This window comes from Arthrobacter sp. U41, assembly GCF_001750145.1.
Taxonomy (GTDB): Bacteria; Actinomycetota; Actinomycetes; order Actinomycetales; family Micrococcaceae; genus Arthrobacter.
The window spans coordinates 57,672-282,436 of record NZ_CP015732.1; the positions used below are offsets into that span (position 1 = coordinate 57,672).

A 224,765-nucleotide genomic window follows, 5' to 3' on the forward strand; every position below is an offset into this window, starting at 1 on the left:
GCGAGGTCATCCAGTTCCAGCGCGCCATCCACCCGCTCCCCGCCATGACGCAGCTGCTGCGGCGCGGCTTCGAAAAGTACCAGGTGAAACCCGAGCTCCAGCACAACCTCCGCGACGTCGAAGACCATGTGGAGCGGCTGATCTCCCGCGCTGATTCCTTTCGGGACCTCCTGCAGAACGCCCTCACCCTCGACGGCACGCTCACGGCCAACCGACAGAACGAGGCCAGCGCCGAGCAGAATGAGCAGGTCAAGAAAATTTCGTCCTGGGCGGCCATTTTCTTCGCACCCTCGGTTGTTGCCGGCGTCTACGGGATGAATTTTGAGCGGATGCCCGAACTGCAATGGAGCTTCGGCTATCCGATGGCCATCGGGCTGATGGCCGCCACCGCGGCGCTGATGTACGGGGTCTTCAAAAAGAAGGGGTGGCTCTAACCGCGAGCGCCTGCCGCCGAGCCCGCGTGTAGTCTGGCGTCATGAGCGCGCGGCGGGACCGGTTCCGGGACATCGTGGAGACCCTGACGAGGCACGGACTGGGCTTCGCACTGGGACACCTTGGGCTCGACCGGCTCAGGCCCGCAGACGGGACCGCGGGCAGGCACCGGTTTCCGCCCCGGGGCGCGAGCCTGCCGGTGCGTGTCCGGCTCGCCCTGGAAGACCTCGGCGCCGTCTACATCAAGTTCGGCCAGATCGTGTCCACGCGCACCGACGTGCTTCCGCCGGAGTATGCCACCGAGCTCGCGAAGCTCCAGGACGCTTCCCCTCACATTACCGCAGCCGAGGTCCGCGCCGTCATCGCCGAGGAGCTCGGTACTGCGGCGGACCGGCTTCTCGATTCACTGGACGACGTTCCCCTCGCCACCGGTTCCATTGGCCAGGTCCACTGCGGACGGATCGCGGTGGGCCCCGGGCACGCCGAACCGGGCGTCGCCGGTGACACTACGGGCGGCAGCCGGCACATCGACGTCGTGGTCAAAGTCCGACGGCCCGGCGTTGTGGCCCAGGTCAATGAGGATCTGGAGATCATGGCCGAGCTGGCCAAACGGGCGGAGCGGGCCTCCACGAGGGCCGCCGGCGTCCATCTGGCAGCCCTGGTCGATGAGTTCTCCCAGACCATGCGCGCCGAACTGGACTACCTTCAGGAAGCCCGGAACGCGGAGCAATTCGCCGCAAACTTCGCGGGCGATCCCCGCGTCCACATTCCCCGGGTCTTGTGGGACACCACCACATCCCGGGTCCTCACGCTGGAGCGGATCCGTGGCGTCAAGGTCACCGACAGCGCCGCGCTGCGGGAAGCCGGGATCGACACCGGAGAGCTGGCCCGGCAGGCCTGCAGCGTCCTGCTCCAGATGGTGTTCGAGGACGGCTTCTTCCACGCAGACCCGCATCCGGGAAACTTTTTTGTGGAAGCAGACGGCCGCCTCGGCATCATCGATTTTGGCATGGTCGGCCAGATCAGCGATTCCACCCGCGATCAGCTGCTCCGGATGCTCCTGGCGATCGTGGAACAGGACGCCGCCCGGCTGACCACCGCCCTGGTCCGGCTGTGCGGAGCGCAGATGAACGGCGGCTTTGGCGGACTGCAGGCCGCTTTGGGGCGGCTGGTGGACCGCTACGCAGGACGGCCGCTCGCGGAGATCCCGATCGTGGCGGTGCTGGCGGAACTGGCGGCCCTGCTGCGCGAACACCGGCTACGGCTGCCCCGGGAAACGGCACTGATGCTGAAGATGCTGGTGATGGCGGACGGCCTGGGCAAACAGCTGGATCCCGGCTTCGAGCTGACCACCCAGCTCGGTCCCTTCACGCAGTCAATCATCCTCGCCTCGTTGTCCCCGGAGGCGCTGGCGGCCCGGCTGAAGAAGCTCGGCCGCGAAGCCCTGCGCCTCGGCACGGACGCACCGGAAATTCTCCGCCGGGTGGTGGACGTTTTGGAACGAGGGGGCATCGACATCCATTTCCGGGCCGAGGAGCTGGACAAGCTCATGGACAAGGCCGACAGGACCGGGAACCGGATCGTGGCCGGACTCATCACCGCGGCTTTGATCAATGCCGTCGGGGAACTGGTTTCGGTCCAGCCCGAGCGCTGGCGCAACTGGCCGAAGACGCTCTTCACCGCGGGAATCGGCGGTGTCGGCGCCCTCGGCGCGTACCTGGCCCTGACCTCCCGGCACCGGAAGTAGCTTGCTCCGACGCCGTCGGGAGGGTCAGCAGTCGGGAGGGTCAGCAGTCGGGACTGTCAGGAGTCGGCACTGTCAGGCGTCGGGACTGTCAGCGGCGCTGCCGTGCCTGCGCGACCAGCCGGCTGAACGCCAGGACGAACACCGTTTCGATCAGCACCATAAGCCCGAGCAGCAGCCACTGGCTTTCGCCGATGAAAACCACCGCCCCGATCACCACCAGAATGGTTCCCAGGGTCAGGGCGTACACGGCGAAGCCGATGGCCACCTTCGCGCTGCGGACGCCCGTGCGGAAGCCGAAGCCCACCGGTTCACCCCCGGGGTAGCCGCCCACGCGGTCCGGTCCCGCAGGCCTGAGCCTGTCGAACTCCTCCCACGGGTCGCGGTCCTGATCAGTCATGCTTCCATTATCCCGCGCCGGCGGCATTCTCAGGGGACCGGTTCGTTCCTGCAGTCACAGTCCGGTTGGCACCGCGACAGCCAGGTCGGGCCCGCACTCCGGCCGCTTCCTGCCGGGGCCGTCAAGGCGGACGGCCGTTAGGCGACGCGGACGTCGATTTCGCCCGGGGCCGCGCCGTCGGCGCCGAACACCAGGTGGCGGTTGGCGATCTTTTCGCTGAAGAACCGGTCGTGGCTGACCACCACGACGGCTCCGGGGAAGTGCACCAGCGCGCGTTCCATGACCTGGGTGCTGGACATGTCCAAGTGGTTGGTCGGCTCGTCCAGCAGCAGCACCGAGGCGCCGGAGAGGAGGCACTGCGCCATGGCGACGCGGGCCTTCTGCCCGCCGGAGAGGTTCCCGATTTTTTGCTTGAGGTCCGCCTCGGAGAACTGGAACATGGCGAGGAACCGGTTGACGGACTTCTTCGTGGCGCTGAACGCCAGGCTGTCAGGCAGCGCGTTGACCGCGTGGGAGACCGTGTCGGCGTCGTCGAGGTCCTCGAGCATCTGGTTGTAGGAGACGAAGCCGGGCCCCTTGGCCCAGGCGACCTCGCCGGAATCGGCCCGCTCTTCGCCGGTCAGCACCTTCAGGAGAGTGGACTTGCCGCTGCCGTTGGAGCCGAGGACCACAATCCGGTTGCCCCGGCGGATCTCGAAGGACAGATCGTCGAACAGCAGCTTCTCGCCGTACGACTTGCCCAGACCCTCCACCCGGCAGAGAACATCCTTGACGTGCAGGCCGCCATAGATCTCGGTGACAATCTGGTCGACGGGACGGGGTGTGCGGGACTTCTTGATCTTGGCCAGCTGGTTGCCCAGGCCGCGGCTGGCCTCCTTGGCCGCCTCGCGGCGGTCGGCGATCCCTTCGGCCTCAAAGGCCAGGAGTTCGGATTCGTGCACAAACTGCTGCTCAAGGGTCTTGAGGCGGAACTGTTTTTGCACCACGTATTCGCCGAAGTTTCCCGGGTATTCGTGCAGGTGGAAGTTCTCCACCTCGATGATCCGGGTGACGACGGCGTCCAGGAATTTCCGGTCGTGCGAGACGATGATGGCGGCGCCCTTGAAGTCCCGGAACCAGCTTTCGAGCCATTCGACGCCCGCCACGTCCAGGAAGTTGGTGGGCTCATCGAGCAGCAGCACGTCGGGGCCCTCGAGCAGGATCTTGGCCAGGGCCGCACGGTTTCGCCAGCCCCCGGACAGCTCGTCGATCGCGCAGTTGCGGTGGGCCTCGTCGAAGCCCAAGGTGGTCAGGACGGTGTCGATGTGCCGCGGGTAGTCCCAGCCGTCGAGCCGTTCCATGTCCTCGAACAGCTCCGCCTGGCGGCTGATCAGCCGGTCGAGTTCGGCTTCCGCGGGATCAGCCGCGATGGAGATGTCGATGGCGGCCAGTTCAGCCTCAACCTCTTTGACCGCGGAAAACAGCGCATCGAGCACTTCACGAATAGTGGCTTCGCCATTGAGTTCGGAAAACTGGGAGAAGTAGCCCACTTTGGTGCCCAGTTCCAGGGTGACCGTACCGGTGTCCGGCGCCACCTGGTCCAGGACCAGTTTGAGGATGGTCGTCTTACCGGAGCCGTTCTTGCCGATCAGGCCCACGCGGTCGCCGGCCTCGAGGCGGAAGAAGGCCTCGCGGAGAATCTGGGTGTTGTCGAAGCGCACACTGACGTCTTGCAGCCGGATCAGGCTCATGGGTGTTTCTCTTTCGATGTGGGGTTCAGAACGGCACTGGCGCGGATGGCGGAGCGTGGCACTTAACGGGTTGCGAGCCGCCACAGCGAGGTGACCTCGGCCGTGCGGGCCTCGAACAGCGGATCGTTGCGGTCGGATGCCTTGGGGTGGGTTGGCTTGGTGTCGTACCGTTCCAGCACCTTCAGCCCGGCCGCCGCGATGGCGTCCAGCAGTTCGTCACGGGACCTCAGACCCAGGTGCTCGGCCAGATCCGAGAGGATGAGCCAACCCTCACCTCCCGGCTCCAGGTGGTCGGAGAGCTCGTTCAGGAAACGGAACAGCATCCGACTGCCGGGGTCGTAGACGGCATTGTCCAACGAGGAATGCGGCGTGGCCGGAATCCACGGCGGGTTGCACACGATCAGCGGTGCACGGCCGGGCGGGAACATGTCGGTCAGGACAGCTTCCGCGCGGTCCTGCACGCCCAGAATCCGGAAATTCTCGCTCGCGCAGGCAACCGCGCGGGGTTCATTGTCCGTCGCCACCACACGGTGGATGCCGCGGCGGGCGAGCACGGCAGCGAGCACCCCGGTGCCTGTTCCGACGTCGAACGCCAGCAGGTCAGATGGCAGCGGAGCCGCGGCCAGCAGGTCGACATACTCGCTGCGGGTCGGGAAGAACGTGCCGTAGTGCGGGTGGATGCGGCCCTGAAGGGCATCGACGTAGACGCCGTTCTTCCGCCACTCGTGTGCACCGATGGCCCCCACGAGCTCATGGAGGGAGACCACCGAAGGCTCGCTTATTTCCCCGTACGCCCCCGCGGCCGCCTCCTGGATGTCCGGGGAACGCCGCAGCGGCACCACCGGGCCCGGATCAAGCGGAATCAGCAGCAGCCCGAGAATGCGCGCTCGATGCGAGCGGGACTGGCGGTGCCGGTAGAACCCGTCCGCCGTGGTGTCCGCGGCCTTTTTCTTCCCGGCGCCCACCCGCCGGTCCATGGCGTTGAGGATCTGCCGTGCGTTGTGGAAGTCGCCCTGCCAGAGCATTGCTATGCCCTGGGACGCCATCCGGTTCGCTTCATCGGCTGTCAGGGAGTCGGTGACCACTTCGACGCGCGCGGGTGCCGGTCTTCCGTTGGCCGATCGCCAGCGCGCGGTCCTGCTCTGGCCGGCCTCGGCCCACGTCACGACGGCGGGTGCGTCGACGGCGGGTGCCTGGAGGGGCCTGCCGGACTGTATCGGGGTTTCCTGGCGGCGGCCGGGCACGGAGGTGGTAATAAGAGTTCCAATCCCAGAGTCTTGAACAGTCGTCCGGTCATGAACCACGCTAGACGTACCTACTCAGGATACAGGCGGGAGCCGGCAGCCCTCCCCTGTCACTGCGGGATGCGGCTCCGCACGATCTCGCTGACTGCCTTGCCGTCGAAGCGTCCGGCGACCTTGGCGGTCACAGGTTTCATCACTGCGCCCAGCTGCCGGATGGTCAGTTCGGTGCCACCGGCCGTGAGGTTCGCGATCACCTCGTCGACGATGGCCTCCACTTCGGCTGCGGTCAGTGCCTTCGGCAGGTACGCCTCGATAATCTCGGCTTCAGCGATTTCCGCCGCTGCCCGCTCGGACTCCCCCGCCTCGGTGTAGATTCGGGCGGTGTCGCGTCGTTTGGCGGCTTCTTTTTGCAGCAGGGACGTCACCTGGGCGTCGTCCAGCACGATCGGGGTCTTGCCGGACTTCTCGCGGGTTTCAATTTCGCCCAGGACGTTGCGCACTGTGGTGAGCGCGACCTTGTTGCGGTCCTTCATGTGGCCGACGACGTCGGCGTGCAGGCGTTCTTTCAGGGTGGTCATGATTCTCCTCGTCTCACTTGACAGGATATCGGGCTGAGCGGCAAGGGTTGCGATGGCGGCGGCAAGGGTTGCGATCCTAAGCGCTGGGCGTTCACTGCCTGTTTCAGGGCTGGACGCCTCCGCCCTGTACCGTCTCGACAGGCCGGCGGCCGGCATTAAGGCCGCATCAATGATGAAGAGAGGTCGCGATGACGACTAGTAACCACCAGCCCAAACTCAGCAGGCGGGCGGCGTTGGCTGCTGCCGGAGCGCTTGGGGCGTTGGGAATCACAGCGTCTACCGGAGCTGCGGGCATGGCAGCACCGGGCGCGAAGGCTCCCAAGCCGACGCTTGTCTTTCGCCCGGACGGCGCATTCAGAATTGTTCAGTTCAACGACACCCAGGACGACGAGCAGACGGACCGCCGCACAATCGAACTCATGGACCGGACCCTTGATACGGAAAAGCCGGACTTTGTGGTCATCAACGGGGATGTCATCAATGGAGGATGCGACTCCGAGCTGGAGGTCAAACAAGCGCTCAACCACGTGGTCCAGCCCATGGAACGCCGGCAGATCCCTTGGGCCGTGACCTTTGGCAATCACGACGAAGACTCGGTGCAGCGATCAGGAATGACCGAAGCAAAAATGCTGGAATTCCTGCAGACCTACGAGTTCAACGTGAACGCCGACTCCACGCCGGGACTCACCGGTACCTCCAACTCGCAACTGCTCGTTCAATCCTCCAGGTCAAAAACTCCGGCCTTTGGTCTTTGGCTCATCGACACCGGCCGCTATGCCCCCGACAGCATCGATGGGCAGGACTTTGAGGGCTACCCGGACTGGGACTGGGTACGCATGGACCAGGTTACGTGGTATCGGAATCAGTCAATCGCAGCAGAGCAAAAGTACGGAAAGAAGATCCCGTCCCTCATGTGGGGCCATATCGCACTTCATGAGCACCGCAATATGTGGTTCGCCAGCCTCGACTCGCGAACAGATGCGGATCACGCGCGTGCGCTCAAGAGGCACAACATAGTGGGCGAACGGAACGAGGACGAGTGCCCTGGACCCATCAACTCGGGCTTGTTTAATGCCTTCCTGGAACGGGGGGATGTGGCCGGCTATTTCGTGGGGCACGACCACGTCAACACCTATGTCGGCAACTACTACGGTGTTCAGCTCGGCTACGCACCCGGAACCGGATTTGGTGCCTACGGACTGCCCGGCCCTGAACGTAACCGACTGCGCGGTGCGCGTGTCTTCGAGCTGGACGAGAACCACCCCGGAATCTACAAGGACACGCGGCTCGTCTTCGCAAAGGACCTCGGCATTGACCTTGCCGCAAATGACCAGCCCATAGTTCCGCTCCCGCTGAATCCGCCGCAGCGCTAACAAGGGCTCGGGGACGGGCCGGCTGCGAGCGAAGCGTCTGATGGAGCCCGAATGATGCGCTTCCTATCTCCTGGGACTATACGCGCAGGGGCCCGGCCAGTTTGATCGGCCGGGCCCCGCCACTCCTCGCTGGCGACCTCACCAGACCGAGCTGATGCACTCGACCAGCTCACTCAGATGCCGCTGCGCCCCGCCCATAGCCCGTGCAGCAGCGGAACCACCGACACGATCATCAGCACACTGCCGAGCGCCGTGTCGTCCGCTCGGACCACAGAACCTGCGATGAGCAGGGCGCCGAATATCAGTGCCGATGCCGATCGCTGCAACGTGCGGTCGAGCCGTCCCACCTGCCGCTCGAGGCGCGGATTGGCAACTGCCAGTGAACCGTCCTCGATTCGGGTCAGAAGCCCCTCGAGACGTTTCGGTAGACCCAGGGCCATGCCGGCGGCATCGAAGGCCTGCTGGGCCACGTCCTGCACGATGTTGCCACGCTCGTCGCGAAGCAGCTGGGCCGCGTAGGGTTCGACCGAGTCCCACAGATTGAACCGGGCGTCCAGCGTGCTGCACACACCCGACGTCAGTGACATCGCCCGGATGATGAGCAGGAAATTCTCCGGCAACTGGAACGGCAACGAGCGAACCACGTCACCGAACTCCACCGCAAAATCAAGGAACTCCCGCGGGTCCACCTCGCGAAGCTCGGCGAAGCCCATCCCGCCAAACCGGCCGAAGAGGTGCGTCAACGCCCGCTCAAGCTCGACCGTGTCGGCCGAGGGCACCAGGACACCCACGTCGCTGATCGCGGTCATCAACCCATTGCCGTCACGCGATGCTGCCGCGATGAGCAGCTTCCGCAGGCCGCTGCGCGTACTCGCCGGAACCTCGCCCATCATGCCGAAGTCGATGAACGTCAGTTTCCAAGGGCGCTCTGTGGCCGAATCGGTACCCGGAGTGACAAAGATATTGCCCGGGTGCGGATCGGCGTGAAAAAAGCCGTTCGTGAACATCTGGTCGAACATGACCGACGCGAAAATCGGGGCGACCTGGGCCGGATCGATGCCCGCCGCGAGAAGCGCCTCCGCGTCCGTGATCTTGATCGCCGTGACATCTTCGAGGGTAAGCACGCGGCGCGTGCTCCGCTCCCATACGACGTCGGGCACACTCACCCGGTCGTTGTCGGCGAAGTCATCAGCGAACCGCACCGAGTTCGCTGCCTCATGCAGGTAGTCGATCTCCTCAAGGCTGGTCTGCGCAAACTCCTCGACCAGGGCGGGCATGTCGGCACGGTCGGACACCAGGCGCACGTGACTGAGCCAGCCGCCCACTTTGCGCAGTGCCGCCAGGTCGACGTCGACAATGGCATCGATGCCCGGCCGCTGTACCTTCAGCACCACATGGTCGAGACCGGTGTCGACGGCGTCGCCCGGAAGCAGCCTCGCCCGGTGCGCCTGCCCGAGCGACGCTGCTGCGATCGGCGTCTCCTCGACCGAGGCGAACAGCTGGTCCAGCCGCGCACCCAGCTCCGCCTCGGCAAGGCGACGGATCGCGGAGAACGAGACCGGGGGCACCTCGTCCTGCAGTCCCTCGAGTTCCTTGGTGATCTCGGGCGGAAGCACGTCGAGCCTGGAGGACAGGAACTGACCGACCTTGATCATTAGACCGCCAAGGTTTACCGCCAGCACATGAAAGCGCTGCGCGAAGCGCAGCATCCTCTTCGCCCTGGTGCGCTCGGCAATTCGGGCCAACCCGACGCGAGGGAGGAAGAGCTCGAACCACCAGGTCACCGCGAGATGCCAGGCGGCGAAGCGCAGGATGCGACGGTAACGGGCCCGGGTATCCCCGGCGCCGGGTACCGGATCTGCCCGGTCCCGACGAACCGACGACACCCCCGTCAGTCCTGGGCGAGGATCGAGTACAGCCGACGACGTGCGTCGTCGAGTACCGCCACGGCCTCCTGCACCTGCTCCCGCGATCCGGTGCGACCCACCTGGGACGCGGCCTGCGCGAGCTCGACGCCCGCCTTGGTCAGCGCCGCGAACCCGCTGCCCTGCGCCGGAGCCGTTGACTCCCAGGGCGCTGACGCATCGGCACCCGCTACATCCTCCCGGCCCGCTTCAGTCAGCGAGTAGATCTTGCGGCCGTTGGATTCCTCGGCACTGATGAATCCCTCGTCGGCCAGCAGCTGCAGCGTTGGGTAAACAGATCCGGCGCTGGGCTTCCAGCTGCCACCGCTGCGCTCCTCGATTTCACGGATGATCTGGTAGCCGTGCATCGGCCGCTCCGCGAGCAGTGCCAGCACCGCCGACCGCACCTCGCCTCGACCCGCACGGGTGCCGGAGCGCTTCTCAAACCTCGAACGCAACTCCTCGACGGCCTGCCACATGCCGTCGACGTTGTGGCCGCGGAATCCGCCTGCCGGGTATGAATTGCGCATCATGCTCTCCTCAGTGAACCGCGAACGATATAGAACGATAGTCAACGATACATCCCGATACTTGCTGGAACCAAGAGTGAGCGGAGCCGACCGACGGGACGCAAAACATAAGAATCCCACCGCTGCCACCGCCCGCGGAACCGATACAACCTGCGGGCTGACCGGGTCCGAACCGATGGTCATGGGGAGACAAATTCCCGACTAAATGAGCCTCGCCAGGCTCTCAAGGGTTCAAAAACCCCTGCAAATTTGTGGAGCTAAGGAGATTCGAACTCCTGACCTCTTCGATGCGAACGAAGCGCTCTACCAACTGAGCTATAGCCCCGAAGCAACGCCGGTCCCGAAGGAACGGCGTTGCCGGTGTCCCTAGGCTACAAACTATCCGCGCCCTTTGCCAGCCAGCCGCTGAAAGTCTCACCGGCGTGGCGTTCCTCCGGGACCAAATTCAGGCCCGTGCGCAGGTATTTGCCCATCGCGCCGGGCAACGGGATCCTGACAAGTCGCCCGCGGGAGCCGGTGGCTGCCTTCCACTGCCGGGCGAACTCCCCCATCGCCTGGATCTCCGGGCCGCCGATGGTCCTGACGCTGTGCCGGAGGCCTGCCGACGGCGTCAGCGCCGCCTCAAGCAGGGCCGCCGCGACGTCCGCGGGCGCAATCGGCTGGAACCGGGCACCCTTGACTACCGGGATGATCCACAGTTTCGCGCCGGCGGCGAAGGTCGCCGCGAGGAGCGAATGAAACTGCGTCGCCCGGAGCGCCACGGTCTCAAGTCCGGACCGCTCGTAGACGTGTTCCTTGGCCGCCTTCGAGGCGTAGTAGCCGAAGCTGCTCCGGTCACAATTGACGATGGAGAGTATAACGGCCCTGGCCACGCCGGCGTCCTGGGCCGCGGCGAGCAGCCGGGCGCCGCCGTCGGCGAAGTCCTTCAGGGCCTTCCCGGAGCGCCCCTCCAGACAGTCGATCACGACGTCGGCCCCGGCCAGCGCCGCTGCCAGGCCTTCGCCGGTGGTGACATCGGCGGAGAAGTTCTCCGCGCCGGCGGTCCAATTCGGGGCTCCGGCGGCAGGCGGGCGCCGGCAGATAACTGCGACTCCGTGCCGGGCCGCGACAGACTGCCGCACGACCTCACGGCCCGTCTGGCCGGTTCCCCCGGCAACGCAAATTCGTGTCATGCCCTGAGGCTACCGGCCGGCGCCCGGTCCGGGGCGGTTTGGACCTTCAGATAGTCGATCAGCGGGACACAAGAAAGCCCCGGGCTGCCGTTACTGGCGGCCCGGAGCTGGGACAGACGAGGCTTAGGCCCGGCGTCTCTGCAGGACATCGTCCAGGTTGCTCAGGGCACTCTGGGCCTTGCCCAGTGGTTTCGATTCGGACTCCGCGCCGGCGCTGCCGGCCGGCGCCTGCGGGAGGCCCTGCTTGAGCGACGGCTTTCCGACGGACTTGGGGGCCTCCGGCAGGTCAAGCGGCTCAGGGGCGGCCCGCTCGGCCTTCGGCGCTTCCACATAGGTGGGCTTGGGGACTTCCACCGGCTCCCAGCTGGATCCTTCAGCGCCGCGGGCGTCCCCGGCGCCCTGGACGGAGGTGTCGCCCGAGGCCACGGCCTCCGCCAGGGCCGCCTGGCGGAGTTCCTGGGCAGTCAGCGGCTTGGGGGCCGGCTTGCGTTCCGCCGCGTCGGCCTGGGCGTCAAAGAGCTGGCTCTCGGGCCACTCTCGGGGCTCCGCTGCCGCCTCCCGCCTCGGGGCGGGCCCTGCCGGGCGCGACGGGCGTGACGGTGCGCTCATGGCTTCCCGGAACGCGGCATTCATTTTGCGGCGGCGGTCCCGGATCGCGAGCCGGCGGAGCACAAAGACGGCAGCCAGGGCGCCGAGCAACGCGACAGCGGGCAGCCAGGCTGAGCCAAGTCCGAAGATCCGCAGGGCCGCCGACACGACACCGGTGAGCAGCGAGAGCGAACCGGCCAGCGCGAGCGCCAACCGGCCATAGCGGATCTTGAAGGCCGGGCCGGTGGCCGCAGGGTGGACGCCGCCGTCGAGCACACTGGTGCCACGGTCGGACTCGGTGCGGTGGGTACTGGTCATGGGGTTCTCCTGCTGGGCCGTCATCTTCATGACGCTCCCGGCTTGCGGGGCTGCTGTTTCTAGATCGGTGACGTCCGTCACGAGCTCGCCCGCAGGCTTCAGCTGGTGGCGTCCGTTCTGGAGCATGTAGGGGGCAACCCACACAATCCAGAGCGCAACAGCAATGACAAGGATCACAGAGCTGCTAAGAGGGAAGTCCACATCAAAACCGTATGAGCAATGCGCGGTGCGGGGCCGCATTGTCCCCGGTGTGTCGCGGGGGAACTGCCAATTGACTGGATTTACGACAAAAGGGCTGGTCAGGACGGGTCGGACCGCTTACGCCGGCCCGGTCTGTTGCCAGCGTGCCAGCAGTCCTCCCGGCACTTCCTCCGCGGTCAGCGCGAAGCTCCGGTGATCGGACCATTCGCCGTTGATATGCAGGAATCGCGGCCGGTATCCCTCGTCGCGGAAGCCGAGCTTTTCGACCACCCGCAGGCTGGGACCGTTTTCCGGACGGATGTTAATCTCCATCCGGTGCAGCCCGAGGGTCTGGAAGCAATAGTCCGTCACCAACGCCACGGCAGTCGGGGCTATGCCCTGGCCCGCGCGGTCCTTGTCCACCCAGTAACCCAGCGTGGCCATCATCGCCGAGCCCCACACAATGGAGGACACAGTCAGCTGTCCCACAATCACCGGTTCCCGGAAGCCTGGCGTCCAGGCAGTGATCACAAACGGCAGGGCTGTCGCCAGGGCGGCCTGGGACTTGAGGGACCGCACCATCTGGCGGTAGTCGGGAAGTCCGCCCCCGGGAACGGGGTTCGACGCTTCCCAGGGGGCCAGCCACTCACTGTTACGGGAGCGGAGCTCGGTCCACTCCTTGCGGTCCCGGTACCGGATCGGGCGCAACACGAGGTCGCCGCTTTCCAGCGTGACCGGCCAGCTGAAGCCGCCCCCCACCGGAACTACTTGGTCAGGCTTGGAGCGAGACTCGAAGCGAAGCCCGGCAGCCACTCCCGCAGTCCGGGACCCAGGTCGTCACTGTCGCAGGCAAGCTGGACACAGGCCTTAAGGTAGCTGAGCTTGTCGCCGGTATCGTAGCGGCGGCCGCGGAAGACCACGCCGTACACGCCATAGCCTTCGCCGTCACCGGCTGCCAGCTCCTGCAGCGCGTCGGTGAGCTGAATCTCGCCGCCCCGCCCGGGTTCGGTGCGTTCGAGGACTTCGAAGACCGCCGGGTGCAGGACATAACGGCCGATAATGGCCAGGTTGGACGGGGCATCCTCGACGTCAGGCTTCTCGACCAGGTGCTTGATCCGGACGTAGTCTTCGCCGCCGATCGGTTCGATGTCGGCGCAGCCGTAGGCACTGATCTCGGAGGGCTCTACCTCAATCAGTGCAATCACTGATCCGCCGGTTTTCGCCTGAACCTCGATCATGGTGCTCAGCAGGTCGTCACGGGCGTCGATCAGGTCATCGCCCAGCAGGACCGCAAACGGCTCATAACCCACGTGCTGCTTTGCACGGAGGACGGCGTGGCCCAGGCCCATCGGATCGCCCTGGCGCACGTAGTGGATGTCACCAAGATTGCTGGCAGCCTGGATGGACTCGAGCTTGGCAATGTCGCCCTTGGCCGCAAGCGTGGCTTCCAGGGTGGGGACGCGGTCGAAATGGTCCTCCAGCGCGCGCTTGCTGCGCCCGGTGATCATCAAGATGTCGTTCAGCCCGACTTTGACGGCTTCCTCCACGACATACTGGATGGCGGGCTTGTCAACGACGGGCAGCATTTCCTTGGGCATGGCCTTCGTGGCCGGGAGGAACCTGGTTCCGAGGCCGGCTGCGGGAATGACGGCCTTGCGGACGGGGGCGTTAGGTGTAGTCACTCGACTAATCTAACGGAGGGACCAAACATTGCGTAATCATTCGCGGGGCCAGGAACCGCTGCTTCCCGGGCCCCAGCACTAGGAGGGACGGGGCCTCATGGCGTCGAAGCAAGAGATCCGGGCCGGACACCGGGCCAGGCGTGCCGCATTGACGCAGGCGGATCTGGAAAGCGCCGGAGCCGGCATTGCCATGCACGGGCTCGCCTGGGCTTCGGGCCTGACCGGCGGCAACGCAGGCACTTTCGCCGCCTACCTTGGTGTGGGTTCCGAGCCGCCCACCCTTCCCCTGCTGGCAGCATTGCACGGCGCGGGGCACCGCATCCTGCTGCCGGCCTGCGAAACAGGGCTGGGGCTGAGCTGGGTGTACTGGACGCCGGCCTCAGAATACGCCCGGAGCCGCTACGCACCGATCCAGGAGCCCGCCGGGGAACGCCACGACACAAACGTCATGCGGAACGCCGACGGCATCTTCCTGCCTGCCACCGCCGTCGACGCGTCCGGCAACCGGATCGGCCAAGGCGGCGGCTACTACGACAAGTTCCTGGCCGCCCTGTCCGCCGTCATCCCCTCCGGGACCCGGGCGTCCGACGGCGGGCCGCTGCCTTCGCTGCCGACCGCCGCCGTCGTGTACGACGGCGAGGTGCTTCCCGCCGGCAGCATCCCGGCAGAGTCCTTCGACCGGAAGGTGGCCGCCGCCCTGACCCCGGGCGGTTTGCTCCGGTTGCAGCCCTAGGGCTCATGGGGACTCCCTGCCGGGGTGATAGAATTAGCACTCAGGCCCTGCGACTGCTAAGGGACGGATTCTGCCGGTAGCTATTTCGGCACCGATCCCGACCGGACAGCACGGGACCTGCTCGTTTGTCCCAGAGGAGGATTTCCAGTGCCCACGTATGCATACGCCTGCAAGGACTGCAGCCACGCCTTCGAGATCGTGCAGTCGTTCACCGACAGCTCCCTCACGTCCTGCCCGGAGTGCCAGGGAACCCTTCGCAAGAAGTTCAACAGCGTTGGCGTCGTCTTCAAGGGATCCGGCTTCTACCGGAACGACTCCCGCGACTCCAAGGGCAGCACAGTGGCTCCGGCTCCGGCTCCCGCCCCGGCAGCAACGCCCGCGCCCGCCGCCGCTTCCGCTTCCGCAAGCTAGGTACTGCGGGGGCTACGGCCGCCCCTACCTTGCTCACTGAGGGTCCGCGGCCGCGGCGCAGTACTTTGCCTGCCCCGGCAGATTTGTCCACATAGCCGCAACCGCGCCTGCCCGATGTCCGCGCGGATGCGTAGCGTCGGGGTATGGCCGCCCCAGCAATTCCCGCCCCGCCCTTCGGGATCATCCCCGCGGCGTTCCTTCCTGTCTTGTTCCGTGGTTCAGCGCGCCGATCATCGTTTCTCCGGGTCGGCCGTTCCGCTGGGCGCCGCTCACCACGGTCGAACTCGGGAAGCCCTCCGCACGGGCCGGGACCCGCTGTCCGGACGTTCCGACGGCGGCTGCTCCGCTGGCTGGCCAGGCAGCGGCGCCTGGCGGTGGCTTTGCTGCTCTGCCTCGCGGCCGGCCTCACGGTTCAACAGCTGACACCGGCCCCTGCCGACACCGTCCCAGCCTTCGCCGCGGCACGGGACCTTCCGGCCGGGAAAATGCTCGGCCCGGACGATCTGACGGTTCTGAGCGTTCCCCGCAGCCTCGTCCCCGCCGGCAGCTATGGCAGCACTGATTCTTTGCAGGGCACGCAGCTTGCCGTGGCCCTTCGCAAGGGCCAGTTGCTCTCTGACTCCCAGCTCCTTGGGCCCGGGCTGCTGGCGGGAAGCCCGCCGGGGTCTGCCGCCGTGCCACTGCGGATGGCAGATCCGGCCTCAATCCAGTTGCTCTCCCCCGGTCAGCTCGTCAACGTTGTGATGACCAACGGTAACGGCTTTGACCAGCCGGCGACCTCGCACGTGCTCGCCGCCGCGGTGCCGGTGCTGTGGACCTCCGGGCAGGCCAGCGAGGCCGGCCAATGGCTGGCGGCCGGGGAAACCGAGGGACTCATGGTTGTGGCTGCCGATGCCGAGCAGGCACGCCGTCTGGCAGGCGCTTCCAACCAGGGAAAGCTGTACTTCGTCCTGGTGGGGGCCGCTCATGGCTAAGAGCCGCCCCCGGCCGAAGGTTCGCCCGAGCCCGTTCCGGCGCGGCGCCAAGGCAGGGACGTCCTTAGCCCCAGTGCGGGGGTTTCTGTTCCTCAAGCCAGGAGTCATGGTCGTAGCCGCCGGGCTCGTCGCCCCAGCGCCGCGGGTCGTCCTCCGCGGCCTTGTTCGGCAGCACGCCGGCCGCGACTGCCGCCGGGGCGGCCGTCTGCGGTGCGCCGTTCCTGCCGCCCTCCTGCGCTTCGCCGTTGCTCTGCGCTTCGCCGTTGTTCTGTGCTTCGCCGTTGTCCCGGCTATCGCTGTCTGTGTACATGCCGCCGGCCTCCTTGCTGCCCTGATCCGTCCTGTTCTGTTGCGCGCTGTCCGGCCGTCCGGACGGGGCCCGCCCCTCCGAGGCCTGCGCTTCGCTGACCAGGTTCTCGACGTCGTCGTCGAAGAAACCCGGCGACGCCGGCTTCCGGTGCGTCACCGCAGGCTTTTCCAGGCCCAGGTATCCGCCGATCCGGTCGGCACAGGCCGAAGGATCGGTGAAGACCTCTATGGTCCATAGTGGCATGTAGCGCCAGCCGAGCCGCTCCAGGAGCTGCGGGCGGAGCCTGCTGCGTTCACGGACGGTCAGGCGGCGGTACTGCTCGGTGCCGTCGGACTCAATCGCCACGGGACGGGGAATCTCGGCGTCGTCCTGCCCGATCGTGCTCAGCGGGTCGGCCGCGGCCACCATGTTCAAAACGCCGTCGTACTGGTGCCAGACCCGGGCGCCGCGGGCCCGCAGCCGATCGCCGAGATCCGCCACGAGCGGGTCCGCTCCCAGTGCCTGCTCGCTGGCGGCCGCCCGCGATGCCGGGCTGCCAAGATCTGTGTTGCCTGCGATTTCACGATCCAGCAGCTCATAGAAGTCAACCGCGCCGTGGCTCAGCCGGGTCACGTCTAGGTCCTCGGGACGGAAGCAACTGAGCACGTGCAGGGACCGGCGTGCCCTCGTCATGGCGAGGGCAAACTTGGCCCGTCCGCCGTCCGCGGACAGCGGGCCCAGGTTGTGGAGCGCGCGCCCGTGCGGGGTGCGGCCGTAGCCGGGAGAGAAAATAATGTGGTCGCGGACCAAGCCCTGCGCGCGTTCCAGGTCCACGACCCGGAAGGATTCGTCCCCGGCAGTGAAGAAACTGGCCAGCAGCGGATAGTTGGGCAGCTGCAGCCGGATCGACTCGCCGATGCGGGCTGCATGCCGCAGGCTGCCGGTAACAACGGCGAGCGACGTCCGCGGCCGCAACCGGGCGTGTTCGAAGACAAGCTCCACGGCGCGGTTCACCTCGGCGACCACCGATTCGACACCGTCCTGGTCCGCGCTGGGCAGTCCCGTGCCATCCGGCAGGTACTCCACCGAGAGGGCGCGGTCCAGCCCGGTGGCCGACTGGCCCTCCGGCAAGCGCCGCAGTCCGCCGTCGTAGAAGCCCTTGCTCAGCTGCCGGACCAGGTCCTCATCCACGGCGCGGTAAACGGTTCTCAGGTTCCAGACGGGCAGCACGGCGGCCAGCGCCTTGTAGGCGCTCTCCACCCCCTGGTGGGAGCTCTCGCCGGCGGCAAGCCGCTCCACACCGACGGTGAAGGTCCGCGGGCTGGCGATACGGTCGTCGCCAAAGGCAATAACCTGCTTGGCGCGGGCGATGGCCGGCAGGACAGCCTGCAGCGACGTCGCCTCGGCGTCGAGGATGACAACGGCGTCGAACCGCTGCTCCACCGGCAAGACCGCAGTCATGAGGTAGGGGCTGACCGACCACACCGGCACCAGCATCGGCAGCAGTTCCGCGGCCTGGCCGGTCAGGGCGGACAAGGTGACCCGTCCGTCCTTGAGCAGGCTGCGCAGCAGTTCGGCCTGGCGCGGGTACTCCGCGAGAGCCGCCCGCCAGCGTTCGGCCAGCTTCCAGCGCAGCCGGGCGGCACCACTGGCGATGTGGGCGTTGTCCGCGAGACGGTACTCGGCCTCGAGCTGACGCAGGGCGTCGCCGTCGGACATGGCCAGATAGTCGTCGCCGCTGATCATGGCTTCCAGGGCGGACTGCCACCATGCGAGCTCCAGCTCCGCGGCCACCGATTCGGCGGGTACCTCGCGCTCGGCAAGATCGGCGAGGAGTTCACCGAGGCCATGTTCGCGCATGTTCTCCACCAGGAGCGTCCGCTCCGGCAGGGTCTCTAGCGTCCCGGTGTCGGCAACCAGCCGCGCCAGCCGCTCCATAAGTTCTTCATACGGCGTTCCGTGCAGCTCGCCGCCTGCCGCGGTATGCCGGACGGCCTGGCCCAGCTCGGCCAGCTCCCCTTCCAGCTCCCGGTACAGGGCGATGATCTCCCCTAGGCCCGACGGCACGGCCGGATGGCGCTGTGTCGTGGCGTAGTCGGACCACGCGGCCCGCTGTTCCTGGACCAGGACGAGGGAGCTGTGCAGGTCGGCGATGTGGACGCCCGGACGGACGTATTCCTTCGCCACCCGGCGCAGGCGGGACCGCTGCATGGACGGCATCTCGATGTTCCGTTCACGCCGCCACGACGAGGCGGCGGTAGCGGAGATCAGATCATGGACCGGACGGTCAAAGATGTCAGCCGTGAATTTGTCGAGGCTTTCGCGCACCGCGACCAGCAGCTCAACCTGATCCCCCCACTCGGCAAAGGTGCGGCCGAGGCGGATCTCGGCGTGTTCGGCGACGCCGTTCATCAGCTCGCGCAGTTGCGGCAGCTTCCCCGCCACGGAGCGGGCAACCTGCTGGGCTTCCTGGGTTTCCTTGCGGGTCAGGAGCCGCGCCCCGTGCCAGGGGCTCGTCGTCGAGGCCCGGCTGAAGCTTCCCAGTTCCGCCGCCCGGCGGAGCCTGCCGGCCAGTTCCTCGCGGTCCCGGATACTGTCCAGCACGCTGCGCTTGAGCCGGACGGTTGTGGCCGGGGCAGGCTGGATGGAAGTCAGCTCGGCCAGCGACTGCATGGCCTCGTAAGGCGAGCAGCCCCAGCGTTGGCGGACGTTGTGCAGTGAGGCGACGTGGTCCCGCAGGGCGTGGCGGTGCTCGATCAAAGTGGTGTGCAGATTGCTGAGCTGGGGCTCGAGGGATTTCTCGTTGCGCACGATCGCCCGGACCAGCTGGCCCTTCAGCTGCAGCGGAGTGGAGTTGCCGGCGAGCTGGAACAGGGTGGAGTCCAGCCCGAGCGTGTCCAGCTGCGCGGAGATCTCGCCCAGGCTGGCGCGCCGGTCCCCCACGACCAGGACGGTCTTGCCCTGGTCGACGAGGGCGCCGATGGTGTTGATGGCGGTCTGGCTCTGGCCGGTGCCCGGCGGGCTGCTGACCACGAGCGAGTCCCCGGCGCGGACGGCGTCGACGACGTACTGCTGGTCGGTGTCGGCGTCGAGCAGCAGCAGTTCATCGGCCGGATCCCGCTCATCGGTGCTCGGGAAGCGCCCGGCCTTGAGCTCGGGAACCACCACCGCCCCGCCACCGGCGGCACGCCCCAGCGCCGCGACCAGGGGATGGCTCTCGTTGATCCACGGATCCTCGAGGCTGCCGGAGAGGTCCGCGAAGGTGGAGACCAGAAGGTTGTGTTCGACCTCGGCGCCGTGGATCGGCTGGATCAGGGTGCCCAGACGGTCGAGGACCGGCTGCGGATCAAATCGGGCGGTGCTGTATGCCATGCGGGTGACGGCGTTGACGTCGAAGACGATCCCGTGGATGGTCTTCAGGTGCCGGATCAGGGCAGGGTTGATCTTGGCCTGTTCGGTCAACTGGAGTTCGTAGTCGTCCTCGCCCGGGCGGACCGTAAGGGAGATGGCGGTCAGCATGACGGGGGCTGAGACGCGCTGCGGCTTGCCTCCGACGGCGGACGTCCAGACGACCGTGCCCGCGGAGAAGTATCCCGCGTCGATACCGCGGTCATTGGTGAGTTCGAAGATTTTGGAGCGCAGATTGCGGGATGCCCGCGCGGCGACAACATACTGCTGGTGGTCACGGATCAGGGTGGAGAGCCGGGTGCGCCGGCCCGCCATCAACTGCGCCAGGCCGGAAGGATGGGCATGGGTCAGGTCGATCGAGCCCTCAGGCGTCTTGGTGAAGCGGAGCATGGTGTCCGCTCCGGTGACGGGTTTGAGTCCCGACAGCCATTTCCTGAGCTCCTCGGAGCCCTCGGGGAGGCCTTGACCAACTGACACTGCTGCCTTCTTTTCTGTACTCGCGTTTACTCTGCTCGAGTTTTCCGTGCCCGCGCGGGACGTCCTGGACCATACCGGCATGCTTTCGAGAGTAGCCCGAATCCGGCGCCTGTGAGACTCCGCAACACTGGCGGGACTCAAATTCGACGCGAATTTCCAGGATCGCAGTTCCCTGCCAAAGCGGCCGCACAAATCCGCGTTGGGAAACATCCCGTCAGACGCAAAGTGGCCGGCTTCCTGAGGAGGCCGGCCACTTCCCTAGCCTGTTACCAGGCTATTCCCATTCGATGGTTCCCGGCGGCTTGCTGGTCACGTCGAGCACCACGCGGTTCACGCCGTCCACCTCGTTGGTGATGCGGTTGGAGATCCTGGCCAGCAGATCGTAGGGCAGCCTCGACCAGTCCGCGGTCATGGCATCCTCGGAGGAGACCGGGCGCAAAACGATCGGGTGGCCGTAGGTGCGGCCATCGCCCTGGACCCCGACGCTGCGGACATCGGCCAGCAGGACGACCGGCATCTGCCAGACCTCTTTGTCCAGTCCGGCAGCGGTCAGTTCCGCCCGCGCAATGGCGTCCGCCTTGCGCAGCAGGTCCAGCCGCTCCTTGGTGACTTCGCCGACGATCCGGATGCCAAGGCCCGGTCCGGGGAACGGCTGGCGTCCCACAATTTCCTGCGGCAGGCCAAGCTGGGCGCCGACGGCACGGACCTCGTCCTTGAACAGGGCGCGAAGCGGTTCGACGAGTTCGAACTGCAGGTCTTCGGGCAGGCCTCCCACGTTGTGGTGGCTCTTGATGTTCGCGGCACCTTCGCCGCCGCCGGATTCGACGACGTCCGGGTACAGGGTGCCCTGCACGAGGAACTTGATCTTTTCGCCGTGGGCGGCCGCCTCGGCGATGATCGCCAACTCCGCTTCCTCGAAGGCGCGGATGAATTCGCGGCCGATGATCTTGCGTTTGGTCTCCGGGTCGCTGACGCCGGCCAGGGCCGACTGGAAGCGCTCCTGCTCGTTGGCGACGTAGAGCTTGACGCCGGTGGCGGCCACGAAGTCGCGTTCGACCTGTTCGGCTTCGCCTTCGCGCAGCAGTCCGTGGTCGACGAAGACACAGGTCAGCTGGTCGCCGACGGCGCGCTGGACGAGGGCGGCGGCGACGGCGGAGTCAACGCCGCCGGACAGGCCGCAAATGACCCGGGCATCGCCGATCTGTTCGCGGATCCGGTCGACCTGCTCCTCGAGGATGTTGCCCGCGGTCCAGTTCGGTTCCAGTCCGGCGCCCTTGAACAGGAAGTTCTCCAGCACCTGCTGGCCGTAGGCCGAGTGCTTGACCTCGGGGTGCCACTGCACGCCGTAGAGGCGTTTCTCCTCATTGGCGAAGGCGGCCACCTCGGCTCCGGCCGTCGTCGCGAGGACCTCAAAGCCTTCCGGGGCCTCGTGCACCGAGTCGCCGTGGCTCATCCAGGTGCTCTGGTGCTGGGGCATGCCGTTCAGGATGGAGCGGCCTTCGCCGAGGGTGGTGGTCTCGGTGGCACCGTACTCGCGGAGCCCGGTCTGGGCCACCTTGCCGCCCAAGGCGTTGGCCATGGCCTGGAAGCCGTAGCAGATACCGAAGACCGGCACCCCTGCTTCGAACAGCTCCGCGCCGACACTGGGGGCACCTTCGGCGTAGACGCTCGCGGGGCCGCCGGAGAGAATGATCGCGGCGGGATTCTTGGCCAGCAGTTGCTCGGTGCTGTAGGTATGCGGAACCACTTCCGAATACACATTCGCTTCCCGGACGCGGCGGGCGATCAGCTGCGCGTACTGGGCACCGTAGTCAACAACCAGCACGGGCTTGTGGGAGGTCTGGGATGCAGTGGGAGTAGTCACCGTACCAGCCTACTTTGCGGCGCGGTCCGCCCGCACATTGAGAACCCGGCCCGGGGCCGGAAAGGGCCGCCGGGTAAGCGAACTCACATGGGTTGCCCGACGGCGGCCGGGCGGGCCGGGCGGCACGCGGTGGCGCTCAGTAGCGCCGGGGGGCCTGCGGGTTGGCGGCCAGTTCGGCCTCCACCTCGGCGTGGAACTTCTTCTCCACGAAAAAGGACAGGAACGGCACCACGCCGCCGAGCGCCAGGATGATCATCTTCGCGAACGGCCAGCGCATCAGCGACCAGAGGCGGAAGTTGGACATGAGGTACACCACGTACATCCAGCCGTGCACGATCAGGACCGCGACGGAAAGGTTCACGCCGCCGATGACCCCCGGCGGCTCGGCGTCGGCGAAGCCGAGGCCGAACGGTTCACCGGTGACGGCGTTGGTCCCGCCGGCGAAGAGGTACTGGCCGAAGGCGTACCGGGCGACCAGTTCGGCGCAGAGCAGGAGCAGCATGGCGCCGGTCATGTACGCAAGCACCTTGTAGAACTTCAACGCCGAACGGATCTGGGCCTCGGTTCCGCCAAAGCGCCGCTTCTTACCGCCTGCGCTTCCGGTTGCGTTGGACTGCTGCGGCTGGACGGCAGGCTGGGGCTCGATCATGATTGCACTTTCGGTTCGGAGGGGTGCGGTTCTTTGGGGCCAGGTTCCGGGACGTGCTGCGCCGCGGCTTCCTGCTCCTCGTCGAGGGCGTCCTCGAGCCCGCGGCGGTAGTCGTCCTTGACCAGGCGCCACCAGATGAACAGGGCGAAGCCGGCGAACACGACCCATTCCGCGGCGTAGAAGAGGTTCAGCCAGTTGACCTTCGCGGCGGGTGGCTGGGGCCCGACGTCCAGCGGCTTAATCGCGCCGCCGGACGCGGCGGCACTGACATCGCTGCCGCCGGCAAGCTCGGAGCTCGCGGCAACAAAGCCGGGGTAGCTGCTGATTTCCCAGACATTGATGAGTTCCGCCACGGAGACGGCGCTGGCCCGTCCGGGACCGGCGTCGGTGTCGGTCAGCGGGGCTTCGGACGGCAGCAGCCGCCCGGTCAGTTCAATGATGCCCGACGGCGGGGCGGCGGCGTCCGCGGGGTCCGCGACCCAGCCGCGGGCGACGGGGATCCACGTCTGCGGTGAGGCGCCCGCTCCGGTGAGGACCGGGGCGTCGTTGACGGCCAGGGCCGAGATAATCCAGTAGCCGGTGGCGCCGTCGTTCAGGCGGCCCGGGACCAGGACCTGCTTCTGCGGATCGTAGCTGCCGGTGGCGGTCACGATCTGGTCGGCCACCGTCCCCGGGAAGAAGTTCCCGGGTTGGAGCACCGTGGTGAGCGGTTTGGGCTCCTCGGTCGTGGTGGCGACCGTCACCTCGGGCTGGCTCGAGCGGCCGAACTGCCACTGGCTGAGCAGGACAAACACCCCGGAAACGACGATCGCGAACACCAGTCCGGCGATCCAGCGGGGTTTGAGGGCAGTTTTCAGCACTCCTTAACCGTACTTCGTCGGCGCGTAGAACAACGAAACGGAGTGTGGGCCGAAGGCCTGCCCTAGTGGTCGAAGAAGACCAGGCTGGAGTTGATGAGTTCCGCGATCACTTCGGCGTCGTAGGCACGGCGGAGCGATTCGCGGAACGATTCCTTCGACAATGACCGGGCGAGGGTGGCCAGGACTTCGAGGTGCTCGGAGAAGGAGCTGGCCGGGGTCGCGATCAGGAGGACCACCGTGGCGGGCCCGTCGGCGGCGCCGAAGTCCAGCGCCCTGCCGTACTTCGTGATACCGACGGCGATCGAGGTCCGGGAGACGAATTCACTGCGCGCGTGGGGCAGGCCGATGCCGCCCGGCAGGCCGGTGGCCAGCTGGTGTTCCCGGGCGTTGACGTGCCTGAGGAAACCCTCAAGATCCGAAATGCGTCCGGCGGCATGCATCCGTTCCGCCAACTGGGTGGCGGCGTCGAACTTGTCGGTGGCGTCCATCTCGAGGATCACCATGTCGGGGGTGGTGAGCTCGGCGTCATACCGGTCCAGTGGTTCCGCCAAGAGTTTTCCCTTCGAAGTGGCGTCGGTCCGCCGGCAGGCTCGGGTCGAGGCTGCCGGCGGACGCTGCCGGTCAACGCAGCGGAACGATGTCCTCGACGCCCAGTCGTGCTGCGTCAGCGGATTCGTCGTCCGGCTGCTCCTGGCTAAGCCGTTCGGCGTCGACCCTGGCCAGGTAGTGCTTGATTTCGCCCTCGCGCTGCGCATCGCTCCAGCCGAGGACCTCTCCCATCAGTTTAGCGACTACCGGTGCGGCGGACACACCGCGGTCCCAGGCCTCGATGGAGATCCGGGTCCGTCGGGTCAGCACGTCCTGCACATGGCGGGCGCCCTCGTGGGTGGCGGCATACACGGCTTCGGCGGCAAGGTAGTCGTCCGCGCCGGGCAGCGGTTCGCCAAGTTCCGGGTTCTCCGTGATCAGAGCCAGCACCTCAGGGGCCATCGAACCGTAACGGTTCAGCAGGTGCTCGACCCGCGCCACGTGGACCCCGGTCTCCTCGGCCATCCGGTTCCGTTTGTTCCACGCGGCCTTGAATCCGCTGGCGCCCAGCAGCGGGATGGATTCCGTGCAGCTGGGCGGAACGCGTTCGTCCATGCTGCGGGTCGCCTCATCGACGGCGTCCTTGGCCATCACCCGGTATGTGGTCCATTTGCCGCCGGCCACCACAACGAGCCCGGGGACCGGGTGGGCCACGACGTGTTCGCGGGAAAGTTTGGCGGTGGAGTCGTTCTCCCCCGCCAGCAGCGGGCGGAGCCCGGCGTAGACCCCTTCGACGTCTTCCCGGGTGAGCGGGCGCTTCAGGACCTTGTTCACATGCTCGAGGATGTAGTCGATGTCCTTGCTCGACGCTGCCGGGTGGGCCTTGTCGAGGTGCCAGTCGGTGTCGGTGGTGCCGATGATCCAGTGCCGGCCCCAGGGGATGACGAAAAGGACGGATTTCTCGGTCCGCAGGATCAGCCCCACGGTCGACTGGAAGCGGTCCCGCGGCACGACGAGGTGGATGCCCTTGGAGGCGCGGACCTTCAGCTGGCCCCGGTCGGTGACCATCGCCTGGGTTTCGTCGGTCCAGACCCCGGTGGCGTTGATGACCTGTTTGGCCCTGATGTTGAAGCTGGAACCATCCTCGTGGTTAACGACTTTGGCGCCCACCACACGTTCGCCCTCGCGCAGGAAGTCGACCACGGACATCTGGTTCACCGCGTGGGCCCCGTAGTAGGCCGCTGTGCGCACCAGGTTGGCGCAGTACTTGGCATCGTCGACCTGGCCGTCGTAGTAGCGGATGGATCCGACGAAGGCGTCGTCCTTGAGGCTCGGCGCGGCCCGCAGCGTCCCGCGGCGGCTCAGGTGCTTGTGGAACGGCACGCCCCGGCGCTGCCCGGTGGAAATGGACATGGCGTCGTAGAGGGCGATGCCGGCGCCCACGTAGGGCCGTTCGAAGAAGGGTTTGGTGAGCGGATACAGGAAGGGAACCGGCCGGGCCAGGTGCGGGGCGAGCGCTGAGAGGATCAGCCCGCGCTCATGCAGCGCCTCCTTGACCAGGGCAAAGTCGAGCATTTCCAGGTAGCGGAGGCCGCCGTGGATGAGCTTCGAGGAGCGGGAGGAGGTGCCAGCGGCCCAGTCGTTCGCCTCGACGATGCCGACGCTCAGGCCGCGCGTGATGGCATCCAGGGCGGCGCCGGTGCCCACGATTCCTCCGCCGACAATCAGGATGTCAAGTTCCTTGCCGGGGCCGGTGGTGCCCCGGAGTGCCGCCAGTGACGCTTCGCGCTCCGCAGGCCCCAGGGCACCTCCGGCCCTGGGAGAACCGCCGGGATAACTGTTCATGTCACGCCTCCATCCGCATCAAAGCTCGTAGTGCACCACACTACTTCCAACTTCCCCGGATGGGCAGGGGGCGTTCAGTTGCCGGAATAGGGCGAAACGACGACGTCGACGCGCTGGAATTCCTTCAGGTCCGAATAGCCTGTGGTGGCCATGGAACGGCGCAGCGCACCGATCAGGTTTGACGTTCCGTTGGTGTGGTGGCCCGGCCCGAAGAGGACCTCCTCGAGGGAACCGACGGTGCCGACGTTGACCCTGTCACCGCGGGGAAGTTCCAGGTGGTGCGCTTCCTGGCCCCAGTGCCAGCCCTTGCCCGGGGCTTCTTCGGCGCGGGCGAGGGCGCTGCCCAGCATGACGGCGTCGGCGCCCATGGCGATGGCCTTGACGATGTCGCCGGAGGATCCCATGCCGCCGTCGGCAATCACGTGGACGTAGCGTCCGCCGGACTCATCCATGTAGTCGCGGCGGGCAGCGGCGACGTCGGAGATGGCGGAGGCCATGGGCGAGTGGATGCCGAGCGCGCGGCGGGTGGTGCTGGTGGCGCCGCCGCCGAAGCCGACCAGCACGCCGGCGGCACCGGTGCGCATGAGGTGCAGGGCCGGGGTATAGCCGGCGGCCCCGCCGACGATCACAGGGACGTCGAGTTCGTAGATGAACTGCTTGAGGTTCAGCGGCTCGTGGTCCTTGGAGACATGCTCGGCCGAAACCGTGGTGCCCCGGATCACGAAGATGTCGACGCCGGCGGCCACGACGGTCTTGTAGTGCTCCTGGGTCCGCTGCGGGGTGAGGGAGCCGGCGACCGTGACACCCGCCGCGCGGATCTCCGCGAGCCTGGTGGTGATCAGCTCCGGCTGGATCGGTGCCTGGTAGAGCTCCTGCATGCGCCGCGTGACGGCCGGGCTGTTGGTCTCGTCCTGCAGCGCGCCGATCTGGTCCAGCACGGACTGCGGGTCCTCATACCTGGTCCAGAGGCCCTCAAGGTCGAGCACGCCGAGGCCGCCGAGACGGCCCAGGGTGATCACGGTTTCCGGCGACATGGCCGAATCCATGGGAGCCGCGATGACAGGCATGTCGAACTTGTAGGCGTCGATCTGCCAGGCGACCGACACATCCTTAGGGTCACGCGTACGTCGGTTGGGGACGATCGCAATGTCATCCAGGGAGTAGGCACGACGCCCACGCTTGCCACGGCCAATCTCAATCTCGTAAGTCACTGCTCTAGGTTATCCCAGCCGCGGCATCGGCCACGGACCCGGCGGGACCGTGGCCGGCGCCGGACTCGACGCGGAGGATCTGCTGGCCGGCCTTGGCCGGCGGCGCCAGGACGGCCTGGGCTGGCTCACCTCAGCGCCCACCTTCCCTAGACTGGACACAGACCCGTCGCCGGAAAGGCTGCTATGACCACTCAAGACACGCTCTGCAGTCCGACATGAGCGTTCCAGCTTCTTCCCCCGCAGGCCAGCCCGCGCATCCTCTCGATTACTGGGCTTCCCCTGAGCTGGCACGGGTCAGCCCGCCCACGGCGCCCTCCCGTTTGCGGCAGCTGGCTGATGCCCAGGGCACCCTGGCTGCGGCATGGGGCAGCGCCATCGGATCCGGGCCCCTCCTGCTCCTGACCGGAGGATTCGTCTCGGCCATGTCCGGCAACCCCGCCTGGGTGTTGATCCTCGGCGTGCCGGGCGTTGCTTTGACGGTGCTGGGCCTGGTCTCCTGGCAGCGGGTACGTGGCACACTGCCGAACACCAACAGGCTCCTCATCGTCCGTGGCCCGGGGTCGGCGCGCGGCGGCGCCATGATGGTGGCCGTGCTGGCCATCATTCCCGGCAGTCTTCTGGCCACCGCTTTCCCCGGGATCGCTTCGCGGGGAGCTGCGACGCTGGTTGCGGTGAGCGGCGCATATGTACTCTTTGTGGCTCTCCTGGCAGCCTTTATCCTCATCCCGTCGGTGGTCCTGGGACGGGCCCGGCGGTCCTTCCGGCGAAGGATCCAGACGGACCCCGGGCTCCGCACAGCGGTGGAAGGCGATCTGGCCATTTGGCGCGACCCGTACGGCAATGCGGGTTACGGCCCCCTGTAGAGGGCCGCAGGCAGGAGTCCTCCGGGGTGACGGACATCCACCGGATCCTGCTCGCCCCGACCGCCGAGACCGGGGAATTCATCGCGGCGGTCTACAACTTTGACGAGACCCGGGTGCTGGACGTCGCGGCGTCGTGCGGTGCCCGCGGGCGCGCCGGTGGGAAGCAGTCCCCATCGCAGGGCTGACGGGGATGAACTAGTTTTGGGGTTGGAGTCCGGCGGAATAGTGCCCGGAGAATCTATTGGGGGGAATCAATGGCGCCAGGCTTTTACGGGGCGGACGTAGCGCAGCTCCGCGCACTGTCGAAATCGCTGGGGCAATCCGAAAATCGGCTCAAAACCGTTGAATCGAGCGTTAATTCCCTGGTGCAGTCCGCCGTGTGGAAGGGAACGGACGCTGATAAGTTCCGCGCCGAATGGACCAGTTCGCTGCGGCCGATGCTCAACAATGCCTCTGCCACCCTGCGACACTCGTCGCAGCTCCTGCTGGGCCAGGCCAGCGAGCAGGACCAGGCCAGCGGCTCGGGCAGCGCCGTACCGGCCTCCAGCGGAGCCGGGCAAGCGCCGGCCACGGAAGCCGCGGTCCGGAGCTGGGGGGACGCGTTCACCGACCCCAACTACACACACGCGCCGTCCGGAATTGAATGGCTGCTGGAACTGGGCGGCGGGGATGGCAGCGGATCCTCAACGCTCGCAAATGGCCTGAAGTTCGTGGCGGATAAGTTCAACTGGAACATTGACCTTGCGCAGGTAGAGGCCGGCACCAGCAAGTTCTTTGACTTCATGAAGGGCGCCAACCGGCTGCTTGGAGTGCTGGGCGGTGCAATAGGTGCCTTTGACGTCGCATCCGGCATCGCCGGCAAGGACCCATTCCGGATCGCCGACGGCGTCATCGGCGGCGGACTTTCCATCGCCGCAGTTCTCGCCACCGGCACCATAGTCGGAGCACCCGCAGGCGTTGTTCTTGGTGCTGCGGCCCTGGGCTGGGGTGTTCTGGGAATGATGTCCGGGAACGCGCCTGTCACCAAAAGGATCTGGGACTTTGGCGCCGGCGTCGTCGGCGGCGTGAAGGATCTCGCGAGTGGCGCGAAAGACGCCCTCGGGTGGGCCGGCGGTAAGCTCGGTTTCGGCTAGCGCCGGCCACCACCACGATGCCAGCCACCGACTATCCTGAGGAACTGATGCCCGATTCCATGACGCCGGCCGCGCCGGGCCTGCCCGAGGCCGCCTACCGGGTCACGAGCCACGAACTACTCGCCCTGCTGTCTTTCGACCGCAGCGCCGGAACGGCGCTGACCCGGCGCGTCCTTGGGTTGGCGGACCTGCCCGAGGACCACGACCTCGTCCGCGCGGGCATTGGCACCTTGAACATACGGGACGCAGTGGAGATCCGCGGGGAGCAGGTAACCCTGCTGGCCCAGGCACAAGTGCTTGCCCGCATCCTCGCCACATCTTCGCAATGGTTCGACATCACAAGGATTGGCCCTGATTCAGTGTCGCCGTCCTATGTCGTCGACTCCCCCGTGGGCCGCGCTGCAATCCTGCTGCGCCCGCTCAGCGAGTACGTCTGCATCCCCTTGCGCGATGACGTTGACCTGTTCGACTTCGTCGAGTCCACCGTGGACGAGGCTGCGGCGTCGATGGCCGGCGCGGCTGAAGGCATCGTCACGTCGCGCCGGTACCGGGGTACTGCCGACCCCGTCGTGGCGAACCTCAAGGCCCAAAAAAGTGGCTCGTTCCAGCTTGCGGCCGCACCCCTGGATGATCAGGGTCAACTCAGTGTGCGGGACCTCGCAACATCGGAACGTCCCGGTCGCGTGGTGCGGGAAACCCTGGCGGTTACGCGATGACGGGACCGGCCGCGGCTCCGTCGATTGATTCCCCGGAACTCGCCCTCGGCTATGCGCACCGCCGCGCCCGGGTCTTCTTGTCCTGGTGGATGGGCATCGTCTTCGCGTTGCCGGGGGCTGCGCAGGCGCTCGCTGAGTCCGCGACTGGCCAAAGTCCGGAGAACGGCCTTGTTCTCTTGGGCCTCGGGTTGTTCATTTCCGGGGTCGGCTGGCTGGTGACCGTTGCCCCGCGCTTCACCCGCAAGCCGCCGAGGCCGGCATCGGATTTTGCCCGTACCGAACAGTCCATCCGGATCGCCCCCGGCGTCGCCATCGGCTCAACGGCCGTGACACTGGCCATTGTGGTGGCATTCATGACCCTCATGCCCAGGGGAATGTCGCCGGAGGTCCTGCCCGTCCTGGCGATGCTGGCGGCCTGGCCGCTCGCGATCGGGGCAGGCCTGCTTTATTCGCGCCGCCTGCACGCGCAGCGGGAGCACCTGTTCAGGCGGTGGCTTGCGCGCACTGCCGCCGGTCCCGAGACGCCGGGCCCGGCATGACGGGCCCGGACACCGGCGTGGCTCCGGACGCTACGGCGTTGGGTTTCGCCCAGCGCAAATCCTGGGTGTTCTCCGCCTGGTGGTACCCCGCGGTGCTGGCCGTCTCCGGGGCGGTTTATGCCGGACTCGCCCAGGCCCTGGGGCAGAACCCGGAAACGGGAGTTGTCCTGGCAATCCTCGGAGGGGCTGGCTCGACCCTGGGCTGGGCCCTCACGGTCGGGCCCCGGTTCACCCGCAAAGCGCCCAGGCCCGCTGCGGATATCGCGGGCGTGGACCAGGGAATCCGGATCACTCCCGGAATGATCCGGACCATCCTGATCGCCAGCGCCCTGGGTGTTGGCGCCCTGGTCTTGTTCACTCCCGACGGCGGCTCGCCGGAGACTCTGCCGCTGCTGGGCATGCTGGCCGTCTGGCCGCTGGGCCTGGCCGCGGGCCTGGCCCACACCCGGCGGTTCATGCTGGACAGCGCCGGGCTCTACGCGCGATGGCTGGACCGCGGCTAAAGACGGCCGCACGGCCCCGCCGCGGTCAGGCGCCTTCGGCCTCGTCCACGACGAGCTGGGACTCGAACATCCGGAAGTAGCGGCCGCGCAGGGCCACCAGCTCCTTGTGGGTGCCCTGCTCCACGATCCGCCCGTCCTCGAGCATGTAGACGATATCCGCCTTCTCGATGGTGGCCAGGCGGTGGCTGATCGCGATGATCGTGCTGCTGCGGTCGGCGAAAAGCCGGGTGAAGATGCGGTGCTCCGCGAGGGCATCAATGGCTGAGGTCGGCTCGTCCATGACCATGAACGGGGCGTTGCGGTAGAAGTTCCGCGCCATCGCGAGCCGCTGCCACTGCCCGCCGGACAGCCCGCTCCCCTTCCGTCCGCGCGGATCCTCCATCCAGTTGCTTACGTGGTTGTCCAGGCCGTTGGGCAGTTTGTTGATGAACTCCAGGGCTTCGGCGTCGGCCGCAGCGCGGCGGATCCGCCCGTCGTCGCGCTGCGAGTCGACGTCGCCGAAGTAAATGTTCTCCGCCGCGGTGGCGAACTCGTACTTCAGGAACTCCTGGCTGAGCACCGCCAGATGCCGGTGCCAGGACTTCACGTCGACGGCGGCGAGGTCGACGCCGTCGAGCAGCACCTGACCGGAACCCGGGCGGTAGAGCCCGGCGAGGATCCGGATGAGGGTGGATTTGCCGGCGCCGTTCTCGCCCACGATAGCGATGTGCTGGCCTTCGTGGATGGTCATCGAAATGCCCCTGATGACCTCCAGTTCGCTGCCCGTGTACGTGAAGCGGATGTCACGCAGCTCCACGGTCGTGGGCGCCTGCAGCAGCGGCGGGGCGTGGCTGGAGTGCACCGGCATCGCCATGAACAGCTCGTAGTCCTTGAGGTTCGCGAGGTCCTCGTCGATGGAGCTGAGCGAGGAGACGAGGCTGTTGGCCGTGGACAGCGCCCGGCTGACGATCTGCTGGACGTACAGGAACTGGCCCACCGGCTGCGCGCGGGCGATGATCTGCCCCACCACCCAGATCAGCGACACGACCTCCGCGCCGTACTGCAGGGCGTCGGCGGCGAGCTGTTTGGGGATGTAGCGCTTCTGGAAATCCAGCCGCCGGCGCTCGTCGGCGTCGCGCAGCCGGGAACGGAGGTCCATCAGGTAGCCCACGATCCCGTAGAGGCGCATCTCCGCGATGTGCTGGGGCCGCAGGAGGTTGGTTTCGATCATCCGCCGCTGCCGGCGTGAATCGATCTGGGTGTTCCAGTGCGCGATCTGCTCGCGGGAAAGCTTGAACTGCAGGTAGACGCTGGGCACGATCGCCACGAGCACGATCACGGCGATCCACCAGCTGACCAGCAGCAGCGCGCCGACGGCCAGGATGACGGACACCAGCTGGGTGAAGATGGCGGCGATCCGGTCCAGGACCCGGGCATAGGAATCGGAGAAACGCTTGGCCCTGTCGTACAGGTCCACCGTTTCCTTGTCGTCGTAGCGCCAGAATTCCAGGGCCAGGAACCGTTCGTACATCTGGTCACCCACGATCGCGCCGACCTTGAAGCTCATCAGCTGCTGGATGTACCGGTCCACGCTGCTGAAGCCGCCCCAGAACAGCCCGAGCGCCGCCGTGATGATGACATACACAATGGCCTGCTGGCCGGCCGCGGCGTCCCCCGCGTAGGCGGCGGCGAGTGCCGTGGTGGTCAGGGCGGCGAAGTACGTGGTCACCAGCGGCAGCGTCGCGGAGATCAGCGAGCCCGCCACCTTCATGACGACCGCAGCGGGCGAGGCCCGGAAGCTGACGCGGAGCACCTGGGCCACGGCGCGGGCGTAGGGCCGCCACGCCAGTTTGCGCTTCGGCGCACGTGCGGGCAGGAGTTCGGACATGCCTCCAGCCTAGTTGCGGAACTGCGCGGGCTACCGCGAACCGTAGTTCGGCGCCTCCACCGTCATCTGGATGTCATGCGGGTGGGACTCCTTGAGGCCGGCCGGCGTGATCCGGACGAACTTCCCGCGGGCCTTGAGCTCGGCCACGGTCGGGGCTCCGGTGTAGAACATGGTCTGGCGGAGTCCGCCGACCAGCTGGTACGCGACCGACGCCAGCGGGCCGCGGTAGGCCACCCGGCCCTCGATGCCTTCCGGGATGAGCTTGTCGTCGCCGGAGACGTCGGCCTGGAAGTAGCGGTCCTTGGAGTAGGAGGTGTTCTTGCCACGGGTCTGCATGGCCCCGAGGGAGCCCATGCCGCGGTAGAGCTTGAACTGCTTGCCGTTGACGAAGATCAGGTCGCCCGGGGACTCGTCGCAGCCGGCGAGCAGGGAGCCGAGCATGACGGTGTCAGCTCCGGCAACCAGGGCCTTGCCGATGTCGCCCGAGTACTGCAGGCCGCCGTCGGCGATCAGCGGCACTCCGGCCGGGATGGCGGCCTTGGCGGATTCGTAGATCGCGGTGATCTGCGGGACGCCGACGCCGGCGACCACACGGGTGGTGCAGATCGACCCGGGACCCACCCCGACTTTGATGCCGTCGGCGCCGGCGTCGATGAGCGCCTGGGCGCCTTCGCGGGTGGCGGCCTGGCCGCCGATGATGTCCACGTGTGCCGCGGCCGGATCGGACTTCAGCCGGCTGATCATGTCCAGGACACCCTGGGAGTGGCCGTTGGCGGTGTCCACGAAGAGGGCGTCCACGCCGGCGTCGATCAGGGCCATGGCGCGCTCCCAGCCGTCACCGAAGAACCCGATGGCCGCACCGACGCGCAGCCGTCCGGCGTCGTCCTTGGTGGCCAGCGGGTACTGCTCGGCCTTGGTGAAGTCCTTGGTGGTGATGAGGCCCTTGAGCCGGCCCTGCTCGTCAACGAGCGGGAGCTTTTCGATCTTGTTGGTCGCGAGCTTGTGCGAGGCTTCCTCGCGGCTGATGCCGACGTGGCCCGTGACCAGGGGCATCTTGGTCATGACGTCGCTGACCAGGCGGATCGGGAAGTCGGCTTCCGGCACGAAGCGGGTGTCGCGGTTGGTGACGATACCCAGCAGCCGCATGCCCTCGTCCACGACCGGGAGGCCGGAGACCCGGTAATGCGAGCAGATTTCGTCCAGTTCGGCCAGGGTGGCCTCCGGGCCGATGGTCAGCGGGTTGGTGATCATGCCTGATTCGCTGCGCTTGACCCGGTCCACCTGGTCGGCCTGGTCGGCGATGGAGAGGTTGCGGTGCACGACGCCGAGGCCACCCTGGCGGGCCATGGCGATCGCCATCCGCGACTCGGTGACGGTGTCCATCGCGGCGGAGAGCAGCGGAGTCTGGACCGTGATGCGCTTGGAAATGCGGGAGGAGGTGTCCGCCTCGGAGGGGATGACATTCGTGTGGCCGGGCAGCAGCAGGACGTCGTCATACGTCAGTCCGATGAAGCCGAAGGGGTTGTGTTCGGGCTGGGTCATGAGTGCGCCTCTTACCTTGGTTACGGGTTTCACGGGTAGGGGTTGCAACAGATGACCAGCCCGTCATTACGGGCATGGCCTGTGCAGAAGTGTTGAATAAATAGTAGAACCTTGGCGGCGATCCCCATATTCCGGGCCGTTAATGTGAGCAACGGCACCGGCCGGGTGACGCCGCCGCGTCACGTCCAGCCGGTGGCTGCCAGCAGGCGCTGTTCGAACATGGGGATCATGCTTTGGACGTAGGTTTTGGTCAGATGGTTGTCGTCCTTGTAGACGTACACATTCCCGACGACGGCCGGGCAGGTTCCGCCGGCGCAGATGAAATCACTCAGGTCCATCAGGTACAGCCCCGGCATCTTCCCCCGGTACGCGTCCAGGGGTGAGGAGGCGGCCAGGGATTCTTGCAACGGCACCTGGCACTTCGGGGCCTCGGGTCCGTTCTTCTGGACGCACTCGGGCATGTTCATGCTGAAGCGCGGGTTGTCGCGGATGCCCACCACTTCGATTCCGGCTTCGGTGAAGGGCTGGATGCCCTCCAAGTAGTGCGGCACCTCGGTTTCGAAGGGCGCGTCAACGTGGGTCAGCGAGGCGACGGTGAAGACCGCATCGGGCTTGTGGTCCATGACGTACTGGGCGCTCGCCTTGTTGAAGGCGTTGCACCCGGAGTCCCGGTCCGGGGACTCGCCGCCGAAGCGGCAGTTGCCCTTCAGGAGGGCAACGACCTCCCAGCCGTGGCTGCGGGCGATCGGGCCGAGCGCCGCCATGTACTGCTGGGCGTGGGAGTCGCCGAGCACGACGATGCGTTTGGTGACCGTGTCCGGTCGGCTGTTCTGCAGGCATCCCGCGAGCAGCGGGTCGGACGGGACGTTCGCGTCCGTGCAGAGCCCGTCGATGTCGGCCCACTCGTTCTTCATCGCCAGCGGAGCCGGGATGATCTTCGCGTCCGGCGTCGGCTTGCCCGCGTTCTCGGGCGCCAGGGCGGCCGCGCCGGGGGTCAGTTCCCTCGGCTGTGCCGCGGCCACGGCCTCGGCTGCCATCAGCCTGCTCTGCCACACGGACACAGGGCCCGCCAGCAGCACACCGCACGCGGCGATGACGACGGCGGTGCGCCAGGCGCGACGCTGCGGCCAGTGCCACTCGCGCAGCGGATTCTCCACGAAACGGGTGGTCAGCACGGCCAGCACGATCGAGGCGGCCACGATCACCAGGCCCTGGAGCAGGTTCGGCGCGGTGATGCCCGTCGCGGCGAGGCCCAGCACCAGCAGCGGCCAGTGCCACAGGTACAGGGCGTAGGAGTTGTCCCCGAGGGCCACCAGCGGCTTCCAACTCAGGAAGCGGTCCACGCCGAAGGGGCTGCCGCTCTGCCCGGCGACGATGATCGCCGCCGCGGCCAGCGTCGGCCAGAGGGCGATGAAGCCGGGGAGGGAGCGGTCAACGGTGAGCAGGAGGCCGCAGGAGAGCATCGCGGCGAGCCCGGCCCAGCCCAGGGCAACCCGCAGCATTTTGCCGGGCCGGAGGTGGGGCAGCGCCAGCGCCAGCAGCGAGCCGAGCGCGAATTCCCAGAGCCGGGTGCGGGTGTCGAAGTAGGCGTAGGTCTGGTTGGTGGCCGTCTGCTCGATGGAAAAAATCAGCGACACAACGAAGATCACGCCGAAGGCCGCGGCCAGCAGGGCGGCGTAGCTCACCCGGCCGCCCCAGGGGGTCCGGCGGCGCAGGAAGCGCAGCAGCACGGCGGCGCCGGCAAACACGAGCGGCCAGAGCACGAACACCTGGCCCTGGATGGAGAGCGACCAGAAGTGCTGCAGCGGGCTGGCGCCGGAATGGTCCTGCGCGTAGTAATCGACGGCGGAGTCCGCCAGGAGCCAGTTCTGCCGGTACAGCAGGGAGGCCCAGGCCTGGTCCAGCACGTCCGGCCAGCGGCTCTGGGGCAGGACTACCCGGGTGCCGGCCAGTACGCCGAGGATCACCACCACGACGGCGGGAAGCAGCCGCTTGAGCAGGTGGAGCCAGTGGTTCAGGAGGCGCAGGGGTTTGCCGTTCTCGACCTTGCGGGCGAAGCTGAGGGTCAGCAGGAACGCCGATATCAGCAGGAAGATATCGACGCCGCCGGAGACCCGCCCGAGCCAGACGTGGTAGGTGACCACCATGAGGACCGCGAGGGCGCGGAGACCCTGGACCTCGGGGCGGTAGCCCGAGTTGGTGCGCCTTTGCGACCCCGCATCCGTTGCCTGCGGCCCGGCTATGGTTCGCTCGTTCGACACTCAGGACCCTCCAGGCCGGTTTCCAAAGCATCAATGTTACCGAGTCGTAATTTCTCTGGCGAATCACGATGCCGCAGTGTGCCGTCGCCGGCCGCGTAGAGCACGCCCCATGAAGGACACCAGCTACCGGTGGATGACCAAGCGCCAGGCCGCCGCAGCCCTGCAGGAGTACCTCGCCGAACGCCCCGCGGCGCTGCAACTCCTGCGGGCCGAGCTCACCGCCCATGGCCTCGACCCGGACCCGATGCTCGACGGCACCACGGCTTCCCTGATCCCGCTGTGGCGCTGGATCGCCGCCCGGCTCCTGACTCAGCCGCCGGATGCGGCATGGCAGGTGGGCTACCACCGGATCAAGGCCTACCACCTCCAGAACCACCCGGTACTCACCAGCCCGCACACCGACATGGAGATCTTCCTGCCGGTCTTCGTCACGGTGATAGCCAACCGGCTGCGCAGCGGCATGGACCCCCTGCGCGAGGACCAGTTCTCCAGCTACGCGGGCACCGTCATCACCGGGCTCCGTGGCGAGGAAAACGACGCCGTTGCCGCTCCTGCGGCGTCGGAACCGCTGGTGGAAGTCGACGTCTACGACGAGGTCTTCGACGTCGGCCTGCGCGAGGACCTCGCCCACGAGCACTCGCGCATGATGGACCGGATGATCACCGAACTCCGGGCACAGCCCGGCGTTGCTTCGGCTTTCCGGGAGGACCGTGAGGTGCTGCTGGTCGGCGCCCCGGAATGGACCGTCGGGGAACTGGAGCAGTGGCTGCTGGCATGGAGCCGACGCCACGTCCGCGACCTGGGCTGACAGCCCCGGACGTTACGCTGTAACGACCCAGAGGAGGCCGCTCGTGATCGCACAGCTGCGCATTTGTGTCCCGGAAGAGTTGTCTGCCGCCGTGCTGGACTGCTGCACGGGCGAGCTTGGGGTCGCGGAGGTTTCCCGTCAGCCTGGTGGCTCCATCCTTCCTCCGGGGGACATCATCCAAGTCCTGCTGGCGCGGGAGTCAGTGGAGCGGCTGGTGGAGAAGCTCCAGGCCCTGAATGTCCAGGCACAGGGTTCGGTCTCGGTCACCATGCCGGAGCTGGTGCTCTCCGACCGGGCGGACAAGGCCGCCGCCGATGCCCCCGGCGAAGGCGCGGACGCCGTGATCTGGGACGAGGTGTCGCGGCAGACCGGCGAGGACTCGCGGCTCACGTGGAGCTATCTCGCGTTCCTGATTCTCGCAACCCAGCTGGCGGCCATCGGGATCGTCACGGATTCGACCATCGCCATTGTCGGGGCCATGGCGGTGGGACCGGAATTCGGCCCGCTGGCTGCCCTGGCTGTGTCACTGGTGCGGCGGCAATGGCAGCTGGGACGCCGCGCGGCCCTGGCGCTTGGCATCGGCTTCCCCGTCGCCATGCTGGCGGCAGCCCTCACGGCGTGGCTGTCCGTGCCGCTGGGACTCTTTCCCTCCGACGTGCTGGACCGCGGATCCGCGGTCGAATTCATCTATCACCCGGGGCCGTATTCGCTAATCGTTGCCGTGCTGGCCGGGACCGCCGGGATGCTGTCCGTGATCAGCCGGCGGTCCGCTGCGCTGATCGGGGTCTTCATCTCCGTGACGACGGTACCGGCGGCGGGGTTTGTGGCTGTGGCGCTGGTCCTGGGCGAGTACCAGAAGGCGGCCGACTCGGCCCTTCAGCTGGGACTGAACCTCATCGGAATCGTGGCGTCCGCGGCTGCCGTGCTGGTCTTCTACCGGCTCGTCACCAAGCGTCTTCCGCGCGGCGCCGCCCTGCGGCTGCGGCGGAAGGCCATGCGCTCCCAAGGCTGACCTGGGCTGACCAGGCCACACGCAACGAAAGACCGGACCAGCTGGTGCTGGTCCGGTCTTTCGTTTAGCCGGTCCTGGTGAAGCTGCGGCGCCGGCGAAGGCGCCGCGGGTGAACCTTAGTGCTGGTGTCCTGCGTGCTGGTCTTCCTCGGCGGGCTTCTCGACCACGAGGGTTTCCGTGGTGAGCACCAGCGCCGCGATTGACGCCGCGTTGCGGAGGGCCGCACGCGTCACCTTCACGGGGTCGATGACGCCGGCGGCGATCAGGTCTTCGTATTCACCGGTCTTGGCGTTGAAGCCCTGGTTGTTGGCGGATTCGGCCACCTTGGCGACGACGACGTAGCCGTCAAAGCCGGCGTTCTGGGCGATCCAGCGCAGCGGCTGGGTCAGTGCCCGGCGGACGATGCCGACAGCAGCAGCCGCGTCACCTTCGAGGGCCTGGACGGCAGGGTCCTCATCGAGCGCCTTGAGGGCGTGGATGAGGGCGGCGCCGCCGCCGGCAACGATGCCTTCTTCAAGGGCAGCGCGGGTCGAGGACACGGCGTCCTCGATGCGGTGCTTCTTTTCCTTCAGCTCGACCTCGGTGGCAGCGCCAACCTTGATCACGCCGATGCCGCCGGCCAGCTTGGCCAGGCGTTCCTGCAGCTTTTCCTTGTCCCAGTCGGAATCGGTGCGGGTCAGCTCGGCGCGCAGCTGGGAAACCCGGGCTGCGACGTCCTCTGCCGAACCGGCACCGTCAACGATGGTGGTGTTGTCCTTGGTGACGGTGATGCGCCGGGCGGTGCCCAGCACCTCAAGGCCGACCGTGTCCAGGCTGAGGCCCAGTTCCGGGGAGACAACCTGTGCGCCTGTGAGGGTGGCGATGTCCTGCAGCATGGCCTTGCGGCGGTCACCGAAGCCCGGCGCCTTGACGGCAACGACGTTCAGGGTGCCGCGGATGCGGTTGACGATCAGCGTGGAGAGTGCCTCCCCGTCGACGTCCTCGGCGATGATGAAGAGCGGCTTGGAGCTCTGCAGCGCCTTTTCCAGCAGCGGCAGGAAGTCCTGGACGGACGAAATCTTGCCCTGGTTGATCAGGATCAGCGCGTCTTCGAGGACTGCTTCCTGGCGTTCCGCGTCGGTGACGAAGTACGGGGACAGGTAGCCCTTGTCGAACTGCATGCCCTCGGTGAGGACCAGTTCGGTCTGCGTGGTGGAGGATTCCTCGATGGTGATCACACCATCCTTGCCGACCTTGCCGAATGCCTCGGCCAGGAGCTCGCCGATCTCGTCGCTCTGCGCGGAGATCGCAGCGACGTTGGCGACCTGGTCGCCTTCGACCGGGCGGGCGTTTTCGAGCAGGCGGGCGGCGATGGCCTCAACCGAGACCTCGATGCCGCGCTTGATCTGGCCCGGGGCGGCGCCGGCCGCAACATTGCGGAGGCCTTCCTTGACCAGAGCCTGCGCCAGCACGGTGGCCGTGGTGGTGCCGTCACCGGCAACATCGTTGGTCTTGGTGGCGACCTCCTTGGCAAGCTGCGCGCCAAGGTTCTCGAACGGGTCGTCCAGCTCTACTTCACGGGCGATGGTGACACCATCGTTGGTGATCGTGGGGGCGCCCCACTTCTTGTCCAGCACGACGTTGCGGCCGCGGGGGCCAAGCGTCACCTTGACCGTGTTGGCGAGCTTATCGATGCCGGCTTCAAGCGACCGGCGGGCAGCGTCATTAAACGCAAGCTGCTTTGCCATGGTTTTGTCCTTTCAAAGACAGAACCCCGCGCAACTGACCCGTCAAAGAAGGATCGGCGGCGCGGGGTCCAAGAGAGTTACTTTACGACGATCGCCAGGACGTCGCGGGCGGAGAGCACGAGGTACTCGGTGCCGCCGGTCTTGACTTCAGTTCCGCCGTACTTGGAGTAGATCACGACGTCGCCGATGGTGACGTCGATCGGAACGCGGTTGCCGTTGTCGTCAAAGCGGCCGGGGCCTACTGCAACAACTTCGCCTTCCTGCGGCTTTTCCTGCGCGGAGTCCGGGATAACCAGGCCGGAAGCCGTGGTCTGCTCGGCTTCGAGCGGGCGGACAACAATACGATCCTCAAGAGGCTTAATAGAGACCGACAATGACCTCTCCTTTTCGTCAGCAAATTCGTGGACATTAAAGCTGTGGGGCCAAGGCGTACAGACCGTCGTCGCGGTGCCGGCAGCAGCCTGGCTGATAAAGCTTCAGGTGTTAGCACCCTCCTAGGGAGAGTGCTAATGACGACTCTATGTAAGGAGTTAGCACTCGGTCAAGGCGAGTGCCAGAATTACGTTCCCGGTGAACGCTCCGCGGCCCGGCTAGCGTCCGCCGAGGTCCTCGAAGTCGACGTCTTCACCGTTGTCCGCGCCATCGGGGTCCGGCTCGTTCCGGTGCCGGTACAGCACCAGCGCTCCCGCCGCGGCCAGGGCAGTTCCAAGGGCCAGGAATACGATGCCGCCGATTCGGACCGCGGCGTAGCTCTCGCGGATGGCTTTCGCCTCGTCGGTGGCGTCCGTGACGGCCTTGCCGCCGACGGAATAGACGGTGGCGTTGAAGGAGTCCAGGAGGAAGATGATCACCAGGAGGGCCACGCAGACGACGGCGATGACGCCGCCGGCGATCAGTGCCGGCCGGGCGTAGCGGGCCAGTCCCTGGCGGGCGGGACGGCCGCCCCCGGCGTCCCGGTCTGCGGCGCCGTCTTCCGGGTAGCTTTCGTCCGTGAAGCTCTTTGCCGTGCCGCTGTCATCCATGCCGACCACCTTATCGGGCGGACGGCTCCCGGCACGCGCTGAACTAGGCTTGATTCCATGGCTGACACACCGCAGGACCAGATTGCCCCGCTGCTCAACCCCAAGGGCTGGGAGCTGCTGGCGTCACTTGGCCCGTACCGGGAGGACGACGCGTTCCGTCTCAACGCCTCCCTCCGGAAGGCCGGCCACTCCCCCGAGCTCGTCTCCGCCGTGCTCACCCAGTCGCGGCTGAGGACCAAGGCCGAAGCCAAGTTCGGCGAGTTCGCCCGTCAGATGATTTTCACCCAGGCAGGTCTGGAGCAGGCCACCCGGCTCACCGTGGCGGCAAGGCACGCGCAGCGCTTCGCGGAAGCCGGCGTGCAGCATGTGGCTGATCTTGGCTGCGGCCTCGGCGCCGACGCCATGGCACTGGCCTCGCTGGACATCCAGGTCACGGCCGTGGAAATGGACGAGACGACGGCTGCCTGCGCCACGATGAACCTGATCCCGTTCCGGAACGCCACAGTGGTCCACTCCGATGCGACGACGTTTGCCCTCGACGGGATCGACGGCGTCTGGCTGGACCCGGCGCGACGGACCACCTCCACCTCGGGAACGAAGCGGCTTTGGGATCCGGAGGACTTCTCCCCGCCGCTGTCCTTCGTCGAGGCCCTCGCCGGCGACGGCCTGGCGGTAGGGGTAAAGATGGGCCCGGGCATGCCCCACGATTCGGTTCCCAAGGACTGCGAAGCCCAGTGGGTTTCGGTGGGCGGGGACGTCACCGAAGTGGCGCTGTGGTTCAATGCGGTCCGGCGTCCCGGGGTCCGGCGGGCGGCCCTTCTGCTCGGCCCCGCGGGCGCGGCGGAGCTCAGCAGCGCCGAGGACTTCGACGGCGGCCCGGTCGCCCCGGTCGGGCCGGTCGAGGGTTACCTTTACGAACCCGACGGTGCCGTCATCCGCGCCGGGCTGGTGGCCGACGTCGCGCTCCAGCTGGGCGGGCACCTGGTGGACGAGCACATCGCCTACATCTGCGCCCCGGAACTGCGGGACACCCCCTTTGCCCGGGCCTACAGGGTCCTGGACGTGATGCCCTACAACGTCAAGGCGCTCAAGGCCTGGGTCAAGGACCAGGGCATCGGCGTGCTGGATATCAAGAAGCGCGGCACCTCGGTCACTCCGGAGGAGCTGCGCAAACAGCTCCTCCCGGGAGGGAAGACCGGAGGGAAGACCGGCGGCAGCAAGAACGGCAAGAAGACGGCCACCCTGGTCCTCACCAGGATCGGCGAGGAGCGGGTGGCCATCTCGGTGGAACCGGTCTGAGTTCGGGCGGCCGGATTCCCGGATTTCCGGCAGGCTACTGGGCCCGCATGAAGTCCTCGGCTGCCCGGACCTGCTCGTCGGTGGGCCGGATCCCGGTGTACAGCACAAACTGCTCCAGTGCCTGGATGGTCGCCACCTCCGCACCCGTGATCACAGTCTTGCCGGCCGCCCGGGCGGCCTTGATCAGCGGGGTCTCGGCCGGCAGCGCGACGACGTCGAACACCACCTTCGCGGCATCCACCGCCTCCTGCGGGAAGGACAGCGAGCCGGCGTCCGGCCCGCCTGCCATCCCGACGGGCGTGACATTGATGATCATGTCGGCCGTCAGGGAACCGACGTCGGCGCGCCAGGCGAACCCGTAGAGCCCGACGAGCGCCCGCCCGGCCTCCTCGTTGCGCGCGATCACGGTGACGTCCCGGAACCCGGCGTCGCGCAGGGCCGCGGCGGTGGCCTTTGCCATGCCGCCGGCGCCTTTCAGCAGCACCGAGTACGAGGCGGGCACGGCATTGCGCTGCAGCAGCTGCTCGATCGCGGTGTAGTCGGTGTTGTGGGCGGTGAGCGTGCCGCCGTCGTTGACGATGGTGTTGACCGAGTCGATGGCTTTCGCGGACGGGTCCATTACATCCACGAGCGCAATGACCTCCTCCTTGTACGGCATCGACACGGCGCAGCCGCGGATTCCGAGGCCCCGCACGCCGGCGATCGCCTGCGCCAGATCGGTGGGGGCGAAGGCCTTGTAGATCCAGTTCAGGCCGAGCTGGTCGTACAGGTGGTTGTGGAAACGCGTCCCGTTGTTGCTCGGCCGGGCCGAGAGCGAGATGCAGAGGGTCATGTCTTTATTCAGGATGGGCACCACTCCATTAAACGCCAGGCCGGCCCCGGCCGCCGCGCGGCCGGACGCGGCGCTGTCGTCCGGAGACTTTTGTGAACACTTTCACGTTTCCGCCGCCGTCCGGCCACAGGCCCGGTGCCGCCCCTGCACTAGACTTGAGCCACCGTTGCCTCGCCAACTGTCCGGCGAATCCGCCTGTGACGCTGCCGGCCGGGCATGGAAACGGACAGCACAACGATGAAGGGACCACATGAAGATTGATTTCGCTTCATCCAGGCAATCAACTCTTGGTGTGGAATGGGAACTTGCCCTGGTGGACGCGGAAACCGGGGAGCTGGCCTCCGTGGCCCAGGAGGTCCTCCGCGGCGTCGCCGCGAGGCATCCCGAACTGAACGAGGACGACGAGCACCCGCACATCAAGCAGGAACTGCTGTTGAACACGGTGGAGCTTGTCACCGGCATCTGCAACACCGTGGCCGAGGCCAAGGCGGACCTGAGCAGCTCCCTCGCCGCCGTCCGTGACGTCACCGATCCGATGGGCGTCGAGATCTTCTGCGCCGGCAGCCATCCCTTCAGTCCCCCGCAGCTCCAGCCGGTGACGGACAAGGAGCGTTACGCCAAGCTCATTGACCGCACGCAGTGGTGGGGCCGCCAGATGGTGATCTACGGGGTGCACGTGCATGTGGGCCTGGACAGCCGGGACAAGGTGCTGCCGGTGCTGGACGGCCTGGTGAACTACTTCCCGCAGTTCCAGGCACTCTCCGCGTCCAGCCCGTTCTGGGGCGGCGAGGACACCGGCTACGCCTCCCAGCGCGCGCTGATGTTCCAGCAGCTGCCCACCGCCGGCCTGCCCTTCCAGTTCGCCAGCTGGGAGGACTTCGAGTCCTATGCCCAGGACATGTTCACCACCGGCGTGATCGACTCGCTCTCCGAAATCCGCTGGGACATCCGGCCCGTCCCCCATTTCGGCACCATCGAGATGCGCATCTGCGACGGCCTGGCAACACTCGAGGAAGTCGGCGCCATCGCCGCCCTGACGCAGTGCCTCGTCGATGAGTTCTCCACGACGCTGGACAACGGCGGCACCATCCCCACCATGCCGCCCTGGCATGTGCAGGAAAACAAATGGCGTGCGGCCCGCTACGGCCTGGACGCCATCATCATCCTCGACGCCGCAGGCAACGAACAGCTCGTCACCGATCACATCCGCGAGACGGTCGCGCGGCTGGAACCGGTCGCCGTCAAACTGGGCTGCGCCGCCGAACTGGCCGATGTCCTGAAGATCATCGAGCGCGGCGCCGGGTACCAGCGGCAGCGGCGTGTGGCGGCGGAGCACGGCGGCGACCTGCGCGCCGTCGTCCTGGATCTGGTCCAGCAGATGCGCAAGGGCCCCGAAGCCTAGGCACGGCGCCTGCCCCGCGGGACGGTCTCAGGCCGAGACGGTGGTGACCGGCATCGAGGAATCCGGCGCAAACGCGATGCCGCTCGGCGCGATCCCCGCCATCACCAGCTGGGCGCCCAGAGCCGCCACCATGGCGCCGTTGTCCGTGCACAGGTCCAGCGGCGGGACGGTCAGCCGGATGCCGGCGGCGCTGCAGCGCTGTTCCGTGAGCTGGCGCAGCCGCGAATTCGCCGCCACACCGCCGCCGAGCAGCAGTTCGGTGATGCCGTTCTCCCGGCAGGCAAGCACCGCCTTGGACGTAATGACGTCCACCACGGCCTCCTGGAAGGCCGCGGCAATGTCCGCCACCGGCACCGTCTCGCCCCGGGCCTCGAACTGCTCCACGCAGCGTGCGACGGCGGTCTTGAGTCCGCTGAAAGACCAGTCATAGCGGTGCGGCCCGGGTTCCTCCGCGGTCCCCATGTATTTGGGCTGGCTGAGGCCGCGCGGGAAGCGGATCGCCTTGGCGTTGCCGGTGCGTGCCAGCCTGTCGATGGCCGGGCCGCCCGGATAGCCCAGGCCCAGGAGCCGCGCCACCTTGTCGTAGGCCTCGCCGGCGGCGTCGTCGATCGTGGACCCGAGCAGCTCGACGTCCCCGGTGATGTTCCGGATCCGCAGGATTTCGGTGTGCCCGCCGGAGACCAGCAGGGCGCCCAGGTTTTCCGGCAGGGCGTTCCCCGGCAGCGCGCTCCCCCGCGGAACGTCCGCCCGCGCGGGGCCGGCGGAGGCCAGCGGCCCGCCGTCGTCCGTCTGGAGCAGCCCGACGCCGACGTGCGCGACGAGGTGGTTGATGGCGTAGAGCGGTTTGCCCGTGGCGACGGCGAGCGCCTTGGCCGCGCAGACGCCCACCATCAGCGCTCCCGCGAGCCCCGGACCGGACGTGACGGCGATCGCGTCGATGTCCGCGAGCGTCACCCCGGCCCCTGCGAGCGCCTCGCGGAGGGTGGGCACGAAGGCGTCCAGGTGGGCGCGGGAGGCGATCTCGGGAATCACGCCGCCGAACCGGACATGTTCCTCCATGGAGGAGGACACGGTGTTGGTCAGCAGCTGCGTGCCGCGGACGATCCCGACGCCGGTCTCGTCGCAGGAGGATTCGATGCCGAGGACCAGCGGCCCCTCCGGCTGGGTGCTGTTCATGGGCGGTCTGCTTCCCTGGGCGTGGTGTCGGGTTCGCGGGCGCCGAGCCGCAGCCGCATGATCAGCGCGTCGACGCCGTCGCGGTAGTAGCGGGGCCGGACGTGGATCTGTTCGAAGCCGTACCGGCGGTAGAGCTGCTGGGCTCGGGGGTTGTCGGCCCGGACCTCCAGGAGCACGTCATCGGCGCGGCGCCGCCGGCTTTCCCGGATGAGCTCGGTGAGCAGCGCCGAACCGATCCCCCGGCCTTCCTGCTCCGGGACGACGGCGATGGTCTGGACGTCCGAGATCGGCTCGATGCACATCAGCCCGGCGTAGCCCACGATCTTCCCGGCCAGCTCGGCCACGAGGTAGCGCCGCGTTTCGGCCTGCGCCAGCTCATCAAAGAACATCTGCAGCGGCCAGGCGTCCACCGGGAACAGCCTGCGCTCCAGTTCATGCACGGCGGGGATGTCCGCCGCGGTCATCTCCCGCAGGATCACACCGCCCGGCGCCCGGGCGTTCAAAGCGCCCTCTTCCGCGGGCCGGGGACCTGGGCGTCGGACTCGCGCAGGTAGAGCGGTGTGGAATCGAGCAGCTGCTCCCCTGCTGCGAGCCGTGCGAGGGCGAACTGGCCCAGCGAGAGGGCCTCGGGCTGGCGGGAGCTGAATTCGGGGACAGCCTTGACGACGTCGGCGTAGAGGCCGGCGCCGGCGCCGTAGACCGGCAGCTCGGGCAGGTCCGCGGCGAAGCCGACATGCGGGCCGTCCAGGAGCTGCGGCAGCTGGCTGCCGGTGAGCACATAGCGGGCCCAGTAGACCTCTTTGCGCCGCGCATCCGTGGCGACGATGAACTCCGGCGCCGCTTCGGTGGATTCCGCCACTTCCAGCGCGATGGCGTCCAGGCTCATCAGCCCGTACAGGGGTTTGCCCCACACGAACGAAAGGGTGCGGGCCGTGACGATGCCCGAGCGCAGGCCGGTGAACGGGCCCGGCCCCACCCCGGTGACAACCGCGTCGACGTCGGCGCCGCTCAGGCCCGCCTCGGCGAGGAGCGCCGCGATTCCCGGCGCCAGCACTTCGGCGTGGCTCCGGGTGTCCTCGGTGGAGAAGCTGCCCACGAGGGACTCCGGGGCGTCGTCGGAGACGAGCGCGGCGCTGGCCACGGCCGAGGTGTCAATGGCAAGGATCAGCATCAGTGCCCTTCCGGGGTGTGGGGCGCGGATTCGGAAGCGGTCCCGGCAGGCGCGGTGTCAGCGGGCGCCTCCAGTGCGGGCGGGTGCACCCAGCGGGGGCCGAAGCCACGGATCACGATCGTGCGGGGTTCGTCGTCGTCGTCGGTGTCGAAGTCCAGCACCCCGGGGGTTTGCGCGGGGGCCGGAGGCTGCGTGGATTCCGGAACCCCGGGCGTGCCGCCCAGGCTGCGGACCAGGTCCACCTCAAGCCGGCTCTCGCTCAGGTGTTCCACCCGGCCGCGGCCCCATTCCACCACGGTCACGGAGCTGTCCATGGTGTTTTCCAGGTCGATATCGTCGATTTCCGAGGCCGAACCCAGCCGGTAGGCGTCAACGTGCACCAGGTCCGGGCCGCCCGGCCGGGGACCGTCGGGCAGGTTCGGGTGGATGCGGACCAGCACGAACGTCGGTGAGATGATGCCGGCCCGGACCCCCAGGCCCTCCCCGAGGCCCTGGGTGAAGGTGGTCTTTCCCGCTCCCAGCTCACCGGTCAGGACCAGCAGGTCCCCGGCCTGCAGCTGGGCGCCGAGGCTGGCCGCGAGGGCGTGGGTTTCGTCCGCGGTCCGGACTTCCAGGGTCCGTTCCCAGGCCGCCGCGCTCACGGCCGGGACTCTTCGCTGACGGGCTCTTCGTTGATGTAGCGGCGCGGCACCCGGGGGCTGATCCGCGTGACGATCTCATAGTTGTTCGTGCCGGCCGCCCGGGCCCAGTCCTCTGCGGTGGGGCCGCCGCCGTCGCCGTTGCCGAACAGCACCGCCTCGGCACCGAGGACGGTGGGTCCGCCGGCGGAAACGTTGAGCGGGCCGAGGTCGATCACCATCTGGTCCATCGCGATGCGTCCCACGACCGGGTAGTTCACGCCGCCGACGCGGACCGGTCCTCCGGTGGCGATCCGCGGCACGCCGTCGGCGTAGCCCAGCGGGATCAGTCCCAGGGTGCTGGTGCTGCCGGTGCGGTAATTAAGTCCGTAGGACACTCCCTGGCCGGCCGGGACATCCTTGCAGTGCGAAACGACGGTGCGGAGGGTCATTGCGGGGCGCAGGCCCAGTTCTTCCGAGCTCTGACCTTCGAACGGCGAGAGTCCGTAGAGCCCCAGGCCGACGCGGACCAGATCAAAATGGGTGTCAGGCCGGGACAGGGTGGCCGGGGTGTTGGCCAGGTGCCGCACTTCCGGGTCCACGCCGGCGTCCTGGGCGATGGCGAGGGCTTCACGGAAGGCTGTCAGCTGGTCGTCGGTTTCCGGGCGCTCGGGTTCGTCGGCGACGGCCAGGTGGGAGAAGATGCCCACCACCCGCAGCAGGCCCTGGTCCTGGTATTCCATGGCTTCGCCGACGAGGCTGTCCCATGCATCCAGGGTCGCCCCGTTGCGTCCCAGCCCGGTGTCCACTTTGAGGTGCACGCGGGCAGGCCGTTCCTGCTCGCGGGCGGCCGCAACGATGCGTTCCAGTTCCCAGCCCGAGCAGCCGATGTCGATCCCAGCGGCCACGGCGGCGGCGAAGTTGCTCTCCGGGGTGTGCAGCCAGGCCAGCAGGGGCGCCTCGATGCCGGCGGCGCGCAGGGCCAGGGCTTCGGAAATGTGGGCCGTTCCCAGCCAGGTGGCTCCTGCGCTGAGGGCCGCGCGGGCGACGGGAACGGCGCCGTGGCCGTAGGCATCGGCCTTGACGACTGCCATCACCCGGGCCGGCGACGCCACGGCCGCCACGCGGCGGACATTGTGCCGGATGGCTTGGAGGTCGATTACTGCCGAGCGTTCCTCCACGTGGGCTGGCGAAGCCTGAGGGACGGGCCGGGAATCACCGGTTGCTGCTGGGTAAGTCACTTAACGATTCTAGGGGTGGCAGCGCATGCGGCTGAATTCGGGCCCCGCGGCAGCCTCCCTCACCCCCACGGGACATGCCCAGTGCTCGCGCCCGCCACTGGGCACAAGGCCTTATGCCCATTCCTTACCCCGAGCGCGGGACATGTCCAGCGGCCACCCGGTCCCGAGGCCGGAGCGCGCCCGAGGGACATGCCCAGTGCTCGCGCCCGCCGCTGGGCACAAGGCCTTATGCCCATTCCTTACACCCAGCGCGGGGCATGTCCGGCGGGAGCAAGCCCGGGCGGCGGCGCCGCTTACGCGTCCGACAGGTGCGCGATGGTCGCCGTCGCCCGCCGCTGGGCCTCCGGCGGCACATCCCGGACGATGTCCTCGAGGAAGCTGTAGCGCCGGAGCCACTGGCTGCTCTGCCGTTCCTTCCGGGCGTTGGCCCGGTGCCACCAGTCGGCGATGTCCCCCCAGCCGGGTGCGGCCAGCGAGCCGCCGACCTCCTGCACGGCCAGGGCGGCGCAGAGATTGGCGAACCGCAGTCGGTCGCCGAGCGGCCAGCCGGCGAGGCAGCCGACGATAAAGGCGGCACCGAAGCAGTCCCCCGCCCCGGTCGGATCGAAGGCGGACACCGGCAGCGAGGGCACCCACTCCTCTTCGCCCGTTTCGGAATCCACGGCCATCGCCCCCTGCGCCCCAAGGGTCACAACGGCGACCGGGACCTTGTCCGCCAGGGCGTACAGGGCCGCCCACGGATTGTCGTGGCCGGTGAAGTTCATCGCCTCGTGCTGGTTCGGCATGAAGGCGTGGAAGTACTGCAGGTTCTCCAGCCGGGTGGAGGACCAGGCGCCGGTGGGATCCCAGCCGACGTCGCCGAACAGCCGCACCCCGGCCTTGTACGCGTCGAGCGCCCACGGCTCCAGCTCCTCGCCGAGCTCCGCGACCGCTGCGAGCGCCGGAGGAGGGGTGCCGACCAGTTCGCTGGAGGTTACCGGGGCCGGGTGGCCGTGCGTCACCATGGACCGGTCGTGCTCCACGCTGAGGGACACCGTGACCGGCGAGTGCCAGCCGGGCACACGCCGGGACAGGGACAGGTCCACGTGCTCCTGGCCGGCCAGGATCTTCCAGTTGTAGTCGCCGTAGCCGTCGTCGCCGAACGCGGCCGCCAGCCCGGTCCGCAGCCCCAGCCGGGCCGCGGCGATGGCCTGGTTGGCCACGCCGCCGGGGCAGCTGCCCATCCCGTCGCTCCAGATCTCGGTTCCGGCGACGGGCGCGTGCGGCAGCCCGGTGAAGATGATGTCCTGGAAAACGGTCCCGGTCAGCAGCAAGTCGAAGCCCCCCGCCGTCGGGGTCCGGACGGAGGAAAGCGGATCAAAGCGCCGCGTCGGTTTCGCGTCCATGTATGGCACATTACGCCGTCCCGGTACCGCTGGAAAGGCGTGCGCCGGGCCCGGGAGAGCCACTGTGAATAGACTGGGGACATGCGGCTGATGATTGCCGGAGGCGGCGGGTTCCGGGTACCGCTGGTCTACCGGGCGCTCTGCGCGGGACCGTTCGCGGGCCTGGTCCGGGAACTGGTGCTGTACGACGTCGATCCGGCCCGCCTCGCCGCCATCAACGCGGTCCTGGCCTCCTTCGCGGGGCAGGCTGCCGGCGCCGCCCTTCCCCCGGTCCGGGCCACCACGTCGCTGGCCGAGGCGCTGGACGGCACGGACCTGGTCTTCGCCGCGATCCGCCCCGGCGGGACGGCCGGCCGCACCGCCGATGAGCGGGTGGCCCTGGCCCTGGGGCTCCTGGGCCAGGAGACCACGGGGGCGGGCGGGATCTCCTACGCGCTGCGGTCCATCCCCCGCATGCTCGATCTCGCGGCCCAGATGCGGCGCCACTGCCCGGACGCGTGGCTGCTGAATTTCACGAACCCGGCCGGTATGGTCACCGAGGCCCTGGTTCCGGTGCTCGGCCGCAGGGTGGTGGGCATCTGCGATTCGGCGAGCGGGCTGGTCCACCGGGCGGCGCGGGCCGCCGGCGTCGACCTTCCCGAGGGCAGGCTCGACGGCGTGGGGTACTACGGCCTGAACCATCTTGGCTGGCTGTACCGCCTGGAGGCCGGCGGCCGGGACGTGCTGCCCGGGCTGCTGGCCGACGCCGACGCCCTGGCCGGCTTCGAGGAAGGCCGGCTGTTTCCGCAGCCCTTCCTGGCGGACCTGGGCGCCCTGCCGAACGAGTACCTCTATTACTACTACGAGACCGAACGTGCCCTGGCCGGCATCCGGTCCTCCGCCACGACCCGCGGCGAGTCCATCGACCGGCAGCAGACCGAGCTCTATCCGCGGCTCGCGGCGGCCGGCCCGGAGGCCTTCCGGCTGTGGGATGACGCCCGCCGCTCCCGAGAGGAGGGCTATCTCGCCGAGGCCCGTCCCGCCGGCGAGCGCCGGGATGAGACCGACCTCGCCGGGGGCGGCTACGAACGCGTCGCGCTCGCGGTCATGCGCGCGCTCTCCGGCGGCGGTCCGGCGGAGCTGATCCTGAACACCCCCAACACCGCCAGCGACGCCGGCACCGGTGAGGGCACAGGTGCCGGCACTGGCGCCGGTGACGCCGCGGCGATTCCCGGACTGCCGGCGGACGCCGTCGTCGAGGTCCCCTGCCGGGTGACACCCGAGGGGGTGGTCCCGCTGCGGCAGGAACGGCCCGCGCCGGCGCAACTGGACCTGCTCCGGCGGGTGAAGGACGTCGAGCGGCTGGTCGTGAAGGCGACCAGCCGGGACCCCGGGACAACCGGGCCGGGCCGCCGTGAGGCGGCCCTGGCGGCCTTCGCCGCGCACCCGCTGGTCGGTTCCGGGGACCTCGCGGGACAACTGCTGGCCGGCTACGAGGCCGCGTTCCCGGAACTGGGGAGGCTCTGGTCCGCTGGGACCTGAGCCCGGCGTCAGAGCCTGCGGTACATCACGTGCAGGCCAACGTAGCCCAGGCGCGGGTGCAGGAACGCCTCCGGGATGGTCGCCAGCACCTCGAAGCCCAGGGACTTCCAGGCGGCGACAGCCCGGACGTTGCTTTCGACGACGGCGTTGAACTGCATGGCCCGGAACCCGGCCGCGCGTGCCGTGTCCAGCGAATAGGCGCAGAGCGCACGGGCGACCCCCTTGCCCCCGTGCGCCGGGTGGACCATGTACCCGGCATTGGCGACGTGGCTTCCGCCGCCGCCCTGGTTGGCGTGCAGCTCCCCGGTGCCCAAAACAACCCCCTCGAACTCGCCCCGTCCCGCCGCGACGAAGGTCTGGCCCGGGGGCTGCCGGAGCCACCGTTCACGCGCCTGGTGCTCGGTGGTGTCCCGGTCCCAGGTGAAGGTCTCCCCGGCCCGGATGACGGGCTCGAGGATCTCCCAGATCCCCGGCCAGTCCCCGCCGGTGGCCGGGCGGATATCCCAGCCGGGGCCGGTGGAATCTGTCTCTGCGCTTGTGCTCACAGCCGTCACGTTAGCAGCACCCCCGGTTCTGTGACCGGCGCCGCCCGCCGCCCTGTGAAGCCGCGGGAACTTCAGGAGTAGTGTTTTATCGAAACGCAGTTCCGGCCGCGTTTATCGGGACCTGTCCATCAGGGCCCCGTCCAGAGAGGGAGGGGAAGAATGTCGCTGATCCGCCGCGTGGCGTTCCTCTCCCTGCACACCTCCCCGATGGAGCAGCCCGGCTCCGGCGACGCGGGGGGCATGAACGTGTACATCCGCGCCCTCGCCGCTGCCCTCGCCGAGACCGGCGTGGAGGTGGAGATCTTCACCCGGTCCACGTCGGCCGGGCAGGCCGCCGTCGAGCATCCTTCCTCCGGAGTCTGCGTGCACAACGTCCTCGCCGGCCCGGCCCGGAAGCTGCCCAAGGAAGAACTGCCCGAACTGCTGCACAGCATGGTCGCCGAAATCGACCGCATCCGGCAGCTCCAGCCGCACGGCCGCTACGACGTGATCCATTCGCACTACTGGGTTTCCGGGGTGGCCGGGCTCGAGCTCGCCAGCCTGTGGGGCCTGCCCCTCGTCCACACGATGCACACCATGGCCAAGGTGAAGAACCTGCTGCTAGTCGCCGGGGAGGAGCGCGAGCCGCGCCGGCGCGAGGACGGCGAACAGCGGATTGTCGACGGCGCCACCCGGCTGATCGCCAACACGGGCACCGAAGCGGCGGAACTGGTCTCGCACTACCACGCGGACAACGACCACATTGATGTGGCCCCGCCCGGGGTGGATCTGGAGATCTTCACACCGGCGTTCCGCGGCCGGGCCAGGGCAGACCACGGGGTGCCGCCGGGCCGTTTCCATCTGCTGTTCGCCGGGCGGATCCAGCGCCTCAAGGGCCCGCAGATCCTGGTGAAGGCCGCCGCACTGCTGCGGGCACGGCGCCCGGACATCGACCTTCAGCTGACCATCGTCGGCGCGGTCAGCGGGGCCAAGGACTTCGACCTGAAGTCGCTGATCAGCGCCGCCGGAATGGACGACGTCGTCACCCACCATCCGCCGGTCAGCGCACCGAAGCTGGCCGGCTGGTACCGGTCCGCCGACGTCGTGGTGATGCCGTCATACAGCGAGTCCTTCGGTCTCGTGGCGCTCGAGGCGCAGGCCTGCGGAACGCCTGTGGTCGCCACCAAGGTCGGCGGGCTCTCCCGAGCCATCTTCGACGGACGGACCGGCTTGCTCATCGAGGGCCACAAGCCCGCCGACTGGGCCGACGCCCTGGAAGCCCTGCACGACGACCCAGCGACCCGCGAGGACATGGGCCGCGCTGCCTCCCTGCACGCGCAGGAATTCGGCTGGCAACGCACCGCCGCGATCACGCTGGAGAGCTACCACACCGCCTTGAGCCAGTACTTTGGAAACCTGACCATTCCGCTGGGCCACACACCCCCGGCCGGACCCCTGGGCCGCTAACAGCGGCCTGAACCCACTGGCCGGAACACCCACCGACGCCACGAGCCAAAGGACGACGATGTCTGAAACCACGATTCCCGGATCCCCCGCCACAGCAGCGGCGGGTTCCGCGGGCGCCGCCGGTGCCTCGGGGGCAGCCGCGTTGAGTGATCTGGAGATCGCGCAGCGGGCCACGATGCGGCCGATCGGGGAGATTGCCGCAGCGGCCGGGATCAACGCCGAGGCCCTCGAGTTCTACGGCCGGTACAAGGCCAAGATCGACCCGGCCAAGCTCGCCGCGGCACAGGCCGGCGGTGTGTCCCGGGCCCCCGGCAAGGTGGTGCTGGTTTCCGCGATGTCCCCCACTCCCGCCGGCGAAGGCAAGTCCACCACCACGGTGGGCCTGGCGGATTCCCTGGCCCGGGCCGGCCACAAGGTGATGATCGCGCTGCGCGAACCTTCGCTCGGCCCGATCCTGGGCATGAAGGGCGGCGCCACCGGCGGCGGCTACTCCCAGGTGCTGCCGATGGACGAGATCAACCTGCACTTCACCGGCGATTTCCACGCCGTCACCTCGGCGAACAACGCCCTGATGGCCCTCGTGGACAACCACATCTACCAGGGCAACGAGCTGAACATCGACCCCCGCCGGATGACCTTCAAGCGCGTGCTGGACATGAACGACCGGTCGCTGCGCGAGGTCGTGATCGGCCTGGGCGGCCCGACGCAGGGCATCCCGCGGCAGGACGGCTTCGACATCACCGTCGCCTCGGAGATCATGGCGGTGTTCTGCCTCGCCACCGACCTCGCCGACCTGCGGGAACGGCTCGGACGGATCACGTTCGGCTACACCTACGACCGGCAGCCGGTCACGGTGGCGGAGCTGGGCGTCCAGGGTGCCCTGACCATGCTGCTCAAGGACGCCCTCAAACCGAACCTGGTCCAGACCATCGCCGGGACCCCGGCCCTGGTCCACGGCGGACCGTTCGCCAACATCGCCCATGGCTGCAATTCCCTGATCGCCACCCAGACCGCGCGCAGCCTGGCGGACATCGTCGTTACCGAAGCCGGCTTCGGCGCCGATCTGGGTGCGGAAAAATACATGGACATCAAGTCCCGCGTCGCCGACGTGGCCCCGTCCGCCGTCGTGCTGGTGGCGACGGTCCGGGCCCTGAAGATGCACGGCGGCGTCGCCAAGGACCAGCTCAAGGAGCCCAACCTGGACGCGCTCGCTGCCGGCGTCGTCAATCTTCAGCGCCATGTGCGCAACGTGGAGAAGTTCGGCATCACACCGGTCGTGGCGATCAACAAGTTCGCCACCGACACCCGGGAGGAGCTCGACTGGCTGCTCGAATGGTGCGACGCGGAGGGCGTCCCGGCTGCCGTGGCCGATGTCTGGGGCCGCGGCGGGGGCGGGGACGGCGGCGACGAACTCGCCGCCAAGGTCGCCGCGGCCCTCGACGCGCCGCACACCTTCCGTCACCTGTACCCGCTGGAGATGTCGGTGGAGGACAAAATCCGGACGATCGTGCAGGAGGTCTACGGCGCCGACGGGGTGGACTTCTCCGTCCCGGCGCTCAAGCGGCTCGCGGAGATCGAGAAGCACGGCTGGTCCGGCTTCCCGGTCTGCATGGCGAAGACCCAGTATTCCTTCAGCGACGATGCGAGCAAGCTCGGCGCCCCGAAGGGTTACACCGTGCACGTCCGAGACCTCATCCCCAAGACCGGCGCCGGGTTCATCGTGGCCCTCACCGGCGCGGTCATGACCATGCCGGGACTGCCCAAGGTCCCGGCCGCGATGCGCATGGATGTCGACGCCGAAGGCAACCCCGTCGGCCTCTTCTAGACCCTCCCTCAGATCCGGCGCCGTCCCACCCAACGCTCCCGCAGATCCGGCGTCGTCCGACCCAACGCTCCCGCACATCCGGCGCCGTCCCACCCAACGCTCCCGCAGATCCGGCGCCGTCCCACTACGCCCGGCCACCTGAATTCTGAGCAGGACGACGCGGGTGTTCGGGTCGTCTGTGGATAACTCCTGCAGGGTTCTTCAAATGGGTTCACAATGCCAGCATGAGAACGCCAAGGGAGCTCCCGGGTCAACTCGGCGCGGCACCATTCACCGTCGCCGCTGCCAAGTCCTTGGGAGTGCCGAGAGCCAGGCTCAGACAGTCCGACGTCAGTCATGTCAGCCGGGGTCTCTACCGGCCCGCGGAGTGGAGTTTCGAGTTGGAGGCGGCGGCTCGCGCACTGTCCGCCGCGTCACCAGGGGCCTGGATCTCGCACGTCACGGCCGCCAGGCTTCGATGTCAGCTCTTGCCACCGTGGCTCTCGGATTCTGAGGAGCTGCACCTGAGCAAGCCACGGGTGCTGCCAGAGGTCCGGCGCAAGGGCATCGTCGGCCACACGGTCCTGGCTTGGGAGGACGAAGTCGAAACGGCGGACGGCATCCGGATCAGCACGCGACCCCGGACGTGGCTCGACCTCGCACGGCGGTTGAACCTGTCCGAACTGGTCTGCATGGGCGACGAGCTCGTTAGGGTTCCCCGGTTCGGCTTGGAGGGCAGGAGCGAGCCCTTCGCGACCGTCGATGGGCTACGTTCGATGGTGGGTCGCCACCCGAACCTGCAGGGAATCGTCCGCGCCCGGGCGGCCCTGGACCTGATGCGAGTGGGATCCGACTCAGGTCCGGAAACGTTGCTGCGCCTTGCTATGTGCGACGCCGGTCTCCCGGAGCCGGAGCTGCAGCTCGAACTGCACCCGGAAAGCCCGGTTTCCCCCACGGCTGACCTGGGCTATCGCCGCCGGCGGCTGGCTGTCCAGTACGACGGCGGGCACCACCTGCTCCCCGACCAGATCTTCAGCGACCGACGCCGTGACAAGGCCTTCGAGGCAGCAGGATGGACGGTGCTCGTCCTGACAAAAAACGACCTTGCAGACGGCTTCGCGAGCGCAACCGCCAAGATCAAACGAATCCTCCGCAGTGCGTACCTCAGCCCGTCCGCCGCTGCTGGCTTTGCCAGCCCAGCGTGAGGGACCGATCCGCCGACAACGGCCGAACGTGAGGGGGATCGGGCTGGCGCCAACCGTACGTGAGGGATCGTTTACCGACGCACCCCGGACACACGACGCTCCCGGACCAAAGGTGCGGGAGCGTCGTGTTGGAAAGCACCACAGCTGCGGGAGCGTCCGGTTGGAACACACCACAGCTGCGGGAGCGTCCGGTTGGTGGGGCGGGGTTAGCGCTCCAGGTCGCCGCGGATGAAGGCCTCGACCTTGTCACGGGCGAGGTCGTCGTTGAACTGCTCCGGCGGGGACTTCATGAAGTAGCTCGACGCGGAGAGCAGCGGGCCGCCGATGCCGCGGTCCAGGCCGATCTTGGCGGCGCGGATGGCGTCGATGATCACGCCGGCGGAGTTGGGCGAGTCCCAGACTTCCAGCTTGTATTCCAGCGACACCGGGGCGTCGCCGAAGTTCCGGCCCTCAAGCCGGACGAAGGCCCACTTGCGGTCGTCGAGCCACTGGACGTAGTCCGACGGGCCGATGTGCACATCGCGGGGCGCGATGTCGGCCTCCACGTTGGAGGTGACGGCCTGGGTCTTGGAGATCTTCTTGGACTCGAGGCGGTCGCGTTCCAGCATGTTCTTGAAGTCCATGTTGCCGCCGACGTTCAGCTGGTAGGTGCGGTCCAGGGTGACGCCGCGGTCCTCGAACAGTTTGGCCATGACGCGGTGCGTGATGGTGGCACCGATCTGGCTCTTGATGTCATCGCCCACGATCGGGACACCGGCGGCGGTGAACTTGTCCGCCCAGGCCTTGGTGCCGGCGATGAAGACCGGCAGGGCGTTGACGAAGCCCACCCCGGCGTCGATGGCGCACTGGGCGTAGAACTCCGCCGCTTCCTGCGATCCGACCGGCAGGTAGCAGACCATCACGTCGGCCTTGGCGTCCTTGAGCGCCTGGACGACGTCGACCGGCTCCTCCGTGGACTGCTCGATGGTCTCGAGGTAGTACTTGCCGAGCCCGTCAAGGGTCGGACCGCGCTGGACGGTGACACCGGTGGGCGGGACGTCGGCGATCTTGATGGTGTTGTTTTCGCTGGCCAGGATGGCGTCGGACAGATCCAGGCCCACCTTCTTGGCGTCGACGTCGAACGCGGCAACGAACTCGACGTCGTTGACGTGGTACTTGCCGAACTCGACATGCATGAGCCCCGGAATCGTGGCCTTGGGGTCGGCATCCCGGTAGTACTCAACGCCCTGGACCAGCGAAGTGGCACAGTTACCTACGCCGACGATTGCGACACGAATCGGATGTGAAGACACGGAACTCCTTTGAGAACAAACTTCATGCCCGGCGCGGGCGCGCGCTGAAGCGCTGCGGCAGCAGACGGGCACGGCGCCGTACGGCGCCCTTAGCATTCTAGTCAACGACGCCGGCGGGCTGCTTGTTCCCGCCGGCCGGCGCCGTTTTGTTACTTGCGGGCCCGGACTGCTACTTCTGGGCCCACAGATTGATGTCGGACTCGACGGCGAACTCGTCGATCGCCATCAGCTCCCCGGCGGTGAAGTCGAGGTTGTTGATCGCGGACAGGGTGTCCTCGAGCTGCCGGACGCTGGACGCGCCGACGAGCGCGGAGGTCACGGAGGAGCCCTTGCCCTGCTCGCGCAGGATCCAGGCGATGGCCATCTGCGCGAGGCTCTGCCCGCGGCCTTCGGCGATCCGGTGCAGGCCCCGCACCCGGTCCAGTTTGTCCTCCGTGATGCTGTTTTCGTCCAGCGACTTCTCCTGCGCGGCGCGTGAACCGGCCGGGATCCCGTTCAGGTACCGGTCGGTCAGCATGCCCTGCGCCAGCGGCGAGAACGCGATCGAACCCGCCCCAACCTGGTCCAGGGCCTCGTACAGGTTGGGGCTGCCGTTTTCGGTCCAGCGGTTCAGCATGGAGTAGCTCGGCTGGTGGATCAGCAGCGGGGTGCCGAGCTCCTTCAGGATCCGTGCGGCCTCGAGGGTCTGTTCCGGGGTGTAGGAGGAGATGCCGGCGTACAGGGCCTTCCCGGAGCGGACGGCCTGGTCCAGGGCGCCCATCGTCTCTTCCATCGGCGTTTCCGGGTCGGGCCGGTGGCTGTAGAAGATGTCCACGTAGTCCAGGCCCATGCGGTTCAGCGACTGGTCCAGGCTGGCGAGCAGGTATTTGCGCGAGCCCCATTCGCCGAACGGGCCCGGCCACATGTTGTAGCCGGCCTTCGTCGAGATGATGAGCTCGTCCCGGTACGGGGCGAAGTCGTCTTTGAGGTGCCGGCCGAAGTTCGTTTCGGCGGAGCCGGCAAGCGGGCCGTAGTTGTTGGCCAGGTCGAAGTGGTTGACGCCAAGGTCGAAGGCCCGGCGCAGGATGGCGCGCTGGGTTTCGAAGGGCTTGTCGTCGCCGAAGTTGTGCCACAGGCCCAGCGAAATGGCCGGGAGCTTCAGCCCGCTGCGGCCCACGCGGCGGTACGGCATGGAGTCATAACGGGTTTCTGCTGCAACGTATGTCATACGAACTGTCCTGTCCTATTTCGAGATGATGGCGGCGCTGTGGCCGGGCAGGTCGAGCTGGCTGCCGTCGAGACGCACGCCGCCGTCGGTGGCCAGCGCGATCGAGGCACCGGCCACGGCGAGCCTGCGCGGTTCTGCGGAGAAGTTCATCGCCACCTCCACGCTGCCCCGGCGCAGGCGGAGCCAGCGGTCGGCCTCGCTGAAGGCCACCGCGGTGTCCTCGAACCCGAGGCCCGCGAGCTCCGGCGTCGAGCGCCGCAGCGCGATCAGCTGCCGGTACAGCGCCAGCAGGCGGGCGTGGTCACCCTCGACGGCCTCGGCCCAGTTGAGCCTGGAGCGGGTGAAGGTCTCCGGGTCCTGCGGGTCGGGCACGACGGCGGGGTCCCAGCCCATCCGCTCGAACTCCCTGATCCGGCCCTCGGCCGTGGCCTTCCCGAGTTCCGGTTCCGGGTGCGAGGTGAAGAACTGCCACGGCGTGCTGGCGCCGTATTCCTCGCCCATAAACAGCATCGCCGTGTACGGCGAGGTCAGGGTCGCGACGGCGGCGAGCGCCAGCTGCCCGTAGCCCAGGGTCTGGGAGAGCCGGTCGCCCGTGGCCCGGTTGCCGATCTGGTCGTGGTTCTGGCTGCAGACCACGAGGGCTGCCGGGTGGACCAGGGCCGTGTTGATGGGCCGGCCGTGGTGCCGTCCGCGGAAGCTGGAGTAGCTGCCGTCGTGGAAGAAGCCGTCGACCAGGACCTTCGCCAGCGCGCCGACGGAGCCGAAGTCCTCGTAGTAGCCGGTCGACTCGCCACTGACGTTGACATGGACGGCGTGATGGAAATCGTCGCTCCACTGCCCGGCCAGGCCGTAGCCGTTGACCTCCCGCGGGTAGAGCAGCCGCGGATCGTTGAGGTCGGATTCGGCGATCATCGTGGCGGGGCGTCCGGTCTCGGCGGAGACATCGTCCGCCAGCGCACCGAACTCCTCCAGCAGGTGGATGGCCCGCTCGTCCTTGAAGGCGTGCACGGCATCGAGCCGCAGCCCGTCCACGTGGTAGTCCCGCAGCCACATGGCGGCGTTCTCCAGGATGTAGCTGCGCACGATGTCGGAGCCGGGGCCGTCGAGGTTCACCGAGTCGCCCCAGGTGTTGCCCTCCCCCGATTTCAGGTACGGCCCGAAGCGGCCAAGGTAGTTCCCGCTGGGTCCGAGGTGGTTGTAGACCACGTCCTGGATCACGCCCAGCCCGGCGGCGTGGGCGGCGTCGACGAACCGCTGGTACGCGGCGGGTCCGCCGTAGCCCTCGTGCACCGCATACCAGAGGACCCCGTCGTAGCCCCAGTTGTGGGTTCCGTTGAAGCCGTTCACCGGCAGCAGCTCCACAAAGTCAATGCCGAGCTCCACCAGGTAATCGAGCTTCCCGATGGCCGCATCCAGCGTGCCCTCGGGGGTGAAGGTCCCCAGGTGCAGCTCGTAGATCACCGCTCCCTGCAGTCCGCGGCCCTGCCACTGCCCGTCCGCCCACTCATGGCTGCCGGCGTCGAAGGTCCGCGACAGGGAATGCACGCCCTCGGGCTGACGCCGGGACCGGGGGTCCGGCAGCGGTGTGGTGTCCCCGTCGAGCAGGTAGCCATAGTCCACGTCCCCGGCGGCGGGCGCGTCCGGCGCGGTCCACCAGCCGCCGCTGTGGTCGAGGCCATCCGGCCCCGAGCCGACAACACCGGCCGGTCCGGGACCGGTGATCCGGCTCATCGGGTACTCCCGGCCGTCCGCGAGCAGCGTGATGGTGTGCGCGTCGGGCGCCCAGAGGTTAAAGCGTTCGGTTCCGTGTGCAGGCAAGGTCATGGCATTCTTCCGTTCCCCAGGATGGGTTCGTCAGTCGGGGCGGTCAGGAGGTGGGCACCAGCAGCGCCACGGGGTAGTCGCGCAGGATCTCGGCCAGCGGCACCGGGCCGGCGCGGAAGGTGTTCCCCGTCAGCTCGTCCGCCATGTCCACGGCAAGGTCGACGGCGGTGTCCCGCCAGCCGCCCTGCTGCTCCAGTCCCCGGGGCAGCCGGGTGGCGAGGGTGAGCGCCCCGGCGTCCGCGGCAGTCCCGCGGTCAAAGCACACCAGGTGCCCGGCCGCCGGCCCGGTTGCCGCAACCGGACGGTAGCCGGTGAACAGCTCCGGGCGGTCCCGGCGCAGCCGCAGCGCCCGCGAGGTGACCAGCAGCTTCGCGGTTTCGTCCGTGTACGACGCCGGGCGTTCGCCGGCGTCGAGTGCTGCCAGGGCCGCGCGCCGCGCGCCGTAGTCGAACGGGCGGCGGTTGTCCGGATCCGTCAGCGAGCGGTCCCAGAACTCGGTGCCCTGGTAGACATCCGGGACCCCGGGCATGGTCAGCTGCACCAGCTTGGCGCCCAGGGAATTGACGGCGCCGCAGGGCGCCAGAAGCTCCACCAGGGAATCCAGCTCCGCCCGGACCCTGGGATGGTCGAAGACCGCGTCGACGGCCGCGGAGAGCTGCTTCTCGAAGGCCTCGTCCGGGTCCAGCCAGTCCGTTGAGTTGCCGGCCTCGCGGGCCGCCTTCATCGCGTAGTACTGGAGGCGTTCCCGGTCCGCGGGCCAGACACCGGCAATGGACTGCCAGAGCAGGTTCGCCAGCGGCCCGTCGGGCAGCGGCGCCAGTTCCTGCAGCCGGGCCAGGACGGCCTTCCATTCACCGGACAGCTCCGCGAGGACCGAGATCCTGGCACGGGTGTCTTCGCTGCGTTTGGTGTCGTGCGTGCTCAGCGTGGTCATGGAGAGCGGGAGCTCGGCCTGCCGGCGGACCATCCGGTGGTGGAATTCCTCCGGCGCCACGGAGAATTCAGTGGGATCGGCCCCGACCTCCGTCAACGTGCCCAAGCGGGTGTAACGGAAGAACGCGGTGTCTTCCACCCCCTTGGCCATAACCATGCCGGAGGTCTGCTGGAAGCGGCGCCCCAGCTCGGCACTTTCCTCCGGACCGGCGTCCAGCAGCAGCGGCAGCAGCAGCGCGACGGCGTCGGCCAGCTCGGGACGGCGGCGGACGGCTAGTGCGCACGCCTCCGTCAGGACGTCGGCACCCTCGGGCAGGTAGCTGCGGTACACCGGGAAGGCGGCGATGATCTCGGAGAGGGCGTCGGCAGCCGCGTCGACCGGGAGGCCGGCGCCGGGCGGCACCAGCCGCGCCAGCCGGAGCATCTCCGAGTGCAGGATCCCGTCCGTGATCCGGCGCTTGGTGCCCCGGATCATCTCCTCGTAGTCGGCGGGCCGGCCGCCGCGCAGTTCGGCGTCGAGGGCGTCCAGGGCTTCCTGCCCTGCGGGGTCGACAAAGAGCCGGTCCACGTCCGCGAGGGCGTCGTAGCCGGTGGTTCCGTCGCAGTCGAAACTGTCGGGAAGCACCTCCCCCGGCTCGAGGATCTTCTCGATCAGCAGGTAGCTGCCGCCCGTGACCTCGCGGAGCCGGTGCAGGTAACCTTCCGGGTCCGCCAGTCCGTCCGGGTGGTCGATCCGGAGACCGTCGACCAGCCCTTCGCGGAACCAGCGGATGACCTCGGCGTGGGCCTCATCGAAGACCTCCGGGAGTTCGACCCGGATGCCGGCGAGGCTGTTGACGGCGAAGAACCTGCGGTAGTTCAGCTCGTTGTCGGCCCGGCGCCAGCCGATCAGCTCGTAGTGCTGCCGGTCGTGGACCGCCCGGGGGTCATCGCCCTCGGTGTGGCTGCCCTCGGCGAGCGGGAAGCGGTGGTCGTAGTACCGCAGCTCCCCGTCCTTGATTTCCAGCGCGTCGACGTCGGAGTCCGAGCCCAGCACGGGGATCCGGATCCGGCCGCCGCCGAAGTCCCAGTCGACGTCGAACGCCGGGGCGTAGCGGGACTGCTGGCCCTCCTTGAGCAGGGACCACCACCACGGGTTCTGGGCGGGGGTTGCGACGCCGACATGGTTCGGCACGATGTCGACGAGCACCCCCATCCCGGCTTCCCGCGCCGCCTGTGACGCGGCGACCAGGCCCTTGGGGCCGCCACGGTCGGGGTCGATCGCGGAGGGGTCGGTGACGTCATAGCCGTGGTCCGAGCCCTTCTCCGCGGTCAGGATCGGCGAAAGGTAGATCCAGTCCACGCCGAGTGACTTCAGGTACGGCACCGTGTCGGCGGCGTCCTGGAGGGTGAAACCGGGCCGGACCTGGAGCCGGTAGGTGGAGACGGGGGTCCTCATTCGGCGGCAGCCTTCGCCGCGCTGGTCGCGGCGGCGTCGGCCTGTGCCTCCGCCATCTCCTCGAGGGCGTCCTCGTGCTCGGCCATCGAGGCCAGTGACGCGGCCGCGGAGTAATCCACCTCAACCTCGGGGCCCGAGTGGGCGCGGAGCACCACCATGGACTTGGCGGCGAGCTTCAGCACCGACCGTGCCTTGAGCGGCTCCGTGGTGTCGGCCTGGTCCGAGGTGTCCACCAGGACGTCCCAGAACGGCGAGTACTCCTCCGCCGGCAGGGTGAAGTCCACGTCCTCGTCGTGGGCGTTGAAACCGAGCAGGAAGCTGTCGTCGGTGATCCGGCGGCCGCGGGAGTCCTGTTCCTGGATGCCGTGGCCGTTGTAGAAGACGCCGATGGTGCGGCCGAAGCCGCTGTCCCAGTCCTCCGGGAGCATTTCGGTGCCGTCCGGTGTCAGCCAGACGATGTCCGGCAGTTTTTCGCCCTCGCCGCGGCGCACCGGGCGGCCGTCGAAGAAGCGGCTGCGCCGGAACGTCGGGTGGTCGTGGCGGATCTTGTTGACCACGGCGGTGAACTCCACCAGCGGCTGGTCCATGGCTTCCCAGTGGATCCAGCTCAGCTCGGAGTCCTGGCAGTAGGTGTTGTTGTTGCCTTGCTGGGTGCGGCCGAGTTCGTCACCGTGCAGCAGCATCGGGACGCCCTGCGAGAGCAGCAGGGTGGCGATGAAGTTGCGCTGCTGCCGGGCGCGGAGAGTCAGCACGCGTTCGTTGTCGGTGTCCCCTTCCTCGCCGCAGTTCCAGGACCGGTTGTGGGATTCGCCGTCGTTGTTGCCCTCGCCGTTGGCATCGTTGTGCTTCTCGTTGTAGGACACCAGGTCGCGCATGGTGAAGCCGTCGTGGGCGGTCACGAAGTTGATCGAGGCCACCGGGCGCCGCGCCGAGCTTTCGTACAGGTCCGCCGAGCCGGTCAGGCGGGACGCGAATTCGCCCAGCGTGGAGGGCTCCCCGCGCCAGAAGTCGCGGACCGTGTCGCGGTATTTTCCGTTCCATTCGGTCCACTGCGGCGGGAAGTTGCCCACCTGGTAGCCGCCGGGGCCGATGTCCCAGGGCTCGGCGATCAGCTTGACTTGGGAGACCACCGGGTCCTGCTGGATGAGTTCGAAGAAGGTGGAGAGCTTGTCGACGTCGTAGAACTCGCGGGCCAGGGTGGAGGCGAGGTCGAAGCGGAAGCCGTCGACGTGCATTTCCAGGACCCAGTAGCGCAGCGAGTCCATCAGCAGCTGGAGCGAGTGCGGGTGCCGGACGTTGAGCGAGTTGCCGGTGCCGGTGTAGTCCATGTAGTGCTTCAGGTCGTCGTCGACGAGGCGGTAGTAGGCCTGGTTGTCGATGCCCTTGAAGGAGAGCGTGGGGCCGAGGTGGTTGCCTTCCGCGGTGTGGTTGTAGACCACGTCCAGGATCACCTCGATGCCGGCCTTGTGCAGCTCGCGGACCATAGCCTTGAATTCCTGGACCTGGTGCCCGACGTCGCCGGAGGAGCTGTAGGTGTTCTGCGGGGCGAAGAAGCCGATGGTGTTGTAGCCCCAGTAGTTGTTGAGGCCCTTCTCTTCGAGGGTGCCGTCGTTGACGAACTGGTGGACCGGCATGAGCTCGATCGCGGTGACACCGAGCTTCTTGAGGTGGTCAATAACCGCCGGGTGCGACACTCCGGCGTAGGTGCCGCGCTGCTCTTCGGGAATTTCCGGGTGCAGCTCGGTCAGGCCCTTGACGTGGGCCTCATAGATCACCGATTCGTGGTACGGGATGCGCAGCAGGCGGTCACCGTCCCATTCGAAGAACGGGTTGATCACCACGCCGTGCATGGTGTGCGGGGCCGAGTCGGCGTCGTTGCGGGAGTCGGGGTCGCCGAACTCGTAGGTGAAGAGCGCCGGGTCCCAGTCGATCTGGCCCTGGATGGCCTTGGCGTACGGGTCAAGGAGCAGCTTGTTCGCGTTGAAGCGGTCGCCGTGCTCCGGCGCGTACGGGCCGTGGACCCGGTAGCCGTACTTCTGCCCCGGCTGGACGAGCGGCAGGTAGCAGTGCCACACGTAGCCGTCCACCTCGGTCAGCTCGATCCGTGTCTCGCTCAGGTCATCGGCAAGGATGCACAGCTCCACCCGTTCGGCACGTTCGCTGAACAGGGCAAAGTTGGTGCCAGTGCCGTCAAAGGTGGCTCCCAGCGGGTATGCCGTTCCGGGCCAGACTTCCATGTGTTCTCCTCGTGCATATGCGGACAATCTCTAGACAGACTACTTGTAAGTAGGGTTATCATCCCTGTCGGGACGGTTCGTGCGGTCGGCGTTACATTCTCCGCAGCGCCTCCGGGACGGCCTCTGCTATGCCGCTCGCCGTGACCGGCGCACCTGCGGAGGCGAGGCTCCCGGCCCTTCCGTGGACGCTGGCGGCAATCGCCGCGATGCCGGCCCAACGGTCCGCGTCGGGGATGCCGCGGGAGGTGAAGGCCCCGGTGTTTTCCGCCAGTTGAGCCAGCAGGGATCCGAGCACACCGGCCAGGACATCCCCGCTGCCGGCCGTGGCCAGCCAGGGTGACGCCTCGGCCTGGCTGAAGACGGCACCTGACGGTGCGGCCACGAGTGTTGTGGCGCCCTTGAGCAGCACGGTGGCGCCGGTCAGTTCGCTGGCACGCCGGGCCGCGGCGAGGGTGACCTGCTCCACGTCGGAGCGGCCGGGTTCCTCCCCGTACCGCGCCAGCAAGGCGGCGAGTTCCCCGGCGTGCGGTGTCAGCACGAACCGTGGGGTCAGGGCCCGGGGCAGGGCGGGCAGCGCCCCGGCGTCGGCCACGACGGGAAGCCCGCTGGCGGCGGCGTCGCGGACCCGCTCCAGCTGCTCGTGGGCTGCTTCATCCAGGCCCGGGCCCAGGAGCCAGGCCTGGACGTGGGTGTCCGCGGCGCTGCCGGAGCCGCAGACGACTTCGGGGCAGGACCTCCGGACCAGGTCCGCGACGTCGGGCGGGCCGAGGTAGCGCACCATCCCGACGCCGGACGCCAGGGCGCCGCGGCAGGCGAGCACGGCGGCGCCAGGGTATTGCGCCGACCCGGCCACGACGCCCAGGACGCCGCGGGTGTACTTGTGCGAGCGGCGCTCCGGCTGGGGCAGCAGGGCGGACAGGTCCTCCGCTTCGAAGCGGCGCAGGGCCGGCTCCGGCAGGGCAGCGTCGATGCCAATCGGAATCACCAGTACCCGGCCGGTGAAGTCAGCCCCGGGATCGGCCAGCAGTCCGGCCTTGGCCGCCCCGAAAGTCACGGTCAGCTCCGCCCGGAGCACCGGGGTGTGGGCTTCTCCGGTGTCGGCGTCCACACCGCTGGGAATGTCGCAGGCCACCACCAGCCCGGGCCGGGAGCGTCCGAGCGCCTCGACCAGCTCCGCGGCCGGTCCCCGGAGCCCGCCCTGCGCACCGGTCCCCAGGACCGCGTCAATGACGACGTCGGAGCCGGCAGCGGCCGCCGCCGCAACGGGCACATTGTCCGGAGTCAGCCGGAGCACCCGGCCGCCGGCCTTTTCAAAGGCCGCGAGTCCTTCCGGGTGGGCGCCGCCCGCGGTGAGGACCGCCGTCGTCCGCATGCCGCGGCGCGCCAGCATCGCCGCCGCGAACAGTCCGTCACCGCCGTTGTTGCCCTTGCCGGCGAGCACCGTGGCGCTGGCGCCGTAGAGGCGCCTCCCGCCGGCCCGCAGTTCGCGGACCACCGCGTTGGCCAGCCCGTAGGCGGCCCGCTGCATCAGAACAGCGCCCGCACCATCGTCCAGGAAGCGCTTTTCAGCCTCTCGTATCTGGGTTCCGGTGTAGGCGCTGATCATGGTTTCAGTCCATTCGCGGTGCATTCGCTGTGGGAGTCAGGCTCTGGACAGGCTCGTAATGCTCAGCCTTCGGCGATGACCGTCGCCGTGGCGATGCCGCCGTCGTGGCTCATCGAGAGGTGCCAGCGTTTGACGCCCTTCGATTCCGCGACGGCCAGCACCGTGCCTTTGACCTGGACGGTGGGCCCGTTCTGGTCCAGCCCGATCCAGCAGTCCTGCCAGTTCATGCCCGCCGGGGCGCCGAGGACTTTGGCCACGGCCTCCTTCGCGGCAAACCGGGCAGCCAGGGAGCGCGTGTTCAGTTCGCGCTCTGCGGGGACGAACAGCCGGTCGCGCAGCCCGGGGGTGCGCTCGAGCTGCCGGCCGAACCGTTCAATGTCTACGACGTCTACGCCAATGCCAACAATCATGGCGTTATTCTACGGTCACGCTCTTGGCCAGGTTGCGAGGCTGGTCGACGTCGTAACCCTTGGCCGAGGCCAGGGCAAGGGCAAAGATCTGCAGCGGGACCGTGCTGAGCAGCGGGGCCAGCAGCGGGGGGGTCTCCGGGATGTAGAAGACGTGCTCGGCGTAGGCCTTGACGGCCTCGTCGCCCTCTTCCGCGATCACGATCGTCTTGGCGCCGCGCGCCCGGACTTCCTGGATGTTGGAGACGACCTTGGCGTGCAGCGAGTCCCTGCCCCGCGGCGAGGGGACCACCACGAAGACGGGCTGGCCCTCCTCGATCAGCGCAATCGGGCCGTGCTTGAGCTCGCCGGCGGCGAAGCCCTCGGCATGGATGTAGGCGAGTTCCTTGAGCTTGAGCGCGCCCTCCATCGCCACCGGGAAACCGACGTGGCGGCCCAGGAACAGCACGGACTTGGCGTCCGCCATGGCCGTGCCGAGTTCCTTGATCTGCGCCTCGTTGTCGAGGATCCGCTGGATCTTGGCGGGGATCTTGTTCAGGTCCGCGAGGATGTCCTTGATCTCGCCCTGGAACTTGTTGCCGCGCAGCTGGGCCAGGTAGAGGCCCAGGAGGTAGGCGGCGGTGATCTGCGCCAGGAAGGCCTTGGTGGAGGCGACGGCGATTTCCGGGCCGGCGTGGGTGTAGAGCACGGCGTCGGATTCGCGCGGGATCGTGGAGCCGTTGGTGTTGCAGATCGAGACCGTCTTGGCGCCCTGTTCCTTGGCGTAGCGGACGGCCATCAGGGTGTCCATGGTCTCCCCGGACTGGGAGATCGAGACGATCAGGGTGTTCTCGTCGACGATCGGGTCGCGGTATCGGAATTCGTGCGAGAGCTCCACCTCGGTGGCGATCCGGCACCAGTGCTCGATCGCGTACTTGGCAACCTGTCCGGCGTAGGCGGACGTGCCGCAGGCCAGGACGATGATCTTGTCGACGTTCTTGAGCAGTTCCGGATCAATCCGGAGTTCGTCAAGGGTCAGTTTGCCGTTGATGTCCGAGCGGCCCAGCAGGGTCTGCAGCACGGCGTCCGGCTGGTCGTGGATTTCCTTTTCCATAAAGGACGGGAAACCGCCCTTTTCGGCGGAGGCCGGGTCCCAGTTGACGTGGTATTCCTTGCCTTCGGCCGGGGCGCCGTAGAAGTCCGTGATTTCCACGGTGTCAGCGGTGATGGTCACGATCTGGTCCTGGCCGAGTTCGACGGCGCGCCGGGTGTAGTCGATGAAACCGGAGACGTCGGAGCCGAGGAAGTTCTCGCCCTCACCGAGGCCGACGACGAGCGGGGAGTTGCGGCGGGCCGCCACCACGATGTCGGGCTGGTCCGCGTGGATGGCGAGCAGGGTGAAGGCGCCTTCGAGGCGCTGGCAGGCAAGCTGCATGGCTTTGGTGAGGTCGCCCCGGGACGAGCCGCCGTGGACCTGGTTCCGGTAGATGTCACCCAGGAGCGCGGCGGCCACTTCGGTGTCAGTCTCAGAGTGGAAGACCACGCCCTTGCGCACGAGTTCGAGCTTGAGTTCGGCAAAGTTTTCGATGATGCCGTTGTGGATAACGGCCAGTTTGCCCTCATCGGCGAGATGCGGGTGTGCATTCTGGTCCGTCGGGCCGCCATGGGTGGCCCAGCGGGTGTGACCGATGCCGGTCAGCGATTCCGGCAGCGGGTTGGCCTCGAGTTCGGCAATCAGGTTGCTCAGTTTGCCTGACTTCTTGCGGGACGAAATGGTTCCGTCAGCCACCACGGCGATGCCTGCCGAGTCGTAGCCCCGGTATTCCAAGCGCCGCAGTCCCTCAAGGACAACGTCCAGGGCATTGTGTCCAGTATTTACTCGGCCAGCAGAGTGGCCCACATATCCAACGATTCCACACATGGACTCAAGCCTAGCGGGTTTCCCGGACAGCGGACGTAGGATGAACGGCCGCAAGACGCTGTTCGCTGCCCGCGCGGCACGTCCCGGGGACCCGTCATTTCGCTCTCGGCCCGGCGGGGGGCAGAATCTCTAGGGTGACTTTGCAACGCAATGAAGCGAACGGCGACGGCGCCTCCCCGTTCGTGGAGCTGGACCGGCAGACCTGGTCCCGGCTCGCTGCCCAGATGGAACAGCCCCTCAACCGGGAGGACGTGCTGCGCCTCCGCGGCCTCGGCGATCCCCTTGATCTGAAGGAAGTCCGCGACGTCTACCTCCCGCTGTCCCGGCTGCTGCACCTGTATGTCGAGGCGGCAGGCCAGCTCCACGCGGCCACCACCACGTTCCTCGGCGAGCAGACCCAGCGCACGCCGTTCGTGATCGGCGTCGCCGGTTCGGTGGCCGTGGGCAAGTCGACCATCGCCCGCGTGCTCCGCGAGATGCTCCGCCGCTGGCCCGGCACCCCCAATGTTGAACTGATCACCACCGACGGCTTCCTGTACCCGCTGGCGGAACTCAAGCGACGGCAGCTCCTGGAGCGCAAGGGATTCCCCGAGTCCTACGACCGGCGTGCCCTGCTCCGCTTCGTGAGCGAGGTCAAGGGCGGCGCCGAGGAAGTCCGGGCGCCCTGGTATTCCCACGTGACCTACGACATCGTCCCCGGCAAGGAAGTGGTGGTGCGCCGCCCCGACGTGCTGATCGTTGAGGGGCTGAACGTCCTGGCGCCGGCCCGGCCCCGGCATGACGGCCGGCAGGGCCTGGCCGTGAGTGACTTCTTCGATTTTTCCATCTATGTTGATGCCAAAACGTCCTATATAGAGGAGTGGTACGTGGACCGCTTCCGCAAACTGCGGACCACCGCGTTCGCGCAGCCGGAGTCGTACTTCCACCGCTACGCCACGCTCTCGGACGCCGAGGCGGAAGAGACCGCACGCGAGATCTGGAAGCGCATCAACGAACCGAACCTTGAGGAAAACGTGCTCCCCACCCGCGGCCGCGCGCAGCTGGTCCTCACCAAGGACTCGGACCATTCCATCCGCCGTATGCTGCTGCGCAAGGTCTAGCACAGGTGTGCTACGACGCGTCCGCTGTGTCTCCCGGGGTGCCGGACTCCGCCGCCGGAACCTCCAGCAGGCGGGCATTCAGCCGCCTGCTGCTGGCTGGATCCGGGCTCGCAGCCCTGAGCGCCTGCGTCCCCGAAGCCGCCCGGCCGACGTCGTCGGCCTCGGCTTCCCCGTCCGTGTCGGCGGCTCTCAGCGCGATGCCGTCCGCCACCGCAGGGGGCACGCCGTCCATTGAGCCCGCGCCGGACAGTCCCGCCGCGCCGGCGCCGGAGACGGTTCCCCCGGCACCCTCCGCTGCCGCGCCCGCGCACTCGCTCTCCGACCCGGCGAGCCCCTGGGTGGTCGTGAACAAGCACCGGCCGCTCTCCCCCGCCGACTACGTGCCGGCCGACCTGGTGCAGCCACGCGTGCGCCTTGCCACCTCCGGCGAGGCGGCGCTGCTCAACAGCACGACGGCGGCCGCCGCGGAGCGGATGTTCGCCGCGGCCGCAGCCGCCGGCGTCGTCATGACCCTCGCGAGCGGTTACCGGTCCTTCAACACCCAGGCCGCCACGTACAACCGCTACGTCCAGTCGGAGGGCCAGGCCGCGGCGGACACCGCCTCAGCGCGGCCCGGCTACTCGGAACACCAGACGGGCTGGTCCTTCGACATCGGCGACGGCAGCGGACGGGACAGTTTCACTCCGGCGTTCGCCAATCAGCCGGCAGCGGTCTGGGCGAAAGCCAATGCCCACCTCTTCGGTTTCGTGGTGCGTTATCCGTGGATGTTCCATGAGATCACCGGCTACTATTACGAGCCCTGGCACCTGCGCTACGTGGGCGTGGAGGCCGCGGGCGAGATGGACTCCCGGGGCATCGCGACCCTCGAGCAGTACTTCGGGCTCGAGGCGGCACCGGCCTACCTGTAGCGGCACGGCTTGGGAGGCCCTGGGAGCCCCCGTGAGTGCCCGGGACATCGGCGTTCACCCCGACACAGAACACGGCGCTTATTACCTCCGCGACACGGCGTGTTCACGCGGCTGGGATAGCTTGGGGACATGTTGACAGGATTCAAGAGCTTTATTCTCAAAGGCAACGTCGTGGACCTTGCCGTCGCGGTCGTTATCGGTGCCGCGTTTGGCGCCGTGGTAACGGCACTGGTCCAGAGCGTGCTGATGCCGTTTGTCGCAGGTGTGGTTGGTTCGCCCAACTTCGACAGCTTCGCCCTCGTCACCCTGAACGGCAATGACATCAGGTTCGGGGTGTTGCTGACGGCGATCGTCAACTTCCTCCTCGTCGCGGGCGCCATCTACTTCGTCGTCGTCGTTCCCATGAACCACATGATCGAACGGCGCAACCGCCGCCTCGGCATCGACCCGGGCGTCAAGGAAGAAGCAGCCGAGGATCCGCAGATCGCGCTGCTGACCGAAATCCGAGACTCCTTGCAGCAGCGCCAGCACTAGTCCACGGCAACCCGGATGGTCATTGAATACCGGACAGTCCTTAAATACCGAACGGCCCGCCTCGAGAGGCGGGCCGTTCCTTTGCTTAAGCAGTACTGCGTAGATCCTTAGCGGACACCGCCTCCGCCCGTTCCGGCCACTCCGAACCCCATACCGGCCGGGCCACCGACATCGGCGATTGCCGCTGCGCGTGCGGCTTCAAGCTCTGCTTCGCCAAGCAGCGGGCAGCGGTGTGGGCGAAAGGCAACGCGCACCAGTTCGGCTTGGTCGTGTGCTGTCCCTGGCTGTTGCACCCGATCACCGGCCACAACAACGAGCCCTGGCACTTGCGCTTCATCGGGGTGCGGGCCGCGACGGACATGAAAGACCGCGGCATCGAGACGCTTGAAAAACACTTCGGCCTGGAAGCCCCCCGGCCTACTTGTAAGAGGCCTAGGAGGAATCTTCCGCTCCTTTTAAGGCCATCCCGGTGAGCCTGGGGACCGCGGCCAACAGGGTCAGCGGGATTGTGCCTACAAGTACCGGAGATGCCAGGACCATAGCGGGAGCTATGAGCAACGGCCACTGCTTTCGGGCACCAATCACCACCAGCGCTACAGCCAGCAGGCAACGCAGGAAGAAGCTTGTGCGGGAGTCCGGTGTGCCATCCCTATGTTCGAGAAGAAACTGCAGCCAAGCCTGCCAACCCATAGGATCCAGGGCGTAGGAAATAAAGACAATTGTCGCCAGACCGGCGGCGCCACGCTGGAGTTGGCGCCACTCGCCGCGCGCCGCGAACCATAGAAGACCGACGCCGGCCGTGACCTTCGTCAGGATGGGAAAGGACCAAATGGCTGGCTTTTGCATGCCGACAACAGCCGCGGCGGCAAGCAAAATGTAGATGTTGCCCACCACGAGCTCTGGCAGGCAGAGCATGAAAGTCGGGACCGACCACCGGAGCTTCAGAGGCTTGAGGAGCCAGCAAAGGACCACTGCTTCGAGGCAGATCCACATCGCTAGAAAGAGCTGCCAAGGGAGCAGGGCCAAGGGCCTCAGCACCGTAATGAAGGCGGGTGAGTAGAGGTATGCGTCTCTTTGGCCCGGAGCCCTCTCGTAGACAAGCTCGCCCTGGGCTGCGAGCCAATAAGCATGCGCGTCTTGCCCCAATGCCTCACTCATGACGGCTGCTTTGAGGGACATGAACGCGAAAAGCAAACCCAGGGGCCATATGAGGACAACCGCCAGCCTCATGAACAGCGGATACTTTGAAGCGAAATCAGACCAGCTTCTAGGTGACGCGTCGATGGCAAGTGCTAGCGTGCCGGAAAGTCTACCCATGACCTGATAGTGCCATATTGCGACGCCGCTGCCGCTGAAGCGCCCCCCGCCGGCCTCGTGGCGGCTTAGTCCGCGACAAGCTCCAGGGCCAGCTCGGTCCGGACCACCTGCGCAAGGCGCTCCGCGACGGCCTGGGCGGTTTCCTGCGATGCCGCCTCGACCATGACGCGGACCACCGGTTCGGTTCCGGAGGGGCGCAGGAGGACGCGGCCGGTGTCGCCAAGCTCGGCCTCGGCGAGGGCCACGGCCGCGGCGAGGGCTGCGTCACCGTTGACCCGGGTGCGGTCCACGCCCTTGACGTTGATCAGGACCTGCGGGAGCTTGGTCATCACCGTGGCCAGTTCCTTCAGCGGACGGCCCGTGAGAGCGACCTGGGCGGCGATCTGCAGTCCGGTGAGGACGCCGTCGCCGGTGGTGGCGTGGTCGGCGAAGATCACGTGTCCGGACTGCTCGCCGCCGAGGTTGAAGCCGCCTTCGCGCATCCCTTCCAGGACGTAGCGGTCGCCCACGCCTGTTTCGCGCAGGCTGATGCCGGCCTCTCGGAGTGCGATCTTGAGTCCGAGGTTGCTCATCACGGTTGCCACGAGGACGTTGTCCTTGAGCTTGCCCGAGGCTTTCAGTGCCACGGCGAGGATGGCCATGATCTCGTCGCCGTCGACGACGTTTCCTTCGTGGTCCACTGCGAGGCAGCGGTCAGCGTCGCCGTCGTGGGCAATGCCCAGGTCGGCGCCGTGGGCCAGGACTGCCTGCGTCAGCGGCCCCAGGTGGGTGGAGCCAACCCCTTCGTTGATGTTGAGTCCGTCCGGCTCGGCACCGATGAGGATCACGTCTGCACCCGCGTCCTTGAAGACCTGCGGGGAGCAGCCGCTGGCCGCGCCATGGGCGCAGTCCAGCACGACCTTGAGACCGTCCAGGCGGTGCGGGAGGGTGCCGAGCAGATGCACGATGTAGCGGTCCTCAGCGTCGGAGAAGCGCTGGATCCGGCCGACCTCGCCGCCGACCGGGCGGCGCGGCTCCTTGCCGAGCTGTTCCTCGATGGCGTTTTCCACATCGTCCGGGAGCTTCTGGCCGCCGCGGGCAAAGAACTTGATGCCGTTGTCCGGGGCGGGGTTGTGCGAGGCGGAGATCATCACGCCGAAGTCCGCGTCCAGGTCTGCCACCAGGTAGGCCGCGGCCGGGGTGGGCAGCACGCCGGCGTCATAAACGTCGATTCCGGAGCTGGAGAGCCCCGCTTCCACCGCAGCCGCAATGAACTCGCCGCTGGCGCGGGGGTCCCTGGCAACCACGGCGCGCGGCCGTGTTCCGTTCGTATTGCGGTCATGGCCAAGCACGACGGCGGCGGCCTGGGCCAGCTGCAACGCCAGTTCGGCCGTCAGCAGGCCGTTCGCCAAACCCCGGACACCATCTGTTCCAAATAATCTAGACATCGGGTCAAGTTTAGACGATCAAGGGACCGGGTCCGGCCCCGGGACCGCGTGACGGACCCGCGGCGCCGCCGGGTTGCCGGCCAGATGCCGGCGTTTGCGCTGGTTAAACGGCGAAAGCCCGCCCCGCCACAATGGGCGGAACGGGCTTTCGTGCAAGCGCCAGATGCGCTTGGAAGCGGGTTTAGCGCTTCGAGTACTGCTGAGCCTTACGGGCCTTCTTGAGACCGGCCTTCTTGCGCTCGATGACGCGGGCGTCACGGCGCAGGTAGCCGGCCTTCTTCAGGGTGGCGCGGTTGTTCTCGGTGTCAATCTCGTTCAGTGAACGGGCGATGCCGAGGCGCAGGGCGCCGGCCTGGCCGGAGATGCCGCCACCGTGGATGCGGGCAAAAACGTCGTAGGCGCCATCAAGATCGAGGATCTTGAAGGGCTCGTTGACGTCCTGCTGGTGCAGCTTGTTCGGGAAGTAGTTGGCCAGCTCGCGGCCGTTGATGATCCACTTGCCGGTGCCGGGCACGATGCGAACGCGCGCGACGGCTTCCTTGCGACGGCCAACTGCCGCGCCGGCAACCGTGAGGGCCGGGCGTTCCTTCTTGGGCGCTTCTGCTTCTGCAGGACCGCTTTCCGAGGTGTAGCTGGTCAGGTTTTCCTCAGCCACAACGGCCTCGGTGGTCAGTTCTTCGTTCTGAGCCACGATTCTCCTTGATAAAAAGTTGGTTGGTGGCCAGGACTACTGGGCGACCTGGGTGATTTCGTAAGTCTTGGGCTGCTGGGCGGCGTGGGGGTGCTCGGCACCCTTGTAGACCTTCAGCTTGCCCAGCTGCTGTGCAGCGAGGGAGTTCTTCGGGAGCATGCCCTTGATGGCCTTCTCCACGGCGCGGACCGGGTTGGACTCCAGCAGCTCCGCGTAGGTGACGGAGGTCAGGCCGCCCGGGTAACCGGAGTGGCGGTATGCGCGCTTCTGCTCCAGCTTGGCGCCGGTGAGGGCAACCTTTTCAGCGTTGATGATGATGACGAAGTCGCCCATGTCCATGTGGGACGCAAAGGTTGCCTTGTGCTTGCCGCGCAGCAGGATTGCGGTCTGGCTCGCGAGACGACCAAGGACAACGTCTGTGGCGTCAATGACGTGCCACTGGCGGTTGATATCGCCGGGCTTCGGGGTGTACGTACGCACGGTGTTTGCCTCGTTCTTGTTCTGGCGTTCTTGTTTTAGGCGTCACACGAAGGTGCACCTACTATCTATGCGCTACCGGAACAGAGGTGAGGGCTCTATGTAACCAGTAATCCTGAAGTCTCGAATGTGCACGCTGGGTAGTTATCCTGCAACCGGATTCCAAGCGGGCACGCATCATCGAGAAGGACACGCACAACGACTACCAATAATAGCGGACGACGTGTCACTGGGTCAAAATGGGGTGTCCGGATGCATTCTGCCCGCCGCCGGCCTGCCGCATCCCTGGAGGAAACGTGTTCGATACCGCCGCCGTTGGCTCCGCATCGCCGCTGTTCATTGCCGGGGTCGGCTTCGCCGGCCTGTGCCTGGGACTGATTGCCGACACTCTGGTCCGGCGCACCCTCCCCCAGCTGGCCGGCAAGGCCACCACCAGGCTGAAGATCACGACGGCGGCGGTCACCTTTTTCCTCTCGGCCCTGCTGGCATGGCGCTTCGGGAGTTCCGCCGAACTTCCCGCGTACGTATTACTTGGCATTTTCGCCGTGCCGCTGGCGCGGATCGATATTGTTCACCATTTGCTGCCGAACCGGCTTGTTGGGCCCCTGCTGGGGGCTGGCCTGGCGCTGCTTACGTTCGCTTCGCTGGCACAGGGGGCAGCCGGCGACCTGATTCGCGGACTCGCCGGGTCCGTGATCTTGTTCATTTCTTACTTAATTCTTGCCCTGACAAGCCGAAATGGCCTCGGAATGGGCGACGTGAAGCTCGCGGCACCACTTGGACTGTACTTAGGCTACCTAGGTTGGTCGCAGCTCTTCTACGGAGGAGCCCTGGCTTTCGTCGCCGGCGGCCTCGCCTCGGTGATCCTGCTGCTTAAAAACCGCGAAAACAAGCCAAAAGAGGTGGCCTACGGCCCCTCAATGCTCGCAGCCGGACTGGCCATCATCCTGCTTCTTCCGTAACACCAGCCACTGCCGCATCTCTGTCCTCGTTAGTAAGCGGACGCATCAATACAAGTAGTGCGTCCCAAGAGTTGACACAAAACTGAGTACAGCCTCCGCGAATGGCACGTAGCGCACGCGTTTCCATCCCAAAAACTCGGGTATTCCGATTCATTGCCGTGCCGTTAATTGCCGTGCCACTGTTGTCCCAACGGAACTCCGGGGGGTTTAGCAACAGGGGATTTGCTGGAATTCCGTTTCACATTCACAACTCTGGAAAAGGAACTTCAAAATGACTGGTCTCATGGTTTCAATGCTCGCATTTGTCGCCGGCGTCAAGGACAAGATGGCTTCCGACGAAAAGGGCGCAACGATGGTGGAATACGGCATCATGGTCGCCCTCATCGCTGTCATAGTCATCGCTGCTGTCGGCCCGCTTGGTACCACAATCCGCGATATGTTCGCCGGAGTCACCGCCCAGCTGTAGTCGGACTCGGACTAACGTTTGGCGGCGGAGTGCTATTTCCGCCGCCAAACCTATTAATTGGGATCAACTGAGCGAACCGGGGAGCATCGGTGTCGAATACCAAACATAACGAGCGCGGCGCGGTAGCCGTAGAAATGGCAATGATCCTGCCGCTATTGCTATTGCTAGTCATTGGAACAGTCGAGTTTGGCCGCGTTCTCAATGTCCAAGTGTCTTTGACACAAGCCGCCCGTGAAGGTGCGCGCCATGCTGCCATTAACTATGACGACGCGTCCCTTGATGTAACTGGGGCTGCTCTTGCGGCGGCACCTTCATTAGCTGGCCTGGGTGTCGGGGTCGCCAACGATGCATCTGCTTGTGCAACGGGAGCGAATGTCACCGTTACCACAAACGTGACGCTTCCCTCATTGTCCGGGTTTCTTGACGCCGGCTTTTTTGGTGGACCGGGAATATTTCCGATGGCCTTAACTGGAGTGGGAGTAATGAGATGCGGCGGTTAATAGAGGAATTGCCAGTTGACCCCCGGTTAGCTCGGGAGAATTCTGAGCCGGAGCGGGGTGCGGCAACCATCCTCGTGGCAATATTACTGGTTGCACTCTTGGGCTTTGCCGCACTGGCTGTCGACGTTGGAGCCATGTATGCCGAAAAGGCTCAACTGCAGAATGGTGCAGATTCCGGCGCTCTGGCAATCGCAGGCGACTGCGCAGGCGGTACTTGCGGCGACACCGACGCAACTGCGGATCTTCTTGCCAACTCGAACAGCAATGACGCCGCCAGCGGTGTTACCTCTGTAACCTTTCCAGCCGCGACCACTGTTCGCGTGGAAACCTTCGCCCGCGCAGCCGGCTCCGACGCTGACAGTTTCTCACTCTTTTTCGCGAGGCTGATGGGATTCGAAACCACAGAGATTCACGCCGTTGCTGAAGCCTCCTGGGGTCCTCCGGATTCCGGTTCGACACTCCCCTGGACGGTGAGTGAGTGCGTATTCCGAGACTTCCTCACAGCCAGCCAGCGGGCCGAGTTGGATTCAACGGGTAACTTTACCGGCGATCCAATAGCGACCCATTTGTTGCTCCGGTATGACGAAAAAACCCCGGATTACGAAGGGTGCGAAGCGCAGAACGGATACGCGCCTGGCGGCTTCGGGTGGCTGGAAGCAAACGCAGATTGTTCCGCTGACGTCACTGCCGATGGCACGGTCAACGGCCAACCCGGCAATTCATTTCCCAAAACGGGAGGGGCGGAAAAGGTCTGTCAGGACGTTCTCAAGGGACTACTGAACGAGCCGGTCCTCATCCCACTCTTCAGTTCAGCTATCAGCGGCGGCGGCGACAAAACGCAGTACACACTTATCGGATTCGCAGCATTTCAGGTCACAGGGTACAAGTTCGGGGGCGGTCCGGAGCTAACGCATGACGACACCAGCGCTCCATCCTGCACCGGAATGTGCCGTGGTCTTCAAGGGTTCTTTACCCGCTTCGTCACTCTCGAGGAGGGCCGGATCGCCACCGGTGGGGCGCCAAACTTTGGGGCATCCAAGGTCGAGCTCACCGGATAGCGGCCCCACCGCTCCATCATCTTGTTCTATTGACTAAGGAGAAACACAGTGAAGTCACGCCTACTGGGAGGCATCGCGGCTTTGGTATTGGCCGTTGTTGGAGCCATCTTACTATTTGTTTACGTGCAAGGCGCGGCCACCCGCGCGCAGGCAGGGCTGGAGCCCGTCAATGTCTTGGTTGTTCAAGAGTCAGTCCCTGCGGGCACCAAAACGTCAGACTTGGGCACGAGGGTCCGCTCTGAAGCGATCCCCAAGACTGCCGTCCCCGAGGGGGCATTGGAGACGCTCAGTCAAAGGGAAGGCACAGTCACGGCCGTCGATCTGCAGCCAGGCGAACAACTCCTGGCCTCACGGCTTGTTGATCCCCGCGAACTCGTTCCAGGCACTGTGCCGGTGCCCGACGGGCTGGAAGAGGTCACGCTTCTCCTGGCGCCCGAACGTCTCCTCGGCGGCAGGATCGAAGCCGGAGACATCGTTACTGTCTACTCCTCATTCAAAACCGAAGAGGGCATGCCGGCGGATGCTACCGTGCCGCCTGAGGTGAAAGGCTGGAAGCAGTCCACCGGCCTGCTGTTCCAGGACGTCCTGGTCACAGCCGTTCAGAAGGCAGCCGCAGACACTAAGAATTCGACCGGATCTGAATCTGGGGTCGAAATGCCCAACGGATCTGCGTTCGTCACGGTAGCGAGGACCGACGCTGACGCCGCAAAGCTCGTCTTCGGCGCAGAATTTGGCACCCTGTGGCTTTCCAAGCAAACCCCAACCTCCACTAACAACGATCCTCCGGTCACCACCTTTGGAGGGCTGTACTGATGAGCCGCTTCGTCGCAATCACGGCGGTAAGGGATTTCGAAGGCCGAGTCCGTCAGGCCATCTCGGGGGCTCTCCATGGCGAACTGCAAACGCTGTCGCCCGATGTCCTCAAGGGCGGTCCTGATGACGTCTTCAAACAGCTGAACGGCGCTCCGCCCGAGGTACTCATCCTGGGACCCGGCGTCGCGCCCGATGACGCACTAAAGCTGGCGACGGTTTTCGACCTCCAATTTCCAGAGGTTAGCCTCCTGTTGGTCGCCGAACCCAGCCCGGAACTGGTGCTGCGGGCCATGCATTCGGGCATACGGGACGTGGTGACGTCTGAAATTGGCGTGAACGACCTCCGCGTCCTGTTGGAGCGGTCATGCCTGGCATCCGCAAGCCGACGCCGCGGGATGTCGGCAGCCCCTGAATCCGGTCAGGAGCGGGGGCGAGTCATCGCGGTTATGTCTCCCAAAGGTGGGGTTGGGAAGACCACCGTCGCTACGAACCTGGCCATCGGGTTGGGCAAGGTTGCCCCAATGAGCGTAGTTATTGTGGACTTGGATTTGCAGTTTGGTGACGTCGCCTCAGGGTTGTTGCTGGAGCCGGAGCATTCTATTTCCGATGCCGTGCACGGCGCCGCCGCCCAGGACTCCATGGTCCTCAAGGCTTATCTGACTGTCCACCCCGCCGGAATCTACGCACTGTGCGCACCGCGCACGCCCGCAGAGTCGGATTACATCACGGCAGCGCACGTCGGTCGCCTCATCAATCAGCTGGCAAGCGAGTTCAAGTACGTCGTCGTAGATACGGCACCAGGGCTGGGCGAGCACGTCTTGGCGACCTTGGAGCAGGCAACTGACGGAGTATGGGTTTGCGGAATGGACGTTCCCAGTATCCGTGGCCTCCACAAGTGTTTTGCGGTCCTCCGAGAGTTGCAGCTGTTGCCACAAGGACGCCATACAGTCCTGAATTTCGCGGATCGGAAAAGTGGCATCTCGGTCCAGGATGTCGAAGCCACGATCGGCGTCCCCATTGACGCCGTCATCCCCCGTTCACGAACTCTGCCTTTCTCCACAAACCGGGGAGTGCCCGTGCTGCAAAACAACTCCAGGGAGCCTGCCTCCAAAGGACTCAAGAAGCTCGTTGAGCGCTTCGATCCCCAATGGGTGGCTGCGGGTCACCACAAGCTTCACCGAAGGGTAGTGGTGTCATGAAACTGTCAGCCCGGCTTTCCCGCACACAGGCTGAGGTCGATCCTCAGACGCCTTCTCTCGCCGACAGCGAACGGGAGGGCCAGGCCTTGGAAGCCAAGGTAGCCACCATTGGCCAAACTATGCGCCCGGTACCGGCTTCATCAAGTTCTCTCGGGGGGGCGCCCGTGCAGCCGGTTGTGGACGCATTGGCTGGCTTGAAGCAGCGCGCGGCCTTGGCATTATTCGAACGTATGGGCACACGATTTGGTGATACTTCATCCTCAGAGGAGGAGCTGCGGGCCAGTGCCATTGAAGAGTTGTCCGTGGTCATCGACCAGGAACAAGTACCGCTCTCGCCCGAAGAACGTCGGCGCCTCATCAGAGAGATTGCCGACGAAGTGATGGGCTATGGGCCGCTTCAGCGGTTGCTTGAGGATCCGTCTGTCACGGAGATTATGGTCAATCGTTTCGACCAGATCTATGTGGAACGCCACGGCCATCTCTCATTGACCGGAGCGCAGTTCAGTTCTGATGACCACTTGCGGAAAGTCATCGAGCGGATCGTGTCCCGCGTAGGCCGCCGGATCGATGAATCCTCGCCATTGGTGGATGCACGGCTGGAAGATGGGTCCCGAGTCAACGCCATCATTCCTCCACTGGCCGTCAACGGCCCTTCTCTGACCATTCGCAAGTTTAGTCAAGTGCCGTTGACCGTGCAGAACCTCATTGAGTGGGGCTCGATTACACCTGAGATGGCCGAACTGCTGAGCGCGTGCGTCCGGGCACGGCTGAATATTATCGTCTCCGGTGGTACTGGCACAGGAAAAACAACCCTGCTCAACGTCCTGTCCTCGTTCATCCCGGAAGAGGACCGGATAGTCACCATCGAAGACGCAGTGGAGCTGCAACTGCAACAGGAACACGTTGTGCGATTGGAAAGCCGGCCACCCAATATTGAGGGCAAAGGGGCCGTGGGCATTCGCGAGCTCGTGCGTAACTCGCTGCGTATGCGCCCCGACCGCATTATCGTCGGCGAAGTTCGTGGTGGCGAGTCACTGGACATGCTCCAGGCAATGAACACCGGTCACGATGGCTCATTGTCCACCGTGCACGCCAATTCGCCGCGTGACGCAATCGCCCGCCTGGAAACCCTGGTACTCATGGCCGGAATGGATCTGCCGCTCCGTGCCATCCGCGAACAGGTGTCGTCCGCTGTGGACTTGTTGGTTCAGGTGACACGCCTCCGTGACGGAACCAGGCGTGTGACGCACGTAACCGAGGTGCAGGGCATGGAAGGAGACATAGTCACGCTCCAAGATGCCTTTGTCTTCGATTACGCCGCCGGGATGGACGAGCAGGGGCGCTTTCTGGGCAAGCCCATTGCTACGGGTATTCGGCCCCGATTCTTGGATCGTTTCGCTGAGCTCGGTATTTCGGTATCACCGGCGGTCTTCGGGCCGACGATGGCGCCTCTGGGGAGGCGATAGGACATGGATTCCCCGATTCTCTTTATTGTGGCCACAGTCCTCTGCCTCGGTGCAGTGATAATACTGTTTGTCGTAGTGCTCAAACCACGCTACTCCGGTATACCAATCGAGCGCAGACGGCCAGACTCGCAGCCGGACCAGTCCTCGCTGGGTAAGGTCTCTCAAACAGCTGTGGCTGCCATGGGCGGAGTGCTGGGAGACTCGGGCGGTCCGTACAACCGGACGGTTCTCTACAACGCGGGTGTGAAGACAGATCCGGCGACCTTCACTCTCATGGTCGCAGTCTCGTCACTTGTCGGGGGAATTCTTGGTGCGCTCCTTACGAACGGCCCTATCGGTATCTTATTGGCAGTTGCAGGTCCGTTCTTAGCCAAAATCGGCCTATCCTTAATGACAGACAAACGCCGCGGAAAGTTCGAGGCACAGCTCACCGACACCATACAAATGCTCATCGGTGGCCTGCGTGTGGGGCACAGCATCATGCGTTCAATCGAAGCAGCGGCAACAGAGGCCGACTCCCCTACTTCTGAGGAACTGAGCCGAATCGTCAACGAAGTCCGTATCGGCAAGGATGCCAATCTGGCTCTTGATGAAGCGGCCCAGCGCATGGACAGCGAAGATTTCCAGTGGATCGGTCAAGCTATCCAGATCAATCGCGAGGTCGGCGGAGATCTGGCTGAAGTCCTGGAGCAAGTGGCTGGCACCATACGGGAACGTAGCGAAATCAAGGGACAGGTGCGGGCGCTAAGCGGCGAGGGCAAGATGTCCGCCTACATACTGATGGCCATGCCGGTTGTGGTCGCTATCTTTATCAGCATGATCAACCCAGGGTACACAGACGTCTTCTTCACCGAGCCCATCGGAATCGCAATGCTCGTCGCAAGTCTCATCATGTTTGCCGTCGGCGGATTCTGGATGAGCCGCATCGTTAAGATCAAGTTCTAGGGAAGGCCATCATGACTCCAATTGGTTGGCTCATCATCGCCATAGTTGTCCTGCCGTGTTCTTATCTTGCTTGGGCGCTCCTGACGGCCGACCGGAAGGCTCTTCTAGCCGTCCAAGCGAATCTTGGACAAGGCCTGGGCCAGAACGGCAGCGTCAACGTTGTCCGCCCGCCGGCCCTCCTGGATATCTCGAAGAGATTGACCCCTGCGGGCTACGTGGCCAGGCTGGATCGTTGGCTATCCCTCGCAGGCCGCCCTCAATCCATTCCGCTGGAGAAGTTGACGGTGGCTAAGCCCACGCTCGCGTTGGTGGGCGCGGTCATTGGGTTCTACTTGTTCAGCAGCGATCCATCGCCCAAAAACCTTGGTATCGGCGTTTTCCTGACCATTTTCTCTTACTTCCTGCCCGATCTTTTGATCTACAACAAAGGGATCAAACGCCAGGAGGAAATCGAGCTGGAACTGCCAAATACTCTGGATCAGATGCTGATTTCCGTGGAGGCCGGGCTGGGTTTTGAAACAGCCATGTCCAGGGCGGGCCAAAACGGCACGGGCCCACTCGCGCAGGAGCTGACGCGCACCCTCCAGGACATCCAGGTGGGTCGGCCCCGGCAAGAGGCGTATCAGGCTTTGGCAGACCGCTCCTCGGTCCTGGAGCTACGCAGCTTCGTCCGTGCCGTTGTTCAAGCCGACAAGTATGGCATCGGAATCGCGAAAGTCCTCCGAACTCAAGCTAAGCAAGCGCGCGTTAAGCGCCGGCAACGGGCCGAGGAAAAGGCAATGAAGCTGCCTGTGAAAGTGCTGTTTCCGCTGCTCCTGTTCATCTTTCCGGTGCTGTTCATTGTCCTCCTCGGACCTGCCGCCATCAACATCATCGCTGCCTTCAGCTAAGCCCAGCGCCCCAATGACCGGACCCCCTCGGCCCAGAGACGAGGGGGTCCTCCACAAGCCGGACCCCCTCGGTCCCCAGAACCGAGGGGGTCCTCCAAAGCCGGACCCCCTCGGACCCCAGAACCGAGGGGGTCCTCCTTGTGCCCGGCAGCTATAGCCGCGTGCCCGCAAGTCACGCGCAGGATTCCCGCAGGGGCAATGCAGGGAACGTGCAGTTCGGTAAGTCTTGGCGCAGGATCCCACCAAGTCGACTCTTCGGCGTGTCGGCGCTTGCTAAGTTCCTCTCAGTGCTGGTGCAGGGCCAGCCGCCAAACTCGCTCAGGAGCCTCCATGCTTTCCCTTATCGCAACTCTTCAGACTCTCGGCTTCGCTGCCAAGAACCGCCTTCGCGACGAGAAAGGTGCAACTGCTGTGGAATACGGCATTATGGTTGCCCTCATTGCCGTTGCCATCATCGTCGCAGTCACGGCCCTTGGTGGCCAGCTGACAACTCTGTTCACCAATGTCAAAACTCAGCTGGCACTTTAGCAGTAGTGGTTCATTCCAACACAGGAAAATTGTTGCGGTGAAGGTGTCATTCCTTCACCGCATCTCCGTTCGTGGCCCCGACCACGCCGCCTATCGGCCACCGTCCATCCGATGAAAGGTCCCCGCGCATGCGTGAGCGTTCGGAGCGCGGTGCCGTTGCCGTTGAGTTCGCGCTCCTGGCGCCGGTCCTGATCATGCTGCTGCTCGGCATCGTGGAATTCGGCCGCGCTTACAACACGCAAATCTCTCTTTCAAGTGCCGCCCGCGAAGGCGTTCGGGTCATGGCAATCGGCAACAACCCCACCGCTGCCCGCACCGCCGCCAAAAATGCGGCCGCAGGGCTGCAACCCGCGCTGAGCGAAGCCAACATCACCATCAGCCCGGCGAACTGCACCGCGGGCGCGCAAGTGACCTTCAAGATCACCTACACCCTCTCGACCATAACCCGCATCGCGGGGCCGTTCCCGCTGGAGGGCCAAGGGGTGATGTTATGCGGCGGCTAGCTGGCCTTATCCCGCCCAGGGACCGCGAGCGCGGAGCCATCAGCGTCATGGTCGCCGTTCTTATGGTAGCGCTGCTGGGGTTCGCCGCCCTCGCCGTCGATGTCGGGATGCTCCACGCCGAACGGACCCAGCTCCGCAACGGCGCGGATGCTGCGGCCCTGGCCACCGCCCAGAAATGCGCCCGCAATGTCAACGATGCCGACTGCGCTGCCACTTCCGCGCTGGCACGAGACCTCGCAAACAACAACGCCGGCGATGGAATGAGCAATGTAAAGTCCCTTCTCCTGGACAAGACGGCACGCACTGTCACGGTCACAGCCGGTGCCCAGGAGGCGGGACGGGAGCCTAACCACGTTTCGCTGTTCTTTGCCCGCGCGCTGGGCTTCAGCGCCGCGGAAGTGAATGCGTCGTCAACAGCGCAATGGGGCAGCCCTGCTGCCGGGACGACGGCGTTCCCCCTCGCCTTTTCGATCTGCCAGGTCCAGGGACATGTCGATGGCGGCCTGCAGTTGCTGCAGAACCACGGAAGCGGCGCCAACCCCGGCTGCAACTATGGACCCTCCGGGGCCACTGTCGCGGGCGGCTTCGGTTGGCTCCCCAATGATCCCGGCATCTGCGGCGGACTGATCGACCTCGCGGTAAGCGAAGGCGGCAGCGATCCTGGCAACAGTTCGCCCGGCGCCTGCGACGCCACGCTGCAGAGCTGGGCGAACGACATCTCCGCGGGCCGGGAGGTCGTGGTCCTGCTGCCGGTCTTCAACACTGTGACAGGCACGGGTGCCGGCTCTGTCTACGGACTGACCTCGTTTGCGGCATACAAGGTCGCGGGCTGGAAGTTTAGCGGTGTAAACAGCCTTCCCACCGCGTTCCACAACACGTCCCCCGATGTCCCCGCGGCCGTGGCGTGTGATGGCAACTGCAGGGGCATTATTGGGGGCTTCATCAAGTATGTGTCCCTGGCCCACGGCTTCAGTCTCGGGCCTGTCGACCCCAACGGCGCCACCATTGTCCGGCTCACACAATGATTCCCCAGCACCACAGATTCGTTAACCAGCACAGGAGCAGTCTTTGAAGTCACGCTTATTGGCCGGGATCGCCGCCGTGGTCCTGGCCCTCGTCGGAGCCATCCTCGTGATGTCTTACGCCAGCGGTGCGGACGAGCGTGCGGTCAAGGCCCTGGAGCCTGTGGAGGTCCTTGTGGTGGCGAAGCCCGTACCGGCCGGCACCGCAGTGGAAAGCCTCCTGCCTTTCCTGACTGCCCAGAAACTCCCAGGCACTGCCGTGGCCACATCGGCGCTGCATAGCCTCGACGGCCATGCCGGCAAGGTCACCGCCGTCGAACTGCTTCCGGGTGAGCAACTCGTCGCGGAACGACTCACCGCACCGGAAGCCTTGCAGTCCAGCGGATCCGTGCAGGTGCCGGAGGGGCTTCAGGAGATCTCCTTCCAGCTGGACCCCCAGCGCGTTGTCGGCGGACGGCTCACGGCCGGGGACCACATCGGCATCTTCATCTCGTTGAAAAATGGCGGCATCGAGGCCAAGCCGGACAAAGAGACGACGCAGCTGACCCTCCACAAGGTCCTGGTGACGTCGGTGCAGCGGGCTCCCAGCGCCGCCCCTTCTCCCGAACCCACCGACAGCGGCTCGGCGGCCCCGGTCGAGGATACGTCCCTGCCCACCGGATCGCTGCTGTTGACGGTCGCCGTGAACGACGTGGACGCCACCAGAATCGTCTACGGCTCCGAATTCGGCACACTCTGGCTCAGCAAGGAGCCGCTCAATGCAACGGACAGCGGCCGCCCTGGAATCATGACGAAACCGGAGGTCTACAAATGAGCCGTTTTGTCCTGATCACGCCCAATGCAGACTTCCAGTCCCGGGTAGGCCTGGCTCTGGCCGGAAGCCTGCCGGGGGGCCTGCAGACCTTCGCCTTCGTCAATCCTGCCGATCCCGAAGAGTTGTTCGCGAAGCTTGACCAGCAGCGTCCCGAGGTCCTGATTCTTGGACCGGATGTGCCCGTCGACGACGCCCTGCGCTTGGCCACGATCTTTGACGTTCAGCTATCCGAGCTCAGCGTCATCCTGGTGGGCGAACCGGACCCCGATTTCCTGCTGTTGGCCATGCGCGCCGGCATCCGGGACATTCTCAGCCCTCACGCCGATGCTGCCCAGATCCGGGTCATGCTGGAACGGGCCTGCCAGTCCTTTGCCAGCAAGAACAGGTCTGCGGCCGTTCAACCCCCGGACGCCCCGAAGGGTCTGGTGATCGGCGTCTTTTCGCCTAAAGGCGGAGTCGGCAAAACCACCATTGCCACCAACATCGCCATCGGGCTGGGACAGGTGGCCCCCATGAGCGTTGTGATCGTGGATCTGGACCTGCAGTTCGGCGACGTCGCCTCCGGGTTGTACCTCCACCCGGAGCACACCGTGACCGACGCAGTCTCCCCCGCCGCGAGCAACGATTCCCTGGTCCTGAAGGCGTTCCTGACCGTGCACCCCGGCAATATCTATGCGCTCTGCGCGCCCAGAAGCCCCGAAGAAGCGGACAACATCACACCTGAACAGGTGACGCGCCTGCTCGGGCAGCTCGCGCAACAGTTCCAGTACGTCATCGTGGACACGGCCCCGGGGTTACCGGAGGTGGGCTTGGCTGCCATGGAGCAGTGCACCGACATTGTCTGGGTCACTGCCATGGATGTTCCCAGCATCCGCGGGCTGAGGTCCGGCCTCGAAATCCTTCGGCGCCTGGACCTCCAGCCGGAGACGCGCCATGTTGTGCTGAATCTGGCCGATTCCGCATCCGGACTCGCCGTTCAGGATGTCGAAGCCACCATCGGTGCGCCCGTTGACGTGAGCATTCCGCGATCCAAGGCTGTGGCGTTGTCCACGAACCGGGGCATACCGGTGCTCCAGGAGGGTCGCAAGGATCCGGCCGTCAAAGGACTGCGGCAGCTGGTTGAACGCTTCGATCCTGCGTGGCGGGCCAGGGCAAAAAAGAAACTGCACCGCAGGGTTGTGGTCCAGTGAAGCTCTCTGACCGTCTCGCCGCCGCTGAGGGCGGGTCCGCTGCCGCGCCCAGGCCCGCTCCCGAGCCCGCTCCAGCCGCCCGCGCCGCGCCTCCCCAAAGGCTCAAGGCTCCCGCTGTCGAAAGGCCGCGCACGCCAATCGCAGCCCCCACTTTCGAAGAGCAAACTGATGGGCCCCGGTCTTTTGGCCAGCAGCCTGTGGATGTCTTCGCTGCCCTCAAACAACGCGCCGCCACCGCCCTGTTCGAGCGGATGGGCGCGCGCTTTAGTGATTCCGCCGTCAAGGAAGACGATCTGCGCTCCTCGGCACGGGAGGAACTCACCCGCATCATCGACGCCGAACAGGTCCCGCTGTCCGGAGAGGAACGGCTCCGGCTGGTCCAGGACGTGGCGGACGATGTGCTGGGGTACGGACCGTTGCAGCGCCTGCTCGATGATTCCGCAGTTACTGAAATCATGGTCAACGGCATGGACCAGATCTACGTTGAGCGTCACGGCAAGCTCACGCTCACCGAATCCCGGTTCAGTTCCGAAGAGCACCTACGCAAGGTGATCGAGCGCATTGTCTCGAAGGTGGGACGCCGCATCGATGAGTCATCCCCGCTGGTGGATGCACGCCTCGAGGACGGCTCCCGCGTAAACGCCGTCATACCGCCGCTTGCGGTGGGCGGCTCCTCCCTGACAATCCGAAAATTCAGCAAAGTACCCCTCACGGTCCAAAATCTCATCGAGTTCGGCACCCTGACCCCTGAGATGGCGGAGCTCCTCAACGCCTGTGTGAAGGCAAAGCTCAATATCATCGTCTCGGGCGGCACCGGCACCGGCAAGACCACCCTGTTGAACGTTCTTTCATCGTTCCTGCCCCACGACGAGCGCATCGTGACGATCGAGGACGCCGTCGAACTCCAAATCCAGCAGCGCCACGTCGTACGGCTGGAAAGCCGCCCGCCGAATACCGAAGGCAAAGGCGAGGTCACCATCCGTGAGCTCCTGCGGAACTCCCTTCGTATGCGCCCGGACCGGATAGTGGTTGGTGAGGTTCGTGGCGGGGAGTCGCTGGACATGCTCCAGGCCATGAACACCGGCCATGACGGCTCACTGTCCACGGTGCACTCAAACTCGCCCCGGGACGCCGTCGCCCGCCTGGAGACCCTGGTCCTGATGGCCGGAATGGACCTGCCGCTCCGCGCCATCCGCGAGCAGATCGCCTCCGCCGTCAACCTGATCATTCAGATCTCCCGACTGCGCGACGGCACCCGCCGCATCACCCACGTAACGGAGGTGCAGGGCATGGAAGGGGACATCGTCACCCTGCAGGACGCCTTCGTCTTCGACTACTCCGCCGGCGTGGACGCCCACGGCCGGTTCCTGGGCAAACCGGTCCCGACCGGCATCCGCCCCCGGTTCATCGACCGCTTCGAGGATTTTGGCATCCACGTCTCACCCAGCGTGTTCGCCGCTCCGTTGGCGCCAGCCGGAAGGCAGTTGAACCAGCCGTGACGATGCTGCCCATTGGCGTTGGCCTGTTCTCGGCTGCCCTGTTCCTCCTCGGTCTCGTAGTGCTCGCTCCGCGGAGGGCACGGGTGCCGATGGACCGGCGCCAGCCCGTCCAGAACCAACCGGACTCGCAGCTGACCCGGTTCGCCGGCTCGGCGGTCAACCTCGTCGACGGATACTTCGCACAGCGAAAAGTGCAGCTCTTCAGCAGGGAGGCACTCGAAAACGCAGGTCTGCGGATGGGCCAGTCCGACTTCTTTGTGCTGGTCCTGGCCGGCGCCTTCGTCGGCGCGTTGGCAGGCTTCGTCGTGGCGGGCCCGTTGCTGGCAATCATGTTCGTCCTATTGGCACCGTTCGCGGGGCACCTCGTGATCGTCTACCTCACTGGCAAACGCCGTGTCGTGTTTGACCAGCAACTCGGTGACACACTCCAGCTACTCTCCGGCGGCCTGAGGGCAGGCCACAGCATCCTGCGAGCGATTGACGCGGCCGCGGCCGAATCGCAAAGTCCCACTGCGGAAGAGATGCGCCGGGTCATCACCGAAACGAGCCTCGGCCGGGACCTGCAGTCCTCCCTCACCGACACAGCCGACCGGATGCGCAGCGATGATTTTGTCTGGATCGCCCAGGCCATCCAGATCAACCGGGAAGTGGGCGGCAACCTCGCCGAAGTCCTGGACCAGGTGGGTGAAACGATCCGCGAACGCAGTGAAATCAAGGGACAGATCAAGTCCCTGGCGGCCGAGGGAAAGTTCTCCGCCTATATCCTGATGGCTATGCCGTTCGGCATCGTCGCGATGCTGATGGTGGCCAATCCGGGCTATATGGACGCCATGGTCACCCACATGCTCGGTTGGGTCATGATTGGGGCGTCCTTCGTCATGATGACCATCGGCGGTCTGTGGATGCGCAAAATCATCGACCTGAAGTTCTGAGGCACCCATGGACCCCTCGGTACTGCTCGCTTTGCTCCTGGTCTCCCTGCCGCTCGGGTATCTCGCCTGGTCAGCGCTCTCCGTCGACAGGAAGTCCCACCAGGCCATCCGGGGTCTGCTCGCAGCAGGCACGGAGACCGCTGAGTTCGAAGAGGCTCAAAGGAGCTCGCTGCTGGAACGGGTCGGTTACCGCCTGACCCCGGCCGGATACGTCCGCAAACTCGACAAGATGCTGTCCCTGGCTGGCCGCCCCACATCCCTTCCCCTCGGACGCGTGCTGGCGGCCAAGCCCCTGCTGGGGCTGGCCGGCGCACTGCTGGGTTGGTACATCAGCGCGACGGGTGCCACGCCCCTTATCAAGGCGGTGGGCCTTTTTGTGGTCCTGCTGGGGTACTTCATCCCCGATCTGATGCTCTACAGCAAGGGGCAGGAGCGGCAGACGGCCATGCAACTGGAATTGGCCAACACCCTCGACCAGATGCTCATCTCCGTGGAGGCCGGCCTGGGCTTCGAAGGAGCCATGGCCCGCGCCGGGGAGAACGGCAAGGGCCCGCTCGCCGAGGAACTCGTCCGGACGCTGCAGGACATGCAGGTCGGCAGGAGCCGCCGCGAGTCTTACCTGGCTCTCGCGGAGCGGACCAGCATCCCTGAACTGCGCAGCTTTGTCCAGGCTGTTGTCCAGGCGGATACCTACGGCATCGCCATCAGCCGGGTACTCCGGATCCAGGCCAAGGTCATGCGGGTCAAGCGGCGGCAGCGGGCCGAGGAAAAGGCCATGAAGCTCCCGGTCATGATCCTGTTCCCGCTGCTCTTTTTCATCTTCCCGGTGCTCTTCATCGCCATCCTTGGCCCTGCCGTCATCAACGCGATCGACACGTTCAGCGGCCAGTAGCTGCACGGTGACTGCCGGTCCGGCGGAGCCTCGGGGCAGAACTCAGGAATGCGCCCGGAAAGCCGCAGATTTACCACAGGAAACGCCGGGGTGGGGAGCATCCGCCGGACCAGGCAGTACCGTGGACGCATGTCCTTCCAAGGCGCTCCAGACGACGGCGACGCAAACAGTGGCTCCTCCGCCGGAACCTCCACCTGCGGTGCGGGTCTGGCCCCAGCGGCGGCCCAAGACACCCCGCCCCCGCTCGTGGACCCCGCCGCCCTCCAGGATCTCGGATCACAGCTGGACAGCCCTGCCGTGGCCGAGGGATTCGCAAGGGATTACACCAACATGTGGGACCGGCGGTACCAATCGCTCGAGACATCGCTTCAGAGCGGGGACGAGGCCGCGGCACTGGACGCGGTCCTGAGCCTAAAGACATCCTCCGCGATGGTTGGCGGGGTCCGCCTGGCCGAGCTCGCCCGGGAACTCGAGGAGGCCATCCGCGTCCGCGACGCCAACCGCGCGCGGTTCCTCCTGCAGGAAGTTGCCGAGAGTGGAAACGAAACAGTGGACGAACTCCAGCTCAATTTCGGGGACAGCTAGTCCAAGGCCGGCGCGAGCCGGTATCCCACCCCGCGGACCGTCTGGAGCCATCGCGGCTGCAGCGGGTCCTCCCGCAGCTTGCGCCGCAGATTGCCGATGTGGACTTCGACAGCGCGCTCGTCTGACTCGCTGATATACGCGTTGGCACCGTAATGATCACCGCGCACCACCCGGACCAGATCGACCTTCGACCGGACCGCACCGGCCCCCTTGAGCAGGGCGTGCAGAAGATCGAATTCGCTGCGGGTCAGGCTGGCTGGGACGCCATCCAGGGTGACTGACCGGGTGTGCGGGTTCAGCACCAGGCCGTTGTGCCGAAACGCCGAGTCCTGGGGCAGCACCAGAGCCGCCGATGCCGCAGCTTTCGACTTTGGGGACTCGCCATCGGCGGCGTCCTGCCTGGGCCTGCGCATCATCGCCGCCACACGGGCGCGGAGTTCACGCGGGCGGAAAGGTTTCGTCATGAAATCGTCCGCCCCGGTATGCAATGCGGTGAGGGTGTCCAGCTCATCCGTCCTGGCGGTCAGCATGACCACATAGGCGTCGCTGAACTGCCGGATCCGGCGCAGGACTTCAAAGCCGTCGATATCGTGGAGGCCAACGTCCAGGGTGACGATGTCGGCCTTCTGGCTCCGCACCACCTCGACCCCCTCACGCCCGCTTGAGGCGCCGTGGACGTCAAACCCCGCCTGGCTCAGCACGGCTTCGACGAGATGGCGTATGTCCTCGTCATCCTCTACGACGACTGCGACTCCAAGGTCAGTCATGGCCCCCCTCACATCTGATGCTGCGGCATCCACCCCCATAGCGGCCGCGTCGGTACTCCGCGCGTTCAATTAGTGCGCGAGTATTGTCAGAATACCCACGTCAGCGCGCTATTAACTGTTTTGGCACAGTCATGGCCATAAATATTCATCCTGTGTCAAGCTGGCATGACCAAAGTTGTTAAATGGAAGCAGCGAGGAAGGGGCACGGCTTCATTGAGTAGACAGCAACAGGTCCGGGACCCGGAGGCTTACCTGGCGGGATTTCCGCGGCGGGTGCACCGGGTCCTATCCCGGCTGACCGGGTGCCGGGAAGCCGAGCTCCATGCGCTCCTTGAGGACAGCCGCGACCGCGAACGCCGGCTCAGCGACGAGATAACCGGGGCGCTCGATGCCCTGACGGCCAAGGAAAACCTCGTCTCGACCGTCTCACACGAGTTCCGCACGCCGCTGACGTCGATCATTGGCAACCTGGACCTGGTCCTCGGCGAATCGGCGGAACTCTCCCCCGCTGCCGTGCGCCGGATCGAAGTCGCGCAACGAAACGCTGAACGGTTGCTGGCGCTGGTCTCGGACCTGATGGTGTCCGCCGACTCAACACTGCACGTCCACCCATGCCGGACGGACCTGGCCACCCTTGTCGAAGCCAGCCTCGGCTCGGCCCAGGCCCACGCCCAGGCATCACGGGTCTCGCTCTCCATGGACGTTCCGGCCCCGCTCTGGGCCGACGTGGATCCCCTGCGGATCAGCCAGGCCGTCGACAACCTGCTCTCCAATGCCATCAAGTATTCACCCGACGGCGGCACCGTCCACGTCTCCGCCAGCAAGACGGGGGGCCGGGTGCTTTTGCACGTGGAGGATGACGGAATGGGAATGACAGCCGCCGACGCCGAGCAGGTCTTCACCCGATTCTTCCGAAGCCCCGCGGCCCGCGAAGGCTCGATACCCGGCGCGGGCCTGGGCCTGTCCATCACCAAGGCAATCATCGAACGGCACGGCGGCTCCATTTCCTGCCGCACATTGCCTGGCTGCGGCAGCACCTTCACAGTGGAGCTGCCCACCGAGCCGGCCCTCTAGCGCGGTGCGGCTGTCGGGCGTTCTGGCGCGCCTGGGCGCCCTACTGGCGCGTGGCGCGCGTCAGCTCGGCCCTGGCCAGCATCCCGCAGGCCGAAGGGTAGGCCACTTCTTCCAGCACCAGCGGGTGCGGGGCGGCGAGCACTGACTTCGCATCACGCTGGCGGTCAAGCAGCCGCCGATAGAGCCAGCCGGGCTCCTCGATGCCGGCCCCCACATACAGCGCCGATCCCACAAGCGATCGCACCATGTTGTGGCAGAACGCATCCGCCTGGACCGTGGCCACGATAACCCCGTCGGCGCCGCGGGCAAACTCGAACCGCTGCAGCTCCCGGATGGTCGTAGCGCCCTCACGCGGCTTGCAGTAGGACCGGAAATCCTGGAGTCCCAGCAGCTGCGAGGCGCCTTCGTTGAGGAGCCCGACGTCGAGCTGTTCCTGATGCCACAGCGTGGCCGTCCGGCCCAGCGGGTCCCAGCGGGCAGGTCCGTCCGCGATCCGGTAGCTGTACCGGCGCCAGAGCGCGGCGAACCGCGCGTCGAAGCCCTCGGGGGCGATGGTGACCTTGTGGACCTCGATGGCCCCGGTCAGATCCCCGAGACCCCGGCTCAGGGCGCCGCGAAGCCGCCGCAGCAGCGCGACGGCGGGATCCAGCTCCACGCCGCGGTTGAGGCCCAGCCACTCCGTTTCGCTGAAGTCGACGTGCACCACCTGTCCGCGGGCGTGCACGCCTGCGTCGGTCCGCCCGGCGACCGTGACCCTGATGGGCCTGCGGATGAGCAACGCGATGGCCTCTTCCAGGGTGCCTTGGACGGTACGCCGCCCGGGCTGGACGGCCCACCCGCTGAAGGGTCCGCCGTCGTACGCAAGATCAAGCCGGACACGCAAAAACCCGCCGCCCCCTCTAACGGGGGCAGCGGGTTTCTGGTCGTTCATAACGTCAAGTCTACTGCCGAAAAGGGCAGACTACTCGGCGTCGCCAGCCTGCGCAGCGTCGCCGCCGGCAGGGGCGAAGCCGGCAGCAGCTGCCGACTCTGCGGAGTCGAACCAGACCTCAGCAGTCGTGCTGTCGTACCAGCGGGATCCCGGAACGTGGAACTTCATGGAGTCCTCGTTGCCCTTGACAGCGAAGCCCTCAGGAGCAGCTTCGCCGGCAACAGCAGGCTTGGAGCCGGCGTACTTGGACTCAGCAGCCTCGGTCTCCACAACCTCGGCCTCGGCGGGAGCTTCCTCGGCGGCCGGAGCAGCCTTGTCAGCATCGCGCTTTGCGGCGGAGGTAGCCTCGGCTACAACTGCCTGCTTGGCGGAAACCGGCTCGAGAACCAGTTCGATGACAGCCATGGGAGCGTTGTCGCCCTTGCGGTTGCCGATCTTGGTGATGCGGGTGTAGCCGCCATTGCGGTTCTCCACTGCCTGTGCAATGTCGGTGAACAGCTCGTGCACGATGCCCTTGTCGCTGATCAGGCCGAGTACACGGCGGCGGGAAGCCAGGTCGCCACGCTTGGCGAAAGTGACCAGGCGCTCGGCGTACGGCTTCAGCCGCTTGGCCTTGGTCACCGTGGTGGTGATCCGCTTGTGCTCGAACAGTGCGGCGGACAGGTTCGCGAGCATAAGGCGCTCGTGACTTGCTCCGCCTCCGAGGCGCGGACCCTTAGCGGGGGTAGGCATAATAGTTTCTCCTCATATGGAAGCCGTTGGGCTGCGCACACCGTGGTGCATCCAGCCGGCAGGCCAAGATCTGTTTGTTAGAGCTCGTCGTCGCTGAAAGCGGCGTCGTCCTCTTCAATTGCTGCGGCGCGTGCTGCGAGGTCAAAACCGGGAGGCGAGTCCTTGAGGGACAGGCCCAGTTCAACCAGCTTTGCCTTGACCTCATCGATGGACTTCGCACCGAAGTTACGGATGTCCATGAGGTCGGCCTCGGAGCGGGCCACGAGTTCACCCACGGTGTGGATGCCCTCACGCTTGAGGCAGTTGTAGGAACGGACGGTGAGGTCCAGATCCTCGATCGGCAGGGCCATGTCTGCTGCCAGGGCAGCATCCGTCGGCGACGGGCCAATCTCGATACCTTCAGCTGCGGTGTTCAGCTCGCGGGCCAGACCGAACAGTTCCACCAGGGTGGTACCTGCCGAAGCAACGGCATCGCGCGGGGCGATGGCCTGCTTGGTCTCGACGTCGACAATGAGCTTGTCGAAGTCAGTGCGCTGCTCAACACGGGTAGCTTCCACGCGGAAAGTAACCTTCAGGACCGGCGAGTAGATCGAGTCGACCGGGATGCGGCCGATCTCGGAGTCGCCGGACTTGTTCTGAGCTGCCGAAACGTAGCCGCGGCCGCGCTCGATGGTCAGTTCGAGTTCGAACTTGCCCTTCGAGTTCAGCGTGGCAATGTGCAGATCCGGGTTGTGGAATTCGACGCCGGCCGGCGGAGCGATGTCCGCGGCGGTGACGACTCCCGGGCCCTGCTTGCGCAGGTAAGCAACAACCGGCTCATCGTGCTCGGAGGAAACCGACAGGTTCTTGATGTTCAGGATGATCTCGGTGACATCTTCCTTGACACCCGGAACCGTGGTGAACTCGTGCAGCACGCCATCGATCCGGATGCTCGTGACAGAGGCACCGGGGATGGAGGAGAGCAGGGTACGGCGGAGTGAGTTTCCGAGCGTGTAACCGAAACCGGGCTCCAGCGGTTCAATGATGAAACGGGAGCGGTTATCGGAGACGACCTCTTCGGAGAGGGTGGGGCGCTGTGCAATGAGCACTTAGGTTTCCTTTCGGCGAGCATCCGCTATATGACGCAACACAGGTGGTGGAAAGATCGGTCTGAAGACTTAACGCGGCTGCGCTTGCCCGGACCTGTGAGGGTCCGGGCAAGCACGGTGCGTTGGAAAGCCTTAGACGCGGCGGCGCTTCGGCGGACGGCAGCCGTTGTGGGCGCTGGGGGTTACATCCTGGATGGACCCAACCTCAAGGCCAGCGGCCTGCAGCGAACGGATAGCCGTTTCGCGTCCCGAACCCGGGCCCTTGACGAATACGTCAACCTTGCGCATACCGTGCTCCTGCGCACGCTTTGCGGCGGCTTCGGCGGCCATCTGGGCTGCGAACGGGGTGGACTTACGTGAGCCCTTGAAGCCAACCTCACCGGATGAAGCCCAGGAGATGACAGCGCCATTCGGATCCGTGATGGAAACGATGGTGTTGTTAAAGGTGCTCTTGATGTGCGCCTGGCCAAGCGCGATGTTCTTTTTGTCCTTCTTACGCGGCTTGCGAACCGCGCCACGAGTCTTCGGGGGCATTTTTTCTCCTACAGAAAGTTATCGGGGGGAAGACGAGCGGTTTAGCGCGTCTTCTTCTTGCCTGCAACGGTGCGCTTCGGACCCTTGCGGGTACGTGCGTTCGTCTTCGTACGCTGTCCGCGCACTGGCAGGCCCTTGCGGTGGCGAATACCTTCGTAGCTGCCGATTTCAACCTTGCGGCGGATATCTGCTGCTACTTCGCGGCGAAGGTCACCCTCAACCTTGTAGTTGCCCTCAATGTAATCACGCAGCTGGACGAGCTCGGCGTCGGACAGGTCCTTGACCCGAACGTCCGCGCTGATGCCGGTGGCAGCCAGGGTTTCGTGTGCACGGGTCTTGCCCACGCCGTAGATGTAAGTAAGCGCAATTTCCAACCGCTTTTCGCGGGGAATGTCTACGCCAGCGAGACGAGCCATAGAGGCAGTGCTCCTTGAATAAACCGGAGGTCGTAGGCAGTACACCCGCACAATCCGTGCGGCCCCAGCCTCCGACCGGGGGTTAGCTGTACGGGCCCATATGTCCCAAATCAGCTTGTGCTGCCTTTTATTTACTTGCGTGGGTTAGCAACCCAGGATTTCCCGAAGGGGAAATTAGCCCTGGCGCTGCTTGTGGCGCGGGTTCTCGCAGATCACCATGACCCGGCCATTACGGCGGATCACTTTGCACTTTTCGCAGATCTGCTTGACGCTCGGCTTGACCTTCATGGCGTTCCTTTGCGTGTTGCAGTGGTCAGCTGGACCGGCCTTCGGCTATTGCTCTGGCCGCCCAGTGTTTACTTGTAGCGGTAGACGATACGACCACGTGTCAGGTCGTACGGGCTCAGCTCCACCACTACCCGGTCCTCAGGGAGAATCCTGATGTAGTGCTGGCGCATCTTTCCTGAGATGTGTGCCAGAACGACGTGCTTGTTGGTGAGCTCAACGCGAAACATCGCGTTGGGCAGCGCCTCAGTCACAACGCCCTCGATCTCAATGACCCCGTCCTTCTTGGCCATACCCTCCGCTAACTGTTGTTTGCCGCAGCCCTTCGGTTTGCACCGAAAATCACCGCGGACGTTTTTGATTGATTGGCTGATGCCTCCCGGCCCCAAAAGGGCACAACAGGGCAGACAACCAACAGACAACACTACGCCATTGCGGGCCGAATGTTAAATCCAGTAAGCGTAGCGCACTCAGCCGCCGTATGCACCAAATTCGCCCGCCGGCGTGCTCACGGCCTCCGCGCAGGTGATCCCGTCGAGGATGGCCAGCCGCACGACGTCGGCTGCCGCACTTTGCAGGGTGATGAGGCTCATCTGCCGGGCGGTCTCGCTGCTGCGGTCCAGCGCGAGGGCTCCGGTGGCGAGGCAGAACACCGTGTCCCCGTCCGCCAGGGTGTGGCTGGGATTCAGCGCACGGGCCAGCCCGGCATGGGCGGCCGACGCCGTGCGCTTGCATTCGGCCTTGTCCAGCACGGCGTTGGTTGCGACGACGACGAGGGTGGTGTTCAGCGTGGGTGGCGACGGCGGCGCTGCCGCGCCAACCGAGCCGTTCCCGGCTTCCGCCGCAGGGGCCGAAGCCGGTGGCGTGCCAAATGGAAGTCCCAGCGCATTAACGACGGCCAGCGCCCCTACCACGACCCCGTTCTCCAGGGTGATCGAGGCTGTGCCTACTCCGCCCTTGTATTTGCCACGGCCTATGAGGGCTCCGGTGCCGGCGCCGACGTTGCCGCGTTCGACGTCGTGCGTGATGGGGCGGACGGCGGCGTCCGCGGTGGCCGCATAGCCCATGGCCGCGTCCGGCCGGGCGGCGAAGTCCCCGCCGCGGCCCAGGTCGAAGATCGCCGCTGCCGGCACGATGGGCACCACGCCGCCGGCAACCGCGAACCCCCTGCCGTTCTCCTCGCACCAGCGCTGGGCGCCGTGGGCTGCGGCGAGGCCGAAGGCGCTTCCCCCGGTGAGCACGACGGCGTCGACGGTTCGGGTCAGCGTCGTGGGGTCGAGGGCGTCGGTCTCGTGCGTCCCGGGGCCGCCACCCCGGACATCGACGGAGCCCACCGTCCCGATGGGAGGCAGCACCACCGTCACGCCGCTCAGCCAGCCGTCGCCGGTCCTGCCCGCGTGGCCGACTCTCAATCCCGGCACGTCAGTTATCGCTGTCATGGCTCTATTGTGCGCTCCGGCGCATGGCCGCTGCCCCAATCGCCTCTCCAACGATTTGAAGAATTCCTTGAGAATGTCCGTGTTCCGGACGGGCGCTGTGTAATACTGCTGGCAACACAGCGTTAATAGGCGACGAAGCCTTGGACAACAATGCTCTTCTGGGGTCTTGTGCGGGGGTTCCGCCCACCAACCATGTGGTGAAGTGATAGCAAGGTATCCCGCCCACCCGCCTGCCGCTGGCAGGCCCTGGAACCGTTAGCGACCCGAATGACGCGACAATTGACCGACCGGCCCCGCGCCACCGTCGAGGCCAAACCGGCCCCGACGCCGCGCGCCCGCTGGTCCGCCAGAACCCGCCGGGATTTCTTTGTCTTCCTGGCGCTGGCCCTGCCCAACCTTTTGCTGATTGCGGTCTTCACCTACCTCCCGCTCTTCAACAACATCTATTACTCCACCCTGGACTGGACCCTGGGCTCGGCCTCGGCCACGGTGGTGGGCCTCGACAACTACGTCACCTTCTTCACGAGTGCGGACGCCTCCAAGGTCCTGGGCACCACGGCCGTTTTCACCTTGGTCACGGTGGGCGGCTCGATGCTGCTGGGCCTGCTGGTGGCCCTCGCGCTGAACTCCAGGATCCGCGGCACGACCTTCGCACGCTCCGCCGTCTTCGCCCCGTACGTCCTGAGCGGGGTCGGCGTCGGGCTCGTCTGGCTGTTCATCTTCGATCCGGGCTACGGCGTCCTGTCCTGGCTGCTGCGCGGTATCGGCCAGCAGAGTCCGCAGTGGATCAACGATCCGCAGCTGTCCCTGGTCATGGTCATCATCGTCTACGTCTGGAAGAACCTGGGCTACTGCGCCGTCGTCTATCTGGCCGGGTTGCAGTCGCTGCCTCAGGATGTCATGGAGGCAGCGTCGCTGGACGGCGCCAACGGCTTCCGGCGCTTCCTGAGCATGTCCCTGCCGTTGCTCTCCCCCACCACGTTCTTCCTGCTCATCACCACCATGCTGAGCTCGCTGCAGGCCTTCGACCTGATCCGGATCATGACCCCGCTGGGCAACGGCACCAGCACGCTGATCTACGAGGCCTATCTCCAGGCGTTTGGGGCCTTCAACCGGGCAGGCTACTCGGCCGCCATTTCGGTGATTCTGTTCGCCATCCTGCTCATCATTACCGTGCTGCAGCTGCGGTTCGTCGAACGGAAGGTGCACTACTCGTGAGCACATTGTCGCCCGTCAGCCCGGACCCCGCGGACAACGCCGGCCCTGCTTCCGGTCCGGCCGCAGGCCCCGAGATTCCGCTGCAGCGCCACAAGCCGTTCTCCCGGGCAAACCTGGCCCAGACGGTTGCCGGCGGCTACCTTCCGCTGATCCTGGCCACCCTTGTGGTGTTCCTGCCCCTGTTGTGGATGGTGCTGAGCTCATTCAAGCTGCCCGGTGAAATCATCACGATGGACCTGCAGATCCTGCCCAAAAGCCTGAACTTCGAGAACTACAACATCGCCATGACGACGGTGCCGTTCGCTCAGTTCTTCGTGAACAGCCTGATCGTCACCGGCGTGGGCGCCACCATCAAGGTCCTGCTGGCCATCCTGACCGCGTACGCCCTCGTGTTTGTCCGGTTCCCTTACAAGAACGTCATCTTCGTGCTGATCCTCGTGGCCCTGATGGTCCCGCCGCAGGTGTCCATCCTGCCCAACTACATCCTGATCGCGGGCATGGGCGGCAAGAACACCCTGTGGGGCATCATCCTCCCGGGCCTGGGCACGGCGTTCGGCACCTTCCTGCTGCGCCAGCACTTCATGACGCTTCCCGCTTCCATCCTGGAATCCGCCGAGATCGACGGCGCCGGTCACTGGCGCCGCCTCTGGCAGATCGTGGCACCGGTATCCGGGCCCTCGATCGCCACGGTGGCGCTCGTCGTCGTCGTGAGCGAATGGAATGACTACATCTGGCCGCTCATCATCACGGACCGTCCCGAAACGATGACGCTGCCGGTGGGCCTGACGCTGCTGCAGAACTCCGAGGGCAACGGCTCCGGCTGGGGCATCCTGATGGCCGGGGCCGTGCTCGTGATCGTGCCCATCCTGCTGGTCTTCGCGGCGCTGCAGCGCTACATCGTGGCCGGCCTGACCCAGGGCAGCGTCACCGGGTGACGCCGCCCCCGGCGCACTCCCCCCTTTACACAATCATCACCAATCAACGAGTCAGCATCATCGAGAGGATCCACCATGGCATCGAATCTTGACCGCCGGCATTTCCTGGGACTGGCAGGCGCCGGGGCAGGTGCCGCCGCACTGGCTGCCTGCGGGGGCCCGTCCACCGGAGGCACCACGCCTGCCACCAGCGCCGCCGACATCGATTTCAGCGGGGTAAAGCCCGCAGCCTCAATCGATTTTTGGTCCAACCACCCGGGCAAGTCCCAGGACGTGGAGAAGGCCATCATCGAGCAGTTCCATGCCAAGTTCCCCGAGATCAAGGTCAACCTGGTCACCGCCGGGGCCAACTATGAGGAAATCGCCCAGAAGTTCCAGACCTCGCAGGCCGCGAAGTCCGGCCTTCCTGGCCTCGTGGTCCTCTCCGATGTCTGGTGGTTCCGGTACTACTCCAACGGCAACATCATCGCCCTCGACAGCCTGATCAAGCAGCTGGACGTGAAGGTGGATGACTTCCAGAAGTCCCTGATCGCCGATTACCAGTACGAGGACAAGCAGTGGGCGCTCCCCTACGGCCGCTCCACCCCGCTGTTCTACTACAACAAGGACCACTTCAAGGCTGCCGGGCTGCCGGACCGCGCCCCGAAGACGTGGCAGGAGTTTGCCGAGTGGGCGCCCAAGCTGAAGGCAAGCTCCGGCGCCCAGTACGCCTACATCTACCCCGCCCTGGCCGGCTACGCCGGCTGGACGCTACAGAACAACCTGTGGGGCTGGGGCGGCAGCTGGTCCAACGAGTGGACCTTCAACTGCGACTCCGCCGAGTCCGTCGCCGCACTGCAGTGGGCGCAGGACTCCATCTTCAAGGACAAGTGGGCAGGGGTCTCGTCCAAGGAAGCTGCCGATGACTTCGCCGCAGGCATCACCTCCTCCACGATCTCCTCCACGGGTTCGCTGCTGGGCGTGCTGAAATCCGCGACGTTCAACGTGGGCGTGGGCTACCTGCCGGGAGGTCCGAAGAACGAAAGCCCGGTGTGCCCCACCGGCGGTGCCGGCCTGGGCATCCCCAGCGGGGTCAGCAAGGAGGTCCAGCTCGCGGCCGCCACCTTCCTGAAGTTCATGACGGAACCGGAAAACACCGCGCAGTTCTCCGCAGCGACCGGGTACATGCCCACCCGCACCTCGGCCGACATGACCGCCGTGCTCGCCGCAACCCCGCAGATCAAGACCGCCATGGACCAGCTTGCCGTCACCCGGGTCCAGGACAACGCCCGCGTGTTCCTGCCGGGCGCGGACCAGGAGATGGCGAAGTCCGCCGCAGCCATCCTCACCCAGCAGGGCGACGTCAAGGCCACCATGACGGCGCTCAAGGCCACCCTGGAGGGTATCTACAACAAGGACGTGAAGCCCAAGCTCAAGAGCTGACGCGGCTCCGGCTTCTCCCCGCTACGACGAATCCCTGGCGACGCTGGTATTCCAGCATCGCCAGGGATTCTTCGTGTCACAGGCGCTCACGCGCGGCGCAGGCCGTTTAGCGCACCGCCCGCGGTTCTGCGCGTCACTATAGGCCTGGGATTTAGGGGATCGGGACGGGCACGACGCCGAGCGGGGCCAGTTTCGCGGCCCCGCCGTCGGGCGCGGACAGGACCCAGATGCCCTTCTCGTGGACGGCCACGGAGTGCTCCCACTGGCAGGAGCGCTTGCCGTCGGTTGTCACGACCGTCCAGTCATCGTCCAGCACGGCGGTTTCGATGCTTCCGCGTACCAGCATCGGTTCGATCGCCAGGCACAGGCCCGGACGGATCTTGGGTCCGCGGTGGTTGGTGCGGTAGTTCGGGACATCCGGGGCCATGTGCATCTCGGAGCCAATCCCGTGGCCCACATAGTCCTCGAGGATGCCCAGGGGCTTGCCGGGCACGGAGGAGACGTAATCGTCCACGGCGTTGCCGACGTCGCCAACGAACTTGCCGGTCGCCAGGGCGGCGATCCCGTGCCACATCGCGGCCTCGGTGACATCGGAGAGCCGCTGGTCCTCGGGGTCAGCGGTGCCCACGATCACGGTGCGGGCGGAGTCGGAGTGCCAGCCGTCCAGGATGGCGCCGCCGTCGATCGAGAGGATGTCCCCGTCCTGCAGGACACGGGTGCCGGGGATGCCGTGCACCACTTCCTCATTGACCGAGGTGCAGACCGTGGCGGGGAAGCCGTGGTAGCCGAGGAAGTTCGACGTCGCGCCGGCGTCCTTGAGGACCGCGGCAAACACGGCGTCAAGGTCCTTGGTGGTCTTTCCCGGGGCGGCAGCCGCCACGGCAGCGTCAAGGGCGCGGCTGAGCACGAGCCCGGCCGCGTGCATGGAACGCATCTGGGCGTTGGTCTTGTATTCGATGCGTGGCTGGCCGAATGCCATCCGCCACTTCCTTTCGTTCAGGCTGCGCCACCCCGGGAGGCGGACCGCCAAATGGCTGAGGCCCCTCCCGGCGTTCGGGAGGGGCCTCGAAGTTCGTGGGCCGATCAGGCCGACTGGGCCTCTTTGATGGCCTGCATAACGCGGTCGGTGACCTCGTCGATGCCGCCGATGCCGTCGACCCGGGTCAGGATGCCGCGGTCGGCATATTTGGCGACGACAGCCTCCGTCTGGCTGTGGTACAGGTCGAGCCGGTGCCGGATGACGGCTTCGTTGTCGTCGGTGCGTCCGGTTTCCAGTGCCCGGCCCAGCAGGCGGGCGACGAGTTCCTCATCATCGGCCGTGAGCTGCAGGACGACGTCGAGCTTCTCGTCGCCGTCGGCGAGGATCCCGTCGAGGTAGTCAACCTGCGCGGTGGTGCGCGGGTAGCCGTCCAGCAGGAAGCCGTTCTCGACGTCGTCCTCGCTGAGGCGGTCGCGGACCATCTTGTTGGTCACGCTGTCCGGAACGAAGTCGCCCGCGTCCATGTACTTCTTGGCTTCGATGCCAAGCGGCGTCTCACCCTTGACGTTGGCGCGGAAGATGTCTCCCGTGGAGATCGCAATAACGCCGAGGCGCTCTGAAATGCGCTCCGCCTGCGTTCCCTTGCCGGAGCCGGGAGGTCCGATAATCAACATTCTCGTCATCGCAAAAGCCCTTCGTAGTGACGCTGCTGTAGCTGCGCATCAATCTGCTTGACGGTCTCCAAACCTACGCCGACCATGATCAGGATCGAGGTGCCACCGAACGGGAAGTTCTGGTTGGCGTTGATCAAGACCAGTGCGACCAGCGGGATCAGTGCCACAAAGCCAAGGTACAAGGCACCCGGGAGGGTGATCCTGGAAAGCACATACTGGAGGTAGTCCGCGGTCGGCTTGCCGGCACGGATACCCGGAATGAAGCCGCCGTACTTCTTCATGTTGTCAGAAACTTCTTCAGGGTTGAAAGTGATCGCAACATAGAAGTAAGTGAAGAACACAATCATGGCGAAGTAGAGCGCCATGTAGATCGGGTGGTCACCCCGGGTCAGGTTGTTGTTGATCCACTCAACCCAGGGTGCAATCGGCTCGCCCGGAGCCGGCTGGTTGAACTGGGAGATCAGGCCCGGCAGGTACAGCATCGAGGACGCGAAGATGACTGGCACGACGCCGGCCATGTTCACCTTGATCGGGATGTACGTGCTGGTGCCGCCGACGGTGCGGCGGCCGATCATCCGCTTGGCGTACTGCACCGGGATACGGCGCTGGGACTGCTCCACGAAGACCACCGCGGCCACAGTCAGCAGCCCGATGACCAGGACCATAAAGAACGTGCCCGGGCCCTGCGAGGTCCAGATGGCACCCAGCGAACCGGGGAAGCTCGAGACGATCGAGGTGAAGATGAGCAGCGACATGCCGTTGCCGACACCCTTTTCGGTGACGAGCTCACCCATCCACATGATGAGGCCGGTGCCGGCCGTCAGCGTGATGATAATCAGGATCGTGGTGACGACGCTGTCGTCCGGGATGATCGGAAGCTGGCAGTTCGGCAGCAGCTGGCCGGAACGCGCCAGCGACACCAGGGTCGTGGCGTTCAGCAGGCCCAGGGCGATCGTGAGGTAACGCGTGTACTGCGTCAGCTTCGACTGGCCGGCGGCGCCTTCCTCATACAGCTCCTGGAAGCGGGGAATCACCACCCGCAGCAGCTGGACGATGATGCTTGCCGTGATGTACGGCATGATGCCCAGGGCGAAGACGGACACCTGAAGCAATGCACCGCCGCTGAACAGGTTGACGAGCTGGTAGATGCCGCCCGAGGTCTGACCGTTCTGCAAGCATTGCTGGACATTCTGGTAGTTCACACCAGGCGAGGGGATGAAGGCACCCAAGCGGAAGATTGTGATGATTCCCAGCGTGAACAACAACTTGCGTCGCAGATCAGGCGTGCGAAAGGCCCGGCCAAATGCGCTAAGCAAGCGTCCTCCTGAGTAATAAGTAAAGTCGTGTGAGAAAGGTCAAATAAACCCAACAACCGAGTCTAACGGGTGTTCGCGCCCTGCGGACAATCGCAGGGCCGCAGAAAATAAAAAAAACTCCCGGCACCCGGGGCGCGAGCCCCTGGTGCCGGGAGTTTCCACAACGGGCAACTGCCCCGCCGCCTCGTTAGAGGGCGGTGGTGCTGCCGCCTGCTGCAGCAATCTTTTCTGCGGCGCTGGCCGAGAATGCGTGGACGGTGACGTCAACCTTGACGGTGATGTCGCCGGTGCCAAGCACCTTGACGGGCTGGTTCTTGCGAACGGCACCCTTTTCGACCAGGTTCTCCACGGTGACTGCGCCACCTTCCGGGAACAGCTCGTTGAGCTTGTCCAGGTTTACAACCTGGTACTCAACCCGGAACGGGTTCTTGAAGCCGCGCAGCTTCGGCAGGCGCATGTGCAGCGGCAGCTGGCCGCCGGCAAAGCCAGCCTTGATCTGGTAGCGGGCCTTCGTACCCTTGGTACCGCGACCGGCGGTCTTACCCTTGGAACCTTCGCCACGACCAACACGGGTCTTGGCGGTTTTGGCACCCGGGGCGGGACGCAGGTGGTGAACCTTCAGTGCGTTCTGCTTCTCAGCAGCGGCGCCCTGTGCCTTTTCGGCGGTGTTTTTCTCTGCCATTTACTTCGCCTCCTCTACCTTTACCAGGTGCGGAACCGTGTTGAGCATTCCGACGGTCACGGCGTCGGCGGTGCGGACAACGGTGTGTCCGATCCGCTTCAGGCCGAGGGACCGCAGGGTGTCGCGCTGGTTCTGCTTGCCGCCAATGGACGACTTGATCTGAGTGATCTCCAACTTTGCGTCAGAGACAAGCACGTTCTTAGCCATGACTCAGACACCTGCCTTCTGGTTCAGGAGCGCCTTCACCATTGCCGGCGGAGCGATCTCGTCGAGCGGGAGGCCGCGGCGTGCTGCCACTGCTGCCGGCTCTTCGAGGCGCTTCAGCGCGTCAACGGTCGCGTGCACGATGTTGATGGCGTTGGAAGATCCGAGCGACTTGGAGAGGATGTCGTGGATGCCCACGCACTCCAGTACTGCACGGACCGGACCGCCGGCGATAACACCGGTACCGGCGGACGCCGGACGCAGCATGACGACGCCTGCGGCGGCCTCACCCTGGACGCGGTGCGGGATGGTGCTGCCGATGCGGGGAACGCGGAAGAAGGACTTCTTGGCTTCTTCAACGCCCTTCGCGATTGCGGCAGGAACTTCCTTGGCCTTGCCGTAGCCAACGCCGACCATACCGTTGCCGTCACCGACGACGACGAGGGCGGTGAAGCTAAAGCGACGACCACCCTTGACGACCTTGGAAACACGGTTGATGGTTACGACGCGCTCTACGAACTGGCTCTTCTCGGCTTCGCGGCCACCATCGCGGCCACCACGGCCACCACGGTCTCCACGGCCCTGGCCCTGGCCGCGGTCGCCACGCTCGCCACGACGAGCGCCACCACGGGCGGCGTCGGTGGTAGCAGGCGCAGCGGTCTCAGTTGCCGGAGCAGCTACAGCTTCAGTCACCTGAATGTCCTTTTCGTTATTTTCGGTCACAGTGACAGCCCACCTTCACGTGCGCCGTCAGCGACGGCGGCGATCCGGCCGTGGTACTTGTTACCACCGCGGTCGAAGACAACAGCTTCGATACCGGCAGCCTTGGCACGCTCGGCGACGAGCTCGCCAACGCGCTTGGCCTTGGCAGTCTTGTCACCTTCGAATGCACGAAGGTCGGCTTCCAAAGTGGAGGCGCTCGCTACGGTCAGGCCCTTGGTGTCATCGACAACCTGGACGAATACGTGGCGTGCGGAACGGTTGACGACCAGACGAGGACGTACAGCCGTTCCGGAGATGCGCTTGCGGATACGAAGCTGGCGACGGCTGCGCTGGGCAGACTTGCTCTTGTTCGTACGCTTCTTGTTAATTGCGATCGCCATGGTTACTTACCAGCCTTTCCGACCTTGCGGCGGATGACTTCGCCTGCGTAGCGGATGCCCTTGCCCTTGTAGGGGTCCGGCTTCCGCAGCTTGCGAATGTTGGCAGCAACCTCGCCGACCTGCTGCTTGGAGATGCCTGAAACAGAGAGCTTGGTCGGGGTCTCTACTGCAAAGGTGATGCCGTTCGGTGCCGTGATGTTGACCGGGTGGCTGTAGCCAAGAGCGAACTCCAGGTCAGATCCCCGTGCCTGAACGCGGTAACCAGTACCAACGATTTCAAGCTTCTTCTCGTAGCCTGCGGTGACGCCCTGGATCATGTTGGCGATCAGGGTGCGGGTCAGGCCGTGCAGCGAACGTGAGGCGCGCTCGTCGTTCGGGCGGGCGACAGTCAGGGTGCCATCTTCCAGGGAAACCTCGATCGGGCTGGGCACAGTGTGGCTCAGCTCGCCTTTGGAACCCTTGACATTGACGACAGAGCCGTCAACCTTGACCTCAACGCCGGCAGGAACGGTGATGGGGAGACGTCCAATACGTGACATTATTCTCTTCCTTTCCCGTTACCAGACGTAAGCGAGGACTTCGCCGCCCACGCCCTTCTTGCCGGCCTGCTTGTCAGTCAAGAGGCCGGAAGAGGTGGACAGGATTGCGACACCCAGGCCACCGAGCACGTGCGGCAGGTTGGTGGACTTTGCGTAAACGCGCAGTCCCGGCTTGGAAATACGACGAACGCCAGCGATTGAACGCTCGCGGTTCGGACCGAACTTGAGCTCGAGGGTCAGCTTCTTGCCAACCTCAGCGTCTTCTTCTTTCCAGGAGGCGATGTAACCTTCGGCCTTCAGGATGTCGGCAACGCGTGCCTTGAGCTTGCTGTACGGCATAGACACGGAATCGTGGTATGCCGAGTTTGCGTTGCGCAGACGCGTAAGCATGTCTGCGACGGGATCTGTCATTGTCATGGTGGGCTCTTGCCCTTCCTCATAACGGTTTCCGCCGTGCAGGTTTTCCCGAACGGATTCGGGACCAGCGCGGACGGACCTTTTACGTAGCTAGATTAATCTTCGGTCTTGAACGGGAAGCCAAGCGCCTTGAGCAGCGCGCGGCCTTCGTCGTCGGTCTTGGCAGTGGTCACGACGGTGACGTCCATACCGCGAATGCGGTCGATGGAGTCCTGGTCGATCTCGTGGAACATAACCTGCTCGGTCAGACCGAAGGTGTAGTTGCCGTTGCCGTCGAACTGCTTGCCGCTGAGGCCCCGGAAGTCGCGGATACGCGGCAGCGCCAGCGTGACCAGACGGTCCAGGAATTCCCACATGCGGTCCCCACGCAGAGTTGCGTGTGCACCGATCGGCATGCCTTCGCGCAGCTTGAACTGTGCGATCGACTTGCGGGCTTTGGTTACCTGCGGCTTCTGGCCGGTGATCAGGGTCAGATCGCGGACAGCGCCGTCGATCAGCTTGGAGTCCTTAGCGGCATCTCCAACACCCATGTTCACAACGACCTTGACCAGACGGGGAACCTGGTTGACGTTCTCGTACTTGAATTCCGCAACGAGCGTGCTCTTGATGGAATCCGCGTACTTGGTCTTCAGACGAGGAACGATCTTGCTTGCCGGAGTCTCGAGAGTCTCAGTCATTAGATGTCCTTCCCTGAGCTCTTGGCCACGCGGACACGCACTTCACGCTTCACGCCATCGCGCTCAACGGTCTCGGTGCGGAAACCGACGCGGGTGGGCTTCTTGGTGGACGGGTCAACCAGAGCCACGTTGGAGATGTGGATCGTAGCCTCGACGACTTCGATGCCACCGGTCTTGGTGCCGCGCTGCGACTGACCGACCTTGGTGTGCTTGGTTACGCGGTTAATGCCTTCGACCAACAAGCGGTTGGTCTCGGGGAATACGCGCAGAACCTTGCCCTGCTTACCCTTGTCGCCGCCGCGCTCAGCCTTGGCGCCAGTGATGACCTGAACCAGGTCACCCTTTTTGATCTTAGCCATGGACTAAAGCACCTCCGGAGCCAGAGAAACGATCTTCATGAACTTCTTATCGCGAAGTTCACGACCAACCGGTCCGAAGATACGGGTACCGCGGGGGTCACCGTCGTTCTTCAGGATCACAGCTGCGTTCTCGTCAAACTTGATGTAGGAACCATCCGCACGGCGGCGTTCCTTCTTGGTACGGACGATGACAGCCTTGACGACGTCGCCCTTCTTTACGTTGCCGCCCGGAATTGCGTCCTTGACGGTAGCGACGATTACGTCGCCAATGCCTGCGTAGCGACGGCCAGATCCACCGAGAACGCGAATGGTAAGGATTTCCTTAGCACCCGTGTTGTCGGCGACCTTGAGTCGCGACTCCTGCTGAATCACTATTTACTCCTTGCGTCGCGCTGGTTCTCAGACCGAAAATCTTCCTACGGAATGAGCCTTGCGGAACGGTTGATCGGGGTGTCTCTTGACCTGCCTGGATTTTGCCAGACCAGGCCTAAACTCCCGTGCCAAAAACATTTGCTTCCCAGGCGGATTCCGACGAATCGGGGCGCAAGGGGGCACTATGCCGTGGCACGCTTGTTTACGAGGATGATGACGGCGCACAGATAGCGCCATACAAACTCAAAATCTTAGCACGTTTGGGCCAACAGGCAGAATCGACCCTTACCACAGACGACGGCGTCACGCACGGCAGGCTTTCGGCCCGCCGGCCGCGGCACTCCCCCGGAAACCCGGCCCGCCGCCGTCGTGCGCCTGGCAAAAGCCTGCTGGGGGTGACGCACGGCCGCGGCTCTCCCCCGCCAACGGAGAAACCCCCGCTCCCAGAAGGGAACGGGGGTTTCTCGTACAGCGAGGCTGCAGGTGTTACTTGGCCTTCTCGAGGATCTCCACCAGACGCCACCGCTTGGTAGCGGAGAGCGGGCGGGTCTCGGCGAGGAGAACGAGGTCGCCGATGCCGGCGCTGTTCTCTTCGTCGTGAGCCTTGATCTTCGTGTTGCGGCGAAGGACCTTGCCATAGAGGGCGTGCTTCACACGGTCCTCGACCTGGACAACGATGGTCTTTTCCATCTTGTCCGAGACCACGTAGCCGCGCTTCGTCTTACGGTCACCGCGCTCGGCAGCCGCAGCTGCGCCGGAAACAGTTTCCGTCACGTTCTCGTCCTTTTCACTCACTTGGCGTCCTCCTCGGTCTCAACCGTTTCAGCCTTGTCGGCCTTCTTGGTTGCAGCCTTCTTGGACTTCTTTTCTTCCTTGGCTTCCACAACCGGTGCGGCAACCTCGGCACGAATGCCCAGTTCGCGCTCACGGAGAACGGTGTAGATGCGTGCGATGTCCTTCTTTACCGCGCGCAGACGACCGTGGTTCTCCAGCTGACCGGTGGCGGACTGGAAACGCAGGTTGAACAGCTCTTCCTTGGCCTTACGGAGTTCCTCAACGAGTCGCTCGTTGTCGAAACCGTCCAGCTGTGCGGATGCAAGTTCCTTGGATCCTACTGACATTTCTATTCACCACCTTCGCGACGCAGAATGCGTGCCTTCAACGGGAGCTTGTGGATCGCCAAGCGAAGTGCCTCGCGGGCAGTTGCTTCATCGACACCGGAGATCTCAAAGAGAACCCGGCCCGGCTTGACGTTTGAGACCCACCATTCCGGAGAACCCTTACCGGAACCCATGCGGGTTTCGGCAGGCTTCTTCGTCAGCGGACGGTCCGGGTAGATGTTGATCCAGACCTTTCCGCCACGCTTGATGTGGCGGGTCATCGCGATACGGGCAGACTCGATCTGACGGTTCGTGACGTATGCCGGGCTCAGAGCCTGGATACCCCATTCACCGAAGGAGACCTTCGTGCCGCCCGTTGCAGCGCCGGTACGACCCGGGTGGTGCTGCTTACGGTGCTTGACTCGACGTGGGATAAGCATTTAAGCCTGTCCTCCTTCAACTGCCGGTGCGGTAGCTGCCTCAACTGCCGGAGCTTCGGCAGCAGCGGGTGCTGCAGCCTCGGCCGGGCGGTCGGGACGACGACGGCGGTCACCACGGTCAGCGCCACCCGGGCGGCCCGGGCGGTCGCTGGCACCACGGCCGCGGGACGGAGCAGCAGCTGCCTGCTGAGCCAGTTCCTTGGCGGTGACGTCACCCTTGTAGATCCAGACCTTCACGCCGATGCGGCCGAAGGTGGTCTTGGCCTCGTAGAAGCCGTAGTCGATGTTCGCGCGGAGGGTGTGCAGGGGCACACGGCCTTCGCGGTAGAACTCCGAGCGGGACATTTCTGCGCCGCCCAGTCGACCCGAGCAAGCGATCCGGATGCCCTTGGCACCGGCGCGCTGCGCGGACTGCATGGCCTTCTTCATCGCACGGCGGAAAGCCACGCGGGAAGTCAGCTGCTCAGCAACGCCCTGGGCAACAAGCTGTGCTTCCATCTCGGGGTTCTTGACCTCGAGGATGTTCAGCTGGACCTGCTTGCCGGTGAGCTTTTCGAGCTCGCCGCGGATGCGGTCTGCCTCTGCGCCGCGGCGGCCGATAACGATGCCCGGACGTGCCGTGTGGATATCCACACGGACACGGTCGCGGGTGCGCTCGATTTCAACCTTGGCGATACCGGCGCGCTCCATGCCCGTGGACATGAGCTGGCGGATGCGGATGTCTTCGCGAACGAAGTCCTTGTACCGCTGGCCGGCCTTGGTGCTGTCAGCAAACCAGTGCGATACGTGATCGGTGGTGATGCCGAGTCGGAACCCGTGCGGGTTAACTTTCTGTCCCACTTAGCGAGCCTCCTCTTTCTCCGGGGTAGCAACTACCACGGTGATGTGGCTCGTGCGCTTCTTGATCTGAAATGCACGACCCTGGGCTCGCGGCTGGAACCGCTTCATGGTCGGGCCTTCATCAACATACATTTCGCTGATGATGAGGTCACCTTCGTCAAACGCCACGCCGTCGCGGTCCGCGAGGACCCGGGCGTTGGAGATTGCCGACTGAACTACCTTGAATACCGGCTCTGAAGCTGCCTGCGGGGCAAACTTCAGAATTGCCAGAGCCTCATTCGCTTGCTTACCACGAACAAGGTTGACGACGCGCCGGGCCTTCATAGGCGTTACGCGGATGTGACGCGCAATTGCCTTGGCTTCCATTGCTTTCCTTCTCTCGTCTTTGACGTAAGTGCAGGCGCCTAGCGGCGCTTGCCCTTACGGTCGTCCTTGACATGGCCGCGGAATGTCCGCGTGGGAGCGAATTCGCCGAGCTTGTGCCCGACCATCGACTCAGTGACAAACACGGGGATGTGCTTGCGTCCGTCGTGTACGGCGATCGTGTGGCCGAGCATGTCGGGGACGATCATCGAGCGGCGGGACCAGGTCTTGATGACGTTCTTGGTGCCCTTTTCGTTTTCCCTGGCTACCTTTACAAAGAGGTGCTGGTCAACGAAAGGACCTTTTTTCAGGCTGCGTGGCATGTGTCCAGGCTCCTATCGCTTGTTCTTGCCAGTACGACGGCGACGAACAATAAGCTTGTCGCTCTCTTTGTTGGGACGGCGGGTGCGGCCTTCGCGCTTACCGTTCGGGTTGACGGGGTGACGTCCACCGGACGTCTTACCCTCGCCACCACCGTGGGGGTGATCGACCGGGTTCATGGCGACACCACGGACGGTCGGGCGAACGCCCTTCCAGCGCATACGGCCGGCCTTACCCCAGTTGATGTTCGACTGCTCGGCGTTGCCGACCTCGCCGACGGTTGCGCGGCAGCGCACGTCAACGTTGCGGATTTCGCCGGAAGGCAGACGCAGCTGGGCGAAGCGGCCTTCCTTAGCAACGAGCTGGATCGATGCGCCGGCGGAGCGGCCCATCTTGGCGCCGCCACCCGGACGCAGTTCAACTGCGTGGATAACGGTACCGACCGGGATGTTGCGCAGCGGAAGGTTGTTGCCGGGCTTGATATCAGCGTCGGCACCTGCCTCTACGGTGTCACCCTGGGACAGCTTGTTCGGGGCAATGATGTACCGCTTGGTGCCATCAATGTAGTGGAGGAGGGCGATGCGAGCCGTGCGGTTCGGATCGTACTCGATTTCGGCAACGCGGGCGTTGACGCCGTCTTTGTCGTGGCGACGGAAGTCGATTAGACGGTACTGGCGCTTGTGGCCACCACCCTTGTGACGGGTCGTGATCTTACCGGTGTTGTTACGGCCACCCTTTTTCGGGAGGGGACGTACCAACGACTTTTCCGGCGTCGACCGCGTGATTTCAGTGAAGTCCGCTACGCTCGAGCCGCGACGGCCCGGGGTAGTCGGCTTATATTTACGGATTCCCATAATTTATTTCCTCGTTAAAGTGGTCTCCGCTACGAGAGCGGACCGCCGAAGATGTCGATCGTGCCTTCTTTGAGGCTCACAATTGCACGCTTGGTGTTCTTGCGGGTACCCCATCCGAATTTGGTCCGCTTGCGCTTACCGGCACGGTTGATGGTGTTGATCGAGTCGACCTTGACGGAGAAGATTTTCTCCACGGCCAGCTTGATCTCGGTCTTGTTCGAGCGGGGGTCCACCAGGAAGGTGTACTTTCCCTCATCGATCAGGCCGTAGCTCTTTTCCGAAACGACGGGTGCAAGCACGACGTCGCGCGGGTCCTTGAGGGTGGCTGCACTCACTTGGCATCCTCCTGGTTCTTTGCCACTGCCCGGTCAGCAACGAATGCTTCGTAGGCAGCCTTGGTGAAGACAACGTCATCGGAGACGAGAACGTCGTAGGTGTTCAGCTGGTCTGCGTACAGAACGTGAACATCAGTGAGGTTGCGCACGGAAAGTGCAGCAACATCGTTGGCGCGCTCGATGACGACGAGCAGGTTCTTCCGCTCGGAGACACCCCGCAGAGTTGCCAGTGCGGCGCTGGAGGACGGCTTGGTGCCGGCTACCAGTTCAGCAACAACGTGGATGCGGCCGTTACGGGCGCGGTCAGAGAGAGCGCCGCGCAGTGCAGCAGCAATCATCTTCTTGGGGGTGCGCTGGCTGTAGTCACGCGGCGTGGGGCCGTGGACAACGCCACCACCGGTCATGTGAGGAGCACGGATTGAACCCTGACGGGCGCGGCCGGTGCCCTTCTGCTTGAACGGCTTGCGACCTGCACCGGAAACTTCGGCGCGGGTCTTGGTCTTGTGGGTTCCCTGGCGAGCAGCAGCGAGCTGGGCAACGACGACCTGGTGCAGCAGCGGCACGTTGGTCTGTACGTCGAAGATCTCTGCAGGCAGGTCAACCTTGACAGTGCTAGTCATTGAACTAGGCTCCCTTCACGGCGGTGCGTACGAGTACGACCTGGCCGCGGGCGCCGGGGACGGCGCCCTTGATCAGGAGCAGCGACTTCTCGACGTCAACCGCGTGGACCGTGAGGTTCAGCGTGGTGTGACGAACGGCGCCCATGCGGCCGGCCATTTTCATGCCCTTGAAGACGCGGCTCGGGGTGGATGCGCCACCGATTGAACCGGGCTTACGGTGGTTCTTGTGAGCACCGTGGGAAGCTCCAACGCCGTGGAAGCCGTGACGCTTCATAACACCGGCGAAGCCCTTACCCTTGGTGGTGCCAACGACGTCGATCTTCTGGCCGGCTTCGAAGAGCTCTACGGAGAGCTCCTGGCCCAGCTCGTAAGAGTCAGCATCTGCAGTGCGCAGTTCGACGACGTGGCGGCGAGGCGTGACGCCTGCCTTTTCAAAGTGACCAGCCAGCGGCTTGGTGACCTTGCGGGGATCGATCTGGCCGTAGCCGATCTGAACGGCGACATAGCCATCAGTGGCTGCATTGCGCAGCTGCGTGATGACGTTCGAGTCAGCCTGGACCACAGTGACGGGGATGAGCTTGTTGTTCTCGTCCCAGACCTGGGTCATGCCGAGCTTCGTGCCCAGCAGGCCCTTTACGTTACGGGTTGCGGTCATAGTCTCTCAGCACCTCCCTACAGCTTGATTTCGATGTTCACGTCGGCCGGCAGGTCGAGACGCATAAGCGAATCAACAGCCTTCGGCGTGGGGTCGATGATGTCGATAAGACGCTTGTGAGTACGCATTTCGAAGTGCTCACGGCTGTCCTTGTACTTGTGCGGAGAGCGGATGACGCAGTAGATGTTCTTCTCCGTCGGCAGCGGCACAGGGCCAACTACCGTGGCGCCTGCGCGCGTGACCGTCTCAACGATCTTCCGTGCTGAAGAGTCAATAACCTCGTGGTCGTATGACTTCAGCCGGATGCGGATTTTTTGTCCCGCCATGTCGCCTGACTCTCTTTCGTTAGTGCTGCTCCAGTGAGGGCTGCTCTGTTTACTTGCGTGTTGCATGTGGCTGCCGAAGCAATTGAAGTCGTAACTACCACCCGCCGCACAAGCTGAATCCGGAAAATTCCGGGTTCCTCAACCTGTCGGCGTAACCGACCCCCGCGGTCGGGCGTGTCGCGCTTTTCAACGCGTACTCGTCCGCAGTTCCATGGGGAGTGGGTTATGTTTGGTCTCCTACTTGGACCCTGACACCCGGCATTATCCGGATCGGGACGCGAAGGAGCGCTTGAACAACTCATCTAGTATGCCGGAATAAACGGGCAGAAGCGAATCAGCGGCCATGTGGGGCCGCGCCGCCGCCACTGCCCGCCCGGCCAGGTCACCATGCACGGCACGGACGACGGCGGGACGGCCCGTTCCGCTCATTGCCTTCTGCCGGCGGCGTGGGGATGATAGGGACATGACTGTGCAGGACGCTGTAGCAGTTCAGGCCCTTGCAGCGCGCCTGAGCCCGGATTTCCAGCTGGGGGTTGCCTCCGCCGCGTTCCAGATCGAGGGCTCCCTCGCGGCCGGCGGCCGCGGCCCCTCCGGCTGGGACGCCTTTGTCGAGAAACCCGGCAGCATCCGGGACGGCCACTCCCCCGCCGTCGCCTGCGACCACTACAACCGCACGCCCGAAGACATCGAACTCATGCGCGCGCTCGGCATCGACTCCTACCGCTTCTCCATCTCCTGGCCGCGGATCCAGCCTGACGGCACCGGGCCGTTCAACAGCGAGGGACTCGATTTCTACGACCGGCTCATAGACCAGCTGCTCGAGGCCGGCATCTCACCGATGGCCACCCTGTACCACTGGGACACCCCCCTGCCGCTGGAGCACCGCGGCGGCTGGTTGAACCGTTCCACGGCGGAACGCTTCGCCGCCTACAGCGCGGCGGCCGCCCGGCGCTTCGGAGACCGCGTGGCCCAGTGGGTGACGCTGAACGAACCGGTGTCGGTGACGCTCAACGGCTATGCGCTGGGCGTCCATGCCCCGGGCCACGACCTGCTCTTCGATGCCCTGCCCTCGGTCCACCACCAGCTCCTGGGCCACGGCCTTGCCGTGCAGGCGCTGCGTGCGGAGGGGGTCACCGGCGCCGTCGGCGTCACCAACCTGCATTCCCCGGTACGGCCCGCCTCCCGCTCGGTGACGGACCGGTTCCTGGCCAACATCTTCGACCTCGTCCTGAACCGTGTCTATGCGGACCCCATCCTCCTGGGCCGGTATCCGAAGGTGCCACTGATCGCGAAGCCCTGGTTCCGCTCGCTGGGCCGGATTTCGGACGCCGACCTGCGGAACATCCACCAGCCCCTCGACTTCTACGGGCTGAACTACTACTACCCCGTGAAGGTCGCGACCGGAGCCGGCCCGGGCGAAAGCCCCGTCGGCACCGCGGACGCGATGCTGAAGATGCCGTTCCACATGGCAGCATTCCCGGAGTACGCGACCACCGGTTTCGGCTGGCCGGTGGCACCGGACCACCTCGGACCGCTGCTCCGCGAGCTGAAGGACAGGTACGCCGGAGCGCTGCCTCCGCTGTACATCACCGAGAGCGGGGCCAGCTTCCCCGAGCCCGACCACGTGTCCGGGCCCATCGCTGATACGGAACGGATCAGCTACATCGCATCCCATCTGGGCCATGCCCTGGACGCCACGGCGCCCGGCGGCATCGCCGAGGATGTCGAACTGCTGGGCTACTACGTCTGGACCCTGATGGACAACTTCGAATGGGCGGCCGGCTACTCCCAGCGCTTCGGTCTGGTCCATGTGGATTTCGACACCCAGACACGCACGCCCAAGGATTCGTACTACTGGTACCAGGCGCTCAGCCGGGCGCGGAAGGCCTGAGCCTGCGGGTGCTCGAACCCTGGCCGGGTCCGGAGGCCGGCGTGGGCGTCCGGCTATTTCTCCCGGTTCGCCCGGTTGATGCGCTTCGCCCGGTCAATCTCGTCACGGAAGTGCTTCTTGGCCCAAAAAACACCGGCGACGACGGCAACGGCCACCAACAGGAAAATTAACCAGCTCACTGTGAGCTCCCTTCGTTGGGTGCAACGATATCAGCGCCCGGCCCCCGTCAACTATGGTCCGCCGGCTCACGGTGTGGTGCCGGCTCGTCAGCCACGGGCTTGCTGCGGTTCAGCCTCCAGACCGCCAGCACGATGAGGGCCGCGGCAATGAGGGCCAGCAGCGCGAAGGTGTACTGACGCATCGCCCACATGATGCACACCGCCACTCCTGCCGCACCCCACCAGACAAACAACCGTTCGCCGAAGGCCAGCCCGGCCATGAGCACCACGGCCATCAGCGCCAGGACCCACAGTTGCTGCACCGCATCACCGCCGAGGATGATCCCCAGCCCGGACAGCGTCAGCAGCCCGGCGGCGCCGGACAACAGCACCTGCCCTGCCCTGCGGTGTCCCGCCCCGCGGGTCCCGGACGCCAGGCGAAGGGCACCGAGCACCCCGGCCAGAACCACATACCACTGCAGCGCCCAGAACACATCGGGCCACTCGGAGCCTGCCTTGAGTCCGGTGAACAGCACCGCGCGCTGCACCGCCGCCGTCGTGGCGAAAAGGCCCAGTTCCGCGCCGGCCCTGCGGGCTCTCGCCGGCGCTTCGGCGCAGCAGACCGCGGCGGTGGCGGCCACGAGCGCGGCTCCGGCCCAGGCCGTCGCTGCCCACCACAGCCCGGCGGCCGCGGCGAGGCCAAGACCCAGGACCGCTGCCAACACCAACGACCAGCGGCGGACCGGATCGGGAGCCAGCGGTTCGCGGCGCAGCCACCGGACCGCATACAGTGCTGCCGCCGCCGGGGCGCAGCCCGCAAGCCATGGAAGGTAGCTGCCCCGGGCGCCCGGCACGACGTCCAGCAGCACGGACGCTGACAGCGTGGCACCGGACAGGACCGCCGCCACGGCCGGCACGTAAAGCACCGGCCACCTTTCCAGGTGTGACGCCGCGAAACAGACCGCCGCCAGCACCAGGACCGACGCCCCGGTCAGCCAGTTCGCGGCGCGCGGGGCCAGCACCAGGGCGGTCAGGACGAAAGCGCCGGAAGCCGCCAGCCAGAGCCAGCGTTCGACGTCGGCCCACGCGTTCCGCCGGAAACGCAGGCCCGCGGCGGTGGCGGCCAGCGACAGCACGAGCAGCATCACCACGACCCCGTCGTGGCTGAGGACCGGCCGGTCCAGCAGTCCGCCGGCTGAGGCGCCGCCGTCGAACTGCACCAGCGGCCCCAGCGCCACGGTGCCGAACACGGCGGCATAGACCGTCAGGTAGGCCGCCCCGCGGGCCGCAAACACCCGGCTGGCCACGGCTGCGGAGACCAGCAGCAGGGCCGCGTGCAGCAGGATGACCCAGCGGCCGCCGTCGTCGGGCGCTGCCGCCAGGTAACCGAGCGGTAGCACTGTCTGGGCGGCAATCGTGATCCATACCGCCGCCTGCTGGAACGGGACGTCCGGCAGGCGGTGCCGCATGAGCCAGCGGATCACGTGCTGGGCGGCAAGGACCAGCCCGAGGGTCACCGAGACGGCGGTGGCCGAGACCGTCACGTCGTAGCTCAGGACGAGCGCCAGGGCCAGGGTCAGCACCCGGACGGATGCGAAGTAGACGCCCTTGGCCGTGCGCGAGGCGGAGGCCACCACCATCGCGGCGCTGAAGACGGCAAAGATGCCCAGCACCAGCTCGACGTCGAGCGCCGAACCCGCACGGGCCAGCAGCAGCACCGCCAGAGACGCCGGGGCAAACACCGCCGTGCGCGGGCGGGCTCGCAGCACCAGCCCCGCCGCCGCCGCGCCGAGGGCGATTACGGCGACGGCCGCGGTCAGCTGCCAAATCCCGGCCGGCTGCTGCTGGAGGCCGGACGCCGTGAGACCGGCCAGTGCGACGGCCTGCAGCATCAGCACTGCGGCGGCGTCGGCGACCACGCCGTCGGGAGCCCGGCGCCTGAGCTCGGCCAGCAGGGGGAACGCCAGCTGCAGGCCCAGTACCAGCACCGCCAGTGAAGCACCCATGAGTTCCTCGCCGCCGATCATCAGCGGACCGGTCTCCTGCCGCAGCTGCTGGAAACCCGTCAGGGCCAGGACGGTGCCGGTCCCCCGGGCCATCCACCAGTAGCTCCACCGCTGCTGCAGGGCACCGCGGCGCAGCGCCGTTGCCACGAGGTAGAGCACCGTCAGGGCCAGGCCGATGTTGGCGCTCCTGAGCGAGCTGCCGGTGAGTGCCAGGCCGGCCAGCGCCGCCGCCATGCCCAGGGGCAGCAGCTCGCGGACACCGGACCGCCAGGGAGTCCCTGCCGCAGCCTTACCGGACAGGGCCCAGCCGATGCCCAGGGCGACGAGGAGCTGCAGCACGATCGCGGCGCCGGTGAGGGCCCTCCCCGGCGTGTCGTCCACGACGGCCAGCGCAGCGAGGACGGGGAGTGCTGCCAGGGAGAAGGCCGCCAGGCTCGCGTCCGGGGCCAGCGACGGCACGCCCGCCCGGACCAGGGCTGCCGTGGCGAGCTGCTGCGCCACGAGGGCCAGCAGGAAGGCGGAGAGCACCGGAACGGACCCGGCACCGCCGCCCGTCACGGCCGCGGCTACCGCGGGAACAGCCAGCGTGGCTGCGATGCGGGCGGCGAGCACGAACTGCCGGCGCAGGCGCTCCGCCGGGGGCAGGGAGCGCACGGCCCAGAACACCGCGACCAGCAACAGGAACACGGCCGGGCCCCAGACGCCGGCGCGGCCACCGAACGCCGCAGCCACCAGAAGGGCGGCCACGGGGGCCGCTTCCGCCATCCCTTCCAGTCCCACGGCGAGGGCCATGCCGGTGAGCAGGGCCAGCAGCAGCGGCAGCCACACCGGGATGTCGGCAGTGGGGGCGATGGCGGGGTCGACGGCGGCAGTGAACAGGGTGGCCGCGCCCCACAGCAGGGTTAGGAGCAGTTGCAGTCCGAAGGTGCCGAGTGCGTCCGCCCGCCGGCGGCCGGCGGGCCCCAGCAGTGTGGCCGGAACCACCGTCAGTCCGGACGCCAGCAGCACGGACTGGAGGGCTGCCAGCACGAGGGCGGTCAGCACCATCCACGGCAGGCTGTCGCTCGACGCCCAGACCGCGGCCGCCGCGGCCACGGTAAGACTGACCCGCGCGCCGTAGTACTGGCCGACCCGGAACCGGCTCTGTGGGAGCGCCGCCATCAGAGCGAAGTACGTTCCACACAGGAACATCATGAACGCGTACTCGCCCCTGCCGAGCAGCATCGGAAGGAAGGTCGCACCGGCTGCGACGGCGGGGACCACGAACGGGTGCAGGTCCATCAGCGGTTTGACGAACACCGACGGCATCCAGCGCGGACGCGTCAGCGCCAGCACGGTCAGGACCACCGCGATGGCGATCAGCGCCGCGAAGTACCAGAGCACGGCTCCGCCCACGACCGAAATCCCGGACCACGCCGTCGACACGACAAAGGTCAGGGACAGGTGGGCGAGAACCCTGCTGTCCATCCGGACGGCGGCGGCAACGTAGGCCACGGTGCCGATGAACGAGGTGACCAGCCAGGCGGCGGGTCCGTCGGGCAGGGTGAAGTTGTACATGGCGAGGCCGGCCACCGGGATCAGGGCCAGGCCGGTTCCGGCGAAGGCTACGGCGGCCGGCCGGAGCCGCGGGGCCCTCGCATGCAGGACCAGACCGCCGGCATAGAACAGCGCGGTGATGGCGACAACGCCGGCGAAGCGGAGGACTGCCGGGAGGCCGGTGCCGATGAACAGGGCACCGGCAGCCACCAGCAGGAGGCTGGCGACGTAGAGGGTGATGTTGATGTTCTGCCGGTCCCGTTTCTCCTTCCGGGCAGCCCGCTCCGCGGCGGACTCTTGGCGGACAGCCGGACGCGGGGGCTGAGGCGGCGCAACGGACCACTGGACGGGCGGGGGCAGCGGTTGCGCCCGCGCCGGCTGCTGGGCCGGGGCGTGGGGCTGATACTGCCGGGGACCGACCGTCGGGGCGGGCGTGGGCCACGGCTGGGGCGCCGCCGGTTGGGGCGCCATCAGTTGGGGCGCCATCGGTTGGGGCGCTGCCGGTGCGGTCGGCTGATTGCGGGCAGCCTCGCCGTCCTTCCATCCCTGGACATGCCCCGCACGGAAGCCGGCCGCGAACGCGCCATCGACAGGATCACTGGCACGCCGGCGTTCCTGGGCCCTCCCCCGTCGGACGCCGACTACGAGGGCAGCGGCCAACAGGAGTAGTACCAGCAAGGTCTGGACAACACCCGGCATACAGATCCTTCATGTCTCCGGCTGCCCGAACCCGCTCAGCCCCAAGTAAATCCAATGACTAGATGAAACCTACCACCGATGAGCGGTCAGCCGGGCAAGCTCCTAAGGTTGGACCCCACCCAGGGATCTCCCCGATCCCGCATGCCGGTCATTCGACGAAGATGGCCGCTTTGCGCGGCCTCATAGCGGCCGTTTGTGGCGAACGGGCGAAGGCGGCACGGCGGGTTCAAGCGGTCGTTGCAACACCCCCGAATGGACGAAGATGGCCGCCATGAACGCTCCAGTAGCGGCCATTTGCGGCGAATGGACGCACCCCGGTAAGGATTTTCACCAGGGACTTGGACCTGCAAAGCCGGTTGAGAAAGAACCGGCACAAAAGAACAGCCCCGCTGCGACTGCAGCGGGGCTGTTCTTTGCTTCACGGGGGCCGTCAGACGGCCACCCCGATCAGTGATCTAACTCAGATCAGCAAGTACTACTTGAGGATCTTGGTAACGCGTCCCGAACCAACGGTGCGGCCGCCTTCGCGGATAGCGAAGCCGAGGCCCTCTTCCATGGCGATGGGCTGGATGAGCGCAACGGTCATCTCAGTGTTGTCGCCGGGCATAACCATTTCCGTGCCTTCCGGCAGGGTGATAACGCCGGTTACGTCCGTGGTGCGGAAGTAGAACTGCGGGCGGTAGTTGGAGTAGAACGGGTTGTGACGGCCGCCTTCGTCCTTGGAGAGGATGTAGACGTTAGCCTCGAAGTCGGTGTGCGGGGTGATGGAACCCGGCTTGACGACAACCTGGCCACGCTCGACGTCGTCGCGCTTCAGACCGCGGAGCAGGAGGCCACAGTTCTCGCCGGCCCATGCTTCGTCGAGCTGCTTGTGGAACATCTCGATACCGGTAACCGTGGTCTTCTGGACCGGGCGGATGCCGACGATCTCGACCTCGGAGTTGATGGCGAGGGTTCCACGCTCGGCGCGGCCCGTAACAACGGTGCCACGGCCGGTGATCGTGAAGACATCTTCGATCGGCATCAGGAACGGCTTGTCACGGTCACGGACGGGGTCCGGCACCGAGTTGTCGACAGCTTCCATGAGGTCCTCGACGGACTTGACCCAAACCGGGTCGCCTTCGAGGGCCTTCAGACCGGAAACGCGAACGACCGGAGCCTCATCGCCATCGAAGCCCTGAGCCGAAAGCAGCTCGCGAACTTCCATTTCGACGAGGTCGAGGAGCTCTTCGTCATCGACCATGTCCGACTTGTTCAGTGCAACCAGCAGGTAGGGGACACCAACCTGGCGGGCCAGCAGAACGTGCTCGCGGGTCTGAGCCATCGGACCGTCAGTGGCGGCAACCACGAGGATTGCACCGTCCATCTGGGCAGCGCCGGTGATCATGTTCTTGATGTAGTCAGCGTGACCCGGAGCGTCTACGTGTGCGTAGTGGCGCTTCTCGGTCTGGTACTCAACGTGGGAGATGTTGATGGTAATGCCGCGCTGACGCTCTTCGGGAGCAGAGTCAATAGACGCGAAGTCGCGCTGCTCGTTGAGTGTCGGGTACTTGTCGTACAGCACCTTGGAAATCGCGGCCGTCAGCGTCGTCTTACCGTGGTCAACGTGACCAATGGTGCCGATGTTGACGTGCGGCTTAGTCCGCTCGAACTTTGCCTTTGCCACAGGTTCCTCCTAGAACGTTTTCAAATGACTTACCCTTCGACCGCGCTTGTCGCGGCGAAACTTCAGTAAGTCTACTTGGGGGGCTTTGGATTGATGAAATTGCAGATTCAGGAACTAATACTAGTCCCACGAGTCTGTCGGTGCAGATGGCCGCCGGCCGGACCGGAACCGGCCATCTGCACCAGGTGAATTTCCGGAACCGGAAACGCACCCGAGTTTGTTGCTGCGAGAGCCTTGGAGACTACTCGCCGCGGTTCTTCTGGATGATCTCGTCGGCGTATGCCTTCGGGACCTCGGCGTAGCTGTGGAACGTCATGGAGTACACAGCGCGGCCCTGGGTCTTCGAGCGCAGGTCACCGATGTAGCCGAACATGCCGGACAGCGGGACGTGCGCACGGATGACCTTGACGCCCTGTGCATCTTCCATGGACTGCATCTGGCCACGGCGGGAGTTGAGGTCACCGATAACTTCACCCATGTATTCCTCAGGGGTGCGGACCTCGACATCCATCAGCGGTTCGAGCAGGATGGGGTTCGCCTTGCGTGCGGCTTCCTTGAAAGCCATACGGCCGGCGATCTTGAACGCCATTTCCGAGGAGTCAACATCGTGGTACGCGCCGTCAATCAGCGTGGCCTTGATGCCGACAACCGGGTAGCCGGCGAGGACGCCGTCGTTCAGCGCATCCTGGATACCCGCGTCGACCGAGGGGATGTATTCGCGCGGAATACGTCCACCGGTGACCTTGTTCGAGAACTCGTACATCTCGCCCTCGGACGTGTCCAGCGGCTCGATCGCGATCTGGATCTTTGCGAACTGACCCGAACCACCGGTCTGCTTCTTGTGCGTGTAGTCGTGACGCTCTACAGCGCGCTTGATGGTTTCGCGGTACGCAACCTGCGGCTTGCCGACATTCGCCTCGACCTTGAATTCGCGGCGCATGCGGTCCACCAGGATGTCCAGGTGAAGCTCGCCCATGCCGGCGATGATGGTCTGGCCGGTGTCCTCGTTGAGGGAGACCTGGAAGGTCGGGTCCTCAGCGGAGAGCTTCTGGATAGCCGTGGACAGCTTCTCCTGGTCACCCTTGGTGTTCGGCTCGATCGCAACGGAAATCACGGGCTCCGGGAAGCTCATGGATTCGAGGACGATCTGGTTGTTGGCATCACACAGGGTGTCACCCGTGGTGGTGTCCTTCAGGCCGATCGCTGCGTAGATGTGACCGGCGGTAGCGCCGTCAACGGGCATTTCCTTGTTGGCGTGCATCTGGAACAGCTTGCCGATGCGCTCTTTCTTGCCCTTGGTGGAGTTGACCACCTGGGTGCCTGCTTCCACGTGACCGGAGTACACGCGGATGAAGGTGAGCTGCCCGAAGAACGGGTGCGTCGCAATCTTGAACGCCAGAGCCGAGAACGGCTCCTCGGAGGAAGGCTTGCGCGTCAGTTCCTTCTCTTCGTCGCGGGGATCGTGACCGATCATCGGCGGGACGTCGAGCGGGTTCGGCAGGTAATCGACAACAGCATCAAGCATCGGCTGGACGCCGCGGTTCTTGAATGCTGAGCCACAGAACACCGGGTAGAGCTCGGAGTTGATCGTCATCTTGCGGATGCCGGCCTTGAGTTCGTCCTCGGTGATTTCTTCACCTTCGAGGTACTTCTCCATGAGTTCTTCGGAGGACTCCGCAACGGTCTCAACGAGCGTCGCGCGGTACTCTTCGGCCTTTTCCTTGAGGTCAGCCGGGATCTCCTGGATCTCGTACTTGGCACCCATGGTGACGTCACCCTTGGAGTCGCCGGGCCAGACCAGTGCGCGCATGTAGAGCAGGTCGACGACGCCGATGAAGTCGTTCTCGGCGCCGATCGGCAGCTGCATTACAAGCGGCTTGGCACCGAGGCGGCTGATGATGGTGTCGACGGTGAAGTAGAAGTCAGCGCCGAGCTTGTCCATCTTGTTGACGAAGCAGATGCGCGGGACGTTGTACTTGTCAGCCTGGCGCCAAACAGTCTCAGACTGCGGCTCCACGCCTTCCTTGCCGTCGAACACGGCAACTGCACCGTCGAGGACGCGCAGGGAGCGCTCCACCTCAACCGTGAAGTCCACGTGGCCGGGGGTGTCGATGATGTTGATCTGGTTGTTTTCCCAGAAGCAGGTCACGGCGGCAGACGTGATGGTGATGCCGCGTTCCTTTTCCTGTTCCATCCAGTCAGTCGTCGAAGCGCCGTCGTGCGTTTCGCCGATCTTGTGGTTCACACCTGTGTAGAACAGAATGCGCTCGGTAGTAGTGGTCTTGCCGGCATCGATGTGGGCCATAATGCCGATATTGCGGACCTTGCTAAGGTCGGTAAGCACGTCCTGTGCCACGGTGTCTCCCTTTCGGATGGACTGCACGGACGCCGCCGGCTCTGTTGAGCCGGCGGCGTCCGGGAAGTATTACCAGCGGTAGTGTGCGAAGGCCTTGTTGGACTCGGCCATCTTGTGGGTGTCTTCGCGACGCTTCACAGCGGCACCGAGACCGTTCGAGGCATCCAGAATCTCGTTCTGGAGGCGCTCGGTCATGGTCTTCTCGCGGCGGGCCTTGGAGTAGCCAACGAGCCAGCGCAGGGCGAGGGCCGTCGAGCGACCCGGCTTGACCTCAACCGGAACCTGGTAGGTGGCGCCACCGACGCGGCGGGAGCGGACCTCGAGGGAAGGCTTGACGTTCTCCATGGCCTTCTTGAGGGCTGCAACCGGGTCGCCGCCGGACTTGGCACGAGCACCTTCGAGTGCACCATAAACGATGCGCTCCGCGGTGGACTTCTTGCCGTCAACGAGCACCTTGTTGATGAGCTGGGTAACCAGCGGGGAGCCGTAAACGGGATCTAGAACTAGCGGCCGCTTGGGGGCCGGACCCTTGCGAGGCATATTACTTCTTCTCCATCTTTGCGCCGTAGCGGCTACGAGCCTGCTTACGGTTCTTGACACCCTGGGTATCGAGGGCGCCACGGACGATCTTGTAACGGACACCCGGAAGGTCCTTCACGCGGCCGCCACGGACGAGCACAATGGAGTGCTCCTGCAGGTTGTGGCCTACACCGGGGATGTAAGCGGTGACTTCAACGCCACCGTTGAGGCGCACACGGGCGACCTTACGCAGAGCCGAGTTCGGCTTCTTCGGGGTCGTCGTGTACACGCGGGTGCAGACACCGCGGCGCATGGGGCTGCCGTTAAGCGCGGGAGCCTTGGTCTTCTTGACCTTAGGCGTGCGGCCCTTGCGGACCAGCTGGTTAATCGTAGGCACTCTCGTGTTCTCCGTTTTATCCGGAGCGGCCGTTGGCGGCCGCTCTCTTGTCGCTGCGCCCCGCCGCTCGAGATTTGAACTCTCCAGAGCCGCCGGCACGAAGCCTTAATAGTCGGACCGCACGCCGGGATCCATGGACTTTCATCCCGGACTGCCCCTAGGCATGCGAAAATGTGGCATACGTTGCACAAGAACCCTGCAAACCGGAAACGTCGACCTGATTCAGCCTTTCAGCTGCAACCGGCGCACTCATCCACTGCCACAATAACAATTAGTCTCAAGTCTAACACGGTCAGGTCCCAGCCCTTAATCGGGCCCCCGCCTCCCCCGTCGGTTGCTCCGATACCGCCGTTTTGAGCACCCAAAAGGGCGTTATCGGAGCAACCGACGGGGTGAAAGGGGGTGGTCCCCCACCTTGCGCGGCGAACCCGGCCGTCACCGCCCACTCGTTAAACAGCAACGCGGGGTCACTTCGAGCCCAATCCGGGGTGCGGATTGGGCCGTGAGTGACCCCGCGTTGTGTTAGCGGTTAGCGGAAGTCGCTGCCCAGATCGTAGTCATCCAGCGGGATGGCATGGAACTCAGGAGCTCCGTCGCCGCCCAGGGAATCGTAGGAGAAATCACTGAACGCGCTGGGGCCGGTGAACAGGTTGGCCTTTGCTTCCTCAGTGGGCTCCACGGTGACCTCGGTGTAGCGCGGGAGACCCGTGCCGGCCGGGATGAGCTTACCGATGATGACGTTTTCCTTGAGGCCGAGCAGCGGATCGCTCTTGCCTTCCATGGCCGCCTGCGTCAGGACGCGGGTGGTCTCCTGGAAGGAAGCTGCGGACAGCCAGGACTCGGTCGCCAGGGACGCCTTGGTGATGCCCATGAGCTCGGGACGGCCGGAAGCCGGCGTCTTGCCCTCGGACACAACGCGGCGGTTGGCATCCTCGAAACGGCTGCGCTCGGCGAGCTCGCCGGGCAGCAGGTCCGATTCGCCGGACTCGATGACCGTGACGCGGCGCAGCATCTGGCGGACGATAACCTCGACGTGCTTGTCGTGGATACCGATGCCCTGGCTGCGGTACACGCCCTGGACCTCGTCGACCAGGAACTTCTGCGCGGCACGGGGGCCCATGATGCGCAGAACCTGCTTGGGGTCGACCGGACCGTTGATGAGCTTCTGGCCGACGCTGACGTGCTCGCCGTCTTCGATGAGAAGACGTGAACGGCGCAGGACCGGGTAAGCGATCTCTTCGGATCCGTCATCCGGGGTGATGACCAGGCGCATCTGGCGCTCGGACTCTTCGATGGTGATGCGGCCGGCTGCTTCAGCAATCGGTGCGACACCCTTCGGAGTACGGGCTTCGAAGAGCTCCTGGATACGGGGCAGACCCTGGGTGATGTCGTCGCCACCGCTGGAGGAAACAGCACCACCGGTGTGGAACGTACGCATGGTCAGCTGGGTACCCGGCTCACCGATGGACTGCGCGGCGATGATGCCGACTGCCTCACCGATGTCGACGGTCTTGCCCGTGGCCAGCGAACGGCCGTAGCACAGGGCGCAGGTGCCGACGCTGGACTCACAGGTGAGTACGGAGCGGACCTTGACCTCGGTGATGCCGGCTGCGAACAGTTCGGCAATGACGACGTCGCCGCAGTCGGTGCCGCCTGCTGCCAGGACCTTGCCCTTGGAGTCAACGACATCCACGGCCAGGGTACGGGCGTACGCGCTGTTCTCGACGTTCTCGTCCAGGACCAGCTCGCCGTTGGCGTCAGCCACCGCGATGGCGGTCATGAGGCCGCGCTCGGTGCCGCAGTCCTCTTCGCGGACGATGACATCCTGCGACACGTCCACCAGACGACGGGTCAGGTAACCCGAGTTGGCGGTACGCAGCGCGGTGTCAGCCAGACCCTTACGGGCACCGTGCGTGGCGATGAAGTATTCCAGCACCGACAGGCCCTCGCGGTACGAGGACTTGATCGGACGCGGGATGATCTCACCCTTAGGGTTGGCCACCAGGCCACGGATACCCGCGATCTGACGGACCTGCATCCAGTTACCACGTGCACCGGAGGACACCATGCGGTTGATGGTGTTCATCGGGGACAGGTTGTCACGCATCGCCTGGGCGATCTCGTTCGTTGCCTTGTTCCAGATCTCGATCAGTTCCTGGCGACGCTCGTCGTCGTCGATCAGGCCCTTGTCGTACTGGCCCTGGATCTTGGCAGCCATGGTCTCGTAACCGGCGAGGATCCGCGGCTTGTCCTTGGGCACCTCGATGTCGGAGATGGCGACGGTGACACCGGACCGGGTGGCCCAGTAGAAACCGGCATCCTTCAGGTTGTCCAGCGTTGCCGCCGTGACCACCTTCGGGTAGCGCTCGGCGAGATCGTTGACGATGGTGGACAGTTCGCCCTTGTCAGCAACGTTCTCAACCCACGGGTAGTCGGCGGGAAGCGTCTCGTTGAAGAGGACCTGGCCCAGGGAGGTCTGGACGAGCACGGTCTGACCCGGCTCGTAACCTTCCGGAGCTTCCCAGCCGGCGTAAGGGACAAAGCCCTCCAGCCGGATCTTGACCTGGGAGTTCAGGTGCAGCTCGTGCAGGTCGAACGCCATGATGGCTTCCGCGACGGAGGAGAAGATCCGGCCCTCGCCAGCTGAACCGACACGCTTGGTGGTCAGGTGGTAGAGGCCGATGATCATATCCTGCGAAGGCAGCGTCACCGGGCGGCCGTCAGACGGCTTCAGGATGTTGTTCGAGGACAGCATCAGGATGCGGGCTTCGGCCTGGGCTTCGGGGCTCAGCGGCAGGTGCACTGCCATCTGGTCACCGTCGAAGTCAGCGTTGAAGGCGCCACAAACCAGCGGGTGAAGCTGGATTGCCTTGCCCTCAACAAGCTGCGGCTCGAACGCCTGGATGCCGAGACGGTGCAGGGTGGGTGCACGGTTCAGCAGCACCGGGTGCTCGGTGATGATCTCTTCGAGGACATCCCAGACCTGCGGGCGGTAACGCTCGACCATCCGCTTGGCCGACTTGATGTTCTGCGCGTGGTTGAGGTCAACCAGGCGCTTCATCACGAACGGCTTGAAGAGCTCCAGCGCCATCTGCTTCGGCAGGCCACACTGGTGCAGCTTCAGCTGCGGGCCGACGACGATCACGGAACGGCCGGAGTAGTCAACGCGCTTACCCAGGAGGTTCTGGCGGAAACGACCCTGCTTGCCCTTGAGCATATCGCTCAGGGACTTCAGCGGACGGTTGCCCGGTCCGGTGACCGGACGGCCGCGGCGGCCGTTGTCGAAGAGGCTGTCAACAGCTTCCTGAAGCATGCGCTTCTCGTTGTTGACGATGATCTCCGGAGCACCGAGATCAAGCAGGCGCTTGAGGCGGTTGTTGCGGTTGATCACGCGGCGGTAGAGGTCGTTGAGGTCGGAGGTCGCAAAGCGGCCACCGTCCAGCTGGACCATCGGGCGCAGTTCCGGCGGAATCACCGGGACAGCGTCCAGCACCATGCCGAGCGGGCTGTTGTTGGTCGTCAGGAACGCGTTGACCACCTTGAGCCGCTTCAGGGCGCGGGTCTTGCGCTGGCCCTTGCCGTTGGCAATGATGTCGCGGAGCATGTCCGACTCGGCCTGCATGTCGAAGTTCTCAAGACGCTTCTTGATCGCTTCGGCACCCATGGAGCCTTCGAAGTACATGCCGTAGCGGTCGCGCAGTTCGCGGTACAGGCCTTCGTCGCCTTCAAGGTCAGCGACCTTGAGGTTCTTGAACCGGTCCCAGACCTGCTCGAGGCGCTCGATTTCAGCATCCGCGCGCTTGCGGACGTTAGCCATCTGGCGGTCAGCGGAGTCGCGGGCCTTCTTCTTGTCGGCAGCCTTGGCGCCTTCGCCTTCGAGACGGGCAAGCTCGTTCTCGAGGTCGCGCGCGATCGTGGCGATGTCCGAGTCGCGGTTGTCGATCAGCTGCTTCTTCTCGATGTCGTGCTCAACCTGGAGGTTGGGCAGTTCTTCGTGGCGGCTGTCGGCGTCGACGCTCGTGATCATGTAGGCAGCGAAGTAGATGACCTTTTCGAGGTCCTTCGGTGCCAGGTCCAGGAGGTAGCCCAGACGGGACGGAACACCCTTGAAGTACCAGATGTGCGTGACCGGGGCGGCCAGCTCGATGTGGCCCATGCGCTCACGGCGGACCTTGGCGCGGGTGACTTCAACGCCACACCGCTCGCAGATGATGCCCTTGAAGCGCACGCGCTTGTACTTACCGCAGTAGCACTCCCAGTCGCGGGACGGGCCGAAGATCTTCTCGCAGAAGAGGCCGTCCTTCTCAGGCTTGAGCGTGCGGTAGTTGATGGTTTCCGGCTTCTTAACCTCGCCGTAAGACCAGCCACGGATGTCTTCCGCGGTGGCGAGGCCGATCTGCATGAGGCCGAAGGAGGATTCGCTGGACATATGGTCCCTGTTCTCTCTTGTTCTCTAAATTCTGAGGTCTTGGGTTACGGGAAGAGGGAGGAGTCCGACGACGGGCGGGGAAACCGCCCGCCGTCGAACGCCTGCTAAACCTCTTCTACGGAACTGGGCTCTGCACGAGACAGATCGATGCCCAGTTCTTCCGCAGCCGTGAAGACTGCGTCATCAGAGTCACGCATTTCAATTGTGGTTCCGTCCGTGGAAAGAACTTCCACGTTCAGGCACAGCGACTGCATTTCCTTGATCAAGACCTTGAAGGACTCAGGAACGCCCGGCTCCGGGATGTTCTCGCCCTTGACGATGGCTTCGTAGACCTTCACACGACCATGGATGTCATCCGACTTGATCGTGAGGAGCTCCTGGAGCGTGTAGGCAGCGCCGTACGCTTCGAGCGCCCACACTTCCATTTCACCGAAGCGCTGGCCACCGAACTGTGCCTTACCACCCAGCGGCTGCTGCGTGATCATGGAGTACGGGCCGGTGGAGCGCGCGTGGATCTTGTCGTCCACCAGGTGGTGGAGCTTCAGGATGTACATGTAGCCGACCGAGATCGGATCCGGGAACGGCTCGCCGGAGCGGCCGTCGAACAGGCGGGTCTTGCCTGAGGAGTTGATCAGGCGGACACCGTCGCGCGTGACGTTCGTGGAGTCGAGCAGGCCCGTGATTTCCTCTTCACGCGCACCGTCGAACACCGGCGTTGCAACAGTGGTCGAGCCACTCTCGCGCGGCAGGTTCGGCAGCTGCTTGACCCACTCGGGCTCGCCCTCGATCTTCCAGCCGGTCTTGGCAACCCAGCCGAGGTGCGTTTCCAGCACCTGGCCGACGTTCATACGGCCCGGAACACCCAGCGGGTTCAGGACGATATCAACGGGGGTGCCGTCGGCAAGGAAGGGCATGTCCTCGATCGGAAGGATCTTGGAGATAACGCCCTTGTTGCCGTGACGGCCTGCGAGCTTGTCGCCGTCGGTGATCTTGCGCTTGGCAGCAACGTAGACGCGGACCAGCTGGTTGACGCCCGGGGGCAGCTCGTCGTCGTTGTCGCGGTCGAAGACGCGGACACCGATCACGGTGCCGGACTCGCCGTGCGGAACCTTCAGGGAGGTGTCGCGCACTTCGCGGGACTTCTCACCGAAGATGGCGCGCAGCAGGCGCTCTTCCGGGGTCAGCTCGGTCTCGCCCTTGGGCGTGACCTTTCCGACCAGGATGTCGCCGGCTTCGACCTCGGCGCCGATGTGGATGATGCCACGCTCGTCAAGGCCGGCCAGGACTTCCTCGGACACGTTCGGGATGTCACGGGTGATTTCCTCGGCACCAAGCTTGGTGTCGCGGGCATCGATCTCGTGCTCCTCGATGTGGATGGAGGACAGGACGTCCTCAGCCACGATCCGCTGGGACAGGATGATGGCATCCTCGAAGTTGTGGCCTTCCCATGACATGAATGCCACGAGCAGGTTCTTTCCGAGGGCCAGTTCGCCCTGGTCCGTTGCCGGGCCGTCAGCGATGATGCCGCCGACCTCCAGGCGCTGGCCTTCGCTCACCAGAACGCGGTTGTTGTAGCAGTTGCCCTGGTTGGAGCGGGCGAACTTGTTGATCCGGTAGTTGGTCTCCGTACCGTCGTCGTTGAGCATGATGACCAGCTCAGCCGAAACCTCGGTGACCACACCTGCCTTCTTGGCGATGGTGACGTCACCGGCGTCGACTGCAGCGGCGCGCTCCATGCCGGTACCGACGAACGGCGCCTCGGAACGGACCAGCGGCACGGCCTGGCGCTGCATGTTGGCACCCATGAGTGCGCGGTTTGCATCGTCATGCTCGAGGAACGGGATCAGGGCGGTAGCCACGGACACCATCTGGCGCGGGGAAACGTCCATGAACTCGACCTCGGCGGCGGGAACCAGCACAGGCTCGCCTCCACCACCACGGGCACGGACGAGGACGGTCTCTTCGGCGAACTTCTTGTTCGGATCGAGCGGGGCGTTGGCCTGTGCGATCAGGACCTCTGCCTCGTCGTCGGCCGTGAGGTACTCGACCTCATCGGAGACAACACCCTCGGACACGAGGCGGTACGGGGTCTCGATGAAGCCGAACGGGTTGATGCGTCCGTAGGAGGCCAGCGAACCGATCAGACCAATGTTCGGGCCTTCAGGGGTTTCGATGGGGCACATACGTCCGTAGTGCGACGGGTGAACGTCACGGACTTCCATGCCTGCACGGTCACGGGACAGACCACCCGGGCCAAGCGCCGACAGGCGGCGCTTGTGGGTCAGACCCGAGAGCGGGTTGTTCTGGTCCATGAATTGGGACAGCTGGGAAGTTCCGAAGAACTCCTTGATGGCTGCCACAACGGGGCGGATGTTGATCAGCGTCTGCGGCGTGATGGCCTCGACGTCCTGGGTCGTCATCCGCTCGCGGACAACGCGCTCCATCCGGGACAGGCCGGTGCGGACCTGGTTCTCGATGAGCTCGCCGACGGCGCGGATGCGGCGGTTGCCGAAGTGGTCGATGTCATCGATCTCAACGCGCAGCTCGTGGTCCTGGCCGTCACGCTTGCCCGTGAGGGTCTTCTCACCGGCGTGCAGCGCAACCAGGAACTTGATCATGGCGACGATGTCTTCAACGTGCAGGACAGACGCTTCCTTGTCACCAAGGGAGCGGTCGATGCCGAGCTTGCGGTTGATCTTGTAACGGCCGACCTTGGCCAGATCGTAGCGCTTGGAGTTGAAGTACAGGTTGTCCAGCAGGGACTGGGCAGCCTCGACCGTGGGCGGCTCGCCCGGTCGCAGCTTCCGGTAGATGTCCAGCAAGGCGTCTTCGCGGGTTTCGGTGGCGTCCTTCTCCAGCGTTGCGCGCATGGAGTCGTACTGGCCGAACTCTTCGAGGATCTGGCCTTCGGTCCAGCCGAGGGCCTTCAGCAGCACCGTGACGGACTGCTTGCGTTTGCGGTCGAGGCGAACGCCGACCTGGTCGCGCTTGTCGATTTCGAGTTCGAACCAGGCGCCGCGGGACGGGATGATCTTCGCGGTGAAGATGTCCTTGTCACTGGTCTTGTCGGCGGTGCGCTCAAAGTAGGCGCCCGGGGACCGGACCAGCTGGGAGACAACAACACGCTCGGTGCCGTTGACAACGAAGGTGCCCTTCTCGGTCATCAGCGGGAAGTCACCCATGAACACGGTCTGCTGCTTGATTTCGCCCGTGTTGTTGTTCATGAATTCGGCCTTGACGTACAGCGGAGCCGAGTACGTTGCGTCCCGGTCCTTGCACTCGGCCATGGTGTATTTCGGATCAGCGAACTCCGGCTCGGAGAAGCTCAGGGACATGGTGCCCTGGAAATCCTCGATCGGGGAGATCTCTTCGAAGATGTCGGACAGACCCGAGGAGGTGGCGACACTGAGGTCGCCTTCTTCGACGGCCTTGGCTACGCGTGCCTGCCAGCGTTCGTTGCCGACCAGCCAGTCAAAGCTGTCGGTTTGCAGGGCAAGCAGATTCGGAACGTCAAGTGGTTCGTGAATCTTTGCGAATGAGAGCCGGCGGGTTGCACCGTCGGTGCTGTCGGCATTGATAGCGGTTGCAGCGTTGTTTACATTAGAGGTGCTCGAGGCGACCAAGAGGGATCCTTCCACAGACCTTCAGGCGTTTTCAGATCTCCCCCGTTATGTACCCTGCAGAGTGACTCCGCAGCGCTACCAGTCCGGTTCCGCTATATGACCCGGGACCCGCGCCGCCCATGGTGGTGCCGTTGTTGACGGCACATTGATGGAGCAGCTGCCAGGCTAAGCCCACCGCTATATGAAGGCTGAAGATAAACAGGGAAGACGCAAATATCTACGATACGGCAAAGCAACCTACTTGTCTACCCCACTTCGCCCGGGATTGCAAGCACTGCCCCGGGTCCCGGATCGGAGGGCCGTCCGCGGGCCGCGCATCCCGCAGACGGCCAGCCAGACGGCCAGCCGGACGGACAACAGCGGGCCAACAGTGGGCCAAATGGCCCCGTGACGGGGGTCACGATAACCTTGCTGTATATCGTTCAAGATCGGAAGAGAAAACCATGAGCAACTCTGCAGACGACAATGATGTTGTCATCCTCGCCGCCGCCCGCACACCCCAGGGGCGCCTCAACGGGCAGCTCGCCAGCTTCACGGCAGTGGAGCTCGGCGCCCACGCCATCCGGGCGGCACTGGCCGCCAGCGGGGTGAAGGCCGAGCAGGTGGACTCGGTGATCATGGGCCAGGTGCTGCAGGCCGGAGCCGGCCAGAACCCGGCCCGCCAGAGCGCCATCGGCGCCGGCATCGGCTGGAACGTTCCCACCGTGACCATCAACAAGGTCTGCCTGTCGGGGCTGACGGCGGTGATCGATGCGGCCCGGATGATCCGCGCCGGTGACGCGACCGTCGTCGTCGCCGGCGGCCAGGAGTCAATGACCCGCGCGCCGCACATCCTCCCGGGCTCCCGGCAGGGCTGGACGTACGGGACCGTCCAGGCGCTCGACGTCGCAGCCCATGACGGACTGACCGACGCGTTCGACGGGCACTCCATGGGATTGTCGACCGAGAGCAAGAACCTGACCCTGGGGATTGACCGCACCTCCCAGGATGAGGTGGCGGCAGCGTCCCACCAGCGCGCCGCCCGTGCCGCCAAGGACGGCGTGTTCGACGGCGAGATCGCCCCGATCAGCGTCAAGCAGCGCAAGGGCGACCCGATTATCCTGGCCGCGGATGAAGGCATCCGGCCGGACACCACCGTCGGCTCGCTGGCCGCCCTGCGGGCAGCGTTCGTCACGGACGGCACCATCACCGCCGGGAACTCCTCCCCCCTGTCCGACGGCGCCTCCGCCCTTGTGCTCTCCTCGCGGAAGTTTGCCCGGGACAACGGCCTCGAGTACCTCGCCGTCGTCGGCAAGCCCGGGCAGGTCGCCGGTCCGGACAACTCGCTGCACTCCCAGCCCTCCAACGCGATCCGGAGCGCCCTGCACAAGGCCGGCTGGTCCCCCGCCGACCTGGACTTCATCGAGATCAACGAGGCCTTCGGCTCGGTGGCAGTGCAGTCCCTCAAGGACCTCGACTACCCGCTGGAGAAGTGCAATATCCACGGCGGGGCGATCGCGATGGGCCACCCGATCGGGGCCTCCGGCGCCAGGCTTGCCCTGCATGCGGCGCACGAGCTGAAGCGGCGCGGTGCCGGCAAGGCGGCGGTGTCCCTGTGCGGCGGCGGCGGCCAGGGCGAAGCGCTCCTGCTCTACCGCGACTGATCCCATGACGGACCCCGCAGCCCCGGCAACGGGAGCGGCTGGAGACGGTGTCGGCCGGGAGCGGTTCCTGACCGACGCCGCCGCCCGCGGCCTCAGCGTCCAGCTCGTCGAGCGCCTGGCCGCCGGCAGCCTCGAGGAGGCGGCTAAGATCCTCGGCATCCAGCCCGGGGACATCGTCAAGTCGCTGGTGGTCAAACACAAGGACGGCAGCTACCTGTTCGCGCTGATTCCCGGCGACCGGCAGATTTCCTGGCCCAAGCTCCGGTCGCTGCTTGGGGTCAACAAGCTCTCGCTCCCGACGGCGGACGCCGCCCTGGCTGCGACCGGCTACGAGCGCGGCACCATCACCCCGCTCGGGAGCACCGTGGCCTGGCCGGTGTACGCGGACCGGAGCATCACCGGCCGCCGGATTTCCATGGGCGCCGGCCAGCACGGCTACAGCGCCTTCGTGGACGCCGATGCCCTGACCGCAGCGCTCGACGCCGTCGTCGCCGACATCTCCGAACCGAACTGACTCCCCCACCAGGCCGGCCCGCCGACCTGGCACACCCGGGTTAACACCTCCGGGTTAACACCACAACGCGGGGTCACTTCCGGCCCATCCCGACGCCTGGGATGGGCCGGAAGTGACCCCGCGTTGCTGTTGAGAGGCGGTGCCGGGGCCGACTTTAGGCCCGGAACGCAGGAAGCCCCGCCCACCGGAGTGGACGGGGCTTCCCGGAGCGGAACGGGAACGCGGGGTTCCCGGACAGTTCCTGAAGCGGCGAGTTACTTGAGGGTAACGCGAGCGCCGGCTTCTTCGAGCTGTGCAACAGCCTTCTCGGCAGCTTCCTTGGTGACGCCTTCGAGGATGGCCTTCGGAGCGCTGTCAACAACGTCCTTGGCTTCCTTGAGGCCCAGGGAAGTGATGGCGCGAACTTCCTTGATGACTGCAATCTTCTTGTCGCCCGGGTGCTCCAGGATGACGTCGAATGCGGTCTGCTCTTCTTCTTCGACAGCGCCGCCGGCAGCGGGGCCAGCAACTGCAACAGCAGCAGCCGTAACTTCGAAGGTCTCTTCGAAGAGCTTAACGAACTCGGAGAGCTCGATGATGGTCAGTTCCTTGAAAGCTTCAATGAGCTCTTCGTTGGTGAGCTTCGCCATGGTGTGGCGTCCTTCCTATAGTGGTGCTCGGCGGCCGGAGCCGTGCCTTCGCACCGGAGTCTGGTTTAGAGAGTTAGTTCTCTTCGGGGGCTGCGGCGTCGGCCGGAGCTTCAACTGCTGCATCTGCCGGAGCTTCAGCTGCTGCGTCGGCCGGAGCTTCTTCAGCGGCGGGCGCTTCGGCTTCAGCCGGCGCGCCGTTCTCTTCTTCAAGCTTGAGGCGCAGCGCGTCGATGATGCGTACAGCGGCGGCGGCAGGAGCCTTGAGGATGCCTGCAACCTTGGCGAGCTGCAGCTCGCGGGACTCGAGTGCTGCCAGGGCAGCAACTTCGCTGGCGTTCAGTGCTTTGCCCTCGAAGTAACCGGTCTTGATAACCAGCTGCTTGTTGGTCTTGGCAAAATCCGTCAGGCTCTTGGCAGCGGCAACTGCGTCACCCTTGATGAACGCGATTGCAGTGGGGCCGGCGAGCTGACCGTCGAATGCTTCGACACCAGCTTCCTTGGCTGCAATGGCGGTCAGGGTGTTCTTGACGACCGAGAACTTGGTGTCCTGGCCGAGAGAGACACGCAGCTGCTTGAGCTGTGCAACGGTGAGCCCGCGGTATTCGGTCAGGACAGCGGCGTTCGATTCCTTGAAATCGTTAGTGATCTCAGCTACTGCTGAAACCTTGCTAGGCGTTGCCATAACCCTCCTTCCGGGGATAGTGCCGGTGATTCCCGGTCCCCGCTCAAAAGAGCTAAAAACTAAAAAACGCCCCGCGCAGATGCACGGGGCTTGTCTCGACGCAGTCCATGACTGCGGAGCTTTGCTTCGTTCACCTGCGCCGGCCGCCCTATGTTCAGGGTCCTTCGTCTGGAGATCCACTGGCTCTCCCGGCGCGACTACAGAATTGAGTCTTGCTTGGGAGAGTGGATTTCCAACAACCGACGGTCTTTGGTCCCCCCAGCTTACGCGAGACGGGGCGTGTGCTCCAAATCGGGCACCCGAGTGCTGTTGAGCCGGCCGCTCAGCTGACGCTGGGGCTGAAATCCGGGAGTTCCTTTTGCCAGATGCCCGTCACCCCGGCGGTGGTGAATCCAAGCTGCCGGTTGACGGTGAGCAGGTAACGGTTTTCCGGGGCGTTCCAGGTGTACAGGACCCGGGCATCCGGAAACTGCTCCGAGAGCCTCTCCATGTTCGAGAGCTTGATCAGCAGGCCCAGCTTGTTGCCTCGGTGCTCGCTCAGGACCACGGTATCGTCCTGGAACACGACGTCGGGGCGCAGCGCGAGCACGCTGATGGTGGTCAGGCCAACGAGCTCGCCGCTGGCAATGTGTTCGACGGCGGTGACCACCGTACGGCGTCCCTGTGCGATGGCGACGTCCTCGGCCTGGCGGAGGATGCCGGCGTCGAACACCATGCCCGCGTCCTCGACGCCGGGCACCCCGTCCTCGCCGGCGCTGTTTTCCAGCGCGACGACGGCCTCGAGCCACGGGTCCGGGCACCGGTCCGTCCAGTGGTGCAGGCGGTAACGGCCCGCGTTGGCTTCCTCGGCCTCGGTTTCCAGTTCCTCCACCAGCACACTATCGAGGGGCAGCGCACAGGCGCTGAACTGTTCGATGTGCTGCAGGGTGTAGCCGCTGCGCCGGGCAAACTCCACTTCCCGGCTGTCCACCGGGACAAACCCGAGACCCGTCCCCGGCACCAGCTGGCCAGCTTCGCTGTCGCCCAGTGAAGCGCTCGGATGGTTCGTGTCGATCAGGATGGTGTGGCGGCCCTCGTCACGGGCGAAGTGCTCCGCGGCTTCGAGCAGGTGCCGGCCCACTCCCCGGCCCTGGAACTCCGGCAGGACGTCGAGGGCAAATTCGGCCAGGTCGAGGTTTTCCGACAGCGGCAACGCAATGTCGACGGTCCCGACGATCTCGCCGCCGATCTTGGCCACCAGGATGACCTGGCGCTCGTACGGGTCCGCCATTTCCAGCAGTTTTTCCCGCGGCGCGTACGCGAGGTCGTCACTCCCCCAGGTCTGCATGCGCACTTTGCGTCCCACTTCAACGGCGGCAATGAAGTCAGCTGCGTCCTGCCCGTCAAGGGAATCGGGGATCCACAGCTGTTCAATCCGTACGTCGTTTGCCATAGAGGGCATCATCCCAGCCGTTCTGCCGTCCACCACGGGTACCGGAAACCCGGCATTGGCCGGACTTTCCCTCGCCAGCATATGCCGGTTTCGGCCACCGTTCCATCGGTGGCCCGACGACCACCCGGTGAATGCGGCGGATGGTGGGGACAGTCTAAGCGGCCTCCGGAATGCGGAAAAGACCGTCCCGCGGGTGCGGGACGGTCTTTTCTATTGCCTGATTGTGAGGCAGCTGAAGCCTAGACTTCGGTCAGGACCTTGGTGACGTTGGGGTCAACCGAGATGCCCGGGCCGAACGTGGTGGCGACGGTGGCCTTCTGGATGTAGCGGCCCTTGGAAGCGGACGGCTTGAGGCGGAGAACCTCTTCCAGAGCGGCTGCGTAGTTCTCGGCCAGCTTCAGGGCATCGAAGGAAACCTTGCCGATGATGAAGTGCAGGTTCGAGTGCTTGTCGACGCGGAAGTCGATCTTGCCGCCCTTGATGTCGTTGACGGCCTTGGCGACGTCAGCGGTCACGGTGCCGGTCTTCGGGTTCGGCATCAGGTTACGCGGACCCAGGACCTTACCGAGGCGGCCAACCTTGCCCATGAGGTCAGGGGTGGCGACGGCTGCGTCGAAGTCGGTCCAGCCGCCCTGGATCTTTTCGATCAGGTCATCGGAACCAACGAAGTCGGCGCCGGCTGCGATTGCAGCCTCAGCCTTCTCGCCCGTTGCGAAAACGAGGACGCGGGCGGTCTTACCGGTGCCGTGCGGCAGGATAACGGTGCCGCGGACCATCTGGTCAGCCTTACGCGGGTCTACACCCAGGCGGAAAGCAACCTCAACGGTCGCGTCGAACTTGGACGGGTTGGTGTCCTTTGCCAGCGTCACTGCCTCGAACGGCGCGTAGAACTTCTCCGCGTCGATCTTGGCTGCGGCTGCCTCATATGCTTTGCTGCGCTTTGCCATGCTGCTTACTTCTCCTTGTGCAGTTGTGGTCTGCGGACCGCGCTGGGCCCTGCCACAGTCGGAACTCCGAACGGTTTGTCCGTCCCGGATTTCCGACATTTCGATGTTTAGGTGGTGCCGGTTGCCCGGCGGGGAAGGCTATTAGCCTTCGACGGTGATACCCATGGAACGGGCGGTGCCGGCGATGATCTTCGCGGCGCCTTCCAGGCTGGTGGCGTTGAGGTCTTCCATCTTGGTGGTGGCGATCTCGTTAACCTGGGCCTGGGTCAGCTTGGCAACCTTGACGGTGTGCGGGGTCGGTGAACCCTTGGCAACGCCTGCAGCCTTTTTGATCAGCTCTGCAGCCGGCGGGGTCTTGGTGATGAACGTGAATGACCGGTCCTCGTAGACCGTGATTTCAACCGGAATAACGTTGCCGCGCTGGGCTTCCGTCGCAGCGTTGTACGCCTTGCAGAATTCCATGATGTTGACACCGTGCTGGCCAAGCGCAGGACCGATCGGCGGGGCCGGGTTAGCGGCACCTGCCTGGATCTGCAGCTTGATGAGGCCGGTGACCTTCTTCTTGGGAGCCAATGTAGGGTCCTTCTCTCAATTACGTCCTGGGACACAGGAGCGTGTCTCAGGTTGTTGGCCGCCATGGCGAGGCGGCCGGCCGCCCCTGGGCTGCTAAAGCGGGCAGCCCGGGGCGAATTCTGTGGGGATAACTAGATCTTGCTGACCTGGTTGAATGCCAGCGTGACCGGGGTCTCGCGCTCGAAGATGGAAACCAGCACCACGAGGGTCTGGGAGTCCACCTTGATTTCGGAGATCGTGGCCGGAAGGGTCTCGAAGGGACCTTCCTTGACGATGACCGACTCGCCGACCTCGAAGTCGACGTCGACGTGCGCGGCGGCGTGCTTGACCGGCTTGCCCTTCTCGGCCTGCTCTTCTTCGAAGACCGGGGCGAGCATGGAAAAGACCTCGTCGAGGCGCAGCGGGACCGGGTTGTGGGCGTTGCCCACGAAGCCGGTGACGCCGGGGGTGTGGCGGACGGCGCCCCACGAGGCATCCGTCAGGTCCATGCGGACCAGGACGTAACCGGGGATGCGGACGCGGTTGATGACCTTGCGCTGAGCGTTCTTGATCTCAACGACTTCCTCCATCGGGACCTGGATCTCGAAGATGTAATCTTCCATGTCCAGGGTCTGGATGCGGGTTTCAAGGTTGGCCTTGACGCGGTTTTCGTAGCCTGCGTAGGAGTGGATGACGTACCAGTCACCTTCCTGGCGGCGCAGCTTGGCCTTGAATTCATCGGCCGGATCAACCTCGGCGGCGGCGGCCGCAGCGGCCAGCGCGTCGTCCGACTCGTCGGCGTCTGCTGCTTCGTCGCCGGCTTCGGCGGTTTCGTCCTCTGCGGACTCGTCAGCGGCGGCTTCCCCGGCTTCCGCCGTGTCAGCAGCCTCGTCAGCGACGTCGGATTCGGGCGCAGCAGACACAGCCTCGGACTCTTCCCCGGCTTCCACCGCGGCGTCCTGGCTCTTATCCAGCTCAGTCTCAGTTACCTCGAGCTCCTGCTCAGACACTTGGTCTCCTGCTTCCTCATTGCCTAACATGCCTATTTAAATGACTCAATTCCGCACACCCCGCAGAACCTCCGGTATCCCGGTGGTAATCCACGCAGTCTGCGGACCGGTCGACTCTAGCTGTCCGTGGGGCCCGTGCCGCCGAAGACCCAGCCCACTCCGGTCCCGAAGGCCAGATCCAGCAGGGTGACGAGGAGCATCATGATGACCACGAACACCAGCACCACGACCGTGTAGTTGATCAGTTCCCGGCGGGTCGGTGCAACGACCTTCTTCAGTTCGCCGATGACCTGGCGGACGAAGAGTGCAAGTCGAGCGAAGAGGCCTGCCTTGGGGGCATTCTTGGCGGGGCGGCCACTGGAGCTGCTTGCAGCTGTTTCGGTCACCTGGTCCTCACTCATCCTCGCAAAGTCGGATACCCGGCTCTGAACTGAACCATGGTTGCTGCGCTTGTCCCAGTGAAACCGGAACAGCTTGCGCAGGGCAGACAGGACTCGAACCTGCAACCTGCGGTTTTGGAGACCGCTGCGCTACCAATTGCGCCACTACCCTATGGATCGAAACCCGCTCCGGCCCGTTTCCCCAGACTTCGCTGAGGCGCAGACCATCATCGTGTTTTCAACACCGGAAAACCATTCTACGCAACAACTGCGCCTACGTCGAACCGGCCACACCGGACCCCCGCCTCCCAGGGAGAAGCAGAGAGAAAATAGGCGGGAAAACCGGCAAGGGAACCAGAAGGGAAACGGCCGCGAACACCCGCCGCAAACCCGTCCGACGCACCCGCAGTCATATTTCCATGCCGGCTCCCCGGTCGATCCGGTGAACAGCATAGAGTGGATTCCGTCGAATCCCACAAACAGCCACTGAGGCTGCAAGCGAAGAATGGACCCGCGATGCCCGCCGCCCGCATTTCACAGCGAATTTCCGCCATAGCCGAATCTGCCACGCTGGCTGTTGATGCCAAGGCGAAGGCGTTGAAGGCGGCCGGCCGCCCGGTTATCGGCTTCGGCGCCGGCGAGCCGGACTTCCCGACCCCCGATTACATCGTGCAGGCAGCCATCGAAGCCGCCGTCCAGCCCAAGTTCCACCGCTACTCCCCCGCCGGCGGCCTGCCGGAGCTGAAGCAGGCCATTGCGGCCAAGACGTTCCGTGATTCCGGCTACAAGGCCGAGGCCTCCCAGGTGCTCGTCACCAACGGCGGCAAGCAGGCCGTCTACAACACCTTCGCCACCCTGCTCGACCCCGGCGACGAGGTCATTGTCCCCACACCGTTCTGGACCACTTACCCGGAGGCCATCCGGCTCGCCGGAGGCGTGCCGGTCGAAGTCTTCGCCGGGCCGGAGCAGGACTACCTGGTCACGGTGGAGCAGCTCGAGGGCGCCCTCACGGAACGCAGCAAGATCCTGCTCTTCGTCTCCCCCTCCAACCCCACCGGCGCTGTGTACTCGCCGGAGCAGGTCAAGGAGATCGGCCAGTGGGCCGCCTCCAAGGGCCTGTGGGTGGTCACGGATGAGATCTATGAGCACCTGACGTACGACGGCGTGCCCTTCACCTCGATCGCAACGGCCGTCCCGGAGCTGGGCGACAAGGTGGTCATCCTCAACGGTGTTGCGAAGACCTATGCCATGACGGGCTGGCGTGTCGGCTGGATGATCGGCCCGGCCGATGTCATCAAGGCCGCCACCAACCTGCAGTCCCACGCCACCTCCAACGTGTCCAACATTCCGCAGATGGCTGCCCTCGCCGCGGTGTCCGGACCGCTGACCGCTGTCGAGGAGATGAAGCTCGCCTTCGACCGGCGCCGCAAAGCCATCGTGGCCGGGCTGAACGCCATTGAGGGCGTTGAATGCCCGACGCCGAAGGGGGCCTTCTACGTCTACGCGGACGTCCGCGCCCTGCTCGGCAAGGAGTTCCCGTCCGCGAACGGCCCAGTCCGGCCGTCGACGTCGGCAGAACTGGCCACCCTGATCCTGGATGAGGTCGAAGTGGCGGTGGTTCCGGGCGAGGCGTTCGGCCCCTCCGGCTACCTGCGCCTCTCCTACGCCCTCGGCGACGAGGACCTGGCCACCGGCGTCGCCCGCCTGCAGGACTTCCTCGGCAAGGCCAAATAGCACCCTCCCGCAGATCCTGCAGCAATAAACCCGACGCTCCCGCACCACGCACCCGGGACATGTCCGGCCGCAATGACCAACAGTGGGCAGAATGCCGTTCTGCCCACTGTTGGCGTTTAAGAATGTGCATGTCCAGGTTGCGGGAGCGTCGGGCGTTGGACCGCCGAACCTGCGGGAGCGTCGGGCGGTGAACCGCCAAACCTGAGGGAGCGTCGGGTGTTTTGGGCTAGAGGAGGCGGCGTTCGGCGGCCCAGCGGGTAAGTTCGTGCCGGCTGGAGAGCTGGAGCTTGCGCAGCACCGCCGAGACGTGGGTTTCCACGGTCTTGATCGAGATGAACAATTCCTTGGCGACTTCCTTGTAGCTGTAGCCGCGGGCGATCAGCCGCATCACCTCAAGCTCGCGGGCGGACAGCCTGTCCAGTTCATCGTCCGCGATGTCGGCCGGGGCGGTGCCGAAGGCGTCCAGCACAAAGCCCGCCAGCCGGGGCGAGAAGACGGCGTCCCCGCCCGCGACCCGACGGACGGCGTCCGAAATTTCGGCCCCGGAAATCGTCTTGGTGACATAGCCGCGGGCGCCTGCCCGGATCACCGAGACGACGTCCTCGGCCGCGTCCGAGACGCTCAGGGCCAGGAACCGGGTGCTGCCCATCAAGGGCGCCGAGCCGGCCAGCACTTCGCGGCCGCCCCCGCCGAGTCCGCCCGGAAGATGGACATCGAGGAGCACGACGTCGGGACGCACGGCCGCAATCACGGCCACGGCCTCCTCCACCGTTCCGGCCTCGCCGGCAACGACGATGTTCGGGTCCAGATCGGCCTTCAGGCCGGACCGGAAGATGGCGTGGTCATCAACGATGACCACCCTGATCCCCGCAGCCGGGCCCCCCGCTTCGGTGTTGCTCACAGTCGTACCTCTCCGTTGCTGTTATTGCCCGGTGCTCCGGCGGGCGCCGCCGCTGAGAGGGGCAGTGCCAACCGCACCTCGGTGCCGTCCGGGCTGCTGTTGATGGTCGCGGTGCCGCCGTGGCGGTTCATCCGGCCGATGATCGATTCGCGGACGCCCAGCCGGTCCGCGGGGAGTGCGTCCGGGTCGAAGCCGGGACCGCGGTCCTTCACGAACACCTCCGCCAGGCCGTCGGTCACTTCCAGGTACACCGACACGGCGCCGCCGCCGTGCCGGGCCGCGTTCAGCATCGCCTCGCGGGCCGCCTGGACGAGGGCCTCGTGACGTTCGGACATGGCGCAGTCGCCCACGGCGACCACCTCGACGGCGTGGCCCAGCGCGTCCTCCACTTCCGCCGCCGCGGACTGGATGCCCTCCGACAATTGCCCGGCTTCCTTGCCCGGGTCCCGGTACAGCCAGCCTCTCAACTCGCGCTCCTGGGCGCGGGCGAGGCGCACGATGTCGGTCTCGTTGCCGGCGCGCCGCTGGATCAGGGCCAGCGTCTGCAGCACGGAGTCGTGCAGGTGCGCGGCGATCTCGGCCCGTTCGGTGGCGCGGACCCGCCCGGCCCGCTCCGCCTCCAGGTCCCGCCAGAATTTCAGCCCCCACGGCAGGAGGACAAGGGCCACGCCGCCCAGCACCGCCACCGAGGACAGCAGGGCCAGCCAGGTCTGTTCCCAGGACCCGGAGCCGGAGACCATAACCAGGACCCCGGCCACCACGAGCGCCAGCCCGGCCGCCAGACGGGCCCAGCCGCCGGCCTGGTTGGCCTTGGTCCGGTCCACGAGACCGGCCCGGCGGGTCTCGTCCAGCTGCATCCAGGCGATGGCGGCGCCGCCCAGGATTGCCGCGACCGGGATGAGGGTTCCGAGCGGAACATCGACCCCGAGCAGGCGGGCGATCAGGATTCCGGCGGCAAGCAGCAGTCCCGCGCCGAGCAGAATCTCCTTGCCGTAGCGCATCCCGGTGACCCTGCTGCGCCAGGTGTCGGCGGGAACCGCCCCGGCCGGCGCGGCTGCAACTTCCGGGGCGGGCCCGCCCGGGGAGGCGCCCGGGGTGGCGGCCGGCGGCCCGGCGGAGGGGGCCGGAAAGGTCTCGGCGTAAGGCGCGTAGGCCTCGGACAGGGGGGCCGCGAAGGGTGCGCTGACCGCCGGGGCGATGGGCGACGCCGGCTGGCGGGCATGGCGCTTGGCGCTCTCGTCGGCGGTGGGAACCATAATCCAGAGCCAGGCATAGAACGCGACACCGGCACCGCCGGCGAGCGCCGCCACCACCATGCCGGTCCGGACCAGCCGCACCGGCCAGCCCAGATGCCGGGCGAGGCCGGCGCAGACGCCGGCGATCACCCGGTCGCTGCCGCGGACCAGCGGCGGACGGGACCCGGCGGTTGTCATGAGTCAATCCAAACACGGATCAGGGTTCCCCGGACCCGTTTCCGGCCCTAACCGGGGGTGACTCAGGGACAGTTCAGGGTGTTCCCCAGTAGAGCGGATCCGTCGCGGACGGGAGGATCGAGGTATGAATCCGCACACTCCCATCCCCGATGAAGGCCCCGACCCGGCAGGCCGCACTGCCGGGCAGCCCGCAGACCAGCCGGGAGGGCAGGCCGCCGGAGAACCGGCCGCCCGGCCGGCAAACACCTCCGGCAGTTCCGCGGCAGGCCAGAAGCCGGCTGCAGACTCGGCCGCCACCGCTCCGCTGGATACTTCCGCGACTCTCCCGCTGGACTTTTCGGCCGGATCCACCGGCCCCGGAACGCCTCCGCCCCCGCCGCCGTACACCGGCCCGGCAACCCCGCCGCCCCACGCCGGCCCGTCACCGCTGCCGCGCTACACCGGACCGGCACCCCTGCCAGGCGCTGCCCAGCCGCAGAACTTCTTCGACTGGATCCGCAGCCAGGGCATCTCCCGCGGCCGCGAGCGCTGGGTCGGCGGGGTCGCCAGCGGCATCGCCCAGCGTTTCGGCGTTGACCCGCTGATTGTCCGCGGCATCCTGATCGTCCTGACAGTCTTCGCCGGCGTCGGCGTCCTTCTCTACGGCATCGCCTGGGCCCTCCTGCCGGAACCCGACGGCCGCATCCACGTCCAGGAGGCGGCCGCCGGCCGCTGGTCCTCCGGAATGACCGGCGCGTTGATCACCTCGATCATCGGCTTCCCCAGCCTGGGCACCGGCGTCTGGGGCTGGGACCGCTTCGGCTTCGGCCCCTTCCTCTGGACCGTTTTCTGGGTGGGCGGCGTCATCTACTTCATCTACTACCTGACACAGCGCAACAAGCCCCGGATCGCCCCCGTGTCCTCGGGTCCCCAGCCCGGAGCCCCGGAAGGCCCCGCCAACCCGGCGGGCCCGGCAACGCCGGCCGGGACGGCGCCCTTCGCCACGACCGGCTCCGGCGCGTCCGGTGCGCTGCCCCGGTATGGCGAGTCGGCAGTGCCCCGCCCGGCCTGGGGCACGCCCCCGCCCTCTGGCCCCACCCCTCCCGCCGGCGGCTACTACCAGCCTCCCGCGGGCGGCTACTACCGTCCGGTGCCCGACGGCGGATACGTCCCGCCGACCAAGGCCCCGAACTTCGGCCCCGGCGCCCCCGCCGTCGCGGTCACCGCGGGCCTCGCCCTGCTGGTGGGCGGCGGCCTGAAGGCCCTCGACGTCGCGAACGTGATCGATCTCGGCACCTCCAGCAACGCCGTCGTCTGGGCCAGCGCCGCGGCGGTCCTGGGTCTCGGCATCCTCATCGCCGGCCTCAGGGGCCGCACCTCGGGCATCCTCGGGTTCTTCGCCGTTGTCGCCCTGATCACCGGCGGCATCTACAGCGTGCTACCCAACGGGGACCGTTTCCGCCCGCAAAATGCCGACTGGTCACCGGTGAGCATCGAGCAGGCCCGTGACGGCTTCGACATCACGGCCGGCAACGGCACCGTGGACCTGACCAGGCTCCCGCTCAACCCGCCGCTGGGAACCGACCTTGTGGTCCCCATCGACGCGACAGCGAGCAACCTCACGGTGGTCATCCCGGACACCGTTCCGGTGCAGATCCGCGCCGACATGACCATGGGCAACCTCAATGAAGGCAGCCAGAACTACGGAGGCATGACCAGCCAGCAAAGCAACTACAACACCGGCAGGCCGGGAGCGACGCTGATCATCACGATCGACGGCACCTTCAGCAACGTAACCATCAAGGAAGGAAACTGACATGAGCAGCTATGACGCACCGACCGGCAGCACCGACGGCAGCAGCCCGGCTGCTCCCCCGCGGTCCGGCAATCCGGAGCCTCCGGAGGATTCCCGGGCCCGCGTGGGCACCATTGTCTGGGGGCTGATCGTGGTGGCCCTCGCCGTGCTCATCATCGTCGCCCAGCTCGGCATCGTGGCGCTCAACGGCACCTACGTGGTGATCGGCCTGATGATCGGCGCCGGCGCGGCACTCGTGATCGGCGGGCTGCTCTCGGCCCGCGGGCGTGACAAAGCCGCCCCGACAGGGAAGGCTTGAACCATGGAAAAATTCTTCAGCACCGTCAGGGGCCTTGGCCTGAAACGTGGTCCGCAGCGTTGGTTGGGTGGTGTCTGCGGCGGGATCGCCGCCAAGCTGAACGTGGATGTTGCGTTCGTCCGGATCGCATTCCTGCTTTTCGCACTGCTTCCCGGGCCGGCCTTCGTGATCTACCTCGCGGCGTGGCTGCTGCTCCCGGACCAGCGGAACGCCATCATCCTTGAGTCGTTCCTGGCGAATCGTCCGAACCGGCCCTGAGGAAACCCTGTCCGGAAGCGAAGTGCCCCTGCCGCCCGGCAGGGGCACTTTCGGCTGTAACCGTTTGTGTCCTGGCACACAGGCGCCATTAGACTTTAGGTGAGCTCAGCGTGGCGCTCTGCCTGTAAACCTTCGAACCAGGATTTGAGCCGAGACATGAAAATTGGAATCCTCACCAGCGGCGGAGACTGCCCCGGACTGAACGCCGTCATCCGCGGCGCCGTCCTGAAGGGAATCGCAGTCCATGGCCACGAATTCGTGGGGTTCCTGGACGGCTGGCGCGGCGTCGTCGAGGGCGACATCATCGACATCCCCCGCACCATGGTCCGCGGCATCGCCAAGCAGGGCGGGACCATCCTGGGCACCTCCCGGACCAACCCGTTCGAAAACAACGGCGGGCCCGAGGTCATCAAGGCCAACATGGACCGGCTGGGCATTGACGCACTGATCGCCATCGGCGGCGAAGGCACCCTGGCCGCGGCGAAACGGCTCACCGACGCGGGACTGAAAATCGTCGGCGTCCCCAAGACAGTCGACAACGACCTCGACGCGACTGACTACACGTTCGGTTTCGACACCGCCGTCGAGATCGCCACCGAGGCGATCGACCGCCTGCGCACCACGGGAGAGTCCCACCACCGCTGCATGATCGCCGAGGTAATGGGCCGCCACGTCGGCTGGATCGCGCTGCACGCCGGGATGGCCTCGGGCGCCCACGCCATCCTGATCCCGGAGCAGAGGGCATCGATGGAGCAGATCGCCAAGTGGGTTGTCTCCGCCCACGACCGCGGCCGTGCGCCCCTCGTGGTGGTGGCGGAGGGGTTCGTCCCGGACGAGCAGGAAACGCCGCACTCCGAACGCGGCCTGGACACCTTCGGCCGCCCGCGGCTTGGCGGGATCTCCGAGCGGCTGGCCCCGGAGCTGGAGGCCATGACCGGCATCGAAACCCGCGCGACCGTCCTGGGCCACATCCAGCGCGGCGGCGTTCCCACCGCGTTCGACCGTGTGCTGGCGACCCGCCTGGGCATGGCCGCCATCGACTCGGTCGTCGAGGAACGCTGGGGCACCATGGTGTCCCTCAACGGCACCGACATCGTCCACGTGGGCTTCGACGCTGCGCTGGGCAACCTCAAGACCGTCCCGCAGTACCGCTATGACGAGGCCGCGGTCCTCTTCGGCTGATCCGGCTGATCCGGCTGATCCTCCGACCTGGGCCCGACACGCCGGTGGGTAGGGTGGAGGCATGACACTTGAGCCCGGTTCGGTCGACATCATCCAGCTCGCGTGGGCCCGCCGCCTGGGGCTCGCCGACGGCGCCTTCGCGGCCGCCGCGGGTGAACGAATCACGCGTGCCGACGAGACGGCCCGGGCCGTCCAGTTCGTCCGGCTGTTCGGCAATTCCGCCCTGGTTGGCCCGCAGTGGGCGCTGGATGCCGCCGCCGGGTTCTCCGACGGCGAACTCGCGCAGCACGTGACCCTGTTGACGATCACCCGGGACCATGGCGGGCACGGGCTCGGCGCCGCCGCGCTGTTTTTCGCGGACGATCTGCCGCTGCAGCAGCCGTCGGAGGAGCTGACCGTCTCGCACGGAAATCCGGAAGCGATCGAACTGGAAGCCGCCTGCCCCCCGGATGACGTGAACGAGGTGGGCCTCTCGGACCTTGAGCACCGCTTCACCATCATGCACGTGGAGGACGGCCGCCGGACCCCCGTGGCATGCGGGGCCTACACCGAATGGGAAGGCATCCTGGCGCACATGGGGGTGCTGGTGGCTCCCCAGTGGCGCCGCCGGGGCCTGGGGTCGCTGGCGGCCTCGATTGCCGCCCACAAGGCACTCGCCTCCGGGTTGACGCTGCAGTGGCGCTCCGATGTCAGCAATAAGGGCTCACTGGCCATCGCCCGGAGCCTGGGCTTTGCCTCCGGCGGCATCCAGACCAGTGTGCTGCTGGGCTGATCCGGCAGCACCCCGGCTGGACCTCCGCGGGACGGGTACCTCAGCGGGACGGCGTGCCGGAGCCCTGGGCGCCGGCTGCCGGTGCCGGCACGGCGCCAAGTGTCCCCCAGCCCTGCATCGGCTGGGGCTTGCCGAAGAACAGCGCCACCCCCGCGCCGAGCAGGATGACGGCGGCGGGCAGCATGATGGACTGGCCCATCGCCGTCGAGAACCCGTCCTGCATGGATCCGGGCAGCGTGCCGCCAAAGGACATCGGACCCGCCTCCCCGGATCCTCCCGGGACGGCGGGAAGTTCCGCGGCGAGCCGGGCCTGGATCAGGACCGCGATTGCGGCGCTGCCGAGGACGGCACCGATCTGGCGCGTGGTGTTGTACACACCGGCGCCGGCGCCGGCCAGCCGCGGCGGCAGGTTCCGGGTGGCGGTGGTGCTCAGCGGCGCCCAGATGCCGGCGTTCGCGAGACCGAGCACGGCGCTGGGCAGCAGGAACAGCAGGATCGGCGTGTCCGGATGCATCAGGAACCCGTTCCAGGTCAGCGCCACGGACATCAGGAACAGACCGGTTGCGGTGATGAACTTCGGGTCGACCCGGTCGATGATCTTGCCCACCACCGGCGCGAGCCCGCCGGAGATGAGCGCCATCGGCACCATCATCAGCGCGGACTCGGTGGGCGTCAGGCCGCGGACAATCTGGAAGTAGAAGATCAGCGGCAGGGTGAAGGCCGTGATCGCGAAACCGACGGTGGTGATGCCGATGTTCGCGAGGGAAAAATTGCGGTCCTTGAACAGGGACAGCGGCAGCAGGGGTTCCCCCTTGTTCACCTTCTGCCACAGGACAAACACCGCGAGCACCGCGATTCCGGTGATGATGAGCCCCCACACCGTGACGGGTCCGGTGATGGTTCCCCAGTTGTAGGTTTCGCCCTCCTGGATGCCGAACACCAGCAGGAACAACCCGACGGCGCTGAGCAGCACGCCGGGGATGTCGAACTTGTGCGGGTGGGTGCTGAGGGCAGGCACATGGCGCAGTGCCAGGATGAAGCCGGCGATGCCCACCGGGAGGTTGACAAAGAAGATCCACTCCCAGCCCAGGCCGTCGACGAGGACGCCGCCGAGGATCGGCCCGACCAGGGTGGCAACGCCGGCGGTGGCACCCCAGATTCCCATCGCGGCCCCGCGCCGGTCCGGCGGGAAGATCCTGGTGATGACGGCCATGGTCTGGGGTGTCATGAGCGCGGCGCCGAGGCCCTGGAAGACCCGGGCCACGATCAGCATCTGCACGTCGCCGGAGAGACCGCACCAGAGCGAGGCCAGGGTAAAGACGACGAGCCCGGTCAGGTAGAGCCTCTTCGGGCCGAAGCGGTCACCCAGCCTGCCGGTGATCAGCAGCGGCACGGCATAGGCCAGCAGATAGGCGCTGGTCACCCAGATCACCGAGTTGATGTCGGCGTTGAGGGCTTTCATGATGCTGGGATTGGCCACCGAGACGATGGTCGTGTCGACCAGGATCATAAAGAAGCCGATCACGAGGGACCAGAGTGCCGGCCACGGCCTGGCGACGTTTTCCATGGGATTCCTTAGGGTGAAGGTCCGGCCGTGGACGGGAGGGACGAATCAGCCTAGCAGTGCCAGGATGTCTTTCCGCTCGAACATCTGCGCGGCCGCCCGGGCGGAGGGCGTGCCGGCGTCGGGGTCCGCGCCGGCGTCGACCAGCGCCTGCGCCACGTCCGTGTAACCCTTGAAAACGGCTCCGGCCAGCGGCGTCTGGCCGCGGTCGTTGGCGGTGTTGGCGTCCCCGCCGTGCGCCAGGATCAGCCGGACGGTGTCGGCGTGGCCGTGGTAGGCCGCGAGCATCAGCAGGGAATCCCCGGCCGCGTTCGTCATGGTCGCCGGAGCCCCGGCGGACAGGTAGCGGCCGAGCAGCGCGTCGTTGCCCTCGCGGGCAGCATCGAACAGGGAATGGGCCAGGGCCAGTGTTTCCTCGTCCGGCACGCCCGGGGGGTCGCTGCTCATCGTGTCCCCCGCAGGAAGCCGGTCTGGCGCCCCACCACCTGGCCGGCATCGGGAGCCACAATGACTTCCTGCGCGGCGGTGTAGGGCTCCTCGCCGTCCAGGACGGTCAGGGTTTCTCCCGGCGGGACCGAGCGCTTGACCACGGCCAGCGCCACCGGGCCCATTTCGTAGTGCTGCGCCACGGAGGTCACGGTGCCGACTTTGCGGTCACCGGACCGGACTTCGCTGCCGACGGCGGGCATGGTGTGCTGCGAGCCGTCGAGCTGCAGGAACACCAGCCGGCGCGGCGGGTGGCCCAGGTTGTGGACGCGGGCCACGGTCTCCTGGCCCTTGTAGCAGCCCTTGTTCAGGTGCACGGCGGTGCGGAGCAGGTCCAGTTCGTGCGGGATGGTTTTGTCGTCGGTTTCGGCGCCCCAGCGGGGCCGCCACGCGGCGATGCGCAGCGCCTCGGCCGCCCAGATCCCGGCGAGCGGCCGGTCGCCCACCGTGGCTTCGAGCTCAGCGGCCGGGACGAGGTACTCGAACCAGGGCCGTTCCAGCCCGGGGTGGGCGTCCTCCCCCACCACCGCATAGGAGTAGCCGCCGGCGCCGACGTGCGGCCAGGGATCCTCCCAGACCAGCCGGTCGGACCATTCCGGCACCCGGCGGGTGGTGCCCAGCACGGCCCAGTCCGCGGAAACGTCCGTGATCTCGACGCGGAGCATAAATTTCATCCTGTTGAGCCACTCGGCCAGCGGTCCGGCCTCCGCCGCCTCCACGATCAGCCAGGTCGTCCCGCCGTCGTCCACCACCCGGGCGTCGAATTCGATCCGGCCCTGCACACTCAGCAGCAGCAGTTCGCTGGACTGCCCGGGGGCAAGGCTGGTGAGCTGCTGGGAGGACAGGGTGTTCAGCCAGCTCAGCCGGTCCGGCCCGGAAACGGTGACGACGCCGCGGTGGGACAGGTCCACGACGGCGGTGCCGGCGGCCAGCGCCCGTTGTTCGCGCAGCGGTTCGCCGTAGTGGGAGGCGACGCCGGCGTCGGCGCCGCCGGCCTCGACGGCGCCGGGGCGCGCCAGCAGGGGGCTCTTGATAGTCATATGTAGTAGAAGTCCTTAGGGCTTAGCGGTATTCCGGATTTTCGAAGTCAAACCTGGTCCCGGCTTTCCAGGCCTCGGGAAGGTTTCCGTAGGCGGGGATGCCGCCTGCGTCCTTCAGCATCCGGGCCAGGTGCAGCAGGTTCCAGGTCATGAAGGTGGTGTTGCGGTTGGTGAAGTCACTTTCCGGACCGCCGGAGCCTTCATCGAGGTAGCTTGGACCCGGCCCCACGGCGCCGATCCAGCCGGCGTCGGCCTGCGGCGGGATGGTGAAGCCAATGTGCTGGAGGCTGTAGAGCACGTTCATGGCGCAGTGCTTGATGCCGTCCTCGTTGCCGGTGATCAGGCAGCCGCCCACCTTGGGGTAGAACGCCCACTGTCCTTTGTCATTGAGCTCCCCGGAGTGCGCGTAAAGGCGTTCGATCAGCTTCTTCGTCTGTGAGGAGTTGTCGCCCAGCCAGATCGGTCCGGCCACCACGACGATGTCAGCTTCCCGGACGGCCGGGTACAGCTCGGGCCATTCATCGGTCCGCCAGCCGTGCTCGCGCATGTCCGGGTAGACGCCGCTGGCGATGTCGTGGTCGACCGTCCGGATAACGCGCGTGCTCACGCCGTGTTTCTCCATGATCCGGCGGCTGACCTCGATCAGGCCCTGCGTGTTGGATTTCTCCGGGGACCTTTTGAGGGTGCCGTTGAAGTACACGGCCTTCAGGTCGCTGAAATCGGCAGGCATCCCGGCCATGGCGGGTGTGGTGTTCACTGTGGTGCTCCCTGCGGTCGCTGCGACAACGGAAAAATCAGTGAGACCTCAAGACCGGTCAGCGGTTCGACGGCGCGGGTGGCGCCGCTGCTCAGCTGACCTTGTGAAGGATCGCGGACGCGTGGGCCTCCAGGCCGCTGCCCCCCTCGGGACCCTTGCCCGTCGCCACGTCCCAGCGCCAGAGCAGGTTGCCGTCGACGAGGCCAAAGATCCGGGTGGCCGCGGTGTACTCCTTGGAGTGGCTGCCCCGCATCACCATGTCGGTGCTGAGCTGGATCTGCGGGCCCTTGATTTGGCCGTAGTACAGCTCGGAGATTCCGCCGGGGTGGGAAATCGAGACGGAGATGTCGAAGCCGCCGTCTTTGTTACGCAGGGCCTCGACCTCGTCGGCGCTTTTGAGCACCGGAACGATGTCGGCGGGGATCAGCCCCGGGCCGCCGTCTTCCTCGCGTTGCTTGCGCTCCAGCGCCCAGAAACCGGTTTCAACGGTCAGCGGACGAAGCCTGGTGCCGTCGTCGTCGGTCAGCCAGCTCTCGGCCCGGTACTGAAGGTACGGCAGGCCGTTGTGCGTGAAGGAGACGTGCTGCAGGAAGTGCTCGGAATCCTCCTCGCCGGCACCCAGCCTGCCCCGGCCCTCCCACTCACCAATGAGCCAGGACAGCGGAACGATTTCGGGTGTCAGATCTGTCGGTATTTCAATCGGCACAGCAGCTACCTCTGCAAACGAAGACGACGATAGAATTTCTGGCTGTTACTTCTGGCCCTTGAAAAGTCGGTAGACAACGAAGCCGGCGAACCAGGCCATGGCCAGGCTGGCAACGCCGAGCAGAACAAGGAAGAAGATTTCAAATGCAAGTACGGACATGATGCCATCCTAGCGCTTTAGTAGATGAGTAGTTTGTCTATGAAGTAAGCCAGCGAACCGACGGCGGCGACCGGCCCCAGCCCTATTCCGAGGCCTGCCGCAAAGCTTAGCGATTCTCCCCGGAGGATCACCAGCCGGCGGAAACTCACCAGCACGGCCCCCACCACCACCCCGACGATCGCGGCCGGCAGCACGGCGATGTCGGAGAACACGAGTCCGGCGAGCGGTCCTGCCAGCCCGGCCCCGACGACGCCCAGCGGCGCCACGACCCGGTCCGGCCAGCGGATCAGGCCCGCCAGCAGGGCGATCGCAGCGCTGATCGCCGCGACCAGGAGCATCTCACGCACGCCGTTGAAGCGGGAGCAGGCAATCCACCCGGCCCCCAGGCAGGACAACATAACACCCGCAGAGGAACCGAGGGTGGACTCCAGGCGCTGCGCCTGTCCCGTGCCGCGGATCAACTGCATGACGAAGATCGCCATCATTCCCGCCGCCATGAACGACGGTGTCCAGTCCAGGAAGCCCGGGGCGGGGACGTAGGTGGCGGCAACGGCGGCGCCCACTCCGGGCAGGCCGATCAGGACGCCCAGGGTTTTCCGGGCCGGGATGCCCAGGAAATGCGGCCAGCCGATTCCGACGCCGGCGGCCATCAGCACGCCAACCGCCAAAAGCGCCTCGGGCGAGGTGTAGGAGGCGCCGACAATCGCGGCGAGTCCGGCCAGGCCAATGACGCCGATGATCCAAGACTTCACTGTGCACCCGACATCTGTGTATCCGTCATCCGTCTTCCGGTCATCGTCGTACCTTCGCTCACTGCGGACCCCAATTCGACCTGATCATCGTCAGGGGGCTGCGGGCCCCGACGGATCAATCCTGCCCTATGTGACCGTTTTGTGTCGCAAAAGAATCGGCCACAGGTGACGGAACCATGTCCGGGAAGGGGCCTTTGGGTATACTCGAAGTCAGCTACAGACGCCCAACGATGCGCGGACACCCCTTGGAGGAAACATGTCGCACATCCTGCTATTGACGAACAGCACCGGCTCATCGGTCGACGTCCTGCCTGCTCTGGAACTGCTGAACCACCGGGTCCATATTCTCCCGGCCGAGCCGACCGCGCTGCTGGAGACCGACCCCTGCGACATCGTCCTGCTGGACGCCCGCAAAGACCTCGTTGGCGCACGCTCCCTGACCCAACTGCTCAAGGCCACCGGCCTGAGCGCCCCCCTGATGCTCATCCTGACCGAGGGTGGCATGGCCGCCGTGTCCTCGGCGTGGGCCGTCGATGACATCCTGCTGGAATCCGCCGGGCCCGCCGAGGTCGAGGCCCGCATCCGGCTCGGCGTCGCCCGGGCCGTGACGGAACAGGACGATGCCCCGACCGAGATCCGGGCCGCCGGCGTCGTTATCGATGAGGCCAGTTACACCGCCCGGGTCAACGGCGCACCGCTGAACCTGACTTTCAAGGAATTCGAACTGCTCAAGTACCTCGCACAGCACCCCGGCCGGGTGTTCACCCGCCAGCAGCTGCTGACCGAGGTGTGGGGCTACGACTATTACGGCGGCACCCGCACGGTGGACGTCCACGTCCGGCGGCTGCGGGCCAAGCTGGGCGCTGACCACGAGAACCTGATCAGCACGGTCCGCAACGTGGGCTACCGCCTCACGCTGGTCCGGCTTCCCGAGGAAGAGCTCACCGGAGCCTGACCAGCGAACAAAGAAAAGCCCCGGACATCAGTCCGAGGCTTTTCTTGTTTGAGTGGAGGACATACGGGTCGAACGTATCGAGGCCACCCCAGTGGTGGATCCCCCTCGCATCTGGACTGGCGGTTCCTGGAAACAAGCTCTGGACCGAACAGCCGGATGAGTTACCGACTATACGTAACAGGTCCGGAAACCACAAAATCGGGCCCGCCAAGGCCGCACCGTATAGCCTTGCACCATGAGTCCCGCGCATCCTGAGAACTGGCCCGTACTTGCTGCCAAGGGGGCCGCGGATCCGCAGCTCCTGAAGGATGTCAAAGCCCTCGCGGCCGCCGCGGAGGAATCCGATGGCAATCCGCCGCTGTCCGAACAGACGCTGGTGACGCTGCGTGCCGGCGACGCGGGCGAGGTCGGCGGTACAAAGACAGTGCTGACCCTGGCCCTGTACAGCCCGGAGGAGGAATCCGACCCGGCGACGGCGCAGGACCTGGCCGGGGTCGCCGTCGTCATCGAGGAGCCCGACGGCACGGGGGTGCTGGAGATTGCCGTCCATCCCAGCTACCGAAACCAGGGCGTGGCGGACCGGCTGGTCGGCGAGCTCAAGAACACCCGCGGCTTCGCCGGCCTCAAGGCCTGGTCCCACGGCAACCACGAAGCAGCGGCCGAACTCGCCGCGCGCTACGGTTACGGCCCCGTCCGCGAGTTGTGGAAGATGCGGCTCACCAGCGCGGCGGCGGAGCTGCCGGACGTCCCGCTGCCGGACGGGGTGACCCTGCGCGCCTTCGTCCCGGGCCGGGATGAGGATGCCTGGCTCGCGGCAAACCGGGCCGCCTTCGCGCACCACCCCGAACAGGGGAACATGACACGCGCCGACCTGGACGCCAGGATGGCCGAGCCGTGGTTCGATCCCGCCGGCTTCCTGCTGGCCGTCGATGCCTCGGACAGGATCCTCGGCTTCCACTGGACCAAGGTGCACCCCCGCCACGGGGAACACCCGGCAATCGGCGAGGTCTACGTGGTGGGGGTGACCCCCGACGCGCAGGGCACCGGGCTGGGCAAGGCGCTGACGGTCGCCGGCATCAGGCACCTGCAGCGCCAGGGCCTGCACCCGGTCATGCTCTACGTCGATGCGGACAACCTTCCTGCCGTGTCGCTGTACCGGCGGCTCGGCTTCACCCGCTGGGACGTGGACGTGATGTATGCCCCGCTGGAAGGCCGATAATCCATTCGACGGACACCCGTTGTCCATCCGGGGGAAATCCGGACTCTTCGAAAGCTGCTCGCCGGGTGATTGCTTGTAAGGTTGAAGCTAAATCGCGCCAGCATTAGGAGAGACCATGCAACGGGAATCTGCCCGGACAGCCACGTCTGAAGCCGCTACGTCGGACAAAAAAGTGCGACCCGCGCGTGCCCAGTTCGGCTCCTCCGAAGTGCCGGCCTCACGGGCCACCCAGGACCGGATCGACATTCCCGAATTCGAGCCCAGCCTGGAGCCTGCCGGTGACTTCAGCCCGGACCGCTTCCTGGACCGTGAACTTAGCTGGCTCTCGTTCAACGCCCGCGTGCTGGAGCTCGCCGAGGACCCGAACCTGCACCTGCTGGAACGCGTCAGCTTCCTCTCGATCTTCGCGTCCAACCTGGACGAGTTCTTTATGGTCCGCGTCGCCGGGCTGAAGCGCCGGATCGCCACCGGCCTGGCCGTCCCCTCCCCCGCCGGGCTCAGCCCGATGCAGGTCCTGGAGCAGATCGGCGACGAGGCCCACCGCCTGCAGCAGCGCCACGCCCGCGTCTACGCCGAGCAGATCCGTCCGGCGCTGGCCTACGAGCACATCCATCTCATGCACTGGGAGGAGCTGGATTCCCAGGCCAAGGACCAGCTCAGCGCCATGTTCGCCGAGAAGGTCTTCCCGATTTTGACCCCCCTGGCCGTGGACCCCGCCCACCCCTTCCCCTACATCTCGGGCCTCTCCCTGAACCTCGCCGTCGTCGTCCGCAACCCGATCAGCGACAAGGAACTCTTCGCCCGCCTCAAGGTCCCGGACCAGCTCCCCCGGCTGATCTCGGTCGACGGCCCGCGGGCCGGCTCCGTGCCGGGCCGGGTGGCCCGCTTCATCGCCCTCGAGGAAGTCATCGCCGTCCACCTGGACCAGCTCTTTGCCGGGATGGAGGTGCTGGAGCACCATACGTTCCGCGTCACCCGCAACGAAGACCTCGAGGTCGAGGAGGACGACGCCGAGAACCTGCTGCAGGCCCTCGAAAAGGAGCTGCTGCGCCGCCGTTTCGGCCCGCCGGTCCGGCTCGAAGTCACCAACGACATCAACCCGAACATCCGTGCGCTGCTGATCCGCGAGCTTGGCGTTGAGGAATCCGAGGTCTACTCGGTTCCCGCCCCGCTGGACCTCCGCGGGCTTTCGGTCATTGCCGGAATCGACCGGGCGGACCTGCACTACCCCAAGCACGTCCCGCACACCTCCCGGTACCTCAACGAATCGGAAACGTCCAAGGCGGCGAACGTCTTTGCGGCCATGCGGCGGCGGGACATCCTGCTGCACCACCCCTATGACTCCTTCTCCACCTCGGTGCAGGCGTTCCTGGAACAGGCGGCCTCAGACCCGAAGGTCCAGGCCATCAAACAGACGCTGTACCGCACCTCGGGTGACTCGCCGATCGTCGATGCCCTGATCGACGCCGCCGAGGCCGGCAAGCAGGTCCTGGCCCTCGTGGAGATCAAGGCCCGCTTCGACGAGCAGGCCAACATCTCCTGGGCCCGGAAGCTGGAGCAGGCCGGCGTCCACGTGGTCTACGGCATCGTGGGCCTCAAGACGCACTGCAAACTCTCCCTGGTCGTGCGCCAGGAGGTGGACGGGCTCCGACGCTACTGCCACATCGGCACCGGCAACTACCACCCGCGCACGGCCCGCTACTACGAGGACCTGGGCCTGCTCACGGCCAACGAGCAGGTGGGCGAGGATCTCTCCAAGCTCTTCAACCAGCTCTCCGGCTACGCTCCGAAGTCGACCTTCAAGCGGCTCCTGGTGGCACCCCGGTCGGTGCGTTCAGGGCTCATCGACCGGATCGAAACCGAGATCAGGAACGCCCGGGCAGGCCTCACCGCCCGGGTCCAGATCAAGGTCAACTCGATGGTGGACGAAGCCATCATCGACTCCCTGTACCGGGCCTCCCAGGCCGGCGTTCCCGTGGACATCATCGTCCGCGGCATCTGCTCACTGCGCCCCGGTGTGCCCGGCCTCAGCGAGAACATCACGGTCCGCTCCGTGCTGGGCCGTTTCCTGGAGCACTCCCGCGTCTTCGCCTTCGCCAATGCCGGGGATCCGGTGGTCTACATCGGTTCGGCGGACATGATGCACCGGAACCTTGACCGGCGGGTTGAAGCCCTGGTCCAGCTCACCAGCGGTGACGACACGACGTATGTCATGGACCTGCTGCGCCGCTACATGGATCCGGGCACCGCCAGCTGGCACCTGGACAGCGAGGCGGTGTGGACCCGCCACCACCTCGCCGAAGACGGCCACGACCTCGACGACATCCAGTCCTGGCTGCTCAATTCCCGCTCGCGGCAGCGCTCGTCCGGGCTGCGGTAGGGGCTCTGGCATTGAGTAGCGATGCACTGGTTGCCGACCAGACGGACCATACCGGTGAAGCAATCGCCGTGGTGGCAGCAGGCGCCGTGCCCTGGCGCGCCGCCCCGGGGGACAAGGAAAAACTCGAGGTCCTGCTGATCCACCGCCCGCGGTATGACGACTGGTCCTGGCCCAAGGGCAAGATCGACCCCGGAGAGACGGTGCCCGAGTGCGCCGCCCGCGAGGTCGAAGAGGAAATAGGGTTGAAGGCGCCGCTGGGCATCCCGCTGCCCGCCATCCACTACCACGTCCCCGCCGGGCTGAAGGTGGTCCACTACTGGGCCGTCGACGCCGGCGGGGCCTCAATCCTGCCGGACGGCAAGGAGGTGGACAGCGTCATGTGGTGCTCGCCGGAGAAGGCGGCCCGGCTGCTGAGCAACCCGAGCGACGTGGCGCCGCTCGAGCACCTGGCGGCCGCCCATGCCCGCCGCGAACTCAAGACGTGGCCGCTCGTCATCGTCCGCCATGCCAAGGCCAAACCGCGCTCCTCATGGTCCAAGGCCGAAGGGGACCGGCCCCTGGCTGTCACCGGGTTGCGGCAGGCCCAGGCAGTGGGACGGCTCCTGCAGGCCTGGAAACCCCGGCGTATTGTCTCCAGCCCGTGGCTCAGGTGTGTTGCCACCATCGCCCCCTACGCCAAGGTGTCCGATGCGAAGGTGAAGCTGAACGAAGCCCTCACGGAGCACCGGCACGGCCGGCATCCGCACAAGACGGCCGCCGTCCTCGAGGGCCTCTTCGACAAGCAGCGGGCCGTGGTGCTCTGCACGCACCGCCCCGCCCTCCCCACCCTGTTCGCCCAACTCGGAAAGCACATGGGTTCCCGGTTGCGCGCCCAGTTGCCGGATTCCGACCCGTTCCTTGCCCCCGGTGAGATCGTCGTGTGCCACGTGGCGCACCACAGCCAGGACAAGGTGGTCGCCGTCGAGCGTTTCCGGCCTTTCGACGACTGAGGCCCGCCCAGCCAGCAAGACGGATAAGGAGCGGACGCGACTTCTCAGTAGACTGGGACGGTGAGCATTCCTACGCCCTATGAAGACCTGCTGCGCGATGTCCTGGAGAACGGCACGCATAAATCGGACCGTACCGGGACCGGGACCCTGAGTGTGTTCGGCCGCCAGATGCGTTTCGACCTGAGCAAGAGTTTCCCCCTGATCACCACCAAACGCGTGCACTTCAAGTCCGTCGCGGTGGAGCTGCTCTGGTTCCTCCGCGGGGACACGAACGTGAAGTGGATGCAGGACCAGGGTGTCACCATCTGGAACGAATGGGCCGACGCCGACGGCGAGCTCGGCCCGGTCTACGGCGTCCAGTGGCGCTCCTGGCCGACCCCCGACGGCGGCCACATCGACCAGATCGCCGAACTCATCGAGAACCTCAAGACCAACCCGGACTCCCGGCGGCACATCGTCTCGGCCTGGAACGTCGCCGAACTCAAGGACATGGCCCTCCCGCCGTGCCACGCGTTCTTCCAGTTCTACGTGGCCAACGGCAAACTCTCGTGCCAGCTGTACCAGCGCTCCGCGGACACCTTCCTGGGGGTGCCGTTCAACATCGCCTCCTACGCCCTGCTGACCTGCATGATCGCCCAGCAGACCGGCCTGGAACCCGGCGAATTCGTCTGGACCGGCGGCGACGTCCACATCTACGACAACCACATGGACCAGGTCCTCAAGCAGCTCGCCCGGGCCCCCTACGAATACCCCCAGCTCAAGATCACCCGTAAGCCGGACTCCATCTTCGATTACACCCTCGATGACTTCGAGGTGGTCGGCTACCAGCACCACCCGACGATTAAGGCCCCGATAGCCGTATGAACAATGACAGCATTCCGGACGCAGAGCCCGCCGACTTCACCGGCACGCTGGATGCCCTCACCGGGCTCGGCGTCGTCTGGGCCCAGACCAGCACCGGCGTCATCGGCAAGGACGGCGGCATGCCGTGGCGACTTCCCGAGGACCTGCGGCACTTCAGCCGGCTCACCACCGGCCACCCGGTGATCATGGGCCGCAAGACCTGGGAATCCTTTCCGGACAAGTACCGCCCCCTGCCCGGCCGGACGAACATTGTCATCACCCGCCAGGAGGACTGGGGCGCAACCCCGGCGGCGGAGGGCTCCGTCGCGGTCAGCTCCCTGGACGACGCCCTGTTGGAGTCCCAGTTCGCCCCCGGCAACGACATGGTCTGGATCATCGGCGGCGGCAACATCTTTGCCCAGTCCATGGACCTCGCCAACGTCGCCGTCATCACCACAATCGACACCACCACGGAGGGCGACACGTTCGCCCCCGACCTCGGCTACGACTGGAGCATGGGCGCGAGCCTGCCTGCGGACGGCTGGGAAACTGCCGACAACGGAACCCGCTACCGCATCAACGTGTGGCGCCGGACGGAGCACTAGAAGAATGCTGAAGAAACCCGAAACCCTCTTTGTCCTGGGCTACATGCTGCTTCCGCTGCTGGCACTGCTCTCTGCGATCGTGGGGCTGACCATGATCCTGGGCGGTAACAAGATCGTCGGCGCCATAGTGCTCGTGGTCATCACCCAGGCCTTTGCCTTCGGGGCGTTTTTCGCCCTCCGGAGGCGCAAGCACGCGCTGCTCACGGAGCGCACGGGCGAGTAACGGGCGTGCCGGCCCTCGGCTGAGGTCGGATGGGGAGATCACCCCATCGCCGGGCCCGGCGGTTCCGGCTACATTGGTCCCGGTTGGATACGCACGCCGGAATGCACGTGGTCCCGGCCGCAGCCGGTTAGGCTGATGCACGGATAGGGGGAGCCATCATGGCAGGAAACTTGTGGGGCGCCGACGTCGCCCAGCTGCGCACACTCGCACAACAGTTCGGCAAAACGTCCGAGACGCTGCTGCTGCAGTCGACCACGCTGACATCGGCCATCAACAACAACAGCTCCTGGAAGGGAGCCGACGGCGCGCGCTTCACGTCCGAATGGAACGGCAGCCACCGGGCCCTCATCCAGAAAACAGCGCAGGCGCTCAAAGCAGAGTCCCAGCGGCTGATGACCCACGCCGACCAGCAGGAGAAGGCGAGCAACGGGGCCGGAGCCGCCGCAAGTGCCGGAATCGCCGGAATCGCCGGAATTTCCGCCCGCAGCGGTACTGCCAGCAATCCTTGGGGACCGGACTGGTTGGCAAAGGGTTCACCGTTCAGGGACGCGTGGGGACTCCGGGGTATGTCGAAAGCGGCCCTTGACCTTCCCAAGAATGTGTTCGGCTTGGCCACGATGGCCTCGAAGGGCCTCGATAACTTTACTGACGCCGCCCGCTGGGCGAAGCTCCCTGCCACCAGCGTCACCTACAACCTCCTGGATTCGGGCACAGACCTGATCGGGCTCAAGAATCTCCAGAAATACGTCCCGGCGCTCAACCAGTTCGGTGGCGTCTTCAAAGAAAGCCCGTGGCTGTTCAAGGGCCAGGGCTCGGTCCTTGAGAGCCTGGGCAAGGGCGGTCTCGGCCGGGGTCTGGGTTGGGCCGGCGTGGGCCTGAACGGATTCGACACCGTCAAGTACATTGCCGAGGGTAAAACGGGAGATGCCTTGTGGTCGGGCGGCAAGGCGGCCCTCGGCGTTGCGTGTTTCCTGCCCCCACCAGTCGGAACTGTCTGTACCGTGGCCAGCGCGGCGATCGCGATCTACGAGATCCCTGCGGTCAAGGAATTCGTGAACGGCGCCGCCAGCAATGTCGCGGACACAGTGGCCAGCGCGGTGAAGGATCCGGGCAAATTCGTCGAAGACACCGGGAAGAATCTGGCCGACCTCGGCAAGGGCGCGGCCAGCTTCCTTGGCTTCGGATAAATTCAATTGAAGGGTGACCCCGTGACAACCAGCATCGAATCCACTGAACCGCCGGACACGGCAGTCGGCTTCGGCTTTGCCGAAATTGCCTACCTGATCCGAAGGTTCGACACCGACGCCGCAAGGAAATCTGCCCAGGTACTGCGGCTGGAAGAGGAAGTTCAGTCCGACCCGATCTGCATCGCCGGAGGATCTTCGCTTCTGGGCCGCGGCTTTGCCAGCGTCGATAACGACCTTGAATTGGAGGGCCCCGCAGTACCCACCGCGTATGCCTTGTCCAGGGCGGACCGCTGGACCGAACTGAGTCTGGTCGACGGTGAGAAGACGGATACCGTCGTGCACGTGGAGTCCGACAAGGTATCGCTGCTGATGCAACCCCGGACCCTCAGTACGTGGTTCGTCTTTGCCCAGGACCCCGAGGTTGACGGCGCGGACGCCGAGCTGTCCATCATCGAAGAACATACCCGCACCCACCCTGCGGGTACAGCGTTCATCCGGGCCAAGACGATCTCCGGCGAAGACCACCTCCTCATCCGCCCGGACAGGGGCGGCTGGGCGGTCGCCAAAGTTGTCGATCCCTCAACGGACGTTGAGGAAACAACGGGGCTGGACACCCCGGGACTGCTCGCCCGGATTCGGGAAACCAGAGGGGCCGGCGCCTCATGAGCGACGCTCCGGAGGAGCAACACCCGTCCCGGCGTAAGGGCTACTACAAGCGCCAGGTCGAACTGGAAGCCGCGAAGCAGGGACTCACCGTTGAGGAATATGGCGTCTACAAAGGCTCAGTAGGGAGTGCCGTCAAGCCGATCAATTCGGCCGGGGGCCTGCTGTTCCTTGCCGTCCTGATATCGCTGTTCTCCAGCGTGGTCGTGGTCGCCGGCGTCAAGATCTTGATCGACAACGAGGTTACGAGCTGGGTCGAATTGATCATTGCATTCGCCATCGTCCTGTTCACGGTGCCCGCCTCATGGGCGTATTACCTCAAGGAACGCAAAGCCGAACGTCTTCGACGTGCGAGCGGCAAGACGCTTCAGCGCCCCACCCGCCGTTCGACCGTCCGGGATTGAACGTCGCCTCCGCGTGGGACTGCAGCCACCGCGCCCTGATCCACAAAACCACGCTTACCCTCAAGGAGTCCCATGGCCAGGCGCAGTAGAGGCGTCCCCCCGGGGCCCGGCTCCGCGCCGTCCCGGCCGTCTGGCGGGCGGGTCATCCACCGTTTGGCGGAGAACGGCGAGGTGGTCGCGTACACGGAGGAAGAGTACGGGGTCCGGAAGGACGACGGCAGCGGACTGGTCAAGCCTGTCAATTCGGCCCGCGGCCTACTTTTGATGGCTATTGTCGTGTCCGCCCTCGATTGCCTGGTGCTCTACGGTCTGATCAGAATCGTGATCGACGGAACGTGGGAGATCCTCGCCGAAACATGGTGGGTCCTCATTGTCGGCATCTTTGTGCCCTGGGTGTGCTGGAGCTACTACCTCCAGGAACGCCGGGCAGAGAAACTGCGCGCCGCCCGCAAGCTCCCCCGGCCCGTTGAATAGCCCGAGGAATCGGGCCCGCGGCTGGTTCGAGGGGATCCCTGCCGGAATCCCGGTCACCCGCGCGAACTTCCCCGACAGCACCCACCCTTTCCCGAAGGCGAACAATGGACAATGACGCAGCGCGCGGCCGCGAGGACGAGCGGACCAGGGCCTTGCACGAACAGGCGGTGGCTGCCGGCGAAAAGCGCCTCCTGACCCGGACGATGGACGGCGGCAGGCTGCACAGCTACGCCGCGGATGAGGTCGGCTTTGCCAGGGCCGGCTCGGGACCCATCGTCACCACTGCGCCGGGCATGCTGATGCTCGGCATCTTTTTCGCCGCGGTGACGGCCTTCTCACTGTTCCTGATCGCCGCCCCCACGGCCAACGGCCAGGACCCGCTGTGGGGAGCCCTCGTACTGACCGTGGGCGGGATCGCCGGCCTGGCCTGCGCCGCGCGGCTGGCGTACTCCGAACTCCGGGCCCGAAAGATCCGCCGGGCACGGGGCATCCCGGAGCCCAGTCCGCGGCAGTTGAACTGAGCGCTGACGTAACCGTCTGCGCCCCGCAGCCAACAAAGTCTAAACTGGGCCAATGACTACAGCAGCTACTCCGTCCGTTGGACTGGTCGGTTGGCGTGGCATGGTCGGTTCCGTCCTGATGCAGCGCATGCAGGACGAGGGCGACTTCGCCAACATCAACCCGGTATTTTTCTCCACCTCGAACGCAGGCGGTGCAGCCCCCGCTTTCGCTGAAGGGGCCGGCAAGCTCGAGGACGCGTTCGACGTCGACGCTTTGGCGAAGCTGCCGATCATCGTGACCGCCCAGGGCGGTGACTACACCAAACAGGTCCACGGCGAACTGCGCAGCCGCGGCTGGGACGGTCTGTGGATCGATGCCGCCTCCACCCTGCGGATGAACGACGATTCGATCATCGTGCTGGACCCCATCAACCGTGACGTGATCGACGCCGGCCTCTCCGGCGGCGTGAAGGACTACATCGGCGGCAACTGCACCGTCTCCTGCATGCTGATGGGCCTCGGCGGGCTGTTCAAGAACGGCCTGGTCGAATGGGGCACCTCCATGACCTACCAGGCTGCCTCCGGCGGCGGTGCCCGGCACATGCGCGAACTGCTGAGCCAGTTCGGCACGCTCAACGCCCAGGTCAGCACCGAACTGGACGACCCGGCGTCGGCCATCCTGGACATTGACCGCAAGGTCCTGGCCCACCAGCGCACCGACATCGACGCCACCCAGTTCGGCGTCCCGCTGGCCGGATCGCTGATCCCCTGGATCGACGCGGACCTCGGCAACGGCCAGTCCAAGGAAGAGTGGAAGGCCGGGGTGGAGACCAACAAGATTCTCGGCACCTCCGGCGATCAGCACATCATCATGGACGGGCTGTGCATCCGGATCGGCGCCATGCGTTCGCACTCCCAGGCGCTCACGCTCAAGCTCCGCGAGGACCTCTCCGTCGCCGAGATCGAGAAGCTGCTGGACGCGGACAACGAGTGGGCCAAGGTGGTGCCCAACACCAAGGACGCTTCGATGGCCGCACTCACTCCGGTGGCGGCGTCAGGCACCCTGGACATCCCGGTGGGCCGCATCCGCAAGCTGGAGATGGGCCCGCAGTACATCAGCGCGTTCACCGTCGGCGACCAGCTCCTGTGGGGTGCGGCCGAACCGCTGCGCCGCATGCTCAACATCGCCACGGGCAACCTGTAGGACCTACGCAGCATCCACGCCGGACCGCACCGCCCGGCTCAGGTGCCGAGAAATCTCCGGTACTTCGCGGCCTGCAGCTCAAAGGATCTTTGGGCGGCAGGCCGCAGTCCGTTGACGCCGTCGAAGGGTTCAGGCACGACGGCGACGGTTCCGCCGGTGCGGGACACCTCCCAGGTCCCGACGACCTGGCCGCCGGCCACGATCGTCCTTCGGAAGACCCCGTTGCCGCCCGGCACGATCCTGTTCGCATGCTCGGGCGGCAACACGAGCGACCGGTCCGTGTAACCGAGCAGGAACTCATCAAATCCGGGCAGTGCCAGCACCGACCGCGCCGCGGGGACACCGCCGTCGAGCAGTGCAGCCGTCTCCGGGGAGAGCCAGTAGCTGGTCCCCTCGAACGTCACCTCCACCAGCTGGTCCTTCACGGCTGCCAGGGCGGCGCGGACCTCCGTCAGGGGAATGCCGGACCACCAGGCAAAGTCACGCTCGGTGGCGGGACCGTGGCTGCGCAGGTAGCGCAGCAGCCACTCGGCGATGCCTTCGGCACGGTCCAGGGCGCGGGACTCGGTGATCCAGTCGTCGAAGGCCACCACCAGCTGCTGGTTGCCGGCCAGCGGGCCCTGCACCAGCCAGCCCCGCTGGCACAGGATCCCCAGCAGGTGGATGCCGCGCTGGCCGGCCGTGGGCTGGCCCGCCCGTTCGAAGGCCTGGAACAGCTCCGCGCGGCTGGCGGCTGCCCCGCCGGAGACCAGCTGCAGCGCGGTTGCCCCAGCGGCGCCGACGTCCGCGGCGGAAATGCCGAGCTCCCGGTGGCGCCCGGCCAGGCCGCGGATCAGCCGGTCGGCGGTGATGGCCAGCATCCACTTCAGGTCCTCGGGAGCCAGCAGGTGCAGGGTCCCGCGCATCGGCCAGGAGCGGACTACTTCCCCCCGGTTGATGGCGCCGCGGACATCGCCCGTCCGGGAACCCGGGACGCGCTGGCCGACAGCCCAGAGGGCGGCCCCCAGGTCCTGCGCCTGCATCGCGGTCATCCAGCGCACCGCTGCCGCGGCGCTGCGGAATCCGGACCCGGCCAGACCCTGCGATGCCAGCCGCAGCCGGCCCAGGATCGGCCGGCTCAGCCGGGCACGTCCCGTTGCTCCCATGCACCCATGCTAGGACGCCGCACGGGTGGTTCCCAGCCGCCTTCCAGCCGGACTGCCTACGCTTGAGGGATGACCATGAGCGAGCTGTGGCCGCTGCTGCGGCCCCTGAGCCGGAGGCTGGCCCTGCTGGGCTGGACGTCCAGCGCTGCCGGCATGGCCGCGGGGCTCGCCGTTGCCATCGCCAGCGGAACGCGGCTCTCCCCGATGATGAGCACCCTGCAGCTCGTGGCCGTGGCATCCCTGGCCGTGGCAGTAACCAGCTTCGTCACCGCCGCATCGCTCCAGCCCCGCTCCCCGGCGCCGGACGACGGCGAGGCACCGGAGGGCGGGGAACCCGGGGAACTCCCGGACACCGTGCAGAGTTTCCTGCTCGGCTCGTTGGCGCTGCTGGCCGGGGCGGTCGTCTTCGCTTTCGCCGGTCTTATGCTCCGCAGCGGGCCCAGCAACCAGTCCGTGGCGTTTTGCCAGGTCTTCTTCCTCGGTGCCGCCGCTTCGGGCTTCACCTTCATGCTGTTCAGCCGGGTAGTCCCGCACCGCGGCAGGGACTGACGGTTCCCGCTCCCTAGAGCTGCACGCCGATGAGCAGCGGTTCCGGGTGCAGCTCAATCCCGAAGCGTTCGACGACGCCGCGGCGCACCTCGCGCGCGATCGCCAGCAGGTCCGCGGTGCTGGCAGCTCCCCTGTTGGTGATGGCCAGGGTGTGCTTGGTGGACAGCGAGGCCCGGCCGCCGGAGACGCTGTCCGGCTCGAGCCCGAATCCTTTGCCGTAGCCGGCCTGGTCGATCAGCCAGGCCGCCGAGAGCTTGGTCAGCCCGTCGGCGCCGCCCGGGTAGCGCGGCGCGTCCTCGGGCAGCCCTGCGGCTATGGCCGCCGGCACGATCGGATTCGTGAAGAAGGAGCCGGTGGAGTAGGTGTCCCGGTCCGCGGCGTCCCAGACCATGCCCTTCGACGCCCGAAGCCGGAGCACCTCGCGCCGCACATCGTTGGAGTAGGCCCGCTGGCCGGCCTCGACCCCCAGCGCGCGGGCGAGTTCGGCGTAGCGGATGGGCGCGCTCATCCGGCCCAGCGGCAGCTGGAACTCGACCGTGAGCACCACGTAGCGCGGGGAACCGTTGACGGTGGTCTGCTTGAGGATGGAATCGCGGTAGCCGAATTTCAGCTCCGAACTGGTGAAGGTCTGCACGGCGTTGCGTTCCCGGTCCCAGGTCCGCACGGCGGCGATGGTCTGGGATACGTCCGAGCCGTAGGCGCCGACGTTCTGGACCGGGGTGGCTCCGGTAGCGCCGGGGATGCCGGAGAGCGCCTCGATCCCGGACCAGGCGTGCCGCACGGCGTGCTCGACCAGGGCGTCCCAGTTGTGGCCCGCCTGGACCACCACGGCGACGCCGCCGCAGGAGTCCTCCGCGGTGACGGTGAAACCCGCCGACGCGACCTTCAGCACGGTCCCGGGGAACCCGTCGTCGGACACCAGCAGGTTGGAGCCGCCGCCGATAATCAGCAGGGGCTCACCGGCAGCGTCCGCTGAGCGGACGGCCTCGATGATCTCGGCCTCGGTGCGGGCCTCGATGAAGCTGCCGGCGGGGCCGCCGACGGCGGCCGTGGTCAGGGCGGAGAGCAGTGTCTGGGTCACCCGACCAGCCTAGCCGGGTAACGCCGCACTCCCCTAAGCAGGGCCGGCCCGTCAGCTGACTTTGCGGGCCACCGGGGAGAGCAGGAAGCTGACCACCAGCATCACCATCACAGCCAGCAGGGAGTGCAGGATGCCGACGTGCTCCGCCAGCAGTCCCAGCAGCGGGGGTCCGCAAAGGAACGCGCCGTAGCCGATCGTGGAGACCACCGAGACCCGGGCGGCTGCCTTCGCCGGGTCGTCGGCTGCGGCGGACATGCCCACCGGGAAGCCCAGCGAGGCGCCCAGGCCCCAGACCGCGAGGGCCACATAGGCCACCCACGGCGCCGGGGCGAAGACGAACAGGCCCAGGCCCAGCACGGCCAGGGCCGCGCACCAGCGCATCACCGGGACACGGCCGAAGCGGTCCAGGACCACGGTGCCGGCGAAGCGTCCCACGGTCATGAACGTGACGAAGAGCCCGTACCCGGCGGCGCCCGCGGCGTCGGACTGTCCGTAGCCGTCGGCGAGCGCCAGTGCCACCCAGTCCCCCGCTGCTCCCTCGGCGAGGGCCAGGCCCAGCACGAGCACCCCAAGCAGGAGCGTCCGGCGGTCCCGCCAGGCCAGCGCAATCTGGCGCTTGTTGTCCAGCGGCCCCTCGGTCCGGTCTGTGTCTGAGTCTGTGTGAGGCAGCAGGACCGGGATGGGCCCGGTGGACGGGTCCTCGAAGGGATCGGGCCTGGCTGGCTTGAAACCCGGCCCGCCGGGCACCGGAGTGATGTCCGCGCGGAACCAGGACGCTGCGGTGGCCACGGAGCCGGCAACGAGCAGGCCCACCGCGGCGAAGTGCCAGAAGACCGGCAGACAGGTTGCGGCGGCCCAGGCTCCTGCTCCGGCTCCCGCAACCGTGCCGAGGCTGAACGCTCCATGCAACCGGGGCATGATGTGCCGCCGAACGGCGCGTTCCACCGCGGCACCCTCGACGTTGGAGGCCGTGTTCCAGCTGGCCGTGCCGAGCCCGATCACGGCCAGCCCCGCGGCGGCGGCGGGCGGGCTGACCAGGACCGAGGTTCCCAGCCCGGTGAGGACCAGCCCGGCGCCCACCATGATGCTGCCGATCCGGATGGTCTGCTTCGATCCGAACCGCAGCACGATCAGTCCGGACGCCGAGACCGAGATGAACGAACCCAGGGTCATGCACAGCAGCAGCAGCCCGATGTTCGCCGGCGTCAGGTCCAGCCCGTCGCGGATGGCCGGGAGCCGGGACACCCAGGTGGCGAACGCGATCCCGCTGGCCGCGTAGGCGGCCACGACGGCGTTACGCCAGTGCGTGACCTCCACGGCCTGGACGGTCTTCACGTTCACACCATTGCCGTCCGGTCAGGCAAGCCTGACGACGGCCTGGGCCTTCATCAGCACCTTCTGCCCGCCCGACATAACGGTGAGGTCCACGCGGGCGGTGCCTTTGTCGGCGTCGAGCGCCCCGATGGCGCCGCTGATCTCGATCACGGCCCCGGCCTCGGGCGTCCCCGTGGTGTCGGCCACCGGGACCGGTTTGGTGAAGCGGGTCTGGAAATCGACGACGGCGGCCGGGTCGCCGGCCCAGTCGGTCACGAGCTGGACGGCGGCGCCCATGGTGAACATGCCGTGCGCGATCACCCCGGGAAGGCCCACGCTGGTGGCGAAGGCCTCGTTCCAGTGGATGGGGTTGAAGTCGCCGGAGGCCCCGGCGTACTTGACGAGGTCCGTACGGGTGACGTCGATGCTGCGGCTGCCGATGTCCTGGCCGACAGCGAGGTCTGAAAGTGCGGGTGTCATGTCTACTGTCCCTCTCCGCGGACCAGAATGGACGAGGTCGCCGTGGCGACGGCCTCGCGCGTATCGTCGCCGGCAGCAGCTTCGGCTGCACCGGCCGCTTCGGCTGCACCGGCCGCCAGGGCGAAGATTTCCGAGCGGGTGGTGATCATGGCTCCCCCGCCCATGGCACGGACGCCGTCGACGTGCAGTTCGGCAACCAACCGGTCCCCGGCGACGATGGGCCGGTGGTGAATGAAGCGCTGGTCCGCGTGGACCACCCGGGAGAAGTCGATGCCGGAGTCCGGGTCCTCGATCAGCTGGGCGTCGGCCCGCTGGGCGACGATAATGGCGAAGGTGGGAGGCGCCACGAGATCGCTGTGGCCCAGGGCTTTGGCCGCATCCACCTCGAAGTGGGCGGGGTGGGTGGCTTTGACCGCGCGGGCGAACTCGCGGATTTTCTCGCGGCCGACGTCGTACACCTCTTTGGCAGGGTAGCTGCGCCCCTGCAGATCCGGATTGATAGTCATGGTTCCAGCCTAGCGTCCGGCCCCGGGCCGCCCGCGCCGATGACATGGCGCGGAACAGCATGACGGCATGCGGTATGATGAAAACATCATTTCATCAATTCACGGCCGGCCCCTCGGGTTCACGGGCCCAGAAAGCACAGGCAACGATGATTTCGGCAGCGCAAACCCCCTTGTACGAGATCAAGGCGAACCTGTTCAAGGCCCTCGCCCACCCGGCGCGGATCCGCGTGCTCGAGCTGCTGTCCGCCGCGCCGGATAACTCCGCGCCGGTCAGTTACCTGCTGGCCGAGACGGGCCTTGAGGCCTCCCACCTGTCCCAGCACCTCGCCACGCTGCGCCGGCACGGGGTGGTGACCTCGGCCCGTTCCGCAAACACCGTGACCTACCGGCTGGCCCATCCGAAAATCGCGGAACTGCTGGCCATTGCCCGGACCTTCCTGTTCGACAGCCTGGCCGATTCCAACGACCAACTCAGACTCGCGCAGGCACTGCCCAGCGAGCATCTCCAGGATTCCAATTCATGAGCGGCGCCCTGGCGCAGCTCAAACGGTTCCTTCCGTCCCGGCGTGACTATGACGGGCTGCGTTCCGCCTGGAAGACAGACCTGCTGGCGGGCATCACGGTGGGGATTGTGGCCCTGCCGCTGGCACTGGCCTTCGGCGTCAGTTCCGGCGTCGGCGCCGAGGCCGGACTCATCACCGCCGTCGTTGCCGGCCTGGTCGCCGCGGTCATGGGCGGCTCGCATGTCCAGGTGTCCGGCCCGACCGGTGCGATGGTCGTGGTGCTGGCCCCGGTGGTCGCCTCCCACGGTGTCGGCAGCATCGCCCTGGTCTCCCTGATGGCCGGGCTGCTGGTGATTATCCTGGGCATCAGCGGCCTGGGCCGTGCCGTGGCCTTCATCCCGTGGCCGGTGGTGGAGGGCTTCACCCTCGGCATCGCCGCGATCATCTTCCTCCAACAGGTCCCGATGGCCACCGGCACCGAAGGGATCCCGGGCCACAACACCCTGCTGGCCGCGTTCGAGAGCGCCTCCCAGGCCACCTCGCCCGCCGTTCTCCAGACGCTCGGCGTCGTGGCGGGCGTGGCGGCCGTGATGCTCCTGCTCCCGAGGTTGAGCAAGGCCCTGCCCGCGAGCCTGATCGCCGTGCTGCTGGCCACCGTGGCCGCCGAGCTGCTTCAGCTGGAGATCCCCCGGATCGGCGCGCTCCCGCATTCCCTGTCGGCACCGTCGCTGCCGTCCCTGGATCCGGCAGCGCTGGGCGGGCTGCTGATGCCCGCGGTGTCCATCGCGATGCTGGCCGCCATCGAGTCCCTGCTCTCCGCACGGGTGGCCGCCGGCATGGTGGGCCCTGACGGGAGGCCCTCCGGGGCCTACAGCCCGGACCGTGAACTTACGGGGCAGGGGCTCGCCTCCGTCGCGGCGGGATTCTTCGGCGGCATGCCGGCCACGGGCGCCATCGCCCGGACCGCGGTCAACGTCCGTTCCGGAGCCAGGACCCGGCTCTCCGCGATTGTGCACGCCCTTGTCCTGCTGGCCATCATCTACCTGGCGGCCGGCCTGGTCGGGAGGATCCCGCTGGCGGTCCTGGCCGGGATCCTGATGGTCACGGCCACCCGGATGGTGTCCAAGCGCACGGTCAGCGCCATCATGCGCTCCACCCGCGCCGACGCCTTCGTGTTTATCCTGACGGCCCTCATCACCGTGGCTTTCGACCTGATCGTGGCCATCGAGATCGGGCTGGTCGCCGCGGCCCTCTTCACGCTGCGCAAGTTCGCCTCGCTCAGCGGGGTGAAGCGCGAGGAGGTTCCGGGACCGCGGCGGGAGGGGGACGAGCACATCGCGATCTTCCGGCTCGACGGGGCTATGTTCTTCGGCGCCGCGGAACGTGTCCTGCAGGAAATCAGCCAGGTCAGGGACATCCAGGTGGCAATCATCCGGTTGTCCCAGGTGCGGATGCTCGACGCCACCGGCGCCCACACGCTGGTGGAGGTCATCTCGGCTCTGGAGCTCCGCGGCATCACGGTCCTGCTGAAGGGCGTCCAGCCCCAGCACCTTGAGCTGGTGACCAACGTCGGGGTCATCCGCTCACTGCGGCACCACAAGCACCTGTTCACGTCCCTGCCCGAGGCCGTGGAGCACGCCCGCAGCCATGTGCTGCGGAACGCCGCCGCTAACGCCTGAGGTTCTTCCGGATCGTCTGGCCGCGGACCACAATCCCGGCGATGTGCAGGATCAGGCCGAGCCCGATCACGGCAAGGGAGGCGACTGCCAGGTCCTGGTTGCCCGAGGTGTTCCCCACCAGGTTCAGGGCAATGCCGACCGCCAGCAGCCCCATCGCGCTGAAAACCAGCACCTTGTAGGTGGTAGTCGCGGAGTCCCAGAATTCTTTCAGCACCGCGCCAGTCTATCGGGCCGGCTCGGCTGACCTGCACCCAGGTCAGCCCCGAGTAGGTTTGTTCGCCTCGTCGACGAACTGCTGAGCGATCTGCTCCATGAGCTCGAGCGCGTCTGCGTCGGACATCGCGAATCCACTGTTGAACCCCAGGTCAATGGAGAGGGTCCCGGCGAGGACGCGAAGCCCGAGTCTGATGTCCCTCCCCTGCCACGACGTCTTCATCGCGTAGGCCTTCTCGCCAATCTTGGGGGCCGTCAGGAGGTGGACGGTGTAGACCTCGGGGCCACGAACCGAGGACTCGGTCTTGTCGAAGGTGGCACAGCGGGACAGGAGTTCGTCGGTGTAGTCGAAGTCCGCCCTGGCGAGGCTGTCCCTCGGGGCGCTGCGTACGTCAAGCAGAATCATCCCCGGGCCCGGCCAGCCCCCGATCGGCACCAGGCCCATGGCGAAGCCCATCGTCAAGTCCAGTTGCGCCTGATGCTGCCAGGGCTCGTGGAACACGCCACATTCGCTGGGTTCGACGGGCGGCGGATACCACCCTGGCGGCGGTGATGGCATCAGGGCGTACGACTTGCGCGCCTGCCCGCTGTCGTCCATCGGGGGTCCGCCGTATTGCTGCAGCACGGCATTGCCGACCGTCATCAGTTCCTGGTCGGTGAAGACCTTCGAAGGCATTCCGTTTGTTTCGGCTGGCGGCGGGCTACTGCCCGGTGACGACGGGCTGCTGCCCGGTGACGACGGGCTGCTGCCCGGAGACGCCGGACTGCCTGGTGGTCCAGATGTGCACCCCGAGAGGAACAGCAGGCTCACTGCCGCAGCGGCCACGCCGGAGCTGAGCAGGGCGCCGCGTCTCCGGCTGTTCGATAAGAAGTACCTTGGCATCGATGTTCCCCCCAGATTCAGCGGCCCACGCCCGCTGCGACGGCGAAGCCCGCTGGAGCCTGGACCGGGTGTTATCGCAAGGACCTCTCAGGCCCACCCTCGGTGGGCGATACTCTGCCGCCAGCGTCACCGATCCCGCTGCCAGGGAATAGGGCCGATGGTCCCGGTTCGCGCGACGAAGCGCGCTGAGCGAACGTCCGTTCCCTGGGGCGGGAACTGAAGAGTTGGAGCAGGGCCTGCTTTCAGCGCCCTACGTGCGCCTCCGAACAGCAGTGCTGCCAAAAGACCCCGTGGACCGGATAACGGGTATCGGTCACGGGGCCTCCTTGGTTCGGGCTGGCTAGAGCGCCGGCTGCACGCCAAAGGCTACCGCGAGCTTCATGATCTTCTCGGCGCGGCCCAGGCGGGGCAGGTCGGAGCCGTCGCGGATGACGCGGCCGCTGGCCTCGAAGTCGGCCATGAAGTCAGTGGCCCAGGCGACGTCGGACGGGGTCGGGCTGATGACCTCGTTGATGACGTGGGTCTGGTCAATCGCGAGGCAGAGTTTGCCGGTCATGCCCATCATCACGGTGATCCCGGTCTGCTCGCGGAGGATGGGGTGGTTGGTCCCGACGGTGGGGCCGTCGATGGGGCCCGGCAGGTTCCCGACGCGGCTGGCCACGACCAGCTTGGCGCGCGGGTAGGCCATGGCCTCGGCGGTGGCGGCCATGCCCGTGTCGCGGCGGAAGTCGCCCGAGCCGAAGGCCAGCCGGAACGCGCCCTGGGCCTTGGCGATGTTGTTGGCTTCCTCGATGCCGACGGCGGATTCGACCAGCGGGATGACCGGCGTCTTGCCATCCATGCGGTGGAAGCTCTCGGTGACCTGGTCCGCGGACTCGGTCTTGGCGAGCATCACGCCGAGCAGGCCGGGGGTGCCGCGGAGCCCGGCGAGGTCATCGGCCCAGAAGGGGCTCGTGGCGTCGTTGATCCGGACCCAGGCGCTGCCGCCGGCGGTCAGCCAGTCCACAACGTTGCCGCGGGCGGCGTCCTTCTGGGAGGGGTCCACCGCGTCCTCGATGTCCAGGATGATGGCGTCCGCGCGGGACACGGCCGACTGGTCGAACAGCTCGGGCTTCATTGCGTTGACCAGCAGCCAGGAGCGGGCGATTTCAGCGGGGATGTTGCGTTGGGGCCGGATGGTCCCGGCGGTGGTGGTGGAAGTCATGTATCTACGCTATCCGTTCCAGGGTGTTCCCCGCGAAGTTTTCAGGCCATGCGGGGCGACCAATACGACCAAAATCAAGTGGTCCCCGCCCATCTGACTCGCAGCAGGGGCCGTTTTCAGGGCTCGAAACGGCCCCCGCTGCCAGTTACTTGGGTGGGGCAGCCGGGGCGGCTAGGGGATGTTGCTGCCGCGCGCCGTGACCCAGAGCCGGTACCATTCGGCCCGGGTCATGCCCGCGGCGACCCCGGCCGCGTCTGCGCAGGCGCGGATGCGGTCCGGGTTGGCGGTGCCGATCACGGGGGCGATACCGGCCGGGTGCTTCATCAGCCAGCCGAGCAGGACCGACTCCCCTGTCGTTCCCTTCGCCGCCGCCAGCTCAGCCACCCGCCTGGCGGTGGCCTCCTCCGCGGACGACGGCGCTGCGGCCGGAGCCCCGGTGTAGAGCCCCCGCGCCAGGGAGCCGTAGGCCTGCAGGGTGATCCCGTGCCGGACACAGTGCTCCACGGTGCCATGCGGGAAGCTGTAGTCCGTTCCCTCCGCGTGGTTGACCAGCACCGTGCTCTCCAGCCAGGCGCGTTTGAACAGGCTCATCTCCAGCTGGTTCGCGGCCACCGGCGTCTCGAGCCGGTCCTGCAGCACCTCGATCTGCGCCCCGGACATGTTGGACACACCCAGCGCCCGGACTTTGCCTTCGGCCATCAGCTGCCCGACGGCGGAGGCAACCTCGGCGGGGTCCATCAGCGGATCGGGGCGGTGGAGCATCAGGACGTCCACGTAGTCCGTGCGGAGCCTGCTGAGGCTTTCGTTGACCCTGGCCAGGATGGCATTCCGGCTCAGGTCGTAATGCGTCTCCAGGCCCTGTTCGTTGAGCCGGATGCCGCACTTGGTCTGCAGCCGGATGCGCTCGCGCAGGCCGGATGTCTGCGCCAGCACCTCGCCAAAAACCGCTTCCGACTTGCCGCCACGGTAGATATCGGCATGGTCGAACAGGGTGATGCCAACCTCCAGGGCGGCGTCGACGGCGGCCGCCGCCTCGTCCACGTGCGCGGACGAGTGCGGCTCCGACGACCAGCTGCCGCCCAGGCCCATGCAGCCATATATCAGCTCCTGGGCCGGCGAGGGTCCCCGGGCGGGCTGTCCGGTGGATTCCCCGCCGTCCGGCGGGTTCACCGCAGCCAGACGGTGGTGCTGCCGGGCAGGAGGTTCCCGTCCAGCGGTCCGCTGCTGAGCAGCACCTCGCCGGCGGGCAGCTCCACGGGCTCGTCGCCGAAGTTGGTCACGGTCTGCCAGCCGCCCGGGCGGCTGAAGTGCAGCACCCCCGGGGCGGCCGTGTGCCACTGAAGTTCCTCCGAGGTCTGCAGGTCACGGCGCAGCGTCAGCGCCTTCCGGTAGAACTCCAGGGTGGACCCTTCCACCCCGTCCTCGGCCGCGACGGCGTAGCTGCCGAACCAGGCCGGCTGCGGCAGGTGCGCGCCGTTGTCGCCGAACCCGAACGAGTGCCCCTCGGCGGTCCAGGGCAGCGGGACGCGGCAACCGTCGCGGCCGATCTCGACGCCCTTGTTGCGGAAGAAGGTCGGGTCCTGGCGGTCGGCGTCGGGAATCTCCGCGACCTCCTGCAGTCCAAGCTCCTCACCCTGGTAGAGGTAGGCGGAACCCGGCAGCGCCAGCATCAGCTGGGTGGCCGCGCGGGCCCGGCGCAGTCCGAGCTCGATGTCGAGTTCCTGGGCCGGGGCGCCGGCGAGCAGCCAGCCCTTGCCGTCCTGGCCCTTGGCGTGCCTGCCGCCGCCCTGCGGCAGGCCGTAGCGCGTGGCGTGGCGGACGACGTCGTGGTTGGAAAACACCCAGGTGGAGGAGGCGCCGGATTCGGTGGCCTCAGCCAGGTTCCGGGTGATGATTTCGCGGAACTCCTCGGCGTCGAAGTCGGCCTGCAGCAGGTCGAAGTTGAAGGCCTGGCCCAGGCCCTGCGGGCTCGCGTAGCGGCCGCGGCGGTTGGCGTGGACCCAGGCTTCGGCGACGGCGGTGCGCGGCGGGTTGTATTCGTTGAAGACCTCGCGCCATTCGACGTAGATCTCGTGGACCTCGTCGCGGTCCCAGAACGGGTGCGAGCCGTCGTCGTGGCCGTCCGCCCCGGAACCTGCCGGGCTGAGCTCGACCTTGGAGAGCAGCGGCTCGGTCAGGTCCTTGGTCAGGGCGTGCGCCACGTCGACCCGGAAGCCGTCCACGCCGCGGTCGGACCAGAAGCGCAGGGTGGTGAGGAAATCGTCGCGAATTTCGCGGTTGGACCAGTTCAGGTCCGGCTGTTCCTTGGCAAAGATGTGCATGTACCACTGGCCGGGGGTGCCGTCGGGCTCGGTGATGCGTTCCCAGGCCGGGCCGCCGAAGACGGATTCCCAGTCCGACGGCGGAATCTCACCGTTGTCGCCCTTGCCGTCCCGGAAGATGTAGCGCTCCCGGGCGTCGGAGCCGCGGGGGGACGCGAGGGCTTCCTGGAACCAGACGTGGCGGTTCGAGGAGTGGTTCGGGACGATGTCGGCGATCAGCTTGATGCCGGCCGCGTGCAGGGCGGCGGACATCTCATCGAAGTCCTCCAGCGTCCCGAGCTTGGGGTCCACATCGCGGTAGTCATCGACGTCGTAGCCGCCGTCGGCGAGGGCGGACGGGTAGAAGGGGCTGAGCCAGACGGCATCGATCCCGAGTCCCTTCAGGTACGGGACCTTGGCCGTGATGCCCTTGATGTCGCCGAGGCCGTCACCGTTGGAGTCATAGAAGCTGCGCGGGTAGATCTGGTACACGGCTGCCTGGCGCCACCAGTTGGGATCGGCGGCGAGATCGGAACCGGACAGGGTTGCCAGCGTGGCGGTGTTGGACAAGGGGTGATCCTCCGGGATTCGGAACTGGGTTCTGGTATTTTAGATACAAGCTAAATATATTGCCTGAACAATTATGGGTCCGGACGGACGGGGAGGTCAACATTCCTATTCCGCACGCCGCCGCCACGCCCCAGCTGCTGCGCCGGGTGAACGCCCAGTCGGTGCTCGGCGTCATCCGGAATACCGAGGTGGCCACGGGCACGGAGCTGATGGCCCGGACCGGGCTGACGCGGGCCACGGTCATTTCCGTCTGTGAGGACCTGATCCGTCGGGGCTGGATCCGCGAGCTGGACGCCCGCGATGAGGGACAGCCCTGGAGTCCGCGCAAGGGACGCCCCGCCCGGCGCTTCGAGCTCAACTCGAGGGCAGGATTCGTCCTCGGCCTGGACATCGGAGCAGCCACCACCACCGCGGCCGTGGCGGACCTCCGCGGCACCGTCGTCGGACGCTCCAGCGATAGCTTCCGGGCCGCTGACATCCCCGCGGAGGAGAGGATCGACGTCGTCGACCGGACCTGCTGCCGGGCGCTGGCGGCCGCCGGGACCAGCCCGGGCAGGGTCCTCGCCGTGGGGGCGGGCATCGCCGCGCCCGTGGACCGCGACGGCAAGGTGCTCGTCGCCCAGCACTTCTGGAGCCTGTTCGACGTCGGGCTCCGCTCGGCGCTGAGGGAGCTGCACGGCTGGACGGTGCTGCTCGAGAACGACGCCAACCTCGCCGCACTCGGCGAACGCTGGCGCGGTTCCGGCGCCGGCGTCGACGACCTCGTGGTGCTGCTGGCCGGGGAACGGCTGGGCGCGGGGGTGATGGAGTCCGGTCGGCTGCTGCACGGCCGCGGCGGCGCGGCCGGTGAAATGGGGTACCTGGAACTGGTGCAGGGCGTGGGCTCCACCGACGGCATCGCCAGCCTGGCCAGGCAGTGGTCCGCCGCCGGGGGCGGGCCTTCCGCAGGAGGTGAGGCCAGCGCGCGGCGTGTCTTTGAAGATGCCGCCGCCGGCGATCCCGCGGCAGTGGCCATCCTCGACCGGATCTCTGACCGGATGGCACGGGTCATTGCCTCCGTGGCGAGCTTCATCAACCCCGAACAAGTGGTGATAGGCGGCGCCGTGGCTGAATCGGCGGGGGCGCTGCTGCCCGGCATCACCGCCCTGCTCCCCCGCTTCACCGCCACGCCGCCGCGCGTGACGGTCTCGCCGCTGGGCGACGCGATCGTCACCGTGGGCGCCATCCGGCATGCCCTGGACTACGTCGAGGCGAACGCACTGGAGCTGGAGTTGGAGCCCGGGACGTAGGGACGTAAGGCCGTGGCCGTAGCCGTAGCCGTAGGGGAACTAACTCACGGGTTCCAGGGCGGCCGCGAGCGGCAGCGTGCCGTCCCGGAACTCGATGGTGCGGCCGGCCGTTGAGGGCAGTCCCAGCACCGCCGCCGCGACGAGTGCCACGTTGGCTCGGGCTGTTTCCCGGCCGCCGGAGCCCTCCCCGGGGTTGACGTCGATCAGGCCGTTGCCTGGCCCGTCGGTGAGCGCTCCCGGGCCCAGGATGGTCCAGTCCAGGCCCGTTCCGCGCAGGTAGGCATCCGCGGCTGCCTTGGCCTCGGCGTAGGCGAAGAAGCTGTTCTCCTCGGGGATCCCGTGATCCGGCCCGGCGCCAAGATAGGAGACCATAATGTACCGCCGGACGCCGGCTTCGGCCGCAGCATCCATCGACCGGATGGCGGCGTCCCTGTCCACCGCGTAGGTCCGCTCGGGGCTGCCGCCGCCGGCACCGGCGGACCAGACCACGGCGTCGTGGTTCCGGAGCGCCTCGGCGAGCTCCGCCGTCGTCGAATGTTCAACATCCAGGACAACTGGAGTGGCGCCCGTTGCCGCGACGTCCTCCCGGTGGTCCGGGTTACGGATGAACGACGTAACCTCCGCCCCCTCCCCGGCGAGGATGCGGGACAGTTCCAAAGCCACCTTGCCGTGGCCGCCAATGATTGCGATTCGCGTCATGGACCTATTCTGTCCCACAACCCCGGCCCGCGCCCGCTGCGCTGTCACGCCTGGTTGCTTACGGGCGGGCCGGAAGCACTCCGAGTGATAGGGCAACGGGGGTTAAAACAGAAAACCCCCGGAATCGCAAGGATTCCGGGGTGTTACCTGTAGCGGCGGGGAGGCTCGATCTCCCGACCTCACGATTATGAGTCGTGCGCTCTAACCAACTGAGCTACGCCGCCATAAATGAGGAAAACCTGCGCTAAGCCGGTCAAAAACCGCCTTGACACAGGCCCTCATTCAGAGCCCCCCACCGGAATCGATCCGGTGACCTCGTTCTTACCAAGAACGCGCTCTACCACTGAGCTAGGGGGGCAACGAGTAAATACTTTACCGGAAGATTCCCCTCCCAACAAATCGGCGCCGGGAAGGCTCTGCGTGCGTCAAAATTGGCGCAAATACAGGGTGCCGGAGGTCCTGCGGGGCCCCCGGGCAGCCCTTCGGCACGGCCGGACGACCCGTATGTGACCAAGCGAACTTAACCAAGAACGGGCCGGCTCAAGGGCCGGCCCGTTCTCAGGGTGAATCAGTGCTTAGCAGCTGATGGCTACCACTTGTTGCGGGGCTTGAAGCCGCCTTCGGTGCGCGGCTTGCGGGCCGCGTCGGTGCCGACGCCACGCTCGTTGCGGTCGCTGAACGAGCGTCCGCCACGGTCAGCGGAGGACCGCTCGCCGTCGGTCTTGCGGAACTCGCGCTTGAAGCCGCCGTTGCCCTTGAAGTTGCCGCCACGGTCGCCGCCGCGGTCGCCGCCGCCGGAGAACCCGCCGCGGCTGCCGCCCTGGCCGCCACCCTGGTAGCTGCTGCGTTCGCCGGAGGGCTTGCGGCCGTTGTCCAGCTCGAGGTGGATCAGCTCGCCGCCGATCCGGGTGCGGGACAGAGCCTTCAGCTGGTCGGCGCTCAGGTCTGCCGGGAGCTCCACGAGGGAGTGGTCCGCGCGGATGTCGATGCCGCCAATCTGGGCCGAGGAGATGCCGCCCTCGTTGGCAATGGCGCCAACGATGGAACCCGGCATAACGCGCTGACGGCGTCCGACGGCGATCCGGTAGGTGGCGTTGCCCTCGGTCAGCGTGCGGGTCGGGCCGCGTGAGCCGAAGCCGTCCTTGGCGCGTTCGCGCTTCTGGTACTCAGGAGCTGCAGGCAGTTCCTTGACCAGGAGCGGCTGGCCGCCCTGGGCCATAACAGCCAGTGCAGCAGCAATCTCCGAGGCCGGCACGTTGTGCTCTTCCTCGTAGGAGGAGATGAGGTCGCGGAACGCCGCAACATCCTCGGACTCGAGCGTCTCGGTGATGCGCTCGGCGAACTTGCCCAGGCGCAGTGTGTTGACCGACTCGGCGGTGGGCAGGTGCATCTGCTCGACCGGCTGGCGGGTCGCCTTTTCGATGGACCGCAGCAGGTACTTCTCGCGCGGCGTCATAAACAGGATCGCGTCACCGGAACGGCCTGCACGGCCGGTACGGCCAATGCGGTGCACGTAGGACTCGGTGTCGTGGGGGATGTCGTAGTTGACCACGTGGCTGACGCGCTCCACGTCAAGGCCGCGGGCCGCGACGTCGGTGGCGACCAGGATGTCGATCTTGCCGTCGCGCAGGGCCTCGACCGTGCGCTCGCGCTGCTGCTGCGGGATGTCGCCGTTGATGGCGGCAGCCTGGAAACCACGTGCACGCAGCTTCTCGGCCAGGTCCTCGGTAGCCATCTTGGTGCGCACGAAGGCGATGACGCCCTCGAACTCTTCGACCTCGAGGATGCGGGTAAGCGCGTCAAGCTTGTGCGGGCCCATGACCTGCAGGTAACGCTGGCGGGTGTTAGCGCCGGTCGTGGTCTTGGACTTGACCTGGACCTCGGCCGGGTTGTTCAGGTACTGCTTGGACAACCGGCGGATCTGGCTCGGCATCGTGGCGGAGAACAGGGCAACCTGGCGTCCCTCGGGGGTCTGCTGGAAGATCTGCTCGACGTCCTCGGCGAAGCCCATGCGGAGCATCTCGTCAGCCTCGTCCAGCACCAGGTACTGGAGTTCGGACAGGTCGAGTGAGCCCTTGGAGATGTGGTCGATCACGCGGCCGGGGGTGCCGACAACCACCTGTGCGCCGCGGCGCAGTCCGGCGAGCTGGGGGCCGTAAGCGGAGCCGCCGTACACCGGGAGGACGGTGAAGTCGTCGATGTGCTTGGCATAGGAGGTGAAGGCCTCGGCGACCTGGAGTGCGAGCTCACGGGTCGGAGCAAGCACCAGGGCCTGGGTCTTGCGGGACGGGCCGTTGAGGTCGTGGAGCTCGGCCAGACGGGACAGCGCCGGTACTGCGAATGCTGCAGTCTTACCGGTGCCGGTCTGGGCCAGGCCCACGACGTCGCGGCCTTCGAGCAGCAGCGGGATGGTTGCTGCCTGGATCGGGGACGGCTTCTCGTAGCCGACGTCCTGCAGGGCAGCCAGGACACGGGCGTCGATGCCGAGGTCAACGAACTTGACGCCCTCATCTTCGACTTCGTCCTTGGCCGGTGCGGCCTTGGTCTCAGCGTCTGCCGAGGTCTGGGTCTCAGCCTCGACTGCGGTCTGGGTGTCAGCCTGCGGTGCGGTCTCGGCAGCAGCCGGAACCTCCACGGGAGCAGGAGCCTCGGTGAATACCGGGGCGGAGCCGGCTGCGGGGGCAGCCGTTTCAGAAGTCTCGACGTCGCTCTGAATGTTTTCGGTTTCGACGGAGTTGTTCTGAGTTTCGGGCATAGGTGAAATATCCTCATCCATAGGGGCCAAGCGGCACAACCCGAGGTGAGCGGAGCCGCAGTACGCGTGACACTAAATTGCCGGGCATACTTTGACCGGCCGGTCACATAGAAGCCCGGCGCTTTCGCAATCCCGTGGCAGGACTTCCCGCTGCAACTCTTGGCTGCTATCCCAGCAGTCTGTACAGCGTTTTCTTTAGCCGGCTCTCCCTATGAAAATGCCCGCATCCCAATTGCGCGGGCCCCAACACTTACCAGTCTTGCCTCAAGAATTGGGCAGGAAATAAGGGATTTCCGGAGTGGGGGATAGTTCAATTGTAGGGCATGGATCCTCCCATGGGTAACCCGGGGGCCTACAACGGCGGTGAGCTTGCGCACACGGGCACCCGCAGGCTACACGCCGAGGCGGCGCTGCAGCTTCTCGAACTCCCCGCGGTACTCCGGCTGGAGGCGGATCTCACCGTCGGCGTCGGCGTCCCGCAGTGCCTCCATGTCCTCCACCGTGGGATCGCTGAACCATTTGCCGATGGTGACTCCATGGGTGGGGAGGAAGATCCGGTGGATGTGGTCCCCGGCCTGGATGCTGCCGACCCGCACCACCCGAAGGTAGGTCCCGATCCGCCCGGCGTCGCCAAACCGTTTCACCCAGTGCGGCTCCCGCATGCGGCGCTGGAAGGTGGCGCAGGGCGTGCGGGGCGAGGTCACCTCGACTTCGACGTCGAGCCCGATTTTCCAGCGTTCGCCAATGATGGCGTTGGTGGCGCTGATGCCGGCGATCCGCAGGTTCTCACCGAAGATCCCCGGCGGGAGTTCACGGCCGAGCTCAGCTGCCCAGTAGTCGGCGTCGTCCTGGGAGTACGCATAGAGCGCCTGGTCTTCGCCGCCGTGGTGGACGCGGCTGGCCTGGACGTCACCGCGCAGACCGAGCTTGTGCACCCTGACCGGTCCGGCGACGGGCCGTTTGTCGATTGCTGTCACGCCGACGCTTCCGGGGTCCTCCAGCAACTGGTGTACGCGGCAGACGGCGAGAACAGAGGCGGTGTCCATGGCACCAGTGTAGGCCTGAGCCCCCGGGCCCGCCCACGGGACATGTCCCCCGCAGGCGCCGGCACGGTTATGCGCTCTTGCCGCCGCCGCCTCGGGGCCGACGATTCGCCGCAAGTGGCCGCTATCCCGCCCCCCAAAGCGGCCATCTTCGTCCAATCGATGCGCAGTCGCCGCCACCACGGCCCCAGCGGACGCCCCTCACCCACCGATTCGCCACAAGTGGCCGCTAACCCGCCCCCAAAGCGGCCATCTTCGTCCAATCGATGCGCAGTCGCCGCCACCACGGCCCCAGCAGACGTCCGCACCCACCGATTCGCCGCAAGTGGCCGCTATCCCGCCGCCATAGCGGCCATCTTCGTCCAATGGATGCGCAGTCGGCGGATGCGACACCGGTGGATGCGAAGCCGGCTCGACCACGTCCGCCGAGGTTGTCCGGCCGCACATTTATGTCCAGAGGCGTGGTCAGACGCTGCGCCTCCGTCTGGGTGGCTTCCATCGATCTTGTGCGAGTCCCGGTTGAGAGCACCCACCGACGGAAGGTCCGCACCATGACGATCACCGACCTCAGCGCGGCCGCCAGTGCGACGCTCCTGCCCGGTTACTTTCCCGCGCACCCCGCAAATGCTCGGCGACACCGGCGTGTTGGCCGGGTTCCGGGCCGGTGTCCGGAAGTAACTGGGAGGGAAGGCCGGGCCGGGACGACTGCCGGGCCGAGACCGTAGGATGCTGGAATGAGCAATGAGGCTGATTTTGCCCCCGGGTCTGAGATTCCCGAGGTGTCCGACGTCCTGGCGATCGATTCCCTGCTCAGTGCCGGGGAACTGGCCGTCCGGCAACGGGTCCGCGATTTCACGGACCAGCGGATCCGCCCGGGCATTGCGGCCTGGTACGACGCAGGCGTCTTCCCGCTGGAGCTGGCCCCGGAGCTGGGGGAACTCGGGGTCCTGGGCATGCACCTGGAGGGCTACGGCTGCCCGGGCCGCTCGGCCGTCGAATACGGCCTGGCGGCGATGGAACTTGAGGCTGGCGATTCCGGCATCCGCACCTTCGTCTCCGTGCAGGGTTCACTGGCAATGACCGCCATCCACAAGTGGGGCTCCGAGGAACAGAAACAGGAATGGCTCCCCCGGATGGCCGCCGGCGAACTCATCGGCAGCTTCGCGCTGACCGAGCCCACCGCCGGCTCGGACCCTGCCTCCATGAAAACCTTCGCCCGCCGCGATGGCACCGGCGACGGCGCCGGCTGGATCCTGGACGGCACCAAGCGCTGGATCGGACTCGCCTCGGTGGCGGACGTGCTGGTCGTCTGGGCGATGACCGACGACGGTGTCCACGGGTTCCTGGTCCCCGCCGGCACGCCCGGGGTCACCGCGACCCCGATCGGTCAGAAACTCTCGATGCGCGCCTCAATCCAGTGCGATGTCGCGTTCGACGGCGTCCGGCTGGGCCCGGAGGCCCTGCTTCCGGCAGCCCGCGGCCTGCGCGGCCCGTTCAGCTGCCTCAACGAGGCGCGCTATGGGATCGCGTGGGGCGCGATGGGTGCGGCCCGGGACTCCTATGAGGCGGCGCTGAAGTACGCCCAGGAGCGGCTGCAGTTCGGCAGGCCGCTCGCCGGGTACCAGCTGACCCAGGAGAAACTCGTGAACATGCTTGTGGAGATCCAGAAGGGCATCCTGCTGGCGCTGCAGCTGGGCCGGCTCAAGGACGCCGGGAAGCTGAGGCCCGAGCAGATCTCGCTGGGCAAACTGAACAACGTGCGCGAGGCCATCACCATCGCCCGCGAGGCCCGGACCATCCTGGGCGGGAACGGCATCACCCTGGACTATTCGCCGCTCCGGCATGCCGCCAACCTCGAGTCGGTGCGCACCTACGAGGGCACCGACGAAGTCCACACCTTGGTCCTGGGCCAGCACATCACCGGGCTTGCCGCCTTCCGCTAGCCCCGGGTTGGCCCACCACGGCAGTGTTAAGCCCCAGTCCGGCGATCTCCGGGGCGGTCAGGCGGAGAAGCCGCCGTCGGGCCTTGACCCAGCTGGCCGACGCCGGTCACGAGTGCAGTCATGCGGTGCGCCGGGGGCACGGCAGGCCGGGGCGCGGCAATGGCTTCCGGACCAGACTGGCCGGCGGGCAGGAAAGTCGGAGGCGCTAAGCCCGCTGGCGGAGCGCGGCGCGGGACGGGCGGTAGGCCAGCGCCCAGTACACCAGCATGGCGATGCCGCAGAGCACACCCAGGCTCGCCACTATGAGTTGCCATTGGGTCTGCGGGTCCTTGCCCCACTCGGCCGCCCCCGCCATGACCGCCAGGTACTTGGGCGTCAGGTAGAAAGCGAGCGCTGAGAACGCCACAATGATCCACCCGGCCAGGCGCATCCGTCCGTTCCGGGACGGCACCCGGTGGATCGCGAATCCCATGCAGGGCAGCGCCACGGCCATCCATACCCAGTGGTGGGACCAGGACACCGGGCTGATCAGGAGCATGAGCACGGCGGTGGCGGAGACGGCCACGAAGTTCTCGTCAGCGTCCACTGCCCACCGGATCACCAGTGCGGCGAGCGCGGCCAGGGCCAGGGAGAGCACCAGCCACACCAGGCTGGTCAGCCCGGAATCCGGCAGTCCCAGGTGCAGCAGCAGGCCCTTGACCGAGAGATTGTCCACATAGGCCGGTCCGCCGATCCGTCCGGTGTCGGGCAGGATCTTGGTCCAGAACGTGAGCGAGGCGTTGGGCAGGATGGCCCAGGCCAGGACGATCGAGCCAAAGAAGCCGGCCGCCATCCAGCCGAGGGCCTTGAAATCGCGGCGGACCAGGAAGTACAGCCCGAAAGCGAGCGGGGTCAGCTTAATGCCGGCCGCGACGCCGATCAGCAGCCCCGCGGGCCAGCGGATCTCCCCCGCCCGGGCTTTTCCGTGGAGCGCGAAGTCGGCCAGGATCAGGCCCATCAGGATGATGTTGATCTGGCCGAAGTCGAAGGTGTCGCGCCAGGGCCCCAGGAGCAGGATCGCGGCGGTGCCGGCCAGGGCCGCGGCCCGGAACCGCCAGTCGGCGAACGCGTTCTTCCAGCCGCCGAGGCGGAAGTAGTGCCGTGCGAGCCAGGCGGACACGATTCCGGCGCCCAGCAGCGCCGTGGCGGTGAACACCAGGCCGCCGCCGCCCTGGCCCAGCGTCGCCATGGCCGCGAACAGCAGCGCGGCGAACGGCGGGTAGGTGAACGGCAGCCCGTCCCGTGCCGCGTAGAGCTCGTTGACGCCGGTCTCTCCGGTCTGGAGCACCCGGCTGCCGCCGTAGAAATAGACCTCAAAATCGTTCAGCAGCGGATCGTAGGCGGAGTACAGCACCACCAGGGCGGCGACGACGGAGAGCGCGCCGGCCGCCGTCGCGAGCCATCCGCGCGTGGTTGAGGGCGTGGCCCTGGTGGTGGTTGTCACGGGTGCTTAGCTGCCTGGCTCGCCGGCCGCAGCGTCAATCTGCGAGAAAGCCTGCTCGAGGTCGGCGATCAGGTCCTCGACGTCCTCGATGCCGCAGGAGAGCCGGATCAGGTTGACCGGGACGGCCAACTCGGTGCCCTTGACCGAGGCGTGCGTCATCTCCGAGGGGTAGTTCATCAGGGATTCGATGCCGCCCAGGGACTCCGCGAGGGTGAACACGGAGGTCGATTCGGCCACCTTGCGTGCCGCCGTCTCGCCGCCCTTGAACTGCACGGAGATCATCCCGCCGAACTTCTTCATCTGTTTCCTGGCCAGCTCGTGCCCGGGGTGCGAGGGCAGTCCCGGGTACAGCACGGCCTCCACCTCGGGGCGCTGCAGCAGCCACTCGGCCACGGCCTGGGCGTTGTCGCTGTGCCGGTCCATCCGGACGCCGAGGGTCTTGAGACCGCGGGTGGTGAGGAAGGCATCCATCGGGCCCGAGACAGCTCCGACGGCGAACTGCACGAAGCCGATCTTCTCGGCCAGTTCCGCGTCGTTGACGATGATGGCGCCGCCGACGACGTCGGAGTGGCCGCCGATGTACTTTGTCGTGGAGTGCACCACGATGTCGGCGCCGAGGGCCAGCGGGTTCTGCAGGTACGGCGAGGCGAAGGTGTTGTCCACCACGAGGAGGGCGCCGGCGTCGTGCGCCACGTTGGCGAGGGCCTCGATGTCGGTGATCTTCATCATCGGGTTCGACGGAGTCTCCACCCAGACGAGGCGGGTCTTGTTCGCTGCCACGGCCTTGGCGACGGCGTCGAGATTGGACATGTCCACCGGGGTGTTGCCGATGCCCCACTCCCCCAGCACCCGGGCGATCAGCCGGTAGGTGCCGCCGTAGGCGTCGTTGCCGAGCACAATGTGGTCACCGGGGCGGGTGAGGGCCCGGATCATGGAGTCCTCCGCGGCCAGGCCGGAGCTGAAGGAGAACGCGGCGGTTCCGCCTTCCAGGGCGGCGAGCTGTTCCTGCAGCGAGTCACGGGTGGGGTTGGTCCCGCGGCCGTATTCGTACCCTGCCCGGAGCACACCGATCGCTTCCTGGGCATAGGTGGTGGAGAAGTGCACCGGCGGCACGACGGCGCCGGTGCGCGGCTCGAACTCCTGGCCGGCATGCACGGCGCGGGTGTTGAATCCGGCAATTTTTGCGGGAGAGCTTTCTGGCAAAGACATGTGCGTTCCTTTCGGCCGGCGGCCGGACGCCCCCGGGAGGGCGGTCCGGTCCCCGGGTCAGTTGCTGGGGTCAGTTGCTCAGGTAGGCGAGCAGGTCGTGGCGGGTGAGGATCCCCACCGGGGCGCCGACAAACGTCACCATCAGGGTGTCCGCGTCGGAGAGGAGCTCGCGGGCGGTCGAGATCGATTCCAGCGAGCCGATCACCGGCAGCCGGGCCTCCATGTGTTCGGAGACCTTGTCCGAGAGTTTGGCCTCGCCGCGGAAGAGCTTCGCGGTCAGGGTGCGTTCGTCGACGGCGCCGAGGACCTCGCCCATCACCACCGGCGGCTCCTGGGACAGCACCGGGATGCGCGAGACGCCGTACTCGTTCATGATGTTGATGACATCGCGGACGCTCTCGTTGGGGTGGATGTGCACGAGGTCCGGCATTTCCCCGGTCTTGGCCTTGAGGATCTCTCCCACGGAGGCCTCGTCGCCGCTGGCCAGGAAGCCGTAGGAGCGCATCCACTGGTCATTGAAGATTTTCGCCAGGTAGCCGCGGCCGGAGTCCGGCAGGATCACGACGACGACGGCGTCCTCCGGCAGGTCCTTGGCGACCTGCAGGGCGGCGACGACGGCCATCCCGGAGGAGCCGCCCACGAGCAGGCCTTCCTCGCGGGCGAGCCGGCGCGTCATCTCGAAGGAATCGGCGTCGCTGACGGCGATGACCTTGTCCGGGACGGACTTGTCGTAGTTGGCGGGCCACATGTCCTCGCCGACTCCTTCGACGAAGTACGGCCGGCCGGTGCCCCCGGAGTAGACCGAACCGGCCGGGTCGGCGCCGATGATCTTGACCACGCCGCCGTCGGACTCCGCGCGTCCGGCGGAGACTTCCTTGAGGTACCGACCGGTGCCGGTGATGGTGCCGCCGGTGCCGGCGCCGATCACGCAGTGCGTGATCCGGCCGTCCGTGTCGCGCCAGATCTCCGGGCCAGTGGATTCGTAGTGGCTGGCCGGGGCGGCCGGGTTGGAGAACTGGTCGGGCTTGTAGGCGCCGGGGATCTCGGTGACGAGCCGGTCCGAGACACCGTAGTAGCTTTGCGGGCTGTCCGGGGGGACGGCGGTGGGCGTCACCACCACCTCGGCGCCGTAGGCCTGGAGCACGGCGCGCTTGTCCTCGCCGACCTTGTCCGGCACCACGAAGATGCACCGGTACCCCTTTTGCTGGGCGACGAGGGCCAGCCCGACGCCGGTGTTGCCGGAGGTGGGTTCCACGATGGTGCCGCCGGGCAGGAGTTTGCCGGTGCGTTCAGCCTCCTCGATCATCTTGACCGCGATGCGGTCCTTGATGGAACCGCCGGGGTTCAGGTATTCCAGCTTCACCAGGACCGTGGCCCCGATGCCGTCGGTAACGTGGTGCAGCTTGACGAGCGGCGTATTGCCGATGAGGTCCAGAACGGACTGGGCGTACTTCATAGGTACAAAGTTACCGTCTCCGCCCGTCGGGGGCGGCCCCGGGGCACGCCGAGGCGCAGTGCGGGCGCCCCACCGCCGCTGTCTAGGCGCCGATGTCGTTCATTGCTGCCGCCGTGCCGGCCGGTTCCCCCGCCGGGGCCGCGTTCTGCCAGAGGCCAAGGATGTTGCCCTCCGGGTCCCGGAAGTAGGCCGCGAAGCCCATGTCCATCACGGCCTGCTTGGGCTGGACAGTGCTGCCCCCGAGGCTTCCGATTTTCTCCAGTGCCGCGTCGATATCCTCCACATCCACCGTGATGACCGGGGTCCTCAGCTCGCCTTCCCTGGCGAACATTCCTCCGTTGATCGAGCCTGCCTCCGCCGGCATGCCGGATTCGTCGGTGGGTGTGGTCATCAGCATGCTGTAACCAATGTCCGGCATGGTGTTGATGGTCCAGCCGAAAGCCGATTTGTAGAATTCCCGCGCCCGTTCCTCGTCATCAGCGGGGATCTCGAAATGCACAACGCGTCCAGCCATTTGAGTCACCTTTTCCTCTGCAGCCAGGGCGTGGGCGCTCCACGCCCACAGGGAGATTTTAGTCCCGTGCCGCGTTCTGCCACAGGCCCACGATGTTGCCCTCGGAGTCCTTGAAGTAGGCGTTCCAGCCCATCCCGGGAACCTCCATCTTTCCCCGGAACGTCGATCCGCCCAGCGCCGTGATCTTCTCCAGCGCGGCGTCGATGTCATCCACGTCAACGGTGACCACCGAGGAGGTCAGTTCCCCTTCCCTCTTGAACAGGCCGCCGTTGATGGACCCGGGCACCGAGGGCCGGCCCTGGTCGTCCGGCGGCGTGGTCATCGCCAGGCTGTACTGCATCTCCGGCATGACCTGGAAGTCCCAGCCGAAGGCCGAACGGTAGAACTCGCGTGCGCGGTTCTCGTCGTCCGCGGGAATCTCGAAATGCACTACTCCACCAGCCATCACATTCTCCTAGGAAGAGGGATTCGGGGCCCAAGGGCAGGCGCGGGCGTCCACGCCACAGCCGGAGTCTAGCCCCGGCCGGCGCCCGGGGTTAAGGGCCCAACGGCCCGCACGGGACGTCCCGGCGGTACGGCCGCTGTCAGGCGTTCGTGGAATCATGGTCGGATGACCATTGCAGACGTTCCCGCCGGCTTGGCTGCCGCGGCGGACGCCTCGCTGCGGTGGCACCCGGGCGGTCCTTTCGACCTGTCCCGGACGGTCGGCACGCTCCTGCGGGGGCACGGCGATCCGTCCATCCGCACCATGCCGGACGGCCTCTGGCTGGGATTCACGACGCCCGCGGGCCCGGCCACACTCCGTCTCGCCGCCGACGGCCGGCGGGACGACCCGGCCGTCGATGTCCAGGCCTGGGGACCGGGCGCAGCCGCCGCCGTCGATTCCGCACCGCGGATGCTGGGCCGCGACGACGACTGGTCCGGCTTTGACGAGCCCGCGTTCCAGGCCACGCTCCCCCGGATGGTTATTGAGGCCCGACGCCGCAACCTCGCCGTGCGGCTGCCCGCCACCGGCCGGCTGATCGATTCCCTCGTTCCCACGATCCTGGAGCAGAAGGTGACCGTGATCGAGGCCCGGCGCGGCTACCGCTATCTGATGTACCGCTTCGGGACCCCGGCCCCCGGCGCCGGGACCATTGCGCCGGCCAACCTGATGGTCCAGCCCACCCCCGATCAGTGGCTGCGCATCCCGAGCTGGGAATGGCACAAGGCCGGGGTGGGTCCCCAGCGTTCGGCGACCGTCATGCGCGCGCTGCGATCCGCCGCCGCGCTGGAACGGCTTGCCGTGCTCCCGGCCGCCGAGGCCTCCGCGAAGCTGCAGACCATTCCCGGCATCGGCGTGTGGACCGCCGCGGAGGTCGTGCAGCGCACCCACGGCTGCCCGGACTCGATTGCGGTGGGCGACTACCACCTGGCGGCGTACGTGGGCGCGGCGCTGACCGGCCGCCGGACGGACGACGCCGGGATGCTGCGGCTGCTGGCCCCGTGGACCGGGCACCGTCAACGCGTGGTCCGGATGATCGGCCTCAGCGGCTTCCGCAAACCGACCTTCGGTCCCCGGATAACCATCCAGGACCACCGCGGCCACTAGCACTGCCGTTCAGGGGCCGGGCCCCGGGCCCCGGGCCCCCGGACCCTCCGGACCTCCGGGGCCCCGGACCTCCCAGACTTCCCGGACCTCCCGGACCTCCCCCCACTACCAACGCGGGGTCACTTCCGGCCCATCCCGGGCGACTTTACCGGCGCGATGTGACCCCGCGTTGCTTTGAAGGGGGTCAGGAACGAGGGAGCCGAGCCCTTTTGATCCGGCCGATGGCGCCCTCGAAATCCTCGGCCAGGTCATCGGCGTTGACTTTGAAATACGCCCAACCCGCGCGGCGGAACGCTTCGTCCCGCCGGTAGTCCCGGGACTGCTGTTCGCGCGTGAGGTGGTGGGCGCCGTCGTACTGGATGGCGATCCGCCACCTCCGGTAGCCCAGGTCTGCAGCCGGCGAGCGCGGATCGTCCGGATCGAGTTTCACCTGAAGCTCCGGCTCAGGCAGCCGAGCGTCCAGCAGGGCCAGCCGCAGGAAGGTTTCCGGGAAGGAATCGGCTCCCACCCGCATCTCGTCGAGGGCGAGTCGGGCTTTCTCGACACCTTTCATGTTGGGATGCTGCCGGACGAGCAGCCGCAGCCCGTCCTTGTCGGCATATGGCTCGGACCGCTGTTCGAGGCCGGGCCGGGGTCGGCGGATGATCTGGTCGCCCAGGGCGATGAGGTAGTTGAGCGGCAGAACCGCAGCCAGATCCAGCCAGGTCCGGGGCGGCGCCGTCACGGGGATGCCGTCGACGTCGGTCAGCTCCCCGGGGTTGGACCGCACGCGGTGGCCCGTTACTCCGGCCCGGCGGACGCGGGGAAGCTCATGGGGTTTGCTGAGGTGGATGGTGGCACAGCTGCCCAGCCAGGGCGGCAGTCCCAGCAGGGTCAGGACGGCGGCTGTTTCGTGCGAGACCCAGGCGCCGGGCGTGGCGGCGGCCAGGACGCGGGCACGCTCGATGATCTCCAGCTGCCGACCGGCGGGCAGGTAGATGAGGCGGCCGCCGTCGGCCAGGTCACGCGCCCGGAGGCGTTTGGCCGAAACCCCCAGCCCGCGGGACTCATAGACCGTAAACGGCGTCTGGGCGAGGCTTTCGGGGAGCGGCGAAATGCGGACCATGGGCTCCATTGTGGCCTCGAAGCCACGCCGGTGCAGAGGTTATCCACAGGCCCGAGCTTCCTGCCGCAACGCGGGGTCAGATACCGCCCATCCCGGGGGATTTATGGGCGCCAAGTGACCCCGCGTTGGAGTTAGAGGCCGAGTCGGGACACTGCTTCCTGCCGCATGTCCACCTTGCGGATCTTGCCGGAGACGGTCATCGGGAAGCTCTCGCGCACGTCCACATAGTGCGGGATCTTGTAGTGCGCCAGCTTCCCGCGGCAGAACGCGGCCAGGCCGGCGGCGTCCAGCGGCGCGGCGCCGGGCTTGAGGATGACGCAGGCCATCAGCTCCTCGCCGTACCGGGCGTCCGGCACCCCGATCACCTGAACGTCCTGGATGTCGGGGTGTGTGTACAGGAACTCCTCGATTTCGCGGGGATAGACGTTCTCGCCGCCGCGGATCACCATGTCCTTGATCCGGCCCTCGATCACGATGTAGCCGTCCTCGTCCATCCGCGCCAGGTCGCCGGTGTGCATCCAGCCATCGGCGTCAATCGCCTCGGCGGTCTTGTCCGGCTGGTTCCAGTAGCCCTTCATCACGGAGTATCCGCGGGTGCACAGTTCGCCGATCTCGCCGCGCTGCAGCACGTCCCCGGTCATCGGGTCCACGATCTGGCTTTCCAGCTGCGGCATGGTCCGCCCGACACTTTGGGTGCGCTGGGCCATGGTGTCCACACTGCGGGTCATGGTGGACACCGGGGAGGTCTCCGTCATCCCGTAGCAGATGGCCACGTCCGCCATGTTCATGTCCGAGATGACGCGGTTCATCACCTCGATGGGACACAGCGAACCCGCCATCACTCCGGTGCGCAGGGTGGAGAGGTCGTAGGAGGCGAAGTCCGGCAGGGCGAGTTCGGCGATGAACATCGTGGGCACGCCGTACAGTGAGGTCCCGCCAAAGTCCTGCACCGCTTCCAGCGCCGCGGCCGGGGTGAACCCCCGGCCCGGAATGATGGTGGCGCAGCCGTGGCTCAGGGCGGCCAGGTTCCCGATCACCATGCCGAAGCAGTGGTAGAAGGGCACCGGCAGCACCACCCGGTCATGCTCGGTGTACTCCAGCAGCTCACCGATCGAGTGGCCGTTGTTCAGGATGTTGTGGTGCGAGAGTGTGGCCCCCTTGGGGAAGCCGGTGGTGCCGGAGGTGTACTGCAGGTTGATCGCGTCGTGCGGGTCCAGTTCGGCCATGCGCGCCTTCAGGGCCGAATGGGCGACGTCGTCGGCCCGCTTGAGCAGCTCCGCGAAGGTCCGCTCCGACTCGTTCGCGGGAACGCCGGCCGTGAGGGCGGGCTGGCCGGCGTCGGGCAGGAACACCAGTTCGCGCAGCTCCGGGCATTCCGCCAGCGCCTGCCTGGCCATCCCGGTGTAGTCGCTGTTGCGGTCCGAGGGCGCGGCGACCAGCATCCGCATGCCGTTCTGCTTGACCACAAACTCCAGTTCATGGCTCCGGTAGGCGGGATTGACGTTGACCAGGACCGCCCCCGCCTTGGCCGTCGCGTACTGCAGGATGGTCCACTCGGCGCAGTTGGGGCTCCAGATGCCGATCCGGTCCCCCTTGGCCACGCCGAGGGCCAGCAGCGCGCGGGCCAGGCGGTCGACGTCGTCGTTCAGCTTTGTGTAGCTCCAGCGCCGGGCTTCTTCCCCCGGCACTGCCGCGGCCTCGATCAGGGCGTCGTGGTAAGGGAACCTGGCCACGATCCGTTCGAAATTGTCGCCGATGGTTTCCTCGAGCAGCGGGACGTCAGTGTCCCCGGCTGTGTATGCAAGCATGATGTGACGCTACCAACACTCGGCCCGCAAAAAAAGACCAAAGCTTGGATGTCCTAGGAAATTTTCGGGACACAAAGCCGCGGCCCGGTATTGTAAAAACCATGAGCGCACCCATTGACCTTCAGGCCATCTTCATCCCCAACGACGGCGAGTTCTTCCGTGTGAAGCTCGCGCTGGAGATCGCCATCGACGAGGTGGTCAACGAACCCGGCTGCATCCGGTACGAGCTCACCGAGGCCGGCGAGGACAGGCTGGTGCTGACCGAGCGGTGGGCCTCGCAGGAAGACCTGGACAAGCATTCGAAGGGCACCGCGGTCCAGGACCTCAACGAGTCCCTCAGCGCCCTGCTGGCCGAGCCGGTCAAGATTGTGAAGCTCTAGCCGCGCCCTCGGGCCAAGACAACGAACACAGACAACGCGGGGTCACTTCCCGCCCATAAATCGGAAGATTATGGGCGGGAAGTGACCCCGCGTTGCTGTGGGGTGGGTCAGGGGCGTTTAGGCCTCCGGGATCTGGCTGCCGTCCTGCTTGCCGGCCGCCGCGGCAGCCTCGGCCTGGGACCGGGCCACGTGTGCGTGGACTTCCTCCATGTCCAGGGCCTTGACGGCGTCAACGACCTGCTCCAACTGCTGGGCATTCAGGGCGCCCGGCTGCGAGAACACGAGCACCTTTTCGCGGAACGCCATCAGCGTCGGGATGGACGTGATGCCGGCCTCGGCGGCGAGCTGCTGCTCAGCCTCGGTGTCCACCTTGGAGAAGACGACGTCCTGGTGCTTCTCGGAAACTGCGGCATAGGTGGGTCCGAACTGCTTGCACGGGCCGCACCATTCGGCCCAGAAATCGACGAGGACAATGTCATTGTCCTCAACGGTAGATGCGAACTTTTCACCTGTAATGTTTACGGTAGCCATGGGTCAACGGTACGCGAGCCGCCCCGGCTTGTCCCCTGCATTTCGCTGCTGGCACAGCCATGTGACGGCGCCCGGCGCGCTCTGCCATCCGGCCCGGGGGCCTAGGACCCTAGCCCGTGCCCTTGCCAGGGCCTACCATCGGCGCCATGCCCCCAGACCCGGGAAACACCGCCAGCCGTGCCATCACTGTCGACTCCCTGACCAAGTCGTTCGGCCACCGTGAAGTGCTGCACGCCATCAGCTTCGGCATCGAGAAAGGCTCGGTCTTCGGCGTGATCGGCCCCAACGGGGCGGGCAAGACAACCGTCATGCGGTGTCTGCTGGACATCATCCGGCCCACCGCCGGCGGCTCGACGGTGCTCGGCGAGAACCCCCGGACGGCGGGCCCGGCGCTCCGGCGCAGGATCGGATACCTCCCCGGCGAACTGTTCATGGAGGGACGGATCACCGGCCGCAGGCTGCTGTCGCATTACGCGGACATCAGCGGCCCGGTCCGGCCCGGCCGGATCGATGCCCTGGCCGAGCGGCTGGGACTGGATCTGGACCGCCACACCCGCAAGCTCTCCAAGGGCAACCGGCAGAAGCTGGGGCTCGTCCAGGCCTTTATGCATGATCCCGAATTGCTGGTGCTGGACGAACCTACCAGCGGATTGGATCCGCTCGTCCAGCAGGAGTTCCTCACCATGGTCCGGGAGGCCCAGGGCAACGGCCAGACGGTCTTCCTCAGTTCCCATGTCCTCAGTGAGGTCCAGCAGGCCGCCGACAAGGTCGCCATCCTCCGCGATGGCCGGATCATCACGGTCGCCACCGTGGCCAGCCTGCGGGAAGGAGCGGTGCGGCACGTACGGTTCACCGCCACCGGAATTTCGGCGGCCGACGCCGGCGCGCTGCTGGCACGGGTGCCCGGGATCGGGCACCTGGAGGTGCTTCCGGCGGGCGACGGCGTCGAGCTGTCGGCCACGCTGGGCGGCGCGATCCAGCCGCTGCTTCAGGTCCTGGCCTCCCTCAAGCTCACCGAGCTGGTGCTGGAGGAGCCCGATCTTGAGGCCTCCGTGCTTGAGCTGTACGGCACGATCCGCGGCAACGGCAACGGCAGCGGGGCCGATGGCAAAGGACGCCGCCGCCGGAAACGGCACGGGGCATGAGCAAGCCGCTGCCGCTGTTCACGCGGGCGTTCGTGGACTCCTGGCGTTCCACCCTCGGGTGGGCGGCCGGACTCACTGCGACGATCTTCATCTACCTGCCGCTCTACCCCTCCATCGGGGCAAGCCCGGAGATGCAGCGCGTGATGGACGCCTTCCCCCCGGAGATGATCAAAGCCCTCAACTACGACCAGATCACTTCGGGACCCGGCTACACCCAGGCTACGATGTTCGGGCTGATCGGCTTCCTGCTGATGACGATCGCCTCGGTGGCGTGGGGAGCGGCGGCAGTGGGCGGGGACGAGGAATCAGGCCAGCTGGAACTCACCCTGGCGCACGGGGTAACCCGGACGCAGCTGGTCCTGGAGCGGACGCTGGCCATCCTGCTGCGGGTGCTCCTTCTCGCGGCCCTCGTGTTCGCGCTGATCCGGCTGCTGAACGATTCCGCACAGCTGAACATCAGGCCGGAGCACCTCCTGGGCGCCTCGGTGCTGTTCGCCGGGCTGATTATGCTCTCGGGCAGCACGGCGCTGTTCGCGGGCGCGGTGACGGGGCGGAAAACGTACGGAGTGGCAGCAGGCGCCGGCGTCGGGGTCCTGGGCTATGTGTTCAACGCGGTGGGCCGGCAGAGCAGCGACGTCGGCTGGCTGCTGAACCTCTCGCCCTACAGCTGGGCCTACGGCAACGCCCCGCTGGCCAACGGCGCGGACTGGGCAGCCGCCGGCTGGCTGTGGGGAATTTCGGCGGCCCTCGTGGCGCTCAGCGCGGTGGCGCTGAGCAGGCGGGACGTGGGGACCTAGGGCCGGACCGGCTCAGGGCCGGACCGGTTCAGGCCCAGACGTGCGGCGCCGGCCGCCGTGCACCGGGCAGGGCGTTGGTCTCGCGCCATTCATGGATCCATTCGGGCAGTTCCAGGTCCGCCGGCGGCGCACCGAACTCCCGGAGGATGTCCTCCTGGCTGACCGGCCTGCCCTTGCTGACCAGCCGCGTGGCGATGAAGGCCCGGGCGTAGATTTCCCCGTCCGCCACCATGCGCTGCTCGAAGTAGATGGCTTTTTCGTCAAGGCCGACGATCTTCGTCTCGATCGTGTACCGCTGCCACAGGTGCAGCGAGCGGCGGAAGGCGATGGTCTCCCCCGCGGCCACGGGGCTCCATCCCCGACGGCGCATGGCCTTCCAGGTCCCGCTGCGAGCCATCAGGTCGAACCGGCCCAGGTCCATCAGGGAGAAATACATGCCGTTGTTGACATGCATCGCAATGTCAATGTCGGTCGGCAGGACCTTCAGGGGCAGCGACGCGGTGTCCCAGATGCTCAGCGGGGAGCGGCGGGAGGAGGTGAACAGCAGGACAAGCGTGCGGAGGAGCAGATGCATGGGGACTATGTTACCCGCGGGTAACAATGCTGCCAAGCACCGAGACGGCGGCTTTGGGTCCGGGACCGCGGATCAGCCAGCAGTTGCCGGTGCCGATCACCCGCTGCTCCCGCGGGTCCGCATGCGGCAGCACCAGTGCCGTATTCTCGTCGACTGCCACCGCCTTGTCGACCATGCCGTGCACGACGGCGGCGACGGCGCGGCCCAGCGTGCCGGCCTGCGCGGCATGGACATCGACGGCGAAGGGCACCAGGCCCAGCCCGTCGTGGAGCTCCACCTCGGCGAGCCCCTCGGACGCCTCCTCCGGGCACACCTCGGCGCCGCGGATCCGGTAGCCGCCGGCAATCGCGCGCTCCGGGGCAATCATGGCCCCCGCGGAGAATCCCAGGTAGGGGGCGCCCGCTGCAACCGCCTGGCGGATGACGGCCGCGGCACTCCGCAGGCCCGCCAGGTAAACGGGCGTCGGGCCCCCGCCGACGACGATCGCGTCGGCGCCGTCGAACATCCCGGGATCCACGGGCCCTTCCGGGCCAAGCAGGACCGTGGTCACCTCGCACGGCGTCCGGTGCTGCAGGGCATCCAGGTAGGCAGGCAGGAAGTACTTGGCGCTTCCTTCGCGGTCAACCAGTACCACCGCGATCCGCGGCAGCCTGCTGCCCCCGGCCCGCTCCCGGACCTCCGCCATGAACTCGTCGAAGATCGCGGGAGTCGTCACGGTGTCGGGGCCCCCGCCGACCAGATAAATGCTCATGGCTTCAACGTACCCGGATCACCGCCCGCAGGGGCAGACTCCGCATTACCCGCGGGCCCGGCGTCAGCCGGTAGCGATCAGCTCGGCTTCGAAGCCGTCCGAATTCACCAGGTAGGCGGCGAAGTGGTCCGGGCCGCCCGCGTGCGGGTACGTCTCCGGGAACAACTCACGCCAGCCCTGCCCGGCGGCGTCCGCCGCAAGGGCATCGACCTGTTGCCTTGTTCCGGCGCTGAAGGCCAGGTGATTGAGTCCGGGAGCGGTGCGTTCGTGCGTCCGGCCGCTCATGGCAGGGGATTCCTCGACGACGATGTACGTCGGCCCCCGCCGCCAGCTGCACCCGCGCGGCCAGTCCTGGTGCGCCTGGTAGCCCAGCCGGGACAGGAGCCAGCCCCATTCGACCCTGGCGCGGCCAAGGTGCGGCACCCACAGCTCGACGTGGTGGAGGGACCCGAAGGATTCGTCAGTCACCAGAAGAGTCTCGCACGGCCGCGGCGGCACAGGCCTTGGCCGGGATTCCGCCCCGCAAGACAACGGACGGTCTCAATACAGCAGTCGCTGGTAGAGGATGTGGTCCTGCCAGTCGCCGGCAATGTTGAGGTAGGCCGGGGCCACGCCGATCTCCGTGAAGCCGGCGCGTTTGAGGATCTTCTGCGAGGCGGCGTTGTGCTGGAGGGTCGCGGCCTGCAGCCGGTGCAGGCCCAGCTCGTCCCGCGCCGTGGTGACGGCGAAAGCGATCGCGGCGGAGCCGATCCCGCGCCCGTTGTAGTCCTTGTCCACCCAGTACCCGAGGTGGGCGCTGAGGAACGGCCCGCGGACGATGCCGCTGAGCGTCATCAGCCCGACAATCGCTTCACCGTCCGTCAGGACCCACGGAACATCGGATCCGGCGATGAACAGGGTGAGCTTGGACTGAACGCTCATCATTTGGCCCTCGACGGTGAAGAATTCCTCGGCCCGCAGCGGCTCCCAGGGCGCCAGGTGTTCCCGGTTTCGCAGGTAGGCCGCGCACATCAGTTCTGCGTCGGAGGCCCTCAGCACCCGGATCCGGACGCTGCCGGCCAGGGGCTTGCTCGTCCCAGTCATCCGCCAGCCCGGTCCGGGGTGGTCCAGTACGGCTGGGCCCGATCCGGCGGTGCCGGAAGATCATCAAAAAAGGACATGCACTAATCCTTGCACCGCCGGGGTGCTTTTCCAGGAAGCTCCCAGCACCCCGGACAACCACGCCACGGAGCCGGGCAGGACCATCAGGGCAGGACTCTTCAGCCGCCGTCTGACACCTTTTCAGGCCCGTCCCCGGGCTCGTCGCCGGTTCCCGTATCGGGGTCATCGGCGGGCTCGCTGTACGGCGCCCGCGGCGACCGGGAGTACAACTCATCCAGGCGTTCGTTCAGGGCGTGGGCAAGGACGTCGCGCTGCAGTGCCGGCAGGGCCATGGCGCCGTGGATGTAAGCCTCGACCTCGAATTGTCCGGCGTGGCCGCCGAGCGTGAAGTACCTCAGCCAGAGCTCCTCGATGCTGACGTCGGCATGGCGAAGCGACTCGGCGAATCGCCGCCGTTGTTCCCTCTCCTCGTCGCCCAAGGCCATGCCGTCGTCCTGTGCTTAGTTTTCGAAGGGCCTGGCCGCAGCCAGCAGTTCTGCCGCGACCTGGGCCAGGGGCTTCCCTGCCTGCCGCGACAGCATCATCAAATCCCTGAGCGCCGCTTCTTCGCTGGCGCCTTTTCGGGCCATCAGTAGGCCCTTGGCCATACTGATCGTGTCCCGTTGCGCGAGCGATTCCTGCAAGCGGTCGCTCAGCGTCAGGGCCGCCTCGCGGGCGTGGGAGTGTATGACAAATAGCGTGGCCTGTTCAGCAAAAAGCTCGGCCAATCGGACCGTGCCGTTGCCAAAGGAATGTCCGCCGTCCGAATAAACCTTGACTGCTCCCAGCGCGAGATCCCCGGACAATAGGGGGCAGCTCACCGACGAGGAAATGCCCAGGGCTGCCGCGGCGGGCGCCCAGCGCGACCACCGTTGCTCCGCGGCCAGATTCTCGACCAGGACGGTTTCCCCGCTCGCCCAGGCGGTGATGCACGGGCCTTCCTCGAGCTCATATTGGAGGGCATCGGCTTCAGCCACAACGGCGTCGGATGCGGCAGTCGTGTGCCGCAGGCCCGAACCGGCGATCAGACTCACTCCGGCGCCGATCGCGCCGGGAATCGCCGCCGTGGCCGCATCCGTGATCAGCCGGAGGGCGTGGGCCACCGTATCTTCCGTCAGCAGCAGCCTCGAGGCGCGGGCGAAAACGGCGGTGATCTCGTCAGCCAGCGGCAGTTCCACGCTCATATTCACCTCGGGGTCCATACTGGCCGGACGCCAGCCGGCGCGTATCGCCGCAGGATACAAGCATACGGCGGGCCGGCCCGAGGCGCGTGTATTCGCTGCCCACCGCACAGAGTAGTGTCAGGAGTAGCTTGATCTCAGCCTTGACGGGTCCTTAGGTTTCGCTATTTGGGTTGCGGGCGATCAAGAGTTCGCAACCGCCGAGCCGGCGCGTCACCGACGCCCAGGCGAACCCAGGATTGAGGCCGGCATGGTTTCCGGTACCGGCGCATCTCCATCACCCGAGCAACTGCAGGATCTCCTGCTGGAAAGTCCGGGGTTCACCGAGTTTCTTCTGGGCCTGACCACCATCTCGGCAACCCTCCTCGGCGGTACCGAACCGATGCTCTGTGCCATCACGGTGGAACGTGACGGCACTCCGGCCACCGTCGCCAGCAGCGGCGAGGACGCAAGACTGCTGGACGAGAAGCAATATACGTTCGACGACGGACCCTGCCTGACGGCCTTGCGGCAAGGCACCACCGTCCTGGTTCCCGATGTGGCGAATGACGACCGCTGGGACCACTACGCTTCCGCGGTCTCCGGCGAGGGCATCCGCTCGGTCCTTGCCGTGCCGATCGCTACCGATCCGGGTTCAGCCGCAGCCCTGAACTGCTACTCCCGCACCAGCGGCGTTTTTGACGAGGCAACAGTCGCGGAGGTGGAGCGCCATGCCGCCTCCATCTCCCGGATCCTCCGACTGGCGCTCAAAGTCCACCCCCCGCAAATCTATCCCGAGCATCTCCGCTCCGCGCTGAAATCCCGCGCCATCATCGACGCTGCCGTCGCGCTGATCATGGTCCAGAACCGGTGCAGCCGGGAACGGGCCATGGAACTGCTGCATCTGGCCTCCAGGGCCACCGACACCAGGCTCCACACCATTGCCGCGGACATCCTGCAGGGCGCCGCACTACCGCCGGCCGACCCCCCGGAATAGGATGGAAGAAGGCCGCCGTTTGCTCACGGCACGGCCGGGAATTGGGGGCAGCCATGAGTGGCAACCGCGCCGTTTCGTCGACGTCGCACACCATCGGCGGCAGCGCCAGCGCGCTGCTTGATCTCGTACTGGACAGCGCAGGCATGGGCTCCGGACTGGACGAGTTCCTGGCCGAACTGGCCGACCTGGCGGCGGAGGAACTGTCCCGTCCGGAACGCCCGGTGTCCTGCGGAATCACCGTCAACCTGCGGAAGCAACCTACCGCGGAAGTGGGCAGCACCGGCCAGGGATCCGCCAGCACCCTGCGGTTCCCCCTCGTTCTCGACGAGGAGAACTCCGCCGTCGTCAACCTCTACTCGCCGCGGACCGATGCGTTTTCTTCCGGGGATCATGCCTATGCGCAGCAGTTCGCGTCCGACGCCGCCCGGGCCCTCCTGCTGGCCCTGCGGATCTCACGGCTCAGCGACTCCCGGGACGACCTGGCAGCCGCAATGCAGTCGCGGACCATCATCGACATGGCGGTCGGGGCAATCATGGCCCAGAACCGCTGCGGGAGGGACTACGCCTTCAAGATCCTTCGGAATACCTCCAACAACAGGAATATGAAGATCCGTGACGTCGCGGCAGCGGTCGTGGCCTCCATCGCCGGCGACACTGACGTCTCGGCACGTTTCGAGGAGTGATCCACGGCCGGCGGTCGGCGCCGAGACGGCATGGGAACCATGGAGGACACAGTGGACGATCCTTACAATCTTGAGCGGTTCGTCACGGCCCAGGACTCGGGCGGAACCTACCGGCACGCCGTCGGCGAGCTCACCGGGGGTTCCAAGCGCAGCCACTGGATGTGGTTTGTCTTCCCGCAGATCGCCGGGCTCGGGCAGAGCCCGACCGCCCGGAAATATGCCGTGACCTCCCTGGATGAGGCGAAGGCCTATCTGCGGCACCCGGTGCTGGGTCCGCGGCTGGTCGAATGCGCGGGCGTTGTGGCCGGGCTGGAAGGACGTACCGCGGGGCAGATCTTCGGGGGCATCGACGAGCGTAAGCTGCACTCCTCCATGACACTCTTCCTCCGGGCGGACCCGCAGCAGAAGGTCTTCCAGGAGGTCCTGGCGAAGTATTTCCACGGATTGCCCGATCCGGCCACCGACCGGCTCCTCAGCGAGGGCTAGCGCGGAATGGAGCAGGCGTCCCGCGGACGCGGACTACGTCATTCTCGCCGATCCCAGGGGCAACCGTTTCTGCCTCGTGGACACCGCCGGACGCTATCGGGTGTCGACAAGGCTCGTCACGACAAGGCTCGTCACGACAAGGCTCGTCACGACAAGGCTCGTCACGACAAGGCTCGTCACGACAAGGCTCGTCACGACAAGGCTCGTCACGACAAGGCTCGTCACGACAAGGCTCGTCACGACAAGGCTCGTCACGACAAGGCTCGTCACGACAAGGCTCGTCACGACAAGGCTCGTCACGGCAGCGGGGGCTTCCCCCGGCGTTCCGGCGGATACAAGAGGTCTCGACGAAGGGATGCATGCGGAGGAGGATTAAAGGGCAGTCACGGTAAGGAGGTCAGTGATGTGCTATCCGTACAACAGGGAATTCCGGCGGGACATCAACAAGGACGAACCAAAGGAAACCGAGGCGCGCCCGGAGCCCCGGGTGGAAGCGCTTGGCTTCAAGTTCTGGGCCTTTCCCCGCCGCAGCAGGGAATTCACCGTCGAGGAACCGGCGACGGCCGACCGGACCCGCGAGAAGGTATAGCCCGGAAGCAACGGAAGGCTCCTCGCAGAGGGGCCTTCCACTCGGGCCCTACATATGGCCGGACTGCGGCGTGCCAACGTTCCGACGAAGGTGCGGGAGACTGGAGCTCCCCCCACACGAAAGCAGGACCGCATTGATCAATCTCCAGCAGGACGCCGAAGGCTTCGTCCGCATGAAGCGGCACCTTCCGGGCAGCACCGTTGTGTCCGTCACTTTCAGTGATGGATCCTCCGAGGAGTTCACCGGCGAGCAGCTCAACGCGATCTACGACGAGGCCCTCGCCGTCTACCGGGCAGAGAACCACCTGGACGCCAAGGGTTACTCCCGGGCACCAAAAAAGACGGTCCAGCCCGTGAACAGGATCGAGTTCGTGGCGGTGCATCCCGGGATGGCCAAGTAGCCCGCCGGAAACCCATTGACACCGCGGAACCGGCGGACTATTCTACAACCAAATGGTTGTATATGAGATTCGGGATGCTGACCTTGACCGCCTGTTCCAGGCGTTCGCCGATGCCACCCGCCGGGACATCGTCACCCGGGTGACGGCCGGTGAGTATTCGGTGTCAGGGCTGGCGGAGCATTACGCCATGAGTTTCGCCGCCGTACAAAAGCACGTGGCGGTGTTGGAGCGCGCTTCCCTCGTTACGAAGGAAAAGCGCGGACGGGAGCAGATCGTGCGGGCCCATCACGACGGACTACAACGAGCTCGACGGCTGCTCGACGAATACGAGACGATCTGGCGGCAGCGGGCTGACCGGATCGCAGACATTCTCGCAGAGGGATAGGAAGAGTTCCGTCATGACCGTAATCAGTTCGCAGAAGAATGCCGAAGCCCTGAGCTTCACCGTCGTCGCCGAGTTCGACGCCGGCGTCGAACGGGTGTGGCAGATCTGGGAAGACCCGCGCCAGCTCGAGCGCTGGTGGGGTCCACCCACCTGGCCCGCGACCTTCGACCGCCACGACTTCGTGTCCGGGGGCAAGGCCAGCTACTTTATGACCGGGCCCGGGGGTGAGAAGAGCCGGGGCTGGTGGCGGTTCACCGCCATCGAGCCTCCCCACCGGCTGGAGTTCGATGACGGCTTCGCCGACGCGAACGGCGACCCGATTCCCAGCATGGGCACGAGCCACGCCGTGATGCAGCTGGAGGCAATCGACAACCGCACCCGAATGACCATGGTGTCTACCTTTGACTCCGCCGATGCGCTGGAGAAGGTTCTCGCCATGGGCATGGAAGAGGGCATGATGCAGGCCCTTGGCCAGATCGACGCCATCCTCGCCGGGTCCAAGGTCAGCTGACAGCAGCCAGCCGGCCGCCCAGCTCGAACCGCAGGACGGCACCCCCGCATCTGCCGCCGCAGGTGCGGGGTGTTGTCGGTTAGGGCGCAGCCGGAGGGGCTGCCCGTTTGTCAGGCCGCGGTTCCCTCCACCTGGGCTTTGATGTTCGCCAGCAGCGCCTCGCCATCCTTCTCGCTCCGCTTCAGGTCAGCGCCTCAACCGGCGCGCCGATAACCGGGACGGGCAGGTGATCGGCGCGCCGTTCTCGACCGGGGAAGCCCGCCTTCGTAAGCGGGTCCTTGCGTCTCACCTTGGACCGCCCTCAGCGGACGGCAACAGGGGAGAAAGTCACCGCGATGTTCCATCCAGCTATGCGGCGGGCGGTAAACTCGTTCGAGGTTGAGCGTCCACTGTGGAGCCGGCACGGCCACGGCCACTCGTTGGAGGACGGATGACAAGCACGGAACAGCTATCCCCCCGCAGCCTCCGGGGTCCTGACGCCCCGGAGTGGGCGCGGCTGGAGGATCTTTCGAGGACCGGCCTGCTGGACACACCCTCCGAAGAGCGCTTCGACCGGATCACGCGGCTGGCGCAGAATCTCTTTGGGGTCAGCGCCGCCAGCATTTCTCTTATCGGCGAGAAGAACCGTCAGTACCTGAAGTCTTTTGTAGGCACGGTGTCCCGCGGGGCGGACCGGCCTGATACTTTCTGCGCGGAGACGATCAAGTCCTCTGAAACCATGATCGTGGAGAACGCCCTCACCGACGATCGTTTCAGGGACAACCCGCATGTGACGGGCAACCCCCACATCAAGTTCTATGCAGGCCATCCCCTCACCGGCCCCGGCGGCGCCCACGTCGGGACGTTCTGCATCATCGACCAGTCGCCCAGGTCCTTCGGTGCGGAGCAGCAAAAAATCCTTGAGGACCTCACCGCAATCATCCAGCGTGAGATGAACCTCTCGTGGGACATCGACCATGGCGCCCGCACTCAAAAGGCCATGTTGCCGGTCACTCCGCCGGCCCCGGCCGGGTACTCGCTGGCAACGTGCTTTTATCCCGCCTTCGGGCTCAGCGGGGACTTCTACGACCTCGGCACTACAGGGTCCGGACACTTCCGCATCACGGTAGGCGACGCCATGGGCAAGGGCATCGGTCCTGGTCTCGTCGCCGGGGCCGCCCATTCCGCCTTCGTCAACACCGGCTGGAATGCGGACCCGTCCGGCCTCCTCATGGACGTGGCGAGTCAACTTGAGGACACCCTGGCCCGTGCCGGCTCCTACGCGACGGTCTTCCACGCCGCAATCGACCCGGCAACCGGCGCCGGCCTCTATGCGGACGCCGGCCAGGGGTTGACCCACATCCTGCGCGCCGACGACACCGTCGAGCGGCTGCCGCCGACCGGACCGCCCCTCGGGCTGGTCCCCGGCGCCACTTGGGACCTGCGCCCCCTGGCACTTTCTCCCGGCGACGCCCTCCTGGTTCCGACCGATGGCCTCCTCGACCTCCACGGCGGCGACCTCCACGGGCTCGCCGAAGCCATGGCGGACTGCCGGACCGCGGACGACCCGGACATAGCCATTAAAGAATTGTGTGACAGGCGGGGGAAGGCCGTCATCCTGGACGACATTACGGCCGTCCTTTTCCGCCGGGACCCGCGGGAGCCCTAAACCGCCGGGTCCGCCGGGTCCGCGACGCCGAGCGCGGGGGCGGGGTCGGGCACAGGGCGCATACAGCCCCGATGACGTCACCATTCTTTCTTGCCCGCCGGCGGGACAGCCGGAGCCAACTGAGCCCTAACGAAAGAACTCCCCCGTGACTGTGAAGCTCTTCTGGGTCCGGCTCGTCGTGGTGCTGACGCTGCTGACCGGCGTCAACTACGTTGCCTGGCGCTGGCTGTCGTCGCTGAACTGGGACGCGTGGTGGATAGCCGTGCCGCTCGTCGCCGCCGAAACCTACAGCCTGATCGACGTCCTGCTCTTCGGGATGACGGTCTGGCGGCTGAAGAGCCGCACGCCCCCGGCAACCGCTCCCCCGGATGCCACCGTTGACGTTTTCATCACCACGTACAACGAGCCGCTGGAGCTGGTGATGACAACAGCGCTCGCCGCCAAAGAAATCCGGCACCCGCACGGCACGTGGATCCTTGACGACGGCGACCGGCCGGAGTTCCGGGAAATGGCCGCCGCGAACGGCCTGGGGTACGTGACCCGCAGTGCAGAGTGGCACGGGATGCCCCGGCATGCCAAAGCCGGAAACCTGAATAACGCGCTCATGATGACCGAGGGTGAGTTCCTGCTCATCCTTGACGCGGACCAGATCCCCGAACCGGACATTCTGGACAACACTCTGGGCTACTTCAACAACAGGAAAGTCGCCCTCGTCCAGACGCCCCAGTACTTCAGCAATGTTCCGGCGCACGATCCGCTGGGCAGCCAGGCACCTCTGTTCTACGGCCCGATCCAGCGGGGGAAAGACGGCTGGAATGCTGCGTTTTTCTGCGGCTCCAACGCCGTCCTCCGGCGGGAGGCCCTGATGCAGCTGGGGCTGGTTGGCTACGTCAGGGAAACGGAAAAGAGTATCCGGCGCGCCCTCCGCGCTTCCCAGGCCGCCATCCGCAAAGCACGCAAAGCTGCGGACAACGGATCCACCCTGCTGCACGAAACACTCAACGAGGTCGAAGCGGCAACCCTCGAGGCCTCCAGGCAGCTCGACGCCGGCGGGTCCCTGAGCGAGATCACCTACCGTGCGCGGCGCCGGGTTGACCGGGCCGTCCAGGCCTTGGTGCTGGCCGACGTATCCGCCCTTCAGGCTGACCTGGAGGAGATTGCGGCGATGGCGCCGGTGGAAATCGGCGAAGCGGGAGTGCCGGTGGTGACCGAGGATGCGGTGCACCGGATGTCCGCCCGTGACTGGTCGCCGCTCGGGGCGATCGAGTCCGTCCAGGCGGTTCTGGACGCCTTGTCCGTGGAACGTACCGGCGAGGCCCAGCCGGTCATGCCGCTGGCCACCATCTCCGTGACCGAGGACATGGCAACCGCCATGCGGCTGCACGCCATGGGATGGCAGAGCGTGTACCACCATGAGGTCCTGGCGTACGGGCTGGCGCCGGAGGACGTCGGCACCATGCTCACCCAGCGGCTTCGCTGGGCCCAGGGCACCATGCAGGTCTTCCTGCGGGAAAACCCCCTGGTCCAGCGGGGACTCAAGTGGGGCCAGCGGCTGATGTACTTCGCGACCATGTGGACCTACCTCAGCGGCTTCGCCGCCGTCGTCTATTTCGCCGCGCCCATCGTCTACCTGCTCTTCGGAATCCTGCCCGTCAGCAGCCTCAGCGCGGATTTTTTCGTGAGATTCATACCGTTCATGGTGGTGAACCAGTTCCTGTTCGCCGTGGCCGGGAAGGGCATCCCCACCTGGCGCGGGCAGCAATACAGCCTCGCTTTGTTTCCGACCTGGATTAAAGCCTGCACGACGGCGGCCCGCAACGTCTGGTTCGGACGCCCCCTCGGCTTCGCCGTCACACCCAAGGACCGGCAGTCCGGCGGCCCGCGGTGGAGCCTGATCCGGCCGCAGCTTGTGGTGTCCGTCCTGCTGGCCATCGCGGCGGCTGTCGGGATTGGGCGGCTGGCTGCCGGAATGTCCGAACCGGTCGGCACCCTGGTCAACGTAGTCTGGGTGGTGTTTGACCTCATCGTCATGAGCATCCTGGTCCGCGCCGTCAGATACCGAGGGTACGGAGCGGGCGATTCCGAAGACGAGACCGATGTCAACAACGGGTCATCCAAAGAAAGGGCAGTCCGTGCACCTGAGCTACAAAGTGAATGACAGCTACGCCGTGATATCAGCCGCGGGCCGGCTCAACATGGTTTCCGCGCCGAAACTGCGGGAAATGGTCGCGGAAGTTGTCGCTGCGGGTTCCGCGAGGATCGTGATCAACCTGGAAGAGACGGCCTTTATGGACTCCTCCGGCCTCGGAGCCCTCATCGGATGCCTCAAAGCCGCCCGGCAGGCCGGCGGCGATCTCCGGATCGCCGCAGTTCAGCCCCAGGTTCAAATGGTCCTGGGCCTGACCAGCATGGACAAGGTCCTGACCTCCTATCCCTCCGCAGCTGAAGCTTTCGGTGATGACTGACGTTCTCGCCCGGCGGACGCTGCGCCAGGCGGCCCTTCCGGAAGTAGTCGAGGCCGTGCACGCGGAGCTGGACGGGCTGTGGGATGACGCCTCCTTTGTTCCGGACATGGACCGCATGACGTTCGCCACGGCCGTGATCGAAGCGGCCAGCAACGTGGTGCAGCATGCGGTTCCCGAATCGGCAGCGCCGGTGGAACTCGGGGTCGACATCAGCGTCACGTCCGTCAGGCTGGAGGCCCGGCTCAGCGCCTTCGGCGCGGCCTGCCCTGACCCCATGCACACTGACTCTGCCATGCCTGACGGCGAGGCCGAGTCAGGGCGCGGGCTCGCGCTCATCCGCGCCCTGGTCACCACCGTCACGTTCGAACGCCAGGACGGGACGAACACCTGGATCCTGTCAAAGTCCCCGCTGCAGGGCAGCCCCTAAATCCCTTGACCCATGCCGCCCGGCACGAGCCGGGCGGCATGGCTCGAAAGCACAAAGAAAAAGCCTCCGGAACCTGTCGGTTCCACGTTCGGCGCTGTCACGACCGGGCGATGGAGTGGGCTGGAAACGTCATGCCTTGGCCAGCGCCGCCGCCGTCTGGTCGCAGTTGTGGAGTCTAAGGCTCGAGCGTCAGCCCTTGACGCGGTTATCAGCCTGAAGGTCCCATCCGCCATGGTTTGGGGGCTCGGCTGGCGCACCTGGCAGGAACACTTGAGGTCATCAGCCGGGGCGGAGAGCTGCGTGAGGGCCGGATGTTTCTGTCCGTGCTTGCCAAATATGGCACTGCGATCGTGAAGGAACTGCGGCGCAGCTACATCCATTCTGACCTTTCCGCTGCGAGCCGGTAGCCCACGCCCCTGACGGTCTGTAACCAGCGGGGCGATGCCGGATTTTCCCGGAGCTTGCGGCGGAGGTTTCCGAGATGCACCTCGACGGCGCGCTCATCTGATTCGCTGATGTAGGTGTCGTGGGGGTAGTGCTCGCCCCGGACGACGCGAACCAGTTGAGTTCTCGAGAGAACTTCTCCGCCTCCCTGCAGCAGCTCGTGAAGGAGGTCGAACTCGCTGCGCGTCAGTTCAATTGGGGCGCCGTCCACGTCAGCAGTGCGCCTCTTGTAGTTGAGCGTCAACCCGTTGTGTCGGAAGACCGAATCGTCCCGCTGATCCGAGGGTGCCTGGTGCGCGGGGTCAGGGTGGTCCCCGGAGTCCTGTCGGCGGGGCCTGCGCATCATGGCCGCGATCCTTGCGCGCATCTCCCTCGGACGGAACGGTTTCGTGATGTAGTCATCGGCTCCGGCATGAAGTGCAGTGAGCAGGTCAGGTTCTTCTGTTCGTCCGGTGACCATCACTACGTAGGCGTTGCTGAACTGACGGATCCGCCGCAGGACCTCTAATCCGTCGATGTCGGGGAGTCCGACATCCAGGATCACCAGATCGGCCTGTTGATCGCGCACAACGTCAACACCCTCGCGCCCGGCGGAGGCAATGTGGACTTCAAATCCCGACTGTAGAAGCGCAGCCGAAAGAAGATTGCGCACGTCCGCGTCATCTTCGACTACTACAGCCACGTCTGAAGCGATCATGGTTCCCCTTGTCTGACACTCCGCGTTTGCCCGAACCGAGGAGGTATTCAATGCGACAGTGCTCAAACTACTAGGGGCAGGGGCGCTTTGCACATTTTTGTTAAGTCAGGAGTCAAGTTTTGTAATTTGGCATGACATTTCATTTGAGATCGAACTCCATATGGCTCAGGTCCAAGCCGCGCTACAGGAGGCTGTCGGCGCAGCATCAGCGGCTCTGAGCGGGAGAAGCGCGGAGCAGCCTCCATCAGGGGGCACCACGCGCTGTTCCAGCGCCTCATGCCCGTAACGGGAGACCTGCATTCACTCACTTTCGGCGGCGCGGGCCCGGACCTGAGTTCTCGTACCATGCGGCCCAGTCCCTCGGGTGGACCGAGGGTCTGCCGATGAGATAGCTCTGTGCTGCGGTCATGCCGAGCCCGGCAACGGCGGCAAGCTCTTCGGGTGTTTCGATGCCTTCGGCGACAAGGGTGGCGCCGATCTGCCGGGCGAACTCGGCGAGGGCGGCACCGAGTGCGAGTTGGCCTTGGTTGTCGTCGATCCCTGCGATGAGGCTGCGGTCCAGCTTGATGATGTCGGGCCGGACGTGCAGGATGTGACGCATGGAGGCGAAGCCCGAGCCGGCGTCGTCGACCGCAATTCGCAACCCCCGCTGCCGGAGCGGCTTCAGAGCAGAGATGAGGGGAGTGTATTCGGATACTTCCAGTCGCTCTGTTAGTTCCAGGACGATTCTCTTCAGCGGCAGACCGGAACGTTTCAGAAGTCCCGGGAGCCTTGGGTCCAGACAGGTCGACGGTGAAATGTTCAGGGCCACGTAAATGGAGGGAGGCAGGCACAAGGCGGCTTCCAATGCTGTCTCCAGGGCGGCGAAATCGAGGTCGGACACAAGGCCGGCGACCGCGGCCTCGGCGAACCAGTACTCCGCACCCACCCCGTCCTCTTCGACGAACCGCGTCAGAGCCTCGACACCGATGAGGTGTCCTGTGGTCAGGTCGTGGATGGGCTGGAAGGCGGTCAGGAGCAGCTTCTGATCGATCATCGCCAGGATCCGGGTTCTGCTCTCTGAGGCGGCTGCCGCCTGTGCTGATTCCGGGGGCAGGGGCCGGCCGGTGCCTTCGAATCCGACGCGTTGTCCCTCACGGGCCTGGCGGAGGGTGCCGGTGACGTCCATCCAGACTGTGGTGCCGTCCCGGTGCCGGCAGCGCACGATGGCTCCGGTCCACGGGGAGCCGGATTCTATATCCGATGTCTGAACGGCTTTCCATGATCTCGCGAGGTCGGCGGGTTCGATGACGACGTTGCAATGCCTGCCAATCAGGTCCGCGGGCGGCCAGCCCAGCATGGTGGCGCTGGCCGGATTGGAGAAAGTGAAGATTCCCTGGTCATTCACCGCCCATACCCAGTCACGGCTGGTGCGCAGGACCGTGTCCATCAGTTGGGCATCATTTAGGGATCTGATGCTCTCAGCGCGGTGGTTCCTGCGGAACCGCAGGGCAAGAACGGTGGCCATGACGATCGGCATCACGATCAGCGATCCGGTTAGCAGTTGGACGCCGGGATGATCCAGCATGCTGGCAGGATCCAGGATCAGGGCGGCACCGGCGGAAAGGGCGAAGACGACCTGGACAACCAGCACGCACACGAGAGCGTCCCGCACCCGCGGTGTACCCGGTTCTTTATCCGTCATGCCGTCACCCCTCGGCTACTCTGCTGAATTCATTCCCTGACACTCGCGTGTTCGCGCTGGGAGCGTCGGGTCCCGGGTACGGCGGCCGCGGCGCGGTTCCGTCGGCGAAGGCGCCGCATGAACACAACTGCTGCGGCCGCGGCCATGAGCAGGACGGCAGCGGTCGCGGCCAGCGGCAGCCACGGGAAACCGTCCTCGGGTGTCGCGGCGACGGTCGGACCGGGGCCGGTGTCAGGGAAGGTGACCGTTGCGGACGCCGTCCGCTCCAGCAGACCGCTCGTTAGCTTGATGTGGGCCGTCCAAGGCCCGTTGGGGAGTACGGCGGGGGTGGTAAAGGTGACGGTCTGGGCGTTGCCCGGGGCGAGGGTTGTCGCCTTCTGCACGTTGAAGGGGCCAGCGGAGAGGCCGCCGGGGCCACCTGTCAGGCTGAGCCCGCCGGTGATGTCGAGTGCGCGTCCGCCCGTGTTCGTGACAACGGCGCTCAGCACAGGGTTGCCGTCATTGCCGCGGCCGGCGGTGACGGAATCAATGGCAAAATCGGCCGGTTTGCCGTTGCCCGGTCCCACAGAGAGGTAGATGCGGATGCCGACCCGGTTGGCCTGCACGACGCCGCCCTTGTCCGCGGGGCTCCGTACTTCGGCCCAGATGGCGCCGTACTGCTCACCTTCAGCCGCGTCGGACGGGACCGTGATCGTCACCAGGATTTCGGCGGCGGCACCGGCTGGCAGATCAACCTGGGGCCGGGCGACCTGGGTCCAGGTGGTGAGGTCGCTTTTAACCGTCTCGTCATCGCCGATGAAGGCGCCGGCCTCGATGTGCGCGGCGCCCTGATAGACGCGGATGGACTGCGCGGATCCGGTATTGTTCTCGACCCGGACCCGGCGCTTGATCTCGGTACCGGGTGCGAGCCTGTCAACAATGTAGGTCCGCGCCCGCGGGTCGTTCTGGGTGCCGGCGGGGATGTCCAGCAGCCGAATTCCGACCCCGGCCGGCTGCGACGGAGGCGGAGCCGGGGTCGTCGCGCGAGGGACGTCAGCCGCGACGGCTGCAGCCACCGGGGAGAAGGCGAGCAGGATCATCGCGATTAGAGTCATCAGGGAACGCAAGAAGTGCCTCTGCATGGTCGTGGGTGGTGCCGTTGCTGTCAACGTCGGGTTCCCGGGCGCTGGCGGTTTGCCGGACCGGGGAACCCGACGCTGATGCGTTGGAGCGCTTAGAGGAACGAGTGGGTCATCGTGGCAGTGTACGTGTCCGCCAGGGTGCCGGCCGGCGCGAGGATGCTCAGGCTGGCGTCCCAGGTGGCGGTGTTGTTGCCGGAGACTGCCGTCGCCGTCTGGACCGTTTTGGCGGTAGACAGGTCCACCTGCGTGGCCGGCGTGACCGTCGCGGTGCCGGTGACCGTCGGCGCGGCCGGGGTGTAGGTGGCTGCGGAGGCAGGGATGGTGCGGGCAGGGACGGCGGTACCTACAAAGCCGGTCAGGATGACCTGAGCCTGCCATCCGGTTACGCCTGCACGGTTGTCGGTGACCTGGACGGCCGTGAGGGGGACGGAGGTAGTGCCTCCTGGCGTCACGGTGCCGAGATTGGCAGTGCCGGGTGCGGAGACCGACAGAACACCAGGTTCAACCAGAACGGTGACCGTAGTGTCCGCCGTCGGGGCGGCAGTCGCCGGAAGGGCGATGGAGCCGACGAGGGCAGCCGAAACGGCAACGGCGAGAGAGACACGGGAGAGATTGCGCATGGTTTGAGACCTTTGCTGGAATCGAAAAGAGGTCCAGGAAGGGCACCTGGCCTGCCGCGGGAAATCACCCTTTCGGCAGGCCCCCACGGTCTACAGCCAAGCTACCCACGCCCATTGTGTTCGGAAACGAAACTGCGCCCATCCTGCTCAACACCTGCGTTAACTCCCGGATCAGGGTAAGGATCTTGCGCTACAGTCGACTGGAAATCGTCTTTCCGGGTTCTCTGACGACTTCATGAAGAACCGCCGACCGCCTCGTTGTACAGTGTGGTTCACGCCCCCGGTTTCCTGTCCCGCACCCGGCACCTCGCGGCCAGGAGAAGTAGTCGAGCGGCCAGGCCGGTTCCGGACTCAGTCGGAACCGGGGAACAAAGGAATAGCCAATGTCGATGGACCGATCCTCCGATCCGGAACGCACTGTTACCCCGCATCCTGCTGACCCGGGGGCGGCTGGTCCGGTGAGTGATGACGTGCCGGGCATCCGGAAGCAGGCGGCCGAGATTATCGATGCCGTTCTGTCCGGGTCTGCGCCCGAGCAGGCTTCCGCCCGTGATCAGCTGCGCGAACATCTGGCGGCCCATCCGGGCCGCCCGGACATTGCGCTGGTAGAGCACCTGACCGCGCTCAGGTCCCTGGGCACCTTCCCTCCAGTGAACCCGGAGGGCCCGGCACCGGTCCCTGTATCAGGGGCGTGGCCTCCGGCCGCTGAATGGTCCGTCCAGCCGGAAGAGAGTCTTAGCTCGAGGGTAGAGGCGGTCCTGAAAGACAGGATGCTGATAACAGCGTTCCAGCCGATACATGACCTCGCCAACGGCGGCGTTGTCGGGGCTGAGGCACTCACCCGGTTCGTCAGTACCGGGAGCGACGCCGCGGAGGACTGGTTCGCAGGAGCCCGGGACGTGCGGCTGGGAAGTGATCTTGAATTCGCGTCGCTGGAGTCCGCCCTTACCGCTGCAAAGGAGCTGCCGGAGAGCCTTTATGTGGCGCTGAAGCTGTCCCCGTCCACGTGTCTGGACCCGCTCCTGGCGGGGCTCCTGGAGCGATCGGGAATTCCTCCTGAGCGCATTGTCCTGGAACTCACTGAAGCCCTGACAAGCGAGCAGCCCGCTGCGATTGTCGCGGCGCTGGCGCCGCTGCGCCGTAACGGAGTCCGGCTCGCGGTTGACCATGCGGGCTCGTATTTCTCCTCGATCCGCCACATCAAGCACCTCCGGCCCGAGATCATCAAACTGGACCGCGCCCTCATTGCCGGAATCGATACCGACACCTTGCGCCATGCCCTCGGGGAGGCCCTGGTCGGGTTGGCCGAACAGATCGGTGCCGTGGCGATCGCCCAGGGAATCGAAACCTGTGCGGAACTGGCAGCTGTGACCGATCTTGGGATGGCCGCAGGGCAGGGCTATTTCCTGGGTCGTCCGACCACCCTCCGGGCAGACTGGAACGCCTGGAACGTCGCCGGACTCGATACCCTCTCCGTGATTGCGCCCGACCAGTCTTAACTACCTCCCGGGTCCTGGCAACAAATACCGGGGCGGACACCGGCGTCCGCCCCGGGGCGTCCCAAAGCCCCGCCCCGTCCCCGGGCCGTGGTGTTCGGTGTTTGTGTCAGCTGCCGATCGTGTCTTCGAATTCAACGTCAGGCGCCGGCTGGGGACTGGTGCCTTGGGTCAACAGCGCCTCGATCATCTGGGAGGGACCGGGCGGGGATAAATGGTATCCCTGTCCCATGCTGCACCCGAGGCCGCGGAGAAAGTGCAGCTGGTCGGGTTTTTCGATGCCTTCGGCGATGACGTCGAGGGAGAGTTTGTGGGCGAGGCCGAGGATACCTTCGAGCATGGCTGTGGCTGGTGCGTAGCCTTCCTGGGGGGTGAGGAAGGACCGGTCGATTTTGAGGATGTCCACGGGCAGCGCAGCGAGCGTGCTCAGGGAGGAGAAGCCTGTTCCGAAGTCGTCGATAGCGATGCGGACGCCTAAGGCTTTGAGTGTATTAAGGGCGCTGATACCGCCGTCAACGTTGCCCGCCAGGGCAGTTTCGGTGACTTCGAGGACCACTTTGTCTGCTTGGGTGGTGGGGTCGGAGAGGATGCGATTGATGGATGCCAGACTCTGTGGGTCTCGGAGCTGGAACGTGGAAAGGTTCACCGCGATCCAGAGGTCCTCGCAGCCGGGAAGGCATTGGCGCCAAGCGGTGGCTTGTTGGGTTGCGGTCTTCAGCACCCAGCAGCCGATGGCGTCGATGTCGCCGGTCTCTTCGGCCAGGGTGATGAACTCGGACGGGGGCAGAATCCCCAGGGTGGGGTGGTGCCAGCGCACGAGTGCTTCAGCGCCCACGATTGCCCCGGTGCGCAAGTTGGTGACGGGCTGGTATTCAACGCGGAGCTGCCCCGCGGGTGTGGCCGCGGGGAGGTCGGCTTTGAGGGCGGCCCGGTACGCCATGTGGTCATAGCCTTCGGCGTCAAAGAGCTGGTAGCGGCCTTTGCCGCCGTGTTTGGCCATATACATCGCGAAGTCCGCTTCCCGCAGCAAGGTGGAGGGGTCCTGCGTTCCGGGTCGCCTTTGGGCGGCCCCCATGCTCACGGTGACCATCAGTCGGTTTTCGCGGACGTGAAACGGTGCGCGCAGGGCCTCGTGGATCCGTGCAGCGACCGCGCCGGTCCCGGAGATACCCTCCTGGTCCGTGACCAGGACCGCGAACTCGTCCCCGCCGAGGCGGGCGACCAGGTCGTTCGGGCGCACGCAGCTCTTGAGCCGGGCAGTGAGCTGGATGAGTAGGGCATCGCCGCTGTCGTGGCCCAGGGAGTCGTTGACATTCTTGAAATCATCGACGTCGATGAATAACAGTCCCGCGTGGCGGGTCCGGAGGTCGTGGCCGGGTCCGAAAGCGCCGGCAAGGCGTTCGGTCAGCGCGGCGCGGTTGGCGAGTCCGGTGAGTGGATCGTGGTTGGCCCGGTGGGTGAGTTCCTCGTGGCTGTCGTGGACGGCGGCGGCCAGGGAGTTGAACGCCTGCGCGAGCTCGCCGAGTTCATCGCGGCGGACCACCTCGATGCGGTGGCGGTAATCGCCGGCGCGCAGCTTTGCGACGCCACGGCTCAGCCCTTCCAGAGGCTGCATAAGGTATTTGATCATCCGTCTGCGGAAGTACAGCACCGCGGCCGCGGTCAGGCTGAACAGCGCACTGCGTGCCACGATCACGAGCTGTTCGAGCCTTGCACTGGAGGCGATTCCAACGTCCAGGGCCTCCAGGGACGAACGCTCGATACCGGCCAGTTGCGTACGGATACGGGCACCCGCCGCGGCGAAGGAAGGAACGTCGGACAGGCGGTCCGCTCCGGCAGCCTGGACCTGGTCTTCCCACAAGCCATGGGCGGCCAAGTTATCCTGCCATGCCCGGCGGGCCACGACGACGTCTGCCCGCATGGTCATCCCGGTTGGAAGTACCATGGCAGCTTTCTCGAACAGGTCAGAAAGTTCCTGCTGCTGCTGGAGGTAGGAGGGCCGGTCCGAGGGTACGCCGGAGAGCAGAAGAAGTCCCGCCTGCTCGTGGGCATCGAGGGCGGCCCGCAGGCCGGCGATGATGTCCGCCTCGGCGTGGAGCCGTGAGGCTGCCGAATGCACCTCGTTCATGACTCCCCGGACACCGATGACGGTAGCCGCGGCCCCGAGCAGCACCGCGAGGAACATCAGCAGGAACGCCCAGGACCACTCACGTTGCAGCGTCCAGGTCCGGGCAGGAGCATCAGGAAGCGTTCCGGACGCAGTGGTGGCCGTTGAAGGGACGGCGGCGCTGATACTTGGAAAACGACAACCACAATCACAGGACAGGCCCGGATCGCGGCCGATAATGCTGCCATCCGGCTGCGCCCTGCGGCCGACTTCGAGTCTCTCTGCCGGGCTGTGCTTTGTCATCATCTGCCTCCGGGAAGGTGCAGGCACGCGCCGCACCGCCAATCTGGAGCGTAGCGGATCGGTTCCGGTATCCCCTCAAAAGTGACGACGTTACCTCCACAGCCCGGGCAGGTTCCCGGATCGATGGAGACGACGTGCCGGGACAGCGACACGGCGGACCTGACCGTGGGGCTGGAATGTCCGGTTCCGGAGTCACCCGTTTTGTCTCATCGGTTTCGGATTGTTACTGCGGCTCGCGGACAGGTGTCATCAGGATCTAAGCTTCTTCAGGTTTCCGGAACTGCCGGATACTCTCGGTCAGGGGGCCGGCCGGGAGGGGCTCGTATGGAACAGGGTGGGCCGCGGCTGCGTGGAGTGGTTGCTGAGGACCTCCAGGACCTGGTGCTGGACAGTGTGGACGTTCAGGAGTTCCTGCACATGCTCTCCCGGTACGCCGCGGAATTCCTGTCCACTGCGGGGCGGCCTGTCCTTTGCGGGGTCACCGTGACGAGGCCGAAGAAACCTTTGATGACGGCGGCGAGCGACCCCGAAGCGGTTGCGATGGATCAGATCCAGGACATGGCGGGGGACGGGCCGTGCCTGACCGCCGAGCAGGAGCTGCGGACCATCCACGTTCAGGACCTGGCCTCCGACAAGCAGTGGCCGGTGTTCTCGCTGGCGGCCGCCGAGCGGGGTTACCGGTCGATTCTGGCAGTGCCGGTCGAGCTGGACGACCAGACACGGGCCGCACTGATCTTCTACGCTGAGGCCCCGGCGGCGTTCACCACGGATAACATCACGCAGGCGGAAAACATTGCCCGACAGGCATCGAAGGCGCTGCGGCTTGCCCTGAGGATCGGCCGTCTTCTCGAGGCCCGGGACGACCTGGTCGCCGCGATGGAGTCCCGTACCGTCATCGACATGGCCATCGGGGCGATCATGGCGCAAAACCGGTGCTCACCCGGGAAGGCTTTTGCGTTTCTCAGGGATGCGTCCAATACCCGCAACACCAAGCTGAGGGACGTCGCGAAGTACGTGATCGTTTCTATCGACGGAACAGCCGACGTCCAGGCACATTTCGAGGAGTAAACCTCTGCCCGAGCCACTGCAGGATACGGGAATTGTTGATTTACGGGGCACTGGACCCTTACCGGCGCAGCGGGGCGCCAGATAGCAATGGAGATACCGCGGCGGTTTACCCGAACTGGGTCGGGGAACGCCGTGGCGGTGGGGTCCGGGCGTGGCGTTGAGACCCGCCCGGGCCCGACCGAGACAGCGATAGGCGGTGGGTCCAACAGGAGATCATCGGGCAGGGCCGGCAGGCCATCCAGCTGCTCTCGGGTTACCAGGGCAAGGAAACCACCGGCGCCCGCGTTGGCCCGGGCCAGGCCGAAGGCACTCCTGCCGGTTCCGTCGTCCTGGACCAGTTCGGCCGCAACCTGACCCAGGCTGCCCGGGAGAACAAGCTGGACCCCGTCATTGGCCGCGAGTCCGAAATGGAACGCGTCATGCAGGTGCTTTCCCGGCGCACCAAGAACAACCCCCTGCTGATCGGCGAGCCCGGTGTCGGCAAGACCGCCGTCGTCGAGGGCCTTGCCCAGGCGATTGTCCGCGGAGAGGTCCCGGAAACCATCAAGAAGACGGCCGGCTGACCGACTCCCAGGGCCGGGTGGTGGACTTCAAGAACACCGTGATCATCATGACCACCAACCTCGGCACCCGGGACATCTCCAAGAGCGTTGCCACCGGCTTCCAGTCCGGCACGGACACGCAGACCGGCTACAACCGGATGCGGGCCCGCGTCACGGAGGAGCTCAAGCAGCACTTCCGCCCCGAGTTCCTGAACCGTGTTGACGACGTTGTGGTCTTCCCGCAGCTGACCCAGGACGAGATCATCGAGATCGTGGACATGTTCGTCGGGCGGCTGGAAAAGCGCCTCAGGGACAAGGACATGGGCATCGAGCTCACGCCCGCGGCCAAGATTCTGCTGGCAACCCGCGGCTACGACCCCGCCACGCCCTGCCGGCAGCGGGCTGACAGCCGGAACAGGAGACTGCGCTCAGAGACGGCGGGCATCACCGTTGTTGGTTGCGTGCGGACCGGCCGCGAGGGCCGGGGCGTGCCGGCGGACAGCGTCGAAGAGTTCTGCGACATTCATTCCGCCGGTGGCCGCCGCAGTGACCGGAGGAACCCCGGCTGCCATGGCGCGGCACATCGCCTCGACGAGCGCGGCGCGGGCCTGGTCGGCCCGCATTTCGATCAATTCCACTTCGCCGGCGGCGACATGGACGGCAGTGAGGCGTTTTTCCAAGAATTCCTCCGGATGTGTTGGTCAAGTCAAATGCGCCCGCCGGGCAGGGTCACTCGCGCGGGTTCCGGGAGCCACGCTGCTTACTCCTATGTCGGTGGGGGTGCGGGAGGTGGGACCCGGGTGATGACGGGGCCGGCGCGAGCCGGGCTGCAGGCCAGGACCACGCAGTCCAACGCGGGGCGGCGGGCGCCGGGGACGGGCCGTGACCGGGTGTCTGCTGAGTGGACCTGCAGGCCGGCCTGCCGTGCCCACGAGGCGACCTCGGTGCTGTCGTGCAGCACCGAGGTCTCACACGTTCCGGACATGCCTTCCCGAGGGTCAGCCGGGTCGTGGCCGGCGAGCTTGCCGGCGCCCAGCCACGGTCATTGCCGGTGTACCAGCGGTTCCAGGCTTCCGCGGTCGAGGGGTACCCGGTCCCTCCGGGCCCGGATTGCCTCCATGCAGGCAGTGCCATGCCGCCCATGCTCATGGCCGGTTCCTGTCCGGGCGCAGCGCAGCTGCCTCCGCGGGCCGGCCGGGTGGGCCGTTGCGGTGCGGGAAGGCGACGGCCCCGCCGGCGGGGACGACGGCGGAGGGTCCGGTCAGTACCGCCGCGGCCAGCCCGGCCGGGTTCGCGGGGGCCGCGGGAAGTGCCGGGACGTCGAACAGAAGGAGGGCCGCGCGTCCGAAAGTCGGTAAGTATTGCGGCACGGGCTCCCGGCCGGTCCGGGATTCCAGGGG

At 66.3% G+C, this 224,765-nt stretch carries 225 protein-coding genes, 4 tRNA genes and 1 pseudogene (1 of these 230 only partly in view); 93 read left to right on the plus strand and 137 right to left on the minus strand.

Annotated elements, in window-relative coordinates:
* Positions 1-434, plus strand: the 3' end of a protein-coding gene (gene corA, locus ASPU41_RS00275; protein WP_069949208.1) for a magnesium/cobalt transporter CorA. It extends 562 nt beyond the left edge of the window; only the last 434 of its 996 coding nucleotides appear in the window; the start codon falls outside the window, past its left edge; it ends in the stop codon at positions 432-434.
* Positions 435-475: 41 nt separating this feature from the next.
* On the plus strand, positions 476-2,179 hold the full coding sequence (locus ASPU41_RS00280; protein WP_069949209.1) for an ABC1 kinase family protein: 1,704 nt from the start codon (positions 476-478) through the stop codon (positions 2,177-2,179).
* An 88-nt stretch (positions 2,180-2,267) separates the two neighbouring features.
* Here the strand turns inward: ASPU41_RS00280 and ASPU41_RS00285 are convergent, their stop codons facing one another.
* From ASPU41_RS00285 to ASPU41_RS00300, 4 genes are all read right to left on the minus strand, one after another.
* Positions 2,268-2,576: a hypothetical protein gene (locus ASPU41_RS00285; RefSeq protein ID WP_069949210.1), complete on the minus strand. Its 309-nt coding sequence runs from the start codon at positions 2,574-2,576 to the stop codon at positions 2,268-2,270.
* A gap of 137 nt (positions 2,577-2,713) precedes the next feature.
* On the minus strand, positions 2,714-4,306 hold the full coding sequence (locus tag ASPU41_RS00290; RefSeq protein ID WP_069949211.1) for an ABC-F family ATP-binding cassette domain-containing protein: 1,593 nt from the start codon (positions 4,304-4,306) through the stop codon (positions 2,714-2,716).
* A gap of 62 nt (positions 4,307-4,368) precedes the next feature.
* Entirely contained in the window at positions 4,369-5,472 is a 1,104-nt protein-coding gene (locus tag ASPU41_RS00295) for a N5-glutamine methyltransferase family protein (protein WP_069952380.1), read from the minus strand.
* A gap of 188 nt (positions 5,473-5,660) precedes the next feature.
* Positions 5,661-6,128: a GatB/YqeY domain-containing protein gene (locus ASPU41_RS00300; protein ID WP_069949212.1), complete on the minus strand. Its 468-nt coding sequence runs from the start codon at positions 6,126-6,128 to the stop codon at positions 5,661-5,663.
* A gap of 188 nt (positions 6,129-6,316) precedes the next feature.
* On the opposite strand from ASPU41_RS00300, the gene ASPU41_RS00305 reads away from it, so the two are divergent.
* Positions 6,317-7,501 (plus strand): metallophosphoesterase family protein, encoded by a 1,185-nt coding sequence (locus ASPU41_RS00305; RefSeq protein ID WP_069949213.1) that lies wholly within the window; start codon positions 6,317-6,319, stop codon positions 7,499-7,501.
* A gap of 173 nt (positions 7,502-7,674) precedes the next feature.
* Here the strand turns inward: ASPU41_RS00305 and ASPU41_RS00310 are convergent, their stop codons facing one another.
* From ASPU41_RS00310 to galU, 7 genes are all read right to left on the minus strand, one after another.
* On the minus strand, positions 7,675-9,387 hold the full coding sequence (locus tag ASPU41_RS00310; RefSeq protein ID WP_069949214.1) for an ABC1 kinase family protein: 1,713 nt from the start codon (positions 9,385-9,387) through the stop codon (positions 7,675-7,677).
* Between the two features lie 5 nt (positions 9,388-9,392).
* On the minus strand, positions 9,393-9,935 hold the full coding sequence (locus tag ASPU41_RS00315) for a PadR family transcriptional regulator (RefSeq protein WP_069949215.1): 543 nt from the start codon (positions 9,933-9,935) through the stop codon (positions 9,393-9,395).
* 252 nt (positions 9,936-10,187) lie between these two features.
* Positions 10,188-10,260: transfer RNA gene (locus ASPU41_RS00320), tRNA-Ala, on the minus strand.
* 46 nt (positions 10,261-10,306) lie between these two features.
* On the minus strand, positions 10,307-11,107 hold the full coding sequence (locus ASPU41_RS00325; RefSeq protein ID WP_069949216.1) for an SDR family oxidoreductase: 801 nt from the start codon (positions 11,105-11,107) through the stop codon (positions 10,307-10,309).
* A gap of 123 nt (positions 11,108-11,230) precedes the next feature.
* Positions 11,231-12,190, minus strand: coding sequence for a hypothetical protein (locus tag ASPU41_RS00330; RefSeq protein ID WP_069949217.1), 960 nt, complete (start codon positions 12,188-12,190; stop codon positions 11,231-11,233).
* 141 nt (positions 12,191-12,331) lie between these two features.
* Positions 12,332-12,952 (minus strand): GNAT family N-acetyltransferase, encoded by a 621-nt coding sequence (locus tag ASPU41_RS00335; protein WP_069949218.1) that lies wholly within the window; start codon positions 12,950-12,952, stop codon positions 12,332-12,334.
* Positions 12,953-12,957: 5 nt separating this feature from the next.
* Positions 12,958-13,875 (minus strand): UTP--glucose-1-phosphate uridylyltransferase GalU, encoded by a 918-nt coding sequence (gene galU / locus ASPU41_RS00340; RefSeq protein WP_069949219.1) that lies wholly within the window; start codon positions 13,873-13,875, stop codon positions 12,958-12,960.
* Between the two features lie 97 nt (positions 13,876-13,972).
* Here galU and ASPU41_RS00345 point away from each other — a divergent pair, with 97 nt between their 5' ends.
* From ASPU41_RS00345 to cpaB (ASPU41_RS00355), 3 genes are all read left to right on the plus strand, one after another.
* Positions 13,973-14,608, plus strand: coding sequence for a 5-formyltetrahydrofolate cyclo-ligase (locus ASPU41_RS00345; protein WP_069949220.1), 636 nt, complete (start codon positions 13,973-13,975; stop codon positions 14,606-14,608).
* A gap of 147 nt (positions 14,609-14,755) precedes the next feature.
* A complete protein-coding gene (locus ASPU41_RS00350; protein WP_069949221.1) occupies positions 14,756-15,019 on the plus strand; it encodes an FmdB family zinc ribbon protein in 264 nt (87 codons plus the stop codon).
* 374 nt (positions 15,020-15,393) lie between these two features.
* Complete coding sequence (cpaB, locus tag ASPU41_RS00355) at positions 15,394-15,993, plus strand: Flp pilus assembly protein CpaB (protein ID WP_069949222.1); 600 nt, start codon at positions 15,394-15,396, stop codon at positions 15,991-15,993.
* Between the two features lie 64 nt (positions 15,994-16,057).
* On the opposite strand, the gene ASPU41_RS00360 is transcribed toward cpaB (ASPU41_RS00355), so the two are convergent.
* From ASPU41_RS00360 to ASPU41_RS00390, 7 genes are all read right to left on the minus strand, one after another.
* Positions 16,058-20,167: an AAA family ATPase gene (locus ASPU41_RS00360; RefSeq protein WP_197515719.1), complete on the minus strand. Its 4,110-nt coding sequence runs from the start codon at positions 20,165-20,167 to the stop codon at positions 16,058-16,060.
* Positions 20,168-20,441: 274 nt separating this feature from the next.
* Positions 20,442-22,031 carry a glutamine-hydrolyzing GMP synthase gene (guaA, locus tag ASPU41_RS00365; protein WP_069949224.1) on the minus strand — a complete coding sequence of 530 codons (1,590 nt, stop codon included), beginning with the start codon at positions 22,029-22,031 and terminating at the stop codon, positions 20,442-20,444.
* 136 nt (positions 22,032-22,167) lie between these two features.
* Positions 22,168-22,680 carry a DUF3817 domain-containing protein gene (locus ASPU41_RS00370; protein WP_069949225.1) on the minus strand — a complete coding sequence of 171 codons (513 nt, stop codon included), beginning with the start codon at positions 22,678-22,680 and terminating at the stop codon, positions 22,168-22,170.
* On the minus strand, positions 22,677-23,540 hold the full coding sequence (locus ASPU41_RS00375) for an SURF1 family protein (RefSeq protein WP_069949226.1): 864 nt from the start codon (positions 23,538-23,540) through the stop codon (positions 22,677-22,679). The genes ASPU41_RS00370 and ASPU41_RS00375 overlap by 4 nt, the downstream gene beginning before the upstream one ends.
* A gap of 62 nt (positions 23,541-23,602) precedes the next feature.
* Positions 23,603-24,091: a PTS sugar transporter subunit IIA gene (locus ASPU41_RS00380; protein ID WP_069949227.1), complete on the minus strand. Its 489-nt coding sequence runs from the start codon at positions 24,089-24,091 to the stop codon at positions 23,603-23,605.
* Positions 24,092-24,161: 70 nt separating this feature from the next.
* A complete protein-coding gene (locus tag ASPU41_RS00385; protein WP_069949228.1) occupies positions 24,162-25,913 on the minus strand; it encodes a glycerol-3-phosphate dehydrogenase/oxidase in 1,752 nt (583 codons plus the stop codon).
* A 74-nt stretch (positions 25,914-25,987) separates the two neighbouring features.
* The gene (locus ASPU41_RS00390) at positions 25,988-27,124 is read right to left on the minus strand and encodes a GuaB3 family IMP dehydrogenase-related protein (RefSeq protein ID WP_069949229.1); all 1,137 of its coding nucleotides are present in this window, start codon (positions 27,122-27,124) and stop codon (positions 25,988-25,990) included.
* Between the two features lie 215 nt (positions 27,125-27,339).
* On the opposite strand from ASPU41_RS00390, the gene ASPU41_RS00395 reads away from it, so the two are divergent.
* The 6 genes from ASPU41_RS00395 to ASPU41_RS00415 all read left to right on the plus strand — a co-directional run bounded on the left by ASPU41_RS00395 (position 27,340) and on the right by ASPU41_RS00415 (position 30,878).
* A complete protein-coding gene (locus tag ASPU41_RS00395; protein WP_069949230.1) occupies positions 27,340-27,987 on the plus strand; it encodes a hypothetical protein in 648 nt (215 codons plus the stop codon).
* 26 nt (positions 27,988-28,013) lie between these two features.
* On the plus strand, positions 28,014-28,172 hold the full coding sequence (locus tag ASPU41_RS22450) for a hypothetical protein (RefSeq protein ID WP_157356888.1): 159 nt from the start codon (positions 28,014-28,016) through the stop codon (positions 28,170-28,172).
* 69 nt (positions 28,173-28,241) lie between these two features.
* The gene (locus tag ASPU41_RS00400; protein ID WP_069949231.1) at positions 28,242-29,120 is read left to right on the plus strand and encodes a hypothetical protein; all 879 of its coding nucleotides are present in this window, start codon (positions 28,242-28,244) and stop codon (positions 29,118-29,120) included.
* A gap of 47 nt (positions 29,121-29,167) precedes the next feature.
* Positions 29,168-29,836 (plus strand): hypothetical protein, encoded by a 669-nt coding sequence (locus ASPU41_RS00405; protein WP_069949232.1) that lies wholly within the window; start codon positions 29,168-29,170, stop codon positions 29,834-29,836.
* Entirely contained in the window at positions 29,833-30,375 is a 543-nt protein-coding gene (locus ASPU41_RS00410; RefSeq protein WP_069949233.1) for a hypothetical protein, read from the plus strand. The genes ASPU41_RS00405 and ASPU41_RS00410 overlap by 4 nt, the downstream gene beginning before the upstream one ends.
* Positions 30,376-30,392: 17 nt before the next feature.
* Positions 30,393-30,878 carry a hypothetical protein gene (locus ASPU41_RS00415; protein ID WP_197515720.1) on the plus strand — a complete coding sequence of 162 codons (486 nt, stop codon included), beginning with the start codon at positions 30,393-30,395 and terminating at the stop codon, positions 30,876-30,878.
* A gap of 25 nt (positions 30,879-30,903) precedes the next feature.
* On the opposite strand, the gene ASPU41_RS00420 is transcribed toward ASPU41_RS00415, so the two are convergent.
* The 3 genes from ASPU41_RS00420 to ASPU41_RS00430 form a co-directional block, all read right to left on the minus strand.
* Positions 30,904-32,745: an ABC transporter ATP-binding protein gene (locus ASPU41_RS00420; protein ID WP_069949235.1), complete on the minus strand. Its 1,842-nt coding sequence runs from the start codon at positions 32,743-32,745 to the stop codon at positions 30,904-30,906.
* A gap of 30 nt (positions 32,746-32,775) precedes the next feature.
* Complete coding sequence (gene guaB / locus ASPU41_RS00425) at positions 32,776-34,287, minus strand: IMP dehydrogenase (RefSeq protein WP_069949236.1); 1,512 nt, start codon at positions 34,285-34,287, stop codon at positions 32,776-32,778.
* 179 nt (positions 34,288-34,466) lie between these two features.
* The gene (locus tag ASPU41_RS00430) at positions 34,467-36,530 is read right to left on the minus strand and encodes an acyltransferase family protein (protein WP_069952381.1); all 2,064 of its coding nucleotides are present in this window, start codon (positions 36,528-36,530) and stop codon (positions 34,467-34,469) included.
* A gap of 127 nt (positions 36,531-36,657) precedes the next feature.
* Between ASPU41_RS00430 and ASPU41_RS00435 the strand changes: the two genes are divergently transcribed.
* Positions 36,658-37,356 carry a hypothetical protein gene (locus ASPU41_RS00435; protein WP_069949237.1) on the plus strand — a complete coding sequence of 233 codons (699 nt, stop codon included), beginning with the start codon at positions 36,658-36,660 and terminating at the stop codon, positions 37,354-37,356.
* A 43-nt stretch (positions 37,357-37,399) separates the two neighbouring features.
* Complete coding sequence (locus tag ASPU41_RS00440; protein WP_069949238.1) at positions 37,400-38,368, plus strand: DUF389 domain-containing protein; 969 nt, start codon at positions 37,400-37,402, stop codon at positions 38,366-38,368.
* 116 nt (positions 38,369-38,484) lie between these two features.
* On the opposite strand, the gene groL is transcribed toward ASPU41_RS00440, so the two are convergent.
* From groL to ASPU41_RS00455, 3 genes are all read right to left on the minus strand, one after another.
* A complete protein-coding gene (groL, locus tag ASPU41_RS00445) occupies positions 38,485-40,095 on the minus strand; it encodes a chaperonin GroEL (protein WP_069949239.1) in 1,611 nt (536 codons plus the stop codon).
* A gap of 77 nt (positions 40,096-40,172) precedes the next feature.
* The gene (gene groES / locus ASPU41_RS00450) at positions 40,173-40,469 is read right to left on the minus strand and encodes a co-chaperone GroES (protein WP_069949240.1); all 297 of its coding nucleotides are present in this window, start codon (positions 40,467-40,469) and stop codon (positions 40,173-40,175) included.
* Positions 40,470-40,685: 216 nt separating this feature from the next.
* Complete coding sequence (locus ASPU41_RS00455) at positions 40,686-41,117, minus strand: hypothetical protein (RefSeq protein WP_231941125.1); 432 nt, start codon at positions 41,115-41,117, stop codon at positions 40,686-40,688.
* A gap of 57 nt (positions 41,118-41,174) precedes the next feature.
* Between ASPU41_RS00455 and ASPU41_RS00460 the strand changes: the two genes are divergently transcribed.
* On the plus strand, positions 41,175-42,416 hold the full coding sequence (locus ASPU41_RS00460; RefSeq protein WP_069949241.1) for a class I SAM-dependent methyltransferase: 1,242 nt from the start codon (positions 41,175-41,177) through the stop codon (positions 42,414-42,416).
* A gap of 34 nt (positions 42,417-42,450) precedes the next feature.
* Here ASPU41_RS00460 and ASPU41_RS00465 read toward each other — a convergent pair whose 3' ends face one another.
* On the minus strand, positions 42,451-43,248 hold the full coding sequence (locus ASPU41_RS00465) for a shikimate 5-dehydrogenase (RefSeq protein ID WP_069952383.1): 798 nt from the start codon (positions 43,246-43,248) through the stop codon (positions 42,451-42,453).
* 250 nt (positions 43,249-43,498) lie between these two features.
* Here ASPU41_RS00465 and ASPU41_RS00470 point away from each other — a divergent pair, with 250 nt between their 5' ends.
* The gene (locus ASPU41_RS00470; protein WP_069949242.1) at positions 43,499-44,650 is read left to right on the plus strand and encodes a glutamate--cysteine ligase; all 1,152 of its coding nucleotides are present in this window, start codon (positions 43,499-43,501) and stop codon (positions 44,648-44,650) included.
* A 27-nt stretch (positions 44,651-44,677) separates the two neighbouring features.
* Here the strand turns inward: ASPU41_RS00470 and tsaD are convergent, their stop codons facing one another.
* From tsaD to ASPU41_RS00500, 6 genes are all read right to left on the minus strand, one after another.
* Positions 44,678-45,826: a tRNA (adenosine(37)-N6)-threonylcarbamoyltransferase complex transferase subunit TsaD gene (gene tsaD, locus ASPU41_RS00475; RefSeq protein WP_069949243.1), complete on the minus strand. Its 1,149-nt coding sequence runs from the start codon at positions 45,824-45,826 to the stop codon at positions 44,678-44,680.
* A complete protein-coding gene (rimI, locus tag ASPU41_RS00480) occupies positions 45,823-46,290 on the minus strand; it encodes a ribosomal protein S18-alanine N-acetyltransferase (RefSeq protein ID WP_069952384.1) in 468 nt (155 codons plus the stop codon). The genes tsaD and rimI overlap by 4 nt, the downstream gene beginning before the upstream one ends.
* Positions 46,291-46,325: 35 nt before the next feature.
* On the minus strand, positions 46,326-46,997 hold the full coding sequence (tsaB, locus tag ASPU41_RS00485) for a tRNA (adenosine(37)-N6)-threonylcarbamoyltransferase complex dimerization subunit type 1 TsaB (protein ID WP_069949244.1): 672 nt from the start codon (positions 46,995-46,997) through the stop codon (positions 46,326-46,328).
* Positions 46,997-47,638 carry a tRNA (adenosine(37)-N6)-threonylcarbamoyltransferase complex ATPase subunit type 1 TsaE gene (gene tsaE / locus ASPU41_RS00490; protein WP_069949245.1) on the minus strand — a complete coding sequence of 214 codons (642 nt, stop codon included), beginning with the start codon at positions 47,636-47,638 and terminating at the stop codon, positions 46,997-46,999. The genes tsaB and tsaE overlap by 1 nt, the downstream gene beginning before the upstream one ends.
* Positions 47,635-48,855 carry an alanine racemase gene (gene alr / locus ASPU41_RS00495; RefSeq protein ID WP_069949246.1) on the minus strand — a complete coding sequence of 407 codons (1,221 nt, stop codon included), beginning with the start codon at positions 48,853-48,855 and terminating at the stop codon, positions 47,635-47,637. Before alr ends, tsaE begins: the two co-directional genes overlap by 4 nt.
* Positions 48,856-49,148: 293 nt before the next feature.
* On the minus strand, positions 49,149-50,240 hold the full coding sequence (locus ASPU41_RS00500; RefSeq protein WP_069949247.1) for a PfkB family carbohydrate kinase: 1,092 nt from the start codon (positions 50,238-50,240) through the stop codon (positions 49,149-49,151).
* Positions 50,241-50,321: 81 nt separating this feature from the next.
* Between ASPU41_RS00500 and ASPU41_RS00505 the strand changes: the two genes are divergently transcribed.
* On the plus strand, positions 50,322-51,761 hold the full coding sequence (locus ASPU41_RS00505; protein ID WP_069949248.1) for a family 4 glycosyl hydrolase: 1,440 nt from the start codon (positions 50,322-50,324) through the stop codon (positions 51,759-51,761).
* Positions 51,762-51,769: 8 nt separating this feature from the next.
* Here the strand turns inward: ASPU41_RS00505 and ASPU41_RS00510 are convergent, their stop codons facing one another.
* Entirely contained in the window at positions 51,770-52,306 is a 537-nt protein-coding gene (locus ASPU41_RS00510; protein WP_442856223.1) for a GNAT family N-acetyltransferase, read from the minus strand.
* Between the two features lie 159 nt (positions 52,307-52,465).
* Here ASPU41_RS00510 and mshA point away from each other — a divergent pair, with 159 nt between their 5' ends.
* The 3 genes from mshA to ASPU41_RS00525 all read left to right on the plus strand — a co-directional run bounded on the left by mshA (position 52,466) and on the right by ASPU41_RS00525 (position 56,761).
* Positions 52,466-53,752 (plus strand): D-inositol-3-phosphate glycosyltransferase, encoded by a 1,287-nt coding sequence (gene mshA / locus ASPU41_RS00515; protein ID WP_069949250.1) that lies wholly within the window; start codon positions 52,466-52,468, stop codon positions 53,750-53,752.
* 175 nt (positions 53,753-53,927) lie between these two features.
* On the plus strand, positions 53,928-55,577 hold the full coding sequence (locus ASPU41_RS00520; RefSeq protein ID WP_069952385.1) for a formate--tetrahydrofolate ligase: 1,650 nt from the start codon (positions 53,928-53,930) through the stop codon (positions 55,575-55,577).
* A gap of 518 nt (positions 55,578-56,095) precedes the next feature.
* A complete protein-coding gene (locus ASPU41_RS00525; RefSeq protein ID WP_331712767.1) occupies positions 56,096-56,761 on the plus strand; it encodes an endonuclease domain-containing protein in 666 nt (221 codons plus the stop codon).
* A 206-nt stretch (positions 56,762-56,967) separates the two neighbouring features.
* Here ASPU41_RS00525 and ASPU41_RS00530 read toward each other — a convergent pair whose 3' ends face one another.
* The 8 genes from ASPU41_RS00530 to glmS form a co-directional block, all read right to left on the minus strand.
* Entirely contained in the window at positions 56,968-58,053 is a 1,086-nt protein-coding gene (locus ASPU41_RS00530) for an inositol-3-phosphate synthase (protein ID WP_069949252.1), read from the minus strand.
* Positions 58,054-58,222: 169 nt separating this feature from the next.
* Positions 58,223-59,260 (minus strand): L-glyceraldehyde 3-phosphate reductase, encoded by a 1,038-nt coding sequence (gene mgrA, locus ASPU41_RS00535; protein WP_069949253.1) that lies wholly within the window; start codon positions 59,258-59,260, stop codon positions 58,223-58,225.
* A 15-nt stretch (positions 59,261-59,275) separates the two neighbouring features.
* Positions 59,276-61,084 carry a malto-oligosyltrehalose trehalohydrolase gene (treZ, locus tag ASPU41_RS00540; protein WP_069949254.1) on the minus strand — a complete coding sequence of 603 codons (1,809 nt, stop codon included), beginning with the start codon at positions 61,082-61,084 and terminating at the stop codon, positions 59,276-59,278.
* A gap of 43 nt (positions 61,085-61,127) precedes the next feature.
* Complete coding sequence (gene treY, locus ASPU41_RS00545) at positions 61,128-63,455, minus strand: malto-oligosyltrehalose synthase (RefSeq protein WP_069949255.1); 2,328 nt, start codon at positions 63,453-63,455, stop codon at positions 61,128-61,130.
* Entirely contained in the window at positions 63,452-65,692 is a 2,241-nt protein-coding gene (gene glgX / locus ASPU41_RS00550) for a glycogen debranching protein GlgX (RefSeq protein WP_069949256.1), read from the minus strand. The genes treY and glgX overlap by 4 nt, the downstream gene beginning before the upstream one ends.
* Positions 65,693-65,783: 91 nt before the next feature.
* Positions 65,784-67,298 (minus strand): NAD(P)H-hydrate epimerase, encoded by a 1,515-nt coding sequence (locus tag ASPU41_RS00555; protein WP_069949257.1) that lies wholly within the window; start codon positions 67,296-67,298, stop codon positions 65,784-65,786.
* Positions 67,299-67,360: 62 nt separating this feature from the next.
* The gene (locus tag ASPU41_RS00560) at positions 67,361-67,708 is read right to left on the minus strand and encodes a holo-ACP synthase (RefSeq protein WP_024366340.1); all 348 of its coding nucleotides are present in this window, start codon (positions 67,706-67,708) and stop codon (positions 67,361-67,363) included.
* A gap of 4 nt (positions 67,709-67,712) precedes the next feature.
* A complete protein-coding gene (glmS, locus tag ASPU41_RS00565; RefSeq protein WP_069949258.1) occupies positions 67,713-69,605 on the minus strand; it encodes a glutamine--fructose-6-phosphate transaminase (isomerizing) in 1,893 nt (630 codons plus the stop codon).
* Between the two features lie 134 nt (positions 69,606-69,739).
* On the opposite strand from glmS, the gene coaA reads away from it, so the two are divergent.
* Positions 69,740-70,705, plus strand: a complete 966-nt coding sequence (coaA, locus tag ASPU41_RS00570; protein WP_083266282.1) for a type I pantothenate kinase — start codon at positions 69,740-69,742, stop codon at positions 70,703-70,705.
* A gap of 10 nt (positions 70,706-70,715) precedes the next feature.
* Here coaA and ASPU41_RS23915 read toward each other — a convergent pair whose 3' ends face one another.
* Positions 70,716-71,057, minus strand: a complete 342-nt coding sequence (locus ASPU41_RS23915) for a hypothetical protein (protein ID WP_442856224.1) — start codon at positions 71,055-71,057, stop codon at positions 70,716-70,718.
* On the opposite strand from ASPU41_RS23915, the gene ASPU41_RS23920 reads away from it, so the two are divergent.
* The 3 genes from ASPU41_RS23920 (at position 71,050) to ASPU41_RS21815 (ending at position 72,620) form a co-directional block, all read left to right on the plus strand.
* Complete coding sequence (locus ASPU41_RS23920) at positions 71,050-71,613, plus strand: M15 family metallopeptidase (RefSeq protein WP_442856225.1); 564 nt, start codon at positions 71,050-71,052, stop codon at positions 71,611-71,613. The genes ASPU41_RS23915 and ASPU41_RS23920 overlap by 8 nt on opposite strands.
* Positions 71,614-71,742: 129 nt before the next feature.
* Positions 71,743-72,147, plus strand: a complete 405-nt coding sequence (gene mscL, locus ASPU41_RS00580; RefSeq protein WP_069949260.1) for a large conductance mechanosensitive channel protein MscL — start codon at positions 71,743-71,745, stop codon at positions 72,145-72,147.
* A gap of 95 nt (positions 72,148-72,242) precedes the next feature.
* Positions 72,243-72,620, plus strand: a complete 378-nt coding sequence (locus ASPU41_RS21815) for a M15 family metallopeptidase (RefSeq protein WP_083266283.1) — start codon at positions 72,243-72,245, stop codon at positions 72,618-72,620.
* On the opposite strand, the gene ASPU41_RS00590 is transcribed toward ASPU41_RS21815, so the two are convergent.
* The 4 genes from ASPU41_RS00590 to rplM all read right to left on the minus strand — a co-directional run bounded on the left by ASPU41_RS00590 (position 72,580) and on the right by rplM (position 76,062).
* Positions 72,580-73,464: a glycosyltransferase 87 family protein gene (locus ASPU41_RS00590; protein ID WP_083266284.1), complete on the minus strand. Its 885-nt coding sequence runs from the start codon at positions 73,462-73,464 to the stop codon at positions 72,580-72,582. The genes ASPU41_RS21815 and ASPU41_RS00590 overlap by 41 nt on opposite strands.
* A gap of 65 nt (positions 73,465-73,529) precedes the next feature.
* On the minus strand, positions 73,530-74,891 hold the full coding sequence (gene glmM, locus ASPU41_RS00595) for a phosphoglucosamine mutase (protein ID WP_069949263.1): 1,362 nt from the start codon (positions 74,889-74,891) through the stop codon (positions 73,530-73,532).
* Positions 74,892-75,072: 181 nt separating this feature from the next.
* A complete protein-coding gene (gene rpsI, locus ASPU41_RS00600; protein WP_069949264.1) occupies positions 75,073-75,582 on the minus strand; it encodes a 30S ribosomal protein S9 in 510 nt (169 codons plus the stop codon).
* A 36-nt stretch (positions 75,583-75,618) separates the two neighbouring features.
* The gene (rplM, locus tag ASPU41_RS00605) at positions 75,619-76,062 is read right to left on the minus strand and encodes a 50S ribosomal protein L13 (RefSeq protein ID WP_024367145.1); all 444 of its coding nucleotides are present in this window, start codon (positions 76,060-76,062) and stop codon (positions 75,619-75,621) included.
* Between the two features lie 293 nt (positions 76,063-76,355).
* Here rplM and ASPU41_RS00610 point away from each other — a divergent pair, with 293 nt between their 5' ends.
* From ASPU41_RS00610 to ASPU41_RS00690, 18 genes are all read left to right on the plus strand, one after another.
* Entirely contained in the window at positions 76,356-77,021 is a 666-nt protein-coding gene (locus ASPU41_RS00610) for a prepilin peptidase (RefSeq protein WP_069949265.1), read from the plus strand.
* 271 nt (positions 77,022-77,292) lie between these two features.
* Positions 77,293-77,487: a Flp family type IVb pilin gene (locus ASPU41_RS00615; RefSeq protein WP_069949266.1), complete on the plus strand. Its 195-nt coding sequence runs from the start codon at positions 77,293-77,295 to the stop codon at positions 77,485-77,487.
* An 89-nt stretch (positions 77,488-77,576) separates the two neighbouring features.
* Entirely contained in the window at positions 77,577-77,987 is a 411-nt protein-coding gene (locus tag ASPU41_RS21820) for a TadE/TadG family type IV pilus assembly protein (protein ID WP_231941126.1), read from the plus strand.
* A gap of 98 nt (positions 77,988-78,085) precedes the next feature.
* Positions 78,086-79,045, plus strand: coding sequence for a Tad domain-containing protein (locus ASPU41_RS00620; RefSeq protein ID WP_231941127.1), 960 nt, complete (start codon positions 78,086-78,088; stop codon positions 79,043-79,045).
* A 48-nt stretch (positions 79,046-79,093) separates the two neighbouring features.
* Positions 79,094-79,858, plus strand: a complete 765-nt coding sequence (gene cpaB, locus ASPU41_RS00625; RefSeq protein WP_069949268.1) for a Flp pilus assembly protein CpaB — start codon at positions 79,094-79,096, stop codon at positions 79,856-79,858.
* Positions 79,858-81,057, plus strand: coding sequence for an AAA family ATPase (locus tag ASPU41_RS00630; protein ID WP_069949269.1), 1,200 nt, complete (start codon positions 79,858-79,860; stop codon positions 81,055-81,057). Before cpaB (ASPU41_RS00625) ends, ASPU41_RS00630 begins: the two co-directional genes overlap by 1 nt.
* Positions 81,058-81,176: 119 nt before the next feature.
* Positions 81,177-82,523, plus strand: a complete 1,347-nt coding sequence (locus ASPU41_RS00635) for a CpaF family protein (protein ID WP_157357075.1) — start codon at positions 81,177-81,179, stop codon at positions 82,521-82,523.
* 3 nt (positions 82,524-82,526) lie between these two features.
* On the plus strand, positions 82,527-83,468 hold the full coding sequence (locus ASPU41_RS00640) for a type II secretion system F family protein (protein ID WP_069949271.1): 942 nt from the start codon (positions 82,527-82,529) through the stop codon (positions 83,466-83,468).
* 11 nt (positions 83,469-83,479) lie between these two features.
* Positions 83,480-84,358 carry a type II secretion system F family protein gene (locus tag ASPU41_RS00645; RefSeq protein ID WP_069949272.1) on the plus strand — a complete coding sequence of 293 codons (879 nt, stop codon included), beginning with the start codon at positions 83,480-83,482 and terminating at the stop codon, positions 84,356-84,358.
* A 330-nt stretch (positions 84,359-84,688) separates the two neighbouring features.
* Positions 84,689-84,886 (plus strand): Flp family type IVb pilin, encoded by a 198-nt coding sequence (locus tag ASPU41_RS00650; protein WP_069949273.1) that lies wholly within the window; start codon positions 84,689-84,691, stop codon positions 84,884-84,886.
* A gap of 128 nt (positions 84,887-85,014) precedes the next feature.
* Complete coding sequence (locus ASPU41_RS00655; RefSeq protein WP_069949274.1) at positions 85,015-85,389, plus strand: TadE/TadG family type IV pilus assembly protein; 375 nt, start codon at positions 85,015-85,017, stop codon at positions 85,387-85,389.
* Positions 85,377-86,414: a pilus assembly protein TadG-related protein gene (locus tag ASPU41_RS00660; protein ID WP_069949275.1), complete on the plus strand. Its 1,038-nt coding sequence runs from the start codon at positions 85,377-85,379 to the stop codon at positions 86,412-86,414. Before ASPU41_RS00655 ends, ASPU41_RS00660 begins: the two co-directional genes overlap by 13 nt.
* A 43-nt stretch (positions 86,415-86,457) precedes the next feature.
* On the plus strand, positions 86,458-87,225 hold the full coding sequence (gene cpaB / locus ASPU41_RS00665; protein WP_231941128.1) for a Flp pilus assembly protein CpaB: 768 nt from the start codon (positions 86,458-86,460) through the stop codon (positions 87,223-87,225).
* Positions 87,222-88,415, plus strand: a complete 1,194-nt coding sequence (locus tag ASPU41_RS00670) for an AAA family ATPase (RefSeq protein WP_069949276.1) — start codon at positions 87,222-87,224, stop codon at positions 88,413-88,415. Before cpaB (ASPU41_RS00665) ends, ASPU41_RS00670 begins: the two co-directional genes overlap by 4 nt.
* A gap of 137 nt (positions 88,416-88,552) precedes the next feature.
* Complete coding sequence (locus ASPU41_RS00675) at positions 88,553-89,914, plus strand: CpaF family protein (protein ID WP_231941405.1); 1,362 nt, start codon at positions 88,553-88,555, stop codon at positions 89,912-89,914.
* Between the two features lie 2 nt (positions 89,915-89,916).
* Positions 89,917-90,846 carry a type II secretion system F family protein gene (locus tag ASPU41_RS00680; protein WP_069949278.1) on the plus strand — a complete coding sequence of 310 codons (930 nt, stop codon included), beginning with the start codon at positions 89,917-89,919 and terminating at the stop codon, positions 90,844-90,846.
* Between the two features lie 7 nt (positions 90,847-90,853).
* Positions 90,854-91,738 carry a type II secretion system F family protein gene (locus ASPU41_RS00685; protein ID WP_069949279.1) on the plus strand — a complete coding sequence of 295 codons (885 nt, stop codon included), beginning with the start codon at positions 90,854-90,856 and terminating at the stop codon, positions 91,736-91,738.
* A 129-nt stretch (positions 91,739-91,867) separates the two neighbouring features.
* A complete protein-coding gene (locus ASPU41_RS00690) occupies positions 91,868-92,323 on the plus strand; it encodes an Hpt domain-containing protein (RefSeq protein WP_157356889.1) in 456 nt (151 codons plus the stop codon).
* Here the strand turns inward: ASPU41_RS00690 and ASPU41_RS00695 are convergent.
* On the minus strand, positions 92,320-93,090 hold the full coding sequence (locus tag ASPU41_RS00695) for a response regulator transcription factor (RefSeq protein WP_069949280.1): 771 nt from the start codon (positions 93,088-93,090) through the stop codon (positions 92,320-92,322). The genes ASPU41_RS00690 and ASPU41_RS00695 overlap by 4 nt on opposite strands.
* Before the next feature lie 213 nt (positions 93,091-93,303).
* Between ASPU41_RS00695 and ASPU41_RS00700 the strand changes: the two genes are divergently transcribed.
* Positions 93,304-94,164 carry a sensor histidine kinase gene (locus tag ASPU41_RS00700; RefSeq protein ID WP_231941129.1) on the plus strand — a complete coding sequence of 287 codons (861 nt, stop codon included), beginning with the start codon at positions 93,304-93,306 and terminating at the stop codon, positions 94,162-94,164.
* A 40-nt stretch (positions 94,165-94,204) separates the two neighbouring features.
* On the opposite strand, the gene ASPU41_RS00705 is transcribed toward ASPU41_RS00700, so the two are convergent.
* The 8 genes from ASPU41_RS00705 to ASPU41_RS00740 form a co-directional block, all read right to left on the minus strand.
* The gene (locus ASPU41_RS00705) at positions 94,205-95,095 is read right to left on the minus strand and encodes a tRNA pseudouridine synthase A (protein ID WP_069949281.1); all 891 of its coding nucleotides are present in this window, start codon (positions 95,093-95,095) and stop codon (positions 94,205-94,207) included.
* A 30-nt stretch (positions 95,096-95,125) separates the two neighbouring features.
* Entirely contained in the window at positions 95,126-95,827 is a 702-nt protein-coding gene (rplQ, locus tag ASPU41_RS00710; protein ID WP_069949282.1) for a 50S ribosomal protein L17, sunset domain variant, read from the minus strand.
* A 77-nt stretch (positions 95,828-95,904) separates the two neighbouring features.
* The gene (locus ASPU41_RS00715; protein WP_024366109.1) at positions 95,905-96,915 is read right to left on the minus strand and encodes a DNA-directed RNA polymerase subunit alpha; all 1,011 of its coding nucleotides are present in this window, start codon (positions 96,913-96,915) and stop codon (positions 95,905-95,907) included.
* A 132-nt stretch (positions 96,916-97,047) separates the two neighbouring features.
* The gene (rpsK, locus tag ASPU41_RS00720; RefSeq protein WP_018773682.1) at positions 97,048-97,449 is read right to left on the minus strand and encodes a 30S ribosomal protein S11; all 402 of its coding nucleotides are present in this window, start codon (positions 97,447-97,449) and stop codon (positions 97,048-97,050) included.
* A 41-nt stretch (positions 97,450-97,490) separates the two neighbouring features.
* Positions 97,491-97,865, minus strand: coding sequence for a 30S ribosomal protein S13 (gene rpsM / locus ASPU41_RS00725; RefSeq protein WP_024366110.1), 375 nt, complete (start codon positions 97,863-97,865; stop codon positions 97,491-97,493).
* 174 nt (positions 97,866-98,039) lie between these two features.
* Positions 98,040-98,153 (minus strand): 50S ribosomal protein L36, encoded by a 114-nt coding sequence (gene rpmJ, locus ASPU41_RS00730; protein ID WP_009358722.1) that lies wholly within the window; start codon positions 98,151-98,153, stop codon positions 98,040-98,042.
* 68 nt (positions 98,154-98,221) lie between these two features.
* Entirely contained in the window at positions 98,222-98,443 is a 222-nt protein-coding gene (gene infA / locus ASPU41_RS00735; RefSeq protein ID WP_011775571.1) for a translation initiation factor IF-1, read from the minus strand.
* A 177-nt stretch (positions 98,444-98,620) separates the two neighbouring features.
* Complete coding sequence (locus ASPU41_RS00740) at positions 98,621-99,589, minus strand: P1 family peptidase (RefSeq protein ID WP_069949283.1); 969 nt, start codon at positions 99,587-99,589, stop codon at positions 98,621-98,623.
* A 267-nt stretch (positions 99,590-99,856) separates the two neighbouring features.
* Between ASPU41_RS00740 and ASPU41_RS00745 the strand changes: the two genes are divergently transcribed.
* The 3 genes from ASPU41_RS00745 to ASPU41_RS00755 all read left to right on the plus strand — a co-directional run bounded on the left by ASPU41_RS00745 (position 99,857) and on the right by ASPU41_RS00755 (position 103,164).
* Positions 99,857-100,807 carry a carbohydrate ABC transporter permease gene (locus ASPU41_RS00745; protein ID WP_197515721.1) on the plus strand — a complete coding sequence of 317 codons (951 nt, stop codon included), beginning with the start codon at positions 99,857-99,859 and terminating at the stop codon, positions 100,805-100,807.
* A gap of 74 nt (positions 100,808-100,881) precedes the next feature.
* A complete protein-coding gene (locus tag ASPU41_RS00750; RefSeq protein WP_442856259.1) occupies positions 100,882-101,742 on the plus strand; it encodes a carbohydrate ABC transporter permease in 861 nt (286 codons plus the stop codon).
* A 75-nt stretch (positions 101,743-101,817) separates the two neighbouring features.
* On the plus strand, positions 101,818-103,164 hold the full coding sequence (locus ASPU41_RS00755; protein ID WP_069949285.1) for an ABC transporter substrate-binding protein: 1,347 nt from the start codon (positions 101,818-101,820) through the stop codon (positions 103,162-103,164).
* A gap of 151 nt (positions 103,165-103,315) precedes the next feature.
* Here ASPU41_RS00755 and map read toward each other — a convergent pair whose 3' ends face one another.
* The 23 genes from map to rpsJ form a co-directional block, all read right to left on the minus strand.
* On the minus strand, positions 103,316-104,143 hold the full coding sequence (gene map / locus ASPU41_RS00760; protein WP_069949286.1) for a type I methionyl aminopeptidase: 828 nt from the start codon (positions 104,141-104,143) through the stop codon (positions 103,316-103,318).
* A 104-nt stretch (positions 104,144-104,247) separates the two neighbouring features.
* Positions 104,248-104,817: an adenylate kinase gene (locus tag ASPU41_RS00765; protein WP_197515809.1), complete on the minus strand. Its 570-nt coding sequence runs from the start codon at positions 104,815-104,817 to the stop codon at positions 104,248-104,250.
* Positions 104,818-104,822: 5 nt separating this feature from the next.
* Positions 104,823-106,133: a preprotein translocase subunit SecY gene (secY, locus tag ASPU41_RS00770; protein WP_069949288.1), complete on the minus strand. Its 1,311-nt coding sequence runs from the start codon at positions 106,131-106,133 to the stop codon at positions 104,823-104,825.
* 187 nt (positions 106,134-106,320) lie between these two features.
* Complete coding sequence (gene rplO / locus ASPU41_RS00775) at positions 106,321-106,815, minus strand: 50S ribosomal protein L15 (protein ID WP_011692793.1); 495 nt, start codon at positions 106,813-106,815, stop codon at positions 106,321-106,323.
* Positions 106,816-107,022, minus strand: coding sequence for a 50S ribosomal protein L30 (rpmD, locus tag ASPU41_RS00780; protein ID WP_069949289.1), 207 nt, complete (start codon positions 107,020-107,022; stop codon positions 106,816-106,818).
* A gap of 3 nt (positions 107,023-107,025) precedes the next feature.
* The gene (rpsE, locus tag ASPU41_RS00785) at positions 107,026-107,712 is read right to left on the minus strand and encodes a 30S ribosomal protein S5 (protein ID WP_197515722.1); all 687 of its coding nucleotides are present in this window, start codon (positions 107,710-107,712) and stop codon (positions 107,026-107,028) included.
* 26 nt (positions 107,713-107,738) lie between these two features.
* On the minus strand, positions 107,739-108,122 hold the full coding sequence (gene rplR / locus ASPU41_RS00790; protein WP_069949291.1) for a 50S ribosomal protein L18: 384 nt from the start codon (positions 108,120-108,122) through the stop codon (positions 107,739-107,741).
* Between the two features lie 2 nt (positions 108,123-108,124).
* Positions 108,125-108,661 (minus strand): 50S ribosomal protein L6, encoded by a 537-nt coding sequence (gene rplF / locus ASPU41_RS00795; protein ID WP_069949292.1) that lies wholly within the window; start codon positions 108,659-108,661, stop codon positions 108,125-108,127.
* A gap of 18 nt (positions 108,662-108,679) precedes the next feature.
* Positions 108,680-109,078: a 30S ribosomal protein S8 gene (gene rpsH / locus ASPU41_RS00800; protein ID WP_056425243.1), complete on the minus strand. Its 399-nt coding sequence runs from the start codon at positions 109,076-109,078 to the stop codon at positions 108,680-108,682.
* Positions 109,079-109,173: 95 nt separating this feature from the next.
* Entirely contained in the window at positions 109,174-109,755 is a 582-nt protein-coding gene (gene rplE, locus ASPU41_RS00805; RefSeq protein WP_069949293.1) for a 50S ribosomal protein L5, read from the minus strand.
* Positions 109,755-110,114, minus strand: a complete 360-nt coding sequence (gene rplX / locus ASPU41_RS00810; RefSeq protein ID WP_069949294.1) for a 50S ribosomal protein L24 — start codon at positions 110,112-110,114, stop codon at positions 109,755-109,757. The genes rplE and rplX overlap by 1 nt, the downstream gene beginning before the upstream one ends.
* A 3-nt stretch (positions 110,115-110,117) precedes the next feature.
* A complete protein-coding gene (rplN, locus tag ASPU41_RS00815; protein WP_003803789.1) occupies positions 110,118-110,486 on the minus strand; it encodes a 50S ribosomal protein L14 in 369 nt (122 codons plus the stop codon).
* Positions 110,487-110,972: 486 nt separating this feature from the next.
* Positions 110,973-111,281 carry a 30S ribosomal protein S17 gene (gene rpsQ / locus ASPU41_RS00820; RefSeq protein ID WP_083266289.1) on the minus strand — a complete coding sequence of 103 codons (309 nt, stop codon included), beginning with the start codon at positions 111,279-111,281 and terminating at the stop codon, positions 110,973-110,975.
* Positions 111,278-111,607 (minus strand): 50S ribosomal protein L29, encoded by a 330-nt coding sequence (gene rpmC, locus ASPU41_RS23670; RefSeq protein WP_069949295.1) that lies wholly within the window; start codon positions 111,605-111,607, stop codon positions 111,278-111,280. Before rpmC ends, rpsQ begins: the two co-directional genes overlap by 4 nt.
* A gap of 2 nt (positions 111,608-111,609) precedes the next feature.
* The gene (gene rplP, locus ASPU41_RS00830; protein ID WP_069949296.1) at positions 111,610-112,026 is read right to left on the minus strand and encodes a 50S ribosomal protein L16; all 417 of its coding nucleotides are present in this window, start codon (positions 112,024-112,026) and stop codon (positions 111,610-111,612) included.
* A complete protein-coding gene (gene rpsC, locus ASPU41_RS00835; RefSeq protein WP_069949297.1) occupies positions 112,027-112,866 on the minus strand; it encodes a 30S ribosomal protein S3 in 840 nt (279 codons plus the stop codon). It abuts the gene before it with no gap.
* Positions 112,867-113,232 (minus strand): 50S ribosomal protein L22, encoded by a 366-nt coding sequence (gene rplV, locus ASPU41_RS00840; protein ID WP_069949298.1) that lies wholly within the window; start codon positions 113,230-113,232, stop codon positions 112,867-112,869. It abuts the gene before it with no gap.
* A 38-nt stretch (positions 113,233-113,270) separates the two neighbouring features.
* The gene (gene rpsS, locus ASPU41_RS00845) at positions 113,271-113,552 is read right to left on the minus strand and encodes a 30S ribosomal protein S19 (RefSeq protein ID WP_018773666.1); all 282 of its coding nucleotides are present in this window, start codon (positions 113,550-113,552) and stop codon (positions 113,271-113,273) included.
* A 12-nt stretch (positions 113,553-113,564) separates the two neighbouring features.
* The gene (rplB, locus tag ASPU41_RS00850; protein ID WP_069949299.1) at positions 113,565-114,404 is read right to left on the minus strand and encodes a 50S ribosomal protein L2; all 840 of its coding nucleotides are present in this window, start codon (positions 114,402-114,404) and stop codon (positions 113,565-113,567) included.
* Between the two features lie 29 nt (positions 114,405-114,433).
* Complete coding sequence (gene rplW / locus ASPU41_RS00855; protein ID WP_056425233.1) at positions 114,434-114,739, minus strand: 50S ribosomal protein L23; 306 nt, start codon at positions 114,737-114,739, stop codon at positions 114,434-114,436.
* On the minus strand, positions 114,736-115,359 hold the full coding sequence (gene rplD, locus ASPU41_RS00860; RefSeq protein ID WP_056425230.1) for a 50S ribosomal protein L4: 624 nt from the start codon (positions 115,357-115,359) through the stop codon (positions 114,736-114,738). Before rplD ends, rplW begins: the two co-directional genes overlap by 4 nt.
* 4 nt (positions 115,360-115,363) lie before the next feature.
* Positions 115,364-116,014, minus strand: coding sequence for a 50S ribosomal protein L3 (gene rplC / locus ASPU41_RS00865; protein WP_069949300.1), 651 nt, complete (start codon positions 116,012-116,014; stop codon positions 115,364-115,366).
* A gap of 17 nt (positions 116,015-116,031) precedes the next feature.
* Entirely contained in the window at positions 116,032-116,340 is a 309-nt protein-coding gene (rpsJ, locus tag ASPU41_RS00870) for a 30S ribosomal protein S10 (protein ID WP_024366135.1), read from the minus strand.
* Between the two features lie 463 nt (positions 116,341-116,803).
* On the opposite strand from rpsJ, the gene ASPU41_RS00875 reads away from it, so the two are divergent.
* A complete protein-coding gene (locus tag ASPU41_RS00875; RefSeq protein ID WP_069949301.1) occupies positions 116,804-118,231 on the plus strand; it encodes a GH1 family beta-glucosidase in 1,428 nt (475 codons plus the stop codon).
* A gap of 53 nt (positions 118,232-118,284) precedes the next feature.
* On the opposite strand, the gene ASPU41_RS23675 is transcribed toward ASPU41_RS00875, so the two are convergent.
* From ASPU41_RS23675 to rpoB, 8 genes are all read right to left on the minus strand, one after another.
* Positions 118,285-118,410 carry a hypothetical protein gene (locus tag ASPU41_RS23675; RefSeq protein ID WP_269450067.1) on the minus strand — a complete coding sequence of 42 codons (126 nt, stop codon included), beginning with the start codon at positions 118,408-118,410 and terminating at the stop codon, positions 118,285-118,287.
* 47 nt (positions 118,411-118,457) lie between these two features.
* Positions 118,458-122,402 carry a hypothetical protein gene (locus ASPU41_RS00880; RefSeq protein WP_197515723.1) on the minus strand — a complete coding sequence of 1,315 codons (3,945 nt, stop codon included), beginning with the start codon at positions 122,400-122,402 and terminating at the stop codon, positions 118,458-118,460.
* Positions 122,403-123,105: 703 nt separating this feature from the next.
* On the minus strand, positions 123,106-124,296 hold the full coding sequence (tuf, locus tag ASPU41_RS00885) for an elongation factor Tu (RefSeq protein ID WP_069949303.1): 1,191 nt from the start codon (positions 124,294-124,296) through the stop codon (positions 123,106-123,108).
* 241 nt (positions 124,297-124,537) lie between these two features.
* Entirely contained in the window at positions 124,538-126,652 is a 2,115-nt protein-coding gene (fusA, locus tag ASPU41_RS00890) for an elongation factor G (RefSeq protein WP_069952391.1), read from the minus strand.
* 69 nt (positions 126,653-126,721) lie between these two features.
* Positions 126,722-127,192, minus strand: a complete 471-nt coding sequence (rpsG, locus tag ASPU41_RS00895) for a 30S ribosomal protein S7 (protein WP_011692813.1) — start codon at positions 127,190-127,192, stop codon at positions 126,722-126,724.
* A 1-nt stretch (position 127,193) separates the two neighbouring features.
* Complete coding sequence (gene rpsL, locus ASPU41_RS00900) at positions 127,194-127,568, minus strand: 30S ribosomal protein S12 (protein ID WP_011692814.1); 375 nt, start codon at positions 127,566-127,568, stop codon at positions 127,194-127,196.
* Between the two features lie 529 nt (positions 127,569-128,097).
* Complete coding sequence (locus ASPU41_RS00905) at positions 128,098-131,997, minus strand: DNA-directed RNA polymerase subunit beta' (protein WP_069949304.1); 3,900 nt, start codon at positions 131,995-131,997, stop codon at positions 128,098-128,100.
* Positions 131,998-132,101: 104 nt separating this feature from the next.
* On the minus strand, positions 132,102-135,620 hold the full coding sequence (gene rpoB, locus ASPU41_RS00910) for a DNA-directed RNA polymerase subunit beta (RefSeq protein ID WP_069949305.1): 3,519 nt from the start codon (positions 135,618-135,620) through the stop codon (positions 132,102-132,104).
* Positions 135,621-136,063: 443 nt separating this feature from the next.
* Here rpoB and ASPU41_RS00915 point away from each other — a divergent pair, with 443 nt between their 5' ends.
* Together ASPU41_RS00915 and ASPU41_RS00920 are read left to right on the plus strand one after the other, a co-directional pair.
* A complete protein-coding gene (locus tag ASPU41_RS00915) occupies positions 136,064-137,263 on the plus strand; it encodes an acetyl-CoA C-acetyltransferase (protein ID WP_069949306.1) in 1,200 nt (399 codons plus the stop codon).
* A 4-nt stretch (positions 137,264-137,267) separates the two neighbouring features.
* Positions 137,268-137,777 carry an aminoacyl-tRNA deacylase gene (locus tag ASPU41_RS00920; RefSeq protein ID WP_069949307.1) on the plus strand — a complete coding sequence of 170 codons (510 nt, stop codon included), beginning with the start codon at positions 137,268-137,270 and terminating at the stop codon, positions 137,775-137,777.
* A gap of 254 nt (positions 137,778-138,031) precedes the next feature.
* Here ASPU41_RS00920 and rplL read toward each other — a convergent pair whose 3' ends face one another.
* From rplL to ASPU41_RS00960, 8 genes are all read right to left on the minus strand, one after another.
* Positions 138,032-138,406, minus strand: coding sequence for a 50S ribosomal protein L7/L12 (gene rplL, locus ASPU41_RS00925; RefSeq protein ID WP_069949308.1), 375 nt, complete (start codon positions 138,404-138,406; stop codon positions 138,032-138,034).
* 73 nt (positions 138,407-138,479) lie between these two features.
* Positions 138,480-139,088, minus strand: a complete 609-nt coding sequence (gene rplJ, locus ASPU41_RS00930; RefSeq protein ID WP_069949309.1) for a 50S ribosomal protein L10 — start codon at positions 139,086-139,088, stop codon at positions 138,480-138,482.
* A gap of 322 nt (positions 139,089-139,410) precedes the next feature.
* Positions 139,411-140,520, minus strand: a complete 1,110-nt coding sequence (locus ASPU41_RS00935; protein ID WP_069949310.1) for a GNAT family N-acetyltransferase — start codon at positions 140,518-140,520, stop codon at positions 139,411-139,413.
* Positions 140,521-140,759: 239 nt separating this feature from the next.
* Positions 140,760-141,467, minus strand: a complete 708-nt coding sequence (rplA, locus tag ASPU41_RS00940) for a 50S ribosomal protein L1 (protein WP_069949311.1) — start codon at positions 141,465-141,467, stop codon at positions 140,760-140,762.
* 141 nt (positions 141,468-141,608) lie between these two features.
* The gene (gene rplK / locus ASPU41_RS00945; RefSeq protein WP_024365990.1) at positions 141,609-142,040 is read right to left on the minus strand and encodes a 50S ribosomal protein L11; all 432 of its coding nucleotides are present in this window, start codon (positions 142,038-142,040) and stop codon (positions 141,609-141,611) included.
* Positions 142,041-142,171: 131 nt separating this feature from the next.
* The gene (gene nusG / locus ASPU41_RS00950) at positions 142,172-143,029 is read right to left on the minus strand and encodes a transcription termination/antitermination protein NusG (protein ID WP_069949312.1); all 858 of its coding nucleotides are present in this window, start codon (positions 143,027-143,029) and stop codon (positions 142,172-142,174) included.
* Between the two features lie 116 nt (positions 143,030-143,145).
* On the minus strand, positions 143,146-143,430 hold the full coding sequence (gene secE, locus ASPU41_RS00955) for a preprotein translocase subunit SecE (RefSeq protein WP_069949313.1): 285 nt from the start codon (positions 143,428-143,430) through the stop codon (positions 143,146-143,148).
* A 78-nt stretch (positions 143,431-143,508) separates the two neighbouring features.
* Positions 143,509-143,581: transfer RNA gene (locus tag ASPU41_RS00960), tRNA-Trp, on the minus strand.
* Positions 143,582-143,925: 344 nt separating this feature from the next.
* Between ASPU41_RS00960 and ASPU41_RS00965 the strand changes: the two genes are divergently transcribed.
* Complete coding sequence (locus tag ASPU41_RS00965) at positions 143,926-145,143, plus strand: pyridoxal phosphate-dependent aminotransferase (RefSeq protein WP_069949314.1); 1,218 nt, start codon at positions 143,926-143,928, stop codon at positions 145,141-145,143.
* Positions 145,144-145,369: 226 nt separating this feature from the next.
* On the opposite strand, the gene ASPU41_RS00970 is transcribed toward ASPU41_RS00965, so the two are convergent.
* The gene (locus ASPU41_RS00970; RefSeq protein WP_231941130.1) at positions 145,370-146,044 is read right to left on the minus strand and encodes a LuxR C-terminal-related transcriptional regulator; all 675 of its coding nucleotides are present in this window, start codon (positions 146,042-146,044) and stop codon (positions 145,370-145,372) included.
* A complete protein-coding gene (locus ASPU41_RS00975; RefSeq protein ID WP_069949315.1) occupies positions 146,041-147,477 on the minus strand; it encodes an ATP-binding protein in 1,437 nt (478 codons plus the stop codon). Before ASPU41_RS00975 ends, ASPU41_RS00970 begins: the two co-directional genes overlap by 4 nt.
* 124 nt (positions 147,478-147,601) lie before the next feature.
* Here ASPU41_RS00975 and ASPU41_RS00980 point away from each other — a divergent pair, with 124 nt between their 5' ends.
* The 5 genes from ASPU41_RS00980 (at position 147,602) to ASPU41_RS01000 (ending at position 151,782) form a co-directional block, all read left to right on the plus strand.
* The gene (locus ASPU41_RS00980; protein WP_069949316.1) at positions 147,602-149,272 is read left to right on the plus strand and encodes a PspC domain-containing protein; all 1,671 of its coding nucleotides are present in this window, start codon (positions 147,602-147,604) and stop codon (positions 149,270-149,272) included.
* Between the two features lies 1 nt (position 149,273).
* Positions 149,274-149,570, plus strand: a complete 297-nt coding sequence (locus tag ASPU41_RS00985) for a hypothetical protein (protein ID WP_069949317.1) — start codon at positions 149,274-149,276, stop codon at positions 149,568-149,570.
* A gap of 3 nt (positions 149,571-149,573) precedes the next feature.
* A complete protein-coding gene (locus tag ASPU41_RS00990; RefSeq protein WP_069949318.1) occupies positions 149,574-149,828 on the plus strand; it encodes a PspC domain-containing protein in 255 nt (84 codons plus the stop codon).
* Positions 149,829-149,984: 156 nt separating this feature from the next.
* Entirely contained in the window at positions 149,985-151,010 is a 1,026-nt protein-coding gene (locus tag ASPU41_RS00995) for a 6-phosphofructokinase (protein ID WP_069949319.1), read from the plus strand.
* 61 nt (positions 151,011-151,071) lie between these two features.
* Positions 151,072-151,782 carry a GNAT family N-acetyltransferase gene (locus ASPU41_RS01000; protein ID WP_069949320.1) on the plus strand — a complete coding sequence of 237 codons (711 nt, stop codon included), beginning with the start codon at positions 151,072-151,074 and terminating at the stop codon, positions 151,780-151,782.
* Between the two features lie 40 nt (positions 151,783-151,822).
* Here the strand turns inward: ASPU41_RS01000 and ASPU41_RS01005 are convergent, their stop codons facing one another.
* The 6 genes from ASPU41_RS01005 to ASPU41_RS01030 form a co-directional block, all read right to left on the minus strand.
* The gene (locus ASPU41_RS01005; RefSeq protein ID WP_069949321.1) at positions 151,823-153,349 is read right to left on the minus strand and encodes a DHA2 family efflux MFS transporter permease subunit; all 1,527 of its coding nucleotides are present in this window, start codon (positions 153,347-153,349) and stop codon (positions 151,823-151,825) included.
* Between the two features lie 45 nt (positions 153,350-153,394).
* Positions 153,395-153,793 carry an ankyrin repeat domain-containing protein gene (locus tag ASPU41_RS01010; protein WP_069949322.1) on the minus strand — a complete coding sequence of 133 codons (399 nt, stop codon included), beginning with the start codon at positions 153,791-153,793 and terminating at the stop codon, positions 153,395-153,397.
* Positions 153,790-154,872, minus strand: coding sequence for a CAF17-like 4Fe-4S cluster assembly/insertion protein YgfZ (gene ygfZ, locus ASPU41_RS01015; protein ID WP_069949323.1), 1,083 nt, complete (start codon positions 154,870-154,872; stop codon positions 153,790-153,792). Before ygfZ ends, ASPU41_RS01010 begins: the two co-directional genes overlap by 4 nt.
* A 22-nt stretch (positions 154,873-154,894) precedes the next feature.
* Positions 154,895-155,611, minus strand: a complete 717-nt coding sequence (locus tag ASPU41_RS01020; protein WP_069952393.1) for a flavodoxin family protein — start codon at positions 155,609-155,611, stop codon at positions 154,895-154,897.
* A gap of 109 nt (positions 155,612-155,720) precedes the next feature.
* Entirely contained in the window at positions 155,721-156,335 is a 615-nt protein-coding gene (locus ASPU41_RS01025) for an FABP family protein (protein ID WP_069949324.1), read from the minus strand.
* 176 nt (positions 156,336-156,511) lie between these two features.
* A complete protein-coding gene (locus tag ASPU41_RS01030) occupies positions 156,512-157,246 on the minus strand; it encodes a permease (RefSeq protein ID WP_069949325.1) in 735 nt (244 codons plus the stop codon).
* Positions 157,247-157,502: 256 nt separating this feature from the next.
* Here ASPU41_RS01030 and ASPU41_RS01035 point away from each other — a divergent pair, with 256 nt between their 5' ends.
* The 13 genes from ASPU41_RS01035 to asd all read left to right on the plus strand — a co-directional run bounded on the left by ASPU41_RS01035 (position 157,503) and on the right by asd (position 168,892).
* On the plus strand, positions 157,503-158,201 hold the full coding sequence (locus ASPU41_RS01035; protein WP_069949326.1) for a winged helix-turn-helix transcriptional regulator: 699 nt from the start codon (positions 157,503-157,505) through the stop codon (positions 158,199-158,201).
* 235 nt (positions 158,202-158,436) lie between these two features.
* Positions 158,437-159,420 (plus strand): mycothiol synthase, encoded by a 984-nt coding sequence (mshD, locus tag ASPU41_RS01040; RefSeq protein WP_069949327.1) that lies wholly within the window; start codon positions 158,437-158,439, stop codon positions 159,418-159,420.
* A gap of 115 nt (positions 159,421-159,535) precedes the next feature.
* Positions 159,536-161,800 (plus strand): RNA degradosome polyphosphate kinase, encoded by a 2,265-nt coding sequence (locus ASPU41_RS01045; protein WP_069949328.1) that lies wholly within the window; start codon positions 159,536-159,538, stop codon positions 161,798-161,800.
* Between the two features lie 11 nt (positions 161,801-161,811).
* Positions 161,812-162,789 carry an NUDIX hydrolase gene (locus tag ASPU41_RS01050; RefSeq protein ID WP_069949329.1) on the plus strand — a complete coding sequence of 326 codons (978 nt, stop codon included), beginning with the start codon at positions 161,812-161,814 and terminating at the stop codon, positions 162,787-162,789.
* 60 nt (positions 162,790-162,849) lie between these two features.
* Positions 162,850-163,653, plus strand: a complete 804-nt coding sequence (locus ASPU41_RS01055; protein WP_069949330.1) for a thymidylate synthase — start codon at positions 162,850-162,852, stop codon at positions 163,651-163,653.
* Complete coding sequence (locus ASPU41_RS01060) at positions 163,650-164,237, plus strand: dihydrofolate reductase (protein WP_069949331.1); 588 nt, start codon at positions 163,650-163,652, stop codon at positions 164,235-164,237. Before ASPU41_RS01055 ends, ASPU41_RS01060 begins: the two co-directional genes overlap by 4 nt.
* A 4-nt stretch (positions 164,238-164,241) precedes the next feature.
* Positions 164,242-164,460: an NF038396 family protein gene (locus ASPU41_RS01065; protein ID WP_069949332.1), complete on the plus strand. Its 219-nt coding sequence runs from the start codon at positions 164,242-164,244 to the stop codon at positions 164,458-164,460.
* Between the two features lie 158 nt (positions 164,461-164,618).
* Positions 164,619-165,647 (plus strand): hypothetical protein, encoded by a 1,029-nt coding sequence (locus ASPU41_RS01070; RefSeq protein ID WP_157356890.1) that lies wholly within the window; start codon positions 164,619-164,621, stop codon positions 165,645-165,647.
* A 21-nt stretch (positions 165,648-165,668) separates the two neighbouring features.
* Positions 165,669-166,313, plus strand: a complete 645-nt coding sequence (locus tag ASPU41_RS01075; RefSeq protein ID WP_157356891.1) for a hypothetical protein — start codon at positions 165,669-165,671, stop codon at positions 166,311-166,313.
* Positions 166,310-166,714 (plus strand): hypothetical protein, encoded by a 405-nt coding sequence (locus ASPU41_RS01080; RefSeq protein WP_069949335.1) that lies wholly within the window; start codon positions 166,310-166,312, stop codon positions 166,712-166,714. The genes ASPU41_RS01075 and ASPU41_RS01080 overlap by 4 nt, the downstream gene beginning before the upstream one ends.
* A 171-nt stretch (positions 166,715-166,885) precedes the next feature.
* Complete coding sequence (locus ASPU41_RS01085) at positions 166,886-167,188, plus strand: hypothetical protein (RefSeq protein ID WP_197515724.1); 303 nt, start codon at positions 166,886-166,888, stop codon at positions 167,186-167,188.
* Between the two features lie 104 nt (positions 167,189-167,292).
* On the plus strand, positions 167,293-167,709 hold the full coding sequence (locus tag ASPU41_RS01090; protein ID WP_069949337.1) for a hypothetical protein: 417 nt from the start codon (positions 167,293-167,295) through the stop codon (positions 167,707-167,709).
* 52 nt (positions 167,710-167,761) lie between these two features.
* Entirely contained in the window at positions 167,762-168,892 is a 1,131-nt protein-coding gene (gene asd, locus ASPU41_RS01095; RefSeq protein WP_069949338.1) for an aspartate-semialdehyde dehydrogenase, read from the plus strand.
* Positions 168,893-168,930: 38 nt separating this feature from the next.
* Here asd and ASPU41_RS01100 read toward each other — a convergent pair whose 3' ends face one another.
* Positions 168,931-170,037, minus strand: a complete 1,107-nt coding sequence (locus tag ASPU41_RS01100) for a winged helix DNA-binding domain-containing protein (RefSeq protein WP_069949339.1) — start codon at positions 170,035-170,037, stop codon at positions 168,931-168,933.
* Positions 170,038-170,112: 75 nt separating this feature from the next.
* Between ASPU41_RS01100 and ASPU41_RS01105 the strand changes: the two genes are divergently transcribed.
* Positions 170,113-170,586, plus strand: a complete 474-nt coding sequence (locus ASPU41_RS01105; RefSeq protein WP_083266647.1) for a hypothetical protein — start codon at positions 170,113-170,115, stop codon at positions 170,584-170,586.
* 13 nt (positions 170,587-170,599) lie between these two features.
* Here ASPU41_RS01105 and ASPU41_RS01110 read toward each other — a convergent pair whose 3' ends face one another.
* The 4 genes from ASPU41_RS01110 to ASPU41_RS01125 are packed head-to-tail and all read right to left on the minus strand — an operon-like array spanning position 170,600 to position 173,967.
* The gene (locus ASPU41_RS01110) at positions 170,600-171,667 is read right to left on the minus strand and encodes a UDP-N-acetylmuramate dehydrogenase (protein WP_069949341.1); all 1,068 of its coding nucleotides are present in this window, start codon (positions 171,665-171,667) and stop codon (positions 170,600-170,602) included.
* A 51-nt stretch (positions 171,668-171,718) separates the two neighbouring features.
* The gene (locus tag ASPU41_RS01115) at positions 171,719-173,008 is read right to left on the minus strand and encodes an MFS transporter (RefSeq protein WP_069949342.1); all 1,290 of its coding nucleotides are present in this window, start codon (positions 173,006-173,008) and stop codon (positions 171,719-171,721) included.
* A 15-nt stretch (positions 173,009-173,023) separates the two neighbouring features.
* Positions 173,024-173,461 carry a MaoC family dehydratase gene (locus tag ASPU41_RS01120; protein ID WP_069949343.1) on the minus strand — a complete coding sequence of 146 codons (438 nt, stop codon included), beginning with the start codon at positions 173,459-173,461 and terminating at the stop codon, positions 173,024-173,026.
* 2 nt (positions 173,462-173,463) lie between these two features.
* The gene (locus ASPU41_RS01125; protein WP_069949344.1) at positions 173,464-173,967 is read right to left on the minus strand and encodes an FAS1-like dehydratase domain-containing protein; all 504 of its coding nucleotides are present in this window, start codon (positions 173,965-173,967) and stop codon (positions 173,464-173,466) included.
* 146 nt (positions 173,968-174,113) lie between these two features.
* Between ASPU41_RS01125 and ASPU41_RS01130 the strand changes: the two genes are divergently transcribed.
* The gene (locus ASPU41_RS01130; protein ID WP_069949345.1) at positions 174,114-174,491 is read left to right on the plus strand and encodes an ArsR/SmtB family transcription factor; all 378 of its coding nucleotides are present in this window, start codon (positions 174,114-174,116) and stop codon (positions 174,489-174,491) included.
* Entirely contained in the window at positions 174,488-176,149 is a 1,662-nt protein-coding gene (locus ASPU41_RS01135; RefSeq protein WP_069949346.1) for a SulP family inorganic anion transporter, read from the plus strand. The genes ASPU41_RS01130 and ASPU41_RS01135 overlap by 4 nt, the downstream gene beginning before the upstream one ends.
* On the opposite strand, the gene ASPU41_RS01140 is transcribed toward ASPU41_RS01135, so the two are convergent.
* From ASPU41_RS01140 to ASPU41_RS01160, 5 genes are all read right to left on the minus strand, one after another.
* Entirely contained in the window at positions 176,139-176,363 is a 225-nt protein-coding gene (locus ASPU41_RS01140; RefSeq protein WP_069949347.1) for a DUF3188 domain-containing protein, read from the minus strand. The genes ASPU41_RS01135 and ASPU41_RS01140 overlap by 11 nt on opposite strands.
* A gap of 42 nt (positions 176,364-176,405) precedes the next feature.
* The gene (locus ASPU41_RS01145) at positions 176,406-177,038 is read right to left on the minus strand and encodes a hypothetical protein (RefSeq protein WP_069949348.1); all 633 of its coding nucleotides are present in this window, start codon (positions 177,036-177,038) and stop codon (positions 176,406-176,408) included.
* 547 nt (positions 177,039-177,585) lie between these two features.
* Positions 177,586-178,449 carry an HpcH/HpaI aldolase/citrate lyase family protein gene (locus ASPU41_RS01150; RefSeq protein ID WP_069949349.1) on the minus strand — a complete coding sequence of 288 codons (864 nt, stop codon included), beginning with the start codon at positions 178,447-178,449 and terminating at the stop codon, positions 177,586-177,588.
* Positions 178,450-178,620: 171 nt separating this feature from the next.
* On the minus strand, positions 178,621-179,538 hold the full coding sequence (locus tag ASPU41_RS01155; protein WP_069949350.1) for an aldo/keto reductase: 918 nt from the start codon (positions 179,536-179,538) through the stop codon (positions 178,621-178,623).
* Between the two features lie 77 nt (positions 179,539-179,615).
* Positions 179,616-181,319 (minus strand): glycoside hydrolase family 13 protein, encoded by a 1,704-nt coding sequence (locus ASPU41_RS01160; protein WP_069949351.1) that lies wholly within the window; start codon positions 181,317-181,319, stop codon positions 179,616-179,618.
* A 107-nt stretch (positions 181,320-181,426) separates the two neighbouring features.
* Between ASPU41_RS01160 and ASPU41_RS01165 the strand changes: the two genes are divergently transcribed.
* The gene (locus ASPU41_RS01165) at positions 181,427-182,608 is read left to right on the plus strand and encodes an ROK family transcriptional regulator (RefSeq protein WP_069952394.1); all 1,182 of its coding nucleotides are present in this window, start codon (positions 181,427-181,429) and stop codon (positions 182,606-182,608) included.
* Between the two features lie 39 nt (positions 182,609-182,647).
* On the opposite strand, the gene ASPU41_RS01170 is transcribed toward ASPU41_RS01165, so the two are convergent.
* The 5 genes from ASPU41_RS01170 to ASPU41_RS01190 all read right to left on the minus strand — a co-directional run bounded on the left by ASPU41_RS01170 (position 182,648) and on the right by ASPU41_RS01190 (position 187,108).
* On the minus strand, positions 182,648-183,307 hold the full coding sequence (locus ASPU41_RS01170) for an NAD(P)H-binding protein (RefSeq protein ID WP_069949352.1): 660 nt from the start codon (positions 183,305-183,307) through the stop codon (positions 182,648-182,650).
* Positions 183,308-183,457: 150 nt separating this feature from the next.
* A tRNA-Met gene (locus ASPU41_RS01175) sits at positions 183,458-183,531 on the minus strand.
* 62 nt (positions 183,532-183,593) lie between these two features.
* Positions 183,594-183,665: transfer RNA gene (locus ASPU41_RS01180), tRNA-Thr, on the minus strand.
* A gap of 231 nt (positions 183,666-183,896) precedes the next feature.
* Positions 183,897-186,062, minus strand: a complete 2,166-nt coding sequence (locus tag ASPU41_RS01185) for a DEAD/DEAH box helicase (RefSeq protein ID WP_069949353.1) — start codon at positions 186,060-186,062, stop codon at positions 183,897-183,899.
* 392 nt (positions 186,063-186,454) lie between these two features.
* Complete coding sequence (locus ASPU41_RS01190; RefSeq protein ID WP_069949354.1) at positions 186,455-187,108, minus strand: MOSC domain-containing protein; 654 nt, start codon at positions 187,106-187,108, stop codon at positions 186,455-186,457.
* Positions 187,109-187,839: 731 nt separating this feature from the next.
* Between ASPU41_RS01190 and ASPU41_RS01195 the strand changes: the two genes are divergently transcribed.
* Positions 187,840-189,048, plus strand: coding sequence for an acyl-CoA dehydrogenase family protein (locus tag ASPU41_RS01195; RefSeq protein WP_069949355.1), 1,209 nt, complete (start codon positions 187,840-187,842; stop codon positions 189,046-189,048).
* A gap of 205 nt (positions 189,049-189,253) precedes the next feature.
* Here the strand turns inward: ASPU41_RS01195 and ASPU41_RS01200 are convergent, their stop codons facing one another.
* The 5 genes from ASPU41_RS01200 to ASPU41_RS01220 all read right to left on the minus strand — a co-directional run bounded on the left by ASPU41_RS01200 (position 189,254) and on the right by ASPU41_RS01220 (position 194,155).
* On the minus strand, positions 189,254-190,531 hold the full coding sequence (locus tag ASPU41_RS01200; RefSeq protein WP_069949356.1) for a glycosyltransferase 87 family protein: 1,278 nt from the start codon (positions 190,529-190,531) through the stop codon (positions 189,254-189,256).
* A 6-nt stretch (positions 190,532-190,537) separates the two neighbouring features.
* Complete coding sequence (locus tag ASPU41_RS01205; protein ID WP_069949357.1) at positions 190,538-191,740, minus strand: cystathionine gamma-synthase; 1,203 nt, start codon at positions 191,738-191,740, stop codon at positions 190,538-190,540.
* Positions 191,741-191,810: 70 nt separating this feature from the next.
* On the minus strand, positions 191,811-193,196 hold the full coding sequence (locus tag ASPU41_RS01210) for a cystathionine beta-synthase (protein WP_069949358.1): 1,386 nt from the start codon (positions 193,194-193,196) through the stop codon (positions 191,811-191,813).
* 82 nt (positions 193,197-193,278) lie between these two features.
* A complete protein-coding gene (locus tag ASPU41_RS01215; RefSeq protein WP_069949359.1) occupies positions 193,279-193,710 on the minus strand; it encodes a VOC family protein in 432 nt (143 codons plus the stop codon).
* Positions 193,711-193,768: 58 nt separating this feature from the next.
* On the minus strand, positions 193,769-194,155 hold the full coding sequence (locus ASPU41_RS01220; protein ID WP_069949360.1) for a VOC family protein: 387 nt from the start codon (positions 194,153-194,155) through the stop codon (positions 193,769-193,771).
* Between the two features lie 165 nt (positions 194,156-194,320).
* Here ASPU41_RS01220 and ASPU41_RS01225 point away from each other — a divergent pair, with 165 nt between their 5' ends.
* Positions 194,321-195,301, plus strand: coding sequence for a DNA-3-methyladenine glycosylase family protein (locus ASPU41_RS01225; RefSeq protein ID WP_069949361.1), 981 nt, complete (start codon positions 194,321-194,323; stop codon positions 195,299-195,301).
* Positions 195,302-195,485: 184 nt separating this feature from the next.
* Here the strand turns inward: ASPU41_RS01225 and ASPU41_RS01230 are convergent, their stop codons facing one another.
* On the minus strand, positions 195,486-196,406 hold the full coding sequence (locus tag ASPU41_RS01230) for an endonuclease domain-containing protein (protein ID WP_069949362.1): 921 nt from the start codon (positions 196,404-196,406) through the stop codon (positions 195,486-195,488).
* Between the two features lie 131 nt (positions 196,407-196,537).
* Positions 196,538-198,214 carry an AMP-binding protein gene (locus ASPU41_RS01235; protein WP_069949363.1) on the minus strand — a complete coding sequence of 559 codons (1,677 nt, stop codon included), beginning with the start codon at positions 198,212-198,214 and terminating at the stop codon, positions 196,538-196,540.
* 101 nt (positions 198,215-198,315) lie between these two features.
* Between ASPU41_RS01235 and ASPU41_RS01240 the strand changes: the two genes are divergently transcribed.
* The gene (locus ASPU41_RS01240) at positions 198,316-198,594 is read left to right on the plus strand and encodes a putative quinol monooxygenase (protein WP_069949364.1); all 279 of its coding nucleotides are present in this window, start codon (positions 198,316-198,318) and stop codon (positions 198,592-198,594) included.
* Between the two features lie 117 nt (positions 198,595-198,711).
* Here the strand turns inward: ASPU41_RS01240 and trxA are convergent, their stop codons facing one another.
* The gene (gene trxA / locus ASPU41_RS01245) at positions 198,712-199,125 is read right to left on the minus strand and encodes a thioredoxin (RefSeq protein ID WP_069949365.1); all 414 of its coding nucleotides are present in this window, start codon (positions 199,123-199,125) and stop codon (positions 198,712-198,714) included.
* 146 nt (positions 199,126-199,271) lie between these two features.
* On the opposite strand from trxA, the gene ASPU41_RS01250 reads away from it, so the two are divergent.
* A complete protein-coding gene (locus tag ASPU41_RS01250) occupies positions 199,272-200,270 on the plus strand; it encodes an ABC transporter ATP-binding protein (RefSeq protein WP_083266291.1) in 999 nt (332 codons plus the stop codon).
* Positions 200,267-201,067: an ABC transporter permease subunit gene (locus ASPU41_RS01255; RefSeq protein WP_069949366.1), complete on the plus strand. Its 801-nt coding sequence runs from the start codon at positions 200,267-200,269 to the stop codon at positions 201,065-201,067. The genes ASPU41_RS01250 and ASPU41_RS01255 overlap by 4 nt, the downstream gene beginning before the upstream one ends.
* Before the next feature lie 28 nt (positions 201,068-201,095).
* Here ASPU41_RS01255 and ASPU41_RS01260 read toward each other — a convergent pair whose 3' ends face one another.
* The 6 genes from ASPU41_RS01260 to ASPU41_RS01285 form a co-directional block, all read right to left on the minus strand.
* Positions 201,096-201,641 carry an acyl-CoA thioesterase gene (locus tag ASPU41_RS01260; protein WP_069949367.1) on the minus strand — a complete coding sequence of 182 codons (546 nt, stop codon included), beginning with the start codon at positions 201,639-201,641 and terminating at the stop codon, positions 201,096-201,098.
* A 10-nt stretch (positions 201,642-201,651) separates the two neighbouring features.
* A complete protein-coding gene (locus ASPU41_RS01265; RefSeq protein ID WP_069949368.1) occupies positions 201,652-202,392 on the minus strand; it encodes a Type 1 glutamine amidotransferase-like domain-containing protein in 741 nt (246 codons plus the stop codon).
* 63 nt (positions 202,393-202,455) lie between these two features.
* The gene (locus tag ASPU41_RS01270; RefSeq protein ID WP_069949369.1) at positions 202,456-202,860 is read right to left on the minus strand and encodes a VOC family protein; all 405 of its coding nucleotides are present in this window, start codon (positions 202,858-202,860) and stop codon (positions 202,456-202,458) included.
* Positions 202,861-202,932: 72 nt separating this feature from the next.
* Complete coding sequence (locus ASPU41_RS01275) at positions 202,933-203,475, minus strand: GNAT family N-acetyltransferase (RefSeq protein ID WP_069949370.1); 543 nt, start codon at positions 203,473-203,475, stop codon at positions 202,933-202,935.
* 176 nt (positions 203,476-203,651) lie between these two features.
* The gene (locus tag ASPU41_RS01280; protein ID WP_069949371.1) at positions 203,652-203,978 is read right to left on the minus strand and encodes a hypothetical protein; all 327 of its coding nucleotides are present in this window, start codon (positions 203,976-203,978) and stop codon (positions 203,652-203,654) included.
* 15 nt (positions 203,979-203,993) lie between these two features.
* Positions 203,994-204,710 carry a GAF and ANTAR domain-containing protein gene (locus ASPU41_RS01285; protein ID WP_197515725.1) on the minus strand — a complete coding sequence of 239 codons (717 nt, stop codon included), beginning with the start codon at positions 204,708-204,710 and terminating at the stop codon, positions 203,994-203,996.
* Between the two features lie 253 nt (positions 204,711-204,963).
* Between ASPU41_RS01285 and ASPU41_RS01290 the strand changes: the two genes are divergently transcribed.
* The 12 genes from ASPU41_RS01290 to ASPU41_RS01345 all read left to right on the plus strand — a co-directional run bounded on the left by ASPU41_RS01290 (position 204,964) and on the right by ASPU41_RS01345 (position 213,283).
* Positions 204,964-205,689 (plus strand): GAF and ANTAR domain-containing protein, encoded by a 726-nt coding sequence (locus ASPU41_RS01290; RefSeq protein ID WP_069949373.1) that lies wholly within the window; start codon positions 204,964-204,966, stop codon positions 205,687-205,689.
* Between the two features lie 53 nt (positions 205,690-205,742).
* Positions 205,743-206,372: an ANTAR domain-containing protein gene (locus ASPU41_RS01295; RefSeq protein ID WP_069949374.1), complete on the plus strand. Its 630-nt coding sequence runs from the start codon at positions 205,743-205,745 to the stop codon at positions 206,370-206,372.
* Positions 206,373-206,423: 51 nt separating this feature from the next.
* Entirely contained in the window at positions 206,424-206,858 is a 435-nt protein-coding gene (locus tag ASPU41_RS01300; protein ID WP_069952395.1) for a DUF1810 domain-containing protein, read from the plus strand.
* A 76-nt stretch (positions 206,859-206,934) separates the two neighbouring features.
* Entirely contained in the window at positions 206,935-207,234 is a 300-nt protein-coding gene (locus ASPU41_RS22940) for a hypothetical protein (RefSeq protein ID WP_197515727.1), read from the plus strand.
* Positions 207,235-207,261: 27 nt separating this feature from the next.
* Positions 207,262-207,447 carry a hypothetical protein gene (locus ASPU41_RS01310; protein ID WP_069949376.1) on the plus strand — a complete coding sequence of 62 codons (186 nt, stop codon included), beginning with the start codon at positions 207,262-207,264 and terminating at the stop codon, positions 207,445-207,447.
* A gap of 133 nt (positions 207,448-207,580) precedes the next feature.
* Complete coding sequence (locus ASPU41_RS01315; RefSeq protein WP_069949377.1) at positions 207,581-207,847, plus strand: hypothetical protein; 267 nt, start codon at positions 207,581-207,583, stop codon at positions 207,845-207,847.
* Between the two features lie 52 nt (positions 207,848-207,899).
* Entirely contained in the window at positions 207,900-208,232 is a 333-nt protein-coding gene (locus tag ASPU41_RS01320) for an ArsR/SmtB family transcription factor (RefSeq protein WP_069949378.1), read from the plus strand.
* Positions 208,233-208,245: 13 nt separating this feature from the next.
* Positions 208,246-208,743, plus strand: coding sequence for an SRPBCC family protein (locus ASPU41_RS01325; protein WP_069949379.1), 498 nt, complete (start codon positions 208,246-208,248; stop codon positions 208,741-208,743).
* Positions 208,744-209,173: 430 nt separating this feature from the next.
* Positions 209,174-210,391 carry a GAF domain-containing SpoIIE family protein phosphatase gene (locus tag ASPU41_RS01330; protein ID WP_069949380.1) on the plus strand — a complete coding sequence of 406 codons (1,218 nt, stop codon included), beginning with the start codon at positions 209,174-209,176 and terminating at the stop codon, positions 210,389-210,391.
* 151 nt (positions 210,392-210,542) lie between these two features.
* A complete protein-coding gene (locus ASPU41_RS01335) occupies positions 210,543-212,549 on the plus strand; it encodes a glycosyltransferase family 2 protein (protein ID WP_069952396.1) in 2,007 nt (668 codons plus the stop codon).
* Positions 212,524-212,856 (plus strand): STAS domain-containing protein, encoded by a 333-nt coding sequence (locus ASPU41_RS01340; RefSeq protein ID WP_157356893.1) that lies wholly within the window; start codon positions 212,524-212,526, stop codon positions 212,854-212,856. Before ASPU41_RS01335 ends, ASPU41_RS01340 begins: the two co-directional genes overlap by 26 nt.
* Positions 212,849-213,283 carry an ATP-binding protein gene (locus ASPU41_RS01345; RefSeq protein WP_069949382.1) on the plus strand — a complete coding sequence of 145 codons (435 nt, stop codon included), beginning with the start codon at positions 212,849-212,851 and terminating at the stop codon, positions 213,281-213,283. The genes ASPU41_RS01340 and ASPU41_RS01345 overlap by 8 nt, the downstream gene beginning before the upstream one ends.
* 370 nt (positions 213,284-213,653) lie before the next feature.
* Here the strand turns inward: ASPU41_RS01345 and ASPU41_RS01350 are convergent, their stop codons facing one another.
* The 4 genes from ASPU41_RS01350 to ASPU41_RS01365 form a co-directional block, all read right to left on the minus strand.
* Positions 213,654-214,424, minus strand: a complete 771-nt coding sequence (locus tag ASPU41_RS01350; RefSeq protein WP_069949383.1) for a response regulator transcription factor — start codon at positions 214,422-214,424, stop codon at positions 213,654-213,656.
* 304 nt (positions 214,425-214,728) lie between these two features.
* Complete coding sequence (locus ASPU41_RS23170) at positions 214,729-216,108, minus strand: sensor domain-containing phosphodiesterase (RefSeq protein WP_231941131.1); 1,380 nt, start codon at positions 216,106-216,108, stop codon at positions 214,729-214,731.
* Between the two features lie 29 nt (positions 216,109-216,137).
* On the minus strand, positions 216,138-217,202 hold the full coding sequence (locus ASPU41_RS01360) for a hypothetical protein (RefSeq protein WP_069952397.1): 1,065 nt from the start codon (positions 217,200-217,202) through the stop codon (positions 216,138-216,140).
* 119 nt (positions 217,203-217,321) lie between these two features.
* Complete coding sequence (locus ASPU41_RS01365; RefSeq protein ID WP_069949385.1) at positions 217,322-217,849, minus strand: hypothetical protein; 528 nt, start codon at positions 217,847-217,849, stop codon at positions 217,322-217,324.
* Positions 217,850-218,232: 383 nt separating this feature from the next.
* On the opposite strand from ASPU41_RS01365, the gene ASPU41_RS01370 reads away from it, so the two are divergent.
* Positions 218,233-219,348, plus strand: a complete 1,116-nt coding sequence (locus ASPU41_RS01370) for an EAL domain-containing protein (protein WP_069949386.1) — start codon at positions 218,233-218,235, stop codon at positions 219,346-219,348.
* Between the two features lie 106 nt (positions 219,349-219,454).
* Here the strand turns inward: ASPU41_RS01370 and ASPU41_RS01375 are convergent, their stop codons facing one another.
* Positions 219,455-221,758: a putative bifunctional diguanylate cyclase/phosphodiesterase gene (locus ASPU41_RS01375; RefSeq protein ID WP_231941132.1), complete on the minus strand. Its 2,304-nt coding sequence runs from the start codon at positions 221,756-221,758 to the stop codon at positions 219,455-219,457.
* Positions 221,759-222,079: 321 nt separating this feature from the next.
* Between ASPU41_RS01375 and ASPU41_RS01380 the strand changes: the two genes are divergently transcribed.
* The 3 genes and pseudogenes from ASPU41_RS01380 to ASPU41_RS23930 all read left to right on the plus strand — a co-directional run.
* A complete protein-coding gene (locus ASPU41_RS01380) occupies positions 222,080-222,823 on the plus strand; it encodes a GAF and ANTAR domain-containing protein (protein WP_069949387.1) in 744 nt (247 codons plus the stop codon).
* Between the two features lie 419 nt (positions 222,824-223,242).
* Positions 223,243-223,386 (plus strand): AAA family ATPase, encoded by a 144-nt coding sequence (locus ASPU41_RS23925; protein WP_442856226.1) that lies wholly within the window; start codon positions 223,243-223,245, stop codon positions 223,384-223,386.
* Positions 223,371-223,755, plus strand: a pseudogene (locus ASPU41_RS23930) (AAA family ATPase); the annotation flags it as partial. The gene ASPU41_RS23925 and the pseudogene ASPU41_RS23930, both read left to right, overlap by 16 nt.
* Before the next feature lie 38 nt (positions 223,756-223,793).
* Here ASPU41_RS23930 and ASPU41_RS23935 read toward each other — a convergent pair.
* Both ASPU41_RS23935 and ASPU41_RS23940 read right to left on the minus strand, forming a co-directional pair.
* The gene (locus tag ASPU41_RS23935) at positions 223,794-224,045 is read right to left on the minus strand and encodes a hypothetical protein (protein WP_442856227.1); all 252 of its coding nucleotides are present in this window, start codon (positions 224,043-224,045) and stop codon (positions 223,794-223,796) included.
* 465 nt (positions 224,046-224,510) lie between these two features.
* A complete protein-coding gene (locus tag ASPU41_RS23940) occupies positions 224,511-224,735 on the minus strand; it encodes a hypothetical protein (protein WP_442856228.1) in 225 nt (74 codons plus the stop codon).
* Positions 224,736-224,765: the final 30 nt, after the last annotated feature.

Bases quoted from the DNA above. Each gene is read 5' to 3' on its own strand.
- ASPU41_RS00280 (WP_069949209.1), top strand. From the start codon at position 476: ATGAGCGCGCGGCGGGACCGGTTCCGGGACATCGTGGAGACCCTGACG.
- ASPU41_RS00285 (WP_069949210.1), bottom strand. From the start codon at position 2,576: ATGACTGATCAGGACCGCGACCCGTGGGAGGAGTTCGACAGGCTCAGG.
- ASPU41_RS00290 (WP_069949211.1), bottom strand. From the start codon at position 4,306: ATGAGCCTGATCCGGCTGCAAGACGTCAGTGTGCGCTTCGACAACACC.
- ASPU41_RS00300 (WP_069949212.1), bottom strand. From the start codon at position 6,128: ATGACCACCCTGAAAGAACGCCTGCACGCCGACGTCGTCGGCCACATG.
- ASPU41_RS00305 (WP_069949213.1), top strand. From the start codon at position 6,317: ATGACGACTAGTAACCACCAGCCCAAACTCAGCAGGCGGGCGGCGTTG.
- ASPU41_RS00315 (WP_069949215.1), bottom strand. From the start codon at position 9,935: ATGCGCAATTCATACCCGGCAGGCGGATTCCGCGGCCACAACGTCGAC.
- ASPU41_RS00325 (WP_069949216.1), bottom strand. From the start codon at position 11,107: ATGACACGAATTTGCGTTGCCGGGGGAACCGGCCAGACGGGCCGTGAG.
- ASPU41_RS00345 (WP_069949220.1), top strand. From the start codon at position 13,973: ATGGCGTCGAAGCAAGAGATCCGGGCCGGACACCGGGCCAGGCGTGCC.
- ASPU41_RS00370 (WP_069949225.1), bottom strand. From the start codon at position 22,680: ATGATCGAGCCCCAGCCTGCCGTCCAGCCGCAGCAGTCCAACGCAACC.
- ASPU41_RS00385 (WP_069949228.1), bottom strand. From the start codon at position 25,913: ATGAACAGTTATCCCGGCGGTTCTCCCAGGGCCGGAGGTGCCCTGGGG.
- ASPU41_RS00395 (WP_069949230.1), top strand. From the start codon at position 27,340: ATGAGCGTTCCAGCTTCTTCCCCCGCAGGCCAGCCCGCGCATCCTCTC.
- ASPU41_RS00400 (WP_069949231.1), top strand. From the start codon at position 28,242: ATGGCGCCAGGCTTTTACGGGGCGGACGTAGCGCAGCTCCGCGCACTG.
- ASPU41_RS00405 (WP_069949232.1), top strand. From the start codon at position 29,168: ATGCCCGATTCCATGACGCCGGCCGCGCCGGGCCTGCCCGAGGCCGCC.
- ASPU41_RS00410 (WP_069949233.1), top strand. From the start codon at position 29,833: ATGACGGGACCGGCCGCGGCTCCGTCGATTGATTCCCCGGAACTCGCC.
- ASPU41_RS00420 (WP_069949235.1), bottom strand. From the start codon at position 32,745: ATGTCCGAACTCCTGCCCGCACGTGCGCCGAAGCGCAAACTGGCGTGG.
- guaB (WP_069949236.1), bottom strand. From the start codon at position 34,287: ATGACCCAGCCCGAACACAACCCCTTCGGCTTCATCGGACTGACGTAT.
- ASPU41_RS00435 (WP_069949237.1), top strand. From the start codon at position 36,658: ATGAAGGACACCAGCTACCGGTGGATGACCAAGCGCCAGGCCGCCGCA.
- groL (WP_069949239.1), bottom strand. From the start codon at position 40,095: ATGGCAAAGCAGCTTGCGTTTAATGACGCTGCCCGCCGGTCGCTTGAA.
- ASPU41_RS00455 (WP_231941125.1), bottom strand. From the start codon at position 41,117: ATGGATGACAGCGGCACGGCAAAGAGCTTCACGGACGAAAGCTACCCG.
- ASPU41_RS00460 (WP_069949241.1), top strand. From the start codon at position 41,175: ATGGCTGACACACCGCAGGACCAGATTGCCCCGCTGCTCAACCCCAAG.
- ASPU41_RS00465 (WP_069952383.1), bottom strand. From the start codon at position 43,248: ATGACCCTCTGCATCTCGCTCTCGGCCCGGCCGAGCAACAACGGGACG.
- ASPU41_RS00470 (WP_069949242.1), top strand. From the start codon at position 43,499: ATGAAGATTGATTTCGCTTCATCCAGGCAATCAACTCTTGGTGTGGAA.
- tsaD (WP_069949243.1), bottom strand. From the start codon at position 45,826: ATGAACAGCACCCAGCCGGAGGGGCCGCTGGTCCTCGGCATCGAATCC.
- rimI (WP_069952384.1), bottom strand. From the start codon at position 46,290: ATGACCGCGGCGGACATCCCCGCCGTGCATGAACTGGAGCGCAGGCTG.
- tsaB (WP_069949244.1), bottom strand. From the start codon at position 46,997: ATGCTGATCCTTGCCATTGACACCTCGGCCGTGGCCAGCGCCGCGCTC.
- ASPU41_RS00500 (WP_069949247.1), bottom strand. From the start codon at position 50,240: ATGGACGCGAAACCGACGCGGCGCTTTGATCCGCTTTCCTCCGTCCGG.
- ASPU41_RS00505 (WP_069949248.1), top strand. From the start codon at position 50,322: ATGCGGCTGATGATTGCCGGAGGCGGCGGGTTCCGGGTACCGCTGGTC.
- mshA (WP_069949250.1), top strand. From the start codon at position 52,466: ATGTCGCTGATCCGCCGCGTGGCGTTCCTCTCCCTGCACACCTCCCCG.
- ASPU41_RS00520 (WP_069952385.1), top strand. From the start codon at position 53,928: ATGCGGCCGATCGGGGAGATTGCCGCAGCGGCCGGGATCAACGCCGAG.
- mgrA (WP_069949253.1), bottom strand. From the start codon at position 59,260: ATGACATACGTTGCAGCAGAAACCCGTTATGACTCCATGCCGTACCGC.
- treZ (WP_069949254.1), bottom strand. From the start codon at position 61,084: ATGACCTTGCCTGCACACGGAACCGAACGCTTTAACCTCTGGGCGCCC.
- treY (WP_069949255.1), bottom strand. From the start codon at position 63,455: ATGAGGACCCCCGTCTCCACCTACCGGCTCCAGGTCCGGCCCGGTTTC.
- glgX (WP_069949256.1), bottom strand. From the start codon at position 65,692: ATGGAAGTCTGGCCCGGAACGGCATACCCGCTGGGAGCCACCTTTGAC.
- ASPU41_RS00555 (WP_069949257.1), bottom strand. From the start codon at position 67,298: ATGATCAGCGCCTACACCGGAACCCAGATACGAGAGGCTGAAAAGCGC.
- ASPU41_RS00560 (WP_024366340.1), bottom strand. From the start codon at position 67,708: ATGATTGTTGGCATTGGCGTAGACGTCGTAGACATTGAACGGTTCGGC.
- glmS (WP_069949258.1), bottom strand. From the start codon at position 69,605: ATGTGTGGAATCGTTGGATATGTGGGCCACTCTGCTGGCCGAGTAAAT.
- mscL (WP_069949260.1), top strand. From the start codon at position 71,743: ATGTTGACAGGATTCAAGAGCTTTATTCTCAAAGGCAACGTCGTGGAC.
- ASPU41_RS00590 (WP_083266284.1), bottom strand. From the start codon at position 73,464: ATGGGTAGACTTTCCGGCACGCTAGCACTTGCCATCGACGCGTCACCT.
- glmM (WP_069949263.1), bottom strand. From the start codon at position 74,891: ATGTCTAGATTATTTGGAACAGATGGTGTCCGGGGTTTGGCGAACGGC.
- ASPU41_RS00615 (WP_069949266.1), top strand. From the start codon at position 77,293: ATGACTGGTCTCATGGTTTCAATGCTCGCATTTGTCGCCGGCGTCAAG.
- ASPU41_RS00630 (WP_069949269.1), top strand. From the start codon at position 79,858: ATGAGCCGCTTCGTCGCAATCACGGCGGTAAGGGATTTCGAAGGCCGA.
- ASPU41_RS00635 (WP_157357075.1), top strand. From the start codon at position 81,177: ATGCGCCCGGTACCGGCTTCATCAAGTTCTCTCGGGGGGGCGCCCGTG.
- ASPU41_RS00640 (WP_069949271.1), top strand. From the start codon at position 82,527: ATGGATTCCCCGATTCTCTTTATTGTGGCCACAGTCCTCTGCCTCGGT.
- ASPU41_RS00645 (WP_069949272.1), top strand. From the start codon at position 83,480: ATGACTCCAATTGGTTGGCTCATCATCGCCATAGTTGTCCTGCCGTGT.
- ASPU41_RS00650 (WP_069949273.1), top strand. From the start codon at position 84,689: ATGCTTTCCCTTATCGCAACTCTTCAGACTCTCGGCTTCGCTGCCAAG.
- ASPU41_RS00655 (WP_069949274.1), top strand. From the start codon at position 85,015: ATGCGTGAGCGTTCGGAGCGCGGTGCCGTTGCCGTTGAGTTCGCGCTC.
- ASPU41_RS00660 (WP_069949275.1), top strand. From the start codon at position 85,377: ATGCGGCGGCTAGCTGGCCTTATCCCGCCCAGGGACCGCGAGCGCGGA.
- ASPU41_RS00670 (WP_069949276.1), top strand. From the start codon at position 87,222: ATGAGCCGTTTTGTCCTGATCACGCCCAATGCAGACTTCCAGTCCCGG.
- ASPU41_RS00680 (WP_069949278.1), top strand. From the start codon at position 89,917: ATGCTGCCCATTGGCGTTGGCCTGTTCTCGGCTGCCCTGTTCCTCCTC.
- ASPU41_RS00685 (WP_069949279.1), top strand. From the start codon at position 90,854: ATGGACCCCTCGGTACTGCTCGCTTTGCTCCTGGTCTCCCTGCCGCTC.
- ASPU41_RS00690 (WP_157356889.1), top strand. From the start codon at position 91,868: ATGTCCTTCCAAGGCGCTCCAGACGACGGCGACGCAAACAGTGGCTCC.
- ASPU41_RS00695 (WP_069949280.1), bottom strand. From the start codon at position 93,090: ATGACTGACCTTGGAGTCGCAGTCGTCGTAGAGGATGACGAGGACATA.
- ASPU41_RS00705 (WP_069949281.1), bottom strand. From the start codon at position 95,095: ATGAACGACCAGAAACCCGCTGCCCCCGTTAGAGGGGGCGGCGGGTTT.
- rplQ (WP_069949282.1), bottom strand. From the start codon at position 95,827: ATGCCTACCCCCGCTAAGGGTCCGCGCCTCGGAGGCGGAGCAAGTCAC.
- rpsK (WP_018773682.1), bottom strand. From the start codon at position 97,449: ATGCCCCCGAAGACTCGTGGCGCGGTTCGCAAGCCGCGTAAGAAGGAC.
- rpsM (WP_024366110.1), bottom strand. From the start codon at position 97,865: ATGGCTCGTCTCGCTGGCGTAGACATTCCCCGCGAAAAGCGGTTGGAA.
- rpmJ (WP_009358722.1), bottom strand. From the start codon at position 98,153: ATGAAGGTCAAGCCGAGCGTCAAGCAGATCTGCGAAAAGTGCAAAGTG.
- infA (WP_011775571.1), bottom strand. From the start codon at position 98,443: ATGGCCAAGAAGGACGGGGTCATTGAGATCGAGGGCGTTGTGACTGAG.
- ASPU41_RS00740 (WP_069949283.1), bottom strand. From the start codon at position 99,589: ATGACAGCGATAACTGACGTGCCGGGATTGAGAGTCGGCCACGCGGGC.
- ASPU41_RS00745 (WP_197515721.1), top strand. From the start codon at position 99,857: ATGACGCGACAATTGACCGACCGGCCCCGCGCCACCGTCGAGGCCAAA.
- ASPU41_RS00755 (WP_069949285.1), top strand. From the start codon at position 101,818: ATGGCATCGAATCTTGACCGCCGGCATTTCCTGGGACTGGCAGGCGCC.
- map (WP_069949286.1), bottom strand. From the start codon at position 104,143: ATGGCATTCGGCCAGCCACGCATCGAATACAAGACCAACGCCCAGATG.
- ASPU41_RS00765 (WP_197515809.1), bottom strand. From the start codon at position 104,817: ATGTTGATTATCGGACCTCCCGGCTCCGGCAAGGGAACGCAGGCGGAG.
- rplO (WP_011692793.1), bottom strand. From the start codon at position 106,815: ATGGCAGAGAAAAACACCGCCGAAAAGGCACAGGGCGCCGCTGCTGAG.
- rpmD (WP_069949289.1), bottom strand. From the start codon at position 107,022: ATGGCTAAGAACGTGCTTGTCTCTGACGCAAAGTTGGAGATCACTCAG.
- rplR (WP_069949291.1), bottom strand. From the start codon at position 108,122: ATGGCGATCGCAATTAACAAGAAGCGTACGAACAAGAGCAAGTCTGCC.
- rplF (WP_069949292.1), bottom strand. From the start codon at position 108,661: ATGTCACGTATTGGACGTCTCCCCATCACCGTTCCTGCCGGCGTTGAG.
- rpsH (WP_056425243.1), bottom strand. From the start codon at position 109,078: ATGACAATGACAGATCCCGTCGCAGACATGCTTACGCGTCTGCGCAAC.
- rplE (WP_069949293.1), bottom strand. From the start codon at position 109,755: ATGACTGAGACTCTCGAGACTCCGGCAAGCAAGATCGTTCCTCGTCTG.
- rplX (WP_069949294.1), bottom strand. From the start codon at position 110,114: ATGGCTAAGATCAAAAAGGGTGACCTGGTTCAGGTCATCACTGGCGCC.
- rpmC (WP_069949295.1), bottom strand. From the start codon at position 111,607: ATGTCAGTAGGATCCAAGGAACTTGCATCCGCACAGCTGGACGGTTTC.
- rplP (WP_069949296.1), bottom strand. From the start codon at position 112,026: ATGCTTATCCCACGTCGAGTCAAGCACCGTAAGCAGCACCACCCGGGT.
- rplV (WP_069949298.1), bottom strand. From the start codon at position 113,232: ATGGAAGCCAAGGCAATTGCGCGTCACATCCGCGTAACGCCTATGAAG.
- rpsS (WP_018773666.1), bottom strand. From the start codon at position 113,552: ATGCCACGCAGCCTGAAAAAAGGTCCTTTCGTTGACCAGCACCTCTTT.
- rplB (WP_069949299.1), bottom strand. From the start codon at position 114,404: ATGGGAATCCGTAAATATAAGCCGACTACCCCGGGCCGTCGCGGCTCG.
- rplD (WP_056425230.1), bottom strand. From the start codon at position 115,359: ATGACTAGCACTGTCAAGGTTGACCTGCCTGCAGAGATCTTCGACGTA.
- rplC (WP_069949300.1), bottom strand. From the start codon at position 116,014: ATGACCGCAACCCGTAACGTAAAGGGCCTGCTGGGCACGAAGCTCGGC.
- rpsJ (WP_024366135.1), bottom strand. From the start codon at position 116,340: ATGGCGGGACAAAAAATCCGCATCCGGCTGAAGTCATACGACCACGAG.
- ASPU41_RS00875 (WP_069949301.1), top strand. From the start codon at position 116,804: ATGACTGTGCAGGACGCTGTAGCAGTTCAGGCCCTTGCAGCGCGCCTG.
- ASPU41_RS00880 (WP_197515723.1), bottom strand. From the start codon at position 122,402: ATGGCGCCCCAACCGGCGGCGCCCCAGCCGTGGCCCACGCCCGCCCCG.
- rpsG (WP_011692813.1), bottom strand. From the start codon at position 127,192: ATGCCTCGCAAGGGTCCGGCCCCCAAGCGGCCGCTAGTTCTAGATCCC.
- ASPU41_RS00905 (WP_069949304.1), bottom strand. From the start codon at position 131,997: ATGTCCAGCGAATCCTCCTTCGGCCTCATGCAGATCGGCCTCGCCACC.
- ASPU41_RS00915 (WP_069949306.1), top strand. From the start codon at position 136,064: ATGAGCAACTCTGCAGACGACAATGATGTTGTCATCCTCGCCGCCGCC.
- ASPU41_RS00920 (WP_069949307.1), top strand. From the start codon at position 137,268: ATGACGGACCCCGCAGCCCCGGCAACGGGAGCGGCTGGAGACGGTGTC.
- rplL (WP_069949308.1), bottom strand. From the start codon at position 138,406: ATGGCGAAGCTCACCAACGAAGAGCTCATTGAAGCTTTCAAGGAACTG.
- rplJ (WP_069949309.1), bottom strand. From the start codon at position 139,088: ATGGCAACGCCTAGCAAGGTTTCAGCAGTAGCTGAGATCACTAACGAT.
- ASPU41_RS00935 (WP_069949310.1), bottom strand. From the start codon at position 140,520: ATGGCAAACGACGTACGGATTGAACAGCTGTGGATCCCCGATTCCCTT.
- rplA (WP_069949311.1), bottom strand. From the start codon at position 141,467: ATGGCAAAGCGCAGCAAAGCATATGAGGCAGCCGCAGCCAAGATCGAC.
- secE (WP_069949313.1), bottom strand. From the start codon at position 143,430: ATGAGTGAGGACCAGGTGACCGAAACAGCTGCAAGCAGCTCCAGTGGC.
- ASPU41_RS00965 (WP_069949314.1), top strand. From the start codon at position 143,926: ATGCCCGCCGCCCGCATTTCACAGCGAATTTCCGCCATAGCCGAATCT.
- ASPU41_RS00975 (WP_069949315.1), bottom strand. From the start codon at position 147,477: ATGACAACCGCCGGGTCCCGTCCGCCGCTGGTCCGCGGCAGCGACCGG.
- ASPU41_RS00980 (WP_069949316.1), top strand. From the start codon at position 147,602: ATGAATCCGCACACTCCCATCCCCGATGAAGGCCCCGACCCGGCAGGC.
- ASPU41_RS00985 (WP_069949317.1), top strand. From the start codon at position 149,274: ATGAGCAGCTATGACGCACCGACCGGCAGCACCGACGGCAGCAGCCCG.
- ASPU41_RS00990 (WP_069949318.1), top strand. From the start codon at position 149,574: ATGGAAAAATTCTTCAGCACCGTCAGGGGCCTTGGCCTGAAACGTGGT.
- ASPU41_RS00995 (WP_069949319.1), top strand. From the start codon at position 149,985: ATGAAAATTGGAATCCTCACCAGCGGCGGAGACTGCCCCGGACTGAAC.
- ASPU41_RS01000 (WP_069949320.1), top strand. From the start codon at position 151,072: ATGACACTTGAGCCCGGTTCGGTCGACATCATCCAGCTCGCGTGGGCC.
- ASPU41_RS01005 (WP_069949321.1), bottom strand. From the start codon at position 153,349: ATGGAAAACGTCGCCAGGCCGTGGCCGGCACTCTGGTCCCTCGTGATC.
- ASPU41_RS01010 (WP_069949322.1), bottom strand. From the start codon at position 153,793: ATGAGCAGCGACCCCCCGGGCGTGCCGGACGAGGAAACACTGGCCCTG.
- ygfZ (WP_069949323.1), bottom strand. From the start codon at position 154,872: ATGACTATCAAGAGCCCCCTGCTGGCGCGCCCCGGCGCCGTCGAGGCC.
- ASPU41_RS01020 (WP_069952393.1), bottom strand. From the start codon at position 155,611: ATGGCCGGGATGCCTGCCGATTTCAGCGACCTGAAGGCCGTGTACTTC.
- ASPU41_RS01035 (WP_069949326.1), top strand. From the start codon at position 157,503: ATGTCGCACATCCTGCTATTGACGAACAGCACCGGCTCATCGGTCGAC.
- mshD (WP_069949327.1), top strand. From the start codon at position 158,437: ATGAGTCCCGCGCATCCTGAGAACTGGCCCGTACTTGCTGCCAAGGGG.
- ASPU41_RS01045 (WP_069949328.1), top strand. From the start codon at position 159,536: ATGCAACGGGAATCTGCCCGGACAGCCACGTCTGAAGCCGCTACGTCG.
- ASPU41_RS01060 (WP_069949331.1), top strand. From the start codon at position 163,650: ATGAACAATGACAGCATTCCGGACGCAGAGCCCGCCGACTTCACCGGC.
- ASPU41_RS01065 (WP_069949332.1), top strand. From the start codon at position 164,242: ATGCTGAAGAAACCCGAAACCCTCTTTGTCCTGGGCTACATGCTGCTT.
- ASPU41_RS01070 (WP_157356890.1), top strand. From the start codon at position 164,619: ATGGCAGGAAACTTGTGGGGCGCCGACGTCGCCCAGCTGCGCACACTC.
- ASPU41_RS01080 (WP_069949335.1), top strand. From the start codon at position 166,310: ATGAGCGACGCTCCGGAGGAGCAACACCCGTCCCGGCGTAAGGGCTAC.
- ASPU41_RS01090 (WP_069949337.1), top strand. From the start codon at position 167,293: ATGGACAATGACGCAGCGCGCGGCCGCGAGGACGAGCGGACCAGGGCC.
- asd (WP_069949338.1), top strand. From the start codon at position 167,762: ATGACTACAGCAGCTACTCCGTCCGTTGGACTGGTCGGTTGGCGTGGC.
- ASPU41_RS01100 (WP_069949339.1), bottom strand. From the start codon at position 170,037: ATGGGAGCAACGGGACGTGCCCGGCTGAGCCGGCCGATCCTGGGCCGG.
- ASPU41_RS01105 (WP_083266647.1), top strand. From the start codon at position 170,113: ATGAGCGAGCTGTGGCCGCTGCTGCGGCCCCTGAGCCGGAGGCTGGCC.
- ASPU41_RS01120 (WP_069949343.1), bottom strand. From the start codon at position 173,461: ATGACACCCGCACTTTCAGACCTCGCTGTCGGCCAGGACATCGGCAGC.
- ASPU41_RS01125 (WP_069949344.1), bottom strand. From the start codon at position 173,967: ATGACTATCAATCCGGATCTGCAGGGGCGCAGCTACCCTGCCAAAGAG.
- ASPU41_RS01130 (WP_069949345.1), top strand. From the start codon at position 174,114: ATGATTTCGGCAGCGCAAACCCCCTTGTACGAGATCAAGGCGAACCTG.
- ASPU41_RS01135 (WP_069949346.1), top strand. From the start codon at position 174,488: ATGAGCGGCGCCCTGGCGCAGCTCAAACGGTTCCTTCCGTCCCGGCGT.
- ASPU41_RS01145 (WP_069949348.1), bottom strand. From the start codon at position 177,038: ATGCCTTCGAAGGTCTTCACCGACCAGGAACTGATGACGGTCGGCAAT.
- ASPU41_RS01150 (WP_069949349.1), bottom strand. From the start codon at position 178,449: ATGACTTCCACCACCACCGCCGGGACCATCCGGCCCCAACGCAACATC.
- ASPU41_RS01155 (WP_069949350.1), bottom strand. From the start codon at position 179,538: ATGGGCCTGGGCGGCAGCTGGTCGTCGGAGCCGCACTCGTCCGCGCAC.
- ASPU41_RS01170 (WP_069949352.1), bottom strand. From the start codon at position 183,307: ATGACGCGAATCGCAATCATTGGCGGCCACGGCAAGGTGGCTTTGGAA.
- ASPU41_RS01185 (WP_069949353.1), bottom strand. From the start codon at position 186,062: ATGCCCGAAACTCAGAACAACTCCGTCGAAACCGAAAACATTCAGAGC.
- ASPU41_RS01190 (WP_069949354.1), bottom strand. From the start codon at position 187,108: ATGGACACCGCCTCTGTTCTCGCCGTCTGCCGCGTACACCAGTTGCTG.
- ASPU41_RS01195 (WP_069949355.1), top strand. From the start codon at position 187,840: ATGAGCAATGAGGCTGATTTTGCCCCCGGGTCTGAGATTCCCGAGGTG.
- ASPU41_RS01205 (WP_069949357.1), bottom strand. From the start codon at position 191,740: ATGTCTTTGCCAGAAAGCTCTCCCGCAAAAATTGCCGGATTCAACACC.
- ASPU41_RS01210 (WP_069949358.1), bottom strand. From the start codon at position 193,196: ATGAAGTACGCCCAGTCCGTTCTGGACCTCATCGGCAATACGCCGCTC.
- ASPU41_RS01215 (WP_069949359.1), bottom strand. From the start codon at position 193,710: ATGGCTGGACGCGTTGTGCATTTCGAGATCCCCGCTGATGACGAGGAA.
- ASPU41_RS01220 (WP_069949360.1), bottom strand. From the start codon at position 194,155: ATGGCTGGTGGAGTAGTGCATTTCGAGATTCCCGCGGACGACGAGAAC.
- ASPU41_RS01225 (WP_069949361.1), top strand. From the start codon at position 194,321: ATGACCATTGCAGACGTTCCCGCCGGCTTGGCTGCCGCGGCGGACGCC.
- ASPU41_RS01230 (WP_069949362.1), bottom strand. From the start codon at position 196,406: ATGGTCCGCATTTCGCCGCTCCCCGAAAGCCTCGCCCAGACGCCGTTT.
- ASPU41_RS01235 (WP_069949363.1), bottom strand. From the start codon at position 198,214: ATGCTTGCATACACAGCCGGGGACACTGACGTCCCGCTGCTCGAGGAA.
- ASPU41_RS01240 (WP_069949364.1), top strand. From the start codon at position 198,316: ATGAGCGCACCCATTGACCTTCAGGCCATCTTCATCCCCAACGACGGC.
- trxA (WP_069949365.1), bottom strand. From the start codon at position 199,125: ATGGCTACCGTAAACATTACAGGTGAAAAGTTCGCATCTACCGTTGAG.
- ASPU41_RS01250 (WP_083266291.1), top strand. From the start codon at position 199,272: ATGCCCCCAGACCCGGGAAACACCGCCAGCCGTGCCATCACTGTCGAC.
- ASPU41_RS01255 (WP_069949366.1), top strand. From the start codon at position 200,267: ATGAGCAAGCCGCTGCCGCTGTTCACGCGGGCGTTCGTGGACTCCTGG.
- ASPU41_RS01260 (WP_069949367.1), bottom strand. From the start codon at position 201,641: ATGCATCTGCTCCTCCGCACGCTTGTCCTGCTGTTCACCTCCTCCCGC.
- ASPU41_RS01265 (WP_069949368.1), bottom strand. From the start codon at position 202,392: ATGAGCATTTATCTGGTCGGCGGGGGCCCCGACACCGTGACGACTCCC.
- ASPU41_RS01275 (WP_069949370.1), bottom strand. From the start codon at position 203,475: ATGACTGGGACGAGCAAGCCCCTGGCCGGCAGCGTCCGGATCCGGGTG.
- ASPU41_RS01280 (WP_069949371.1), bottom strand. From the start codon at position 203,978: ATGGCCTTGGGCGACGAGGAGAGGGAACAACGGCGGCGATTCGCCGAG.
- ASPU41_RS01290 (WP_069949373.1), top strand. From the start codon at position 204,964: ATGGTTTCCGGTACCGGCGCATCTCCATCACCCGAGCAACTGCAGGAT.
- ASPU41_RS01295 (WP_069949374.1), top strand. From the start codon at position 205,743: ATGAGTGGCAACCGCGCCGTTTCGTCGACGTCGCACACCATCGGCGGC.
- ASPU41_RS01310 (WP_069949376.1), top strand. From the start codon at position 207,262: ATGTGCTATCCGTACAACAGGGAATTCCGGCGGGACATCAACAAGGAC.
- ASPU41_RS01320 (WP_069949378.1), top strand. From the start codon at position 207,900: ATGGTTGTATATGAGATTCGGGATGCTGACCTTGACCGCCTGTTCCAG.
- ASPU41_RS01325 (WP_069949379.1), top strand. From the start codon at position 208,246: ATGACCGTAATCAGTTCGCAGAAGAATGCCGAAGCCCTGAGCTTCACC.
- ASPU41_RS01330 (WP_069949380.1), top strand. From the start codon at position 209,174: ATGACAAGCACGGAACAGCTATCCCCCCGCAGCCTCCGGGGTCCTGAC.
- ASPU41_RS01345 (WP_069949382.1), top strand. From the start codon at position 212,849: ATGACTGACGTTCTCGCCCGGCGGACGCTGCGCCAGGCGGCCCTTCCG.
- ASPU41_RS01350 (WP_069949383.1), bottom strand. From the start codon at position 214,424: ATGATCGCTTCAGACGTGGCTGTAGTAGTCGAAGATGACGCGGACGTG.
- ASPU41_RS23170 (WP_231941131.1), bottom strand. From the start codon at position 216,108: ATGACGGATAAAGAACCGGGTACACCGCGGGTGCGGGACGCTCTCGTG.
- ASPU41_RS01360 (WP_069952397.1), bottom strand. From the start codon at position 217,202: ATGACTCTAATCGCGATGATCCTGCTCGCCTTCTCCCCGGTGGCTGCA.
- ASPU41_RS01365 (WP_069949385.1), bottom strand. From the start codon at position 217,849: ATGCGCAATCTCTCCCGTGTCTCTCTCGCCGTTGCCGTTTCGGCTGCC.
- ASPU41_RS01370 (WP_069949386.1), top strand. From the start codon at position 218,233: ATGTCGATGGACCGATCCTCCGATCCGGAACGCACTGTTACCCCGCAT.
- ASPU41_RS01375 (WP_231941132.1), bottom strand. From the start codon at position 221,758: ATGATGACAAAGCACAGCCCGGCAGAGAGACTCGAAGTCGGCCGCAGG.
- ASPU41_RS01380 (WP_069949387.1), top strand. From the start codon at position 222,080: ATGGAACAGGGTGGGCCGCGGCTGCGTGGAGTGGTTGCTGAGGACCTC.
- ASPU41_RS23925 (WP_442856226.1), top strand. From the start codon at position 223,243: ATGCAGGTGCTTTCCCGGCGCACCAAGAACAACCCCCTGCTGATCGGC.